This is a genomic window from Pseudomonas jessenii (assembly GCF_002236115.1).
GTDB lineage: Bacteria > Pseudomonadota > Gammaproteobacteria > Pseudomonadales > Pseudomonadaceae > Aquipseudomonas > Aquipseudomonas jessenii.
This window is the reverse complement of the sequence record NZ_NIWT01000003.1, coordinates 57,672-284,981: the sequence shown is the minus strand read 5'-3', so window position 1 is coordinate 284,981 and position 227,310 is coordinate 57,672. Positions and strand designations below refer to the sequence as shown.

Annotated in this window: 212 protein-coding genes and 2 pseudogenes (1 of these 214 cut by a window edge); 149 read left to right on the top strand and 65 right to left on the bottom strand. The window is 59.3% G+C overall.

The features are described from left to right. The 7 genes in view from PSJE_RS10440 to PSJE_RS10410 are tightly spaced (at most 30 nt apart) and all read left to right on the top strand, a layout consistent with a single transcriptional unit that may run on beyond the window. A protein-coding gene (locus PSJE_RS10440; RefSeq protein WP_090457242.1) for a pilus assembly protein TadG-related protein crosses the window boundary here: on the top strand, positions 1 to 543 show its 3' portion. Its footprint begins 783 nt before the window's first position; the window shows 543 of its 1,326 coding nt (coding positions 784-1,326); its start codon lies off the left edge, out of view; the stop codon is at positions 541 to 543. Between the two features lie 8 nt (positions 544 to 551). Continuing rightward, positions 552 to 1,031, top strand: a complete 480-nt coding sequence (locus tag PSJE_RS10435; protein WP_090457241.1) for a TadE/TadG family type IV pilus assembly protein — start codon at positions 552 to 554, stop codon at positions 1,029 to 1,031. Further along, positions 1,031 to 1,525 carry a TadE/TadG family type IV pilus assembly protein gene (locus tag PSJE_RS10430; protein ID WP_090457239.1) on the top strand — a complete coding sequence of 165 codons (495 nt, stop codon included), beginning with the start codon at positions 1,031 to 1,033 and terminating at the stop codon, positions 1,523 to 1,525. The genes PSJE_RS10435 and PSJE_RS10430 overlap by 1 nt, the downstream gene beginning before the upstream one ends. Beyond that, positions 1,519 to 2,739, top strand: coding sequence for an AAA family ATPase (locus tag PSJE_RS10425; protein ID WP_090457238.1), 1,221 nt, complete (start codon positions 1,519 to 1,521; stop codon positions 2,737 to 2,739). Before PSJE_RS10430 ends, PSJE_RS10425 begins: the two co-directional genes overlap by 7 nt. A gap of 3 nt (positions 2,740 to 2,742) precedes the next feature. Then, positions 2,743 to 4,185, top strand: a complete 1,443-nt coding sequence (locus tag PSJE_RS10420; protein WP_090457237.1) for a TadA family conjugal transfer-associated ATPase — start codon at positions 2,743 to 2,745, stop codon at positions 4,183 to 4,185. Then, positions 4,182 to 5,168: a type II secretion system F family protein gene (locus PSJE_RS10415; protein WP_090457235.1), complete on the top strand. Its 987-nt coding sequence runs from the start codon at positions 4,182 to 4,184 to the stop codon at positions 5,166 to 5,168. The genes PSJE_RS10420 and PSJE_RS10415 overlap by 4 nt, the downstream gene beginning before the upstream one ends. A 30-nt stretch (positions 5,169 to 5,198) precedes the next feature. After that, positions 5,199 to 6,161 (top strand): type II secretion system F family protein, encoded by a 963-nt coding sequence (locus tag PSJE_RS10410; RefSeq protein ID WP_090457233.1) that lies wholly within the window; start codon positions 5,199 to 5,201, stop codon positions 6,159 to 6,161. A 214-nt stretch (positions 6,162 to 6,375) separates the two neighbouring features. Here the strand turns inward: PSJE_RS10410 and PSJE_RS10405 are convergent, their stop codons facing one another. The 5 genes from PSJE_RS10405 to PSJE_RS10380 all read right to left on the bottom strand — a co-directional run bounded on the left by PSJE_RS10405 (position 6,376) and on the right by PSJE_RS10380 (position 12,244). After that, complete coding sequence (locus PSJE_RS10405; protein WP_090457231.1) at positions 6,376 to 6,645, bottom strand: DUF3613 domain-containing protein; 270 nt, start codon at positions 6,643 to 6,645, stop codon at positions 6,376 to 6,378. An 18-nt stretch (positions 6,646 to 6,663) separates the two neighbouring features. Beyond that, positions 6,664 to 7,377, bottom strand: coding sequence for a tetratricopeptide repeat protein (locus PSJE_RS10400; RefSeq protein ID WP_090457229.1), 714 nt, complete (start codon positions 7,375 to 7,377; stop codon positions 6,664 to 6,666). Positions 7,378 to 7,496: 119 nt separating this feature from the next. After that, positions 7,497 to 8,720, bottom strand: a complete 1,224-nt coding sequence (locus PSJE_RS10395) for a type II and III secretion system protein family protein (RefSeq protein WP_090457227.1) — start codon at positions 8,718 to 8,720, stop codon at positions 7,497 to 7,499. Positions 8,721 to 9,314: 594 nt separating this feature from the next. After that, a complete protein-coding gene (locus tag PSJE_RS10385; protein ID WP_007972361.1) occupies positions 9,315 to 9,722 on the bottom strand; it encodes a PA2817 family protein in 408 nt (135 codons plus the stop codon). A 74-nt stretch (positions 9,723 to 9,796) separates the two neighbouring features. Further along, positions 9,797 to 12,244 (bottom strand): acyl-CoA dehydrogenase, encoded by a 2,448-nt coding sequence (locus PSJE_RS10380; RefSeq protein WP_090457225.1) that lies wholly within the window; start codon positions 12,242 to 12,244, stop codon positions 9,797 to 9,799. 249 nt (positions 12,245 to 12,493) lie between these two features. On the opposite strand from PSJE_RS10380, the gene PSJE_RS10375 reads away from it, so the two are divergent. From PSJE_RS10375 to PSJE_RS10360, 4 genes are all read left to right on the top strand, one after another. After that, positions 12,494 to 13,153, top strand: coding sequence for a transglutaminase-like domain-containing protein (locus PSJE_RS10375; protein WP_057713694.1), 660 nt, complete (start codon positions 12,494 to 12,496; stop codon positions 13,151 to 13,153). Positions 13,154 to 13,196: 43 nt separating this feature from the next. Continuing rightward, entirely contained in the window at positions 13,197 to 13,820 is a 624-nt protein-coding gene (locus PSJE_RS10370) for a glutathione S-transferase family protein (protein WP_090457223.1), read from the top strand. 132 nt (positions 13,821 to 13,952) lie between these two features. Further along, entirely contained in the window at positions 13,953 to 14,885 is a 933-nt protein-coding gene (locus tag PSJE_RS10365; RefSeq protein ID WP_057713696.1) for an ABC transporter ATP-binding protein, read from the top strand. Further along, positions 14,882 to 15,661 (top strand): ABC transporter permease, encoded by a 780-nt coding sequence (locus PSJE_RS10360; protein ID WP_057713697.1) that lies wholly within the window; start codon positions 14,882 to 14,884, stop codon positions 15,659 to 15,661. Before PSJE_RS10365 ends, PSJE_RS10360 begins: the two co-directional genes overlap by 4 nt. 155 nt (positions 15,662 to 15,816) lie before the next feature. Here PSJE_RS10360 and PSJE_RS10355 read toward each other — a convergent pair whose 3' ends face one another. Continuing rightward, entirely contained in the window at positions 15,817 to 16,332 is a 516-nt protein-coding gene (locus PSJE_RS10355; RefSeq protein ID WP_057713698.1) for a DUF2062 domain-containing protein, read from the bottom strand. A 135-nt stretch (positions 16,333 to 16,467) separates the two neighbouring features. On the opposite strand from PSJE_RS10355, the gene PSJE_RS10350 reads away from it, so the two are divergent. The 12 genes and pseudogenes from PSJE_RS10350 to PSJE_RS10295 all read left to right on the top strand — a co-directional run bounded on the left by PSJE_RS10350 (position 16,468) and on the right by PSJE_RS10295 (position 27,928). After that, a complete protein-coding gene (locus PSJE_RS10350) occupies positions 16,468 to 18,702 on the top strand; it encodes a DNA internalization-related competence protein ComEC/Rec2 (protein WP_090457221.1) in 2,235 nt (744 codons plus the stop codon). A gap of 98 nt (positions 18,703 to 18,800) precedes the next feature. Then, positions 18,801 to 19,436 (top strand): MotA/TolQ/ExbB proton channel family protein, encoded by a 636-nt coding sequence (locus tag PSJE_RS10345; protein ID WP_057713700.1) that lies wholly within the window; start codon positions 18,801 to 18,803, stop codon positions 19,434 to 19,436. Then, positions 19,433 to 19,861: an ExbD/TolR family protein gene (locus tag PSJE_RS10340; protein WP_057713701.1), complete on the top strand. Its 429-nt coding sequence runs from the start codon at positions 19,433 to 19,435 to the stop codon at positions 19,859 to 19,861. The genes PSJE_RS10345 and PSJE_RS10340 overlap by 4 nt, the downstream gene beginning before the upstream one ends. Continuing rightward, on the top strand, positions 19,861 to 20,871 hold the full coding sequence (gene lpxK / locus PSJE_RS10335; protein ID WP_090457219.1) for a tetraacyldisaccharide 4'-kinase: 1,011 nt from the start codon (positions 19,861 to 19,863) through the stop codon (positions 20,869 to 20,871). Before PSJE_RS10340 ends, lpxK begins: the two co-directional genes overlap by 1 nt. A gap of 24 nt (positions 20,872 to 20,895) precedes the next feature. Next, positions 20,896 to 21,081, top strand: coding sequence for a Trm112 family protein (locus PSJE_RS10330; RefSeq protein WP_003179363.1), 186 nt, complete (start codon positions 20,896 to 20,898; stop codon positions 21,079 to 21,081). Then, a complete protein-coding gene (kdsB, locus tag PSJE_RS10325) occupies positions 21,078 to 21,842 on the top strand; it encodes a 3-deoxy-manno-octulosonate cytidylyltransferase (protein WP_090457217.1) in 765 nt (254 codons plus the stop codon). The genes PSJE_RS10330 and kdsB overlap by 4 nt, the downstream gene beginning before the upstream one ends. Continuing rightward, on the top strand, positions 21,842 to 22,306 hold the full coding sequence (locus tag PSJE_RS10320; protein ID WP_090457215.1) for a low molecular weight protein-tyrosine-phosphatase: 465 nt from the start codon (positions 21,842 to 21,844) through the stop codon (positions 22,304 to 22,306). The genes kdsB and PSJE_RS10320 overlap by 1 nt, the downstream gene beginning before the upstream one ends. After that, the gene (gene murB, locus PSJE_RS10315; RefSeq protein WP_090457214.1) at positions 22,303 to 23,322 is read left to right on the top strand and encodes a UDP-N-acetylmuramate dehydrogenase; all 1,020 of its coding nucleotides are present in this window, start codon (positions 22,303 to 22,305) and stop codon (positions 23,320 to 23,322) included. The genes PSJE_RS10320 and murB overlap by 4 nt, the downstream gene beginning before the upstream one ends. 241 nt (positions 23,323 to 23,563) lie before the next feature. Continuing rightward, positions 23,564 to 24,034: a (2Fe-2S)-binding protein gene (locus PSJE_RS10310; RefSeq protein ID WP_015096391.1), complete on the top strand. Its 471-nt coding sequence runs from the start codon at positions 23,564 to 23,566 to the stop codon at positions 24,032 to 24,034. Next, positions 24,031 to 26,352: a xanthine dehydrogenase family protein molybdopterin-binding subunit gene (locus PSJE_RS10305; RefSeq protein WP_090457213.1), complete on the top strand. Its 2,322-nt coding sequence runs from the start codon at positions 24,031 to 24,033 to the stop codon at positions 26,350 to 26,352. The genes PSJE_RS10310 and PSJE_RS10305 overlap by 4 nt, the downstream gene beginning before the upstream one ends. After that, a pseudogene (locus tag PSJE_RS10300) lies at positions 26,352 to 27,335 on the top strand (XdhC family protein). Before PSJE_RS10305 ends, PSJE_RS10300 begins: the two are co-directional and overlap by 1 nt. Then, a complete protein-coding gene (locus PSJE_RS10295; RefSeq protein WP_090457211.1) occupies positions 27,332 to 27,928 on the top strand; it encodes a nucleotidyltransferase family protein in 597 nt (198 codons plus the stop codon). Before PSJE_RS10300 ends, PSJE_RS10295 begins: the two are co-directional and overlap by 4 nt. Before the next feature lie 187 nt (positions 27,929 to 28,115). Here PSJE_RS10295 and rne read toward each other — a convergent pair whose 3' ends face one another. Continuing rightward, entirely contained in the window at positions 28,116 to 31,379 is a 3,264-nt protein-coding gene (gene rne / locus PSJE_RS10290; protein ID WP_090457209.1) for a ribonuclease E, read from the bottom strand. A gap of 702 nt (positions 31,380 to 32,081) precedes the next feature. Between rne and rluC the strand changes: the two genes are divergently transcribed. Genes rluC through PSJE_RS10275 form a run of 3 tightly spaced genes read left to right on the top strand, consistent with a single transcriptional unit; the run spans position 32,082 to position 34,707 of the window. Next, positions 32,082 to 33,044 carry a 23S rRNA pseudouridine(955/2504/2580) synthase RluC gene (gene rluC / locus PSJE_RS10285; RefSeq protein WP_007977058.1) on the top strand — a complete coding sequence of 321 codons (963 nt, stop codon included), beginning with the start codon at positions 32,082 to 32,084 and terminating at the stop codon, positions 33,042 to 33,044. Then, positions 33,031 to 33,693 carry an HAD-IA family hydrolase gene (locus PSJE_RS10280; protein WP_057713711.1) on the top strand — a complete coding sequence of 221 codons (663 nt, stop codon included), beginning with the start codon at positions 33,031 to 33,033 and terminating at the stop codon, positions 33,691 to 33,693. The genes rluC and PSJE_RS10280 overlap by 14 nt, the downstream gene beginning before the upstream one ends. Positions 33,694 to 33,717: 24 nt before the next feature. Beyond that, the gene (locus PSJE_RS10275; RefSeq protein WP_090457207.1) at positions 33,718 to 34,707 is read left to right on the top strand and encodes a S49 family peptidase; all 990 of its coding nucleotides are present in this window, start codon (positions 33,718 to 33,720) and stop codon (positions 34,705 to 34,707) included. A 54-nt stretch (positions 34,708 to 34,761) separates the two neighbouring features. On the opposite strand, the gene PSJE_RS10270 is transcribed toward PSJE_RS10275, so the two are convergent. Beyond that, positions 34,762 to 35,340: a Maf family protein gene (locus PSJE_RS10270; RefSeq protein WP_090457206.1), complete on the bottom strand. Its 579-nt coding sequence runs from the start codon at positions 35,338 to 35,340 to the stop codon at positions 34,762 to 34,764. A 105-nt stretch (positions 35,341 to 35,445) separates the two neighbouring features. On the opposite strand from PSJE_RS10270, the gene PSJE_RS10265 reads away from it, so the two are divergent. The 22 genes from PSJE_RS10265 to araH all read left to right on the top strand — a co-directional run bounded on the left by PSJE_RS10265 (position 35,446) and on the right by araH (position 55,447). Further along, on the top strand, positions 35,446 to 35,973 hold the full coding sequence (locus tag PSJE_RS10265; protein ID WP_007942001.1) for a YceD family protein: 528 nt from the start codon (positions 35,446 to 35,448) through the stop codon (positions 35,971 to 35,973). 13 nt (positions 35,974 to 35,986) lie between these two features. After that, entirely contained in the window at positions 35,987 to 36,169 is a 183-nt protein-coding gene (gene rpmF, locus PSJE_RS10260) for a 50S ribosomal protein L32 (RefSeq protein WP_003179396.1), read from the top strand. Positions 36,170 to 36,173: 4 nt separating this feature from the next. Beyond that, complete coding sequence (gene plsX, locus PSJE_RS10255; RefSeq protein WP_079246722.1) at positions 36,174 to 37,184, top strand: phosphate acyltransferase PlsX; 1,011 nt, start codon at positions 36,174 to 36,176, stop codon at positions 37,182 to 37,184. Positions 37,185 to 37,309: 125 nt separating this feature from the next. Continuing rightward, positions 37,310 to 38,248 (top strand): ACP S-malonyltransferase, encoded by a 939-nt coding sequence (gene fabD, locus PSJE_RS10250; RefSeq protein WP_008050436.1) that lies wholly within the window; start codon positions 37,310 to 37,312, stop codon positions 38,246 to 38,248. Between the two features lie 16 nt (positions 38,249 to 38,264). Then, positions 38,265 to 39,005: a 3-oxoacyl-ACP reductase FabG gene (gene fabG, locus PSJE_RS10245; protein WP_090457205.1), complete on the top strand. Its 741-nt coding sequence runs from the start codon at positions 38,265 to 38,267 to the stop codon at positions 39,003 to 39,005. Between the two features lie 196 nt (positions 39,006 to 39,201). Further along, positions 39,202 to 39,438, top strand: a complete 237-nt coding sequence (gene acpP / locus PSJE_RS10240) for an acyl carrier protein (protein WP_003175607.1) — start codon at positions 39,202 to 39,204, stop codon at positions 39,436 to 39,438. Between the two features lie 109 nt (positions 39,439 to 39,547). Continuing rightward, positions 39,548 to 40,792 (top strand): beta-ketoacyl-ACP synthase II, encoded by a 1,245-nt coding sequence (gene fabF, locus PSJE_RS10235; RefSeq protein WP_057713716.1) that lies wholly within the window; start codon positions 39,548 to 39,550, stop codon positions 40,790 to 40,792. Beyond that, on the top strand, positions 40,792 to 41,607 hold the full coding sequence (gene pabC / locus PSJE_RS10230) for an aminodeoxychorismate lyase (protein WP_090457204.1): 816 nt from the start codon (positions 40,792 to 40,794) through the stop codon (positions 41,605 to 41,607). Before fabF (PSJE_RS10235) ends, pabC begins: the two co-directional genes overlap by 1 nt. 3 nt (positions 41,608 to 41,610) lie before the next feature. Next, complete coding sequence (gene mltG / locus PSJE_RS10225) at positions 41,611 to 42,843, top strand: endolytic transglycosylase MltG (protein WP_090457202.1); 1,233 nt, start codon at positions 41,611 to 41,613, stop codon at positions 42,841 to 42,843. Between the two features lie 19 nt (positions 42,844 to 42,862). Then, complete coding sequence (gene tmk / locus PSJE_RS10220; protein WP_057713719.1) at positions 42,863 to 43,495, top strand: dTMP kinase; 633 nt, start codon at positions 42,863 to 42,865, stop codon at positions 43,493 to 43,495. Continuing rightward, positions 43,488 to 44,474, top strand: coding sequence for a DNA polymerase III subunit delta' (locus tag PSJE_RS10215; RefSeq protein ID WP_090457200.1), 987 nt, complete (start codon positions 43,488 to 43,490; stop codon positions 44,472 to 44,474). The genes tmk and PSJE_RS10215 overlap by 8 nt, the downstream gene beginning before the upstream one ends. Positions 44,475 to 44,546: 72 nt before the next feature. Continuing rightward, complete coding sequence (locus PSJE_RS10210) at positions 44,547 to 45,332, top strand: TatD family hydrolase (protein ID WP_090457198.1); 786 nt, start codon at positions 44,547 to 44,549, stop codon at positions 45,330 to 45,332. 343 nt (positions 45,333 to 45,675) lie between these two features. Beyond that, positions 45,676 to 46,314, top strand: a complete 639-nt coding sequence (locus tag PSJE_RS10205) for a TetR/AcrR family transcriptional regulator (protein ID WP_007977040.1) — start codon at positions 45,676 to 45,678, stop codon at positions 46,312 to 46,314. Between the two features lie 137 nt (positions 46,315 to 46,451). Further along, positions 46,452 to 47,420: a GTP 3',8-cyclase MoaA gene (locus PSJE_RS10200; protein ID WP_090457196.1), complete on the top strand. Its 969-nt coding sequence runs from the start codon at positions 46,452 to 46,454 to the stop codon at positions 47,418 to 47,420. A gap of 168 nt (positions 47,421 to 47,588) precedes the next feature. Next, positions 47,589 to 48,197 (top strand): DUF4823 domain-containing protein, encoded by a 609-nt coding sequence (locus PSJE_RS10195; RefSeq protein WP_057713723.1) that lies wholly within the window; start codon positions 47,589 to 47,591, stop codon positions 48,195 to 48,197. A 16-nt stretch (positions 48,198 to 48,213) separates the two neighbouring features. Beyond that, on the top strand, positions 48,214 to 48,774 hold the full coding sequence (locus PSJE_RS10190; RefSeq protein ID WP_090457194.1) for a DUF1285 domain-containing protein: 561 nt from the start codon (positions 48,214 to 48,216) through the stop codon (positions 48,772 to 48,774). A 124-nt stretch (positions 48,775 to 48,898) separates the two neighbouring features. Then, positions 48,899 to 49,615 carry a FadR/GntR family transcriptional regulator gene (locus PSJE_RS10185; protein WP_090457192.1) on the top strand — a complete coding sequence of 239 codons (717 nt, stop codon included), beginning with the start codon at positions 48,899 to 48,901 and terminating at the stop codon, positions 49,613 to 49,615. 127 nt (positions 49,616 to 49,742) lie between these two features. Continuing rightward, entirely contained in the window at positions 49,743 to 50,618 is an 876-nt protein-coding gene (locus tag PSJE_RS10180) for an SMP-30/gluconolactonase/LRE family protein (RefSeq protein WP_090457190.1), read from the top strand. Positions 50,619 to 50,891: 273 nt separating this feature from the next. After that, positions 50,892 to 51,710, top strand: a complete 819-nt coding sequence (locus PSJE_RS10175; RefSeq protein WP_090457189.1) for an SDR family oxidoreductase — start codon at positions 50,892 to 50,894, stop codon at positions 51,708 to 51,710. A 142-nt stretch (positions 51,711 to 51,852) separates the two neighbouring features. Beyond that, on the top strand, positions 51,853 to 52,857 hold the full coding sequence (locus tag PSJE_RS10170; protein ID WP_090457187.1) for a substrate-binding domain-containing protein: 1,005 nt from the start codon (positions 51,853 to 51,855) through the stop codon (positions 52,855 to 52,857). Between the two features lie 64 nt (positions 52,858 to 52,921). Beyond that, positions 52,922 to 54,466 (top strand): L-arabinose ABC transporter ATP-binding protein AraG, encoded by a 1,545-nt coding sequence (gene araG / locus PSJE_RS10165; RefSeq protein WP_090457185.1) that lies wholly within the window; start codon positions 52,922 to 52,924, stop codon positions 54,464 to 54,466. Between the two features lie 12 nt (positions 54,467 to 54,478). After that, the gene (araH, locus tag PSJE_RS10160; protein ID WP_090457976.1) at positions 54,479 to 55,447 is read left to right on the top strand and encodes an L-arabinose ABC transporter permease AraH; all 969 of its coding nucleotides are present in this window, start codon (positions 54,479 to 54,481) and stop codon (positions 55,445 to 55,447) included. 145 nt (positions 55,448 to 55,592) lie between these two features. Here araH and PSJE_RS10155 read toward each other — a convergent pair whose 3' ends face one another. Both PSJE_RS10155 and PSJE_RS10150 read right to left on the bottom strand, forming a co-directional pair. Beyond that, a complete protein-coding gene (locus PSJE_RS10155) occupies positions 55,593 to 55,916 on the bottom strand; it encodes a hypothetical protein (protein WP_057713730.1) in 324 nt (107 codons plus the stop codon). A gap of 81 nt (positions 55,917 to 55,997) precedes the next feature. Next, a complete protein-coding gene (locus PSJE_RS10150; protein ID WP_090457183.1) occupies positions 55,998 to 57,203 on the bottom strand; it encodes an MFS transporter in 1,206 nt (401 codons plus the stop codon). Positions 57,204 to 57,496: 293 nt separating this feature from the next. On the opposite strand from PSJE_RS10150, the gene PSJE_RS10145 reads away from it, so the two are divergent. The 6 genes from PSJE_RS10145 to PSJE_RS10120 all read left to right on the top strand — a co-directional run bounded on the left by PSJE_RS10145 (position 57,497) and on the right by PSJE_RS10120 (position 63,296). Next, positions 57,497 to 57,979 (top strand): GNAT family N-acetyltransferase, encoded by a 483-nt coding sequence (locus tag PSJE_RS10145; protein WP_057713732.1) that lies wholly within the window; start codon positions 57,497 to 57,499, stop codon positions 57,977 to 57,979. Between the two features lie 145 nt (positions 57,980 to 58,124). Further along, positions 58,125 to 59,117: a 2-dehydro-3-deoxygalactonokinase gene (locus PSJE_RS10140; protein ID WP_090457181.1), complete on the top strand. Its 993-nt coding sequence runs from the start codon at positions 58,125 to 58,127 to the stop codon at positions 59,115 to 59,117. A 19-nt stretch (positions 59,118 to 59,136) separates the two neighbouring features. After that, on the top strand, positions 59,137 to 59,757 hold the full coding sequence (locus PSJE_RS10135) for a 2-dehydro-3-deoxy-6-phosphogalactonate aldolase (RefSeq protein WP_090457179.1): 621 nt from the start codon (positions 59,137 to 59,139) through the stop codon (positions 59,755 to 59,757). Positions 59,758 to 59,805: 48 nt separating this feature from the next. After that, positions 59,806 to 60,954: a galactonate dehydratase gene (dgoD, locus tag PSJE_RS10130; RefSeq protein WP_090457177.1), complete on the top strand. Its 1,149-nt coding sequence runs from the start codon at positions 59,806 to 59,808 to the stop codon at positions 60,952 to 60,954. 167 nt (positions 60,955 to 61,121) lie between these two features. After that, on the top strand, positions 61,122 to 62,432 hold the full coding sequence (locus PSJE_RS10125; RefSeq protein ID WP_057713735.1) for an MFS transporter: 1,311 nt from the start codon (positions 61,122 to 61,124) through the stop codon (positions 62,430 to 62,432). Positions 62,433 to 62,492: 60 nt separating this feature from the next. Further along, the gene (locus tag PSJE_RS10120) at positions 62,493 to 63,296 is read left to right on the top strand and encodes an IclR family transcriptional regulator (protein WP_057713736.1); all 804 of its coding nucleotides are present in this window, start codon (positions 62,493 to 62,495) and stop codon (positions 63,294 to 63,296) included. Here the strand turns inward: PSJE_RS10120 and PSJE_RS10115 are convergent. Beyond that, positions 63,293 to 64,345, bottom strand: coding sequence for an NAD(P)-dependent alcohol dehydrogenase (locus PSJE_RS10115; protein ID WP_057713737.1), 1,053 nt, complete (start codon positions 64,343 to 64,345; stop codon positions 63,293 to 63,295). The genes PSJE_RS10120 and PSJE_RS10115 overlap by 4 nt on opposite strands. A gap of 191 nt (positions 64,346 to 64,536) precedes the next feature. Between PSJE_RS10115 and PSJE_RS10110 the strand changes: the two genes are divergently transcribed. Further along, positions 64,537 to 65,427 carry an AraC family transcriptional regulator gene (locus PSJE_RS10110; RefSeq protein WP_057713738.1) on the top strand — a complete coding sequence of 297 codons (891 nt, stop codon included), beginning with the start codon at positions 64,537 to 64,539 and terminating at the stop codon, positions 65,425 to 65,427. A gap of 97 nt (positions 65,428 to 65,524) precedes the next feature. On the opposite strand, the gene PSJE_RS10105 is transcribed toward PSJE_RS10110, so the two are convergent. After that, positions 65,525 to 67,189, bottom strand: a complete 1,665-nt coding sequence (locus tag PSJE_RS10105) for an electron transfer flavoprotein-ubiquinone oxidoreductase (protein WP_057713739.1) — start codon at positions 67,187 to 67,189, stop codon at positions 65,525 to 65,527. 548 nt (positions 67,190 to 67,737) lie between these two features. Here PSJE_RS10105 and PSJE_RS10100 point away from each other — a divergent pair. The 10 genes from PSJE_RS10100 (at position 67,738) to PSJE_RS10055 (ending at position 77,329) form a co-directional block, all read left to right on the top strand. Beyond that, the gene (locus PSJE_RS10100) at positions 67,738 to 68,487 is read left to right on the top strand and encodes an electron transfer flavoprotein subunit beta/FixA family protein (protein WP_015093946.1); all 750 of its coding nucleotides are present in this window, start codon (positions 67,738 to 67,740) and stop codon (positions 68,485 to 68,487) included. Continuing rightward, the gene (locus PSJE_RS10095; RefSeq protein WP_008004325.1) at positions 68,488 to 69,417 is read left to right on the top strand and encodes an electron transfer flavoprotein subunit alpha/FixB family protein; all 930 of its coding nucleotides are present in this window, start codon (positions 68,488 to 68,490) and stop codon (positions 69,415 to 69,417) included. Between the two features lie 198 nt (positions 69,418 to 69,615). After that, positions 69,616 to 70,455 carry a substrate-binding periplasmic protein gene (locus tag PSJE_RS10090; RefSeq protein ID WP_090457176.1) on the top strand — a complete coding sequence of 280 codons (840 nt, stop codon included), beginning with the start codon at positions 69,616 to 69,618 and terminating at the stop codon, positions 70,453 to 70,455. A gap of 9 nt (positions 70,456 to 70,464) precedes the next feature. After that, positions 70,465 to 70,821: a DUF4398 domain-containing protein gene (locus PSJE_RS10085; protein WP_056727192.1), complete on the top strand. Its 357-nt coding sequence runs from the start codon at positions 70,465 to 70,467 to the stop codon at positions 70,819 to 70,821. After that, positions 70,818 to 71,630 carry an OmpA family protein gene (locus PSJE_RS10080; RefSeq protein WP_057713742.1) on the top strand — a complete coding sequence of 271 codons (813 nt, stop codon included), beginning with the start codon at positions 70,818 to 70,820 and terminating at the stop codon, positions 71,628 to 71,630. The genes PSJE_RS10085 and PSJE_RS10080 overlap by 4 nt, the downstream gene beginning before the upstream one ends. 200 nt (positions 71,631 to 71,830) lie before the next feature. Beyond that, entirely contained in the window at positions 71,831 to 73,270 is a 1,440-nt protein-coding gene (locus PSJE_RS10075) for an aminotransferase-like domain-containing protein (protein WP_007973699.1), read from the top strand. A gap of 80 nt (positions 73,271 to 73,350) precedes the next feature. Next, positions 73,351 to 73,830 carry a translation initiation factor 2 gene (locus PSJE_RS10070; protein WP_090457174.1) on the top strand — a complete coding sequence of 160 codons (480 nt, stop codon included), beginning with the start codon at positions 73,351 to 73,353 and terminating at the stop codon, positions 73,828 to 73,830. A gap of 166 nt (positions 73,831 to 73,996) precedes the next feature. Continuing rightward, positions 73,997 to 74,251: a YkgJ family cysteine cluster protein gene (locus PSJE_RS10065; RefSeq protein ID WP_057713744.1), complete on the top strand. Its 255-nt coding sequence runs from the start codon at positions 73,997 to 73,999 to the stop codon at positions 74,249 to 74,251. Positions 74,252 to 74,292: 41 nt separating this feature from the next. Then, complete coding sequence (locus PSJE_RS10060; protein WP_090457172.1) at positions 74,293 to 74,898, top strand: START domain-containing protein; 606 nt, start codon at positions 74,293 to 74,295, stop codon at positions 74,896 to 74,898. A 337-nt stretch (positions 74,899 to 75,235) separates the two neighbouring features. Then, positions 75,236 to 77,329 (top strand): LTA synthase family protein, encoded by a 2,094-nt coding sequence (locus PSJE_RS10055; RefSeq protein WP_090457170.1) that lies wholly within the window; start codon positions 75,236 to 75,238, stop codon positions 77,327 to 77,329. A gap of 57 nt (positions 77,330 to 77,386) precedes the next feature. Here the strand turns inward: PSJE_RS10055 and PSJE_RS10050 are convergent, their stop codons facing one another. Beyond that, positions 77,387 to 77,545, bottom strand: a complete 159-nt coding sequence (locus PSJE_RS10050) for a DUF3309 family protein (protein WP_172435350.1) — start codon at positions 77,543 to 77,545, stop codon at positions 77,387 to 77,389. 277 nt (positions 77,546 to 77,822) lie between these two features. Between PSJE_RS10050 and PSJE_RS10045 the strand changes: the two genes are divergently transcribed. The 3 genes from PSJE_RS10045 to csrA all read left to right on the top strand — a co-directional run bounded on the left by PSJE_RS10045 (position 77,823) and on the right by csrA (position 79,375). Next, a complete protein-coding gene (locus PSJE_RS10045; RefSeq protein ID WP_057713747.1) occupies positions 77,823 to 78,638 on the top strand; it encodes an SDR family oxidoreductase in 816 nt (271 codons plus the stop codon). Positions 78,639 to 78,702: 64 nt separating this feature from the next. Next, positions 78,703 to 79,035, top strand: coding sequence for a YnfA family protein (locus PSJE_RS10040; protein ID WP_057713748.1), 333 nt, complete (start codon positions 78,703 to 78,705; stop codon positions 79,033 to 79,035). A 154-nt stretch (positions 79,036 to 79,189) separates the two neighbouring features. Further along, the gene (gene csrA, locus PSJE_RS10035; protein WP_057713749.1) at positions 79,190 to 79,375 is read left to right on the top strand and encodes a carbon storage regulator CsrA; all 186 of its coding nucleotides are present in this window, start codon (positions 79,190 to 79,192) and stop codon (positions 79,373 to 79,375) included. A gap of 5 nt (positions 79,376 to 79,380) precedes the next feature. On the opposite strand, the gene PSJE_RS10030 is transcribed toward csrA, so the two are convergent. The 5 genes from PSJE_RS10030 to mnmC all read right to left on the bottom strand — a co-directional run bounded on the left by PSJE_RS10030 (position 79,381) and on the right by mnmC (position 86,830). Next, entirely contained in the window at positions 79,381 to 79,608 is a 228-nt protein-coding gene (locus PSJE_RS10030; protein ID WP_056727184.1) for a YheU family protein, read from the bottom strand. A 200-nt stretch (positions 79,609 to 79,808) separates the two neighbouring features. Next, on the bottom strand, positions 79,809 to 80,999 hold the full coding sequence (locus tag PSJE_RS10025; protein WP_057713750.1) for an osmoprotectant NAGGN system M42 family peptidase: 1,191 nt from the start codon (positions 80,997 to 80,999) through the stop codon (positions 79,809 to 79,811). Between the two features lie 156 nt (positions 81,000 to 81,155). Beyond that, positions 81,156 to 82,904, bottom strand: a complete 1,749-nt coding sequence (gene ngg, locus PSJE_RS10020) for an N-acetylglutaminylglutamine synthetase (RefSeq protein WP_090457168.1) — start codon at positions 82,902 to 82,904, stop codon at positions 81,156 to 81,158. Positions 82,905 to 82,907: 3 nt separating this feature from the next. Further along, on the bottom strand, positions 82,908 to 84,680 hold the full coding sequence (locus tag PSJE_RS10015) for an N-acetylglutaminylglutamine amidotransferase (RefSeq protein WP_090457167.1): 1,773 nt from the start codon (positions 84,678 to 84,680) through the stop codon (positions 82,908 to 82,910). A gap of 170 nt (positions 84,681 to 84,850) precedes the next feature. After that, complete coding sequence (gene mnmC / locus PSJE_RS10010) at positions 84,851 to 86,830, bottom strand: bifunctional tRNA (5-methylaminomethyl-2-thiouridine)(34)-methyltransferase MnmC2/FAD-dependent 5-carboxymethylaminomethyl-2-thiouridine(34) oxidoreductase MnmC1 (protein ID WP_090457165.1); 1,980 nt, start codon at positions 86,828 to 86,830, stop codon at positions 84,851 to 84,853. Positions 86,831 to 87,037: 207 nt separating this feature from the next. Between mnmC and pap the strand changes: the two genes are divergently transcribed. The 3 genes from pap to PSJE_RS09995 all read left to right on the top strand — a co-directional run bounded on the left by pap (position 87,038) and on the right by PSJE_RS09995 (position 91,067). Continuing rightward, positions 87,038 to 88,558: a polyphosphate:AMP phosphotransferase gene (gene pap / locus PSJE_RS10005; protein WP_090457163.1), complete on the top strand. Its 1,521-nt coding sequence runs from the start codon at positions 87,038 to 87,040 to the stop codon at positions 88,556 to 88,558. 102 nt (positions 88,559 to 88,660) lie between these two features. Further along, complete coding sequence (locus tag PSJE_RS10000) at positions 88,661 to 89,845, top strand: thiolase family protein (protein WP_057713755.1); 1,185 nt, start codon at positions 88,661 to 88,663, stop codon at positions 89,843 to 89,845. Positions 89,846 to 90,107: 262 nt separating this feature from the next. Further along, positions 90,108 to 91,067 (top strand): DMT family transporter, encoded by a 960-nt coding sequence (locus tag PSJE_RS09995; protein WP_090457161.1) that lies wholly within the window; start codon positions 90,108 to 90,110, stop codon positions 91,065 to 91,067. A gap of 130 nt (positions 91,068 to 91,197) precedes the next feature. Here the strand turns inward: PSJE_RS09995 and PSJE_RS09990 are convergent, their stop codons facing one another. Further along, complete coding sequence (locus PSJE_RS09990; RefSeq protein ID WP_057713757.1) at positions 91,198 to 92,592, bottom strand: class II fumarate hydratase; 1,395 nt, start codon at positions 92,590 to 92,592, stop codon at positions 91,198 to 91,200. A gap of 191 nt (positions 92,593 to 92,783) precedes the next feature. Here PSJE_RS09990 and PSJE_RS09985 point away from each other — a divergent pair, with 191 nt between their 5' ends. From PSJE_RS09985 to PSJE_RS09955, 7 genes are all read left to right on the top strand, one after another. After that, a complete protein-coding gene (locus tag PSJE_RS09985; protein ID WP_007997268.1) occupies positions 92,784 to 93,308 on the top strand; it encodes a DUF2059 domain-containing protein in 525 nt (174 codons plus the stop codon). 12 nt (positions 93,309 to 93,320) lie between these two features. Next, entirely contained in the window at positions 93,321 to 93,620 is a 300-nt protein-coding gene (locus PSJE_RS09980) for a BolA family protein (protein ID WP_090457159.1), read from the top strand. A 102-nt stretch (positions 93,621 to 93,722) separates the two neighbouring features. Continuing rightward, positions 93,723 to 94,664 carry an oxygen-dependent tRNA uridine(34) hydroxylase TrhO gene (gene trhO, locus PSJE_RS09975; protein WP_090457157.1) on the top strand — a complete coding sequence of 314 codons (942 nt, stop codon included), beginning with the start codon at positions 93,723 to 93,725 and terminating at the stop codon, positions 94,662 to 94,664. A 3-nt stretch (positions 94,665 to 94,667) separates the two neighbouring features. Continuing rightward, positions 94,668 to 95,303: a DsbA family protein gene (locus PSJE_RS09970; protein WP_057713760.1), complete on the top strand. Its 636-nt coding sequence runs from the start codon at positions 94,668 to 94,670 to the stop codon at positions 95,301 to 95,303. Further along, positions 95,296 to 97,113 (top strand): ABC transporter ATP-binding protein, encoded by a 1,818-nt coding sequence (locus PSJE_RS09965; RefSeq protein WP_090457155.1) that lies wholly within the window; start codon positions 95,296 to 95,298, stop codon positions 97,111 to 97,113. The genes PSJE_RS09970 and PSJE_RS09965 overlap by 8 nt, the downstream gene beginning before the upstream one ends. Positions 97,114 to 97,300: 187 nt before the next feature. Further along, positions 97,301 to 99,760, top strand: a complete 2,460-nt coding sequence (locus PSJE_RS09960; protein ID WP_090457153.1) for an EAL domain-containing protein — start codon at positions 97,301 to 97,303, stop codon at positions 99,758 to 99,760. A 76-nt stretch (positions 99,761 to 99,836) separates the two neighbouring features. Further along, positions 99,837 to 100,598 (top strand): iron-containing redox enzyme family protein, encoded by a 762-nt coding sequence (locus tag PSJE_RS09955; protein ID WP_219733187.1) that lies wholly within the window; start codon positions 99,837 to 99,839, stop codon positions 100,596 to 100,598. A gap of 139 nt (positions 100,599 to 100,737) precedes the next feature. Here the strand turns inward: PSJE_RS09955 and PSJE_RS09950 are convergent, their stop codons facing one another. From PSJE_RS09950 to PSJE_RS09930, 5 genes are all read right to left on the bottom strand, one after another. Further along, positions 100,738 to 101,664, bottom strand: a complete 927-nt coding sequence (locus tag PSJE_RS09950; RefSeq protein WP_057713764.1) for a GGDEF domain-containing protein — start codon at positions 101,662 to 101,664, stop codon at positions 100,738 to 100,740. Positions 101,665 to 102,041: 377 nt separating this feature from the next. Next, on the bottom strand, positions 102,042 to 102,782 hold the full coding sequence (locus PSJE_RS09945) for a YciK family oxidoreductase (RefSeq protein WP_007999919.1): 741 nt from the start codon (positions 102,780 to 102,782) through the stop codon (positions 102,042 to 102,044). A gap of 170 nt (positions 102,783 to 102,952) precedes the next feature. Then, positions 102,953 to 103,624, bottom strand: coding sequence for an N-acetylmuramic acid 6-phosphate phosphatase MupP (gene mupP / locus PSJE_RS09940; RefSeq protein WP_057713765.1), 672 nt, complete (start codon positions 103,622 to 103,624; stop codon positions 102,953 to 102,955). A gap of 4 nt (positions 103,625 to 103,628) precedes the next feature. Further along, the gene (gene ubiG, locus PSJE_RS09935; protein ID WP_008148706.1) at positions 103,629 to 104,327 is read right to left on the bottom strand and encodes a bifunctional 2-polyprenyl-6-hydroxyphenol methylase/3-demethylubiquinol 3-O-methyltransferase UbiG; all 699 of its coding nucleotides are present in this window, start codon (positions 104,325 to 104,327) and stop codon (positions 103,629 to 103,631) included. Between the two features lie 58 nt (positions 104,328 to 104,385). Continuing rightward, on the bottom strand, positions 104,386 to 105,720 hold the full coding sequence (locus tag PSJE_RS09930; RefSeq protein WP_090457151.1) for a TRZ/ATZ family hydrolase: 1,335 nt from the start codon (positions 105,718 to 105,720) through the stop codon (positions 104,386 to 104,388). Between the two features lie 108 nt (positions 105,721 to 105,828). On the opposite strand from PSJE_RS09930, the gene mtnA reads away from it, so the two are divergent. The 26 genes and pseudogenes from mtnA (at position 105,829) to PSJE_RS09795 (ending at position 138,005) form a co-directional block, all read left to right on the top strand. Beyond that, the gene (gene mtnA / locus PSJE_RS09925; RefSeq protein ID WP_057713768.1) at positions 105,829 to 106,905 is read left to right on the top strand and encodes an S-methyl-5-thioribose-1-phosphate isomerase; all 1,077 of its coding nucleotides are present in this window, start codon (positions 105,829 to 105,831) and stop codon (positions 106,903 to 106,905) included. Positions 106,906 to 107,330: 425 nt separating this feature from the next. Continuing rightward, the gene (gene gyrA, locus PSJE_RS09920) at positions 107,331 to 109,985 is read left to right on the top strand and encodes a DNA gyrase subunit A (RefSeq protein ID WP_057713769.1); all 2,655 of its coding nucleotides are present in this window, start codon (positions 107,331 to 107,333) and stop codon (positions 109,983 to 109,985) included. 59 nt (positions 109,986 to 110,044) lie between these two features. Then, a pseudogene (locus PSJE_RS31590) lies at positions 110,045 to 110,158 on the top strand (outer membrane lipoprotein carrier protein LolA); the annotation flags it as partial. 28 nt (positions 110,159 to 110,186) lie between these two features. Next, a complete protein-coding gene (gene serC, locus PSJE_RS09910) occupies positions 110,187 to 111,272 on the top strand; it encodes a 3-phosphoserine/phosphohydroxythreonine transaminase (protein WP_057713770.1) in 1,086 nt (361 codons plus the stop codon). Next, positions 111,272 to 112,366, top strand: a complete 1,095-nt coding sequence (pheA, locus tag PSJE_RS09905) for a prephenate dehydratase (RefSeq protein ID WP_007939916.1) — start codon at positions 111,272 to 111,274, stop codon at positions 112,364 to 112,366. The genes serC and pheA overlap by 1 nt, the downstream gene beginning before the upstream one ends. Positions 112,367 to 112,379: 13 nt before the next feature. Further along, positions 112,380 to 113,492: a histidinol-phosphate transaminase gene (gene hisC, locus PSJE_RS09900; protein ID WP_090457149.1), complete on the top strand. Its 1,113-nt coding sequence runs from the start codon at positions 112,380 to 112,382 to the stop codon at positions 113,490 to 113,492. Between the two features lie 28 nt (positions 113,493 to 113,520). Beyond that, entirely contained in the window at positions 113,521 to 115,728 is a 2,208-nt protein-coding gene (locus PSJE_RS09895; RefSeq protein WP_235863965.1) for a bifunctional prephenate dehydrogenase/3-phosphoshikimate 1-carboxyvinyltransferase, read from the top strand. Beyond that, positions 115,725 to 116,414 carry a (d)CMP kinase gene (gene cmk / locus PSJE_RS09890; RefSeq protein WP_007973641.1) on the top strand — a complete coding sequence of 230 codons (690 nt, stop codon included), beginning with the start codon at positions 115,725 to 115,727 and terminating at the stop codon, positions 116,412 to 116,414. The genes PSJE_RS09895 and cmk overlap by 4 nt, the downstream gene beginning before the upstream one ends. A gap of 120 nt (positions 116,415 to 116,534) precedes the next feature. Beyond that, the gene (gene rpsA, locus PSJE_RS09885; protein ID WP_007973639.1) at positions 116,535 to 118,226 is read left to right on the top strand and encodes a 30S ribosomal protein S1; all 1,692 of its coding nucleotides are present in this window, start codon (positions 116,535 to 116,537) and stop codon (positions 118,224 to 118,226) included. A 204-nt stretch (positions 118,227 to 118,430) separates the two neighbouring features. After that, positions 118,431 to 118,715 carry a hypothetical protein gene (locus tag PSJE_RS09880; protein WP_090457145.1) on the top strand — a complete coding sequence of 95 codons (285 nt, stop codon included), beginning with the start codon at positions 118,431 to 118,433 and terminating at the stop codon, positions 118,713 to 118,715. 149 nt (positions 118,716 to 118,864) lie between these two features. Further along, on the top strand, positions 118,865 to 119,179 hold the full coding sequence (gene ihfB, locus PSJE_RS09875; RefSeq protein WP_090457143.1) for an integration host factor subunit beta: 315 nt from the start codon (positions 118,865 to 118,867) through the stop codon (positions 119,177 to 119,179). Positions 119,180 to 119,589: 410 nt separating this feature from the next. After that, positions 119,590 to 120,630: an LPS O-antigen chain length determinant protein WzzB gene (locus tag PSJE_RS09865; RefSeq protein ID WP_090457141.1), complete on the top strand. Its 1,041-nt coding sequence runs from the start codon at positions 119,590 to 119,592 to the stop codon at positions 120,628 to 120,630. A 422-nt stretch (positions 120,631 to 121,052) separates the two neighbouring features. After that, entirely contained in the window at positions 121,053 to 122,330 is a 1,278-nt protein-coding gene (gene tviB, locus PSJE_RS09860; RefSeq protein WP_090457139.1) for a Vi polysaccharide biosynthesis UDP-N-acetylglucosamine C-6 dehydrogenase TviB, read from the top strand. A 60-nt stretch (positions 122,331 to 122,390) separates the two neighbouring features. Further along, positions 122,391 to 123,440, top strand: coding sequence for an NAD-dependent epimerase/dehydratase family protein (locus PSJE_RS09855; RefSeq protein WP_090457973.1), 1,050 nt, complete (start codon positions 122,391 to 122,393; stop codon positions 123,438 to 123,440). A 5-nt stretch (positions 123,441 to 123,445) separates the two neighbouring features. Further along, complete coding sequence (locus PSJE_RS09850) at positions 123,446 to 124,669, top strand: oligosaccharide flippase family protein (protein WP_090457137.1); 1,224 nt, start codon at positions 123,446 to 123,448, stop codon at positions 124,667 to 124,669. Positions 124,670 to 124,811: 142 nt separating this feature from the next. Then, positions 124,812 to 125,996 (top strand): hypothetical protein, encoded by a 1,185-nt coding sequence (locus PSJE_RS09845; protein WP_139212745.1) that lies wholly within the window; start codon positions 124,812 to 124,814, stop codon positions 125,994 to 125,996. A gap of 34 nt (positions 125,997 to 126,030) precedes the next feature. Continuing rightward, on the top strand, positions 126,031 to 127,956 hold the full coding sequence (asnB, locus tag PSJE_RS09840; protein ID WP_090457133.1) for an asparagine synthase (glutamine-hydrolyzing): 1,926 nt from the start codon (positions 126,031 to 126,033) through the stop codon (positions 127,954 to 127,956). A gap of 24 nt (positions 127,957 to 127,980) precedes the next feature. Further along, on the top strand, positions 127,981 to 129,120 hold the full coding sequence (locus PSJE_RS09835; protein WP_090457131.1) for a glycosyltransferase family 4 protein: 1,140 nt from the start codon (positions 127,981 to 127,983) through the stop codon (positions 129,118 to 129,120). Between the two features lie 3 nt (positions 129,121 to 129,123). Next, on the top strand, positions 129,124 to 130,368 hold the full coding sequence (locus tag PSJE_RS09830; RefSeq protein WP_090457129.1) for a glycosyltransferase family 4 protein: 1,245 nt from the start codon (positions 129,124 to 129,126) through the stop codon (positions 130,366 to 130,368). Next, a complete protein-coding gene (locus PSJE_RS09825) occupies positions 130,365 to 131,222 on the top strand; it encodes a dTDP-4-dehydrorhamnose reductase family protein (RefSeq protein ID WP_090457127.1) in 858 nt (285 codons plus the stop codon). The genes PSJE_RS09830 and PSJE_RS09825 overlap by 4 nt, the downstream gene beginning before the upstream one ends. A 33-nt stretch (positions 131,223 to 131,255) precedes the next feature. Beyond that, on the top strand, positions 131,256 to 132,266 hold the full coding sequence (locus PSJE_RS09820) for a polysaccharide biosynthesis protein (RefSeq protein WP_056727149.1): 1,011 nt from the start codon (positions 131,256 to 131,258) through the stop codon (positions 132,264 to 132,266). Further along, positions 132,259 to 133,386, top strand: coding sequence for a non-hydrolyzing UDP-N-acetylglucosamine 2-epimerase (gene wecB / locus PSJE_RS09815; RefSeq protein ID WP_090457125.1), 1,128 nt, complete (start codon positions 132,259 to 132,261; stop codon positions 133,384 to 133,386). The genes PSJE_RS09820 and wecB overlap by 8 nt, the downstream gene beginning before the upstream one ends. A 20-nt stretch (positions 133,387 to 133,406) precedes the next feature. Continuing rightward, entirely contained in the window at positions 133,407 to 134,369 is a 963-nt protein-coding gene (locus tag PSJE_RS09810) for a UDP-glucose 4-epimerase family protein (protein ID WP_090457123.1), read from the top strand. A 64-nt stretch (positions 134,370 to 134,433) separates the two neighbouring features. Beyond that, positions 134,434 to 135,459: an MraY family glycosyltransferase gene (locus PSJE_RS09805; protein WP_090457121.1), complete on the top strand. Its 1,026-nt coding sequence runs from the start codon at positions 134,434 to 134,436 to the stop codon at positions 135,457 to 135,459. A gap of 103 nt (positions 135,460 to 135,562) precedes the next feature. Further along, positions 135,563 to 137,557 (top strand): polysaccharide biosynthesis protein, encoded by a 1,995-nt coding sequence (locus tag PSJE_RS09800; RefSeq protein WP_090457119.1) that lies wholly within the window; start codon positions 135,563 to 135,565, stop codon positions 137,555 to 137,557. Between the two features lie 112 nt (positions 137,558 to 137,669). Then, the gene (locus PSJE_RS09795; protein ID WP_090457117.1) at positions 137,670 to 138,005 is read left to right on the top strand and encodes a ComEA family DNA-binding protein; all 336 of its coding nucleotides are present in this window, start codon (positions 137,670 to 137,672) and stop codon (positions 138,003 to 138,005) included. 83 nt (positions 138,006 to 138,088) lie between these two features. On the opposite strand, the gene PSJE_RS31935 is transcribed toward PSJE_RS09795, so the two are convergent. Beyond that, positions 138,089 to 139,858, bottom strand: a complete 1,770-nt coding sequence (locus tag PSJE_RS31935; protein WP_090457115.1) for a calcium-binding protein — start codon at positions 139,856 to 139,858, stop codon at positions 138,089 to 138,091. A gap of 289 nt (positions 139,859 to 140,147) precedes the next feature. On the opposite strand from PSJE_RS31935, the gene PSJE_RS09785 reads away from it, so the two are divergent. From PSJE_RS09785 to PSJE_RS09775, 3 genes are read left to right on the top strand one after another with little or no spacing between them, the layout of a single operon-like run. Beyond that, positions 140,148 to 141,890: a type I secretion system permease/ATPase gene (locus PSJE_RS09785; protein WP_090457971.1), complete on the top strand. Its 1,743-nt coding sequence runs from the start codon at positions 140,148 to 140,150 to the stop codon at positions 141,888 to 141,890. A 13-nt stretch (positions 141,891 to 141,903) separates the two neighbouring features. Beyond that, positions 141,904 to 143,226: an HlyD family type I secretion periplasmic adaptor subunit gene (locus tag PSJE_RS09780; protein ID WP_090457113.1), complete on the top strand. Its 1,323-nt coding sequence runs from the start codon at positions 141,904 to 141,906 to the stop codon at positions 143,224 to 143,226. 35 nt (positions 143,227 to 143,261) lie between these two features. Beyond that, positions 143,262 to 144,632, top strand: a complete 1,371-nt coding sequence (locus PSJE_RS09775) for a TolC family outer membrane protein (RefSeq protein WP_090457969.1) — start codon at positions 143,262 to 143,264, stop codon at positions 144,630 to 144,632. Positions 144,633 to 144,783: 151 nt separating this feature from the next. On the opposite strand, the gene PSJE_RS09770 is transcribed toward PSJE_RS09775, so the two are convergent. Then, on the bottom strand, positions 144,784 to 146,064 hold the full coding sequence (locus PSJE_RS09770) for a Wzz/FepE/Etk N-terminal domain-containing protein (RefSeq protein ID WP_090457111.1): 1,281 nt from the start codon (positions 146,062 to 146,064) through the stop codon (positions 144,784 to 144,786). A 479-nt stretch (positions 146,065 to 146,543) separates the two neighbouring features. Between PSJE_RS09770 and PSJE_RS09765 the strand changes: the two genes are divergently transcribed. Together PSJE_RS09765 and fabF (PSJE_RS09760) are read left to right on the top strand one after the other, a co-directional pair. Continuing rightward, complete coding sequence (locus PSJE_RS09765; RefSeq protein ID WP_090457109.1) at positions 146,544 to 147,338, top strand: SDR family NAD(P)-dependent oxidoreductase; 795 nt, start codon at positions 146,544 to 146,546, stop codon at positions 147,336 to 147,338. A 31-nt stretch (positions 147,339 to 147,369) separates the two neighbouring features. Then, positions 147,370 to 148,644: a beta-ketoacyl-ACP synthase II gene (gene fabF / locus PSJE_RS09760; protein ID WP_090457107.1), complete on the top strand. Its 1,275-nt coding sequence runs from the start codon at positions 147,370 to 147,372 to the stop codon at positions 148,642 to 148,644. Here the strand turns inward: fabF (PSJE_RS09760) and PSJE_RS09755 are convergent. The 6 genes from PSJE_RS09755 to rfbB form a co-directional block, all read right to left on the bottom strand. Then, positions 148,641 to 149,198, bottom strand: coding sequence for a TetR/AcrR family transcriptional regulator (locus PSJE_RS09755; protein ID WP_057713786.1), 558 nt, complete (start codon positions 149,196 to 149,198; stop codon positions 148,641 to 148,643). The two genes, fabF (PSJE_RS09760) and PSJE_RS09755, sit on opposite strands and share 4 nt — an antisense overlap. Before the next feature lie 166 nt (positions 149,199 to 149,364). Next, positions 149,365 to 149,532: a DUF2897 family protein gene (locus PSJE_RS09750; protein ID WP_079246726.1), complete on the bottom strand. Its 168-nt coding sequence runs from the start codon at positions 149,530 to 149,532 to the stop codon at positions 149,365 to 149,367. A gap of 141 nt (positions 149,533 to 149,673) precedes the next feature. After that, positions 149,674 to 151,038 carry an ethanolamine permease gene (eat, locus tag PSJE_RS09745; protein ID WP_090457105.1) on the bottom strand — a complete coding sequence of 455 codons (1,365 nt, stop codon included), beginning with the start codon at positions 151,036 to 151,038 and terminating at the stop codon, positions 149,674 to 149,676. A 258-nt stretch (positions 151,039 to 151,296) separates the two neighbouring features. Further along, positions 151,297 to 152,166 (bottom strand): dTDP-4-dehydrorhamnose reductase, encoded by an 870-nt coding sequence (gene rfbD / locus PSJE_RS09740; protein ID WP_090457103.1) that lies wholly within the window; start codon positions 152,164 to 152,166, stop codon positions 151,297 to 151,299. A 46-nt stretch (positions 152,167 to 152,212) separates the two neighbouring features. Continuing rightward, entirely contained in the window at positions 152,213 to 153,088 is an 876-nt protein-coding gene (rfbA, locus tag PSJE_RS09735; protein WP_057713789.1) for a glucose-1-phosphate thymidylyltransferase RfbA, read from the bottom strand. Continuing rightward, positions 153,085 to 154,167 carry a dTDP-glucose 4,6-dehydratase gene (gene rfbB / locus PSJE_RS09730; protein ID WP_057716576.1) on the bottom strand — a complete coding sequence of 361 codons (1,083 nt, stop codon included), beginning with the start codon at positions 154,165 to 154,167 and terminating at the stop codon, positions 153,085 to 153,087. The genes rfbA and rfbB overlap by 4 nt, the downstream gene beginning before the upstream one ends. Positions 154,168 to 154,511: 344 nt before the next feature. Between rfbB and kdpF the strand changes: the two genes are divergently transcribed. The 6 genes from kdpF to PSJE_RS09700 all read left to right on the top strand — a co-directional run bounded on the left by kdpF (position 154,512) and on the right by PSJE_RS09700 (position 162,604). Beyond that, complete coding sequence (gene kdpF, locus PSJE_RS09725) at positions 154,512 to 154,601, top strand: K(+)-transporting ATPase subunit F (protein WP_079246727.1); 90 nt, start codon at positions 154,512 to 154,514, stop codon at positions 154,599 to 154,601. Positions 154,602 to 154,609: 8 nt separating this feature from the next. After that, a complete protein-coding gene (gene kdpA, locus PSJE_RS09720) occupies positions 154,610 to 156,319 on the top strand; it encodes a potassium-transporting ATPase subunit KdpA (RefSeq protein WP_090457101.1) in 1,710 nt (569 codons plus the stop codon). A 10-nt stretch (positions 156,320 to 156,329) separates the two neighbouring features. Beyond that, positions 156,330 to 158,387 carry a potassium-transporting ATPase subunit KdpB gene (gene kdpB, locus PSJE_RS09715; protein WP_090457099.1) on the top strand — a complete coding sequence of 686 codons (2,058 nt, stop codon included), beginning with the start codon at positions 156,330 to 156,332 and terminating at the stop codon, positions 158,385 to 158,387. Between the two features lie 143 nt (positions 158,388 to 158,530). Further along, a complete protein-coding gene (gene kdpC / locus PSJE_RS09710) occupies positions 158,531 to 159,076 on the top strand; it encodes a potassium-transporting ATPase subunit KdpC (RefSeq protein WP_090457097.1) in 546 nt (181 codons plus the stop codon). Between the two features lie 129 nt (positions 159,077 to 159,205). Next, the gene (locus PSJE_RS09705; RefSeq protein WP_090457095.1) at positions 159,206 to 161,857 is read left to right on the top strand and encodes a sensor histidine kinase; all 2,652 of its coding nucleotides are present in this window, start codon (positions 159,206 to 159,208) and stop codon (positions 161,855 to 161,857) included. A 48-nt stretch (positions 161,858 to 161,905) separates the two neighbouring features. Continuing rightward, positions 161,906 to 162,604 carry a response regulator gene (locus tag PSJE_RS09700; RefSeq protein WP_090457093.1) on the top strand — a complete coding sequence of 233 codons (699 nt, stop codon included), beginning with the start codon at positions 161,906 to 161,908 and terminating at the stop codon, positions 162,602 to 162,604. 152 nt (positions 162,605 to 162,756) lie between these two features. On the opposite strand, the gene PSJE_RS09695 is transcribed toward PSJE_RS09700, so the two are convergent. Next, positions 162,757 to 163,794 (bottom strand): patatin-like phospholipase family protein, encoded by a 1,038-nt coding sequence (locus PSJE_RS09695; protein ID WP_057713795.1) that lies wholly within the window; start codon positions 163,792 to 163,794, stop codon positions 162,757 to 162,759. 219 nt (positions 163,795 to 164,013) lie between these two features. Between PSJE_RS09695 and PSJE_RS09690 the strand changes: the two genes are divergently transcribed. The 3 genes from PSJE_RS09690 (at position 164,014) to PSJE_RS09680 (ending at position 166,187) form a co-directional block, all read left to right on the top strand. After that, positions 164,014 to 164,292 (top strand): hypothetical protein, encoded by a 279-nt coding sequence (locus PSJE_RS09690; protein WP_034150181.1) that lies wholly within the window; start codon positions 164,014 to 164,016, stop codon positions 164,290 to 164,292. A gap of 107 nt (positions 164,293 to 164,399) precedes the next feature. Further along, positions 164,400 to 165,158, top strand: coding sequence for a CHAD domain-containing protein (locus PSJE_RS09685; RefSeq protein ID WP_090457091.1), 759 nt, complete (start codon positions 164,400 to 164,402; stop codon positions 165,156 to 165,158). Positions 165,159 to 165,389: 231 nt separating this feature from the next. Further along, entirely contained in the window at positions 165,390 to 166,187 is a 798-nt protein-coding gene (locus tag PSJE_RS09680; RefSeq protein ID WP_090457089.1) for an acyl-CoA thioesterase, read from the top strand. On the opposite strand, the gene PSJE_RS09675 is transcribed toward PSJE_RS09680, so the two are convergent. From PSJE_RS09675 to PSJE_RS09665, 3 genes are all read right to left on the bottom strand, one after another. Beyond that, complete coding sequence (locus PSJE_RS09675) at positions 166,188 to 166,553, bottom strand: DUF962 domain-containing protein (protein WP_057713798.1); 366 nt, start codon at positions 166,551 to 166,553, stop codon at positions 166,188 to 166,190. It abuts the gene before it with no gap. Positions 166,554 to 166,774: 221 nt separating this feature from the next. Next, entirely contained in the window at positions 166,775 to 168,256 is a 1,482-nt protein-coding gene (locus PSJE_RS09670) for a methyl-accepting chemotaxis protein (protein WP_090457087.1), read from the bottom strand. Between the two features lie 113 nt (positions 168,257 to 168,369). Next, positions 168,370 to 169,176: a TatD family hydrolase gene (locus tag PSJE_RS09665; RefSeq protein ID WP_057713800.1), complete on the bottom strand. Its 807-nt coding sequence runs from the start codon at positions 169,174 to 169,176 to the stop codon at positions 168,370 to 168,372. Between the two features lie 237 nt (positions 169,177 to 169,413). Between PSJE_RS09665 and PSJE_RS09660 the strand changes: the two genes are divergently transcribed. The 3 genes from PSJE_RS09660 to PSJE_RS09650 all read left to right on the top strand — a co-directional run bounded on the left by PSJE_RS09660 (position 169,414) and on the right by PSJE_RS09650 (position 171,929). Continuing rightward, entirely contained in the window at positions 169,414 to 170,835 is a 1,422-nt protein-coding gene (locus PSJE_RS09660; RefSeq protein WP_057713801.1) for an MltF family protein, read from the top strand. 103 nt (positions 170,836 to 170,938) lie between these two features. Further along, complete coding sequence (locus PSJE_RS09655; protein WP_090457085.1) at positions 170,939 to 171,373, top strand: DoxX family protein; 435 nt, start codon at positions 170,939 to 170,941, stop codon at positions 171,371 to 171,373. A 247-nt stretch (positions 171,374 to 171,620) separates the two neighbouring features. Beyond that, positions 171,621 to 171,929, top strand: coding sequence for a hypothetical protein (locus tag PSJE_RS09650; protein ID WP_057713803.1), 309 nt, complete (start codon positions 171,621 to 171,623; stop codon positions 171,927 to 171,929). A gap of 3 nt (positions 171,930 to 171,932) precedes the next feature. Here the strand turns inward: PSJE_RS09650 and greB are convergent, their stop codons facing one another. The 3 genes from greB to PSJE_RS09635 are packed head-to-tail and all read right to left on the bottom strand — an operon-like array spanning position 171,933 to position 175,652. After that, positions 171,933 to 172,430, bottom strand: a complete 498-nt coding sequence (greB, locus tag PSJE_RS09645; RefSeq protein WP_057713804.1) for a transcription elongation factor GreB — start codon at positions 172,428 to 172,430, stop codon at positions 171,933 to 171,935. A 34-nt stretch (positions 172,431 to 172,464) separates the two neighbouring features. Beyond that, the gene (locus tag PSJE_RS09640; protein ID WP_090457083.1) at positions 172,465 to 174,969 is read right to left on the bottom strand and encodes an ABC transporter permease; all 2,505 of its coding nucleotides are present in this window, start codon (positions 174,967 to 174,969) and stop codon (positions 172,465 to 172,467) included. Beyond that, positions 174,969 to 175,652: an ABC transporter ATP-binding protein gene (locus tag PSJE_RS09635; protein ID WP_046043370.1), complete on the bottom strand. Its 684-nt coding sequence runs from the start codon at positions 175,650 to 175,652 to the stop codon at positions 174,969 to 174,971. The genes PSJE_RS09640 and PSJE_RS09635 overlap by 1 nt, the downstream gene beginning before the upstream one ends. 10 nt (positions 175,653 to 175,662) lie before the next feature. Between PSJE_RS09635 and PSJE_RS09630 the strand changes: the two genes are divergently transcribed. From PSJE_RS09630 to PSJE_RS09615, 3 genes are all read left to right on the top strand, one after another. Next, positions 175,663 to 176,268, top strand: coding sequence for an arylesterase (locus PSJE_RS09630; RefSeq protein ID WP_090457081.1), 606 nt, complete (start codon positions 175,663 to 175,665; stop codon positions 176,266 to 176,268). A gap of 56 nt (positions 176,269 to 176,324) precedes the next feature. After that, on the top strand, positions 176,325 to 176,618 hold the full coding sequence (locus PSJE_RS09625; RefSeq protein ID WP_003226812.1) for a hypothetical protein: 294 nt from the start codon (positions 176,325 to 176,327) through the stop codon (positions 176,616 to 176,618). Between the two features lie 641 nt (positions 176,619 to 177,259). Then, positions 177,260 to 178,234 (top strand): L,D-transpeptidase family protein, encoded by a 975-nt coding sequence (locus PSJE_RS09615; RefSeq protein WP_057713807.1) that lies wholly within the window; start codon positions 177,260 to 177,262, stop codon positions 178,232 to 178,234. Between the two features lie 123 nt (positions 178,235 to 178,357). Here PSJE_RS09615 and oprI read toward each other — a convergent pair whose 3' ends face one another. Further along, complete coding sequence (gene oprI / locus PSJE_RS09610) at positions 178,358 to 178,609, bottom strand: outer membrane lipoprotei OprI (protein ID WP_003199355.1); 252 nt, start codon at positions 178,607 to 178,609, stop codon at positions 178,358 to 178,360. Between the two features lie 640 nt (positions 178,610 to 179,249). Here oprI and PSJE_RS09605 point away from each other — a divergent pair. Further along, on the top strand, positions 179,250 to 179,537 hold the full coding sequence (locus PSJE_RS09605) for a GNAT family N-acetyltransferase (protein ID WP_007973562.1): 288 nt from the start codon (positions 179,250 to 179,252) through the stop codon (positions 179,535 to 179,537). A gap of 86 nt (positions 179,538 to 179,623) precedes the next feature. Here PSJE_RS09605 and PSJE_RS09600 read toward each other — a convergent pair whose 3' ends face one another. Further along, on the bottom strand, positions 179,624 to 180,700 hold the full coding sequence (locus PSJE_RS09600; protein WP_007973561.1) for a 3-deoxy-7-phosphoheptulonate synthase: 1,077 nt from the start codon (positions 180,698 to 180,700) through the stop codon (positions 179,624 to 179,626). A 187-nt stretch (positions 180,701 to 180,887) separates the two neighbouring features. After that, positions 180,888 to 181,331 carry a PilZ domain-containing protein gene (locus PSJE_RS09595; protein ID WP_079246728.1) on the bottom strand — a complete coding sequence of 148 codons (444 nt, stop codon included), beginning with the start codon at positions 181,329 to 181,331 and terminating at the stop codon, positions 180,888 to 180,890. On the opposite strand from PSJE_RS09595, the gene PSJE_RS09590 reads away from it, so the two are divergent. The 5 genes from PSJE_RS09590 to cysB all read left to right on the top strand — a co-directional run bounded on the left by PSJE_RS09590 (position 181,330) and on the right by cysB (position 185,284). Continuing rightward, positions 181,330 to 181,716, top strand: a complete 387-nt coding sequence (locus tag PSJE_RS09590) for a thioredoxin family protein (RefSeq protein WP_057713808.1) — start codon at positions 181,330 to 181,332, stop codon at positions 181,714 to 181,716. The genes PSJE_RS09595 and PSJE_RS09590 overlap by 2 nt on opposite strands. Continuing rightward, positions 181,713 to 182,666, top strand: coding sequence for a putative 2-dehydropantoate 2-reductase (locus PSJE_RS09585; RefSeq protein WP_090457079.1), 954 nt, complete (start codon positions 181,713 to 181,715; stop codon positions 182,664 to 182,666). The genes PSJE_RS09590 and PSJE_RS09585 overlap by 4 nt, the downstream gene beginning before the upstream one ends. Positions 182,667 to 182,691: 25 nt before the next feature. Then, a complete protein-coding gene (locus tag PSJE_RS09580; protein ID WP_046043378.1) occupies positions 182,692 to 183,597 on the top strand; it encodes a 5'-nucleotidase in 906 nt (301 codons plus the stop codon). Positions 183,598 to 183,692: 95 nt separating this feature from the next. Next, positions 183,693 to 184,196, top strand: a complete 504-nt coding sequence (locus PSJE_RS09575; RefSeq protein ID WP_056727114.1) for a universal stress protein — start codon at positions 183,693 to 183,695, stop codon at positions 184,194 to 184,196. 113 nt (positions 184,197 to 184,309) lie between these two features. After that, the gene (cysB, locus tag PSJE_RS09570) at positions 184,310 to 185,284 is read left to right on the top strand and encodes an HTH-type transcriptional regulator CysB (protein ID WP_015094029.1); all 975 of its coding nucleotides are present in this window, start codon (positions 184,310 to 184,312) and stop codon (positions 185,282 to 185,284) included. 16 nt (positions 185,285 to 185,300) lie between these two features. On the opposite strand, the gene PSJE_RS09565 is transcribed toward cysB, so the two are convergent. Further along, positions 185,301 to 185,783, bottom strand: coding sequence for a GreA/GreB family elongation factor (locus tag PSJE_RS09565; RefSeq protein ID WP_090457077.1), 483 nt, complete (start codon positions 185,781 to 185,783; stop codon positions 185,301 to 185,303). 2 nt (positions 185,784 to 185,785) lie between these two features. Next, the gene (locus PSJE_RS09560; protein ID WP_090457075.1) at positions 185,786 to 186,196 is read right to left on the bottom strand and encodes a hypothetical protein; all 411 of its coding nucleotides are present in this window, start codon (positions 186,194 to 186,196) and stop codon (positions 185,786 to 185,788) included. Between the two features lie 124 nt (positions 186,197 to 186,320). On the opposite strand from PSJE_RS09560, the gene earP reads away from it, so the two are divergent. After that, complete coding sequence (gene earP, locus PSJE_RS09555) at positions 186,321 to 187,463, top strand: elongation factor P maturation arginine rhamnosyltransferase EarP (RefSeq protein ID WP_090457073.1); 1,143 nt, start codon at positions 186,321 to 186,323, stop codon at positions 187,461 to 187,463. A gap of 48 nt (positions 187,464 to 187,511) precedes the next feature. Continuing rightward, positions 187,512 to 188,081: an elongation factor P gene (locus PSJE_RS09550; RefSeq protein WP_007943632.1), complete on the top strand. Its 570-nt coding sequence runs from the start codon at positions 187,512 to 187,514 to the stop codon at positions 188,079 to 188,081. A gap of 174 nt (positions 188,082 to 188,255) precedes the next feature. Here PSJE_RS09550 and PSJE_RS09545 read toward each other — a convergent pair whose 3' ends face one another. From PSJE_RS09545 to PSJE_RS09530, 4 genes are all read right to left on the bottom strand, one after another. Further along, positions 188,256 to 189,269 carry an alpha/beta hydrolase gene (locus PSJE_RS09545; RefSeq protein ID WP_090457071.1) on the bottom strand — a complete coding sequence of 338 codons (1,014 nt, stop codon included), beginning with the start codon at positions 189,267 to 189,269 and terminating at the stop codon, positions 188,256 to 188,258. A 34-nt stretch (positions 189,270 to 189,303) separates the two neighbouring features. Further along, positions 189,304 to 189,723 (bottom strand): organic hydroperoxide resistance protein, encoded by a 420-nt coding sequence (locus PSJE_RS09540; protein ID WP_046031808.1) that lies wholly within the window; start codon positions 189,721 to 189,723, stop codon positions 189,304 to 189,306. A 362-nt stretch (positions 189,724 to 190,085) separates the two neighbouring features. Then, positions 190,086 to 190,547: a MarR family winged helix-turn-helix transcriptional regulator gene (locus PSJE_RS09535; RefSeq protein ID WP_090457069.1), complete on the bottom strand. Its 462-nt coding sequence runs from the start codon at positions 190,545 to 190,547 to the stop codon at positions 190,086 to 190,088. A 67-nt stretch (positions 190,548 to 190,614) separates the two neighbouring features. Continuing rightward, positions 190,615 to 191,571, bottom strand: coding sequence for a LysR family transcriptional regulator (locus PSJE_RS09530; RefSeq protein WP_090457967.1), 957 nt, complete (start codon positions 191,569 to 191,571; stop codon positions 190,615 to 190,617). Positions 191,572 to 191,682: 111 nt separating this feature from the next. On the opposite strand from PSJE_RS09530, the gene PSJE_RS09525 reads away from it, so the two are divergent. Then, complete coding sequence (locus PSJE_RS09525) at positions 191,683 to 192,432, top strand: sulfite exporter TauE/SafE family protein (protein ID WP_057713817.1); 750 nt, start codon at positions 191,683 to 191,685, stop codon at positions 192,430 to 192,432. Here the strand turns inward: PSJE_RS09525 and PSJE_RS09520 are convergent. Further along, a complete protein-coding gene (locus tag PSJE_RS09520; protein ID WP_057713818.1) occupies positions 192,422 to 193,276 on the bottom strand; it encodes a LysR substrate-binding domain-containing protein in 855 nt (284 codons plus the stop codon). The genes PSJE_RS09525 and PSJE_RS09520 overlap by 11 nt on opposite strands. Positions 193,277 to 193,371: 95 nt before the next feature. Between PSJE_RS09520 and PSJE_RS09515 the strand changes: the two genes are divergently transcribed. Both PSJE_RS09515 and PSJE_RS09510 read left to right on the top strand, forming a co-directional pair. Next, positions 193,372 to 193,587 (top strand): DUF1127 domain-containing protein, encoded by a 216-nt coding sequence (locus PSJE_RS09515; protein ID WP_008049076.1) that lies wholly within the window; start codon positions 193,372 to 193,374, stop codon positions 193,585 to 193,587. Between the two features lie 64 nt (positions 193,588 to 193,651). Continuing rightward, positions 193,652 to 194,881, top strand: a complete 1,230-nt coding sequence (locus PSJE_RS09510; RefSeq protein WP_090457067.1) for a winged helix-turn-helix domain-containing protein — start codon at positions 193,652 to 193,654, stop codon at positions 194,879 to 194,881. A gap of 97 nt (positions 194,882 to 194,978) precedes the next feature. On the opposite strand, the gene PSJE_RS09505 is transcribed toward PSJE_RS09510, so the two are convergent. Further along, positions 194,979 to 196,325, bottom strand: a complete 1,347-nt coding sequence (locus PSJE_RS09505; protein WP_090457065.1) for a class II 3-deoxy-7-phosphoheptulonate synthase — start codon at positions 196,323 to 196,325, stop codon at positions 194,979 to 194,981. A gap of 150 nt (positions 196,326 to 196,475) precedes the next feature. Between PSJE_RS09505 and PSJE_RS09500 the strand changes: the two genes are divergently transcribed. Then, the gene (locus tag PSJE_RS09500) at positions 196,476 to 197,231 is read left to right on the top strand and encodes a spermidine synthase (protein ID WP_057713821.1); all 756 of its coding nucleotides are present in this window, start codon (positions 196,476 to 196,478) and stop codon (positions 197,229 to 197,231) included. 106 nt (positions 197,232 to 197,337) lie between these two features. Here PSJE_RS09500 and PSJE_RS09495 read toward each other — a convergent pair whose 3' ends face one another. Continuing rightward, positions 197,338 to 198,129 carry a crotonase/enoyl-CoA hydratase family protein gene (locus tag PSJE_RS09495; protein ID WP_090457063.1) on the bottom strand — a complete coding sequence of 264 codons (792 nt, stop codon included), beginning with the start codon at positions 198,127 to 198,129 and terminating at the stop codon, positions 197,338 to 197,340. Positions 198,130 to 198,552: 423 nt separating this feature from the next. On the opposite strand from PSJE_RS09495, the gene PSJE_RS09485 reads away from it, so the two are divergent. Continuing rightward, on the top strand, positions 198,553 to 200,226 hold the full coding sequence (locus tag PSJE_RS09485; RefSeq protein ID WP_007973525.1) for a DEAD/DEAH box helicase: 1,674 nt from the start codon (positions 198,553 to 198,555) through the stop codon (positions 200,224 to 200,226). Between the two features lie 219 nt (positions 200,227 to 200,445). Here PSJE_RS09485 and PSJE_RS09480 read toward each other — a convergent pair whose 3' ends face one another. Next, entirely contained in the window at positions 200,446 to 201,213 is a 768-nt protein-coding gene (locus PSJE_RS09480) for a DODA-type extradiol aromatic ring-opening family dioxygenase (RefSeq protein WP_090457061.1), read from the bottom strand. A 102-nt stretch (positions 201,214 to 201,315) separates the two neighbouring features. Between PSJE_RS09480 and PSJE_RS09475 the strand changes: the two genes are divergently transcribed. Continuing rightward, entirely contained in the window at positions 201,316 to 201,972 is a 657-nt protein-coding gene (locus PSJE_RS09475; RefSeq protein WP_090457059.1) for a thiopurine S-methyltransferase, read from the top strand. Between the two features lie 181 nt (positions 201,973 to 202,153). Here the strand turns inward: PSJE_RS09475 and htpX are convergent, their stop codons facing one another. Then, complete coding sequence (gene htpX / locus PSJE_RS09470; protein ID WP_007973520.1) at positions 202,154 to 203,044, bottom strand: protease HtpX; 891 nt, start codon at positions 203,042 to 203,044, stop codon at positions 202,154 to 202,156. Positions 203,045 to 203,360: 316 nt separating this feature from the next. Continuing rightward, positions 203,361 to 204,572, bottom strand: a complete 1,212-nt coding sequence (locus tag PSJE_RS09465) for a pyridoxal phosphate-dependent aminotransferase (RefSeq protein ID WP_007973513.1) — start codon at positions 204,570 to 204,572, stop codon at positions 203,361 to 203,363. 226 nt (positions 204,573 to 204,798) lie between these two features. Here PSJE_RS09465 and msrB point away from each other — a divergent pair, with 226 nt between their 5' ends. The 3 genes from msrB (at position 204,799) to PSJE_RS09450 (ending at position 206,333) form a co-directional block, all read left to right on the top strand. After that, positions 204,799 to 205,194: a peptide-methionine (R)-S-oxide reductase MsrB gene (gene msrB / locus PSJE_RS09460; RefSeq protein WP_057716578.1), complete on the top strand. Its 396-nt coding sequence runs from the start codon at positions 204,799 to 204,801 to the stop codon at positions 205,192 to 205,194. A gap of 195 nt (positions 205,195 to 205,389) precedes the next feature. Then, positions 205,390 to 205,875, top strand: coding sequence for a glutathione peroxidase (locus tag PSJE_RS09455; RefSeq protein ID WP_056727098.1), 486 nt, complete (start codon positions 205,390 to 205,392; stop codon positions 205,873 to 205,875). Then, positions 205,872 to 206,333, top strand: coding sequence for a MarR family winged helix-turn-helix transcriptional regulator (locus tag PSJE_RS09450; RefSeq protein ID WP_057713825.1), 462 nt, complete (start codon positions 205,872 to 205,874; stop codon positions 206,331 to 206,333). The genes PSJE_RS09455 and PSJE_RS09450 overlap by 4 nt, the downstream gene beginning before the upstream one ends. Here PSJE_RS09450 and PSJE_RS09445 read toward each other — a convergent pair. Next, on the bottom strand, positions 206,317 to 208,680 hold the full coding sequence (locus PSJE_RS09445; protein ID WP_090457057.1) for a hybrid sensor histidine kinase/response regulator: 2,364 nt from the start codon (positions 208,678 to 208,680) through the stop codon (positions 206,317 to 206,319). The two genes, PSJE_RS09450 and PSJE_RS09445, sit on opposite strands and share 17 nt — an antisense overlap. A 123-nt stretch (positions 208,681 to 208,803) precedes the next feature. Between PSJE_RS09445 and PSJE_RS09440 the strand changes: the two genes are divergently transcribed. Both PSJE_RS09440 and PSJE_RS09435 read left to right on the top strand, forming a co-directional pair. Continuing rightward, positions 208,804 to 209,694, top strand: coding sequence for an ATP-binding protein (locus PSJE_RS09440; protein WP_057713827.1), 891 nt, complete (start codon positions 208,804 to 208,806; stop codon positions 209,692 to 209,694). Beyond that, positions 209,691 to 210,173 (top strand): GAF domain-containing protein, encoded by a 483-nt coding sequence (locus PSJE_RS09435; RefSeq protein ID WP_057713828.1) that lies wholly within the window; start codon positions 209,691 to 209,693, stop codon positions 210,171 to 210,173. Before PSJE_RS09440 ends, PSJE_RS09435 begins: the two co-directional genes overlap by 4 nt. Here PSJE_RS09435 and PSJE_RS09430 read toward each other — a convergent pair whose 3' ends face one another. From PSJE_RS09430 to PSJE_RS09395, 8 genes are all read right to left on the bottom strand, one after another. Next, entirely contained in the window at positions 210,174 to 213,119 is a 2,946-nt protein-coding gene (locus PSJE_RS09430; protein ID WP_090457055.1) for an HD domain-containing phosphohydrolase, read from the bottom strand. Positions 213,120 to 213,168: 49 nt separating this feature from the next. Beyond that, positions 213,169 to 216,810 (bottom strand): transporter substrate-binding domain-containing protein, encoded by a 3,642-nt coding sequence (locus PSJE_RS09425; protein ID WP_090457054.1) that lies wholly within the window; start codon positions 216,808 to 216,810, stop codon positions 213,169 to 213,171. A gap of 8 nt (positions 216,811 to 216,818) precedes the next feature. Then, positions 216,819 to 217,445, bottom strand: a complete 627-nt coding sequence (locus PSJE_RS09420) for a response regulator transcription factor (RefSeq protein ID WP_057713831.1) — start codon at positions 217,443 to 217,445, stop codon at positions 216,819 to 216,821. A gap of 245 nt (positions 217,446 to 217,690) precedes the next feature. Next, positions 217,691 to 218,083: a response regulator gene (locus PSJE_RS09415; RefSeq protein WP_090457052.1), complete on the bottom strand. Its 393-nt coding sequence runs from the start codon at positions 218,081 to 218,083 to the stop codon at positions 217,691 to 217,693. A gap of 178 nt (positions 218,084 to 218,261) precedes the next feature. Next, positions 218,262 to 219,590 carry a deoxyguanosinetriphosphate triphosphohydrolase gene (locus PSJE_RS09410; RefSeq protein WP_057713833.1) on the bottom strand — a complete coding sequence of 443 codons (1,329 nt, stop codon included), beginning with the start codon at positions 219,588 to 219,590 and terminating at the stop codon, positions 218,262 to 218,264. A 216-nt stretch (positions 219,591 to 219,806) separates the two neighbouring features. Then, positions 219,807 to 220,151, bottom strand: coding sequence for a hypothetical protein (locus tag PSJE_RS09405; RefSeq protein WP_090457050.1), 345 nt, complete (start codon positions 220,149 to 220,151; stop codon positions 219,807 to 219,809). Beyond that, a complete protein-coding gene (locus PSJE_RS09400) occupies positions 220,148 to 220,537 on the bottom strand; it encodes a phage holin family protein (protein ID WP_057713835.1) in 390 nt (129 codons plus the stop codon). Before PSJE_RS09400 ends, PSJE_RS09405 begins: the two co-directional genes overlap by 4 nt. 1 nt (position 220,538) lies before the next feature. Next, positions 220,539 to 220,853, bottom strand: a complete 315-nt coding sequence (locus tag PSJE_RS09395; RefSeq protein WP_057713836.1) for an ElaB/YgaM/YqjD family protein — start codon at positions 220,851 to 220,853, stop codon at positions 220,539 to 220,541. Between the two features lie 328 nt (positions 220,854 to 221,181). Here PSJE_RS09395 and PSJE_RS09390 point away from each other — a divergent pair, with 328 nt between their 5' ends. The 4 genes from PSJE_RS09390 (at position 221,182) to PSJE_RS09375 (ending at position 224,447) form a co-directional block, all read left to right on the top strand. Next, positions 221,182 to 222,390 (top strand): ammonium transporter, encoded by a 1,209-nt coding sequence (locus tag PSJE_RS09390; protein ID WP_090457048.1) that lies wholly within the window; start codon positions 221,182 to 221,184, stop codon positions 222,388 to 222,390. Positions 222,391 to 222,495: 105 nt separating this feature from the next. Next, complete coding sequence (locus tag PSJE_RS09385) at positions 222,496 to 222,732, top strand: glutaredoxin family protein (RefSeq protein ID WP_057713838.1); 237 nt, start codon at positions 222,496 to 222,498, stop codon at positions 222,730 to 222,732. Positions 222,733 to 222,904: 172 nt separating this feature from the next. Further along, entirely contained in the window at positions 222,905 to 223,222 is a 318-nt protein-coding gene (locus PSJE_RS09380) for a transcriptional regulator (protein ID WP_090457046.1), read from the top strand. Between the two features lie 334 nt (positions 223,223 to 223,556). Beyond that, entirely contained in the window at positions 223,557 to 224,447 is an 891-nt protein-coding gene (locus tag PSJE_RS09375; RefSeq protein ID WP_090457044.1) for a pseudouridine synthase, read from the top strand. Between the two features lie 84 nt (positions 224,448 to 224,531). Here PSJE_RS09375 and PSJE_RS09370 read toward each other — a convergent pair whose 3' ends face one another. Both PSJE_RS09370 and mobA read right to left on the bottom strand, forming a co-directional pair. Next, positions 224,532 to 224,753: a YgdI/YgdR family lipoprotein gene (locus PSJE_RS09370; RefSeq protein ID WP_090457042.1), complete on the bottom strand. Its 222-nt coding sequence runs from the start codon at positions 224,751 to 224,753 to the stop codon at positions 224,532 to 224,534. A gap of 77 nt (positions 224,754 to 224,830) precedes the next feature. Next, positions 224,831 to 225,433: a molybdenum cofactor guanylyltransferase MobA gene (gene mobA, locus PSJE_RS09365; RefSeq protein ID WP_090457040.1), complete on the bottom strand. Its 603-nt coding sequence runs from the start codon at positions 225,431 to 225,433 to the stop codon at positions 224,831 to 224,833. An 81-nt stretch (positions 225,434 to 225,514) separates the two neighbouring features. Here mobA and moaB point away from each other — a divergent pair, with 81 nt between their 5' ends. After that, a complete protein-coding gene (gene moaB / locus PSJE_RS09360; RefSeq protein ID WP_090457038.1) occupies positions 225,515 to 226,054 on the top strand; it encodes a molybdenum cofactor biosynthesis protein B in 540 nt (179 codons plus the stop codon). Continuing rightward, positions 226,038 to 227,264 (top strand): molybdopterin molybdotransferase MoeA, encoded by a 1,227-nt coding sequence (locus PSJE_RS09355; RefSeq protein WP_090457036.1) that lies wholly within the window; start codon positions 226,038 to 226,040, stop codon positions 227,262 to 227,264. Before moaB ends, PSJE_RS09355 begins: the two co-directional genes overlap by 17 nt. Positions 227,265 to 227,310 lie beyond the last annotated feature (46 nt).

Below are 227,310 nucleotides of genomic sequence, written 5' to 3'. Positions count from 1 at the left end.
GTCGGCCCTACCTCTCAAGGCCTGAATACGCGCTTCGGCATCTACAACGGTCCGGTCAGTGCCTCGGACTATCCGCCGGATCTGGTGACCACGTCCAGTAACCCTGCAATCACTGACGACGGCACAGGTCCGAAGTACCAGGGGCAAGCTATCACCTCAAGCAACGGCAATCTCACGGCGGGCGGTAACGCGATACTGGACTACAACGACTGGCGTGCGAGTGTTGCCGCGTGTGTGGCGGGGGGCAGTGGCTGTCAGGGCAATGGGGTGTTCGAGCGTCGGATGCTGAAAATCGTGGTGGGCAACTGCACCGGGAAAAATAGTGGTTCAACCTCGATCCCCGTCCTCGGGTTTGGCTGCTATTTCGTTGTGCAGCCAATGGATGGCGGCGGCGGGGAGGCGGAGATCTTCGGCCAGTTCGTGAAAGAGTGTGAAGGCGACAACGTGGCCGGCCCCTCGCCGTCAACCGATTCCGGCCCGCAGATCATTCAGCTCTACAAAACCTATTTCACCGGCAGCGGCACTCCGAGCACTGACTCATAGGAGGCGTCATGAGACTTCACGGATTTAAGCATCCGCAGCGCCAGCAAGGCCTGGCTATGGTGGAATTCACCCTCGTCCTGCCGGTGCTGCTGCTGCTGTTGCTGGCCTTCGGTGAGTTCGGCCGCATGCTCTATCAGTACAACCTGCTATTGCAGGCCAGCCGCGATGCCGACCGTTTCGTCGCCAGCAACGCCTGGGACTCGACGCTTGGTGCAGTAGCTCTGAGCAGTACGCTACTGACGCAGACAAAAAACGTTGCGGTGTATGGCGTGCCTGCCAACACCGGGACCGCCGTGGTGTCAGGGTTGACGACTGGCAACGTGGTCGTTGCCGCGGTGGGCACCGACCACGTGCGGGTCACCATCAGTTATACGTTCTGCCCGGTAATTGGCGCTGGCAATTGCACCGGATCGATTCCCGGTTTTTTTGGCAGTCAGATTGCACTGGGCATTCCGCTGGTTGCCACTACCGTGATGAGGGCGCTGTGATGAACAGAAAACACATGCGCGGCACCTATACGGTGGAGTTCGCCGTTATTGGTCTGCTGGTGTTCACGCTGTTGTTCGGCGTGGTGGAAATGGGCCGTCTGTACTTCACGGTCAATGCGCTGGATGAAGCCGTGCGTCGTGGTACGCGCCTGGCGGCGGTGTGCAATATCAGCGATCCGGTGATTCTGCGGCGGGCGATCTTCAATGCCGCGACCGATGCAGGTACGAGCCAGCTGATCGGCAATCTGGCCACCACCAACCTGACGCTGACCTATCTGGACGTAAACGGTGCTCTGGTGGCCAACCCCGCTGACCTGGTCAGTGCCAACGGTTTTCGTGCCATCCGCTATGTCCGGTTGAGTCTGCAAAACTTCGTTTTCAATCTGTTTATTCCCGGGTTCGGCGTGCCCATTACCCTGCCTGCATTCAGGGCAACCTTGCCACGCGAAAGCCTTGGGCGTCATTCCGATTCCGGGGAGATCACGCCATGCTGAATACCAAGGACACTCCTCTCTCCAGTTCGACCGGCAAAGCCGGGCTCAGGTTGCTGATCAGCAGTCGTGATGCCTCGTCGTTGCGCGACCTGCAGAGCGTCTGCCAACGCATGCCCAGCCTGGAGGTGAGCACTCGCCTGGTGAGCAATGGGCATGTCGACCCGCTCTACGGCCTGGACCGGATGCCCGATCTGCTGCTGTTGCGCGTCAGCCACCTGTGGCGTGAGGAGCTGGCAGCACTGTTGCAGCGCCCGGCCCATGAGCGTCCGCCGATGTTGGTGTGCGGACTTCTGAGCGAACAGGAAGGCATGCGCCTGGCGATGCAGGCCGGTGCCCGTGACGTGCTGCCGGAGCCCGTTGCCGAAACAGAACTGGTCGCCGCCTTGAATCGGCTGGTCATGGAGGTTCGGACCGGCAGCGGGACAGTAGGGAAATTGCTTGCCGTGATCAGCGCCAAGGGCGGCTCGGGCGGGACCATGCTGGCCTGCAACCTGGCTCAGCAGCTCAGCATGAAGGGTGGCAGTACCCTGTTGCTGGACATGGACCTGCAATTTGGCAGCGTGACGCATTACCTGGATGTGGCGCAGACGCATAGCCATCTGGAGGTGTTGCATCAGATCGACGGCATGGACAGCGTCGCGCTGCGCGGTTTTTGCAGCCACTTCAGCCCGACCTTGCATGTGCTGGGCGGCCGGGCCGGTGAGCTGTGTCTGCCGCAGGATGCCCAACCGGAGCAACTTGACACCTTGTTGCAGTTGACCCGCGCCAGCTATGACTGGGTAGTGATCGATCTGCCGCGGCAAATCGACCACCTCACCGGCTCCGTGCTGGAACAGGTGGATCGGGTGTACGTGGTGGTGCAGCAGAGCGTCAGCCACCTGCGCGATGCCAGCTCCCTGGTGCGGATTCTTCGCGAAGACCTGGGCGTGCGCGGGGATCAATTGCAGATAGTGGTCAACCGCTATGACAAGGCGGCAGCGGTCAGCCTCAAGGATATCGGCGAGGCGCTGCGCTGCACGAACCTGTCGAAACTGCCCAACGACTTCAACCTGGTCAGCCAGAGTCAGAACACTGGCGTGCCGTTGAGTCTGCATGCGCCGAAGGCGGCGATCACCGTTGCCCTGCGCAACGTGGCCGATGACCTGGTCGGCAACCAGATGGCTGGAAAAAAAGGCGTGTTCAAACGCGCCTTCAACCGTTTTTTCGGGGGGTGACCCATGATCAGCGACTTTCGTAACCGCTTGCGCAAACAATCCGGTAAACCCACCCCATCGTCGGCTGGCCAGCCGGGTGACGACCAGCAGGATCCGGCAGAGGAAGTAATGGCGTGGGAGCGTGCAACGCCGGACGTTCTTTACGAAACCAGAAGTCAGGTCACCCCGGTAGAAGCCGAGTGGCGGGAAAAGATCTACCAGCAGTTGCTCAAGGTCATGGACCTGTCCTTGCTGGACTCCCTTGAACAGGCTGAGGCCGCGCGGCAGATTCGCGATATTTGCCAGCGCCTGCTCGATGAGCATTCGGCACCGGTGAGTACTTCCAGCCGCCAATTGATCATCAAGCAGATCACCGACGAGGTGCTCGGCCTTGGCCCGCTGGAACCCTTGCTGGCTGACCACAGCGTGTCCGACATTCTGGTCAACGGTCATGCCTCGGTCTATGTCGAGCGCTTCGGCAAACTGCAACGGACCGATGTACGCTTTCGCGATGATCAGCATTTACTGAACATCATCGACCGTATCGTTTCCAGCCTGGGCCGGCGCATCGACGAGTCCTCACCCTTGGTGGATGCCCGGCTCAAGGACGGTTCGCGGGTCAACGCGATTATCCCGCCGCTGGCCATCGACGGCCCGAGCATGTCGATCCGGCGCTTTGCGGTAGACCTGCTCAATACCGACAGCCTGATCCAGGTAGGGACCTTGACCCCAGCCATTGCCCTGCTGCTCAAGGCGATAGTGCGTGGGCGCTTGAACGTGCTGATTTCCGGTGGTACCGGCAGCGGCAAGACCACCATGCTCAATGTCCTGTCCAGTTTCATTCCGCAAAACGAGCGGATCGTCACCATCGAAGACTCGGCCGAACTGCAACTGCAGCAGCCCCACGTGGTGCGTCTGGAAACCCGGCCTTCGAACATCGAGGGACGTGGCGAGGTGAGCCAGCGGGAGTTGGTGCGCAACAGTCTGCGGATGCGTCCGGACCGTATCGTGATCGGCGAAGTGCGCGGCGTCGAGGCGCTGGACATGCTGACAGCGATGAACACCGGTCACGACGGCTCGTTGACCACAATCCACGCCAACACCGCGCGCGATGCGTTGGGGCGGATCGAGAACATGGTGTCGATGACCGGGGCGACCTTCCCGATCAAGGCCATGCGTCAGCAGATCGCTTCGGCCATCGATGTGGTGATTCAGTTGGAACGCCAGGAGGACGGCAAGCGCCGCCTGGTCAGCGTGCAGGAGATCAACGGCATGGAAGGCGAGATCATCACCATGACCGAAATCTTCTCCTACGCGCGCCATGGTGTGGGCGAAAACGGCGAAGTGCTGGGTGATTATCGGCCCAGCGGCATGATCCCCGCTTTCCGCGATGTGCTGGCCAAGCGCGGCATCGAGTTGCCGCTGACGATGTTCAGGCCTGAGTGGATGGAGGCACGGCAGTCATGAGCAATATTCCTGGTGAATTCATTCTGATGTTCCTCGGCATGGTGTTTATCGCCGTCTTCCTTCTGTCCCAGGGCGTGGCAGTGCCGGTATTCGGCGAGGCCGGGAAGATGCGCAAGCTCATCCGCAGCCGCTTGCATGTACTGGAGAAAGCCAACCATCTACCCAACATGCAAACGGTGCTGAGGCAGAAGTACCTTACGCGCTTGTCGCCACTGGAGGCGATGCTCGAGCAGTTGCCTTTTATGGCGAACCTGACACAGTTGATCGAGCAGTCGGGCCATGAATATCGTGCTTATCGGGTGATAGTGCTCGGGCTTGCCATGGGCGTTGCAGTCGGCGCCGTAGTCCTGATGTTTTCGGCGATCTGGTGGATGGCGCTGGTGGCGGCTTTTTTGGTGGCCTGGCTCCCGGTCCTGAAAATCCTGCGTGATCGCAACAAGCGTTTTGCGCAGTTCGAGGAAGGTTTGCCAGATGCGCTGGATGCCATGTGCCGGGCCCTGCGCGCCGGGCACCCGTTCAACGAAACCCTGCGCCTGGTCGCCGAGGAGCACCAAGGGGCGGTCGCTCATGAGTTTGGCCTGACCTTCGCCGATATCAACTACGGCAACGATGTGCGCCGGGCCATGCTCGGCCTGCTGGAGCGTATGCCGAGCATGACGGTGATGATGCTGGTGACCTCGATCCTCATCCATCGCGAGACCGGCGGCAATCTGACGGAAGTGCTGGAGCGTTTGAGTCGGCTGATCCGTGGACGCTTCCGCTTCCAGCGCAAGATCAAGACCTTGTCGGCGGAAGGGCGTATGTCGGCCTGGGTGCTGGTGGCGATTCCTTTCGTGCTGGCGATCGCGATCATCGTTACAAGCCCCAGCTACCTTCCTGTGCTGATCAATGATCCCACGGGCCATAAGCTGATCATCGGCGCTTTCTGCGCCATGTTGATCGGGATTTTCTGGATAAAAAAAATCATCCGGATTCAGGTTTAAGCGGTATTCGCTACCGGGAGGTACAGGATCATGGACTTTTTACTGGGGTTGTTCAGTCGGCTTACGGGGAACGAAGAGCTGGCGCGCATATTGTTCATTAGCGTGATCGGTTTTAGTACGGTGCTTGCGGTCATCGCAGTGATGTTGCTGGTATTAGGCCTCCAGGACCCGGTGCAGCGTCGCTTGGCGTTGATCAAGCGTGGTCATTTAGGCAATGCGGTCGGGCAGGAGGCTCCGGGTAACCTGCAATTGCTGCTGGAGCGGGTCGGCCAGCGCTTTGCTTCGGCCGAGTCGACCAAGACGTCCGTGACCCGGACCCTGTTGATGCATGCGGGTTACCGTTCCTCTTCTGCGGTGCAGATGTACTGGGCAGTGCGCCTGATGTTACCGCTGTTACTGATCGGCCTTGTGTTGCTGCTGTTGCCGTTTATCCCCAAGGTCTCATTGATGATCGGCCTGTTGTTGGTGCTCATGGCGTCCGGTATCGGCTGGCTGTTGCCCGCACTGTATGTCAGCAAGCGTAAGGAGGCACGTCAAAACCGGCTGCGTGTCGCGTTTCCAGATGCGCTGGATCTGATGGTTGTCTGCGTGGAGTCGGGCCTGGCCCTGCCCACGACCATCGAACGTGTGGCTGAAGAAATGTCGGTCAGCCACGTTGAGCTGGCTGAGGAACTGGCCCAGGTCAATGCGCAAATCCGCGCGGGCATTACCAGTACCGAGGCACTCAAACAACTGGCTGTGCGCACCGGCCTGGATGACGTACAAGGGTTGGTCAGTCTGTTGGCGCAGAGCATCCGTTTTGGTACCAGCGTGGCCGACACCCTGCGTATCTATGCCGATGAGTTCCGTGACCGGCGTACCCAGGCCGCCGAAGAGGCGGGGGCGAAAATCGGTACCAAACTGATATTTCCGCTGATTTTCTGCCTGTGGCCGAGCTTCTTTCTGGTTGCCATCGGCCCAGCCCTGATCGGGGTGTTCAGAGCATTCGGGTGAGGTCAAATGGCTTGAGGCTGTCGAGTGCGACGGCCTTGCCACCCGAGTCCGACCTGCACTTTCTCGTCAAGGATCTACACATCTGCTCCGGGGTAATCCGTCCAGGGATGGATAATGCGTAGATGCCACTGATTTCCTGCACACGACATCAAGCCCGGCTTTGCAGCCAGGCCACTCTGGACTACGCCAGAGGCCGGTCACCCATCGATATGCCTCATTCGCCGATGGTCATTTCTCCCGCTGAATCCTGGTCATAAAATTCCGGAATCGGGTAGTTGAAGCTATTGAGCCAGCGTTGCATGGCCAGGTCACGTTCGGTAGCCGAAGCGGTTTGCAGGTGAGGGGAGGCAACCACACCGCGAATCTGCAGCTGCAACCACTGTTCGGTACCTTGTTGATACGGCGAAGAAGGGCCCGGCTCAATGGCCCAGGCAGTGGTTGACAGGCAAGCCGTGCACACGATCAACAGCCTTTTGGTATTCATCTCGACTCCTCGTACGTTCTACTTGTTCGCACTGGAAGAGGCATCGGCTACCTCAGTCTTGCGATTCCCGTCGGTAGCCACCACTTTTTTGGCGGAGGCCTTGAGTTTTTCCGCGCGGGTTTGAGCCTCTACGACTTGCTTGGGGCTCAAGTCGGCGCGGGTCACGAGTTCGGCGGCCGCCTTCCAGTTATCCTGGTAGATCAGCAGCGTCACCATGTTGAGTGCCGCCAGTGTGTTTGCCTGCTTGAGCTCCATGGCGGTCATGAACTCAAAGCGTGCTTCAGGGATCCGTTGCTGATTGAGGTAGACGACCCCCAGGTCATTTCGCATCCTGTCGTCGGTGGGGGCCATCTTCACCGCACGCTCAAGGTGAGTGGCAGCGCTGGCGTTATCATTTTTGGCGGCGGCCAACTGACCCAGGCCATGTTCCCCTTCAGCCGCCAGACAGGTTCCGAGCAAGCTTTCGTACAACGGCTGCGCATCGCCGCTGCGCCCCATCAAGCGCAGCACCCGCGCTTTGCGCAGGCGAACCTGGATCAGGTTATCGGGCAACCCTTCCAGATTCGCCAGGCTGGCATACAAACGGCCTTCGTCGGCCATGTTGTCGGCCAGGTTAAGGGCCAGTTCTTGCTCCGAACCGGGCTTGGCACAGCTGGCCGGTCGCGAAGACAGGCCATTGCTGGCACAACCTGCGAGCATTAATGTCGCCGTTATTGCAATGACTGCTTTCATCGAATGTCCCCTGGCGACAACAGGTTGAGCGCCTGGCCAATGGCAATACAGCTGGCCCGGCAAGCGTTCAACGTCACCGTTACGAGTGAGGGCGAGGCCAGTCTGGTTCAGGCTCCCGTTCATTTCGAGAGTCCGCTGAGACTGTCGAAGTCGCCATTTTCCAGGAAGAACATGCGGTAGAAGTTCGGGTCGTAATTGCGCAGCTGCTCGCCAGGCAATGACGGTAGTGGTGCATTGGCAGCCAGTGGCTGGACCAGATGCGGGGTGACGATCATCAGCAGTTCGCGCTCTTCACGGTTGATGGTGTTGTCGCGGAAAAACGCGCCCAGAACCGGGATATCGCCCAGCCCCGGAAACTTGTTCACCTGGGAATTGTTGCGGGAGCTGATCAGACCGCTGATGACGAAACTTTCGCCGTCGGCCAGGGAGATGCTGGTATCGGTCCGGCGCACGGTCAGGGCCGGGACGACCGTGCCGGCGATGCTCACGGCGTTGGTGAAGTCCAGTTCACTGACTTCCGGCGCCACCTTCAGCGCGATACGGTTTTTCCCGACGATGGTTGGCGTCAGTGTCAGGCGGATACCGAATTCCTTGTACTCGATGGACACGTTATCGCTGCCTGAACTGGGCACCGGAATCGGTATTTCACCGCCGGCCAGGAAGCTCGCACTCTGCCCGCTGAGCGCTACCAGGCTTGGCCGCGCCAGGGTGTAGGCGAAGCCGCTGCCCTCCAGCGCATTGAGCGCTACCAAGGTACTGCCGGTAGCAAACGTGAGGTTGAAGTTGTCGTTGTTCACCGGTATCGACGGCGTGACAATGCCGCCGATGGTGGGCAAGGTTCTCGGCGAGCCGAACAACCAGTTGCCACGGATGCCGAAAATCGAGGCGGAGGCTTCCTTGAGCTTGGTCCGGCTGACTTCAACGAAGCGGATATCGGTCTGCACCTGGCTCGGTAGCAACGGGTCGTCGGAGGGCACCGACGGCACACTGGTCAGCGCCGATGTGGCTCTACCCTTGACGAACACCATGCTTTGGCGTGGCGTTTTCGAACAGGCGGTCCAGACCATCAGGCTGGTGGTCCCCGGCGCAATGCCCGTGAGTATGAACGCGCTGCTGCCGCTGGGCTGCACGTCGGCAATTTTCGGGTCACCCACCGCCAGTTGCGTTACCGGAACGGGGCTGCGCAGTTCATTTTGCAGCCCCTGACCGACCTCGTACGTTGTCGGCCAATTGTCCAGTTGTGAACAATTGGCCGGCGCGGCCTGAGCCGCATCCACGCTGAGGCCCATCCAGAACAGGCCATGGATAATTCGCTTGAAAGCGGGCTCGGTACGAAAGCTCATTAAGGACATCCTCGCTGGATAGGCCATCTTCAGGCTGACTAAGTTGTCTCGGATCACTCACGGGGACCGGACTACCTCTCCCAATGCGCCAGACCACTTATCCACGGCCTTGGCGTTATTCCTTGCGTGCTACACACGAGCGGGCGCAATTCGCTGATCTGGCTGGATAGCGAGCGACCATTGCTGAAACGGTTTTCAGTGATCCGGTGACCTGGACTGCCCGTCGGAGCGATACTCGCGCCTATGGTTCGACCTGGTCCCCCCGGAAAGTCATCGGCAATGCAGGTACAGAGCCGGAAAACGCCTGCCAGGATCATGGTGAGGTAACTCCTTTTGCCAATCCGCTATCTGATCACTGAAGCTAACGTGAAAACTCGAGCCGTTATGACTTCTTGTAGTTTGAAGGTAGTTCAATCAAACCAAAGTGCCATGAGATAGAGAGAAAACTATTGGTGCAAAGGCTGGAGATAGGCAGGCGGACGTGCGGAAAAGGTCGCAGCACAGTGCGGTTGCCTGAAGTTGACGGGGTGCGCTGAAGGAAAAAAAAGGCCCGCATGCTCAAGCATGCGGGCCTTTGGCATCACTGATTGACGATCAGTGCTTGCTGTCCTGGTTCGACAGCGCCAGCAACTGCTTTTCCTGGTTCCAGTCGAAGGGCTCGTCGTTCTGTTCGGCTTCGAAGCGGCGCTCTTCCAGTGCCTGATACAGGTCGATTTCATCATCGGGCATGTAGTGCAGGCAGTCGCCGGCGAAATACCACAGCAGGTCGCGCGGGACCAGGTGAGCGATTTGCGGATAGCGAGTGATGACCTGGCACAGGATGTCCTGGCCCAGGTACTGGCTTTCGATCGGGTCGACAGGCAGTAACGCAAGCAGTTCGTCGAAGCGCTCAAGGAACAAGGCATGACTTTCGTCGGGAACCTGCTCGGCCTCACCTACGGCGACCAGGATGCTGCGCAGGTGGTCGAGTAAAACGAGATGATCGGCAACGATGTTGGACACGAGATAAGTCCTCAAGAGCAAAACGGGCGCGGGAGTATAAAGCGCCCGCGCCCGTTTTTACATGCTTGACGGGATCAGCGGACTTTTCCCTCCGCCAGTGCCAAGGCCTCTTTGCCAAAGTCATCGACATCGATCACCTTGCGCCGGGCCGCCTCGGCTTCTCGCAGGGTTTGGGCCTCCACCGGCTGCAATACGCCAGCCTCGAGGGCGGCATCGATTACCGACTCGCCGGCCACCGGTTTGACCTGGCCACTCTTGAGTGCCATATGCAGTTTTTTCTGCAGCGGCTGTGCGGCGCTCAACAGATTACAGGCGTGTTGCAATGCACCGACCGGATCGTCGCTCGCTTGCGGGCGGTAGCACCCCAGGAGCACTTCCTCCAGTGCCGGGTCGCCCTTGGCGCGGCCGATCACCCCTGCGACTTCGGCGCCGAGTTTGTCCGATGGCCCTTTGTGCCGGCGCCCGAACGGGAACACGATCACTCGCAACACACAGCCCGCGACTTTGTTCGGGAAGTTGCTCAGCAGTTCATCCATCGCCCGTTCCGCCTGGCCCAGGCTTTCTTCCATGGCCCAGGTCAGCAGTGGTGCCATGTACTGCGGTGAGTCAAGGTCGTTGTAGCGCTTGAGCGCGGCGGACGCCAGGTAAAGGTTGCTCAATACGTCGCCTAGCCGTGCAGACAGGCGTTCGCGGCGTTTCAGTGCGCCGCCCAGCAACATCATGCTGAGGTCGGCGAGCAGGGCGAAAGCAGCGGCCTGACGGTTGAGTGCGCGGAAATAACCTTGGCTGAGTTTGTCGCCCGGGGTGTGTTCCAGATGCCCGAAACCGAGATTGAGCACCAGCGTACTGGCGGCGTTGCCCACGGCAAAACCGATGTGCTTGAGCAGCAGGTCATCGAATTCTCTGAGCGCCTGATCCTTGTCTTCACGGCCGGCGAGGGCCATTTCCTTGAGCACGAAGGGATGGCAGCGAATCGCGCCCTGGCCGAAGATCATCAGGTTGCGCGAGAGAATGTTCGCGCCTTCGACGGTGATGAAAATCGGCGCGCCGTTCCATTTGCGACCGAGGTAGTTGTTCGGCCCCATGATGATCGCCTTGCCGCCGTGCACATCCATGGCGTCGCTAATGCAGTCGCGGGCGCGTTCGGTCAGGTGGTACTTGAGAATTGCCGACAGCACCGACGGTTTCTCGCCCAGATCGACTGCATTGGCGGTCAGCATGCGGGCGGCGTCCATCATCCAGGCGTTGCCGCCAATGCGGGCCATGGCTTCCTGGATGCCTTCGAACGAGGCAATCGGCACATTGAACTGCTCACGAACCTGAGCGTATTGGCCCGTTACCAGACTGGTGAACTTGGCCATGCCGGTGCCCACCGCCGGCAGGGAAATCGAACGCCCGACCGACAGGCAGTTCATCAGCATCATCCAGCCTTTGCCGAGCATCTCCTGGCCGCCGATGAGGAACTCCAGCGGGACGAACACGTCCTTGCCCGAGTTCGGGCCATTCATGAATGCCGCGCCCAACGGCAGATGCCGGCGGCCGATCTCGACACCGGCGATGTCGGTCGGAATCAGTGCCAGGCTGATGCCCAGGTCTTCCTTGTCACCCAGCAGGTGATCCGGATCGTAGGCCTTGAAGGCCAGGCCGAGGAGGGTGGCCACCGGACCGAGGGTGATGTAGCGTTTTTCCCAGTTCAGGCGCAGGCCGAGGACTTCCTGGCCCTCCCATTCACCTTTGCAGATCACTCCTGAGTCCGGCATGCCGCCGGCGTCGGAGCCGGCCAGCGGGCCGGTCAGGGCAAAACACGGGATGTCGTCGCCGCGCGCCAGGCGAGGCAGGTAATGATTGCGTTGTTCGTCGGTGCCGTAATGCAGCAACAGTTCGGCCGGGCCGAGGGAATTGGGGACCATCACGGTTGAGGCAAGGTCGCCGCTGTGGCTCGCCAGTTTCATCGCCACTTGCGAGTGGGCATAGGCGGAGAAGCCCTTGCCGCCAAACTCCTTGGGGATGATCAGGGCGAAAAAGCCGTTGTCCTTGATGAATGTCCAGGCTTGCGGCGGCAGGTCCATGGTTTGACCGAGCTGCCATTCACTGACCATGGCGCAGAGTGTTTCGGTCGGCCCGTCGATGAAGGCCTGTTCCTCTTCATTCAATTGCGCCTTGGGATAGGACAGCAGCTTGCTCCAGTCCGGACGGCCACTGAACAGTTCGCCGTCCCACCAGACCGTGCCAGCGTCGATGGCATCGCGTTCGGTTTGCGACATCGGCGGCAGGGTTTTCTGGAACCAGTTGAACATCGGCGCGCTGAACAGTTTGCGGCGCAGGTCGGGCAGCAGCAAAGGCGCGGCGACGGCGGCGATCAACACCCAGAAAACCAGCAGCAGCCAGCCCGGTGCGCGGCTGAAAGCGCCCATGGCCACAACATAGATGGCCACGATGACCAAGGCGGGCAGCGGGGCGATGCGGCGGTGGGCCAAATAAGCAATCCCGACCAGCAAAACCAGTATCCACAACAACAGCATATTCATTCCTCCGTGAAACCAGGGCGAACCAGCCCACAGAGCTTAGACGGCATCCGCGAAACAGGCTGGTTGGAGCGATGTGATTCGAATCGTGGGAAACCCCGGATGATTTTCGTGCGACAAATGGGCCGCACACGTGGGAAATACGTTCATTGAGCGAGCGGCAAAGCGGCCATGTTTGGCCGAAACGTCGTTATCTCTGTGCTGAAGCTCTCGCTAGACTCGGAGCTTCCCCAGGAGATTATTTTCATGCGCGAGTATCTGAGTCCCGGCCGCTTCATCGATAGTGACCATCCGTCCGTGGTGGAGTTCGCCGAAAAGCACCGTGGCGCCAGTCGCGATCCGCTGGAGCAGGCGATCAGTCTCTATTACGCCGTGCGCGAAGCGGTGCGCTACAACCCGTACACGTTCAGTCGCGACCCGCAGACCCTGCGCGGCAGTTATGCGCTGGCGGCCGGGGAGAGTTATTGCGTGCCCAAGGCCACGTTGCTGGCAGGTGCAGCGCGGCATTGCGGGATTCCCGCGCGGATCGGCCTGGCGGATGTGCGCAATCATTTGTCGACGCCACGGCTGCTCGAATTGCTCAAGAGCGACATGTTCGCCATGCACGGCTACACCGAGTTTTACTTGCAGGATCGCTGGGTCAAGGCGACACCCGCGTTCAACCGCAAACTCTGCGACCTGTTCAATGTGGCGCCGCTGGAATTCGACGGGATCAACGACAGCGTTTTTCATCCCTTCAACCGCGATGGCGCGAAGCTGATGGAGTACCTGGTCGATCACGGCCAGTTCGCCGACGTACCTGAAGCGTTCTTTTTCGAACACCTGGAAAAGTGCTATCCGCACCTGTTCGGTGAGCAACAGCAACCACTATTGGGCGACATGCAGAGCGATTTGAGTCGCGCCTGATCCGGCGTATGCTGCCTGCCCACTTACCGAAAAAGAGGCGGTCATGCTGAAGATCTGGGGTCGGAAAAACTCGTCGAATGTCAGAAAACCATTGTGGGCCGCCGAAGAACTGGGACTGGCCTACGAGGCGATCGATGCCGGTGGCGCCTTTGGTGTCGTCGATACACCCGAATACCGCGCCATGAATCCCAATGGTCGCGTGCCTGTCATTGAAGACGACGGTTTTGTGTTGTGGGAGTCCAACGCCATCGTGCGTTACCTGATGGCCTTGCATGCCGACGGCACGGCCTGGTACCCGAATAGTCCCAAGGCCCGGGCCACTGCCGACAAGTGGATGGACTGGACCACCTCAAGCTTTGCCGGCCCGTTCCGTACCGTGTTCTGGGGTGTGCTGCGTACCCCGGCAGACCAGCAGGACTGGCCCGCCATCAAGGCGGCGATCAAGGAGTGCGACACGCTGCTGGCAATGGCCGATCAGGCGTTGGCGAACAAGCCCTACCTGTCCGGAGACGAGATCGGCATGGGCGATATTCCCCTGGGCAGTTTCATTTATGCCTGGTTCGAGATGCCGATCGAACGTGCGCCACAACCGCATCTGCAGGCCTGGTATGGCCGGTTGAAACAGCGTCCGGCGTATCAAAAGGCGGTCATGACCGCGTTGACTTAATACTCACTATCGACACGCTTGACTGTACTTGTGTGGCGGCGACAAGCACCATTGTGCCACTCCGCTGCGGTTGTTTTGTTCGCCGCCGCCCATACTTATCCTTTTCTTCCCATCTTGGTGCGTAAATCAGATATGAGTTCCGCTCTGTCCATCCGGCAGCTAACCAAAACCTACGGCAACGGTTTCCAGGCCCTGAGTGGTATCGATCTGGATGTCGCCGAAGGTGACTTTTTCGCCTTGCTCGGCCCGAACGGCGCCGGCAAGTCCACGACCATCGGTATTCTCTCGACCCTGGTGAACAAGACCAGCGGCACGGTGAACATCTTCGGTCACGACCTGGACAGGAATCCTGCGCAGCTCAAGCGCTCCATCGGCGTGGTGCCTCAGGAATTCAACTTCAACCAGTTCGAAAAGACCTTCGACATCGTCGTGACCCAGGCCGGCTACTACGGCATCCCGGCGAAAATCGCCAAGGAACGCGCCGAACAGTACCTGACCCAGCTCGGCCTGTGGGACAAGAAGGACGTGCCATCGCGCTCGCTGTCCGGCGGTATGAAGCGTCGCCTGATGATCGCCCGCGCGCTGGTTCATGAACCGCGTCTGCTGATCCTCGACGAGCCGACCGCCGGGGTGGACATCGAACTGCGTCGCTCGATGTGGAGCTTCCTCACCGAGCTGAACCAGAAAGGCATCACCATCATCCTCACGACCCACTATCTGGAAGAGGCTGAGCAGCTGTGCCGCAACATCGGCATCATCGACCACGGCACCATCGTCGAGAACACCAGCATGCGGCAGTTGCTCAGCCAGTTGCATGTCGAAACCTTCCTGCTGGACCTCAAGGGCGACCTGCCAGCGGCGCCGCAGTTGCTCGGCTATCCGTCCCGGCTGATCGACAGCCACACCCTGGAAGTCCAGGTGGAGAAGTCCATGGGCATCACCGCGCTGTTCACCCAGTTGGCGCAGCAGAACATCGAAGTGCTGAGCCTGCGTAACAAAACCAATCGCCTCGAGGAGTTGTTCGTGTCCCTGGTGGAGAAAAATCTGTCGAAGGTGGCGGTATGAGTTCCGAGCTGCGCCCCAACCTCGTTGCCCTCAACACCATCGTTTACCGTGAAGTCCGGCGTTTCACCCGGATCTGGCCCCAGACCCTGCTGCCGCCGGCCATCACCATGGTCCTGTACTTCGTGATCTTCGGTAATCTGATCGGTCGGCAGATCGGCGACATGGGTGGCTTCACTTACATGGAGTACATCGTGCCGGGGCTGATCATGATGTCGGTGATCACCAACTCCTACGGCAACGTGGTATCGAGTTTCTTCGGCAGCAAGTTCCAGCGGTCCATTGAAGAATTGATGGTCTCGCCGCTGTCGCCGCACACCATTCTGATTGGCTATACCCTGGGCGGCGTGCTGCGTGGCCTGATGGTGGGGATCATCGTGACCCTGCTGTCGCTGTTCTTCACCCACTTGCAGGTGCATCACCTGGGCGTGACCATTCTGGTGGTGGTGCTGACCGCGACCATCTTCTCGTTGCTGGGCTTCATCAACGCCGTGTTTGCGCGCAACTTCGATGACATTTCGATCATCCCGACTTTCGTGCTGACGCCACTGACCTACCTGGGCGGGGTCTTCTACTCAATCACCTTGCTGCCACCGTTCTGGCAGACCGTGTCCTTGGCCAACCCGGTGCTGCACATGGTCAACGCGTTCCGCTACGGCATCCTTGGCGTATCGGATATCCGCATCAGCGTGGCCATCGCCTTCATGCTGGTTGCGACCGCGGTGCTGTATTTCGGTAGTGCAAGGTTGCTGGTCAGCGGGCGCGGGATGCGGACTTAAGGAATACCGCGTCGCCTGCATCGCGAGCAAGCTCGCTCCCACAGGGGATCTTGTTCGCCGCGTAGATTGAATGTGGGAGCGAGCTTGCTCGCGATGGCGTCAGCCCGGACACCGCAAAAAAAAACGGCCTCCCAAGTGGAGGCCGTTTTGCATTCTCACATCCGGCTCTTCTTGCGCCGCTTCCACTGCCTGGCCACCCACCAGCGCCAATACATCATCACCAGGAAGTAGGCCAGTGCGCCGAGTACCAGCCCCGTTACCACCGAGCCCAACAGAAACGGTTGCCACAAGGTCGAGATTTCACCCGTGATCCATTCCCAGTTCAGTGAGTCCGGCAACTGCCGGGCGGGAACGTCCATCAGCCAGGCGCCGGTCTGGTAGGTGCAGAAGAACACGGCAGGCATGGTGATCGGATTGGTCAGCCAGACCAGGCTCACGGCAATCGGCATGTTGCCGCGCACGATGATGGCGAGGATTGCCGCCAGCAGCATCTGTAGCGGGATCGGCAGGAACGCGGCGAACAGCCCCACCGCCATGGCGCGGGCAACGGAGTGGCGGTTGAGGTGCCACAGGTTCGGGTCATGCAACAGCGTGCCGAGAAAGCGTAAGGACTTGTGTTCCCTGATGCTCATCGGGTCTGGCATGTAGCGTTTGAATAAGCGCCGGGGCATAAGGCTTCTCGGTCGGTCAGGGCGGCAAGTATGTCTGGATTCCATGAACTACCTATTCAGATTTTGTGACAATTATTGACGGCGCCCATGCGACGAGCGGGCTAAGCCTTGAAGGGGACTTTCAAGGACGGGCTTATGCGCACAGGGATGATGGCGCTGGCGTTGGGTCTTTTGACCTTGCGTTTTTTACCGGCATTACCGCCGGTCTGGTTATGGCTGGCGATGCCGGTGGCGGGCTTGATGTTGCTGCCGTTCAGGACTTATCCGGTGGCGTTTTACTTGTTCGGCCTGAGTTGGGCCTGCGCGAATGCGCAGTGGGCGCTGGATGACCGGTTACCGCCGGCGCTGGACGGAGAAACCCGTTGGGTCGAAGGGCGGGTCACTGGCTTGCCCCGGCATGACGACGGTGTCGTGCGTTTCGAGTTGACCGACATCCAGTCCCGACGTACCCGGCTGCCGCAGCAAATGCGTCTGGCCTGGTATGGCGGGCCGCCGGTGAACAGTGGCGAGCGCTGGCGCCTGGCAGTCAAGTTGAAGCGTCCGGTCGGGCTGCTCAATCCGCAGGCCTTCGACTACCAGGCCTGGTTGTTGGCACAACGCATCGGGGCGACCGGGACGATCAAGCAGGGCGAACGCCTTGCGCCAGCCCAATGGGCCTGGCGCGATGCAATCCGTCAGCGTTTGCTGGCGGTGGATGCCCAAGGGCGAAACGGCGCGTTGACGGCGTTGGTGCTCGGGGACGGCGCCGGGTTGAGTCGCGAAGACTGGCAGGTATTGCAGGACACCGGCACGGTTCATCTGTTGGTGATTTCCGGGCAGCACATCGGATTGCTGGCGGGCGTCGTGTATCTGCTGATCGCCGGCCTGGCCCGCTTTGGGTTATGGCCGAACCGTCTGCCATGGTTGCCCTGGGCGTGTGGCCTGGCATTCGCCGCTGCGCTCGGTTACGGGATGCTGGCCGGTTTCGAGGTGCCGGTGCGACGGGCCTGCTTGATGATTGGTCTGGTGTTGTTGTGGCGTCTGCGGTTCCGTCATCTCGGTGCGTGGTGGCCACTGTTGTTGGCACTCAACGGCATTTTGCTGCTGGCGCCGCTGGCGAGTCTCCAGCCTGGTTTCTGGCTGTCTTTCGCGGCCGTGGCAGTCTTGATATTGACCTTCGGCGGACGTTTGGGGCCGTGGCGTTGGTGGCAGACCTGGACCCGTGCCCAGTGGCTGATTGCAATCGGGCTGTGTCCGTTGTTATTGGCACTGGGGTTGCCCATCAGTCTGAGCGGGCCGCTGGCCAATTTGTTTGCGGTGCCCTGGATCAGTCTGGCGGTACTGCCACCTGCGTTGCTCGGGACGCTGTTGCTGCCGGTGCCTTATGTGGGTGAGAAATTGCTGTGGCTGGCTGGCGGTCTGATCGACGGTTGGTTCAGCGGCTTGGGGGGCGTCTCCGGTCAGGTTCCTGCGTGGGTGCCCGCGGCGATCCCGCTATGGGCCTGGGCAATCGGTGCTATTGGCGCCTTTTTGCTCTTGCTGCCGCGAGGCTTGCCGATGCGCCCGTTAGGGTGGCCCATGCTGTTGATGCTGGTTTTTTCGCCCAGGCCGATGTTGCAGGAGGGCATGGCGGAAGTCTGGCAACTGGATGTCGGTCAAGGCCTGGCGATCCTGGTGCGCACCCGGCATCACACGTTGCTGTATGACGCCGGACCGCGTTTCGGAGAACTCGACCAGGGGGAACGGGTGGTGCTGCCGGCATTGCGCAAACTGGGGGTGAAGGGCATAGACCTGATGCTGATCAGCCACGCCCACGCCGATCATGCCGGCGGTGCCCCGGCGATTGCCAGGGGGTTGCCGGTGAAACAGGTGGTCAGTGGTGAACCGTCAGACTTGCCTGCGCAACTGCAGGCCGGGAGATGTGAGAGCGGTCGGCGATGGACCTGGGATGAAGTCGATTTCCAGCTTTGGCACTGGCCATTGGCCGGCGATAGCAACCAGAACTCTTGTGTCTTGTTGATCGAGGCCAATGGCGAACGGCTGCTGTTGAGTGGCGACATCGATGCCGCCGCCGAGAGAGCCCTGCTGGACAGTCCGTTGGCCCGGCCCACCGATTGGCTGCAGGCGCCACACCACGGCAGTCGCAGTTCGTCGTCCAATGCCCTGCTGGATGTCCTGCAACCCAAAGGTGCGCTGATCTCCCGCGGGCAGGGCAATTCGTTTGGCCATCCGCATCCCACGGTCATCGCCCGTTATCAAAAACGTGGAATGGCGATCTACGACAGCGTCGAACAGGGTGCCATTCGTCTGCAACTGGGGCGCTTCGAGCCGCCGTGGTCAATGCGCCAGGAACGGCGTTTCTGGCGCGATCCGCCGCCCTTGAACCCATAACCGAGCGTTATCAAAGCCCGACCGGATGCGACATCACGGTCTTCGGTGCGTCCACCCCCTATGTTAGAGTGGCGCACTTTTTCGAGGGGGCTGTCACTGTGTGGGAATTGGTCAAATCCGGCGGCTGGATGATGCTGCCGATCATTTTGAGCTCCATCGCGGCCATGGCGATCGTTGCCGAGCGTCTGTGGACCCTGCGGGCCAGCCGCGTGACCCCGGAGCACTTGCTCGGGCAGGTATGGGTCTGGATCAAGGACAAACAGCTCAATAAGGAAAAGCTCAAGGAACTGCGCGCCAATTCGCCTTTGGGCGAGATCCTGGCGGCCGGCCTGGCCAACTCCAAGCATGGTCGCGAGATCATGAAGGAGTGCATCGAAGAGGCCGCTCAACGGGTCATCCATGAGCTCGAACGCTACGTCAACGCCCTGGGCACCATTGCTGCCATGGCCCCGTTGCTGGGCTTGCTCGGTACCGTACTGGGCATGATCGATATTTTCAGCGCATTCACAGGCTCAGGCATGACCACCAACGCCTCGGTATTGGCCGGTGGTATTTCCAAGGCCCTGATCACCACGGCTGCCGGTTTGATGGTTGGTATCCCGGCGGTATTCTTCCATCGATTCCTGCAACGCCGGATCGATGAACTGGTGGTAGGGATGGAGCAGGAAGCGATCAAACTGGTCGAGGTAGTGCAGGGCGACCGCGATGTGGACCTGGCCGGGAGCAAAGCGTGAAATTCCGCCGCAAACCACGGGAAACGGTGGACATCAACCTCGCGTCGCTGATCGACGTGGTGTTCATCCTGCTGCTGTTTTTTGTCGTGACCACCACCTTCACCCGTGAAACCCAGCTGCGCGTCGATCTGCCGGAAGCGGTCAGCGGCGCGCCGGCCGACGATCAGAACAAGCCTCTGGACATTGCCATCAGTGCCGACGGCGTGTTCTCGGTGAACAACCAGATCCTGCCGAAAAGCGACCTGGCTTCGCTGATGGACGCGCTGCAAAAGGAAGCCAATGGCGACACCAACCGGCCACTGTCGATCAGCGCTGATGGCAAGACACAGCATCAGTCCGTCATCACCGCCATGGATGCGGCCGGCAAGCTCGGTTTCAGCCATTTGCGCATGACCACTGTCGAAGCGGCGCCCCCCGCGTCCTGATGGCCATGTCCGATCGATTGCTCGCCGCGTGGTACGCAGGTCATCCGGCCCTGAAACTGTTGCAGCCGCTGGAATGGCTGTACCGGCGCGTGGTCATGAACAAGCGCAAGCGCTTTCTGGCCGGAGAGGGCGAGATCTATCAGCCACCGGTGCCGCTGATCGTGGTCGGCAACATCACCGTGGGTGGCACCGGCAAGACACCGCTGATTCTGTGGATGATCGAGCACTGCCAGCGCAGCGGCCTGCGGGTCGGCGTGGTCAGCCGCGGCTACGGCGCCAAACCGCCGCAACTGCCATGGCGAGTCGGGGCCGAGCAAAGCGCCGACGTCGCCGGTGACGAGCCGTTGCTGATCGTCCAGCGCACGGGCGTCCCGCTGATGATCGACCCCAATCGCAGCAACGCCGTGAAAACCTTGTTGGCCAGTGAGCCGCTGGACCTGATCCTGTCCGACGATGGCATGCAGCACTACCGCATGGCCCGTGACCTGGAACTGGTGCTGATCGATGCCGCCCGTGGCCTGGGCAATCGCCGTTGCCTGCCTGCCGGGCCGTTGCGTGAGCCGGTCGAGCGCCTGCAAAGCGTCGACGCGGTCCTCTACAACGGTGCCGTGGCCGACCGCGATGATGGATTTGCCTTCCAGTTGCAACCCACCGCGCTGGTCAACCTGCGCAGCGGCGAACGGCGTCCCCTCGACCACTTTGGCGCAGGCCAGGCCGTGCACGCGGTGGCCGGCATCGGCAATCCACAACGTTTCTTCAAGACCCTCGAAACGCTACACTGGCAACCGGTTCCACATGCGTTTGCCGACCACGCCGAATACAGCGTGGAGGCGTTGAATTTCACGCCGTCATTGCCCTTGGTGATGACGGAAAAGGACGCGGTGAAATGCCGTGCCTTTGCCGCCGCCGACTGGTGGTACCTGGCGGTCGATGCTGTGCCGTCGCCGGCCTTCGTGGCCTGGTTCGACACGCAGTTGATGCGCCTGCTGCCGGCTCGTTTGTTGCCTTAACTCCGTTTTTTCCAGGGAATGCTCATGGACACCAAATTGCTCGATATCCTCGCTTGCCCGGTCTGCAAAGGCCCGCTCAAGCTCAGCGCCGACAAGACCGAGCTGATCAGCAAGGGCGCAGGCCTGGCCTACCCGATTCGCGACGGCATCCCGGTGATGCTCGAATCCGAAGCGCGCACCCTGACCACCGACGAGCGCCTGGATAAATGACCACAGCCTTTACCGTCGTCATTCCATCGCGTTACGCCTCCACACGCCTGCCCGGCAAGCCGTTGCTGCTGATCGCCGGCAAGCCGATGATCCAGCACGTCTGGGAACAGGCGAGCAAAAGCAGCGCCGAGCGGGTAGTGGTGGCCACCGACGACGCGCGCATCGTCGAGGCCTGCAATGGCTTTGGTGCCGAAGTGGTGTTGACCCGTGAAGATCACAACTCCGGCACCGATCGCCTGGCTGAAGTTGCGATGAAGCTGGGCCTGGCGCCCGACGCTATCGTGGTCAACGTCCAGGGCGACGAACCGCTGATTCCGCCGAACGTGATCGATCAGGTGGCCGCCAACCTGGCAGCCCACGCTGAAGCGCGCATGGCCACGCTTGCCGAGCCGATCGAAGACGTGGACACCCTGTTCAATCCCAACGTGGTCAAGGTCGTCAGCGACCTCAATGGCCTGGCGCTGACGTTCAGCCGTTCTACCTTGCCCTGGGCTCGGGATGCCTTCGCCGTGAACCGTGAGCAGTTGCCCGAAGGTGTGCCGTACCGCCGCCATATCGGTATTTATGCCTATCGCGCCGGATTCCTGCAGGATTTCGTCAGCTGGGGTCCATGCTGGCTGGAAAACACCGAGTGTCTGGAACAACTGCGTGCGTTGTGGCACGGCGTACGAATTCACGTCGCCGATGCACTGATCGCGCCGCCGCCCGGTGTCGACACCGTTGAAGACCTTGAGCGCGTTCGTCGCCTGCTGGAGGCGTGATGCGGGTTCTGTTTGTCTGCCTGGGCAACATCTGTCGCTCGCCCACGGCCGAAGGCGTGCTGCGGCATAAGTTGCGTGAAGCGGGGCTGGCCGACCAGGTCGAAGTCGCTTCCGCCGGCACCGGTGACTGGCATGTCGGCAAGGCGCCGGACAAGCGCAGTCAGGCCGCGGCGAAGCTGCGCGGTTATGACTTGTCCGCCCAGCGCGCCCGGCAAGTCAGTCGTGCCGATTTCGCCACCTACGACCTGATCCTGGCGATGGACAACAGCAACCTGCGCAACCTCAAGGCCTTGCAGCCGGCCAAGGGCAAGGCCGAATTGGACCTGTTCCTGCGTCGCTACCAGTCGCCAGTCGATGAAGTGCCGGACCCGTACTACGACGGCGAACAAGGCTTCGAGCAGGTGCTGGACCTGATCGAGCACGCCAGTGATTTACTGGTGATCGAATTGAAGGGACGGTTATGAGTTTGCAGGTTCAATCACAGGTTTCGCTCAAGCCGTTCAACAGCTTTGGCGTGGATGTCCAGGCCCGGCTGTTTGCCCAGGCCCATAGCGACGCCGATGTGCGCGAAGCTCTGGCCTATGGGCTGGAGCACAAGGTCCCGGTGCTGGTGATCGGCGGCGGCAGCAACCTGTTGCTGACGGCGGATATCGAATCACTGGTTCTGCGCATGGCCACGCGCGGGATTCGCGTGCTGAGCGATGAGGGCGGCAAAGTGGTGATCGAGGCCGAGGCAGGCGAGCCCTGGCATCCATTTGTGCAACACACACTGTCCCTGGGGCTGTCCGGCCTGGAAAATCTCAGCCTGATTCCCGGCACTGTCGGTGCGGCACCGATGCAGAACATCGGCGCTTATGGCGTCGAGATCAAGGACGTGTTCGCCGGCCTGACCGCCCTCGATCGCCAGACCGGCGAACTGCGCGACTTTACCCTGCAAGAGTGCAACTTCGCCTACCGCGACAGCCTGTTCAAGCAGGAGCCGGGGCGTTGGTTGATCCTGCGTGTGCGTTTCGCCCTCGACCGCGCCGCGCATCTGCACCTGGAGTACGGCCCGGTGCGCCAGCGCCTGACCGAACAAGGCATCGAGCATCCGACCGCCAGCGATGTCAGCCAGGCCATTTGCAGCATCCGCAACGAAAAACTCCCGGACCCGGCCGTACTCGGCAATGCCGGCAGCTTTTTCAAGAACCCTTTGGTGTCGTCGGCGCTGGCTGCACGGCTCAAGGGCGAATACCCGGACCTGGTGGCCTATGCGCAACCCGACGGGCAGATGAAACTGGCCGCCGGTTGGCTGATCGAGCGGGCAGGGTGGAAAGGTTTCCGTGAAGCTGATGCTGGCGTGCATAAATTGCAGGCGCTGGTGCTGGTCAACTATGGAGGCGCGACGGGCCTGCAACTGCTGAACCTGGCGCAGCGCATCCAGAAAGACATTCTCGAGCGTTTCCATGTCGATCTGGAAATGGAGCCGAACCGGTATTGAGCTAAGCTTTCAAGACGGATCAAAAAGCCCTGCACAATGTTTATTGTGCAGGGCTTTTTTGTTAATGCTCGGTTAACTTAGTCAGCTAACGATGCACACTCTTGCTCCACCAAAGGCCCGGTGCAGACCGTTTGAGTCAGCATAAGAGAGCCCATTAGCCTGAGTCGATCTGCGTGCGACCCACCGAGATCCAGCGGCAGATTGCTCGACCCCATAACTCAAGACCTATGCGGGCGTGCCCATGATTACCCTGAAACTCAATGGTCAAGACCATCAACTCGACGTCACCGAGGACATGCCGCTGCTCTGGGCGATCCGCGACGTGGCCGGTTACAACGGCACCAAATTCGGCTGCGGCATGGGCCTGTGCGGCGCCTGTACCATTCATATCGAAGGGGCTCCGGCACGCAGTTGCATTACGCCCATCGGTTCAGTCGTCGGGCAGAATGTCAGCACCATCGACAACCTGCACGCCGACCCGATCGGCAAAGTCGTGCAGCAAGCCTGGCTCGACACGGCAGTGGCTCAATGCGGCTTCTGCCAGGGCGGGCAAATCATGTCGGCGACGGCACTGCTCAAGACCCATCCGAACCCGAGCGACGAGCAGATCGAAGAAGCCATGGTCGGCAACATCTGCCGCTGCGGCACCTATAACCGTATCAAGACCGCGATCCGTCAGGCTTCCACTCACCTGAAGGAGGCCAAGGCATGAGCCGGTTACCGAATGATTTCACCCTGAGCAACCTCAGTCGCCGTGGTTTTCTCAAGGGCGTGGGGGCGACCGGTGCGCTGGTGGTCGCCGCGAGTTGGGGCTGGCAAGACGCGTTTGCCGAAGAGAAAGAGAAGAAGTTCGGCGCCGACGGCATGCCCCACGGCTGGGTCGACGATCCGAAAGTCTATGTGAGCATCGCCGCCGATGGCACGGTGACCGTTATCTGCAACCGCTCGGAGATGGGCCAGGGCGTGCGCACCAGCTTGACCATGGTGGTGGTCGATGAACTGGAAGCCGACTGGGCGATGGTCAAGGTACAGCAGGCCCCCGGCGATGAAGCGCGCTTCGGCAACCAGGACACCGACGGCTCGCGCAGCATGCGTCACTGGTACGAGCCGATGCGTCGTTGCGGCGCCGCCGCACGGGCCATGCTGGAACAAGCCGCGGCTGACCAGTGGAAAGTGTCAGTCGGCGAGTGCCAGGCGCAACTTCATAAAGTCATTCATAAACCGTCGGGCCGCGAACTGGGCTATGGCTCGCTGGCCGCCGCCGCTGGCGCTTTGGCCGTGCCTGCGCGAGAAAGCCTGAGACTCAAGCAACCTTCGGAATTTCGATATATCGGTAAGGAAGGCACCAAGGCCATCGACGGTGAGGACATCGTCAATGGTCGTGCGGTGTACGGCGCCGACGTGCATTTCGACGGCATGCTGTACGCGACCATCGCGCGGCCCACGGTGTATGGCGGCAAGGTCAAAAGCTTCGATGGCAGCGCGGCGATGAAAGTCCCAGGCGTGGTCAAAGTGGTACAGATCGAAAGCCGCCCGTTGCCTTCGGAGTTCCAACCCCTGGGCGGCATCGCCGTGGTGGCGAGCAATACCTGGGCGGCGATCAAGGGCCGCGAGGCACTGAAAATCGAATGGGACGACGGCCCCAACGCCAGCTACGACTCGATTGCCTATCGCAAAGAACTCGAAGCCGCCTCGCTCAAGCCCGGCAAGGTGGTGCGCAATACCGGCAACCTCGATGAGGCCATGGCCAGCGCCGATAGCACGCTGGAAGCCTCCTACTACTTGCCGCATTTGTCACAGTCGCCGATGGAACCGATGGTCGCCATTGCGCGGTTCAAGGACGGTGCGTGCCAAGCCTGGGGGCCAAGCCAGGCGCCGCAGGTCACCCGGGAACGGATCGGTGAGCGCCTGGGCCTGCCGTTCGACAAGGTCACGTTCAACGTGACCCTGCTCGGGGGCGGGTTCGGACGCAAGTCCAAGCCTGACTTCATCATCGAGGCCGCCATCCTCGCCAAGGAATTCCCCGGCAAAGCGGTGCGGGTGCAATGGACCCGCGAAGACGACATCCACTGTTCCTATTTTCACACCGTGTCGGCCGAATACCTCAAGGCCAGCCTGAACAAGGATGGCCTGCCATCCGGCTGGTTGCACCGTACGGTGGCGCCGAGCATCACCGCGTTGTTTGCGCCGGGCATGAACCATGAGGCGGCGTTCGAACTGGGCATGGGGTTCACCAACATGGCGTATGCGATCCCCAACATTCGCCTGGAAAACCCCGAGGCAACGGTGCGTACCCGGGTAGGTTGGTATCGCTCGGTGTCGAACATTCCCCATGGTTTCGCGATCCAGAGTTTTATCGATGAACTGGCGCACAAGGCCGGGCAGGATCCGCTGAAGTACCAGATCAGATTGCTCGGCCCGGACCGTCAGATCGATCCGCGTACCTTGAGTGAAGAGTGGAACTACGGCGAATCCCCCGAGCGTTATCCGATCGACACCGCGCGCCTGCGCACGGTACTGGAGACCGCCGCCAAAGCCGCCGGTTGGGGGCGTGAGTTGCCCAAGGGACGCGGCCTGGGCCTGGCAGTGCATTACAGCTTCGTGACCTATGTGGCGGCGGTGATCGAGGTGGAGGTCAAGGACGACGGTACGCTGGTGGTGCACAAGGCTGACATCGCCGTCGATTGCGGGCCGCAGATCAACCCCGAGCGGATTCGCGCGCAATTCGAAGGCGCCTGCGTCATGGGTCTGGGTAATGCGGTGCTGGGGGAAATCAGCTTCAAGGACGGCAAGGTTCAGCAGGATAACTTCCATATGTACGAAGTGGCGCGCATGTCCCTGGCACCGAAAGAAGTGGCGGTGCATCTGGTGACGCCGCCGGGCAATGTCCCGTTGGGTGGTGTGGGTGAACCGGGCGTGCCACCGATTGCGCCGGCACTGTGCAACGCGATCTTCGCCGCCACCGGCAAACGCATCCGCAATCTGCCTGTTCGTTATCAGTTGTCGGGTTGGCAGAAGGCCGGCGCCTGATGGACAGCGCCGATCTGAACGTCCTGCGCAGCGTGTTGCAATGGCATCGCGCCGGTCAGCGGGTGGTGTTGTACAGCGTGGTCGAAACCTGGGGCACTGCGCCCCGGGCACCCGGCGCCATGCTGGCCCTGCGCGAAGACGGCATGGTGATTGGTTCGGTCTCGGGCGGGTGTGTCGAAGATGACTTGATTGCCCGGCTGCACGACGGACGCCTGGAACTTGACGGGCCGCCGGTGCAATTGATCACCTACGGCGTGACTCGCGAGGAAGCCGCACGATTCGGCTTGCCCTGCGGTGGCACCTTGCGCTTGACCGAGGAGCGTATCGACGATGGGGATTGGGTCGAGCAATTGCTCGCCCGTTGCGAGGCCCATGAAATCGTTGCGCGTGAACTGAACCTGACCACCGGCGAAGTACTTTTGCAGCCGGCCAGTAAAGATGACGTGTTGACGTTCGACGGGCAGACCCTGCGGGTGATCCATGGCCCGCGCTGGCGCTTGCTGCTGATCGGCGCGGGGCAGCTGTCGCGCTATGTGGCGGAAATGGCCCGGCTGCTGGATTTCGAGGTGCTGATTTGCGACCCGCGTAGCGAGTTCGTCTACGGCTGGGAGGAGTAGCACGGACGATTCGTTTCGGGCATGCCGGATGAGGCGGTATTGAATATCCAGACCGATGAACGCACGGCTATCGTGGCCTTGACCCATGATCCGCGTCTGGATGACATGGCGCTGCTCACGGCCCTGGATTCCAGGGCTTTTTACGTCGGAGCGCTGGGGTCGCGGGTCAACAGCCAGAAGCGCCGGGAAAACCTGGCTCAACTGGGGGTGTCGCAATCGGCGATTGACCGCTTGCATGGTCCGATCGGTTTGCACATCGGCAGTCATAATCCAGCGGAAATTGCCTTGTCGCTCATGGCGGAAATCGTGGCGGTCAAAAACGGCATCGAACTGAAGCAGAAGAAAGTCCTGCGGGAGAGCGTATGAGCAAATCCATCGGCGTTATCGTGTTGGCGGCGGGGCAGGGCAGCCGGTTTCGTCAGGTGGCGGGTGCCGAAAAGGATAAATTGGTGGCCGATTGCATCGGGCGTGACGGCGTGGTGCGGTCCGTCATCGAGCACACATTGGTCAACCTGCCGGCGACGCTGGACAAGCGCGTACTGGTGACCACTGCTGACCGCCCGCAAGTGATTCGCATGGCTCAGGCCTATGGCTGCGAGATTGTGCTGATCGAATCGACGGGAATGGGCGACAGCATTGCCGCGGGAGTCGCTGCCTGCAAGCAACTCGATGGCTGGCTGATGGTGCTGGGGGATATGCCGTTCATCCTGCCATCGAGTATCGAGCAAGTGGTGGCGGGGATTGGCGATGACAGTATCAGCGTGCCAGTGCAGGACGGCGGGTACGGGCATCCGGTCGGGTTCGGACGGGACTTCGCGGCGGGGTTGATGGCGTTATCGGGGGATCGCGGCGCCAAGCCGCTGTTCGCCCAAGGGCGAGTGGTTGAAGTGAGCGTGGATGATTCTGGTGTGGTGTGGGATGTGGATGTGCCTGAAGCACTAACCTTCAGGCCAGCATAGATCCTTGTGGGAGCGAGCTTGCTCGCGATAGCGGTGGATCAGCTAGCACCAATGTTGAATGTCATTCCGCCATCGCGAGCAATCGAGCGTCGACCGGCTGCTCCCACAGGGGAATGGTGTGATTTCACAGATGTAAAAAAAGCCCCGCCTGGGATCACCAGGCGGGGCTTTTTAGTGGCCGATGGAATCAGACGAGAGGTTTAGGCTCGTGCTCTTTTTCCTGGGCCTGCTCGTGTTGCTCTACCGCTTCCTGAACGGAGCGCGGTGCTTCGTGGATCACCGACTCAACCGGCTCGGCAGCCACTTCGGCAGCCGGGGCAGGAGCTGCCTCAACCACTTCAGCAGCAACCGGTGCAGGCTCGGCGGCGACAACCGCTTCAGCTGGAGCCGCAGCGGCAGCCAGTTCAGCTTCCTTCTGCAGACGCTCGGCTTCACGCTTGCGACGACGCACTTCACGCGGGTCGTTAGGCGCACGGCCACTTGGCGTCAGGGCGCTGGCAGGAGCGGCTTCGACCACTGGTGCAGGTGCCTGGGCAACGACCGGTGCTTCAACGGCCGGCGCTTCAACCACCGGCGCCGGGGCCGGTTCTGCTGCGGCAACCACCGGCTCGGAAACCATGGCTTCTGCCACTTGGGTTTCAGCGGCTGGTGCAGCGGTTTCAGCGACGGCTGGCTCGGCAACCCAGTTGAATGCGGTTTGCTCTTCGCGAACTTCACGCACGGTGTCAGTCACGGTTTCAACAACCGCTTCCGCAGCCTGGGCAGGTGCTTCTACCACTGGCGCTGGCTCGGCAGCCGCTTCAACAGCAGGCTGAGCTTCTGGCGTTGGAGCCACTTCGATTTCCGGCGAGGCGGTGACTTCGACCGGTGTGGTCGCTTCAACGACTGGCGCTTCAACCGGAGCTGCTTCCAGGGTCGCGGCAGTGGCGCGTTCGGCTTGCACATTGGCTTCAGCTTCTGCTGGAGCGCTGATCACGCTGCTGGCAACAGCTGCGGTGACAGCCAGGTCGGCGGCCAGATCGGCAGTGCTTGGCGCTTCAGCGTTTTCGCCGGACTCGGACTCTTCCGAACCTTCGATCACGTTACCGTTGGCGTCACGCTGACGCTCGCGACGGTTGCTGCGACGACGCTGACCACGGGAGCGGCGGCGTGGACGGTCGCCTTCGGCGCTTTCCTGACCGTCTTCCGACAGTTGCTCTTCGTTGGTGGTCAGTTCTTCTTCAGTTGCGGCTGCGGCAGCTTGTTCGGCACGTGGCTGACGTTCTTCACGCGGTGGGCGTGGCGCGCGTTCTTCACGTGGCTGACGAGCTGGGCGTTCTTCAGCGGTAGCAGCCGTAGCGGTAGCAGCGGCGGCCGGAGCAGCCGGAGTGGCATCCAGAGGCTCGCGCAGTTCACGAACGCGTTCTTCACGCTCGCCACGTGGCTTGCGATCTTCACGCGGAGCGCGCGGTGCACGTTCTTCACGAGGCGCGCGTGGTGCGCGTTCTTCGCGGGCTACCGCTGGCGTTTCTTCGCGGGTTTCGCGAGGTTCACGCACTTCCCGTGGCTGACGCTCTTCACGCGGCTCACGTGGTGCGCGTTCTTCACGCGGTGCACGCTCTTCGCGAGGCTTGCGCTCTTCATCGCGGCGACCGTTACGGTTGCGGCTCTGCTGGCGACCGTTGCGACGCTCTTCGTTGCGGGCCGGACGCTCGGCGGCAGGTTTTTCAACCACAACCGGTGCGGCAGGCTCTTCCTTGGTGGCGAACAGGCTCACCAGCGACTTCACCAGGCCTTTGAACAGGCTTGGCTCCGGTACGGCGGCCGGGGCAGGGGCTGGAGCGGCCACTTCGGTCGGCACCGGAGCGTTGGCACGGGCCGGGGCCGTTTTGACCGCAGCTTCCTGGCGAACCAGGGTGCGGGTCGCAGCGGCTGGCTGGACTTCTTCGACTTCGGCAGCGGCAGCGGCGATTTCGTAGCTGGACTGGTTGGTCGCGGCTTCCGGGCTGTCGTCACGCAGGCGCTGTACTTCGAAGTGCGGCGTTTCGAGGTGATCGTTCGGCAGGATGACGATGCGGGCACGGGTGCGCAGTTCGATCTTGGTGATCGAGTTGCGTTTTTCGTTGAGCAGGAACGCCGCCACCGGGATCGGCACTTGTGCACGAACTTCGGCGGTACGGTCTTTCAGGGCTTCTTCTTCGATCAGGCGCAGGATCGCCAGGGACAGCGATTCAACGTCACGGATGATGCCGGTGCCGTTGCAACGCGGGCAGACGATGCCGCTGCTTTCACCCAGGGATGGACGCAGGCGCTGACGGGACATTTCCAGCAGGCCGAAGCGCGAAATGCGACCGACTTGCACGCGAGCGCGGTCGGCTTCCAGGCATTCGCGGACTTTTTCTTCCACGGCGCGCTGGTTCTTGGCAGGGGTCATGTCGATGAAGTCGATGACGATCAGGCCGCCGATGTCGCGCAGGCGCAACTGACGGGCGATTTCCTCGGCCGCTTCAAGGTTGGTTTGCAGCGCGGTTTCTTCGATGTCGCTGCCTTTGGTGGCGCGCGCCGAGTTGATGTCGATGGACACCAGGGCTTCGGTCGGATCGATCACGATGGAACCGCCGGAAGGCAGTTCGACAACGCGCTGGAAAGCGGTTTCGATCTGGCTTTCGATCTGGAAACGGTTGAACAGCGGAACGCTGTCTTCGTACAGCTTGATCTTGCTGGCGTACTGCGGCATTACCTGGCGGATGAAGGTCAGGGCTTCGTCCTGGGCTTCAACGCTGTCGATCAGCACTTCGCCGATGTCCTGGCGCAGGTAGTCGCGGATCGCGCGGATGATCACGTTGCTTTCCTGGTAGATCAGGAATGGCGCGGCGCGGTCCAGCGAAGCTTCCTTGATGGCGGTCCACAGTTGCAGCAGGTAGTCGAGGTCCCACTGCATTTCTTCGCTGCTGCGGCCAAGGCCTGCAGTGCGCACGATCAGGCCCATGTCGGCCGGGGCAACCAGACCGTTCAGGGCTTCACGCAGTTCGTTGCGCTCTTCGCCTTCGATGCGACGGGAGATACCGCCGGCACGCGGGTTGTTCGGCATCAGCACCAGGTAACGACCGGCCAGGCTGATGAAGGTGGTCAGGGCGGCGCCCTTGTTGCCACGTTCTTCTTTTTCGACCTGAACGATGACTTCCTGGCCTTCGCTCAGGACGTCCTTGATGTTGACGCGACCTTCCGGGGCTTTCTTGAAGTATTCGCGGGAGATTTCTTTGAGGGGTAGGAAGCCGTGGCGCTCAGAGCCGAAATCGACAAAGGCAGCCTCGAGGCTTGGTTCGATGCGAGTAATCCGGCCTTTATAGATGTTGGCCTTCTTCTGCTCGCGTGCACCGGATTCGATGTCCAGGTCGTAGAGGCGCTGGCCATCTACCAGTGCAACACGCAACTCTTCGGGTTGAGTTGCGTTAATCAGCATTCTTTTCATGTAGTACCGTCGGTTTCCGGGCTGCCGGAAACGGCGTTCGGCACACACGACTTCTCACGGTCGGTGTCAGGTGCGTCGGGAGTGGTTGGCCATTTCCCGTGTCCAGCGAAGTCCGGCCAATGTGGGCCTTCATCGCGACGTACGCGTCCTGCTTGCTGTGGCTACTTAAGCACTCAGTCAGGAGGAGGAATCAACCAGCGGCTGTGGACGAGATGAAGCGTCTTGAGAAAGCCTGTTGCTACACAGTCCGGCGGTTGTGCATCTCCACCCTACACGTATCCCTGATAATTCGGGTGCTGCCGCGCGCAGAATCCGCAGCGGGTTGGCATTTACCGTGAGCTCCGAAAGGGGAGGTCACGCATCATGGCTAATTTAGGCGTTGTTTCCGATGCCTTCGCTCGGGGTCATTCGCAGCTGACTGCACTTTGTGAACTGGCCGTGAATATGGCTCGCAAAACGAGTGGAAAACTCTGCTTTGTGGCGTGATTCAGGCCTCATGTCACCTGCGCTCGTTACACCTGCAAACTCCACCGTTACGTAGCGAAAGCCCCGTAGGACGGCCTCGCGTCCTGGTGAATTGCGTTGGTCAGGGCCGGTTTTTGACCGTTGGTCCGCTGTCCAGGCCGCTTTTGGCGACGTTCGCGACTATAGCAGCAATGATTAAGTGCTTCAATTCCATAAAAAATTGTTATCATCCGCGCCATGACGACGACTACCCCCCCGACTCCAGGCGTACAACTGCTTGAGGTCTCGCCGGAATATGCCGGCCAACGCATTGATAATTTCCTTCTCGCCCGACTCAAAGGCGTGCCCAAGACCTTGATTTATCGCATTTTGCGCAAGGGCGAAGTGCGCGTGAACAAAGGTCGGATCAAGCCCGAGTACAAGCTGCAGGCGGGCGATATCGTGCGCGTGCCGCCGGTTCGCGTGCCTGAGCGCGACGAACCGGTGCCGCTGGCACAAGGCCTGTTGCAGCGGCTCGAGGCCTCGATTGTCTTCGAAGACAAGGCGCTGATCGTGATCAACAAGCCCGCGGGCATTGCTGTTCATGGTGGCAGCGGCCTGACTTTCGGGGTGATCGAAGCCTTTCGTCAGTTGCGCCCCGATTGCAAAGAGCTCGAACTGGTTCACCGTCTCGACCGTGATACGTCCGGCCTGTTGATGATCGCCAAGAAGCGCAGCATGTTGCGCCACTTGCACACCGCATTGCGCGGTGATGGCGTCGACAAGCGCTACATGGCGCTGGTCCGCGGTAACTGGGCGAGCTCGATCAAGCAAGTCCGTGCGTCGCTGGGCAAGAGCAATCTGCGCTCCGGCGAGCGGATGGTCGAGGTCGACGAGGAGGAGGGGAAGGAGTCCGTGACCGTGTTCAAGGTCCTGCGCCGCTTTGGCGACTTTGCCACCCTGATCGAAGCCAAGCCGATTACCGGCCGGACTCACCAGATCCGCGTCCATACCTTGCACGCCGGGCATTGCATCGCTGGCGACACCAAGTATGGCGACGAAGGTTTCAGCAAGGAAATCCGCGATCTGGGCGGCAAGCGCCTGTTCCTGCACGCCTACATGCTGACGGTGCCGCTCCCCGATGGTGGTGAGCTGAAGCTGCAAGCGCCGGTCGACGAGATGTGGGCCAAAACCGTGGAGCGATTGAGTGCGCCCATCTGACTACAAGCTGTTGATCTTTGATTGGGACGGCACTCTGGCCGATTCCATTGGTCGGATTGTCGAGGCGATGCACGTTGCCTCGCAGCGTTCCGGTTTTGAGCTGCGCGATGATCTGGCCGTCAAGGGCATCATCGGCCTGGGCTTGCCGGAAGCGATCCGCACCCTGTACCCCGAAATCGGCGACGCCGAGCTGATCGCGTTCCGCGAGCACTATGCTGAGCATTACATCGCGTCGGAGGCTGAGCCTTCGCCGCTGTTCGAGGGTGTGGTCGAGTCGCTCGAGGCATTTCGTGCCGAGGGCTATCATCTGGCTGTGGCGACCGGCAAGGCCCGTCGCGGGCTGGATCGGGTGTTGAAGTCCCATGGCTGGGAGAATTACTTCGATATCACTCGCGCCGCCGACGAAACCGCCAGCAAGCCCCATCCGCTGATGCTCGAACAGATTCTCGCCCATTGCGAGGTTCGCCCGGAACAGGCGTTGATGGTGGGTGATTCGTCCTTTGATTTGCAGATGGCGCGCAACGCCGGTATGGGTTCGGTGGCCGTCAGTTATGGCGCTCAATCGATCGATGCGTTGAGGTTGTATGAGCCGCGACTGGCCATCGACCGTTTTTCAGAATTGCATGCCTGGCTGAATCAGCGGGCTTAACCGGTTGTTTTTGGGGTGGATGGCATGACCGACGAATGGAAGGCGCCCGCCAAGGCGAGCGCAGAGAGCGGTGACGACAAAAGCTGGAAACTGCTGGAAAAGACCCTGCTCGCCGGCATACAGGAGCAGCGCCGGTCCCGTCGCTGGGGGATACTCTTCAAGTTTCTGATTTTTGTGTATCTGTTCGGCGCCATTGCCCTGTTTTCGCCTCTGATGGATATGGAAAAGGCCGGCACCCTTAGTGCCAATTACACGGCGTTGATCGATGTGAGAGGCATGATTGCCGACAAGGAGTCGGCCAGTGCAGACAATATCGTTGGCAGCTTGCGTGCTGCTTTCGAGGACAAGAAGGTCAAGGGCGTCATCCTGCGCATCAACAGCCCGGGCGGCAGTCCGGTGCAGTCGGGTTATGTCTATGACGAGATCAAGCGTCTGCGCGGTCTGCACCCGGACATCAAGCTCTATGCGGTCATTTCCGATCTGGGGGCTTCCGGCGCTTACTACATCGCCAGTGCGGCGGATCAGATCTACGCCGACAAGGCGAGCCTGGTCGGCTCCATCGGTGTGACGGCAGCCGGTTATGGCTTTGTTGGCACCATGGAGAAGCTGGGTGTCGAACGTCGTACCTACACGTCTGGCGAGCACAAGTCGTTCCTCGATCCGTTCCAGCCACAGAAGCCGGAAGAAACCGCCTTCTGGCAGGGCGTGCTCGATACGACCCACAAGCAGTTCATCAATAGCGTCAAGCAGGGTCGTGGCGACCGCTTGAAAGACAAGGAGCATCCGGAGTTGTTCTCTGGCCTGGTCTGGTCCGGCGAGCAGGCACTGCCATTGGGGTTGATCGATGGGCTGGGTAATGCCAGTTCGGTTGCGCGGGATGTGATCGGTGAGAAAGAGCTGGTGGACTTCACCGTTCAGGAATCGCCATTCGATCGCTTTTCGAAAAAGCTCGGCGCCAGCGTTGCTGAGCATTTGGCGATGTGGATGGGTTTTAACGGTCCGTCGCTGCGCTGATTCTGATATGACATGAAAAACCGGCCTGCGTGGCCGGTTTTTTGGTATCGGGATTCAGGGAACCTGTACGCCTTCAGCCAGCAGCATGTCGATCAGGCGAATCAGCGGCAGGCCGATCAGGCTGGTGGCGTCAGGTCCTTCAGTGCTGCGAAACAGGCTGACCCCCAGGCCTTCGGCCTTGAAGCTGCCTGCGCAGTCGTAGGGTTGTTCGGCGCGCAGGTAGCGTTCGATGCGAGGTGCGTCGAGTGTGCGCATGTGTACGGTGAGCGGCACGCAATCGACCTGGCAGTGCCCTGTCTGGCTGTTGAGCAGGGCCAGGCCGGTGAGGAACGTCACGCTGGCACCGCTGGCGGCCAGCAGTTGTTCCCGGGCTTTTTCGAATGTGTGGGGTTTGCCGATAATCCGCTCTCCCAGCACGGCGACCTGGTCGGAGCCGATTATCAGATGAGCGGTATGGCTGTCGGCCAGGGCGCGCGCTTTCTCTTCGGCGAGGCGCTTGACCAGCTCGATGGCGGACTCGCCCGGGCGATGGCTTTCGTCGATATCCGGCGAGCTGCAAGTGAAAGGCAGCTGCAGGCGGGTCAGCAATTCCCGGCGATAGGCCGAGCTGGAAGCGAGTAATAAAGGCAGCATGCACAACTCCATAAGGCGTGTGCGAATTCTAGCGAGGCTTCCAAGTGACGGACAGGGCTGAATTTCCTTTGACATGGGCGGGTGCATCCCTATAATGCTGCGCCTATGTTGAATGACCCGATTCCACCTCACGTTGACCCGCGCAAATTGGCTGATCGTGGCACCACCCTTCAAGGTGAAATGCTGCTGGCCGATTTGGAGAGACTCTGCGACCCGCTTTCCGACAATGTCGGTACGGTGCAGGCTAAATTCGTTTTTGAACGAGATGAACGTAAATCTGTGGTCATCCACAGCTTTATCGACACTGAAGTCAAAATGGTTTGCCAGCGTTGTCTTGAGCTGGTCACCCTGCCGATCCATAGCGAATGCAGTTACGCTGTGGTGAAGGAGGGTGCGAATACCCAGTCGTTGCCGAAAGGTTATGACGTGCTGGAACTGGGCGAAGATCCTTTGGATCTGCAGTCACTGATCGAGGAGGAGCTTCTGCTCGCCTTGCCCATTGTGCCTGCTCATCATCCGGAAGAATGCCAGCAGCCGGCGGGAGCAGATGAGCCCGAACCGAGCGAGGACGAGGTAACGCGGTCCAACCCGTTCAGTGTATTGGCGCAGTTAAAGCGTGACCCAAACGTTTAGGAGTTAATCAATTATGGCTGTTCAGCAGAACAAAAAATCCCGCTCTGCCCGTGACATGCGCCGTTCGCACGACGCTCTCGAGGCTAGCACCCTGTCTGTAGAAAAAACCACCGGTGAAGTTCACCTGCGTCACCACGTATCGCCAGAAGGCGTATACCGTGGCCGTAAAGTGATCGACAAGGGCGCTGACGAGTAATCACTTGTCCGCTCAAGTCATCGCGATTGACGCAATGGGCGGGGACTTCGGTCCCCGCAGCATTGTCCAGGCCAGCCTTGCTTGTCTGTCTGCCACACCCTCGCTGCACCTGACCCTCGTCGGTCAACCCTCCCTTCTTGAAGAACTGATCGCTGGCCATCCGGCTGTGGATCGCGCGCGCCTGTCGATAATGCCAGCGTCCGAAGTCATCACCATGGACGAAAAGCCTGCCCAGGCCTTGCGCGGCAAACCCGACTCGTCGATGCGCGTGGCGCTTGAGTTGTTGCGTGACGGCAAGGTCCAGGCTTGTGTCAGTGCCGGTAATACCGGTGCGCTGATGGCGTTGTCGCGGTTCGTGCTCAAGACCTTGCCCGGCATTGATCGTCCGGCCATGGTGGCGGCGATTCCGACACAAAAGGGTTATTGCCAGTTGCTCGACTTGGGCGCCAACGTCGATTGCAGTGCCGAGCATCTGTTGCAGTTTGCGGTCATGGGCTCGGTTGCGGCCGAGACCCTGGGCATAGCGCGTCCTCGGGTGGCGTTACTGAACATCGGCACCGAAGACATCAAGGGCAATCAACAGGTCAAGCTGGCGGCGACTTTGTTGCAAGGCGCCCGTGGCATCAATTACATCGGCTTTATCGAGGGCGACGGTTTGTACCGTGGCGAAGCGGATGTGGTGGTGTGTGACGGTTTTGTCGGCAACATCCTGCTCAAATCCAGCGAAGGTCTGGCGACCATGATTGCCGGGCGCATCGAAGCGTTGTTCAGGAAGAGCGTAGCCTCTCGCGTGGTCGGTGCGCTTGCACTACCGCTGATGAAGCGCCTGCAGGCCGATCTGGCACCTGCCCGGCACAACGGTGCGAGCTTTCTCGGCTTGCAGGGCATTGTGGTGAAAAGCCACGGTTCTGCCGGGGTTCAGGGGTTTCAGAGTGCCATTCAGCGCGCCTTGATCGAGATTCAGGAGAATCTTCCCGAGCGCCTGCACGGTCGTCTGGAGGATTTGTTGCTTTAGGCGTTTTCGTCGGACAATGCTTAAATGTGACCGCTTGGTTCGATGGGCCATCCAACTGTCAGTTTCTTGCGTCCCCAAAGCGGGGCGCCAACTCTCCGACGACAAGATCATTAGGGGCTTGTTACATGTCTGCTTCCCTCGCATTCGTCTTTCCAGGACAGGGTTCGCAGTCCCTCGGCATGCTGGCCGAGCTGGGCGCGCAACATCCGGTTGTCCTTGAAACATTCAAAGAAGCTTCCGATGCACTGGGTTACGACCTGTGGGCACTGACCCAGCAAGGGCCGGAAGAGCAACTCAATCAAACCGATAAAACCCAGCCAGCCATTCTGACCGCCTCTATCGCCCTGTGGCGTTTGTGGCTGGCCGAAGGTGGTGCGCGCCCGGCTTACGTTGCCGGGCACAGCCTGGGTGAATACAGCGCGCTGGTCGCGGCAGGCAGTCTGAGCCTGGGCGATGCGGTGAAGCTCGTCGAGCGTCGTGGCCAGCTGATGCAGGAAGCCGTTCCGGCCGGGCAGGGCGGCATGGCCGCCATCCTGGGTCTGGACGATGCTGACGTACTGGCAGCCTGTGCCGAAGCGGCGCAAGGCGAAGTGGTCAGCGCGGTCAATTTCAACTCGCCGGGCCAGGTGGTCATCGCCGGTGCCAAGGCTGCCGTCGAGCGCGCCATCGAAGGCTGCAAGGCACGTGGTGCCAAGCGCGCCATGCCGTTGCCGGTCAGCGTGCCGTCGCACTGCGAGCTGATGCGCCCGGCTGCCGAGCGTTTTGCAGAATCGATCGCGGCGATCGACTGGCAGGCACCGCAGATTCCAGTGGTGCAGAACGTCAGTGCCCAGGTGCCGGCCGATCTGGAAACCCTCAAGCGCGATCTGCTCGAGCAACTGTACAAGCCAGTACGCTGGGTTGAATCGGTCCAGGCACTGGCCGCCAAGGGCGCGACCAACCTGGTCGAGTGTGGCCCGGGTAAAGTGCTGGCCGGTCTGAACAAGCGTTGCGCCGAAGGCGTGTCGACATCCAACCTCAATACCCCAGACGCTTTCGCTGCCGCCCGTGCAGCGTTGGCCTGAATCAGGAGAAGCTTGCATGAGTCTGCAAGGTAAAGTTGCACTGGTCACCGGTGCAAGCCGTGGCATCGGCCAGGCTATCGCCCTGGAACTGGGTCGTCAGGGCGCCATCGTTGTTGGTACCGCGACCTCCGCGTCGGGTGCTGAGCGCATTGCCGCGACCCTGAAGGAAAACGGTATTCAGGGCACTGGCCTGGAACTCAATGTCACCAGCGACGAGTCCGTGGCAAGTGTTCTGGCGAGCATTCAGGAGCAGTTCGGTGCGCCGGCGATTCTGGTCAATAATGCCGGTATCACCCGCGATAACCTGATGATGCGCATGAAAGACGACGAGTGGCACGACGTTGTCGATACCAATCTGAACAGTCTGTTCCGCCTGTCCAAGGGCGTTTTGCGCGGCATGACCAAAGCTCGTTGGGGCCGAATTATCAGTATTGGCTCGGTTGTGGGTGCCATGGGCAACGCAGGCCAAGTAAACTACGCTGCCGCCAAGGCCGGTCTGGAAGGTTTCAGCCGTGCTCTGGCGCGCGAAGTCGGTTCGCGTTCGATTACGGTAAACTCGGTGGCTCCTGGGTTCATCGATACCGATATGACCCGTGAACTGCCCGAGGCACAGCGTGAAGCCTTGCAGTCGCAGATTCCGCTGGGTCGTCTGGGGCAGGCTCAAGAGATCGCGTCCGTGGTCGCTTTTCTTGCGTCGGACGGTGCGGCTTACGTTACCGGAGCTACAATCCCGGTGAACGGCGGGATGTACATGTAATTCAAATGTGACGGATTGCTTCAAAAAAATGTCATACGAGCTGTCTAAAATCCGTTATAAAGCTGCAATCTATTTATAGGCAGAGGGTCACCGGGTTCGAGGAGTGAAGCTTTCAGTTGAAAAGCTGAAAAGCCTTTCTATACACTTACCCACTGGCCAGCTGCCTGAATTTGTCCATTAGGAGTGAAAACAAGGTATGAGCACCATCGAAGAGCGCGTCAAGAAAATCGTTGCTGAGCAACTGGGCGTTAAAGAAGAAGAAGTGGTCAACACTGCTTCCTTCGTTGAAGACCTGGGTGCCGACTCCCTTGACACCGTTGAGCTGGTGATGGCTCTGGAAGAGGAATTCGAGACCGAAATCCCTGACGAAGAAGCCGAGAAGATCACTACTGTACAAGCTGCAATCGACTACGTTACTAGCCACCAGGCGTAATAGTTTGTAATCGTTGCTCGCTGTCATGGAAAAACCGCACTGCCATCATGGCGTGCGGTTTTTTCTTTAGGCCTGATGCAAAGTCGTCATTTGAAAAAAGGAGAGTGCTGTGTCGCGTAGACGCGTCGTAGTCACCGGTATGGGTATGTTGTCGCCACTGGGCACGGATGTGCCGAGCAGCTGGCAGGGCATTCTGGCTGGCCGCAGTGGCATTGGTCTGATCGAACACACCGACCTTTCTGCCTATTCCACCCGTTTTGGCGGCTCGGTAAAGGACTTCAATGTCGAGGAATACCTGTCGGTCAAGGAAGCCCGCAAGCTCGACCTGTTCATTCAATACGGTCTGGCCGCAGGTTTTCAGGCGGTACGCAATGCCGGTCTGGAAGTCACTGACGCCAACCGTGAGCGTATCGGCGTGGCCATGGGCTCGGGTATTGGCGGTCTGACCAATATCGAAGAAACCGCCCGCACGCTGCACGAGACCGGCCCACGACGGATCTCTCCGTTCTTCGTGCCAGGCTCGATCATCAATATGATTTCCGGTTTCCTGTCCATCCACCTCGGTGCACAGGGACCCAACTACGCCATCGCCACGGCCTGTACCACCGGTACACACTGCATTGGCATGGCGGCCCGCAACATCATGTACGACGAAGCTGACGTGATGATTGCCGGCGGCGCCGAGATGGCGGCCTGCGGTCTGGGCATGGGCGGCTTCGGCGCTTCCCGCGCGCTGTCGACCCGCAACGACGAGCCGACCCGCGCCAGCCGTCCATGGGACAAGGGCCGCGATGGCTTCGTATTGTCCAATGGTGCCGGTGCGCTGGTACTGGAAGAACTCGAGCACGCCAAGGCGCGTGGCGCGACCATCTACGCCGAGCTGATCGGCTTCGGCACCAGTGGCGATGCCTACCACATGACCTCGCCGCCAGCCGATGGTGCGGGTGCTGCGCGCTGCATCACCAATGCGCTGCGCGATGCCAAAATCAATGGCGATCAAGTGCAGTACATCAACGCCCACGGCACCTCGACTCCTGCAGGCGACCTGGCCGAAGTCAATGCGATCAAGTCGGTATTCGGCGAGCACGCCTACAAGCTGGCCGTCAGTTCCACCAAGTCCATGACCGGTCACCTGCTGGGTGCGGCGGGCGCGGTCGAGGCGATCTTCAGCGTGCTGGCAATCAACAGCCAGGTAGCGCCGCCGACCATCAACCTCGATGAGCCGGACGAAGGCTGCGATCTCGATTTTGTGCCGCACACGGCGCGCAACATGGATATCGATGTGGTCGTTTCCAACTCCTTCGGTTTTGGCGGCACCAACGGTTCGCTGGTGTTCCGTCGGTTCGCAGGCTGATGGACAGCTGGGTCGACGGTCAGCCGGCTGACGCTTTGTCGCTGAAGGATCGCGGCCTGGCTTATGGCGATGGTCTGTTCGAGACCATCGCCGTGCGCAGCGGCCAGCCCGTGTTGCTGGACCGGCATCTGTCGCGCCTGGCGGACGGCTGTTCGCGTCTGGCGATAGCAGCCGAGCAGGAGCTGATCCGCAGCGAACTGCTGGCCTACGCCGCGGCACTGGGTGACGGGGTGCTCAAGCTCATTCTCACCCGTGGCGACAGTCTGCGCGGTTATGCCCCCGATCCTTCGGCCCAGGCCCGACGCATTGTGCAAGGCAGTCCGCCTGCGGCTTACCCTGCCGCGCACGGTGAGCAGGGTGTTCGCCTGTTTCCCTGCGTCACGCGATTGTCCAGGCAACCATTACTGGCTGGCCTCAAGCACCTCAATCGTCTTGAGCAAGTCCTCGCCCGTGCCGAATGGCAGGACACCGAGCATGCCGAAGGCTTGATGCTCGATCAGGCCGGGCGCGTAATTGAGGGTGTGTTCAGCAACTTGTTCCTGGTGCGTGATGGCGTGCTCATCACCGCTGACCTCAAGCGCTGCGGCGTGGCAGGCGTGATGCGCGCAGAAATATTGTTTCAGGCCAAGTCGCTGGGAATCCCCACGCAAATCACCGATATCCCCCTCGAACAGCTGCAATGGGCTGACGAAGTCTTTGTCTGCAACAGCGTGTATGGTGTCTGGCCGGTGCGCGCCTATGCTGCTCTTCACTGGCCGGTTGGGCCGCTCACCCGTAAACTCCAAACCATTGCCCGTGTGCTACTGGATGCTTGATACGTGAGACGTAAACTCTTGCTGCTGCTGGAAACCGGAGTGGTTCTGGCGGGGCTGCTGATGGGTGCTTCAGCCTGGAAGATTCATTCGGCGCTGGTACAGCCGCTGAACATTACCCAGGAACAATTGCTGGATGTGCCCAAGGGCACCACGCCGACCCGCACCCTCTACCGACTCGAAGCCAACGGCGTCATCAAGGACGCATTCTGGCTGCGGGTGTATTGGCGCTTCAACCTCGCCAGACAACCCCTGCACAGCGGTGAATACCGCATTCAGCCCGGCATGACCGTCGAAGGCCTGATCGACCTGTGGAAACGCGGGGAAATGGTTCAGTACAGCCTGACCCTGGTCGAAGGCTGGAGTTTCCGTCAGGTCCGCGCAGCGCTGGCCAGGGAAGAGAAGCTCGAACATAGCCTCGACGGTTTGAGCGATAGCCAGGTCATGGACAAGCTCGGCCACACCGGGATTTTTCCGGAAGGGCGCTTCTTCCCTGACACTTATCGCTACGTGCGGGGCATGTCCGATGTCGAGGTGCTGAAAACCGCTTACGACCGCCTCGATGAAGTGCTCGCCAAGGAGTGGGAGAAGCGCGCTGCAGATACACCGTACACCGAACCCTACCAGGCGCTGATCATGGCTTCGCTGGTGGAAAAGGAAACCGGCGTACCGCAGGAGCGCGGGCAGATTGCCGGCGTGTTTGTGCGGCGCATGGCGATGGGCATGCTGCTGCAGACCGACCCGACGGTGATCTACGGCCTCGGCGACCGCTACAGCGGCAAGCTGACCCGGGCTCACCTAAGGGAATCGACGCCGTATAACACTTACATGAATGCGGGATTGCCGCCGACGCCGATTTCGATGGTCGGTCGCGAAGCCATCCATGCGGCACTCAATCCGGTGGACGGCAACAGCCTTTACTTCGTGGCGCGTGGCGATGGCACCCATGTGTTCTCCGATGACCTGGATGCCCACAACAATGCCGTGAAGGAGTTCCAGATCAAGCGCCGCGCCGATTACCGCTCCAGCCCGGCTCCCGCTACTGCGCCCGAGATGCCGCCAATCCAGGCTGAGCAAAACGGTATGCAGGAGGCCAAGTCTTCGCAGGAGCAGGCGCCGATCCCGGCCGCTTCACCGAACACGGCTCCCGAGGGGCTGCCGCAAGTACCGACGCAAGATCCTGCGCCAGCCCCTGAAACGCCCGAACCCGATGCAAGCGCACCGAAAAGCCCGCAATGACTCTGATTAAGGACTGCCTGTGACTGGCTTGTTTATTACTCTGGAAGGCCCGGAAGGCGCCGGCAAGAGCACCAATCGCGAATACCTGGCCGAGCGCCTGCGCGCCGCCGGCATCGAGGTGGTGCTGACCCGCGAGCCGGGTGGCACGCCGTTGGCCGAGCGCATTCGTGAAGTGCTGCTGGCCCCGGTCGATGAAGTCATGAACCCGGATACCGAGTTGCTGTTGGTGTTCGCGGCGCGTGCCCAGCATCTGGCCGAGGTGATTCGCCCGGCGCTGGCCCGCGGTGCCGTGGTCTTGTGTGATCGTTTTACCGACTCGACATACGCCTATCAAGGCGGCGGTCGCGGCTTGTCGCTGGAGCGCATCGCGACCCTGGAAACCTTCGTCCAGGGCGATCTGCGCCCGGACCTCACTCTGATTTTCGATCTGCCTGTCGAGGTCGGCCTGGCCCGCGCCAGCGCTCGTGGTCGTCTGGATCGCTTCGAGCTCGAAGGCCGGACCTTTTTCGACGCGGTACGCAGTGCCTTCCTCAAGCGGGCCAAGGCGGATCCGGCGCGTTATGTGCTGGTCGATGCTGCCCAGCCGTTGGCACAGGTTCAGCAATCGCTGGATGCCTTGCTGCCGCGCCTGCTGGAGTTGAGCCGTGGCTGAGGCCTATCCGTGGCAGGAAAACCTCTGGCAGCAACTGGCCGGTCGCACCCAGCATGCGCACGCCTACCTGCTGCATGGCCCTGCCGGAATCGGCAAGCGGGCACTGGCCGAGCGCTTGATGGCCAGCTTGCTGTGCCAGCGCCCGAACGCGCTGCAAGCCTGCGGCGAATGCAAATCCTGCCTGCTGCTCAAGGCTGGCAGCCATCCGGATAACTACATCCTGGAGCCGGAAGAAGCCGACAAGGCGATCAAGGTCGACCAGGTTCGCGACCTGGTCGGTTTCGTGGTGCAGACCGCGCAGTTGGGCGGGCGCAAAGTGGTGCTGATCGAGCCGGCCGAGTCGATGAACATCAACGCCGCCAACGCCTTGCTCAAAAGCCTTGAAGAACCGTCCGGCGATACCGTTCTGTTGCTGGTCAGCCATCAGCCGAGCCGCTTGTTGCCAACCATCAAGAGTCGGTGCGTTCAGCAGGCCTGTCCGCTGCCGGGCGAGGCCATGAGCTTGAAGTGGCTGGCTCAGGCATTGCCGGAGTGTTCCGAAGAAGAGCGCGTCGAACTGCTGACGCTGGCTGCCGGTTCGCCACTGGCGGCGGTCAATCTTCAGGCCCAGGGCGTGCGTGAACAGCGCACTCAAGTGGTCGAAGGGGTGAAAAAACTCCTCAAGCAACAGCAGTCGCCGACGCAACTGGCCGAAGAATGGAAAAACATTCCGATGTTGCGCCTGTTCGACTGGTTCTGCGATTGGTCGAGCCTGATCCTGCGCTATCAGTTGACCCAGGACGAAGCCGGCCTCGGCCTGGCCGACATGCGCAAAGTCGTGCAATACCTGGCGCAGAAAAGCGCCCAGGGCAAGGTCCTCGATATTCAGGACTGGATCCTCGCCCAGCGACAGAAAGTCTTGAGCAAGGCCAACCTCAATCCGGCCTTGCTGCTGGAGGCATTGCTGGTGCAATGGGCGTCGTTGCCTGCCCAAAGATGACTGCCTGCGCCTAGACTCTGAATATCAGTACACCCGACCGTCCCATCCATTCGATGTAAGTTGCAGCCCCTTATGCTCGTAGATTCCCATTGTCACCTTGATCGCCTCGACCTGGCCGCCCACGACGGCTCCCTGGATGCTGCCCTGGAGGCTGCCCGGCAACGCGGGGTAGGGCACTTTCTGTGTATTGGAGTCAGCGCGGACAACGCGGCCGACGTCAAGGCACTGGCCGAACGCTATGACGATGTCGACTGCTCGGTGGGCGTGCACCCTCTGGATGTGCAGCCGGGCGCCGCGCCAGCGCTGGACTGGCTGTTGCAGGAACTCAATCACCCGCGTGTGGTCGCCATCGGCGAAACCGGCCTCGATTACCATTACGAGCCGGAAGCGGCGCAGTTGCAGCAGGAATCCTTTCGCCTGCACCTGCAGGCGGCGCAGCAGACCGGCAAGCCGGTGATCATCCACACCCGTGGCGCCTGCACCGATACCCTGGACTTGCTGCGTGAGGCGGCGCTGCCCCAGGCGGGCGTATTGCATTGCTTTACCGAAGACTGGGAAATGGCGAAGGCCGCGCTGGACATGGGCTATTACATTTCCCTGTCCGGGATTGTCACTTTTCGCAATGCCGATGCGTTGCGCGATGTGGCCAGCAAGGTGCCGGCCGACCGATTGCTGGTGGAAACCGACTCGCCATATCTGGCGCCGATTCCCTATCGCGGCAAGCCAAACCTGCCGCAGTACGTGCGTGAAGTAGCGGAATTTCTGGCAATGTTGCGTGGTGAATCCTACGAGCGGTTTGCCGAGCAGACCACGGCCAATTTCAAGCGGCTGTTCCCGCTGGCACACGTAAAAGGTTAAATCGCAGGCAAAAAAAAACCCGGGTTCTGGGGGGTGAATCCGGGTTAAGACCATTAGGAGTAAAACAATGGCACGCGGTCCGTTGGTACCAATATCAGCGTGACACTTGGGGGAGATGCCCCGCCGACATTTCAAGTATTGATCAGGATTGCGCCTAGTCCAGTTTGGGGGCGCGGGTTTTTAAACAAATTTGGAATACGTGCGCTTCGGAAGAGTTCTCATCAAGCTGTAAACGTGCGCAGAATGACCAGAAAGCACAGATATGGTCGGATGATCCGTGCATTTTTGTGCAAGTTAGGCATAATACGCGGCTTCGAATTTTGACCCCGACAGACCTTTTCTTATGCATAAAGAACCTCGTAAGGTCCGTGAGTTTCGTCGCCGCGAGCAGGAAATTCTCGATACCGCGCTCAAGCTGTTCCTCGAACAAGGTGAAGACAGTGTCACCGTCGAGATGATTGCTGATGCCGTCGGTATCGGCAAAGGCACGATCTACAAGCACTTCAAATCCAAGGCGGAAATCTATCTGCGCCTGATGCTCGACTACGAGCGCGATTTGAACGCATTGCTGCATTCGGCCGATGTCGACAAGGACAAGGAAGCCCTGTCCCGTGCGTACTTCGAATTCCGTATGCGCGATCCTCAACGCTATCGCCTGTTCGACCGCCTCGAAGAGAAAGTGGTCAAGGGCAACCAGGTGCCGGAGATGATCGAGGAGCTGCACAAGATCCGTGCCTCGAACTTCGAACGCCTGACCTTGCTGATCAAGGGCCGGATCAGCGAAGGCAAGCTGGAAGACGTGCCACCTTACTTCCACTACTGCGCGTCCTGGGCGCTGGTGCACGGTGCCGTCGCGCTGTATCACTCGCCGTTCTGGAGCAATGTGCTGGAAGATCAGGAAGGTTTCTTCCAGTTCCTGATGGACATCGGCGTGCGCATGGGCAACAAGCGCAAGCGTGACACCGACACTTCCGGCAGCTGAGCCATTCAGTTGCCTTATTGCGCCATGATTTCGCTACATGGCGCAGTAGCGCAGGAATATACTCAGGTAGAGGACTTGCTAAAACTTGATTTCTGAGTCAAGTTTTAGCGGCCCGATATTCTTCCGCCGGAGTGACCATGATCGTTGATCGTCAAGGCAGGCGTTTTCGCAACTTGCGAATCAGTCTGACCTCAGCCTGCAATTATGCCTGTACCTACTGCGTGCCCAACGGCAAGCGGCTGGTGGCTGCGCAGGATGAATTGTCGGCCGAAGCCATGGCGCGCGGCGTGGCTTATCTGATTGAAGCGGCGGGCATCGAGCGTCTGCGCATTACCGGCGGCGAGCCGCTGGTCAGCCCGAAACTCGAGGCGTTCATGACGGCGGTCGGGCAGATGGGCCTGGAAGACATCAGCCTGACCACCAATGGCCAGTTGCTGGCGAAGAAACTGCCGCTGCTGGTGAACGCCGGTATCCGGCGCCTCAACGTCTCCCTCGATACTCTCGACGCCAGTGCGTTCCGCAGTATTGCCCGGGGCGGCGACCTGGCCACCGTGCTCGACGGCATGAGTGAGGCCAGTGCGGCCGGCATGAAGATCAAGGTCAACATGGTGCCGCTGCGCGGACAGAACCTCGATCAAGTGATGCCGCTGCTCGACTACTGCCTGGAGCGCGGTTATGAACTGCGCTTCATCGAACTGATGCGCATGGGCCACCTGGCCAACGATTCCAATGCCTTTCTGCAGCAGTTCGTCAGTCTCCAGCAATTGCTGAGCCTGATCGGCGAACGCTACGAATACCTGCAAGCCGATGCCCCGGTCGATGCGACGGCTGTTCGATATGAAATTCCCGGCCAGGGTTATTTCGGCGTGATCGCCAACGAGAGCGTGCCTTTCTGCCGTACCTGTTCGCGACTTCGTTTGTCTTCCACCGGGTGGCTGCATGGCTGCCTGTCGTCGAGCAATCGCCATTACATCGGTGACCTGCTGGACAAGCCACGCCATCAGGCCCTGCCGGCCCTGCAGCGGCTGCTGGTGAAAGCCTTGGGTGACAAGCAGGAAGTGGCGTTCTCTGGCGGCGCGACTGTCATGAAGATTATCGGCGGCTGATCTTCCGCAATCGCGAGCAAGCTCGCTCCCACAGGTGATATGCAATTCCCTGTGGGAGCGAGCTTGCTCGCGATTCGGACTGTCAGATGCCACTGCTCATGAGCTGGCGCAAAAGCTGCATCCTACGGCCATTCGCCGGTTTTCCGACACCGGCCTCTGGAGGATAGGATGCGTAGCCTGGTTTTGCTGCTGGCCGTTTTGGCACTTGGTGGCTGCATGAACGTCAGCGATATGGCCGAAGGGACTCGTTACCATATGAGCGATGCGGGGCTGCTCGATCACAGTGACAGCCGTCGCGTAAACAACCTGCGCATTCAGCCGGACTCGTTCGTCTACATCGCCCAGGGCGCTTTCATGCCGCCGGGCAGCGCCGTTTATCCGCGGCCCAACGTGATTGCCGAAGTCGCGTTCGACGGCTTCGTCGAATATTTCCCGATGGTCCGCCGTGCCCGTACGCCGGAAGGCCTCGACCAGGCCATGGGCGAAGCCCGTGCGGCCGGTGCGCACTATCTGCTCTACACCCGGTTTGCCAAGTCTGACGACCGTATCGGCAACTCGGACGAGTGGCTGGACCAGGAAGCCCTGGATCGTCTCGGCATCGACAGCGGTATGATTCAGATCATGTTGATCGAGACCAGCACCCAGTATTTGATTGATACTGCAACCATCAAGAGTCGTGGCGGTTTACTGACGTTCCACGATAAAAAACCCGAAGACCTGATGGGCCCGCCGCTGGAGCAATACGCGCGCAGCCTGCTGGGGCTCAGCGACCAGTAATTTCAAGGAGAACGCCATGAGTGGCCCGCAAAAAGCCAACGACTTGCTGGGGCAAATCCCCAAGACCAAAGGCTTGCCGCCGGTGCACCTGTGGAATCCCGATTTCTGCGGCGACATCGACATGCGCATCGCCCGGGACGGCACCTGGTATTACCTGGGCACGCCGATTGGGCGCAAGCCGATGGTCAAACTGTTCTCCACCATCATTCGCCGCGACGGCGATGATTATTTCCTGATCACACCGGTGGAAAAGGTCGGGATCAAGGTCGACGATGCGCCGTTCGTGGCGATTGCGGTGGACGTGGAAGGCGAGGGCGAGGCGCAGGTGTTGCGCTTTACCACCAACGTCGATGAAACCACCGAGGCCGGCGCCGAGCACCTCCTGCGTGTGGTCATCGACCCGGTAACGCAAGAGCCTGCCCCTTACGTGCATGTGCGCAGCAATCTTGAAGCGTTGATCCATCGCAACGTGTTCTATCAATTGGTGGAGCTGGCGGTGAGTCGCGAGATCGACGGCCAGCGCTGGCTCGGTGTATGGAGTGGCGGCGAGTTCTTCCCCATCGGTCTCGAACCCTGACCCATACCCCTGTGGGAGCAAGCTCGCTCCCACAGGGGGTTTGCGAACACTCAAAAAATCAAATTGACATCCAATCATATGATGATTAGCGTGGGCCTCTATCGCGAACGGCATTGAGGTGTCCATGTCCAGCAGCTTTCATGCATCGACGGTTGACTGGCTGGGTTGCTGGCTCGCCACGGGGCAGGTCAAGCCAGGTGAGTCACTCAAGGTCGAAGCCGACCTCGGCGAACAACTCGGCGTGAGCCGCACGGTCATCCGTGAAGCCATCAAGACCCTGGTTGCCAAAGGCATGCTCGAGGTCGGGCCGAAAGTCGGCACGCGGGTATTGCCAGTGCGGCGCTGTAACCTCTTCGATCCACAAGTCGTTGGCTGGTTGTCGCGCAGCGGCTTACCGGAAAACTTCGTCGACGATCTGCTCGACCTGCGCCGCACCATCGAACCGATGGCCGTGCGCTGGGCCTGCGAGCGCGCAACCGGCGAACAGGTGAACGAGATCCTGTTGGCCTGCAACGCGCTGGAACGGGCGGTGGACAGCGGCATCGATTACAACCGCGCCGATCAGTTCTTCCACGAGTGCATCCTCGCCGCCAGCCACAATCAATTCATTGAACAAATGGTTCCCGCCCTCGGCGCGTTGCTGGCGGTGGCCTTTGAAGTGTCCGCCGCCGACCCGGATGAACTGCGTCGCACCTTGCCGATTCACCGGGACCTGGCCGAGGCTATCGCGGCCCGGGATACCGCCCGGGGTGTCTGGGCCTGCATGACCCTGATCGATAACGCGGACCTTGCGATCAAGCGTTACTACCCGCAAGTCATGGCCGATAAAAAAGCCAGCTGACAGCTCGAACCACTGTAGGAGCGAGCTTGTTCGCGATGGTATATCAGCTACCACCAAGTCGACTGGCACACCTTCGCGAGCAAGCTGGCTCCTACACAATAAAAACAAGAACAACGCAGGAGGTTTCATGGCGTGGACTGCGGTGACCGAGCATCGGGCACGACTGGGCGAAAGCCCGTTCTGGGATGCGCCCACCCAAGCCCTGTACTGGGTGGATATCGCCGGTAAGCAGGCGTTGCGGTTGATCGGCGCCAACGTGCAGATCTGGCAGATGCCGGAGCACGTGTCGGCGTTCATTCCCTGCGAAAGCGGCGATGCCCTGGTGGCATTGAGCAGCGGCGTGTATCGGCTCGATCTCGATTCACCGGGCCTGGCGCCGCGCCTGACACTGTTTTGCGTTGCGGATCCGCAACCGGGCAACCGCCCCAATGAAGCCCGTTGCGACGCCCAAGGCCGGCTCTGGCTCGGCACCATGCAAAACAACATCGGCGCAAACGGCGAAGACCTGCCCATCGTCCACCGTTCCGGTGGACTGTTCCGCATCGATCGCGCCGGTCGGGTTGCGCCGTTGCTGCGAAATCTGGGCATTCCCAACACGCTGCTGTGGAGCGATGACGCCACCAGCGTGTATTTCGGCGACAGCCTCGACGGCACCTTGTATCGACATTTCATCCGTACCGACGGAGCCCTCGATGCGCCGCAGGTCTGGTTTGGTCCGCACGAGCGTGGCGTCCCGGACGGTTCAGCGATGGATGCCGAAGGTTTTATCTGGAATGCCCGTTGGGACGGCAAGTGCCTGCTCAGGTTGAGTCCGGACGGCAAAGTCGATCGGATCATTGAACTGCCGGTCAGTCGTCCCACCAGTTGCGTGTTCGGCGGTTCAGACCTCAAAACCCTGTACATCACCAGCGCGGCCAGTCCGCTGGGCCATCCGTTGGATGGGGCTGTGTTGTCGATCGCAGTGGATGTGGCTGGAAAACATTGCACGCGCTTTGCTGGATAAATCCCGGAATATGGGATGTAAATATATATATTGAGATTTGTCGCAGGCCGGGTTTATAGTCGGCCTCACCAGTTACATGCACTCACACTTAAAAAAACAAAACAGGTGAAGTGATGCAGCGAAGTTCCCCCGTGCTCCCTTGCGGAGCCTGTGCCTCAGAACGTTTCCAGGCTGAAACGTTTTCGCACTCACCTGTTTCCTACCCAGCGCCCTTTGACCGGACATCGACAGATGCCCGGTTTTCGTCGTGTTTTCGAACAGGAGTCTTGATCCATGGCTGAACCACTGTCATTGCCACCGGTGCCCGAACCGCCCAGGGGCGAACGCCTGAAAAACAAGGTCGTATTGCTGACCGGTGCCGCCCAGGGTATTGGCGAAGCGATTGTGGCGACCTTCGCGTCCCAGCAGGCCAGGCTGATCATCAGCGACATTCAGGCCGAGAAAGTCGAGAAGGTCGCGGCGCATTGGCGAGACCAGGGCGCCGATGTGGTGGCGATCAAGGCCGACGTGTCGCGTCAGCAGGACCTGCACGCCATGGCCCGGCTGGCGATCGACCTGCACGGCCGGATCGATGTGCTGGTCAACTGCGCCGGGGTCAACGTATTCCGCGATCCGCTGGAAATGACCGAGGAAGACTGGCGTCGCTGCTTTGCCATCGACCTCGATGGTGCCTGGTACGGTTGCAAGGCGGTGCTGCCGCAGATGATCGAGCAGGGCGTCGGCAGCATCATCAATATCGCGTCCACCCATTCCACCCACATCATTCCTGGCTGCTTCCCGTACCCGGTGGCCAAGCATGGCCTGCTCGGCCTGACCCGCGCGCTGGGCATCGAATATGCGCCCAAGGGTGTGCGCGTCAACGCGATTGCGCCGGGCTACATCGAAACCCAGTTGAACGTCGATTACTGGAACGGTTTTGCCGACCCCCACGCCGAACGCCAGCGCGCGTTTGACCTGCACCCGCCGCGTCGCATCGGGCAGCCGATCGAAGTGGCAATGACCGCTGTGTTCCTGGCCAGTGATGAAGCGCCGTTCATCAATGCTTCGTGCATCACCATCGATGGTGGTCGCTCGGTGATGTACCACGACTGAGTGATCGGGCTTTCCGGCGCCTTGCTACGCCTGAAATCCAATCATCATACGATATGACTATTGGCAGTATGTTTTTACCGCCCGTTGGTTAACAAAGAACGCTTTCAACGAGTGCTCAAGAAAAATAACAAGGAGTCAGCTTATGAATCGTCGTCATGCTATCCGTTCCCTGTGCTGTGCCGCGTTGGCGGTCTCGGCGTTCAGCCTGAGCAACACGCTGCTGGCAGTCGAGGAAGTGAAGATCGGTTTCCTGGTCAAGCAGGCCGAAGAACCCTGGTTCCAGACCGAGTGGGCCTTTGCCGAAAAGGCCGCGAAAGAGAAGGGCTTCACCCTGATCAAGATCGCCGTGCCCGACGGTGAGAAAACCCTTTCTGCCATCGACAGCCTCGCGGCCAACGGCGCCAAGGGGTTCGTGATCTGCCCGCCGGACGTGTCCCTCGGCCCGGCGATCATGGCCAAGGCCAAACTCAACGGGTTGAAAGTGATCGCCGTCGATGACCGTTTCGTCGATGCCAGCGGCAAGTTCATGGAAGACGTGCCGTACCTCGGTATGGCCGCTTTCGAAGTCGGCCAGAAACAAGGCAATGCCATGGCGACCGAAGCGAAGAAACGCGGTTGGGACTGGAAAGACACCTATGCGGTGATCAACACCTACAACGAACTCGACACCGGCAAGAAGCGCACCGACGGTTCGGTGAAAGCGCTGCAGGATGCCGGCATGCCGAAAGACCACATCCTGTTCGCGGCCCTCAAGACCCTCGACGTGCCGGGCAGCATGGACGCCACCAACTCGGCCCTGGTGAAACTGCCGGGGGCGGCGAAAAACCTGATCATCGGCGGCATGAACGACAACACCGTCCTCGGCGGTGTGCGCGCCACCGAGAGCGCCGGTTTCGCCGCGGCCAACGTGATCGGCATCGGCATCAACGGTACCGACGCCATCGGCGAGCTGAAGAAACCCGACAGCGGCTTCTACGGCTCGATGCTGCCGAGCCCGCACATCGAGGGCTACAACACCGCCAGCATGATGTACGAGTGGGTCACCACCGGCAAAGAACCGGCGAAGTACACCGCCATGGATGACGTGACGCTGATCACCCGCGACAACTTCAAGCAGGAACTGGAAAAGATCGGCCTGTGGAACTGACGGCCGTTTGACTTCAGCGGCGGCCTCGGCGGCGGGGTCGCCTGATCGGTGTGAAGAGGTGGTTATGCACGCGCAAACAATCCAACACGAACACAGCCTTACCGGCAGCTTGCGCTTCAACGGGATCGGCAAGACCTTTCCCGGGGTGAAGGCGCTGGACAACATCAGCTTCGTCGCCCATCCGGGACAGGTTCACGCCTTGATGGGCGAGAACGGTGCCGGCAAGTCGACACTGCTGAAAATTCTCGGCGGGGCCTACACGCCTTGCAGCGGTGCCTTGCAGATCGGCGAGCGGACGATGGACTTCAAGTCCACCGCCGACAGCATCGGCAGTGGCGTCGCGGTGATCCACCAGGAGCTGCATCTGGTGCCGGAAATGACCGTGGCCGAGAACCTGTTTCTCGGGCATCTGCCAGCCAGCTTCGGCCTGATCAATCGCAGCACCCTGCGCCAGCAGGCACTGGCCTGCCTCAAAGGCCTGGCCGATGAAATCGACCCGCAGGAGAAAGTCGGGCGCCTGTCCCTCGGCCAGCGGCAACTGGTGGAAATCGCCAAGGCTTTGTCCCGTGGCGCCCACGTGATTGCCTTCGACGAACCCACCAGCAGCCTTTCGGCAAGGGAGATCGACCGCTTGATGGCGATCATCGGCCGGCTGCGGGACGAAGGCAAAGTGGTGCTCTATGTCTCCCATCGCATGGAAGAGGTGTTTCGCATCTGCAACGCGGTGACGGTGTTCAAGGACGGGCGCTACGTGCGCACGTTCGATGACATGAGCCAACTGACCCACGATCAACTGGTCACCTGCATGGTCGGGCGCGACATCCAGGACATCTACGATTACCGCCCGCGCCAGCGCGGCGCGGTGGCACTCAAGGTCGACGGACTGCTCGGGCCGGGGTTGCGCGAGCCAGTGAGTTTCGAGGTGCACAAAGGCGAAATCCTCGGGCTGTTCGGGCTGGTCGGGGCCGGTCGCACCGAGCTGTTGCGCCTGCTCAGCGGCCTGGCGCGCCACAGCGCCGGACAGCTGAAACTTCGAGGCCATGAACTGAAGCTGCGTTCACCCCGGGACGCGATTGCCGCCGGGATCCTGTTGTGCCCCGAGGACCGCAAGAAGGAAGGCATCCTGCCGCTGGCCAGCGTCGCCGAGAACATCAACATCAGTGCGCGCGGCGCCCATTCCACCTTCGGTTGCCTGTTGCGTGGCCTGTGGGAAAAGGACAACGCCGAGCAGCAGATCAAGGCGCTGAAAGTGAAGACGCCCAACGCGGCGCAAAAAATCATGTACCTGTCCGGTGGCAATCAGCAGAAGGCCATTCTCGGCCGCTGGCTGTCGATGCCGATGAAAGTGCTGCTGCTCGACGAACCCACACGCGGCATCGACATCGGTGCCAAGGCCGAGATCTACCAGATCATCCATAACCTGGCAGCCAAGGGGATCGCGGTGATTGTGGTGTCCAGCGACTTGATGGAAGTCATGGGCATTTCCGACCGCATCCTGGTGCTGTGCGAAGGCGCCCTGGGTGGCGAACTGAGCCGCGAACAGGCTAACGAATCCAACCTGCTGCAACTGGCTTTGCCGCGCCAACGCGCCGACGGCGTGGCGAACTGAGAGGTGACTATGATGACAACCCAAAACAACACCCTGCCGACCACGCGCAAACCGCTGGACCTGCGGCGCTTCCTTGATGACTGGGTGATGCTGCTGGCGGCGGTCGGCATCTTTGTCGCCTGTACCTTGCTGATCGACAACTTCCTTTCACCGCTGAACATGCGTGGCCTGGGCCTGGCGATTTCCACCACCGGCATTGCTGCCTGCACCATGTTGTATTGCCTGGCGTCCGGGCATTTCGACTTGTCGGTGGGCTCGGTGATTGCTTGTGCCGGGGTGGTCGCGGCGGTGGTGATGCGCGACACCGACAGCGTGTTTCTCGGTGTCTGTGCCGCGCTGGTGATGGGCCTGATCGTCGGGTTGATCAACGGGATAGTGATCGCCAAGCTGCGGGTCAATGCGCTGATCACCACGCTGGCGACCATGCAGATCGTGCGCGGCCTGGCCTACATCTTCGCCAACGGCAAAGCGGTGGGGGTGTCCCAGGAATCGTTTTTTGTGTTCGGTAACGGCCAGATGTTTGGCGTGCCGGTACCGATCCTGATCACCATCGTCTGCTTCCTGTTCTTCGGCTGGCTGCTGAACTACACCACCTACGGGCGCAACACCATGGCCATCGGCGGCAACCAGGAAGCGGCGCTGCTGGCCGGTGTGAATGTCGACCGGACCAAGATCATCATCTTCGCCGTGCACGGTGTGATCGGCGCGTTGGCCGGGGTGATCCTGGCCTCGCGCATGACCTCCGGCCAGCCAATGATCGGCCAGGGTTTCGAATTGACGGTGATCTCGGCCTGCGTGCTGGGCGGGGTGTCGTTGAGTGGCGGGATCGGCATGATCCGGCACGTGATCGCCGGGGTGTTGATTCTGGCGATCATCGAAAATGCGATGAACCTGAAGAACATCGATACGTTTTATCAGTATGTAATCCGGGGTTCGATTTTGCTTCTGGCCGTCGTGATTGACCGCCTGAAACAGCGCTGACACTCATTACACCTGTGGGAGCGAGCTTGCTCGCGATGAGGCCAACAGCTTCAGCACAAAAAGTTGGCCTTAACCCGCCTTGTGCTTTTGCTCGGCGGTGTATTTGGTTTTGCTTCCACGAGGCATGGGATTTCTCCTGGCTTCATTACTCTCTCAAATGGCTTTCCTCGTCCTCGGTGGTGCTTGAACCGAGGCCACCACTGCCGGGTGTTTTTTTGTCCGGCAGGTTCGTCCCGCCCTGACGTCCCGCGTCGTTGCCTTGAATCCGCGGGTCGGTGCCGGTGGCGGGCGGCAGGTTTTGGTCGATCGTCGTGCCATCGGTGTTCATGCCGGGGGCACTCTGGATGGCGGGAGCCCTGGGTTTTTCCACCGGATTGGTCGGGCCGGTGCTCGAGCCGATGGTTCCGGCGAAGGAGGCGGCGGATAAAAGGGCAGTGAGAACGAGGGCGGTCAACCTGGACAGGGTCATGGTGGTGTCTCCAGCGAGTAGAGTCCTTACCTGATTAGTCCGCCCTCGATCCGGATGGGTGCATTGTCAGCGACGAACGGCTCAGGCCTCCTGCAGTGCCCTGACCGCTGTGGCTCTACGCCAGATCAAGCGGCCCACGGTGATCAGCCAGTTGAGCGAGGCAACCGCCAACACCGTGAGCAACAGCGTGGGCATGCCTTGCTCGACGATGATTTTCCCTGCCAGCAATGGAAATCCGAACACGCCGATGAAGTACGACAGGCTGAACAGCAGCAAGGATTGTGCGGTGGTGCCGTTCGGCGCTTCATTGGCGGCCAGGCCGTTGATCACCGAGTAGGTCAGGCCGTAACCGATCCCGAGCATCACCGCCGCGAGCACGTAGCTGACGCTGCTGTCGACGACAACACCGAACATCACGATCGATGCCAGCATCAGCCCCGAAAGCAGGCACGATGCACGCAATGGATCGCGCTTGACCACGAAACCGGCAACCAGCATGCGGCCGCTGATCGCCGCGCTCATGAAGCCGAGGAAGAACAGCGAATAGTCGAGCGAGCGCGCTGCGGCATAACTGGTTTGAAAGCTCGACAGACCACCGAACACGCAGCCGCCGAGACCAACCATGATGATCGGGAAAACGGCCCTGGACGACAGCACCTGACCCGCTGCACGCCAGGAAATTCGCGATACGCTGCCAGATTGCGCGGGCGCCGGTTTCAGTTGTCGATCCAGGCGCCAGAACAGCAATACGCCGATCAGGCTGGCCAGCGCCGCCAGGTAAAACGCCGCGGTCACCGGATAGCCAAGCGCACTCGCCGCGCGGCCGAGCAAAGGGCCGCTGCCGATCCCGGTCATCATGCTGCCGGACAACAGGGCGAAGTATCTGGCGCGCTGCGCGGGTGTCACCAGGCTTGCCACGATGATCGGCCCCAGGGTGTAGAACACGCCCCAGCCCAAGCCCAGCAGCAGGCCGAAAAACAACAGCAGATGACCGAAGCCCGGGGTCAGGGCGAAGCCCAGGCTGGCCGCTACCAGCAATACACCGAACAGCGCCACCGAGCGGGCGGCACCGAGCAGGTCGGACAAATGACCGGAAACAATCACCGCTGCAAAGGTGCTGAGCATTGCCGCCGAAATCACACTTCCGGCGTCGTGTTCGTTACCGCCGCGAGAACCAATCAGCAACGACAGCAGAAACGTCGAGCCGTAGGACAATGACAACAGGTAACTGGCAAGACAAAAAAGGCCGAACAGCTTGCTTGAAACTGGGGGTGTTGCGGTAGACATGACGCGGTTCCTTGACCGGATAAATGAGCAGCGCGTCTATCTAACCACGCAGACCCCGAATATTAGGTCCGAGGTTATCGATTCCAGGGTTAGTGCCGGCCGGAGTAAACCCCCTTTGTAGGAGCGAGCTTGCTCGCGATGAACCCGAGAACACCGCGTGTATCCAGAAAGCACGCGTTATCGTTAACGACCATCGCGAGCGAGCTCGCTCCTACAGGTGTTGGGACAGTTCCCTCGCCACAAATACCGCGCCGTCTTAGTATGGCGTTTTCCACTTTTGACAAGGCACGTCCATGACGATCGAAATCCGCCCGGCGACCCCCAGTGACGCACCGCAAATCCTCGCGTTCATCACTGAACTGGCCGACTACGAACGTGCCCGCCATGAAGTCATCGCCAGCGTTGCCGATATCGAGCGCAGCCTGTTCAGCGAAGGCGCCACAGCCCATGGCCTGATCTGCCTGCGCGAGGGTGCACCCATCGGTTTCGCGGTGTTCTTCTTCAGCTATTCCACCTGGCTTGGCAGCAACTGCCTGTACCTCGAAGACCTCTACATCACCCCGGAACAACGCGGCGGTGGCGCGGGCAAGACCCTGTTGCGGCATCTGGCGAAAATCGCCTGCGCCAACGACTGCGGCCGTTTCGAGTGGAGCGTGCTGGAATGGAATACGCCGGCCATCGATTTCTACAAATCCCTGGGCGCGCAGCCGCAGGAGGAGTGGGTGCGCTATCGGATGGATGGGGCGGTGTTGCGGGATTTTGCAGCGGGTAACTGATCGCTTCCAAAAGATCGCAGCCTTCGGGCTGCGATTTTTTTGCCTTGTCTCATAATATGGGATTGATATTTATATATTGAGATTTGTCCCTTCGCAGGTTTATAGTCCCGCTCACTCACTGCCAAAAACCAAAACAGGTGAAGCGATGCAGGCGCAATTGATCGCGCTCGACTGGGGGACAACCTCATTACGTGCTTACAAACTGGCCGAAGGCGGGCAAGTGCTCGAACAGCGTTCGCTGTCGTCGGGGATCATGCAGCTGCCGAAAGCGCCGCGAATCATTGGCGGCCGGGAATGCGCCGATGGTTTCGAACTGGCCTTCGATGAGGCTTGTGGCGACTGGCTCGACGCCCAGCCGGATTTGCCGGTGATTGCCTGCGGCATGGTCGGCAGCGCCCAGGGTTGGAGCGAAGCGGCCTACCGGGACACGCCGGCGAACGTCGCCACGCTCGGTACTTCCTTGCAAACCGTGCGCAGCCGGCGCGGCGTCGATGTGCACATCGTGCCCGGCGTCATCGAGCGTTCGCCTTTGCCGAACGTGATGCGCGGCGAAGAAACCCAGGTACTCGGCGTGCTGCAAAACCTGACGAGCGAGGCGGGCGCTGATCTGCTGATCGGCCTGCCGGGCAGCCATTCGAAATGGGTGGAAGTGGCCGGCGGCTGCATCGTGCACTTCGACACTTTCATGACCGGCGAAGTCTTCGCCGTGCTCAGTCAACACAGCATTCTCGGACGCACCCAACAATGTGGCGCGTCTTTCGATGGCGATGCGTTTGATCGCGGCGTGAAGGTCGCGTTGTCGGCGCACGGTGAAATCGGCCTGCTGTCGACGATGTTCAGCGCCCGCAGTCTCGGGCTGACCGGCGAGTTGAGCGCAATCGCCCAGGCGGACTATCTGTCCGGCCTGCTGATCGGCCACGAGTTGACGGCCGTGGCCAATGTCCAGCGGCGCCGACGCAACAGTGTGCATCTGCCTTCGATCATCCTCATCGGCAACACCCAACTCTGTGCCCGCTACAGCCGTGCGCTCGACGCCTGCGGTTTTGCCCGGGTGACCCTGGCCGAACAGGCCACCGAACGCGGGTTGTGGCAACTGGCGTTGGCTGCCGGCCTGGTCACGTGCACCGCATCCCGTTAAACCTGACTGGAGTCCTGACATGCTCAAACAAGCCCTGGCGCAAAACGGCCTGATCGCGATCCTGCGTGGCCTGCGCCCGCAGGAAGCGGCGGCCATCGGCGAAGTCCTGTACGCCGCCGGATTTCGCGTCATCGAAGTGCCGCTCAATTCCCCTGAACCGTACGAAAGTATCCGCATCCTGCGCAGTACCTTGCCCGCCGATTGCCTGATCGGTGCCGGTACGGTGTTGACGCCGGAGCAGGTCGAGCAAGTGAAAGCCGCGGGCGGCCAGGTGATCGTCATGCCCCATAGCGATCCGAAGGTCTTGCGCGCGGCGAAAGCGGCAGGGTTGTACCTGTCGCCGGGTGTCGCCACGCCGACCGAAGCCTTCACGGCACTGGCTGAAGGCGCGGATGTGCTGAAGCTGTTTCCGGCCGAGCAGATGGGGCCGGCAGTCGTCAAAGCCTGGCTCGCCGTATTGCCTGCCGGAACCCTGCTGGCGCCGGTTGGCGGGATCACGCCAGACAACATGCAGTCGTTCATCGACGCCGGCGTCAAAGGTTTCGGCCTCGGTTCCGGCCTGTTCAAACCGGGCATGACGCCTACGCAAGTGTCGGCCAATGCCGAGGCCTACGTCGCTGCCTGGAAAGCCCTTCGCTGAGACTTCATTGAGCGCCGAGCGCGCTGCATCTAATAAGAGAGCCAAAAGATGAAAATCACCAAACTGACCACCTTCATCGTTCCGCCGCGCTGGTGCTTCCTCAAGGTCGAAACCGACGAGGGCGTCACCGGTTGGGGTGAGCCCGTGGTCGAAGGTCGCGCCCACACCGTTGCCGCTGCCGTTGAAGAATTGTCCGACTACCTGATCGGTAAAGACCCGCGCAACATCGAAGACATCTGGACCGTGCTCTATCGCGGCGGCTTCTACCGTGGCGGCGCGATCCACATGAGCGCTCTGGCCGGTATCGATCAGGCCTTGTGGGACATCAAGGGCAAGGCGCTGGGCGTGTCGGTCAGCGATCTGCTGGGTGGCCAGGTGCGGGACAAGATTCGTGTGTACTCGTGGATCGGCGGTGACCGTCCAGCGGACACCGCGCGTGCGGCGAAAGAAGCGGTCGAGCGTGGTTTTACCGCGGTGAAAATGAACGGCACCGAAGAGCTGCAATTCCTCGATACCTTCGACAAGGTCGACCAGGCCCTGGCCAACGTCGCTGCCGTGCGCGATGCCGTCGGCCCGAACGTCGGCATAGGCGTCGACTTCCATGGCCGGGTGCACAAGCCCATGGCCAAGGTGCTTATGAAGGAGCTTGATCCGTACAAGCTGATGTTCATCGAAGAGCCGGTGCTGAGCGAAAACTACGAAGCGCTCAAAGAGTTGGCGCCGCTGACCAGTACGCCGATTGCCCTGGGCGAACGGCTGTTCTCGCGCTGGGATTTCAAGCGCGTGCTCAGCGAAGGTTATGTCGACATCATCCAGCCGGATGCCTCCCACGCCGGTGGCATCACCGAGACCCGCAAGATCGCCAACATGGCCGAAGCCTACGACGTGGCGCTGGCGCTGCATTGCCCGTTGGGCCCGATTGCTCTGGCGGCGTGCCTGCAACTGGACGCGGCTTGCTACAACGCGTTCATCCAGGAACAGAGCCTGGGCATCCATTACAACGAGAGCAACGACCTGCTCGACTACGTCAAAGACCCAAGGGTGTTCGACTACGACAAAGGCTTCGTGAAGATCCCGAACGGCCCGGGCCTGGGCATCGAGATCAACGAGGAATACGTGATCGAACGCGCCACCATCGGCCACCGCTGGCGCAACCCGATCTGGCGCCATGCCGATGGCAGTTTTGCCGAGTGGTGATCACTCCCTGATCCACCACTTATCCCCTGTAGGAGCGAGCTTGCTCGCGATGGTGTGTCATTCAGCCTGATGTCGACTGACACACCATCGCGAGCAGGCTCGCTCCTACAAGGGGTCTGCGCGAAGTTTCAAATCGACCTCAATAACCATAAGAAGAGGCACCCCCCATGCAACCGCAAACCCTCACCGGGCAGGCGTCGTTGGTGACGCCCAGCCGCAAGCGTTTTTTCATCATGGTGCTGTTGTTCATCACCGTGGTGATCAACTACCTGGACCGCAGCAACCTGTCCATCGCTGCCCCGGCATTGACCAGTGACTTGGGCATCGACCCGATCCACGTCGGCCTGATCTTCTCTGCGTTCGGCTGGACCTACGCGGCCATGCAAATCCCCGGCGGCTGGCTGGTGGATCGCGTGCCACCGCGCATCCTTTACAGTGTTGCCTTGCTGCTGTGGTCGGTGGCCACGGTGATGCTCGGCTTCGCCGGCAGCTTCATCGCGCTGTTCGTGTTGCGCATGGCAGTCGGCGCCCTGGAAGCGCCGGCGTACCCGATCAACAGCCGTGTGGTCACCACCTGGTTCCCCGAGCGCGAGCGTGCCACGGCCATCGGTTTCTATACCTCCGGGCAATTCGTCGGTCTGGCCTTCCTGACGCCGGTGCTGGCCTGGCTGCAGCACGAATTCGGCTGGCACATGGTGTTCGTCACTACTGGCGCGGTGGGCATTGTGTGGGCGGTGATCTGGTACGCGGTGTATCGCGAGCCACGGGATTTCAAAGGTGCCAATGACGCGGAAATCGATTTGATCCGCGAGGGCGGCGGGCTGGTGGACATCCAGGCCGAACAGGCCAGGGTCAAAGCCAAATTCAGCTGGACCGACCTGGGGATTGTCCTGACCAAGCGCAAGCTCTGGGGCATTTACCTCGGGCAGTTCTGCCTCAACTCGACACTGTGGTTCTTCCTCACCTGGTTCCCGACCTACCTGGTGAAGTATCGCGGCATGGACTTCATCAAGTCCGGCCTGTTGGCATCGCTGCCGTTTCTCGCCGCGTTTATCGGTGTGCTGTGTTCCGGTTTCTTCTCGGACTTTTTGATCCGTCGCGGTTACACGGTAGGTTTCGCCCGCAAGTTGCCGATCATCAGTGGCCTGCTGATTTCCACCTCGATCATCGGCGCCAACTTTGTCGAGTCGACGCCGTTGGTGATTGCCTTCCTCGCGCTGGCATTCTTCGGCAATGGCCTGGCTTCGATTACCTGGTCGCTGGTATCGACTTTGGCTCCGGCGCGCTTGCTCGGGCTGACCGGCGGTGTGTTCAACTTCATCGGCAACCTGTCGGCGATTGCCACGCCTATCGTGATCGGCTTCCTCGCGACGGGTGATTCTTTTGCCCCGGCGATCACCTATATCTCGGTGCTTGCACTGATTGGCGCACTGTCCTACATCTTGCTGGTGGGCAAGGTCGAGCGTATCAAGTTGTAGTCGTGGCACGCGGGCGACCATAATGCCGCCCGTTCACTCGCTCAACGGTAAAGGCTGGATATGCAGGAAGACGCCCCAAAAATCGCCAAGGACGCCGCGCCGACCGGCACCCAGACCCTGCTTCGCGGGTTGGGTGTGGTCCAGGCCGTGGCCAGCGGCGCCCGGGATCTCAAGGAAATCGCCCGGCTGATCGGCACCACGCGCAGCACCACCCATCGCCTGGCCAGTTGCCTGGTGGACGAGCGTTATCTGCGGGTGGTGCCGCAAGTCGGTTATTTGCTGGGGCCGAAACTGATCGAACTGGGCTTTCAGGCCCGTGAAGAGCTGCCGTTGGTGACCCTGGCCGGGCCGTACCTGGATGAGTTGTCGGCGTTGACCGGCGACACCATTCACCTGGCGATCCGTGAAGGCGACGAAGTGCTGTACCTGCACAAGAATCCGGGGCGCAATGGCCCGGAAATGCGTTCGCGGGTCGGCCATCGCATGCCGTTGGCGCGCACCGGGATCGGCAAGGCGCTGATGCTCGATGATTCACCGCAAGAGTGGCAGCGCCTTTACGAAGTCAGCCTGCCGGTGGGTGGGAAAAACCAGTTCTGGCCGCAGCACCCGGAGCAAACCTGGGAGCAGTTTCAGCAGCGCATGGTCGAGTATGTGGCCGGCGGTTATGCGTTCGACCTGGAAGACAACGAACCGTCGATCCGCTGTGTGGCCGCTCCGATCCGTGATGCCAGCAAGCGCATCGTCGCCGGCATCAGCATTGCCAGTACCGTGCCTTACATGCCGCTGGAAAAAATGGCCGAGCTGATTCCCCTGATCAAAGGGGTCACGGCCCGGCTGTCGGCGGAGCTTGGCTTGAAGGTTTAGATTTTCAAGGTCGCCATGTCGATGACGAAGCGGTACTTCACGTCACCGGCGATCATGCGGGCGTAAGCCTCGTTGATCTGGCGGATGTCGAGCATCTCGATGTCGCAGGTGATGTTGTGCTCGGCGCAGAAATCCAGCACTTCCTGGGTTTCTGCGATGCCGCCGATCAGCGAGCCGGCGAGCACGCGACGCCCCAACACCAGTTTGGCGGCATGTACCGGTGGCTCCACCGGTTCGATCAACCCCACCAGGATATGTACGCCGTCGAATCGCAGCGTATCGAGGTAAGGGTTGAGGTCGTGCTGCACCGGAATGGTGTCGAGCAGGAAATCGAAGTGCCCGGCCGCAGCCTGCATCTGGGCATCATCGGTGGACACGATCACATGGTCCGCACCCTGGCGACGAGCCTCTTCGGCCTTGCTCGCCGAACGGGTGAACAAGGTCACCTCGGCGCCCATGGCCTTGGCGAACTTGATGCCCATGTGGCCCAGGCCGCCCATGCCGAGAATCCCGACCTTGTCACCGGCCTTCACGCCGTAGTGCTTGAGCGGTGAGTAGGTGGTGATGCCGGCGCACAGGATCGGCGCGGCGCTGGCCAGGGGCAGTTTTTCCGGGATACGCACCACAAAGTGCTCGCTGACCACGATGCTGTCGGAGTAGCCGCCCATGGTGTTGCTGCCATCCACGCGGTCCGGGGTGGCGTAGGTCATGGTCGGACCTTCGAGGCAGTATTGCTCGAGGTTGGCCTGGCAGGCTTCGCAGCTGCGGCAGGAATCGACCATGCAGCCGACACCAACCAGATCGCCGACTTTATGCTGGGTGACACTCGCACCCACGGCGGTCACCTTGCCTACGATTTCGTGGCCAGGCATCAGCGGGTAAACGGCAATGCCCCACTCGTTGCGGGCCTGATGGATGTCGGAATGGCAGACGCCGCAGTAGAGAATCTCGATGGCAACGTCGTCAGGCCTTGGGCTGCGACGTTCGAATTTCACGGGGGCGAGGGGAGTGGTGGCCGACTGGGCGGCGTATCCGATGGCGGTGTACATGGTGAACCTCGCAAAAGCGCTGACGGGTGAGGTGGCGCATTTTGGGCGTCGTCCCCTGTACCGGCCATGGCGATTCCTCCGGGTGTCATGCCTATTCCTCCGGCATCCGCCTCTGTTCGAACCCATTGGCAATCAGACCTGCGATGATGCTTTCGTCCCTTATTCCGTGACCTTTTTTGTGAAGAGCCCCGATGCTGTTGACCCGTTACCTTGATGCCAATGCCACCCTGGTTTCGCTGATCGAGCCGCTGTCCACTCGCGACGGTTTCGTCCCGACTGCGTTGCCGGGCGTACAGGTTCTGCGGGCCAGTTGCGACGTGGCCCGTGGGCCGCAGATCTATGAGCCGAGCCTGGTGATCATCGCCCAGGGCAGCAAACTGGCGTACCTGGGGCCGCGCACCCTGGAATATGGTGCTGGGCATTACCTGATTCAGGCGCTGCCGGTGCCGTTCGAGTGTGAAACCTTTGCCGCGCCCAGCGGGCCGATGCTGGGTGTTTCCGTCGCGATCGACCGGGTGATGCTGGGCGAGTTGGTGTTGGCGATGGGCCTGGCGCCGGGGCGGCATATTCCGGCGCAAACACCGGAGTCCATGACCTCGGCAGTACTCGATGACGCCATGCGCGGTTGTGTCGAGCGGCTGCTGCGTTGCCTGCACGATCCGCTGGAATGCCAGATCATGGGGCAAGCGCGTTTGCGTGAGTTGCTGTTCGTCGCCTTGCGCGGTCCGCAAGCCGATGTATTGCGGGCACTGGTTGAGCAGCAGGGGCAGTTCGCCCGGATCGCGGCATCCCTCAGTCATCTGCATGCGCATTACACCGAACCGTTGAACGTCGAGACCCTGGCCAGTTGCGCCAACATGAGTGCGTCGACCTTTCACGAGCATTTCAAGCGCAGCACCTTGTTGTCACCGGTGCAGTACCTGAAGCGATTGCGTCTGCTGCGGGCGCAGCAGTTGTTGGTGGGGGAGGGGCTGGGTGTGGCGCAGGTGGCGCATCGGGTGGGGTATCAGAGCACGTCGCAGTTCAGTCGCGAGTACAAGCGGTACTTCGAGCGTAATCCCGGGGATGAACGCGCTGCCTGAGTTGGTAATAGATCCCCTGTGGGAGCGGTGTTATGTCCTGAATCGCACGCAACAAAAAGGCCCCCGTTTCGGGAGCCTTGATGTTCAGCGGTTCGGCTTACATGTTCGGGTAAGTCGGGCCACCAGCCCCTTCCGGCGCCACCCAGGTGATGTTCTGTGCAGGGTCCTTGATGTCGCAGGTCTTGCAGTGAACGCAGTTCTGGGCGTTGATCTGGAAGCGCTTCTCGCCGTCTTCCTTGGTGATCACTTCATACACGCCGGCCGGGCAGTAACGCTGTGCCGGCTCATCGTACAGCGGCAGGTTCTTGCTGATCGGGATGCTCGCGTCGGCCAGCTTCAGGTGGCACGGCTGTTCTTCTTCGTGGTTGGTACCGGAGATGAACACCGAGCTGAGTTTGTCGAAGCTGAGCTTGCCGTCCGGTTTCGGGTAGTCGATCTTCTTGCAGTCGGCCGCGAGCTTGAGGCAAGCGTAATCCGGCTTGGTGTCGTGCAGGGTGAACGGCAGTTTGCCGCCGAAGATGTTCTGGTCGAGCCAGTTGAAACCGCCGCCGACGATGGCGCCGAACTTGTGGATCGCCGGGCCGAAGTTGCGGCTGGCGAACAGTTCTTCGTAGAGCCAGCTCTTCTTGAACGCGTCCACATAAGTGGTCAGCTCTTCGGTGCCGTCCTTCTCGGCGAACAGCGCCTCGGCCACGGATTCAGCGGCGAGCATGCCGGACTTCATCGCGGTGTGGCTGCCTTTGATCTTGGCGAAGTTCAGGGTACCGAGGTCGCAACCGATCAGCGCGCCGCCCTTGAACACCATTTTCGGCAGCGAGTTCAGGCCGCCCTTGCAGATGGCACGTGCGCCGTAGCTGATGCGCTTGCCGCCTTCCAGGTACTGAGCAAGCACCGGGTGATGCTTGAGACGCTGGAACTCGTCGAACGGCGACAGGTAGGTGTTGCTGTAGGACAGGTCGACGATCAGGCCAACCACGACCTGGTTGTTTTCCAGGTGATAGAGGAACGAGCCACCGGTGTTCTCGGTGCCCATGATGTCCATCGGCCAACCGGCGGTGTGCACTACCAGGCCTGGCTGATGCTTGGCCGGGTCGACTTCCCAGATTTCCTTCAGGCCGATGCCGTAGTGCTGGGCATCAGCGTCAGTGTCCAGGTTGAAGCGCTTGATCAGTTGCTTGCCGATGTGGCCACGGCAACCTTCGGCGAACAGCGTGTACTTGCCACGCAGTTCCATGCCAGGAGTGTACAAGCCTTCCTTCGGGTTGCCTTCGCGGTCAACGCCCAGGTCGCCGGTGATGATCCCGCGAACCACGCCGTTTTCGTCGATCAGCGCTTCCTGAGCGGCGAAGCCGGGGTAGATTTCCACGCCCAGGTTCTCGGCCTGCTGGGCCAGCCAGCGGCACAGGTTGCCCAGGGAGATGATGTAGTTGCCTTCGTTGTGCATGGTCTTGGGCACAAAGAAGTCTGGAATTTTCTGCGCGCTTTCAGCGTTCTTGAGCACGAAGATGTCGTCGCGGGTGACGGGCGTGTTCAGCGGCGCGCCGAGTTCTTTCCAGTTCGGGAACAGTTCGTTCAGGGCCCGTGGTTCGAACACGGCGCCGGACAGAATGTGAGCACCGACTTCGGAGCCTTTTTCGACCACGCAGACGCTGATTTCCTTACCGGCTTCAGCGGCCTTCTGCTTCAAGCGGCAGGCGGCGGAAAGACCAGCGGGGCCGGCACCGACGATGACCACGTCGAATTCCATGTATTCGCGTTCCACAGGTTATCTCCTACTCAAGGCTCAACAGTTTTTTTTCTAATTTGGAAGTCGGGTGTCGCATCCATGAATTCCGGCGCAACGCCGGAAGAGGACAATCGATTGACCACCTTTCTCTTTTGGTGGCGCATTATATCTACACCACTCTCAGCGTCCAATACAAACGTTTGTTTGAATTGGCTCAAAGCCAGAGAAATCAAAGTCACGCGCCTTATGAACGGCCATTTTGGCGTATTGACCGGAATAGGCGTTCCGGTCAAGATACGGGCGGTTTTGCGCTCGCCGTAGGCTGGCTGTTGGTTTCAAGAGCACCTCTAAAGACAGGGCGATGGCAGTAGAGAGTGATGCGCTGCGCGGGTTTGATGTGCAGTTTACACGCCGCGATGTTGAATGACTCGTCAGTCACCACTGACCAACGGTCATCCAGATCATGAGCGATGGTCACTTGACCGCTTTGCCGGCGTTTTTGGAGGTGCCCTTGCGCCCGATGAGCATCAACCGCCAGGTTCGCCTAGGCGACTTTCTTTTCACCGGAGAGTAACGAGGAATCCATGAAGGTTCTTGTAGCTGTCAAACGCGTTGTGGATTACAACGTCAAGGTTCGCGTCAAGGCGGACAATTCCGGCGTCGATCTTGCCAACGTCAAGATGTCGATGAACCCGTTCTGCGAAATCGCCGTGGAAGAAGCCGTACGCCTGAAAGAGAAGGGTGTTGCGACTGAAATCGTCGTCGTCTCCGTAGGCCCGTCCACCGCTCAAGAGCAACTGCGCACCGCGCTGGCTCTGGGTGCCGACCGCGCCATCCTCGTCGAGTCCGCCGAAGACCTGACTTCCCTGGCTGTTGCCAAACTGTTGAAAGCTGTTGTCGACAAGGAACAGCCTCAGCTGGTGATCCTTGGCAAACAGGCCATCGACAGCGACAACAACCAGACTGGCCAGATGCTCGCTGCATTGAGCGGCTACGGTCAGGGCACGTTCGCTTCGAAAGTCGAAATCAGCGGCGACAGCGTAGCTGTGACCCGTGAAATCGACGGCGGCGCGCAAACAGTTTCCCTGAAACTGCCGGCGATCGTCACCACCGACCTGCGTTTGAACGAGCCGCGCTATGCGTCTCTGCCAAACATCATGAAAGCCAAGAAGAAGCCTCTCGAAGTGCTGACTCCGGATGCTTTGGGCGTTTCCACCGCCTCCACCAACAAGACTTTGAAAGTCGAAGCGCCGGCTGCACGCAGCGCGGGTATCAAGGTCAAGTCGGTGGCTGAACTGGTCGAGAAACTGAAAAACGAAGCGAAGGTAATCTAAATGACTATCTTGGTTATTGCTGAACACGACAACAAAGTGCTGGCTCCGGCCACGCTGAACACCGTTGCTGCTGCCGCCAAAATCGGTGGTGACATCCACGTTCTGGTCGCTGGCCAGGGCGCTGGCGCCGTGGCTGAAGCCGCTGCGAAAGTCGCTGGCGTGGCTAAAGTGCTGGTAGCCGATAACGCTGCCTACGCTCACCAGCTGCCGGAAAACGTCGCTCCTCTGGTTGCAGAGCTGGGCAAGGGCTACAGCCACATCCTGGCTGCCGCCACTTCCAACGGCAAAAACATCCTGCCGCGCGTTGCCGCTGCCCTGGACGTTGACCAGATCTCCGAGATCATCTCGGTAGAAAGCGCCGACACCTTCAAGCGTCCGATCTATGCCGGTAACGCCATCGCTACCGTTCAGTCGAACGCTGCGGTCAAGGTGATCACCGTGCGTGCCACCGGGTTCGACCCGGTTGCAGCTGAAGGTGGCTCTGCTGCCGTTGAAGCTGTTGGCGCTGCCCACGACGCTGGCATCTCCAGCTTCGTTGGCGAAGAACTGGCCAAGTCCGATCGTCCGGAACTGACCGCTGCCAAGATCGTCGTTTCCGGCGGTCGCGGCATGCAGAATGGCGATAACTTCAAACACCTGTACGCCCTGGCCGACAAGCTGGGCGCTGCCGTCGGTGCATCGCGCGCCGCGGTCGACGCAGGTTTTGTTCCGAACGACATGCAGGTCGGTCAGACCGGCAAGATCGTTGCTCCACAGCTGTACATCGCCGTCGGTATCTCCGGCGCGATCCAGCACCTGGCCGGCATGAAAGACTCCAAAGTGATCGTAGCGATCAACAAGGACGAAGAAGCGCCGATCTTCCAGGTGGCCGATTACGGCCTGGTGGCGGACCTGTTCGAAGCCATCCCTGAGCTGGAGAAGCTGGTCTAATCCGGCTGCTTCACTTATAAAGAGCCCGGCCTTTTGGTCGGGCTTTTTTTTGCTCTTCATTCTGTAGGAGCGAGCCTGCTCGCGATGGACGTTAACGATGACGCGTTGATCCTGGATAAACGCGGTGCCTTTGAATCCATCGCGAGCAAGCTCGCTCCTACAGGGGGGCATCACCGAGTTTGAGTGGAGTGTGAAGCGATGGATCTGCGCTGTGTGTGGAGCTTGCTGGGATTGACGCTATTGCCGGCGCTGTCTGTCGCTGCAGGCAAATGCGAGCGCCTTGTGGTAACCGGCAGCCCGGACGCACCGCCGTACCTGTGGCAAGACCCGCACAATCCCAAATACCTGATCGGTGCCAGCGCCGATTTGCTGCAGCAAGTGGCGGGGGAGTTGGGGCTCAAGGTCGAACTGCTTTATGCCGGCAAGCGCGCCCAGGCCCTGGACGAAGTGCGCAGCGGGCGCATGGACATGCTGGCGGACGCGACGTTGACCGTCAGCGAGCTGGAGACCCTGGACTACATCCATCCAGCCTTGCTGGAAAACGACTACCTGGTCTGGACTCGCAAGGACTCGACACTGGTCTACAACGAAGCACAGGACCTGCACGGCCATCCCGGTGCCGTGTCGGAAAAGGCCCGAATGACCCCGCAATTCAGCACCTTTGCCGGACAGCAACTGACCCTCACGCGCACGTCCAACCTGACCCAGGCCTTTCAAAAACTGCTGTTGGGCGAGGTCGAGTTTGTACTGGCAGGGCGTTACTCGGGCATGGCGACCGCGCAGACACTGGGCATGGCCGCTGACCTGGTCGCGCGCTCGCAACCGGTCGACAAACCTGGCCTGTACCTGGCGATTTCCCATGACTCGGCGTGCAACGATCCGTGGTTGCGCGGACAGTTGGCCAAAAAGATGACAGAATTGCCCGCGTCCGGACTGACGGAGGCCGTGCTGATGCGCAATATCGAGCGATGGAAAGCACAACGCTCACAACCACAGCCAAGCCCCCCGCAACAACCCGTCAGTACCCCAAAACAGTAAGGATTTTCAGTGAGTATTCGACCTCTTTTCGCTGCCGTGGCCTTTGCCGCCCTGGCGGGTTGTGCAACCGATCCTGCGCCGAATGAACAGATTCGCCTGACCGAACAGGCACTCGAACAGGCCAAGGCCGTAGGCGCCACCGCCGACGATGTGCCGGAAATGAAACTGGCCGAAGACAAGTTCAACCGCGCCAAGGGCAACATGACCGATCAATCCTTCAAAAACGCACGCATGCGGGCCGAACAGGCCGAACTCGATGCGCGCCTGGCTGAAGCCAAGGTGTTGACGGCCAAGAGCGAGGAACAGTTGAACGTGCTCAACACCCGCATCGCCCGCCTGCGCAAGCAACTGGGAGATGCCCAATGAGCCTCAAGAGCAAAGCCCTCGGCGGTTTGATCCTGGCAGGCTGCGCGAGCCTCTTTGGCTGCGCCAGCCAGCACAGCGAGTCCGCGTTGCAGCAGGCCGGTGCCGACTTTCAGAAGGTCAAGGAAGACTCCAATGTGCTGCGAATCGCCCCCAAGGACGTGATTCGCGCCGGTGAGTCCCTGGCCCGTGCCGATCGCCTGTCCAGCTATTGGGGCAGCGGTTCGGACGTGGTGCATTACGCCTACCTGAGCCAGCGCTACAGCGCCATTGCCCGGGAGCATACCAATCAGGTGCTCAACGAAGAGCAAGCGGCGAAACTCGAACTGGAGCGGCAGCGTCTGCAACTGGCATTGCGTGAATCCAAACTGTTCAGCGTGCAGCAGCAAGGCAAATGGCTCGAGGAGCAGATCCTGGCATTGACGACCAGCCAGACCGACCGCGGTCTGGTGATGACCTTGGGCGACATGCTGTTCGACACCGGCGAAGCGGAATTGAAACCGTCGGCCAACCGTGTGGTGCTGAAGATCGTGCAGTTCCTGCAACTCAACCCCAAGCGAGTGGTGCGGATCGAAGGTTATACGGACAGTACCGGGGGCAAGCAGGAAAACCTCAAGCTGTCCCGCGACCGCGCGCAATCGGTGGCTGACGTGCTGATGGACCTGGGTATCGACGACAAGCGCATCCAGGTCGAGGGTTATGGCGACGAGTATCCGGTGGACGCGAACGCGTCGGAACGGGGCCGGGCGCAGAATCGTCGGGTGGAAATTGTGTTTTCCGATGAAAAGGGCCAGCTCGGCGCTGCCCGCTAAGGGTTGCGTCGCTGGAAAGCCCGGCCTGCCATGCAGTGCCGGGTTTTTTTTGCCTGCCGATTACCGCACAAAACAGTACAGATTTTGCTGACACTGCACTGTACGGTCGACTTTTGTGGCAACTGTCCCCGTACACTTCTAAACTGTTCCGGTATTGTTTCACACAAGAATAAAATGCCCGTGAAATCGAGTGCTGCGTCATGACCAATCTTTTGCTCTATCAACGTATTGCTCAACAACTGGCCGAAGACATCCGCCGTGGGGTCTATCAGCCGGGGGAGCGCGTGCCTTCGGTGCGCAAGATGAGCTCGCAGCTCAATGTCAGCCATGCGACGGTGTTGCAGGCGTATGCCAATCTCGAGGATCAGGGGCTGATCCGCGCCCGGCCGCAGTCGGGTTACTACGTGCACCAGACGCCGGCACTCACCGCGCCGACGCCGGACATCGCCCGGGTCGAGCGCCCCGGGCTGGTCACCCGCAGCAGCATCATTCAGCAAGTCCTGGTCGAGTCCCGTCGTGAAGGTGTCTTCCCGCTGGGCGCTGCGGTGCCGAGTGTCGACTATTTGCCGGTGCGGGCACTGCATCAGCAATTGGCCAAAGTCACCCGTTTCCATAGCCCGCGGGCCTTCAGCTACATGTTCAGCCCTGGTTTCGAGCCGTTGCGCCGACAGGTGGCGATCCGCATGCGCGATGCCGGCGTGGTGGTCGATCCGTCGGAGGTGGTGATCACCCACGGTTGCGTCGATGCGCTGCAGATGTCCTTGCGTGTGCTGACCCGTCCGGGCGATCTGATCGCGGCCGAGTCGCCGACCTATTACGGGTTGCTGCAACTGGCCGACCTGTTGGGGCTCAAGGTCATCGAGATCCCCAGTGATCCAGCCACGGGCATGAGCCTGGAAGCCCTGCAACTGGCGGCCAACCAATGGTCGATCAAGGCGTTGGTGCTGACCACCCGCCTGAGCAATCCGTTGGGCGGCACCATGCCGGAGGAGCGGCAGAAACAATTGCTGCGCCTGGCGTCGGACTTCGATATCCAGATTGTCGAAGACGATATCTACGGTGAGCTGATGTTCGAGCAGGGGCGCACCAAGTCTCTCAAGGCCTACGATCGGCTGGACCGGGTGATCTATTGCTCGAGCTTCTCCAAGACCCTGTCGCCTGGCGTGCGGATCGGCTGGATGATTGCCGGCAAGTATCAGCAGGAAATCCAGCGCTTGCAGACCTTCAGTACACATTCCGCGTGCAGCGTGACCCAGATGGGCATTGCCGCGTACCTGGAAAATGGCGGGTACGACCGGCATTTGCGCTTCATCCGTCAGGAGTACCGGAAAAACCTCAGCGCCTTCCAATTGGCCGTGCAACAGTATTTCCCTGAAGGCACGCAGATGACCCGACCTACCGGCGGCTTCATTCTGTGGGTCAGTCTGCCGGGGCGGGTCAACACGCAAGAGTTGCACGTGCGGGCATTGCAGCAGGGCATCAGTATCGCGCCGGGACTGATCTTCAGTAATACCGAGCAATTCAATCACTGCATCCGGCTCAACTGCGGCACCCCGTGGAACCGCGAGGCCGAGCGTGCATTGATGACCCTGGGCATGCTGGCCACCCAACTCTGCCAGGAGATGGCTGGCGGTTTGTAACAGGCTGCGACTGCGCTTGTCTTGTGGGCTGCAACAGGCGAGCATATGCATCTCTGCCGTTTGCACCCACCGTTGGATACATGAAACCGACTTTTCCTGCCGCCTGGCTTTGGCTCTGCCTGATTGCGAGTATTCAGCCGGCATCCGTCGTGGCTGCCACCGAGCAGGATCAGACTACCGGCAGTTTCCACGTCGCACCGATAGAAACCGCACCTGTCAAAAAAGCCTCGGTGGCCGGTAAGCAGGCGACGCCCGTGAAAAAGCGTCCGCCCATTGCCTCCAAATCGAAACCGGCCAGCGAGGTGGCAAAGACTGAGCTTCCATCTACCAAACTGGATCTGAGCTTGCCCAAGGATATGGTTCAAGAGCTCAAGCCGGTCGGAACGGTGCCGTTGGTCAGGCGCGAACCGTTGTTACCCCAGATGTTCGGTGACAAAAGCGGCAACAGCGAGTTCCAGCTCAACGGCCGCCTGCTCAGCAACGAAATGCAGCTGCAACTGCGAAATGAAGAACGCTACGAGGTCGAAGGCGCGGCACTGGATTTCGAGTTCAAGCAGTAACCCCGTCAGGATCCGCGAGCCGCAGGCCAGACGCTTTGTCGGAGACTGGCCGGTCATGCTCGTTTGCGTTGAAAAACCCGCCCGCAGGTAATTTAAAACAACTGTTTTAACGGGTACTCTGTGCCCCGTCCATTAACACATTGCTCGTCGCGAGGAGCTTGTCGTCATGAAATGCCGTGAGGGCTGTGGCGCTTGTTGCATTGCCCCTTCCATCAGTTCGCCGATTCCCGGTATGCCCAATGGCAAGGCCGCGGGGCAGCGTTGCCTGCAACTTTCCTCCGATAACCTGTGCAGTATTTTCGGCCAGCCGGAACGGCCGGCGGTGTGTTCTGCCTTCGAGGCCGACCCCGAGGTGTGCGGAAACAGCAGCGAAGAAGCCATCCGGTTGATTGGCTGGTGGGAGCAAATGACGGCGGCGTGATGTGTTCTACGAACGGAACTTCAACAATAAGGAATAAGACTATGGGTTCGCTGCATCGTATGGCTGTGCTGTGTGGTTTGACGGTTGTGCTGGTTACCTCGACGGCCCAGGCCGAAGACTGGAAGGTCAAGAAAGACGAAGACGGCATCAAGATCTCCCTGAGTGAAGTGGCCGGCTCCGACTACAAGGCCTACCAGGGCGTCACGCTGATGAAGACCACCATGGCCAAGCTGCGTGCGTTGCAGGACGACGTGTCCGGAGCCTGCGCCTGGATTCACGAATGCAAAACCCAGAAGCTGCTCAAGCACGAAGGTGAGCAGAGCTGGACCTACACTCAGTTCAACACCCCGTGGCCGGTTACTCCCCGTGATTCGGTGTTGCACATCACCACCATCGAAGGGGCCGATGGCAGCCTGACCCGCAAGCTCGAAGGCGTGCCGAAATACATTCCTGAAGAAAAAGGCTTCGTCCGGGTCACCAAGGTCGACGGTTTCTGGAAGTTCGTACCCAAGGGCGACCAGATCGAAGTGACCTATCAGGTGCACACCGAGCCGGGCGGCAGCGTGCCGTCGATGGTGGCCAACAAGTTCGTGGTGGATGCCCCGTTCAATACCTTGAAAGCCCTCAAGGAACGCGCCGAGAAGTAATTGTGTCACTCTTTTGAGGTGACTTCGTGACGCCCCGACTCGATCGGGGCGTTTGCTTTTTTGAACGATGCTCAGGTTTTAATTTGTTTCCGGATATGCGTTGCACGAAATTTTCACCCACTCTCCAAGACAATTCGCCGGCTCTCCCGTAACGCGCAGCGTATGGCTGAATGCAGGATGAAAGACTCGGGATGAGGGTAGTTATCAATGGCAATGCTGCCGTTGATCGTGCAACATTTGCGCACCGCGCAAACCCCCAGGCCTGGTACGGGCCGAAAAGAGGGCAAGGCGCAGCTGTATTTTTGAAACTTCAACTTCCAATGGGTCCTAAAACGACATGGCAATCCCGGACGCCCTGAGTCAGCAGCGAGCTTCTAGTCGCCTGCTGCAACCGACCGTCAAATCGCATCTGGCCTACACGCTGTTGTGTGCCCTGGTCATGATGGTCATGTTCAGTCTGCTGCGCGTCGCGCTGCTGGCTTACAACAGCTCGATGATCCTCGACACACCGGCCTCGACCTTCCTCGAGGCATTCGCCAACGGTCTGCGTTTCGACCTGCGCCTGGTGGTCTATCTCAGTATTCCGTTGCTGCTGGCCTTGTTCAGCGCCCGGGCCATGGCGGCACGCGGGCTGTTCCGACTCTGGCTGACAGTGGTCTCCAGCATCGCGCTGTTCCTGGGCCTGATGGAGATGGACTTCTATCGTGAATTCCACCAGCGCCTCAACGGCCTGGTCTTCCAGTACGTCAAGGAAGACCCGAAAACCGTGGCCAGCATGCTCTGGTATGGTTTTCCGGTGGTCCGCTATCTGCTGGCGTGGGCTCTGGGTACCGTGATCCTGAGCATGGCATTCAAGGGCGCCGACCGTGCGACCCGCCCTCGTGGCCCGTTCAGTGGCGGCAGCATCGGCACACGCAAGGTCGCGCCGTGGTATGCACGCATTGGCGTGTTCGTGGTTTGCCTGCTGATCTGCGTCGTCGCGGCCCGTGGCACCTTGCGCCAAGGCCCGCCGATGCGCTGGGGTGATGTCTACACCACAGATTCCAACTTCGCCAACCAGTTGGGTCTCAACGGTACGCTTTCTCTGGTCGCCGCCGCCAAGAGCCGGATGTCCGAGGATCGCGACAATATCTGGAAAGCCACGCTGCCACAGCCACAAGCCCAGCAAGTGGTGCGTGACATGCTGGTGATGGCGGATGACAAACTGGTGGATGGCGAAACCGCGGCGGTACGTCGCGATTACACCCCGCCAGCCGACAAGACCTTGCCGATCAAGAACGTCGTCGTGATCCTGATGGAAAGCATGGCCGGTCACTCGGTGGGTGCGCTGGGGGGGCCAGGCAACATTACGCCGTACCTCGACCAACTGTCGAAGGAAGGCTTGCTGTTCGACCGCTTCTTCTCCAACGGTACCCATACCCACCAGGGCATGTTCGCCACCATGGCCTGTTTCCCGAACCTGCCGGGCTTCGAATACCTGATGCAGACCCCGGAAGGCAGCCACAAGCTGTCCGGTCTGCCGCAGTTGCTCAGCGCCCGTGACTTCGACGACGTGTATGTCTACAACGGCGATTTCGCCTGGGACAACCAGTCGGGTTTCTTCAGCAACCAAGGCATGACCAACTTCATCGGCCGTAACGATTTCGTGAATCCGGTGTTCTCTGATCCGACCTGGGGCGTGTCCGACCAGGACATGTTCGACCGTGGCCTGGTCGAGCTCAAGGCGCGGGAAAACGGCAAGCCGTTCTATGCCTTGCTGCAAACCCTGTCCAACCACACGCCTTACGCCTTGCCGACGCCATTGCCGGTCGAGCGCGTGACCGATCGTGGCAACCTGAACGAACACCTGACCGCCATGCGTTACTCGGACTGGGCACTGGGCCAGTTCTTTGAAAAGGCCCGCAAGGAGCCGTACTTCAAGGAAACCCTGTTTGTCGTCGTCGGTGACCACGGTTTTGGTAACGAACGGCAGATCACCGAAATGGACCTGGGCCGCTTCAACGTGCCGATGCTGATGATCGCGCCGGGCATCCAGGAAAAGTTCGGCCAGCGTGACCACACCGTGGGCACTCAGATCGACATCGTGCCGACCATCATGGGCCGCATCGGTGGCGAAGTACGTCATCAGTGCTGGGGACGCGACCTGCTCAACCTGCCGGAAGGCGACGCCGGTATTGGTGTGATCAAGCCGTCGGGCAGTGAGCAGACCACGGCCGTCCTCACCGCGGACCAGATTCTGGTCCTGCCGAAGGACAAGGACATGGCGCCGAAGTTGTATCAGTATGAATTGGGTGCCAACCCTCGCGCCGAAGTCATTGCTGATGCGCCGCGTACCGCCGAGTTGAAACTCAAGCTCGAAGCGTTCCTGCAAACAGCGACCAAGAGTCTGCTGGACAACACCGCCGGTGTTGTTGATGGCAAGCCGGACTAAGTTGTGACGCAAAAAAAGAGGCCCTTCAAGGGCCTCTTTTTTTTGCCTGGCGGATACTTATATTCGGCCAAGCAAGAGCAGGATCAACAGCACCACCAATACGACGCCGATGATACCGGACGGGCCGTAACCCCAACTTCTGGAGTGCGGGAAGACCGGTAAACCACCGATCAGTAACAGGATCAGAATGATGATCAGTATTGTGCCCATGTCTATTTCCTTGTCGAAAATGCAGTGGATTGACCATGCCAATCAAGGTCAGCGGGAATGAAGTAAATTCGAGCTGCTTAAAAATTCGGACTATTGCGCTTGCAGGAAAATTCCAAGTTTTTTTGAAGTATTTCGCACGGGTTCTTATTTTTTGTAGTTGCCTTGATTGCGTCAGACGCTCCCGCAGTTTGCTCGGGCCATTCAGCAATCTGATGGAGCGTGGGTCGGGCAATTTCCTTCGCTACACTCGGTGCATCTTCCAAGAACAACAAGGCTGTCTGCTATGCAAAATCGCATGATGATCACTGGTGCAGGCTCTGGCCTGGGTCGCGAAATCGCGCTGCGCTGGGCGCGTGAAGGCTGGCAACTGGCTTTGTCGGACGTCAGCGAGCCCGGCCTGCAGGAAACCCTCAAGCTGGTCCGCGAAGCGGGCGGTGACGGTTTCATCCAGCGCTGCGACGTGCGCGATTACAGCCAGTTGACAGCGTTCGCCCAGGCCTGCGAGGTCAAACTCGGCGGCATCGATGTCATCGTCAATAACGCGGGTGTAGCGTCTGGCGGGTTCTTCAGTGAGTTGTCCCTGGAGGACTGGGACTGGCAGATCGCGATCAACCTGATGGGCGTGGTCAAGGGCTGCAAGGCTTTCCTGCCACTGCTGGAAAAAAGCAAAGGCAAGATCATCAACATCGCGTCCATGGCCGCGCTGATGCAAGGCCCGGCGATGAGCAACTACAACGTGGCCAAGGCGGGCGTGGTGGCGTTGTCCGAAAGCCTGCTGATCGAGCTGGCGCATCAGGAAGTCGGCGTGCATGTGGTGTGTCCGTCGTTCTTCCAGACCAACCTGCTGGACTCCTTCCGTGGTCCGACCCCGGCCATGAAAGCCCAGGTCGGCAAGTTGCTGGAAAGCTCGCCCATCAGCGCCGCCGACATCGCCGACTACATCTATCAGCAGGTCGCCGCCGGCGAGTTCATGATTCTGCCCCACGAACAGGGCCGCATGGCCTGGGCGATCAAGCAGAAGAACCCGCAATTGCTCTACAACGAAATGACCGCCATGGCCGACAAAATGCGCGCCAAGGCCAGGCAATCCGCAAGCTGATCTTGCCCGCAGGCAACGCTGTGGTTAGGGTGGCCGCCATCGGCCATCCTCGCGAGACGCTTGCATGCTTAATTACCTGTGGTTTTTCGTCGCCGCGCTGTTCGAAATTGCCGGTTGCTTTGCTTTCTGGATGTGGCTGCGCCAGGGGAAAAGCATGTGGTGGGTGGTGCCGGCGCTCCTGAGCCTGACCCTGTTCGCCCTGCTGCTGACCCGGATCGAAGCCACCTACGCCGGCCGCGCCTACGCCGCTTACGGCGGCATCTACATCATTGCCTCAATCGGCTGGCTGGCCGTGGTCGAGCGGATTCGTCCGCTGGGTTCGGACTGGCTCGGCGTGGCGCTGTGTGTGATCGGCGCGAGCATCATTCTGTTCGGGCCGCGATTCTCCGCGTCCTGACAGATCGGTCCTACAATCAACCGGTCTGTCAGACCTTTCCGTAAGTGGTGTGCGTCAAGGGCTGTCAGTCCGGTCTGGTTTGCTGTCGGAGCATTGTAGGCGTACCGCGGGCCGGGCATCTTCAAGGGCCAGAAACCCCTGAAGGACACTCCTCATGCTCGTACTCACTCGCGTTGTGGGCGAAACCATTTCCATCGGTGAAAACATTTCCGTGCGCGTTCTCGCGATCAACGGAAGCAACATCCGCTTTGGCGTTGAAGCGCCTCAGGACGTCAATGTGCACCGCTGTGAAATCTACGAACGCATCCAGAACAAACTGGCGAAAACCAAGGGACGCTGAAGACCTCAGTCAAACAGGTGCTTGGGCACATCGTGCTTGAGCATCAGTTGGCACTGCTCGCTTTCCGGGTCGAAGACAATCAGTGCCTGACCCTTGGTCAAGGCCTGGCGCACGCGCAGTACGCGGGTTTCCAGGGGGGTGTCGTCACCATTGTCCGTGCCGTCGCGGGTCACGAAATCCTCGATCAGGCGGGTGAGGGTGTCGACTTGAAGTTGGTCGTGGGGGATCAGCATAGGCACCTCGGTTGGATCAATGGCGCGATGCTACGGCGAATGACCGGTATCGGCTAGCCTGGGGTTTGATGTCGTTTGCTCTGACGCCATCGCGAGCAAGCTCGTTCCCACAGGCGACCGGGTTCTTTCATGGGAATGCGGTCGAGTGTGGGAACGAGCTTGCTCGCGATAGCGGTATACCTGGCGATGAAGATCCTGGATCAGCTCTCCGACCGCTGCCCCACCAGGCTGTCCACCGACGGCACCCGTGTATCGCTTTCCATCTGTGTGTCATGTTCAAGCTGATGGCTGAAGCGGTCCAGTGAGCCCTTGGCCGGTTGTGCATCGCTGGCAAACACGGGCGGGCTGAGGATGTACGCACCGAGCAGGCGGCTCAGGGCGGCGAGGCTGTCGATGTGGGTGCGCTCGTAACCGTGGGTGGCATCGCAGCCGAAGGCGAGCAGGGCGGTGCGAATGTCGTGGCCGGCGGTCACCGCTGAATGGGCGTCGCTGAAGTAGTAGCGGAACAGGTCCCGGCGTGCCGGCAAGTCGTTGTCGCTGGCCAGGCGCAGGAGGTGGCGCGACAGGTGATAGTCATACGGCCCGCCGGAATCCTGCATCGCGATGCTCACTGCGTGCTCGCTGGAATGTTGGCCAGGCGCGACCGGTGCGATGTCGATGCCGACGAACTCACTGACGTCCCAGGGCAACGCCGCCGCCGCGCCGCTGCCGGTTTCTTCGGTGATGGTGAACAGCGGATGGCAGTCGATCATCAGCTCTTCACCACTGTCGACAATGGCCTTGAGCGCCGCCAGCAGTGCGGCCACCCCGGCCTTGTCGTCGAGGTGACGGGCGCTGATGTGGCCGCTTTCGGTGAACTCCGGCAGCGGGTCGAAGGCGACGAAATCGCCGACGCTGATGCCCAGCGACTCGCAGTCGGCACGGGTGGCGCAGTAGGCGTCCAGACGCAATTCGATGTGATCCCAACTGATCGGCATCTCATCCACGGCGGTATTGAATGCGTGCCCGGAAGCCATCAGCGGCAAGACGCTGCCGCGGATCACGCCATTGTCGGTAAACAGGCTGACCCGGCTGCCCTCGGCAAAGCGGCTGGACCAGCAGCCGACGGGCGCGAGGGTCAGACGGCCGTTGTCCTTTACTGCACGCACCGCCGCGCCGATGGTGTCCAGATGGGCGGAAACGGCGCGGTCGGGGCTGTTCTTCTTGCCCTTGAGCGTGGCGCGGATGGTGCCGCGACGGGTCAGCTCGAAGGGAATGCCCAGTTCTTCAAGACGTTCGGCGACGTAGCGCACGATGGTGTCGGTGAACCCGGTGGGGCTGGGAATGGCGAGCATTTCCAGCAGCACTTTTTGCAGATAGCCGAGGTCCGGTTCGGGGATTTTGCTGGTCATGGAAACTCCTGATGAGTTGAGCGCATCGATGGTTTCGATGAGGGGTTTGTTTTGCCTGTCAGGCCGCCATCGCGAGCAAGCTCGCTCCCACAGGGAAATGCGATCAAAGGTGGGAGCGAGCTTGCTCGCGATGGCATCAGCCCAGCCAACACATGGCTAAGAGACCACCGGCTGACTGTACGGAAACAACAGATCCACAAACCGCTCCGCCGTCGGCTGCGGTTCGTGGTTGGCCAGCCCGGCCCGTTCGTTGGCTTCGATAAACACATAGTCCGGCTGGTCAGCGGCGGAAACCATCAAGTCAAGGCCGACCATGGGAATGTCCAGCGCCCGAGCCGCGCGGACGGCGGCGTCCACCAGCGTCGGGTGCAGGGTCGCCGTGACATCCTCAAGCACGCCGCCGGTGTGAAGATTCGCCGTGCGCCGTACGAACAGGTGCTCACCGACCGGCAGAATGCTGTTGTAGTCGTATCCGGCGACACGCAAGGTGCGCAGGGTTTCCTGGTCCTGCGGGATCTTGCTTTCGCCGCCCGTGGCCGCCTGTCGCCGTCGGCTCTGGGCTTCGATCAATGCACCGATGGAGTGTTGGCCGTCGCCGACCACTTCGGCTGGCCGGCGAATGGCGGCGGCGACCACTTCAAAACCGATCACCACAATGCGCAGGTCCAGGCCCTCGTGGAAACTTTCCAGCAGCACGCGGCTGTCGAAGTGGCGAGCGGCTTCTATGGCTTGCTGCACTTCCTCTATGGTGCGCAAATCCACCGCCACCCCTTGGCCCTGTTCACCATCCAGTGGCTTGACCACCACGCGCTGGTGTTCATCGAGGAAGGCCAGATTGTCATCGGCGTTACCCGCCAGTTGCTGCGCTGGCAGATTCAACCCTGCTGCCTTGAGCACTTTGTGGGTCAGGCTTTTGTCCTGGCACAGGGTCATGCTGACGGCGCTGGTCAGGTCGCTCAGGGATTCACGGCAGCGTACCCGGCGCCCGCCATGGCTGAGGGTGAACATCCCGGCGTCGGCGTCATCGACGTGCACATCGATGCCACGACGGTGTGCTTCTTCGACAATGATCCGCGCGTAGGGGTTGAACGCGGCTTCCGGGCCGGGCCCGAGAAACAGCGGCTGATTGATGCCGTTCTTGCGCTTGATGGCGAAGGTCGTCAGGTTGCGAAAACCGAGCTTGGCGTAAAGGTTTTTCGCCTGGCGGTTGTCGTGCAGCACCGACAGGTCGAGGCAGGCGAGCCCGCGACTCATGAAGTGTTCGATCAAATGCCGCACCAACACTTCACCGACACCCGGCCGCGCACAATGCGGGTCGACCGCCAGGCACCACAGGCTGCTGCCGTTTTCCGGGTCGTTGAAGGCCTTGTGGTGGTTGAGGCCCATGACGCTGCCGATGACCGCGCCGCTGTCCTCGTCTTCGGCCAGCCAGTACACCGGGCCGCCCAGATGGCGCGGCGTCAGCAGGGTGGCATCGATCGGCAACATGCCGCGGGCCTGATACAGCTGATTGATCGCCTGCCAGTCGGCATCGCTTTGCGCGCGTCGAATGCGGAAACCGCGAAACACCCGGGTCGCCTGACGGTAGTCGCTGAACCACAGGCGCAAGGTATCGGACGGGTCGAGGAACAGCTGCGTCGGCTCCAGCCCTAGCACTTGCTGGGGCGCGGCAACGTACAGGGCAATGTCCCGTTCGCCGGGCTGCTCGTTGAGCAACTCCCCGGCCAGGCTCGCGGCATCGGCAAAGGTGTGGCCGATCAGCAAGCGCCCCCAGCCGCAATGCACGGCAATCGGCGCCCCGCCGAGTTCACTGCCATCCTCGGCCAGACGTGCCTGCAAGCGTTCGTAGGAGGGCGACTGGCCGCGCAACAGGCGTTGGCTGAAAGCCGTGGCGTGAGGTTTCATCGGTCAGATTCCTTGTTCGCTGAGCCACAGGTTGAGGGCCGCCAGTTGCCACAGCTTCGAGCCGCGCAACGGTGTCAATTGCCCCTGTGGATCAGTCAGCAGACGGTCGAGCATCGCGGGGTTGAACAGGCCGCGATCCTGGCTGGGATCGAGCAGCAGCTCGCGCACCCATTCCAGCGTATCGCCCTGCAAATGCTTGAGGCCCGGCACCGGGAAGTAACCTTTCTTGCGGTCGATCACTTCACTGGGAATCACTTGTCGCGCGGCTTCTTTCAAGACTTGCTTGCCGCCGTCCGGCAGTTTGAAACGCCCCGGAATCCGTGCCGACAGCTCCACCAGGCGGTAATCGAGAAACGGCGTGCGCGCTTCCAGGCCCCAGGCCATGGTCATGTTGTCGACCCGTTTGACCGGGTCGTCCACCAACATCACCGCGCTGTCCAGACGCAAGGCCTTGTCCACCGCCGCATCGGCACCGGGCTGGGCGAAATGGGCTTTGACGAAGTCACCGGCAGCGTCATTCGCGGTCAGCCATTTCGGTTGCACGGTGGCGGCGTAGTCGTCGTAACTGCGGTCGAAAAACGCTTCGCGGTACGCGGCATACGGATCACTCGCGCCGTCCACTTGCGGATACCAGTGGTAACCGGCGAACAGTTCATCGGCGCCCTGGCCGCTCTGGACGACTTTGCAGTGTTTGGCCACCTCCCGTGACAACAGGTAGAAGGCGATGCAGTCATGGCTGACCATCGGCTCGCTCATGGCCCGGAACGCGGCGGGCAGTTGTTCGATGATTTCCTTTTCGTCGATGCGCAGTTGATGGTGCTGCGTGCCGTAGTGTCGGGCGATCAGGTCCGAATACTGGAACTCGTCTCCACGCTCGCCGCCGGCATCCTGGAAGCCGATGGAGAAGGTCGACAGATTGTCCACGCCGACTTCCCGCAACAGCCCCACCAGCAGGCTTGAATCGACACCGCCGGACAGAAGCACGCCGACATCCACCGCCGCACGCTGACGAATCGCTACCGCTTCGCGGGTGCTGTCGAGCACACGGTCGCGCCAGTCCTCGAGGGTCAGATTCGTCTCATCGGCGTGAGGGCCGTAGGGCAGGGTCCACCAGGTTTTCTGCTCGGTGCGGCCATCGGCTTCGATGCGCATCCAGGTGGCCGGCGGCAGTTTTTCAATGCCCGCCAGCAAAGTGCGCGGTGCCGGGACCACGGAGTGGAAATTCAGATAGTGATTGAGCGCCACGGGATCGAGGATCGGGTTGATGTCGCCGCCCTTGAGCAATGCCGGCAGCGCCGAGGCGAAGCGCAGGCGCTGGCCGGTGCGCGACAGGTACAGCGGTTTCACGCCGAGACGGTCGCGGGCGATGAACAGGCGTTGGGCATCGCGCTCCCAAACGGCAAAGGCAAACATGCCGTTGAGTTTTGGCAGCAAGGCTTCGCCCCAGGCGTGATAACCCTTGAGCAACACTTCGGTGTCGCCACCGGAATAGAAGGCGTAACCCAGGCTTTCAAGTTCTGCGCGCAGTTCCGGAAAGTTGTAGATCGCCCCGTTGAAGGCCAGGGACAAGCCCAGTTGCGGGTCGATCATCGGCTGCGCCGAGCCGTCCGACAGGTCCATGATCTTCAGGCGCCGATGGCCCAGGGCAACCGGCCCCTGGCTATGAAATCCCCAGGCGTCGGGGCCGCGGGGGGCCAGGTGATGGGTGATTCGTTCAATGGCTGCAAGGTCTGCAGGTTGATGATCAAAACGTAACTCGCCAGCTAATCCGCACATAAATTCCTTACCGGTTTTTCCGTTGGGGAGGGTCGATCGATACCGCGCCGAAACGGCGGGTACTCAGAAAGTGACCCTCCTCGGTAAGGGGAGTTTTAGATCGATGAGTTATATGCGCGACTGACCACGGCCGAATCGCCCCGTGAGGGCGACTTCGGCTGCTGTATCGACTACTTGCCCCGGATCAGGCGTCGCAGGGCAAATCGGTTGGGGTGACAGGCTTCGGCCACGCTTCTGGGCAACGGCAGGGGTTCGTTGTCCAGCCAGGCTGCCAGCAGTTCTGCGGACAGCGGCGCGGTGATCAGGCCGCGCGAGCCGTGACCGCTGTTGACGTACAAACCGTCAAGCCATGGGCATTCGACGTCCGGCACCTGCCGGGCATCCTTGCCCAGCGCCGCATACGCCTGAGTGAACGCCTGGGTGTCGGCCAAGGGGCCGACGATTGGCAAGTAGTCGGGGCTGGTGCAGCGAAAAGCGGCGCGCCCCTGGAGACTTTCAGGCGCAAGTTTATCGGCCTGTAAACGCTCGACCAGATCATGGGAAATCTCTTCGAGCATGGCCAGGTTGCCCAGGTGTTCTGCCGTGGTCGGTGTCAGGTCATCGCTCTTGAAATCGAAACTGGCCCCCAGGGTGTGTTCGCCCAAACGGGCGGGGGCGACATAGCCTTCGGCACACACCACGGTGCTCAGGGCCTGGCTTTGCGGAGTTTGCGCCAAGCGGGTGATTTGCCCGCGAATGCGCTTGAGCGGCAGCTCGGCGCTCTCGGGGAAGCGCTGGATTTCAGCCGCACCGGCGAGCACCACCACGGGGGCGCTGGCAAGCAATCGCTCGCCGTCCCAGGCTTGCCAACGGCCTTCAACCTTGCGCAGTTCCAGCGCATCGTGATGGGTGAGCAATTGAATCTGTGGATGCGCAGCCTGCCACTGGCACAGCGCCGGTGGGTGGACCCAGCCGCCTTCGGGATAGAACAGGCCGCCGTGTGCCAGTCCGATACCGGCCATGGCCTGTGCTTCGGGTTGATCCAGCAGGTGCAGCAAGTCCACGGGAAACGCCGCGGCCAATTGCGCCTGGCGTTCGGCTTCCTTGGCATTGAAGGCCAGTTGCAATACGCCGCAATCGTCCCAGTCGCGGCCCCGTTGCAAGTGTTCGAGCAGACGTCGGGTGTAGCCGAATCCGCTGACGATCATTTGCGACAGCGCCGTGCCATGGGCGGATAACTTCAGGTAGAGCACACCCTGCGGGTTGCCCGAGGCTTCCCGGGCGATGGCGTCGTGGCGCTCCAGCAATGTCACTTGCCAGCCCCGCGCGGCGAGGCTGGCGGCGCTGGCACAACCGGCCAGGCCGGCACCGATCACCAGTGCCTGGCGCTCGCCGGTCAGCGGGGCCGGGCGGGCGAACCAGGGTTTATCCAGGGCCGGGGCCGGCGTTTCCAGGGGCCAGCCGAGGAACTCACCGCGCAGGATCTCCCATTTGTGGCCGATGCCGGGGGTGCGTTTCATCTTGAAGCCGGCGGCGTTGAGCAGGCGCCGCACCCAGCCGGTGCTGGTGAAGGTGCTGATGGATGCACCGGGAGCGGCCAGGCGAGCCAGCTCGGCAAACAGTTCGGCGGTCCACATGTCGGGGTTTTTCGCCGGGGCGAAACCGTCGAGGAACCAGGCGTCGATTCGGGCATCGAGTTGCGGCAGTTGCTCCAGTGCATCGCCGATCAGCAGCGTCAGGGTGACGCGGCCGTGGTCCAGCGTCAGGCGCTGAAAACCCTGATGGATGGCCACGTATTGCTCAAGCAGTTGATCGGCAAATACCTTGAGTTCCGGCCACAGCGCCAGGGCCCGTTGCAAGTCGTCCGGGCTCAGCGGGTATTTCTCTACGCTGACAAAATGCAGCCGCGCTCCGGCCGCTGCGTGTTGCTCGAACACCTGCCAGGCGCACAAAAAATTCAGCCCGGTGCCGAACCCCGTCTCACCGATGACCAGCCGCCCACCCTCGGGCAAGGCGGCAAAGCGTTCGGCCAGTCGATTCTGCTCGATGAATACATAGCGGGTTTCATCCAGCCCTGACTTGTCGGAGAAGTACACATCGTCGAACACTCGCGAATACGGGCGACCTTGGTCGTCCCAGTCGAGCTGGGCGTGGGGCAATACAGGTTTCATGGCAGGCTCGGCAGCGGCAAGGCGGCCATTCTAGCCGATTGAAGGTGTGGTGCTTGATCCGTGGCAAGGTATGAACGGGCTGAAACCGGGAAAATCATCAACCTGCACAAAGCCCCCTCGCCACAGGAATCCGCAACCATCCGGAAAATCTCCACTGACCTTCAGGTCCATCCGCTAGTCTTGCTCACATCTGGAAGGGAGCCGCCCATGTTTGAATCCGCCGAAATCGATCACGCCATCGACAAAGAAACCTACGACGCCGAAATCCCGGCCCTGCGCGAAGCGTTGCTCGAAGCGCAATTCGAATTGCAGCAGCAACGCCGCTTCCCGGTGATCATTTTGATCAATGGCATCGAAGGTGCCGGCAAGGGTGAGACGATCAAGGTGCTCAACGAGTGGATGGACCCGCGCCTGATCGAGGTCCGCACGTTCGATCAGCAAACCGACGAAGAACTGGCGCGGCCACCGGCCTGGCGGTACTGGCGGATGCTCCCGGCCAAGGGGCGCATGGGGATTTTCTTCGGCAACTGGTACAGCCAGATGCTGCAGGGGCGGGTCCATGGCGAGTTCAAGGATCCGCGCCTGGATCAGGCGATCAATGCCGCCGAGCGCCTGGAAAAGATGCTCTGCGATGAAGGTGCGCTGATCTTCAAGTTCTGGTTCCACCTCTCCAAGAAGCAAATGAAGGCTCGCCTCAAGGCACTGGCCGACGACCCGCTGCACAGCTGGCGCATCAGCCCGCTGGACTGGCAGCAGTCGCAAACCTACGACAGGTTCGTGAAGTATGGTGAACGGGCGCTACGCCGCACCAGCCGCGTTTATGCACCCTGGCATGTGATCGCCGGGGCGGATGCCCATTATCGCAGCCTGGCCGTGGGGCGGATTCTGCTGGCGGGCCTGCAGGGCGCATTGAAGCGACCGAAGATCCATCCGGAAACGGTTAGCGCCGCGCCAGTGTTCCCCAGTGTCGATCAAGTGAACCTGATCGACAGCCTGGACCTGACCCTGCAGTTGGACAAAGAAGATTACGAAGAACAACTGATCACCGAGCAGGCGCGGTTCTCCGGGTTGATGCGTGACAAACGCATGCGCCGCCACGCGCTGGTGGCGGTGTTCGAAGGCAACGACGCGGCCGGCAAGGGCGGGGCGATCCGCCGGGTAGCGGCAGCGCTTGATCCGCGCCAGTACAGCATCGTGCCGATTGCCGCGCCCACCGAGGAAGAACGGGCGCAACCGTATCTGTGGCGCTTCTGGCGGCACCTGCCGGCCCGGGGCAAGTTCACCGTGTTCGACCGCTCCTGGTATGGCCGGGTGTTGGTGGAGCGCATCGAAGGTTTTTGCAGCCCGGCAGACTGGCTGCGTGCCTACGGTGAAATCAACGATTTCGAAGAACAGCTCACCGACGCCGGTGTGATCGTGGTCAAGTTCTGGCTGTCCATCGACAAACAGACACAACTGGAGCGCTTCGAAGAGCGCGAAAAGATCCCCTTCAAACGCTTCAAGATCACCGAGGACGACTGGCGCAACCGTGATAAATGGGACGACTATCGCGCGGCGGTCGGCGACATGGTCGATCGGACCAGCACCGAGATTGCGCCATGGACCCTGGTGGAAGCCAACGACAAACGCTGGGCGCGGGTAAAAGTCTTGCGCACCATCAACCGGGCACTGGAGGAGGCTTTCGAAAAATCCGCCAAGCATGAGCGCAAGCGTAAGGACAAGGATTGAGGCCATGGTTACGCATACGCGGGATGAATGATCGTCGCGGCGGGTGAAGAGCTGGACTTATGCTCGGTCCACTCTCAACCGATAACAACAATGAGGTATGTCATGCGTGAAGTGGTGATCGTCGACAGCGTGCGGACCGGCCTGGCCAAATCCTTTCGCGGTAAATTCAACATGACCCGCCCGGACGACATGGCGGCACACTGTGTCGATGCACTGTTGGCGCGCACTGGTATCGACCCGGCGAGCGTCGAGGACTGCATCGTTGGTGCCGGCTCCAACGAAGGCGCCCAGGGTTTCAATATCGGTCGCAATGTCGCGGTGCTCTCGCGCCTGGGCATCGGCACGGCCGGCATGACCCTCAACCGGTTCTGTTCCTCGGGCCTGCAGGCGATCGCCATTGCCGCCAACCAGATCGCTTCGGGTTGCAGCGACATCATCGTCGCCGGCGGCGTCGAGTCCATCAGCCTGACCATGAAGAGCGTCAACACCGACAACCTGATCAATCCGCTGCTCAAGGAACAGGTGCCGGGCATCTACTTCCCGATGGGCCAGACTGCTGAAATCGTCGCGCGTCGTTACAACGTCAGCCGCCAAGAGCAGGACCTGTATGCGTTGCAAAGCCAGCAGCGCACCGCAGAGGCTCAGGCCGCCGGGCTGTTCACTGATGAAATCGTGCCGATGTCGGTGAAGTATCGCGTCGAAGACAAGGCCACAGGTCAAGCACAGATCCTCGACGGCATCGTCGACCGCGATGACTGCAACCGCCCGGACACCACCCTGGAAAGTCTGACCGGGTTGAAGCCGGTGTTCGCCGAAGATGGCTCGGTCACGGCGGGTAACTCTTCGCAGCTGTCTGACGGCGCGTCCATGACTCTGGTGATGAGCCTGGAGAAAGCGCTGGAACTGGGGCTCAAGCCGAAAGCGTTCTTCCGCGGCTTTACCGTGGCCGGTTGCGCGCCGGACGAGATGGGCATCGGCCCGGTATTTTCGGTACCGAAACTGCTCAAGGCCAAAGGCTTGCGGATTGCCGACATCGACCTGTGGGAACTCAACGAAGCGTTCGCCTCGCAGTGCCTGTACAGCCGCAATCGCCTGGAAATCGACAACGCCCGGTACAACGTCAACGGCGGCTCGATTTCCATCGGTCACCCGTTTGGCATGACCGGCTCGCGCCAGGTCGGGCATCTGGTTCGTGAATTGCAGAGACGCAATCTGCGGTACGGCATCGTCACCATGTGCGTGGGTGGCGGGATGGGGGCAACCGGGCTGTTTGAAGCGGTGCGGTAAGCCTCGATATTTCTCGTTGTCAGTTCGATAGTCATCGCGAGCAAGCTCGCTCCCACAGTGTTCAGCGGCGATCACAAATGTTGTGTACGTCGCAAAACCTGTGGGAGCGAGCTTGCTCGCGATGGGTGCGCCACGGTCAAAAAAATCACCTGAAGATTACGACCCGCACAGTTTCATTCGCGGCCAGACCGAAACTGTGCCTGTGTACGCCACCGCTGCGGGCCTAGAATGTCGACTCCTGTCAGTTGGCGTTGGGGTTCACATGCACATTTCATCGGGTCGCTGGGGTTATGGTCTGTTCCTGGCCTTGTTGACCGCGTTGTTGTGGGGAATCCTGCCGATCAAGCTCAAACAAGTGTTGCTGGTAATGGACCCGGTGACGGTGACCTGGTTTCGCCTGATGGTATCCGGCGGCTGCCTGTTCATTTACCTGGCGGCCACCAGGCGTCTGCCCAGCCGCAAGGTGCTCGGTCCTCGTGGTGGCTGGTTGGTGCTGATGGCGGTGCTCGGCCTGGTCGGTAACTATGTGTTGTATCTGATGGGCCTGAACCTGCTCAGCCCCGGTACGGCGCAACTGGTAGTGCAGATGGGACCGATCATGCTGCTGATCGCCAGTCTGTTTGTGTTCAAGGAGCGTTTCAGCCTGGGGCAGGGGATTGGCCTGCTGGTACTGCTGATCGGCTTTGCGCTGTTTTTCAACCAGCGCTTGAGTGAGTTGCTCACGTCTCTGACCGACTACACCGCCGGTGTGCTGCTTGTGTTGCTGGCGTCCACGGTCTGGACCTTCTATGCCCTGGGGCAGAAGCAATTGCTGACGGTGTGGAATTCGCTGCAGGTGATGATGGTGATCTACCTGTTCTGCGCGGCGCTGTTGACGCCGTGGGTGCATCCGCTCGAAGCGTTGCAATTAAGCCCCTTGCAGGGTTGGTTGCTGCTGGCGTGCTGCCTCAACACGCTGATTGCCTATGGCGCGTTTGCCGAGGCCCTGGCCCATTGGGAAGCCTCCCGGGTCAGCGCGACGCTGGCCATCACGCCGTTGGTGACCTTTGCCGCGGTTGCCATGGCTGCGTGGCTGTGGCCCGACTATGTGCATGCCGAGACGATCAATGGCCTGGGATATGGCGGTGCGGTGCTGGTGGTGCTGGGGTCGGCGCTGGTGGCGTTGGGGCCCTCGTTGATTGCCGGGCTGAAGGCGCGGAAGGTGCGGATGGCAGCCGGTTAGACCGCGTTATCGTTCATCGCGGGCAAGCCACGCTCCCACAGGGTTTGCGTCGTCCACAATATCAATGAACGACGCAAAACCTGTGGGAGCGCGGCTTGCCCGCGATGACGGACGATCAGGCGCTACCGATTCAGCCCTTGGCCCCAGCCTCCAGCATGTTCTCCGGCCTCACCCACGCATCGAACTCTTCGTCTGTCAGATACCCGAGCTGCAACGCCGCCTCGCGCAAGGTCAGGCCTTCGCTGTAGGCTTTCTTGGCGATCTCCGCCGATTTGTCATAGCCGATGTGCGGGTTGAGTGCCGTCACCAGCATCAAGCCACGCTCCAGGTGCTCAGCCATTTTTTCCGCATCCGGCTCCAGACCGGCCACGCAGTGCTGCTGGAAGTTGCTGCAGCCATCCGCCAGTAAACGGATCGATTGCAGCAGGTTGTGGATGATCACCGGTTTGAACACGTTGAGCTGCAAGTGGCCCTGACTGGCGGCAAAGCCAATGGCGACATCGTTGCCCAATACCTGGCAGGCCAGCATCGACAGCGCTTCGCATTGGGTCGGGTTGACCTTGCCCGGCATGATCGAACTGCCCGGTTCATTGGCCGGCAGCCTGACTTCGGCGAAGCCGGCGCGCGGGCCGGAACCCAGCAGGCGCAGATCGTTGGCGATTTTCATCAGCGTCACGGCGAGGGTTTTCAGCGCGCCGGACAGCGTGGTCAGCGGCTCATGACCGGCCAGCGCGGCAAACTTGTTCGGCGCGGTGATAAACGGCAAACCGGAGAGGGCGGCCAATTCTGCGGCGATGGCCTCACCAAAGCCGTGGGGTGAATTGAGCCCGGTGCCGACGGCCGTTCCACCCTGGGCCAGTTCGCAGACCGAGGGCAGTGCGCTGCGGATCGCCCGCTCGGCGTAATCGAGTTGCGCGATGAAGGCTGAGATCTCCTGGCCGAAGCTGATGGGTGTCGCATCCATCATGTGGGTGCGGCCGGTCTTGACCAGTTTCATGTGGCGTGCGGCCAGTTCGGCCAGCCCGCCAGACAGTTCGCTGATCGCCGGCAGCAAGTGCTGTTGCACCGCCTGGACAGCCGCGATATGCATGGCGGTGGGGAAGCAGTCGTTGGAGCTCTGGGAGCGATTGACGTGATCGTTGGGGTGCACCGGGGACTTGCCGCCACGGGGGTTGCCGGCCAGCTCGTTGGCGCGACCGGCGATCACTTCATTGACGTTCATGTTGCTCTGGGTACCGCTGCCGGTTTGCCAGACCACCAGCGGAAACTGGTCGTCGTGGTCGCCGGCGAGCACCTCGTCGGCCGCCTGCTCGATCAGGCGGGCGATATCGGCGGGCACGTCGCCATTGCGATCATTGACCCGTGCCGCGGCTTTCTTGATCAGCGCCAGGGCATGCAACACGGCCAGCGGCATGCGTTCGTTGCCGATGGCGAAGTTGATCAGCGAGCGTTGCGTCTGAGCGCCCCAATAGGCTTCATCCGGGACTTCAACCTGGCCGAGGCTGTCGGTTTCGATACGGCTCATCTTGCTCACTCCTGTAGGTCCGATTGCGCAGTTTAGGCCGTGATCGACGGCCGTGGTTCCATCAGTCTGAAATTGACCATTCAACCCCTCTAAATCAGGTGCGACAAGGCTTGGGGTTGAGCGACACACTTTTTTAGGCGCAGAATGGACGCCCTTGGGGTCTTACCTCGCCAGCTAGAAAAGGAAACTCGATGACTCGTCTTCGTGCCATCTGTACCGCCGTTGCTTTGGTCTGCGCCAGCGGCCAGGTTCTTGCCGACACCGCCAGCCATAACGCCAGTGCCGAGGCTTTCCTGACCATGGCGCACGCTGACAAACTGGGCACCCCGGTGTACATGCAAGTACAGCAGATGTTTGCCCAGCGTTTCGAACAGACCAAAGCCCCTGAGTCGAAAAAGGCCGTGTTGGAAACCTACCAGGCCAAGGCCAACGCCGCTCTGGACCAGGCCATTGGCTGGAACAAGCTGAAACCGGACATGGTCAAGCTCTACACCACCAACTTCACCGAATCCGAGCTCAAGGACCTGGTTGCGTTCTACCAGTCGCCACTGGGCAAGAAAGTCCTGGAAAAAATGCCTCAGCTGACCCAGCAATCGGCCCAGATGACCCAGGCCAAGCTGGAAAGCGCGGTGCCTGTGGTCAACAAGCTGCTGGCTGACATGACCGCCGAGCTGACGCCGAAAGACGCAGCCGCCCCAGCCAAGAAAAAGCCTTAAGCGGAGTTCGGTATGACCATGCAACAACGCATCGAATCGACGCTGGGCCTGCTTCAGCCCGAGCATCTGCAAGTGCTGGATGAAAGCCACATGCACAGCCGTGGGCTGCAAACCCATTTCAAGGCTGTGGTGGTCAGTACGCAGTTCGAAGGCCTGAACCGGGTCAAGCGCCACCAGAAGGTCTACGGCACGCTCGGCGAGCTGATGGGAGAGTTCCATGCGTTGGCGCTGCATACCTACACGCCAGAAGAATGGGCACAGATTGACGCAGCTCCGGCCTCGCCGACCTGTGCCGGCGGCAGCAAGCACTAAACTCCGGTTTTTTGTTAGAATGCCCAACGCGCCGCTAACCCGGCGCGTTTTTTTTCGCATCCGGTTCACCCCTTACGAGGGTAGCCACCTGGAGATTTACCCATGACACAACAGATTGTCGTGGCGGCACTGTATAAGTTCGTCACCCTGGAAGATTACGTCGCCCTGCGCGAGCCCCTGCTGCAAGCGATGGTCGACAACGGCATCAAAGGCACCCTGCTGATTGCCGAAGAAGGCATCAACGGCACCGTGTCCGGCAGCCGCGAAGGCATCGACGGGCTGATGGCCTGGCTCAAGAACGACCCGCGCATGGACGACATCGACCACAAAGAGTCGTACTGCGACGAGCAGCCGTTCTACCGCACCAAGGTCAAACTCAAGAAAGAAATCGTCACCCTCGGCGTGGAAGGCGTGGACCCGAACAAAAAGGTCGGCACCTACGTCGATCCACAGGACTGGAACGCGCTGATCAGCGACCCGGAAGTGTTGTTGATCGACACCCGTAACGACTACGAAGTCTCGATCGGTACCTTCGAAGGCGCCATCGACCCGAAAACCACCAGTTTTCGCGAATTTCCCGATTACATCAAAGCCAACTTCGACCCGGCCGTGCACAAGAAGGTCGCGATGTTCTGCACTGGCGGCATCCGCTGCGAGAAGGCCTCGAGCTACATGCTCAGCGAGGGCTACGGTGAGGTTTTTCACCTCAAGGGTGGCATCCTGAAGTACCTCGAAGAGGTGCCGCAGGAAGAAACCAAGTGGCAGGGCGATTGCTTCGTGTTCGACAACCGCGTGACCGTTCGTCACGACCTGAGCGAGGGCGACTACGATCAATGTCATGCCTGCCGCACGCCGGTGAGTGTGGAAGACCGCGCGTCCGAGCATTACGTGGCCGGCATCAGTTGCCCGCATTGCTGGGATAAGCTGAGCGAGAAGACCCGTCGCAGTGCGATCGACCGGCAGAAGCAGATCGAACTGGCCAAGGCTCGTAACCAGCCTCACCCGATCGGCTTCAACTACAAGCAAGCATCTTCCGAGGCCTGAACCATGTCTGCGCGCCTGCTCTATGTGATGGACCCGATGTGTTCCTGGTGCTGGGGGTTTGCCCCCGTGGCCAAGTCACTGGTCGAGCAGGCGCAAGCCGCGGGTGTGGATGTGCACTTGATCGTGGGTGGTTTGCGCACCGGTAGCGGTGCGGCGCTGGAGCCGACCACCCGACGCTACATTCTTGAACACTGGCAGGCGGTCACCGAGGCCACCGGCCAGCCCTTCAAGTTTGAGGGCGCGTTACCCGATGGCTTTGTCTACGACACCGAGCCTGCCTGCCGGGCACTAGTGACGGCGCGCGGACTGGCGCCGGATTGTGCCTGGAAGCTGCTCGGGCTGATTCAGCATGCGTTTTATGTCGAAGGTCGGGACGTCACCCGCGCCAGCGTGCTGGTGGAACTGGCCGAGCAGGCCGGCGTGCCGCGCATCGAGTTCGCCGCCGCTTTCGACCGTGCTGACATGCACACTGCGACTGAAGCCGATTTCACCTGGGTCCAGGACCTGGGCATTGCCGGTTTCCCCACCCTGCTGGCCGAGCGTAACGGCCAACTGGCGTTGTTGACCAATGGCTATCAGCCGTTGAGCGAGTTGTCCCCGCTGCTCGGCCGCTGGCTGGAGCGTGCTGCCTGTGCATGACCTGCCTGATGATGTCGTACCCGCTAAACGTGTCGACCGTCTGAGCTGGGCGGAAATCCGCCGCCTGGCCCTGCATCACAAGAAATCCCTGTGGATCGCCAACGGCGTAGCCGTGCTGGCGACCTTGTGCAGCGTGCCGATTCCCTTGCTCCTGCCGTTGCTGGTGGACGAGGTGTTGCTGGGGCACGGTGATGCCGCGCTGAAGATCATGAACCACGCGCTGCCTGAAGGCTGGCAGAAGGCCGCGGGCTACATTGGCCTGATGCTGCTGGTGACCTTGACCCTGCGGTGTACGGCGTTGCTGTTCAACGTGGTGCAGGCGAAATTGTTCGCCGGGTTGGCCAAGGACATCGTCTACCGCATTCGCATACGCCTGATCGAGCGTCTCAAGGGTATCTCCCTGGGCGAATACGAAAGCCTGGGCAGCGGAACGGTGACTACGCACCTGGTCACCGACCTGGACACGCTGGACAAATTCGTCGGCGAAACCCTCAGCCGTTTCCTCGTGGCCATGCTGACCCTGGTCGGCACGGCGGGCATTCTGATGTGGATGCACTGGCAGCTGGCTTTGCTGATTCTGCTGTTCAACCCGCTGGTGATCTATGCCACGGTGCAGTTGGGTAAGCGGGTCAAACATCTGAAGAAACTCGAGAACGACAGCACTTCACGCTTTACCCAGGCGCTGACCGAAACGCTGGATGCCATCCAGGAAGTTCGCGCCGGCAACCGCCAGGGGTTTTTCCTCGGTCGCTTGGGCCAGCGCGCCCGGGACGTGCGTGACTATGCGGTGAATTCGCAATGGAAAACCGATGCATCGAACCGGGCCAGCGGTTTGCTGTTCCAGTTCGGTATCGATATTTTCCGGGCCGCGGCGATGCTCACCGTGCTGTTTTCCGACCTTTCAATCGGCCAGATGCTCGCGGTGTTCAGCTACCTGTGGTTCATGATCGGCCCGGTTGAACAGTTGCTGAACCTGCAATATGCCTACTACGCTGCCGGCGGTGCGCTGTCGCGGATCAACGAGTTGCTGTCCCGAGCCGATGAGCCCCAATACCCGGGCGGCATAGACCCTTTCGTCGGTCGCGAGACGGTCGGGCTGGAAGTACAAGGGCTGAGCTTCGGTTACGGTGATGAACTGGTCCTGAACCAGATGAACCTGTCCATTGCCCCAGGGGAAAAGGTCGCGATCGTCGGCGCCAGTGGTGGCGGCAAGAGCACGCTGGTGCAACTGCTGCTGGGCTTGTACACGCCGTTGGCCGGAACCATTCGCTTCGGCGGTTCGACCCAGCAGGAGATCGGCCTGGAAACCGTGCGGGAAAATGTTGCCGTGGTCCTGCAACATCCGGCGCTGTTCAACGATACCATCCGGGCCAACCTGACCATGGGCCGCGAGCGCAGTGACGAGGCCTGCTGGCAGGCGCTGGAAATCGCCCAATTGCACGGTACGGTCCGGGATTTGCCCAAGGGCCTGGACAGCATCGTCGGGCGCTCCGGGGTGCGGTTGTCCGGCGGGCAACGTCAACGCCTGGCCATCGCCCGGATGGTACTGGCCGAGCCCAAGGTGGTGATTCTCGACGAAGCCACCTCTGCGCTGGATGCCGCCACCGAATACAACCTGCACCAGGCCTTGGCGCGGTTTCTGAGCAACCGCACCACGTTGATCATTGCCCACCGCCTTTCGGCGGTAAAACAGGCCGACCGTGTGCTGGTGTTCGACGGCGGGCAAATTGCCGAGGATGGCGATCATCAGCAACTGATTGCCGACGGTGGCCTGTACGCCAAGCTGTATGGGCATTTGCAGCGGTTGTAGTGAAATGATATCAAGGTTGCAGGGCGCCACTTCAATACTATAAAAAACATCATCGCGGCCGAATTCAGTGGCCGCGATATTCCCTCCGGGCATAGCTTGTCGCTTGCCGGGATCGGAATCGCAACCTAGTCTAGCTATAGCGATTTCGTCCGGAAGACGAGCAAGCGGTGCTAATGCAAGGGACCTCATGAATCAAACGCGGACTCTCGGAACGCCACGGCTGTTGGGCATCGTCTGGCCATTTATCGCCGTTGTAGTGTTTCAAGCCTTGTTGGGCGGCGTTAGCCTTTACGTACTGTCGGCGGTTCGCGGCTATGTTGCTGGGGAAAGCCTCTGGTCCAAGGGCCAGAAGGACGCAATCTATTACCTCAACCTCTATGCCGACAGCGGCGACGAAGCGATTTTTCGTAAATACCAGCACGCCATTTCCGTGCCTCAGGGCGGGCATGAGTTGCGCGTGGCGCTGGATCATCAACCGCCGAATATAGAGGCGGCACGTGTGGCGATTCTCAAGGGTGGCAACCACCCGGAAGACGTTTCCAGCCTGATCTGGCTGTACCTCAACTTTCGTCATTTCAGTTATCTCGAAAAAGCCATCAACCTTTGGACCGTGGGGGATGCCTATCTGGTCCAGCTCGATGACGTTGCGCGGGACATGCATCAGCACATCACTGCCGGCCCGGCCTCCGGCGCGGACGTACAGCGCTGGAAGGAGCAGATTTTCGCCATCAACGACGGTGTGACGCCGGCGGCAAAGGCGTTCAGCGATGCCTTGGGTGAAGGTTCGCGGGTCATTCTTCGTTTGCTGCTGCTGACTAACCTCGCCACTGCTCTTGGATTGATTGCGCTGGCGCTGATGCGCACCCATAAACTGCTCAAGCAGCGCCATGCGTTCGCCGATGCGCTGCAACTGGAAAAAGAACGGGCGCAGATCACCCTGCAATCAATTGGTGATGGGGTGATCACCACGGATGTTTCCGGTGCAATCGCCTACATGAATCCGGCGGCCGAGGCGATGACCCACTGGAAGGCCGAGCAGGCGACGGGATTGCCGCTGGCGGCGCTGTTCAACCTGTTGGACGAAAATGCCCAGACCGATGGTTTCACCCTGATCGAGCATATTCTGAGCGGCCAGCTCAGTGGCGGCAGTGAACACTCCAAGTTGATTCAACGCCTGGACGGCAGCACGGTGTCGGTCACGCTGGTGGGCGCGCCCATCCGCAATGCCGGAAAAGTCAGCGGGACGGTGCTGGTGCTGCATGACATGACCCAGGAGCGGCAGTACATCGCCAATCTGTCGTGGCAGGCGACCCACGATGCCTTGACCGGCCTTGCCAACCGTCGCGAGTTCGAATATCGCCTGGAACAGGCGCTGCACAACCTGACCCGCCATTCGGGTCGCCATGCCCTGATGTTCCTCGATCTGGACCAGTTCAAGCTGGTCAACGACACCTGCGGCCACGCGGCGGGGGACGAACTGCTGCGGCACATCTGCGCGCTGTTGCAATCGGGGCTGCGCGAAGGCGACACCCTGGCGCGCCTTGGCGGCGACGAGTTCGGCATCCTGCTGGAAAACTGCGCACCGGAAGCGGCGGAGAAAATTGCCGAAAGCCTGCGCCAGACGGTGCAGAATCTGCATTTTGTCTGGAAAGGCCGGCCTTTCGTGACCACTGTCAGTATCGGGCTGGTCCATGTCGCGCAGAACCCGACTACGCTCGAAGCCTCGCTGCGTGCTGCCGACATGGCGTGCTATATGGCCAAGGAAAAGGGTCGGAACCGGGTCCAGGTCTATCATCCGGATGACTCGGAATTGTCCCTGCGCTTCGGTGAGATGGCCTGGGTGCAGCGTTTGCACATGGCGCTGGAGGAAGACCGCTTCTGCCTGTATGCCCAGGAAATCGCCCCCTTGGGTCATGTCGATCAGGACGGCGGGCACATTGAAATCCTGCTGCGATTACATGATGAAGCCGGGCGGATGATCTTGCCCGACAGCTTCATTCCGGCAGCTGAACGCTATGGCCTGATGAGCTCGCTTGATCGTTGGGTGGTGCAGAACGTGTTCAAGATCATCGCCCAATGCCGGGCCGAGCAAGGCCACGGACCGCTGGCCATGTGTGCGATCAATCTGTCAGGCACGACGATTGGGGATGAGGCGTTTCTGGACTTCTTGCGCGAACAGTTTGTGACGTATTCGATTCCGCCTGAAATGATTTGTTTTGAAATTACTGAAACCAGTGCCATTTCAAATCTTGGCAGCGCCATTCGATTCATTAATGAACTCAAAGGCTTAGGCTGCCATTTTTCGCTGGATGACTTTTGCGCCGGAATGTCCTCATTCGCGTACCTGAAACATTTGCCTGTAGACTTCCTGAAGATCGACGGGAGTTTCGTAAAGGATATGCTGGACGACCCGATTAACCGCGCCATGGTCGAAGTGATCAATCACATTGGCCATGTGATGGGTAAGCGCACGATTGCCGAGTTTGTCGAAACGCCCCAGATCGAGCAGGCATTGCTGGAGATCGGGGTGGATTACGCTCAAGGGTATGTGATTGAACGCCCGCAGTTGTTTACCAGTGATAGTCTGTTAAGTCGTCCCGCCAGGCCGCAACCGCTGTTGTTCAAGGCGCCTGGCACGTTCCGTTGAGACTCCTGCCGGTCTTACAATCACAATCAAAAGGAGCTCGACAGTGATCGATACATTCAACCGAACCGGACCGCTCATGGAAGCTGCAAGTTACCCTGCCTGGGCCCAGCGCCTGATCCAGGATTGCAGCGAGAGCAAGCGCCGGGTTGTCGAACACGAACTGTACCAACGCATGCGAGACAACAAACTCAGTGCGAAGACCATGCGCCAGTACCTGATCGGTGGCTGGCCGGTGGTCGAACAGTTCGCGTTGTATATGGCACAAAACCTGACCAAGACCCGCTTTGCCCGTCATCCCGGCGAAGACATGGCCCGTCGCTGGCTGATGCGTAACATCCGCGTCGAACTGAACCACGCCGATTACTGGGTGAACTGGAGTCGCGCGCACGGTGTCAGCCTGGAAGAGCTGCAGGCTCAGCAGGTTCCCCCCGAGCTTCACGCCCTGAGCCATTGGTGCTGGCACACCAGTTCAGCCGACTCGCTGATCGTTGCGATTGCCGCCACCAACTACGCCATCGAAGGAGCGACCGGGGAATGGTCGGCGGTAGTGTGTTCCAACGGTATCTACGCCGCCTCGTTCCCCGAGGAAGATCGCAAGCGGGCGATGAAGTGGCTGAAGATGCATGCCCAGTACGACGATGCCCATCCATGGGAAGCCCTTGAGATCATCTGCACATTGGCGGGCACCAACCCCGGCAAATCCCTGCAGGTGGAGTTGCGTCAGGCCGTTTGCAAGAGCTACGACTATATGTACCTGTTTCTCGAACGTTGCATGCAAATGGAGCACGCAGAGTGGGTACCGGTCGTGCGTGAGCGGATGGCATTGGCCGAAGGCTGATTCAATCGCTGCTTGAAAAACAACTGTGGGAGCGAGCCTGTTCGCGAATACGGACTGTCAGTCAACATCATCGTTGAAAGTCAGATCCCATTCGCGAGTAAGCCCGCTCCCACTTTGGTTTGTGTCGTGGCTGAAAAAATCAGCCCGCCATCTCCAGCCGGTTACGACCTTCGCGCTTGGCCACATACAACGCGCTGTCTGCCCGTCGCAACAGGCTTTCGGCAGACTCGCCGGGCAACAGGGTCGAACAGCCGAGGCTGACCGTCAGCAGGATCCTGTGACCATCGGCCAAGTACTCTTCAGACTGGGCTGCAAACCGCAGCCGCTCACCGACCATGGCCGCGGCCTCGCGACAGGTATTCGACAGCAGGATCAGGAACTCCTCGCCGCCATAGCGGAACACCATGTCCACGTTGCGCAGCTGGTTTTTGATCGTGGCGGCGACCGCCTTGAGCACGTCATCGCCTGTGCTGTGGCCATGGGTATCATTGACTAGCTTGAAATGATCGATGTCCAGCATCAGTACTGACAACGGTTGCAGATGGCGCCGGGACAGCTCGATTTCCCTTTGCAGCGTCTGGTCCATGGCGATGCGGTTACCGGCACCCGTCAGCGGATCGCGCAGTGCGCTTTGGGTGGCGGTACGGTACAGCAGCGCATTGCGCATCGGGAAAAGCAGTGCGGCCAGCAGTGATTCGAGATTGCCCTGATCCTGTTCGCTGAAACGCTGATTGCGACGGAAGATCAGCTCACCCAGGTGTTCGCCTTCGTGGCTGAGGCTGTAACTGATGGAGTGGTGGCCGCGTTGGCCGAACTCCAGGCGCAGGTCACTGCTCTTGTGCTGGTAGCACAAGGCGTCCAACGGTACCAACCGCTGAATCTCGCGATAGAACGTCCCAAGAATGCGTTGCGGCTCCAGACTGGTTTGCAACTGCAGGCTCAGTTGCTGGCGCAATTGCGCAAGACTGACAGGTCTTTCCAGGAGAGGCGGCTGCTGACCAAAGCCCAGGCGCTGCAATTTGGCGCTATCGAAGTCAATTGCGTTGGTCTGGGAAGGTGGTTTCATAAGGCATGCGCCCCTAAGCAGTAAGGCTGTCTTACAAGCAGGGTGAGAGCGGCTTAGGGCTGCGCGTCGTACTGGTCCGTCAGTCCCGTAGGACATTTCGTACAAGTTTAATCCGCTTTGTAGAAGATGAGTAATCTCTGCGCTCAAGCTTCACCCCCGTCTGCTTTCACTTTACGTGTCTGAGCAAACTTAGAGCGAAAGTCGTGCCATTCGGTTCATCCGAATAAAAGTCGTATTAAATCAATGGGTTGTTGTTTGTCTGCTACCTGTGTAGCGCAGCGTGTGACGTTTGTTTGACAGGTGCCTGGCTCGAACCCGAGAGCCTTCAAGTGCCGCGACAGGAAGCTGGCGCGGCACTAAAAAGCGACGTACGGTCGTTACTGGGCGTTGAACGCCTGGCCATTGATACCGGTGCTGTCCGGGCCCATCAGGTAAAGGTAGACCGGCATGATCTCCTCGGGCGTCGGGTTGTTCAGTGGGTTTTCACCCGGGTAAGCCTGGGCGCGCATGCTGGTGCGGGTGGCGCCCGGGTTGATGCTGTTGGAGCGCACCGGGGCCACGGTATCGACTTCGTCAGCCAGGGTTTGCATCAAGCCTTCAGTGGCGAATTTGGAGACGCCGTAAGCGCCCCAATATGCACGCCCCTTGCGGCCGACGCTGCTGGAAGTGAACACCACCGAGGCATCCTGCGACAACTTGAGCAGCGGCAGCAGGGTGCTGGTGAGCATGAACATGGCATTGACGTTGACTTGCATGACCCGCATGAAGTTTTCGCCGGAAAGCTGCTCGATCGGCGTGCGCGGGCCGATGATCGAGGCATTGTGCAGGAGACCGTCGAGATGCCCGAATTCGCTTTCGATCATCGCTGCCAGCTCATCGTATTGATGGGGCAGGGCGGTTTCGAGGTTGAAGGGGATGACTGCCGGTTGTGGATGGCCGGCGGCTTCGATTTCGTCGTAGACCTGGGTCAGGTTGGCTTCGGTCTTGCCCAGCAGCAGCACGGTTGCGCCGTGTGCCGCGTAGGTTTTTGCCGCTGCGGCACCGATACCGCGTCCTGCGCCGGTGACCAGAATGACCCGGTCCTTGAGCAGTTCGGGGCGGGCGGAATAATCAAACATAAAAAACCTCTACAAAATTCTTCAGGTCAAGCGCTATCCCTGTAGGAGCGAGCTAGCTCCGGGCGGCGTTCCGACGATGGGCGTAAACGATGACGCGACAAGTCTGGCACCCCGTGGCGCTCTCAGGTTCTTCGCGAGCAGGCTCGCTCCTACAGAGGTCAACGACAGTCTCAGCAGCTACAGAGGGCGCTATCCAAAACCTTGCGCAGCTCCAACGGATGATCAACCACCACATCCGCCCCCCAATGCCGCGGGTTGTCATCCGGGTGGATGTAGCCGAAGGTCACCGCAGCAGTCTTGGTGCCGGCATCGCGGCCTGATTCGATGTCGCGCAGGTCATCGCCGACGAACAGCACGCTGGCCGGGTCCAGGTCGAGCATCTTGCAGGCGAGGATCAGCGGCTCGGGATCCGGTTTGCTGTTTTTCACATGATCCGGGCAGATCAGCAGTGCCGAACGCTCGGCCAGTCCCAGCTGTTGCATGATCGGCTCGGCGAAGCGCAACGGCTTGTTGGTGACCACGCCCCAGATCAGGTTGGCCTTCTCGATGTCCGCCAGCAGTTCGCCCATGCCGTCGAACAGCTTGCTATGGACGGCACAACCGACGAGGTAGCGCTCCAGGAACTCCAGGCGCAACTCCTCGAATCCCGGCGATTCCGGGTCCATGGAGAAGGTCACTGCGACCATCGCCTTGGCGCCGCCGGAAATCTCGTCGCGAATGTGCTTGTCGTTCATCGGTGGCAAGCCACGGTCGGCACGCATCGCCTGGCAGATCGCAATGAAGTCCGGCGCGGTGTCGAGCAGGGTGCCGTCCATGTCGAAAAGAACTGCTCTGATTGGCATCGGCTTATTCCTCGCGCAGGGTCTGGATCATGTAGTTGACGTCCACGTCGGAGGCCAGTTTGTAGTGCTTGGTCAGCGGGTTGTAGGTCAGGCCGATGATGTCCTTGACGGTCAGGCCGGCCATGCGGCTCCAGGCGCCAAGTTCGGAAGGGCGGATGAATTTCTTGAAGTCGTGGGTGCCGCGCGGCAACAGCTTCATGATGTATTCGGCACCGACGATGGCGAACAGGTACGCCTTCGGATTGCGGTTGATGGTCGAGAAGAACACCTGGCCGCCGGGCTTGACCATGCGGAAGCAGGCACGGATGACCGACGACGGGTCTGGCACGTGCTCAAGCATTTCCAGGCAGGTGACCACGTCGAACTGCTCGGGCATTTCCTCGGCCAGGGCTTCGGCGGTGATCTGCCGGTATTCCACGCTCACGCCCGACTCCAGCTGATGAAGCTGGGCAACCGCCAGCGGCGCTTCGCCCATGTCGATACCCATCACGGTCGCGCCGCGCTGAGCCATGGCCTCGCTGAGGATGCCGCCGCCGCAACCGATGTCGAGGACCTTCTTGCCCGCCAGGTTGACCCGCTCGTCAATCCAGTTCACCCGCAGCGGGTTGATGTCGTGCAGCGGTTTGAATTCGCTTTCGCGGTCCCACCAGCGATGGGCCAGGGCCTCGAATTTGGCGATTTCGGCGTAGTCGACGTTGCTCATGGTTTAAGTCCTCTAAAACTTGAAAAATCCTGTTGCCCCGGATTGTGCTCCAGGGTGCTTACGATTCGGTGCGGCCACTGATGCGCCGGCCCCAGGCCTTCGCGACAGTACTTAGCTGTTGTTCATCCAGGCGCGTCAGGCGACGGTCGTCGAGCAACTGCTTGCCGGCAACCCAAAGGTGTTTCACGCAGTCCCGGCCGGTGGCGTATATAAGCTGCGAAACCGGGTCGTAGACCGGCTGCTGGGCCAGCCCCGAGAGATCGAAAGCCACCATGTCCGCGGCCTTGCCGATTTCCAGCGAGCCGACTTCGGCCTCGATACCCAGTGCCCGGGCACCGTTGAGGGTGGCCATGCGCAAGGCTCGATGGGCATCCAGCGCGGTGGCCGAGCCGGCGACAGCCTTGGCCAGCAGGGCCGCGGTGCGGGTTTCGCCGAGCAGGTCCAGGTCGTTGTTGCTGGCCGCGCCATCGGTGCCGACCGCGACATTGACCCCGGCCTGCCACAAGCGCTCTACCGGGCAGAACCCGCTGGCCAGCTTCAGGTTCGATTCCGGGCAATGAATCACATTGCTGTTGCTTTCTACCAGCAGCGTCATGTCTTCTTCGCTGATCTGGGTCATGTGAACCGCCTGGAAGCGTGGCCCCAGCAAGCCCAGGCGCGCCAGTCGGGCCAGCGGTCGTTCACCGCGCTGCTCGACCGATTGCTGCACTTCAAATGCCGTTTCATGCACGTGCATGTGGATCGAGGCGTCCAGTTCTTCGGCGATCACCCGGATTTTTTCCAGGTTTTCATCGCCCACGGTGTAGGGTGCATGGGGGCCGAAGGTGATTTTGATGCGCTCGTGGTGCTTGAGATCGCCAAACAACTCGACGCCCTGACGAATGGCTTCGTCCGCTGTAGCGGCGCCCGGAATGGGGAAGTCGAGGATCGGAATCGCGATCTGCGCGCGAATGCCGCTATTGTGCACGCGCTCGCTGGCAACCTTCGGGAAGAAGTACATGTCAGAGAAACAGGTGATGCCACCTTTGATTTGCTCGGCGATGGCCAGATCCGTGCCGTCGCGCACGAAGTCCTCGTCGACCCACTTGGCTTCGGCGGGCCAGATGTGGTTTTCCAGCCAGGTCATCAATGGCAGGTCATCGGCCAGGCCACGGAACAGCGTCATCGCCGCGTGCCCGTGGGCATTGATCAGGCCGGGGCTGAGCAACATGTCGGGCAACTCGCGGGTTTCGGTTGCGTTAAGCTTCAGTGCGGCGGAGCGTGGGCCGATAAACACGATGCGCCCATCCCGGATGCCCACGCCATGTTCCTTGAGGACAACACCAGCGGGTTCGACGGGTACCAGCCAGGTCGGCAGTAATAACAGGTCGAGCGCAGCGGCAGTGTTCGGCATCGAGGGTCGGTTCCAGTGCTTTTGTAAAGGATGGCGAAGTATACCCGAGCGTCTTCGCGGGGGGATCGCTATAATCGGCGGCTTTTGTTCATGAGTGCGGGGTGAGGGATGCGCGATCGACTGTTGGCTGCGGAAAAGGTAAAGGCCATCGATTGGCGTGATGGCGCTCTCCATCTGCTGGATCAGCGCATTTTGCCGTTCGAGGAAACCTGGATCGCCTACACCAGTGCAGCCGGTGTGGCCGAGGCCATTCGCTCGATGGTGGTGCGCGGTGCGCCGGCGATTGGTATCAGTGCCGCTTATGGCATCGTGCTCGCGGCCCGTGCCCGGATTGCCGAAGGTGGCGACTGGTACGCGGCGCTGGAAGAGGATTTCGCGCTGCTGGCCGATTCCCGTCCCACTGCGGTCAACCTGTTCTGGGCGCTGGGCCGCATGCACGACCGGCTTGATCGCCTGAAAGACAATGCCGATCCGCTGGAGGTGCTGGAAGCAGAGGCCATCGCCATTCACGAAAGTGATCGCGAAGCCAACCTGACCATGGCGCAACTGGGTGTGGACCTGATCCGCAAGCATCAGGGCAACGCCCAGGCGATCCTGACCCACTGCAACACCGGCGCACTGGCCACGGGCGGCTTTGGCACGGCGCTGGGGGTGATTCGTGGGGCTTTCATCGAGGGCATGGTCGAGCGGGTGTATGTCGACGAAACCCGCCCATGGCTGCAGGGCTCGCGGCTGACCGCGTGGGAACTGGCCAATGAAGGCATTCCCGTGACCCTCAATGTCGATTCCGCCGCCGCGCATATCATGAAGACCAAAGGCCCTACCTGGGTCATCGTCGGTGCTGACCGGATCACCGCCAATGGCGACGTGGCCAACAAGATCGGCACCTATCAACTGGCCGTCAACGCCATGCACCACGGCGTGCGCTTCATGGTGGTGGCGCCGAGTTCGACCATCGACATGCACCTGGCCAGCGGCGATGACATTCCGATTGAGGAGCGTGATGGCCGCGAGTTGCTGGAGGTCGGTGGCAAGCGGGTGGGTGCGGATGTCGAAGCGTTCAATCCGGTGTTCGATGTGACTCCGGCGGACCTGATCGATGCGATCGTCACCGAAAAAGGCATCGTCGAGCGCCCGGATACGGCGAAGATGGCGCAGTTGATGTGCCGTAAGCGCCTGCATTAATAGCTTCTGGCGTCTGAAAGATAGCCATCGCGAGCAAGCTCGCTCCCACAGTGTTTTCGGCGTACACAAAACCTGTGGGAGCGAGCTTGCTCGCGATGGGGTCGTCAAACCCAATGAACCAACCCGAATCAGCCACAAATTCTCCATTCAACACGGCTCTAAGCCCCTCTCGTCCCCTTCAAGCCTGTCACCGGTCAACTAACTACTCTCCATGCGCATCTGGGGGATAGGTGCGTGGCGGCTCTTGTGATAACATCCGGCGGTTTCCAGGGTTGCCCGAAGTGGCGACCCGTACTGCGCAGATCCATGGCATAACTCGTTGATTTGTCGTAAGTCGGTGCATGGCACTCAGCCTGTATCGGCGAGCTTCGTTGGTCCCATATGGATGTGACGAAGTTTCACCAGAAAAAGGAATCAGGCTTCTCATGGGCGAACTGGCCAAAGAAATCCTCCCGGTCAATATCGAAGACGAGCTGAAGCAGTCCTACCTCGACTACGCGATGAGCGTAATTGTCGGGCGGGCACTGCCGGATGCGCGCGATGGCTTGAAGCCCGTGCACCGGCGCGTGCTGTTCGCGATGAGCGAGCTGGGCAACGACTTCAACAAGCCGTACAAGAAATCTGCCCGTGTTGTCGGTGACGTGATCGGTAAGTATCACCCGCACGGTGATACCGCGGTGTACGACACCATCGTTCGGATGGCGCAGCCATTCTCCCTGCGCTACCTGCTGGTAGACGGCCAGGGCAACTTCGGCTCGGTGGACGGCGACAACGCCGCGGCCATGCGATACACCGAAGTGCGCATGACCAAGCTGGCGCACGAGCTGCTGGCTGACCTGCATAAAGAAACCGTGGACTGGGTGCCGAACTACGACGGCACCGAAATGATCCCGGCGGTCATGCCGACCCGTATTCCCAACCTGCTGGTCAACGGCTCCAGCGGTATCGCCGTGGGCATGGCGACCAACATTCCGCCGCACAACCTCGGTGAAGTCATCGACGGTTGCCTGGCGCTCATCGACAATCCAGAGCTGACTGTCGACGAGCTGATGCAATACATCCCCGGTCCGGACTTCCCGACCGCCGCGATCATCAACGGTCGTGCCGGCATCATCGAAGCCTACCGCACCGGTCGCGGGCGCATTTACATGCGCGCCCGCTCGATGATCGAAGACATCGACAAGGTCGGTGGCCGCCAGCAGATCGTCATCACCGAACTCCCTTACCAGCTGAACAAGGCGCGTCTGATCGAGAAGATCGCCGAGCTGGTAAAAGAGAAGAAGCTCGAAGGCATCACCGAGCTGCGCGACGAGTCCGACAAGGACGGTATGCGCGTCGTGATCGAACTGCGTCGCGGCGAAGTGCCTGAGGTCATCCTCAACAACCTCTACGCCCAGACCCAGCTGCAAGCGGTGTTCGGTATCAACATCGTCGCGCTGATCGACGGCCGTCCGCGGATCCTGAACCTCAAGGATCTGCTGGAAGCCTTCGTCCGCCACCGTCGCGAAGTGGTGACCCGTCGTACCGTGTTCGAACTGCGCAAGGCGCGCGAGCGTGGTCACATCCTTGAAGGTCAAGCGGTTGCCCTGTCGAACATCGACCCGGTCATCGCCCTGATCAAGGCATCGCCAACGCCGTCGGAAGCCAAGGAAGCGCTGGTCAGCACCCCTTGGGAGTCTTCGGCCGTGGTGGCAATGGTCGAACGTGCCGGTGCCGATTCGTGCCGTCCGGAAAACCTCGATCCGCAATACGGTCTGCGCGACGGCAAGTACTTCCTGTCGCCAGAGCAGGCGCAAGCCATTCTGGAACTGCGTCTGCACCGCCTGACCGGTCTGGAACACGAAAAACTGCTGGCCGAGTATCAAGAGATCCTCAACCAGATCGGCGAGCTGATCCGCATCCTCAACAGCGCCACGCGCCTGATGGAAGTGATCCGCGAAGAGCTGGAAGTGATCCGCGCCGAGTACGGCGACGTGCGTCGCACCGAGATCCTCGATGCCCGTCTCGACCTGACCCTGGGTGACATGATCCCGGAAGAAGAGCGCGTCGTGACCATTTCCCACGGTGGCTACGCCAAGACCCAGCCGCTGGCTGCGTACCAGGCCCAGCGTCGTGGCGGTAAAGGCAAGTCGGCGACCGGCGTCAAGGATGAGGACTACATCGCTCACCTGCTGGTTGCCAACAGCCACACCACGCTGCTGCTGTTCTCCAGCAAGGGCAAGGTGTACTGGCTGAAAACCTACGAAATCCCTGAAGCGTCCCGCGCTGCCCGTGGTCGTCCGCTAGTCAACCTGCTGCCGCTGGATGACGGTGAGTACATCACCACCATGCTGCCGGTCGAGGAATACACTGAAGGTCACTACATCTTCATGGCCACCGCCAACGGCACCGTGAAGAAGACCCCGCTGGAATCCTTCAGCCGTCAACGCAGCGTCGGCCTGATCGCACTGGAACTGGACGAAGGCGACGTGCTGATTTCCGCGGCCATCACCGATGGCGAGCGTGAAGTCATGCTGTTCTCGGACGGTGGCAAGGTCACCCGCTTCAAGGAATCCGACGTTCGCGCCATGGGCCGTACCGCCCGCGGTGTGCGCGGCATGCGTCTACCGGAAGGTCAGAAGCTGATTTCCATGCTGATTCCGGAAGAAGGCAGCCAGATCCTCACCGCTTCGGCGCGTGGCTACGGCAAGCGCACGGCGATCACCGAGTTCCCTGAATACAAACGTGGCGGTCAGGGCGTTATCGCCATGGTCAGCAACGAACGTAACGGCCGTCTGGTCGGTGCGGTCCAGGTACTCGACGGCGAGGAAATCATGCTGATTTCCGACCAGGGCACCCTGGTGCGTACCCGTGTCGACGAAGTGTCCAGCCTGGGTCGTAACACCCAGGGCGTGACCCTGATCAAACTGGCCAACGACGAAACACTGGTCGGGCTGGAGCGGGTTCAAGAGCCGTCGGAAGTCGAGGGTGAAGAGCTGGAAGGTGAAGAGGGTGAAGGGTTTGTCGGTGAAGTCGTGATCGACGACGTTGCCGAAGACCAGCAACTCGACGCCGCCGCTGACGAAGAACCACAGGAATAAGTGGGCAAGCAGGGGGCGGATGAAAATTCGCCCCCTTGTTGTTTGTCCCTTTTGAAATAATGAAATCCCCTGTAGGAGCGAGCTTGCTCGCGATGGTCGTCAACGATAACGCAGGGCGTCTGGTGCACCCTTGCGCTCTCAGGTTTTTCGCGAGCAAGCTCGCTCCTACAGTGATACCACCAAATCAGAGCGAGATTGGATGTGAGCAAGAGAGCCTATAACTTCTGTGCCGGTCCTGCGGCGCTTCCCGAAGCTGTCCTGCAGCGCGCCCAGGGTGAACTCCTCGACTGGCACGGCAAGGGTCTGTCGGTCATGGAAATGAGCCATCGCAGTGATGAGTTCGTGTCCATCGCCACCAAGGCCGAGCAGGATCTGCGTGATCTGCTGAATATCCCCTCGAACTATAAAGTGCTGTTTCTGCAAGGCGGCGCCAGCCAGCAATTTGCTCAGATTCCTCTGAACCTGTTGCCGGAAAACGGCTCGGCCGACTATATCGACACCGGTATCTGGTCGCAGAAGGCCATCGAAGAAGCTTCGCGCTTCGGCCACGTCAACGTTGCCGCCACCGCCAAGCCTTACGATTATTTCGCCATTCCCGGCCAGAACGAGTGGAAGCTGTCGAAAGACGCGGCCTACGTTCACTACGCGCCGAACGAAACCATCGGCGGGCTGGAGTTTCAGTGGATCCCGGAAACCGGCGATGTTCCGCTGGTGGCCGACATGTCCTCGGACATCCTGTCGCGCCCGGTGGATGTGTCGCGTTTCGGCATGATCTACGCCGGTGCCCAGAAAAACATCGGCCCGAGCGGTATCGTCGTCAACATCGTACGCGAAGACCTGCTGGGCAAGGCCCGTTCCCTGTGCCCGACCATGCTCGACTACAAGGTCGCGGCTGATAACGGCTCGATGTACAACACCCCGCCGACGCTGGCCTGGTACCTGTCCGGCCTGGTGTTCGAGTGGCTCAAGGAACAGGGCGGCGTCGAGGCCATCGGCAAGCTCAACGAAGTCAAGCAGCGCACGCTGTACAGCTTCATCGATGCCAGCGGCCTGTATAGCAACCCGATCAACAAGTCGGACCGCTCGTGGATGAACGTGCCGTTCCGTCTGGCTGATGATCGCCTGGACAAGCCGTTCCTGGCCGGTGCCGACGAGCGTGGCCTGTTGAACCTCAAGGGCCACCGTTCCGTGGGTGGCATGCGCGCCTCCATCTATAACGCCGTCGACATCAACGCCGTCAATGCGCTGATTTCGTACATGGCAGAGTTCGAGAAGGAACACGGCTAATGTCTGAGCAAGAACTCAAGGCACTGCGCCTGCGCATTGATGCCCTGGACGAAAAGGTCCTGGAGCTGATCAGTGAGCGTGCGCGCTGCGCCCAGGAAGTCGCGCGAGTAAAGATGGCCTCGCTGGCCGAAGGCGAAGTGCCGGTGTTCTATCGTCCCGAGCGCGAAGCTCAGGTGCTCAAGCGTGTCATGGAGCGCAACCAGGGGCCGCTGGGCAACGAAGAGATGGCGCGGTTGTTCCGTGAAATCATGTCTTCGTGCCTGGCGCTCGAACAGCCGCTGAAAGTGGCTTATCTCGGCCCTGAAGGCACCTTCACTCAGGCGGCGGCCATGAAGCACTTCGGCCACGCCGTGATCAGCAAGCCGATGGCGGCGATCGACGAAGTGTTCCGTGAAGTGGCGGCGGGGGCGGTGAATTTTGGTGTGGTGCCGGTGGAGAACTCCACCGAAGGCGCGGTCAACCACACCCTCGACAGCTTCCTCGAACATGACATGGTGATCTGCGGTGAAGTCGAGCTGCGTATCCACCATCACCTGTTGGTCGGTGAAAACACCAAGACCGACAGCATCAGTCGCATCTACTCCCACGCCCAGTCACTGGCCCAGTGCCGCAAGTGGCTGGACGCCCATTACCCGAATGTCGAGCGCGTGGCGGTGTCCAGCAACGCCGAAGCGGCCAAGCGGGTCAAGGGTGAGTGGAACTCGGCGGCGATTGCCGGCGATATGGCGGCCGGCCTGTACGGCTTGACCCGTTTGGCCGAAAAAATCGAGGACCGTCCGGATAACTCCACGCGCTTCCTCATGATCGGCAACCAGGAAGTGCCACCGACCGGCGACGACAAGACATCGATCATCGTTTCGATGAGCAACAAGCCGGGTGCGCTTCACGAGTTGCTGGTGCCGTTCCACGACAATGGCATCGACCTGACGCGAATCGAGACTCGTCCGTCGCGCAGCGGTAAATGGACCTATGTGTTCTTCATCGACTTCGTCGGCCACCACCGCGACCCCTTGGTCAAAGGTGTGCTGGAAAAGATCAGTCAGGAAGCAGTGGCACTCAAGGTGCTGGGTTCCTACCCGAAAGCAGTTCTCTAAGGGGCGGTAGCAAATGAGTGGCAATTTCCTCGCTCTGGCACAGCCGGGCGTGCAACAACTTTCGCCTTACGTTCCGGGCAAACCCGTGGACGAACTGGCGCGTGAGCTGGACCTCGATCCAGCCAGTATCGTCAAGCTGGCGAGCAACGAAAACCCGCTGGGCGCTGGCCCCAAGGCGCTGGCGGCGATCCGCGATGCGCTGGCCGAGCTGACCCGTTATCCGGACGGCAACGGTTTTGCCCTCAAGAGCCTGCTGGCCGAGCAGTGCCGCGTCGAACTCGACCAGGTCACGTTGGGTAACGGTTCCAACGACATCCTGGAACTGGTTGCGCGTGCTTATCTGGCGCCGGGCCTGAACGCCGTGTTCAGCGAGCATGCGTTCGCTGTCTACCCGATTGCCACCCAGGCGGTCGGCGCACAGGCCAAAGTGGTTCCGGCCAAGGATTGGGGGCATGACCTGCCTGCCATGCTGGCGGCGATCGATGCCAACACCCGCGTGGTGTTCATCGCCAACCCGAACAACCCGACCGGGACCTGGTTCGACGCCGAGGCGCTGGACGAATTCCTGCAGGATGTGCCGGAGCATGTGCTGGTCGTACTGGACGAGGCTTACATCGAATACGCCGAAGGCAGCGATCTGCCGGATGGCCTGGACTTCCTGGCGGCTTATCCGAACCTGCTGGTTTCCCGCACCTTCTCCAAGGCCTATGGCCTGGCGGCGCTGCGCGTGGGTTATGGCTTGTCCACGGCGGTGGTCGCAGACGTGCTGAACCGTGTACGCCAGCCGTTCAACGTCAACAGCCTGGCCCTGGCCGCGGCCTGTGCAGCGTTGAAGGACGAAGAGTATCTGGCGCAAAGCCGTCAGTTGAACGAGTCCGGCATGCAGCAGCTGGAGGCCGGTTTCCGTGAGCTGGGGCTGAGCTGGATACCATCCAAAGGCAATTTCATTTGCGTCGATCTCGGTCAGGTTGCGGCCCCGGTGTTCCAGGGCTTGCTTCGTGAAGGCGTGATCGTGCGTCCGGTGGCCAACTACGGCATGCCAAACCACCTGCGCATCACCATTGGCCTGCCGGCAGAGAACAGCCGCTTCCTTGAGGCGCTGACCAAGGTTCTGGCTCGTGGTTGATGTCACTGCGCTGCAATCTGCTGAGCCTATGATCGGTCGCCTGGTGGTGGTCGGTCTCGGGTTGATCGGCGGTTCGTTTGCCAAGGGCTTGCGTGAAAGCGGTCTGTGCCGCGAAGTGGTCGGAGTCGATCTCGATCCGCAATCGCGCAAGCTCGCGGTCGAGTTGGGTGTGGTGGATCGCTGCGAGGAAGACCTGGGCGTTGCTTGTCAGGGCGCCGACGTCATCCAGCTGGCGGTGCCGATCCTGGCCATGGAGAAAGTGCTTGCGCGTCTGGCGGGCATGGATCTGGGGCAGGCGATCCTGACCGATGTCGGCAGTGCCAAGGGCAATGTGGTGCGCGCGGCCACCGAAGCATTTGGCAAGATGCCGTCATGCTTTGTGCCGGGGCACCCGATTGCCGGTTCAGAGCAGAGTGGGGTGGAAGCCTCCAACGCTGAACTGTTCCGTCGCCACAAGGTGATCCTGACGCCGCTGGAGCAAACCGATCCGGCAGCCCTGGCGGTAGTCGACCGTTTGTGGCGCGAGTTGGGCGCCGATGTCGAGCACATGCAGGTCGAGCGTCACGACGAAGTACTGGCCGCGACCAGCCATCTGCCGCACTTGTTGGCGTTCGGCCTGGTCGATTCGTTGGCCAAGCGCAATGAAAATCTTGAGATCTTCCGTTACGCTGCGGGCGGTTTCCGCGATTTCACAAGAATCGCCGGAAGCGACCCGGTCATGTGGCACGACATCTTCCTCGCCAACCGCGAAGCTGTCCTGCGCACACTCGATACATTTCGCAGCGATCTCGACGCCTTGCGCGACGCGGTCGATGCAGGGGATGGGCACCAATTGTTGGGCGTTTTCACTCGCGCCCGGGTTGCCCGCGAGCATTTCAGTAAAATCCTGGCCCGCAGGGCCTATGTGGACGCTATGAATTCCAACGATCTGATTTTCCTGGCTCAACCTGGTGGCCGCCTGTCCGGTCGGATTCGCGTACCGGGTGACAAATCGATTTCCCACCGTTCGATCATGCTTGGCTCCCTGGCCGAAGGCGTCACCGAAGTCGAAGGTTTCCTCGAGGGCGAAGATGCCCTGGCGACCTTGCAGGCGTTCCGTGACATGGGCGTGGTCATCGAAGGTCCGCACCACGGTCGCGTGACCATTCACGGCGTTGGCCTGCATGGCCTGAAGCCGGCACCGGGCCCGATCTATCTGGGCAACTCCGGTACTTCGATGCGTCTGCTGTCCGGCCTGTTGGCCGCGCAGAACTTCGACAGCACCCTGACCGGCGACGCTTCGCTGTCCAAGCGCCCGATGAATCGTGTGGCCAATCCGCTGCGTGAAATGGGCGCGGTGATCGAAACCGCCGCCGAAGGTCGTCCACCGATGACCATTCGTGGTGGCAACAAGCTCAAGGGCCTGACCTATACCATGCCGATGGCCAGTGCCCAGGTTAAGTCCTGCCTGCTGCTGGCCGGTCTGTATGCCGAAGGCAAGACCACGGTGACCGAGCCTGCTCCGACCCGCGACCATACCGAGCGCATGCTGCGTGGCTTCGGCTACCCGGTAACGGTCAACGGTGCGACCGCATCGGTCGAGTCCGGCAGCAAACTGACCGCGACCCACATCGAAGTCCCGGGTGACATTTCGTCCTCGGCGTTCTTCCTCGTGGCGGCATCGATCGCCGAGGGTTCCGAGCTGGTGCTTGAACACGTCGGCATCAACCCGACCCGTACCGGCGTGATCGACATCCTGCGCCTGATGGGCGCCGACATCACCCTGGAAAACCAGCGTGAAGTGGGTGGCGAGCCGGTGGCGGACTTGCGCGTACGTGCAGCTAAACTCAAAGGTATCGAGATTCCCGAGGCGCTGGTTCCGCTGGCGATCGACGAGTTCCCGGTGCTGTTCGTCGCCGCCGCCTGTGCCGAAGGGCGCACAGTGTTGCGTGGCGCCGAAGAGCTGCGGGTCAAGGAGTCGGATCGCATCCAGGTCATGGCGGATGGTTTGCTGGCGCTGGGCGTCAAGTGCGAACCAACCCCGGATGGCATCATCATCGACGGCGGCCAGATCGGCGGCGGTGAAGTGCACGGTCATGGTGATCACCGTATTGCCATGGCGTTCAGCGTTGCTTCGCTGCGCGCCAGTGCGCCAATCCGCATTCATGATTGCGCCAACGTCGCGACGTCGTTCCCGAATTTCCTGGCGCTGTGCGCACAGGTCGGTATTCGCGTGGCGCAAGAGGCACAGTCGTGAACAACATTGCACCGGTCATCACCATCGATGGGCCAAGCGGTTCGGGCAAGGGTACGGTAGCCGGGATTCTGGCCAAGCGCCTGGGCTGGAACCTGCTGGATTCCGGTGCGTTGTACCGATTGCTGGCCTTCGCCGCGCATAACCATGGTGTCGACCTGACCAATGAAGAGCTGCTGAAGAAACTCGCCGCTCATCTGGATGTGCAGTTCATCGCGGCGACGGACGGTCAGTTGCAACGCATCATTCTGGAAGGTGATGAAGTCAGCGATGTCATTCGCACCGAAAGCGTCGGTTCCGGTGCTTCCCAGGTAGCTGCGTTGCCGGCTGTGCGCGAGGCGCTGCTGCAGCGCCAGCGGGCTTTTCAGGAAGCGCCGGGCCTTGTGGCGGATGGTCGCGACATGGGCACAGTGGTTTTTCCGGACGCACCGCTGAAAATTTTTCTGACCGCCAGCGCCGAGGAACGGGCGCGCCGTCGATATTTGCAGTTGAAGGGCAAGGTCGAGGGTGTTAGTCTGTCGAGTCTGCTAGATGAGATACGTGCGCGCGATGAGCGTGACACCCAGCGAGCGGTAGCCCCGCTTAAACCGGCGGCTGACGCCATACAGCTGGATTCCACGGAATTATCCATCGACCAGGTGCTGGAACGCATCATGAGCGAGATCGCCATTCGCGATATCGCCGGGTGACCAAGAAGGCCGCAGGGGACCAGTCATAGTCCTGCGGTGGCTTCTTTTAAATGAAACTAACCCACACCGTCTGGGGTGTGGAGATGGGCGTATTCTTCGCCCTCATCAACAGGAATTAAAATGAGCGAAAGCTTTGCGGAACTCTTTGAAGAAAGCCTAAAAACCCTGAACCTTCAGGCAGGCTCCATCATCACCGGTGTTATCGTTGATATCGATTACCAAGCTCGCTGGGTAACCGTTCACGCTGGCCTGAAGTCTGAAGCACTCATCCCGCTTGAGCAGTTCTACAACGACGCTGGCGAACTGAACATCAACGTCGGTGACGAAGTTCACGTTGCTCTGGACTCGGTTGAAGACGGCTTTGGTGAAACCAAGCTGTCCCGTGAAAAAGCCAAGCGCGCTGAATGCTGGATTGTTCTGGAAGCAGCCTTCGCAGCCGAAGAAGTGGTCAAGGGCGTTATCAACGGTAAGGTTAAAGGCGGCTTCACTGTCGACGTTAACGGCATCCGTGCGTTCCTGCCAGGTTCTCTGGTTGACGTCCGTCCAGTGCGCGACACCACGCACCTGGAAGGCAAAGAGCTGGAATTCAAGGTCATCAAGCTGGACCAGAAGCGCAACAACGTTGTCGTTTCCCGTCGCAGCGTCCTGGAAGCCGAGAACTCCGCCGAGCGCGAAGCTCTGCTGGAATCCCTGCAGGAAGGCCAACAAGTCAAAGGTATCGTCAAGAACCTCACCGATTACGGCGCATTCGTCGATCTGGGTGGCGTCGATGGCCTGCTGCACATTACCGACATGGCTTGGAAGCGTATCAAGCATCCTTCCGAAATCGTCAACGTTGGCGACGAGATCGATGTCAAGGTTCTGAAATACGATCGCGAGCGCAATCGTGTTTCCCTGGGCCTGAAGCAACTGGGCGAAGATCCATGGGTTGCTATCAAAGCCCGTTACCCAGAAAGCACTCGCGTTACCGCGCGTGTAACCAACCTGACCGACTACGGCTGCTTCGCTGAGCTGGAAGAAGGCGTTGAAGGTCTGGTACACGTTTCCGAAATGGACTGGACCAACAAGAACATCCACCCTTCGAAAGTCGTACAAGTCGGCGACGAAGTGGAAGTCATGGTTCTGGACATCGACGAAGAGCGTCGTCGTATCTCCCTGGGCATCAAGCAGTGCAAATCCAACCCATGGGAAGATTTCTCTGGCCAGTTCAACAAGGGCGATAAAATCTCCGGCACCATCAAGTCGATCACCGATTTCGGTATCTTCATTGGTCTGGACGGCGGCATCGACGGTCTGGTTCACCTGTCCGACATCTCCTGGAACGAAGTGGGCGAAGAAGCCGTTCGCCGCTTCAAGAAGGGCGACGAGCTGGACACCGTTATCCTGTCGGTTGACCCAGAGCGCGAGCGCATCTCCCTGGGTATCAAGCAACTGGAAAGCGATCCGTTCTCCGAGTACGTTCAAGAGAACGACAAAGGCGCCATCGTTAAAGGCATCGTGAAGGAAGTTGACGCTAAAGGCGCCATCATCACTCTGGCCGACGATATCGAAGCGACTCTGAAAGCCTCCGAAATCAGCCGTGACCGCGTTGAAGACGCGCGCAACGTTCTGAAAGAAGGCGAAGAAGTAGAAGCCAAGATCATCAGCGTTGACCGCAAGAGCCGTGTAATTCAGCTCTCGATCAAGTCGAAAGACGTTGAAGACGAGAAAGAAGCAATCCAGAGCCTGCGCGACAAGCCAGTAGCTACTGATGCTCCTGTGGCCACCACTCTGGGTGACCTGCTGCGTGCACAAATGGAAAAACAGAACTAAGTTCTGACTTTCTGTAAAAAAGGGCGACTTCGGTCGCCCTTTTTTGTGCCTGGCGTTTGGTGAATTGCGTTCGGATGCCTGGGGCGTGAACCAAAAACGCCGAAAGAAGGTCTGAATGTTTAGTCGGATCAAGCGCTTATTTGCAGCTAGTCTTTAGCCTGAGACTAATGATCGCCTGACAGGCTTTCTGGCAAAAGGACGTGAATGAACAAGCTCATTGTCGCAGTGGCAGTGCTGGCATTGGCGGGTTGTACCACCAGTGCCAAAACTCACGTAGTGCGTGGGGTTAGCGGTATTGAGGTCGATTGTTCGGGGCTCGGTTCGAAATGGGACAAGTGTTACAAGCGTGCGGCCAAGGAATGCAAGGGCGCGGGCTACCAGGTCGTGGCAAGGTCTGATGATCTCAAGGAAGTCGAGGAGGAGGATGGGCTTTTTGGGTTCAACCCGGCAGGTTTCCTGACGCGCACTATGCTGGTGATTTGCCGATGACAGGGTGATCGCCCAGAGTCTTCCCGTTCCGGGGATCAAGCATTTTGGGGGGCTGGGATAGATGGTAAAACTCAGGCTGTTCAAAATCGTGCAGGCGTGCTAAAACCTTTGAAGCGCTGATCTAGCTGCTTGAAAAAGAAGGGAAAAATATGACGAAGTCGGAGTTGATCGAACGAATTGTCACCCATCAAGGGCTGCTCTCATCCAAGGATGTGGAGCTGGCCATCAAGACCATGCTTGAGCAAATGTCCCAATGTCTGGCTACCGGGGATCGTATCGAGATCCGGGGGTTTGGCAGCTTCTCTCTGCACTACCGCGCGCCACGGGTAGGGCGCAATCCGAAAACTGGCCAGTCTGTCAGTCTCGATGGCAAGTTCGTTCCGCATTTCAAACCAGGTAAAGAGTTACGTGATCGTGTAAATGAAGATGAGGAGGAATTAGGTGACGATGAGTTGGCGAGATAAGAGTCGCATCAAGCGATTCATGATTACCGGGCTTGTCTTATTAACATCAGTTGTATGCCTGCTCTTCGTGCTGGAAAACCAGCAGCTTGTCGTTGTTTCCTTTCTCGGTTTTTCTTCGCCTCAGCTACAGATCTCGATGTTCGGAGTTGCTTCGTTCCTGATGGGGATGATCTTTGGTGGAGGGGTTGTGGTGGCTCATTTTCTTGGGGTTAGGAGGCGTGGGCGATAGGCTGGTATTGATTTGTTTGATGTTTTTTTTTGCGCTCGTCCGAGTATGTAATACAGTGTATTGCGAGAGTAGATAAGGGGGAAGTTTCCCCTTTGTTTGCTTGGTTTGCGTTGATGGTTCTCAAGTGGTTTAGTCTGTGCAATTAAAGTGACCGCTTAAGTAAAAAAAAGGCTAACAAAATATGCGTGTCGATTCAAAAAAAGATAGTGATTTAGAATATTTTGAGTTTCAGAATTTTGTTCGTGCGATTTTTCGGCAAAAACTTGTTGTCATCGTTTTTACTTTATTAGGTGCTGCTCTCGCGGCGAGCTATGCTTTCCTTGTCTCTCCCGTTTATGAGGCGAAGGCTTTTGTGATACCGCCGTCTCAGAATGATATATCCAACTTTAATTATGGTCGGATGAAAGAGTCAGAGTTGGTTCCTTACACTGTTAAGGATGTCTATGAAATCTACACACGATATTTGCAAGCGGAGTCGCTCCGTCTAGATTTTTTTAGCAAGACTTATTTGCCGAGTTTGTCTTCGGATGAGCGGAAAAAGTCCCGGGATGTCCTGTACTCGACGTTCTCTCGTGTGTTGCGTGTGGTTCCGCCACTTAGGGAGACCTCTGACAGGTATTCGGTTGTCGTGCAGGCTACCGATCCCCAGAAGGCCAAAGAGTGGGTTGCTGCATATGTTGCTCAGGCGGGTGAATTGGCCAAAAGCGAAATGATCAAGAACGTTTCAATTGAGTCTGAGGTTCGGGCTCGTAATCTGGAGCAGCAGATAAGTTCCGCCAGGGAAAAAAGCAGCAAGGCCAAAGAAGATTCGATCGCCAGGTTGAGTGAGGCGCTGAGGATTGCCGAGTCAATCGGTCTGGAGAAGCCGCCTTCGATCACGGTGAGTCAATCGGTTATAGCGGGTGGGGAGGCAGGGCAGCTTACGTACATGCGTGGCTCGAAAGCACTAAAAGCGGAAATTGAAAGTTTACAGGCTCGCAAGTCCGATGACCCCTTTACGGAGCATTTGCGTGATCTTCAGGATCAATACTATTTCTTTAAGGGGTTGAAAACAGATCCAGTGTCGGTTTCTGTTTATCGGCAAGATGGGGCAGTGGAGTTGCCAGACAATCCAGTGAAACCTAACAAGACGCTGGTCCTTATATTGGGTGTTGTTGCAGGTTTGATCGCCGGCGTTGCTTTCGTATTGCTTCGTGGGTTCTTTGCAGTAAAACCGGAATAGCTGTATTTCAATTCTTTGACTGCTGTGCATAAGTGGTACATCGCCCAAGGAGGGGTGGTTCTACCTTTGGGTTAAACGTGAGTTGTCTGTCCGGTTGGTCAGGACCTCCTTTTTGTCGGATTTCGCACGTTTTTTCTGATGCGGGGTTGAGTATATGCCCAGCATCGTGATAAGCAGGTCGCGCTCGAAAATTGGCTGTTGTGTTGCGACGGCTTGCCTTGCAGCGGTGGTTCTCAAAGCATGCTCAAGCGGAAGGGGGAGCGTCCGGGTTCCTCCTTGGCTTTCTGAAAATTGTTATGGCTCCGTTAGGCGCTTTCGGTATAATTTCTGACTTAGGCAGCCGTGATTTTTGTTTCTAAGGCGCAAGGTTTGGCGCGCTTTTTTACGATCGACTTAATATTGATGAATGGCAAGGGAAAACAATGCTTAAACTCGAAGATGTAAAGTTGGCCATAGTGGGTCTCGGTTATGTGGGCTTGCCGCTGGCGGTTGAGTTTGGCAAAAAAATGCAAGTGGTCGGATTTGATATCAGCCAGCGCCGAATCGAAGCACTAAAGGCCGGTCATGACGCTACTCTTGAAGTGTCCGATTGTGAATTACGCTCCGCATCGGGTTTAAGTTTTAGCTCTGTGCTGGAAGAATTGTCTGCGTGCAATATATTTATTGTTACCGTTCCAACCCCGATTGATGAGCATAAGAGGCCGGATCTGACTCCTTTGATTAAGGCAAGTGAGTCGATTGGTCGTGTTTTGAAAAAGGGCGATATCGTTATTTACGAGTCAACGGTCTATCCTGGTGCTACTGAGGAAGATTGTGTTCCAGTGCTGGAGAAAGTATCCGGGCTGAAGTTCAATGTTGATTTTTATGCAGGTTATAGCCCAGAGCGGATAAATCCTGGTGATAAAGAGCATCGTGTTACTACCATTAAAAAAGTAACCGCCGGTTCCACTCCAGAGGTTGCTGATCTGGTCGATGCTTTGTATAACACAATCATTATCGCCGGAACTCATAAAGCCAAGAGTATCAAGGTTGCCGAAGCGGCAAAGGTTATTGAGAACACGCAGCGCGACTTGAACATTGCCCTGATCAATGAGTTGGCACTTATTTTTAATAAGATGGGTATCGATACTCAGGCGGTTCTGGAAGCAGCGGGGACGAAATGGAACTTCTTGCCATTCCGCCCAGGACTGGTGGGTGGTCACTGCATCGGTGTAGATCCCTATTACCTGACTCACAAAGCACAGTCCATTGGTTATCATCCCGAGATCATTTTAGCGGGTCGTCGTTTGAATGACAGCATGGGAGCCTATGTAGTCTCTCAACTTGTCAAGGCGATGCTGAAACGTAAAATTCATGTTGACGGTGCTCGCGTCCTGATCATGGGGTTGACGTTCAAAGAAAACTGCCCGGATCTGCGTAACACTAAAATCATCGATATTGTGAATGAACTCGCTGAGTTCAATATTGTTGTTGATGTTTATGACCCATGGGTTGATGCGGCGGAAGCAATGCACGAGTATTCAATCACTCCTATCGGCCAGCCACAGGTTAATTCTTACGACGGTATCATTCTGGCTGTCGCACATAATGAATTCTCTGCGATGGGGGCTGAGCAGATTCGGAGCCTGGGTAAGGCAGAGCACGTTCTCTATGACCTTAAGTACCTGCTGGATGCCTCTCAATCAGATCTGCGTCTCTGAATCTCAGGGTCAGTAATGACCCTGATTCGTTACCGCCGGAAAAACCAAGTCGAGAACTACATGATCCGTTTCGAAGAAGTTAAAGCTGAAATTCAACAATCCCCAAAGGTTTGGCTGGTGACGGGGGTGGCCGGATTTATTGGCTCCAATTTATTGGAGACATTGCTGCAATTAGATCAGCGGGTTGTAGGTCTCGATAACTTTGCAACAGGGCACCAGCGTAATCTCGATGAAGTGCAATCGGTAGTGAGTCCTGAGCAATGGGCGCGGTTTGCACTGGTAAAAGGTGATATCAGAAACATTGAAGATTGCAGAAGTGCGATGACCTTTCCAGCGGCCACTGATATTCCAGTGGACTTCGTTTTGCATCAGGCTGCATTAGGCTCTGTCCCTCGCTCCATCAATGACCCTATTACAACGAACAGCACCAATATCGACGGTTTTTTGAACATGTTGGTTGCGGCAAAGGATGCGAAAGTAAAAAGTTTTACTTATGCCGCGTCCAGTTCTACCTATGGGGACCATCCCGGGCTTCCTAAGGTTGAAGGTGTGATTGGTAAACCGCTTTCCCCTTATGCGGTCACGAAGTATGTAAACGAATTGTATGCTGAGGTTTTTTCCAGTACATACGGTTTCAATACCATTGGGCTTCGCTATTTTAACGTCTTTGGCAAGCGTCAGGATCCAAATGGCGCTTATGCTGCCGTGATTCCTAAGTGGACAGCGGCCATGATCAATAACGAAGAAGTTTTCGTGAATGGTGATGGTGAAACCAGTCGGGACTTTTGTTTTGTAGAAAACGCAGTCCAGGCCAATATACTGGCTGCCTGTGCCAGCCCGGAAGCCAAGAATAATGTTTACAACGTCGCCGTCGGTGACAGGACAACATTGAATCAGGTTTTTGCCTGTATCAAGGATGCTTTGGCTCGCGTTGATGTCACGTCTACCTCGGATTTGGTCTATCGGGATTTTCGTGCGGGCGACGTAAGGCACTCTCAGGCAAATATTGATAAGGCAAAGAATCTGTTGGGCTACAAGCCGCTTTTCAATGTTGGTGAAGGTATGTTGAAAGCTGCAGATTGGTATGTCTCGTTCTTTGCAAGAAGTTAAAATCAGTGATTAAAGAGATCTGCGCAATCACTGTTCTTGCAAACAAGCTTTGTATGTTTGTTTTGTTGTTTAGTTTGGCGCGAATTTTAGGTGTTGAGCTGTACGGCGTATTCTCTTACCACTATGCGATCGTAACAGGCATCGCGACGGTGGTAGGAGAGTGCTTGAGTGTGGCGTTGAGCCGCTATGCGGTCTTTAATACCGAAAAAGTGAATTATAGGACTTCCTTGGGACTCATGTCATGGGGCGGCATCGTTGTAGGTGCTCTCTGTGTTATCGTGTTTTTGGTTTTTCCGGCGCCTGCTTCCTCGTACGAAATGAATCCTGGTTACTTGCTGATCGGAGCATTCTTTCTAGGTTTCGCTTGTGTTTGCAATTTGACTATAACCGGTCTTATGTTCTCCCTTAATACTTCAGGGAAATGGGCTGCTGCACTGGCGGTTCATGGTCTGCTTGGGTTACTGCTGGTAGTTTCCATTGCGAAGATTGGAGGAGAAATAGAGGGTGTCATTCTAACCCTGGCGATTTGTACGCTAATCGCTCCCGCATTTGGTTTTTTTACCATACGGAAAAATAAGTTCAGTCATGAGGAGCAGAAGAGACAAGAGACTTCCTCTTTTCGACAAATGATGGCATTGCTTTCACTTTCAGGGGCTCCGACTGTCGCCGGTAGTATGCTTCTCGGGGCTCCTGTCCATATTGTTTGCCTGATGATATTTGCCAACTCAAGCTTGAATGTGTCTGAGGTTGGCTACTTTAATCTGTTTTTTCTATTTTATATTTTGGTGACTGTGCTGCCAAGCTCGCTTACATCCTATGCCATTGTAAAGCTGGCAGGGCGCGGGAATAGTGCCAGCAAATTGTACTTGATGCTCGGGTTGTCAATTTCAGTTTGTTTGCCTGTGTTTCTGGTTTTGACACAGAGTTACTGGTTATGTTTGCTCGGTAGTAGCTTTTGCAGCAAAAATGATCTTCTGACTTACGCAGTGTTGGCAGGTGGTATAGGGCTTACGACTACAATCGTTACTCAAATATTGCATAGCAAAAATATGACCAGGGTTGTTTTTCTTGGCAGTTGCTTTTATGCGTTTGTTTATCTGTCGCTAACGGTAGTCGCTGGTTTCAAAGGTGATATGTTGGCAGTCGATCTTTTCAGGTCCTTTGTGTTGGCGCTAGCAACTCAACTTACTGTACTGGCGGTCCTGGGTGGCCGTAAGTTGGTGCTATGATAAGCATTTTGGGTGTGAGTTGTGTTTGTACAGCGCCCATGGCTGAAAGTGATGTTGGGGCCAGTATTGAGTCTGGTTTACGGTTCAGTTGCTTTGTTTTTGTTGGTCAGGGTTAATGGTTATATTATTGGTTTCGACGTGCTTGCTTATTTTGCTCACGCAATGCGTTCTGTGTCTGATATCCAAAAAATACCTGGTTGCGTTGTATGCCGTCTGTTATTCGGTGCCTTTCCTTGGTCTTGTGAGTTGTCTGTGGGGTAACACCGTTACGCTTTGGCCAATTGGGGACTATGATTTTTATCTGGATGATTTGTTGGTATTCCGACTTTCGCTCGTCTGGTTCCTTGGTGTCGCTGGCGGACTCATTGCCTATCTACTGTCATTTTTGGTGCCGCCCAGAAATTTGCACTTGCACCGAGAAACATTTTTTTCCCCGCTGGACTTCAAATTAGCCGGCGGGATTTTCCTTGCGCTGTCCGCCTTTTTCATTAGCTTCAGGCTTGTAAAGCCGGACGCGATGCTTGAAATGTTCGCGGGTGTCGAGTCAGTGGTGGTTTTTTCCATCATCGCGATCGTTGCTTTGGCATTGTCCTACCCATCCAGATTGATGTTTATGGTGTCTGTCGCCCTGGTGATTTCTTATTGTGTTGCCAACGCTATGACAGGGGATCGGGACTTTGTTGTACTGGTTGTTGCTGCCATTCTTGGGTTGATGTTTCGCTATAATCAATTTATCAAGTTTAAAGCTCTGTTGTTTGTTGCTGCGTTCATGGTCCTTCTGCTCGTCAGTGGTGTTGTTGTTTCAATGGGCCGAATGGACGTGGACTTAACGGCGGACAACATTACGCAGTATTTTTTGTTTAACTCCTGGAATGCGATAATTTTACCGCTTGTTCAGCAGTTAACCAATTTCTGGGATGGGGAGCACCTACGCTACGGTCAGACCTATCTCGACATGTTTCTTTCGCTGGCACCATCGCCTTTCTATTCAGCTTTCGGTATGGAAAAGCCCATTGTGGTGGATAATCCGGCCCTCTGGTATTACATTACCGGGCTCGGTGGAATTCACGTTGCTGGTGTGGCTTTTGAGAATTTCGGATTGTTTGGTGTTTTCATGAATGGATTCATCAGTGTCTGTTTCTTGCGGTTGATCGACTCGTGCTGCCGCGAGGATGATTTTTTGCGAATTTTCTTATATATGCTTTGTGCCGCAACGGTCATGCACTGGGTTTGGTATGGCGAAATATACTTGCTGAACTCATTGGTTTTTTATGTGATGGCATTAGGATTATTCCTCACTATGAAGCTCGTTCGGGTTTTGAAGTGAGCTTAAATACTTTTACTGGATTGAGAGAATAGGTATGTGCGGAATTGCGGGAGTTGTCGGGTGGAAGTTGAATCAGCAAAACGCCGTTGCCGTTGGCAAAATGGTGGATGCGCTGATGCATCGCGGTCCCGACGATGGAGCAGTTTGGTCAGATGCCGATAGTGGGGTCTCGCTGGGACACCGACGGCTTTCGATCCTGGAGTTGTCGGTACATGGAAGTCAGCCGATGATTTCCGATGACGAGCGCTTTGTTATTGTTTTTAATGGTGAAATATATAACTTCAATGAGCTGCGCGAAAAGCTGATTGAGTCAGGTTTGGCACGTGTTTGGCGTGGGCACTCTGATACAGAAGTGTTGTTGGCCGCAATCGGCGCGTGGGGGGTACAGAAAACCCTTGAAAACCTGGTAGGCATGTTTGCCTTTGCTGTCTGGGATAAAGTTTCCAAAACGATTACCCTGGCGCGAGACAGAATGGGGGAGAAACCACTCTATTACGGTATTGTGGGCGACCGTTTTGTCTTCTCCTCTGAATTGAAGGCAATCAAGGCGGCATTTGGCAGTGATTTGAGAATTGATCGTCATGCACTGGCGAAGTTTGTAAGGTATGGCTATGTTCCGGCTCCGGAATCTATCTACGAAGGCATAAAAAAGTTGCAGCCGGCGCATTATTTTAGTGTTGGTTCGTTTTCCAGTGCGCCAGAGCCCGTTTCCTACTGGACGCTACCGGCGGCTGGCGAATTAAGAGACGAACTGTCGCAGGCCAGCGATAAGGAAGTTGTAGACGTTGTCGGTGAAAGATTGTCTGCTGCTGTAAAGTCGCAGATGATCGCCGATGTTCCACTTGGGGCTTTTTTGTCGGGCGGCGTCGATTCAAGCTTGATAGTTTCGTTGATGCAGTCGCAAAGCTCTACCAGCATCAACACTTACACGATCGGCTTTAACGAACCTGAATTTGATGAGGCTCCTTACGCTAAAGCTATTGCTAAGCACTTGGGGACTAACCACACCGAATTTTATCTGGGCGCTGACGATGCTGTTTCTATAATTCCGCACTTACCGGAAATATACGACGAGCCTTTTGCTGACTCCTCTCAAATCCCGACAATCCTGGTCTCCAGGATGACAAAGCAGCATGTATCCGTAGCCTTGTCCGGTGACGGTGGAGATGAGCTTTTTGCCGGATATCCTCGCTATCAGATTACCGCGGGACTATGGGCGCGCATAGAAAAGCTGCCGTTGCCTGCACGCCAGATCATGGCCTATTCACTTCGCTCGCTTTCGTCCAAAGGTTGGGACAACGTCTGTTCGATTTTGCCTGGCAGTCTTCGAGCCAAGGTTAATGGTCGGCGTATCTACAGAATGTCCGAGTTGTTGGGCTCTGAAAATCTGGCGCAGATGTATACCGGATTGATGTCTCAGTGGCAGTCGACCGACAATGTGGTCCTGGGTATCGATGCTCAACATCAAGGCGTTGCTTCCTGGGAGTCGGCAGTTGATTACGTCGAGGAAATGCGTCGCTGGGACGTCTCTCAGTATTTGCCTGATGATTTGCTGGTTAAAGTGGACCGCGGCGCGATGAGCGCAAGCCTGGAAACCCGCGCTCCATTGCTTGATCATCGAGTTGCAGAACTCGCGTTTTCCCTTTCGTCAGACCAACTGATAAAAAATGGCGTGGGAAAATGGCCGCTTCGCGAGCTTCTTAAGCGATACGTACCGACTTCATTCTTCGATAGGCCTAAGGCGGGCTTCTCTATTCCACTGGCGCAATGGTTGCGTGGGCCGCTGAAAGAATGGGCGGAGGAGTTGTTAACGGAGGAGCGACTGAAGAGAGAGGGCTACTTCGATTGTCAGAAAATTCGCTCGGCATGGCTCCAGCATCAGAGTGGAACATACGATCGGAGTCTTCATTTGTGGAATATTCTAATGTTCCAATCCTGGCTCGATAAAAATAACCACTAATTTAGATTGGGCAAAAGGTTTTCCATGAAGATAGTTTTCAATGCGCTCTCTGCCCGTCTTGGTGGTGGTCAGACATATCTGATTAATCTTTTTCAGTTCGTACCTGACAATGCGGATCTTGAAATTCTGGTTTTCGCTCCGGCGTCACTCAAGCTGCCGGATCACCCGAGGATCAGGCGGGTCGAACCAGCCTGGCCCACTGAAAATCCGATTGTGAGAGCAGTATGGGAGCGGTGGGTGTTGCCCGGTATTTTGAAGGCCGAGAAGGCTGACGTCCTGTTTTGTCCCGGTGGCGTAGTGGGCACCTCTGCACCTGCAGGTTGCAAAGTTGCGACGATGTTTCGGAACATGATTCCATTTGACTTGCGAGTACGCAAAAGCATTCCGCTCGGGTTGCAGCGTCTGAGAAACTGGTTACTGAATCGTATTATGCTCAAGAGCATGCGCGATGCTGATTTGACGATATTTATTTCCAATTACGCACGTAGTGTCATTGAATCACTAACCAAGATTAAGAATGCTGTTACGATTCCTCACGGAATTGGCTCTGTATTTCGGACTCACGGTGATGCTGTCGTTCCTCGGCCGGAGTTTTTGCCCGCGGGTGAATATGTTTTATACGTGTCGAGATTTGATGTATACAAACATCATTATGAAGTGGTCAGTGCTTATGCAAATTTGCCAACTGAACTTCGTGAGAAATTCCCCCTGGTTCTTGTCGGCGAAGTAAACCTGCCGGAAGCCGAGCGGGTAAAGTCTCTGATTGCAACGCTAGGCCTCGAAGCGCAAGTGCTGTTGCTGGGGGCTATTCCCTATCAGAGTCTTCCTCCTCTTTATCATCACGCTTATCTGAATCTCTTTGCTTCATCGTGCGAGAACTGCCCTAATATTCTGCTCGAAGCGCTTGCTTCTGGCCGGCCGATGATATGCTCGAACGTAATGCCGATGCCGGAATTCGGAGCAGATGCAGCTCTGTATTTTTCTCCGTTTGACCCAAAAGATATAGGCCGCGTTCTGTCCGAGGCCTTAACGAGTCCGGATCTTTTGAAGAAACTGTCCGTTGCGGCCGTGACGCAGAGCGATAAGTTTGACTGGGAAAATACCTCAAGAAAAACATGGTCAGAGTTGTTGGCGCTGGCCGTGTGCCCGAAAAAAGGTGTTTGATAAATGAAGGTTCTTGTGGTGTCGCAATATTTTTGGCCGGAGTCTTTTATCGTCAATGATTTGGTCAAAACTTTATCTGCTCAAGGCCACGACGTAAAAGTCCTTACCGGAAAGCCCAACTACCCGGATGGCGTCGTCTTTAGCGGCTATAGTGCTTCCGGGGCCCAGGAAGAAAAATTCGAGTCCTCGGTCAGTGTTTTCCGTGCACCTCTTAGACCTCGTGGTACTTCGGGTGCGAAAAACCTCGTGTTGAACTATTTGTCATTCATCCTGAATGGCTTGAAGTACTACCCGCGTGCAGTGAAAGGGGAGGCTTATGATGCGATTTTTGTATTTGCGCCATCTCCGATTACATCGGTAATCCCGGCGATTTACTTGAAGTGGAAACTCAAGAGTCATCTGGTCGTATGGGTTCAGGATCTCTGGCCGGAGAGCTTGAGTGCGACCGGGTTCATCAAGAACAAAGCAATATTGCGCGTTGTGGGCTGGCTGGTGAAAGGTATTTACGCCTTCGTCGATACGCTTCTTGTTCAGTCGAGGGCATTTCGAGAGCCGGTCGCCCGTTACGCCAATCCTGGCAAGGTCGTGTATTACCCAAACTCGTATCAGGATGTACCTGCGAGTGTCGAAGAGACCCGGATTCCCGCACCCTTGCTCGCGGAGCTCGACAACCATTTCTGTCTGGTTTTTGCCGGAAACCTGGGGACCGCGCAGTCGGTCGAAACCCTCGTTGAGGTAGCTGACAAACTTCGCCATTTGTCGGAACTCAGGATTGTATTGGTCGGCAGTGGCAGTATGTCGAACTGGATCGAAACCCAGAAGAAATCCCGAGGTCTGGACAACCTTGTTCTCGCCGGACGCTTTGCGGCCACTGAAATGCCACATTTTTTCAGTCGCGCCGAGGGATTATTGGTGACGTTGAAGCAGGATGAGGCGTTCTCCTATACCATCCCTAGTAAAGTTCAGGCTTACCTGGCTGCGGGGAGGCCGATTATCGCCGCGCTGGACGGGGAGGGCGCGCGCGTCATTCAAGAGGCGGGAGCCGGTCTGACCACTGCAGCGCAAGACGCCGAAGGTATGGCCAACTGCATTGAGCAACTTTTTCGCATGACTTCGGATGAGCGGGAATCGTTGGGGCAGGCAGGTCGGGCTTACTACCTCGAGCATTTCGAAATGGAGCGGCAAAGTCAGCGTCTGGTCGAAATCCTCAGTAGCAGGATCAATGAATTAAAAGGTAGCTCAAAATGAAAGTTCTCGTGTTAGGGGTCACCGGAATGCTGGGTAGCACAGTGTTCAGGCAATTCCATGGAAACCCGCACTACGAGGTGTGGGGCACTTTGCGCAATCCGGGTGGCGCAAGATACTTTTCTGAGGACATGCACAGTTCGTTGATCAGCAATGTCGACGTGCTTGACCAGGACTCGCTGGTTTCGGTGCTGGCACGGGTCAAGCCGGATGTCGTCATCAACTGCGTCGGGCTCATCAAACAATTGGCCGATGCCAAAGATCCGCTTTCCGCACTCCCTATCAATGCCATGTTGCCCCATCGTATTGCCAAGTTGTGCGCGTTGTCCGGTTCTCGCCTGATTCATATCAGCACCGATTGCGTATTTTCCGGCCGTAAAGGCATGTACGCCGAGGAGGATATCTCCGATGCAGAGGATCTCTACGGTAAGTCCAAGTACATCGGTGAGCTTCACACGGACCTGAATGCCGTCACCCTGCGGACCTCGATCATTGGTCACGAACTGGGGAGCCAGTATTCACTGGTGGACTGGTTCCTGTCCCAGAGCGGGCCGGTCAAGGGTTATGAGAAGGCCATTTTCTCGGGACTTCCTACCGTAGAGCTCGCGCGTGTCATTCGCGACTACGTGATCCCGAATCCGCAACTCCATGGCCTTTATCATGTGTCGGTGGCGCCGATCGACAAGCTGTCGCTTCTTAAACTGGTAGCGGAAGTTTATGAAAAGCAAATCGATATCATCGCCGATAGTCAAGTTTCTATAGATCGTTCACTGGACTCCACGAAGTTCCAGGCTGCGACCGGTTACGTTCCACCTTCATGGTTGGAATTGGTTAAATCGATGCGCGCGTTGCGTTGATCATTAAATTCAATCAGGTTTGGGAAGATCGTTATGTTCGATAATAAAGTTTTGATGATCACGGGCGGTACGGGCTCGTTTGGCCATACGGTGTTGAAGCGTTTTCTGGATACCGACGTAAAAGAGATTCGCGTATTCAGCCGTGACGAGAAAAAGCAGGAAGATATGCGCATTGCTTTGTCGAATGACAAAGTGAAGTTCTACATCGGTGACGTACGTGATCGCGATAGCCTTGATCAGGCGATGGTGGGGGTGGATTACATTTTCCACGCCGCCGCCCTGAAGCAGGTGCCTTCCTGCGAGTTCTACCCGATGGAAGCCGTGCGTACCAACGTCATGGGTACCGAAAACGTTCTGAATGCGGCCATCGCTTCGGGTGTGCAGCGCGTTGTTGTGCTCAGCACCGACAAGGCTGTTTATCCGATCAATGCGATGGGTATTTCCAAAGCCATGGCTGAAAAGCTGATGGTTGCCAAATCGCGGATGATTCCGGCGACAGGTCCGGTGATCTGCGCAACCCGCTACGGTAACGTCATGGCATCCCGTGGTTCGGTGATCCCGTTGTTCATCAATCAACTGCAGAGCGGTGAGCCGCTGACCGTCACTGACCCGAACATGACACGCTTCCTGATGTCGCTCGAGGATTCTGTTGACCTGGTTCTGCACGCGTTCGAGCACGCCGAGCAAGGCGATATTTTCGTCCAGAAAGCACCTGCCTCGACAGTGGCGGACCTGGCGCAAGCGCTCAAGGAATTGTTCGCTCGTGACAATGCCGTCAAGGTCATCGGTACCCGCCACGGTGAAAAACTTTACGAGTCGCTGATCTCCCGTGAAGAAATGGCCAAGGCCGAAGACATGGGGCGCTACTACCGTATTCCTTCGGACAATCGCGACCTTAACTACAAGAAGTTTTTTGTTGAGGGCGAACAGGAGATTTCCGATCTCGACGACTACACCTCCCACAACACCGAGCGTCTTGATGTAGAAGGCGTGAAGAAAGTTCTGTTGAATCTGGAATACATTCAGGAGCAACTTGATGCTTAAGGTCATGACGCTGGTTGGTACGCGACCAGAACTTATCAAGATGAGCCGCGTTATTGCCGAGCTTGATAAGCAGGTTAATCATGTACTGGTTCACTCGGGTCAAAACTACGACTTCGAATTGAATCAGGTTTTTTTCGATGACCTTGAAATTCGCAAGCCTGATTACTTCCTGGGTGCTGCAGGCGATACCGCAGCCAAGACCATCGCCGAAGTGATTTCCAAGGCGGATGAAGTATTTGAGGCCGAAAAGCCTGATGCGCTTCTGCTCTACGGCGATACCAACACCTGCCTGGCCGTCATTGCCGCCAAGCGCCGCAAGATTCCGGTGTTCCACATGGAAGCCGGCAACCGCTGCTTTGATCAGCGCGTCCCTGAAGAACTGAATCGCAAGGTGCTCGATCACCTTAGCGATATCAACATGGTCCTGACCGAGCATGCCCGGCGCTACCTGATTGCTGAAGGGATTCGTCCTGAAACCATCATCAAGACCGGGTCGCACATGGAGGAGGTGCTCGACTATTACATGCCGAAAATCCTCACCTCCGACGTGCTCGCACGAGAAGGCCTGGAGCAGGACAAGTTCTTCATCATCAGCGCTCACCGTGAAGAAAACGTCGATACGCCGGACAACCTTCGTGATCTGCTCAAAACGCTGCGAGCCCTGGCCGACAAGTACCAGTATCCAATTATCGTTTCCACGCATCCTCGTACCCGCAAGCGCCTGGAAGCGATCGGTGAATCGCTGGACCACCCACTGATTCGCTTCTCGAAGCCATTCGGTCTGCTCGACTACATCAAGTTGCAGATGTCGGCGTTCTGCGTGCTGTCCGACAGTGGAACCATCACTGAGGAAGCCTCTCTTCTGAATTTGCCTGCCATTACTATTCGTAATGCGCACGAGCGCCCAGAAGGGATGGACGAAGGCACTCTCATCATGAGTGGCCTGAAAGTGGAGGGCGTTCTGGATGCCGTACGTGTTGTAACCAGCCAGCATGATCGTACCCAGCGCGTTATCCCGGTCGTGAGGGATTACCAGGCAGGTCCTGTGTCGAAGCAGGTAGTTCGGGTCGTATTGAGTTACACCGACTACATCAATCGTACTGTCTGGTCGAAATCCTGAGCGCCGTCGAGGTTTGAAAAATGCGTGTTTTATTGACAGGTGCAACGGGCTTCGTTGGTCGTGCGGTATTGGGCCGCTTGGCGGCCTCTGACGATCTGGAGCCAGTGGCAGCCATTCGTGGGCACGCCTTGCCTGACTGTCCTTCGCGCGTTACTACCGTCCGAACTGCCGGGCTTAGTGCTGATACCGACTGGTCGCAGGCGCTGGATCATGTAGAGGTTGTCATTCATGGCGCGGCTCGCGTTCACGTCATGAATGATACCGAATCCGATCCGCTGGAGGCGTTTCGCAAGGTGAATGTCGAAGGCACGCTTAGCCTCGCACGGCAAGCAGCCGCGTTGGGTGTTCGTCGCTTTGTGTTCATCAGTTCGATCAAGGTCAATGGCGAAGGTACGCCGATCAATCAGCCGTACTTCGCTGACGCGACCCCCGCGCCTGGCGATCCGTATGGCATTTCGAAAATGGAGGCCGAGCAGGGGCTGCGCGAGATTGCGACCGCCAGCGGGATGGAAGTGGTGATCATCCGTCCGGTGCTCGTTTACGGTCCGGGTGTGAGAGCCAACTTTCTGAACATGATGCGTTGGCTGGACAAGGGCATTCCCTTGCCATTCGGGGCTATCCATAATCGGCGCAGCCTGGTCGCGCTCGAAAACCTTTCTGATTTGATCGTCACCTGCATCCGTCATCCGGCTGCCGCCAATCAGACCTTCCTCGTCAGTGATGGGGAGGATTTGTCCACGACACAATTGTTGACGCGGATGGCGCAGGCGTTGGGTAAACCTGCACGCTTGCTACCTGTGCCAAGCGTGTTGCTTGAGCGCGGTGCACAGCTACTGGGCAAGCAGGCTTTGTCCCAACGACTGTGCGGCTCATTGCAGGTCGATATAAGCAAAACTCGGGAATTGCTGGGCTGGACTCCTCCGGTCAGCGTCGATGAGGCGCTTGTGTCGGCTGCCAACTACTACAAGGAAAGGCAGCGCTAAGCTGGCTTATGACAGTGCCGGTTCAATTGCAGAATTGATTTTGGCTGTTTCAGGAAGTTGACCTTTGAACACAATATGGCTGTTGGCGTTGGTGGTGGGTGTTTCATTCTTGGGCACAGGTGCATTGCGCAAATACGCATTGGCACGCAGCTTGATAGATATTCCTAATGCGCGTAGTTCACATTCGGTTCCGACCCCTCGGGGTGGTGGTGTGGCTATTGTCGTGAGCTTTCTGATTGCGTTGCCTGTCCTGGCCTGGACAGATGCCGTGGCCTGGCCGATGGCGCTGGCTCTGCTGGGGGCAGGCGGCTGGATCGCAATCGTTGGTTTTTTGGATGACCATGGGCATATTGCCGCGCGTTGGCGCCTGCTTGCGCATTTCGGTGGTGCCATCTGGGCATTGTTCTGGATTGGGGGGATGGCGCCGATCAATCTGTTCGGCCATGAGTTCAGTCTCGGCTGGTTCGGTTATGTCATCGCAGCGTTCTATCTGGTCTGGATGCTCAATCTTTACAACTTCATGGATGGTATTGATGGTCTGGCCAGCGTCGAGGCGATTTGCGCCTGTGTCGGTGCTTGCCTGGTTTACTGGATCGCGGGCCACAGCAGCCTCGCCATTGCTCCGCTTGTACTGGCGATGGCCGTCTTGGGTTTCCTTGTCTGGAATTTTCCGCCGGCGAAAATCTTCATGGGCGATGCCGGCAGTGGTTTTCTGGGCATCATATTGGCGGTGATGTCGCTCTATGCGGCATGGACGAACCCACTGTTCCTCTGGGCCTGGCTCATTTTGTTGGGCGTCTTTATCGTTGATGCCACCTTTACCCTCATTCGTCGGCTGTTGCGCGGGGACAAGGTTTATGAGGCCCATCGCAGCCATGGATACCAGTATGCTTCACGAAAATATGGCAGTCACCGGGCGGTTACGCTGGCAATCGCTGCGATCAATTTGTTGTGGTTAGTACCAATGGCTATATTGGTCGTCATGCAGTATCTCGATGGCATGGCGGGATTGGTCCTGGCCTACGTGCCTCTGGTGTTGCTGGCTTTCAAGTTTCACGCAGGCGAGTTGGAAATCGCTGGCAAGGTGTGATGGACGCATTGGTTTTTGAGTATTGCTTTATCGGCACGTGAGTTACCGAAAGCTGTAGTTGCTGTATCAATGCTAGGAGCTTCGAGAGGTGTTTAGAGGGGTTATGGATAAGATTCGGGCAAGGTTGTTAAGTCTGCCAAGACGACATAAGCGTATTCTGCAGGTTCTGACCGATATTTCGTTGGTCTGGTGTGCCCTGTGGATGGCGTTTGTCGTGCGCCTTGGGGTGGATGAGTTAGTCAACCCGTTCACTCAGCACGTCTGGCTTTTTGTCAGTGCACCTGTCATTGCCATTCCTCTTTTCGTCCGCTTTGGCATGTACCGTGCCGTCATGCGTTACTTTGGAAATGACGCGCTCATTGCCATTATCAAGGCAGTGACACTATCGTCCTTGATACTTGGCGTTGTGGTGTACTGGTACAGCAATCATCAAAACGTCGTTCCTCGTTCGATCATTTTCAACTATTGGTGGTTGAGCCTGATCATGATCGGCGGACTGCGCCTGGCCATGCGTCAGTATTTCATGGGCGACTGGTTCAGTGCAGCTCAGCACGTCCCGTTCACCAGCCGGGATGACGGACTGCCGAAAGTGGCCATCTACGGCGCGGGGGCGGCGGGTAATCAACTCGTTACTGCATTGCGGATGGGGCGCGTCATGCGGCCTGTTGCTTTTATCGATGACGATAGCGGAATCGCCGACAGGGTGATCTCCGGGTTACAGGTGTACGCGCCCAAGCACATCCAGCAGATGATCGACAACACTGGCGCTCAGGAAATTCTCCTCGCCATTCCTTCGTCCAACCGTGGACGCCGTCGCGAGATTCTCGGGTTTCTCGAAGGCTTTCCGTTACACGTTCGCAGCGTCCCGGGTTTCATGGACCTGGCCAGCGGCCGGGTCAAGGTCGATGATATCCAGGAAGTAGACATTGCAGACCTGCTTGGGCGTGACGCAGTCCCGGCCCAGGCTGATTTGCTCGAACATTGCATCACAGGGCAGTCCGTGTTGGTCACGGGCGCCGGGGGCTCCATTGGCTCCGAGCTTTGCCGGCAAATTCTGACGCTGCGCCCGACAACGCTTCTATTGTTCGAACACAGTGAGTTCAATCTTTATTCCATCTTGTCCGAACTGGAGCAGCGGATCGCTCGAGAGTCGCTGTCCATCCGTCTTTTGCCGATTCTCGGGTCGGTTCGTAACCCGGACAAGTTATTGGATGTCATGAAAACCTGGCGAGTAGACACGGTGTATCACGCCGCGGCCTACAAGCATGTCCCCATGGTCGAACACAACATTGCCGAAGGCGTGCTCAATAATGTGATAGGCACCCTCAATACGGCCCAGGCCGCGCTCCAGGCAGGGGTGGCCAACTTTGTCCTGATTTCCACCGACAAGGCTGTGCGACCAACCAATGTCATGGGTAGCACCAAGCGCCTTGCCGAGTTGACGTTGCAAGCGCTGAGCCGTGAATTGGCCCCGGTGTTGTTCGGTGATACGAGCAATGTTTCCCGTGTGAACAAAACGCGCTTCACGATGGTACGGTTTGGTAACGTCCTGGGATCATCGGGTTCGGTCATTCCGTTGTTTCACAAACAGATCAAGTCGGGCGGTCCGCTGACGGTCACGCATCCGAAGATCACTCGATACTTCATGACCATCCCTGAAGCGGCACAGCTGGTGATCCAGGCGGGCTCCATGGGACAGGGCGGTGATGTCTTTGTCCTGGACATGGGCGAGCCGGTGAGGATCGTCGAACTGGCCGAGAAGATGATCCATTTGTCCGGCCTGAGCGTGCGCTCGGAGAAAAACCTGCATGGCGACATCGCTATCGAGTTCACCGGGCTGCGTCCGGGCGAGAAGCTTTATGAAGAGCTGCTGATTGGTGACAACGTGGCGGCCACACAGCACCCGATGATCATGACGGCCAACGAGGATCACCTGTCCTGGGATTTGCTCAAGGGCAAGTTGAGCGAGTTGCTGGCTGCGGTGGACCAGGACGACTATACGCGCGTCCGCCAGCTGTTGCGTGACACTGTCAGCGGCTACACCCCGGATGGTGAGATCGTTGACTGGATCTACCAGCAGCGCCGCCTGGAACCCTGATTGTTTCATATCCGGTAACGTACACATTTTTGACAGTTCAATAGCATCGCCTAAGTTTGGAGAGCGGCTTCGGAAAAGCCGCTTTCTCAATCGATGGCATGGAGCTTCTCTAATGCGTACAAGCAGTTTCTACTCTCTGGTTTTCGCCCTGCTCGCCAGCGCCTCTCTTACGGCAATCGCCGCACCTGCCAAGGCACCTGAGGTGACGAATGCGCCTCTGGCGCAGGATGTGGTCGCCAAGGCACAATCCGGCAAAGTCGATCTCAATAGTGCTGATGCACCTACACTGCAACGTGAGCTGGCTGGGGTGGGCGAGGCCAAAGCGCAAGCGATTGTTGCTTATCGTGAAAGTAATGGTGCGTTTGCGTCAGTTGACGAATTGCTGGAGGTGAAGGGTATCGGCAAGGCGATTCTGGACAAAAACCGCGACAGGATCGAAGTGAACTGAGGTGTGATTCAACGACAAAGGCCGATCATTGATCGGCCTTTTTCTTTAGCGAAACTAATGCCCGATGGGCTGATCACCCGAACTCAGGCAAACAACATGTCGGTATTGCTCAGCAAGGTCGTCTGGCCAAGTAGCGTGATATTGCCACCGTGAGCGCTATCGCCGGCGGTGTCGAAAGTCACAACCAGCCCGTTGTCTTGCAGCGTTTGCGTCACAGCCTTGGTAGAAGCCGTCCAGCCGTAGATATACAGGGTGTCTTCACCTTGTTTGAAGTCCTGGATGGTGTCTGAGCCAGATCCTGCGTTGAACACGAAAACGTCTCGCCCATTTCCGCCAGTCAACAGGTCATTGCCGGTGCCTCCGACGATGAAGTCGCTGCCGTTTCCTCCAGCCAACACATCGTTGCCATCCTGACCGTACAGCGAGCAGTTTGCATCCGAGTGAGACTGGATGATGTCATTGCCGCTGTTTAATCCACTGGTACTGCCAGCCAGTTCTGCGCCAAGCGTACCGGTGTAGAGGATTTTGTCTGCCGCATTGCCACCGTAGATTTTATCGGCGTACCCGGAGCCAGGGTTGCCAGCGACGACGGTGGTATTGAAGTCTTTGAGTGGGGCGGCGTTGAAAACAAATGTAGCGTCTTTGGCGGTGAGCAGTGTCGTACGGCCTTCAAGCAACATCCCGCCATCAAAACGCGAGTCGCCATCTGTGTCATAACGAAGATAGACGCCGTCCGCGGTCACTTTCTGGTCGACCCTGAAGTTGAACTCTTTTTCCGAAATTTGCGTACGACCTGAACCACCGGTACCGCTAACGCCGAGGAAAACCAGTTGGTCGGCACCTACGCCGAAACTGTCGATGGTGTCGTTGAAGCCGTCGCCCTTCGAAAACGCGTACTGGTCTGCACCGTAACCGCCAGACATGTAGTCATCACCAGTGCCGCCGACCAGAAGATCTGCCAATTGCCCGCCAATCAGGACGTCATTGCCCTCATTACCGTAAAGTTGGCCGCCGGAAAAACGTAGCGCGAGTGTGTCATCGCCCGCTCCACCGATGAGCGTGGCGAACACCGGGCTGAGTGAGCTGCCATCATATGAAATGAAGTCAGCGCTCGAAGTGCCAGTGATCGTGGCTCTCCCGTTGTTGGTGACGGCGTTGCTATCGGTAAAATGCGTGGAGGTCAGCTTGTTGACACCGCTGTCTACCGTATAGTCAAAAACTCCGCTCAGAGAATTGGCAATGCTGGCCAGTAAGGTATCGCTCAGGCTGTCATTACTGGTATAGAGTTTATGCTCCGTAGTAATAATTTGCGCTGCATAGAGATTAGCCAGGCGCAAGGCTTCTGCGCCTGTCTCTGACCATCCGGATTCAGTTGCATTATTAGGGATGAAATATTCAACGTCGTCTGCGTTCATCATGTCTTTGACACCAACACGCTCGCCCGTTCGAACGTCGGTGTAATAGACGTTATAGTCCGCGTCCTGAATTTCCCATTTGTCGGTAGTTGTATTAAAAATTTCAAGGTACGTATGTCCCTGAAAGAATCCCTGGGAGTCTGAATACGTCCAAATGGTGCGTTTTTGCAGGCCTAGCTCCGCGCAGAGGCCGCTGAATACGTTAACCATATTGCCGCACAGAAGTTCTGCGCGTTCGGCAGTCGGGTCGCCTGTGACGGTCTTGTAAATTTGCTCGGCGGTATAGAAAGGGTCATTGCCGTGGGCAGCCCACCAGGCTCCATCCGAGTGAGTTGTATTGGTGGCCAATAATTCGCGGGCGACGTCTTGCAGCAACGCACCGGTTGCAGCCGCTTCTTCCCGGACGATATCGGCGATTAAAGAAAAATAATTGATCAAAAGTGACTCCATATTGATTGGGTGGCCGCTCCCGATACCCGAATCGTTCTGCAAACGGCGTTGCTGGCCAAAGTTTCACATATGTTACAGTTCTTTGGGCGGTATGTTAAAGAACCATTATCAGCCATAGCGTAATTATAAGTCTTCAGAGAGTAAGGGCGAGCGCTGCTCGTCGATTGCATTGCACTGCCGGAATACTGGCGATTTCATTCTGCAGGTGTTGCTCAGGTGGTACACTCGCGCGCCCCGCAATCCCCGATCAACACACCAGGTTGTCAGTTCCGAGATGATACGCAGTACACCCGAAAACAGCCTGCAAGTAGCCCTGAGGGCCTGCAGGAGCAGCTTCATATCGGTGGGTTTTTTCAGTCTGTTCATCAATGCACTGATGTTGGTCCCGACCTTCTACATGCTTCAGGTCTACGGGCGGGTCGTCACGGGCGGCAGCCTGACGACGCTGGCCATGTTGACCATTATCCTGACCTTCCTGCTCGTGACGATGGGCCTGCTGGAGTGGGTACGCTCGCGGATCATGGTTCGTGTCAGCACCAGGCTCGACGTGCTGCTTGGCCGTGATGTCTACAGGGCCAGTTTCAAACGGGCCTTGGACAGCGGTGGCATGGATGCGTCGGCCCAGTCGCTCAGCGACCTGACCGGGCTGCGCCAGTTCATGTCAGGGAACGGTATGTTCGCGTTTTTTGATGCTCCGTGGTTGCCGATCTATATCGCAGTGCTGTTCCTGTTTCACCCCTGGTATGGCTGGACGGCAATCGGTTGTGCGGTGGTTTTGCTGGCGCTGGCCAGTATCAATGAGCAATCCACGGGCAAAGTTCTGGCGGAGGCCAACAAGCAGAGCATTGGTGCGACACTGCACACCACCAAGAACTTGCGCAACGCCGAAGTGATCGAGTCCATGGGCATGCTTGACTCCCTCATGTCACGCTGGAGTCTGCGTCAAAAGAACGTGCTGTTGTTGCAGTCCCGAGCCAGCGATCGCAGCGGGATCATCACATCGATATCAAAGACTTTCCGTCTGCTCGTTCAATCACTGATTCTTGGCCTTGGCGCTTATCTGGCGGTCAGTCATGAGATCAGCCCCGGGCTGGTGATCGCAGGTTCCGTGCTGTTGGGGCGAGCGCTGGCGCCGCTGGACTTGATGATCGGCAGTTGGAAAGGATTCATTGCTGCCCGCTCACAATACGCACGCCTGAACAGCGTTCTCGACCAGCAAAGTGCCGAGCCGGAGCGGATGCAATTGCCCGCTCCAATCGGACATGTGACGGTAGAGAACCTCACGCTGGGAGCTCCGGGATCAAGGACCCCGATCATCAAAGGTATCGGTTTCAACGCGCCGGCAGGCGCCATGATCGGTGTTGTCGGACCAAGCGCCTCGGGCAAGTCGACGCTTGGCAAGGCCTTGATGGGCGTGTGGAAACCACAGCTTGGGGTCGTTCGTCTGGATGCCGCCGATATTGCCAATTGGGACAGAAGCCAATTGGGGCCGCACCTCGGGTATTTGCCGCAAGACATTGAATTGTTCGAAGGCACTATCAGCGACAACATCGCGCGTTTTGGTGTCGTTGATCCGGATAAAGTGGTGCTGGCGGCCAGGACCGCCAGTGTCCACGAAATGATTCTGATGCTGCCCAATGGCTACGATACGGTCATTGGCGAGGGGGGCATCAATCTGTCGGGTGGGCAACGTCAGCGTATCGGGCTGGCCCGGGCACTCTATGGCAGCCCGCGGCTTATCGTTCTGGATGAGCCGAATGCTCACCTGGACGAGATCGGTGAACGTGCGCTGGCGTTGGCGCTGCAACAGTTGAAACTCACGGGGGCGACGGTCTTCGTCATCGCCCACCGGACCTCGATCCTGGCCCAGCTCGACCGCTTGCTGGTGATGAACGCCGGCACCATCAGCCTGTATGGCCCGCGGGATCAGGTCCTCGCGCAACTCAATACGCCTCAATTGGCCGCCCAGCAAAAGCCGGCTGCCCGGGCCGGCACAGACGTCGCGTCGACCGACGTTTGACAGGAAACTCTCGATGAACCGTACGCTCGCTACTCCTGCCGATACTTTCGCAGATCTGCCCACGTCCGACATATCTATACGCCGAACAGGATTTTTCATTGTACTGGTGACGTTCGGCCTGTTCGGCGGGTGGGCGACGTTTGCCCCACTCGACGGTGCGGCCTACGCGCCGGGCGTCGTTACCGTGCAAACGTATCGCAAGACGGTGCAGCATCTGGAGGGCGGCATCGTCAAGGACCTGCTTGCCCATGACGGCGATGTCGTAAAGAAGGGCGACCCGATCATCGTGCTCGATGACGCTCAACTGCGCTCCGAATACGAGATGACCCGTAGCCAGTTGATTGCTGCCAGGACGGCGGAGGCGCGCTTGCTCGCCGAGCGGGATAACCTTCCGACAATTGCCTTCCCGAGCGATGTCAATTCCGACAGTCAGCGCAGTGATGAGGCGCGTTTCGGCGAGACGCAGGTGTTCAACGCGCGGCGTAGCTCGCGACTTGGGCAAATCTCGGTCCTGCAAGAGCGTATTGGTCAGTTGAATCAGCAAATCAAGGGAACCGACACCATGATCGGTACCAAGACCAGCTTGCAGGAATCCTACAGCGGCGAAATTGCCGAGTTGAAAGAGTTGCTGGCCCAGGGTTTTGTCGACAAACAGCGGATGCTGGAACAGGCGCGCAAGCTGGACTTGCTCAAGTCTGAAGTGGCGGATCACCGCTCGACAAACATCAAGACCAGGTTGCAGATCAACGAAACCCAGTTGCAGATCCTGCAGATCGACAAGGACTTCAACGCCGACGTTACCAAGCAGTTGGCAGAGACCCAGACCAAGGCCTACGACCTGCAGGAAAAAGCCTCGGCGCTGGAAGATCGCCTGAGCAGGGTGATTATTCGCGCTCCGGAAGACGGGATGGTGATTGGCATGACGGTTCACACCATCGGTGGCGTTGTGCGACCCGCTACGCCCTTGCTGGATATCGTTCCATCCGTTTCCGACCTGGTGGTCGAGGCGCAGGTCTCGCCCAATGACATCGACCGAATCGCTATCGGCAAGTTGGCGGACATTCGCTTCAGCGCCTTTAACACGGCCACGACACCTGTCATCGAAGGTCGAGTGACGAGTGTATCCGGCGATCGTTTGATCAACGAGAAAACCAGTGCACCGTACTACCTGGCGCGCATCAGTGTGACGGGGGAGGGCGCGCGGAAGCTGGGAGATCGCAAGCTGTTGGCGGGCATGCCGGCAGACGTATTGATCAACACCGGAGAGCGCACCATGCTGCAATACTTGATGCAGCCGGCACGTGACGTTATCGCCCAGTCAATGATCGAGGAGTGATCGTGCGTCTGTTTCCCTGCCTGGTTTTGGGTTCGATGGCATTGCCTGTCCATGCTGCTGAAGTGCCCACCGCCCGACCCTATATCACTACGCCGCAAACAGCTTCGGTCAGTAAACAGAGCTACTCGGTCGACTTGATGCAGTTGTACCGCGAATCGCGCCTGGAGGACCCTCGGGTGATCTCCTCTTACTCCAAGGCTCAATCCGGGGTCGAGCAGCAAAACCAGGCGTTTGGCAGTCTGTTGCCTTCGGTGACGGCCAACGCGGGTTTCAACCGGATCAAACAGTCCAACCTTCAAATCGACGAGGCCTACGACAGTCGCAATTATTCGGTGGGGTTGACCCAGCCGTTGTATAACAAGGCTGCCTGGGAAAACTACCAGCGCTATAAAAGCCTGGCCAAGCAGGCTGACTCCGAATCAAAAGAGGCTCAGGCCGAGGCCACGGTGGATCTTGCGCAGCGATATTTCGCTGCGCTGGCTGCCGATGATGAACTTGAATTGGTGCGGGCCGAACGCAGGGCTACCCAGAAGAACCTCGACAGGGTCAGTGCGCTTTACAGCAAACAATTGGCGATGGTTACCGATTTGCTGGATCTCCAGGCCCGAGTCGATTCGCTGGCTGCCCAGGAAGTCGAAGCGCGTAACCAGTCCAGCCTGAGCCGTGTTGCGTTGTCGGAAATTATCGGACGACCGGTCAAAGAGAAGCTGAGTCGTGTGCGTAATGACGTCGAATTGAAGGTGTCCGCCGAAAGCCTGGAGAGTTGGGTCAATTTGGCGATCGCCGACAACCCGGCGATCAAGGCCAGTGAAAATGCACAGGAAGCAGCAGAGGCTGCCCTGCGCGAAGGTAAGGGCGGGCACTATCCCACGGTCAATCTGAACCTGAGTGCGCAGCAGAGCAACGAAGGCTACAACAATTCGTTGGCGCCACAGACCGACAGCTATGTCGCGGGTGTGGGAGTACAGATACCGATCTATAGCGGTGGCACGACGTCCGCGCGGGTAAGGCAGCTGTATCAGGATCAGCTCACCGCAGAACAGCAATTGATAGCGACGCGTCGGCAAGTGGTCAAGGAAACGACAAACGCGTATTTGACTGCAGACTCAAGCGTGGAAAAGATCCACGCCAGCCGCAATGCATTGGCCTCGGCCGAGCAATCGCGCATTGCGGCTGAAAAAGCATTTACCTATGGCGTGGTTAATGCCGTGGATGTCTTGACCGCTGTGCAGAACGAATTCAAAGCACGTCGCGATCTGCTCAAGACTCAATACGACTTTATAACCAACCTTTTTATCCTGAATCGCTGGGCCGGAAAGTTGTCGGAAGAAAGTGTCGAAAACGTCAATCTCTGGTTGAGTGGAAATGATCAAGCGATCACTTCACCAGAGACGCTGCGGGAGTAAGTTGTCGTCCGTCAAGCGCTCTTTGCGTAGCGGGACTGACAAGCTGTATTGTCAAAAAAGCGCTGTTGGTATTTTTGGGGGGATACAGGATGGTACTAAAGCCATTGGTCAAGTCGGGCTGCGCTTGAAGAGCAAGCGCAGCCCTCGACAATTAACGACGTGATGAATGCAGAGACAGTACGGCGCGACGAATGATGGCGACACCCAGGCCGAGCATGAATCCAAAGATCAGGCCAAATCCAACGATCAGGGCTTTCTTCGGTTTTATAGGCGCTTGAGGTTCCGTCGCATCTTTATCAACATTGACCAGTTTTAACTGATCGAAGTTTACATTCAGTTGCTTCAGATGAGTCAACTCACCGCTGATGTCCGCGAAGTCCTTGAGAAACAGTTCAGGATGATTCCGCTCCTTGAGAAGTGCTGCTTCGCGGTTGGTGGCCAGCAGGCTGAGCTCTTTTTGAATCTCATCAATACGTGGCTCGGTGAAGTCATCGGAATGACGAGCTACCAAGGTGGCACGCTCTGCTTCCAGTGCCGCTTGTCCCAGGAAATACAAAGGTATTTTCTGGTTGTTGACTTCCGTGCGGATCATGTTGCCCTGATGTGCTTGCTCTCCATCTCCCAGCGCCGAAGGTGTGGTGGGTTTTACAATTCCGAGTTTCTTGGCGATGACGATGGCTTCATCAAGTTCTTTGATGCGGTTTTGTCTGCGGCTTTGCAGTTGTTGACGCAGTGCTTTGAGTTCGTCTTGAAGTACTTGCTTTTTTAGCTGATCTTTTTCCAGCAAGTGAGCAATTTTGGAGTCTTTCTCTGCCTCATAAGCGGACTTTTTTGACTCCAGCTTCTTTTCAGCCTGGTCGATGCGGTTGGCAATCAATATTTTTAAGTTTAAAGCAACTTTTTCCTTTTCGCCTTTGACAACGAAGTCGGTAAAGTCTCTCAAGATGCCTACGCCATCTACACCCTGAGGATATCTGAGGCTAAGGCCAACGGCTTCGGAAAGGCTGGAGCTCTTTTTAGGGTCAATTTTCTCAAGCGAAAATGCTCTTTCGTTGAACGTCTCAAATGCGCTCTCAATGGATTGCCCAGGTGCCTGCAATGGCGCAAGGTACTGCGGATTGGCCTGGAAGAACTTCAGGCGGACATCATAAGACTGCATTGATGAGCCGATGATATTCAGTGCGTCTTTTGGCAAGAGCTTGTAAAGCCCGGACTCATTCAACTCATCCAGGTCTGCCAGAGGGACAGGCCGGACAGTGGTTTCAACTTCATATTCCGGAGTTGCCAACAGGGCATAAGCAATAGCGGCGGTAACAGTTAGTGCAGTAAACAATAAAATAATTGCTCTTTGATCCCAAAGGCTACCGATAAGCTCCTTTACTTCAACGACTTCCTGTCGGGGGGTATCAATAGTGTTTACTGGAATGTTCATTACGCGCTCTAAAAAATTGGACAGACTCTCCAAACTATGTCTGGAAATTGCCGTCATCTAGGTTAGAAAACTTTACATTTTGTTAAATTTTTTGGATTTTCCAGCATTTGTTAACAAACAGCAAGGGCGGGGAACTGTCACGGATGCGAGCGCAGTCGCGGCTCAGACATCGCCTTGAAGGCCCTATCGTCAGGCCCCCGTCTCTCTGTGACCGTTGAAAGCGCTTTGTTGATTCGCCCCACCGTTTATCGGTCGGCTCGCAATACCGTTCGCTCCATTCCACAGGCTCGTCGCGGTTTCATGTTCATTCTGGGGCTACTCTCCATTCTGGCCTGGGTTACTGACGAGAACCTTCCGTTACTCGGCTAATTAAAAATTACGGGTATCATATTTTAATAGGATTATGGTTATAATAAAATCCGCTTGCGCCGAAGTGCTTTCGCGTCAGGCGTCCTTCAGCATTCTCCAGGAGCACCGTCATGAATTCAGTTCAGTCCCAAGGCACGGCCCTCGTCACCGGCGCTTCTTCAGGTATCGGGGCGGTTTACGCTGAGCGGTTGGCAGCCCGTGGTTTTGATTTGTTGCTGGTGGCTCGCGACGAGCCGCGGCTGGAGGCGGCAGCGAGTAAGCTGCGCTCCGAGCATGGGATCAAGGTCGAAGTGCTGAAGGCGGATCTCACCCAGAAGGAAGACGTGCTGCAACTCGAACAGCGGTTACGCAGCGATTCGAGTATCAGCCTGTTGCTCAATAACGCCGGTGTGGCGGCGGACGGGCTGTTGGCCAATGCCGATACCAATCAACTGGAGCGAATGATTCAGTTGAATATCACTGCTGTCACGCGATTGGCCTCGGCGGCTGCGGCCAGCTTTACCAAGGCCGGGCGCGGCACGATCATCAATATCGCATCGGTGGTGGCATTGTTTCCCGAGCGTTTCAACGCGACATACAGCGCCAGCAAGGCCTACGTATTGAGCTTGACTCAATCGTTGAACGCAGAGCTGGATGGCACCGGAGTGAAGATCCAGGCGGTGCTGCCGGGTGTGACACGAACCGAGATCTGGGAGCGCTCCGGTATCGATGCTTCACAAATTCCAGCGGAAATGGTGATGGAGGCGGGTGAGATGGTCGATGCCGCATTGTCGGGCCTGGATCAGGGTGAATTGATCACCATTCCTTCGTTGCCCGATGCGGCGGATTGGGATGCGTTCGTGGCGGCGCGTCATGTAATGGCGCCTAACCTTTCCAGAAGCAAGGCCGCTGCCCGTTATCGGTAAGCGCCATCAATCGGCTTGAGGTGTATTTGGTATGAGTGATCGTCGAGTAGTTGTAACGGGCATGGGCCTGGTGTCACCGCTGGGGAGCGGTGTCGAAGCGGTCTGGGCGCGGCTGTTGGCCGGGCGTTCCGGGCTGCGCAATTTACCGCAAGAGGTGGTTGCCGATCTGCCGGCCAAGGTTGGCGGTGCAGTGCCTGCTCTGGCTGACGATCCGGAGGCGGGGTTTGATCCGGACCGGGCAACCTCACCCAAGGAGCAGAAGAAGATGGACCGCTTCATCCTGTTCGCCATGGAAGCGGCGCGTCAGGCACTGGAGCAAGCCGGCTGGCAAGCGCTGGATGCCAATGCCCAGGAGCGCACGGCCACCATCATCGGTTCAGGTGTAGGTGGTTTCGGCGCGATTGCCGAGGCGGTTCGCACCACCGATAGCCGTGGTCCGAGACGTTTGTCTCCATTCACTATCCCTTCATTTCTGGTCAACCTCGCGGCAGGTCATGTATCGATCCAGCATGGTTTCAAGGGGCCATTAGGCGCGCCGGTCACGGCATGCGCCGCCGGGGTTCAGGCGATCGGTGACGCGGCGCGGCTGATCCGTACGGGGGAGGCGGATATCGCGGTGTGCGGCGGTGCGGAAGCGGCGATCGATCGGGTCAGCCTTGCCGGGTTTGCGGCTGCTCGCGCCTTGTCCAGCGCTTACAACGAAACGCCTGAGCGCGCTTCGCGACCGTTCGACAGTGGTCGAGATGGATTTGTCATGGGAGAAGGGGCCGGGCTGCTGGTCATCGAGTCTCTGGACCATGCACTGGCCCGGGGTGCACACCCGCTGGCGGAGCTGGTCGGCTACGGCACCAGCGCCGATGCCTTTCACCTGACCGCCGGCCCCGAGGACGGCAGCGGTGCGCGGCGAGCGATGTCGTTGGCGTTGGCACAAGCAGGTGTTTCACCGGCTCAGGTTCAGCATCTGAATGCGCATGCAACCTCGACTCCGGTGGGGGATCTGGGAGAGCTGGCGGCGATCAAGGCATTGTTCGGCGCGCAAAACGGCATCGCCGTGACGTCGACCAAGTCGGCGACCGGGCATTTGCTCGGTGCAGCGGGTGGACTCGAAGCGATCTTTACGCTGCTGGCGATCCGCGACCAGATCGTGCCGGCGACCCTCAACTTCGAAAACCCGGACCCTGCCGCTGAAGGCGTGGACATCGTTCATGGCAATGCTCGGCCGATGGCCATCGAATACGCATTGTCCAACGGCTTCGGATTTGGCGGGGTCAATGCCAGTGTGCTGTTCAAGCGTTGGCAGGGTTAATCCTGCGAGTGTTTGAGGTGTTCGCGTGCGACGTCGAGAATCCGTTGGGCAAATTCGGCGTCGGCAACGCTACGCGATAACAGCAAGGCGCCGACCAGCGTAGACATGATCACAATGCTGCGCTCGGCGCTCCGCTCTCCGTCAAGGGTGTGCTGGATCTGATCGAGTCGCGCCTGGAGCACGACATCGCTGGTTGGACTCGGTTGACCACGCAGTCCCAGTTCCGAAGAAATGGTCAACAGCGGGCAGCCTTCCTGAGGTGAGGTTTGATGCCATTCGGACAGATAAGCGTCGATGAAGGATTCGAGTGGATGCTCTTCGGCGAAGATTTGCGCGCACAACTCGTCGACTTGTGCGCCAGCCTCTTGCAAGGCTTTCTCTACCAGTTCGTCTTTGGACTTGAAGTGCGAGTAAAAGCCACCGTGGGTCAAGCCCAGTGCTTTCATCAGGGGTTGCAGCCCGGTCGCGCCGATACCATCGCGTCGAAATCGCGCTGAAGCTTCTTTGATTATGCGTTGGTGGGTCTGGGCTTTATGGTCCTGCGAGTAACGCATCTGATATCTCCGCATCAATGCGGACATATTAACCAATGAAAATTGCATGGTGACTGTACTTCTACTTCTAAAAAACATGCAGATGCTTCGATATGGGTCAAAAGCGGCATGATTTCAGGTGCTTTCACACAAAAACAAACCCCGCCGTTTCAGGCGGGGTTTTCAGTCAGCGGTCCTGCGCTTCCTTGGCGTCCATTTCCGCATTGCGTTCGGCGACGCGCTTACGTTGCTCTTCGGTCAATTCGACCTTGTTGGCGGTGTCGCGCAGCATCATCAGACCACCAACGATCGAGCCGATGGCAACGACCAGAATCAACCAGGCATACCAGGGCATAGGACTCTCCTTGAAAGCAGGCGGGTTGGCGAGGGTTCGCCAACCGATCGTGCATACCACTTTGAGTGATGGGGTTTTGTCGCAGTTCCATCGCTATTACCCCCATTCTATGCCTGTTGTTCAAGGTTCACTCGAACGCTTTCAATGTCCGGTCAACATCGCATCCGCCGGTGCGTCGGCGCGCAATTGCGCGGTGAGCATGAAGTGCAGGAAACCGGCCGCCATGAAGCCCAGGAAGATCAGGCCGATCACCGTGTTGAACCAGGCCATCGCCACCAGGCACACCACCGCCAGCATCAGTGCAATGAACGGCACCAGCGGGTAGCACGGGGCGCGGAAGGTGCGCTCCAGGTTCGGCTCGGTTTTACGCAGTTTGAACAGGCTGAGCATGCTCATGATGTACATCACGATGGCGCCGAACACGGCCATGGTGATCATCGCGGCGGTCAGTGTCATGCCGCCGAGGTTGATCAGGCCGTCGCTGTAGATGGCTGCAATGCCGATCACACCGCCGGCGACGATTGCCCGGTGCGGGGTTTGAAAGCGCGACAATCTGGCCAGGGACGCCGGCAGGTAACCGGCCCGGGCGAGTGCGAAGAACTGCCGCGAGTAGCCGAGGATGATCCCGTGGAAACTCGCCACCAGGCCGAACAGGCCGATCCACACCAGCATGTGCAGCCAGCCCGAGCTTTCGCCGACCACGGTTTTCATTGCCTGCGGCAGCGGGTCGTTGATGTTCGACAGGGTGCGCCAGTCACCGACACCACCGGCGAAGAACATCACACCCATCGCCAGCAGCACAAGGGTCAGAATACCGCTGATGTAAGCCTTGGGAATCGTGCGTTTCGGGTCCTTGGCTTCTTCGGCGGCCATGGCTGCGCCTTCGATGGCGAGGAAGAACCAGATGGCAAAGGGGATGGCCGCGAACATCCCGGCAATCGCCGGGGCGCCGAACACGTCGGAGCCGGCCCAGCCATTAAGCGCGAAGTTGCTGAAGCTGAATGCCGGGGCGACCACGCCCATGAACACCAGCAATTCAGCGACCGCCAACACGCAGACCACCAGTTCGAAGGTCGCCGCCAGTTTCACGCCGAGGATGTTGAGGCCCATGAATACGAGGTAGGCACCGACTGCCGCGTGTTTCGGGTCCAGGGCAGGAAACTGGACATTTAGGTAGGCGCCGATGGCCAGGGCAATCGCCGGTGGGGCGAAGACGAATTCGATCAGTGTCGCCAGCCCGGCGATCAAACCGCCTTTCTCGCCAAAGGCGCGACGACTGTAGGCAAAGGGACCGCCAGCGTGAGGAATGGCGGTGGTCAGTTCGGTGAAGCTGAAAATGAAGCAGGTGTACATGGTGGCGACCATGAACGAAGTCACCAGAAAGCCCAAGGTTCCGGCCACGCCCCAGCCATAGCTCCAGCCGAAATACTCTCCGGAAATCACCAGCCCGACCGCAATGCCCCACAGGTGCAAGGTGCCCAGCGTGGGTTTGAGTTGTGTGTTCATGGGTTTGCTCCCTGAGTGGTTTGGAAAGCTCAGGGGAGGCCAGTGCAGTGGGCGTGCCATTTCGCGATTGCACGTCGTAATGGGCTGAAAGCTGTCGTATCGGGGATGTTCGCCACTGGATGCGCGAATATTGTGCGTCAGTCAGGGGCGCGCCGGTTTCAAATGCGGCTTTCGCGAGCAAGCCCGCATACCCGCTCCCCACACCGCTGCAACGCGCAGGTTTGGTATTTCAATGCCGGCGCGGGCAGCGGTTGATATTCAGGCTTGCAGATTGAGGCACTCGCGCAACGCCGTTTGCCAGTCTGGTTGGCTGACCCCCCAGTCGCGTTGCAAGCGACTGCAATCCAGGCGCGAGTTGAGCGGTCGGGCTGCGGGTGTCGGGTAGTCGCTGGACGGGATCGGTAACAGGTCGGCGCAGGGCTTGCCCTGTTGTCGCAGCGCTTCACCGATCGCCTGGGCGAAGCCGAACCAGGAGGTCTCACCTTGAGCGCTCAGGTGATAAGTACCCCAGTTGGTAACCTGACTCGTCTGCCAGCGTTCAATCAGGGCAAGGGTGCTATTGGCGATTGTACCGGCCCATGTAGGAGCGCCGATTTGATCGGCGACTACACGTAACTCAGGTTTCTCTTGCAGCAGACGTTGCATCGTCAGCAGAAAGTTGCGGCCATGAGTCGAGTAGACCCAGCTGGTACGCAGAATCAGATGTTTACCTTGCACGTCCCTGATGGCCTGTTCACCGGCCAGCTTGCTCTTGCCGTACACCCCGAGCGGATTGGGCGTGTCGTCCTCGTTGTAAGGTCCGGCTTTCATCCCGTCGAATACATAGTCCGTGGAGTAATGTATCAACGGGATGTCGAGAGCCCGCGCTTCTTCGGCAAGGATGCCGGGAGCTACGGCGTTAATGGCAAAGGCTGATTGCGGTTCACTTTCTGCCAGATCAACCGCTGTATGGGCCGCCGCGTTGATGATCAGATCGGGTCGAATGTTTTGCACTTGATGGCGAATCTGATCGGGCTGCGCGAGATCGAGCTGATCGCGACCCAATACGACCAGTTCGCCGACAGCCCCCAGCCGCTGTTGCAATTCATGTGAAACCTGACCGTGTCGGCCATTGATGAGTATTTTCACGGGAACAGTCCAGTCTCGTTACCGGGCGAATCGGGCTCGCACAGGTTCATTGCTCTTCCCCTGCCAGCTTGGCCAGGTACTGGCCATACCCGGTTTTGCCAAAGTACCGGGCGCGCTCCATCAACTGTTCGCGGTTGATCCAGGCGTTTTCATAGGCGATCTCTTCGAGACAGGCGACTTTGAGACCCTGGCGGTGTTCGATGGTCTGCACGTACTGAGAGGCTTCGAGCAAGCTATCGTGGGTGCCGGTGTCGAGCCAGGCGAATCCTCGACCAAAACGCTCGACCTGAAGATCGCCACGTTGCAGATAGGCATTGTTGACGTCTGTGATTTCCAGCTCGCCGCGTGGCGAAGGTTTCACCGCCTTGGCGATCTCGATCACATCGTTGTCGTAGAAGTACAGGCCGGTAACGGCATAACTGGATTTCGGCGCTTTCGGTTTTTCTTCGATCGAAAGGGCACGGCCATCGCTGTCGAAATCAATCACACCGAAGCGCTCGGGGTCCTTGACCCAGTAGCCGAACACGGTGGCGCCGGAGGTGCGTTTTGCCGCGTTCTGCAATTGTTCGCCAAAGTGTTGACCATGGAAGATGTTGTCGCCCAGGATCAGGCACACAGGGTCATCGCCAATGAACTCTTCGCCAATCAGAAAGGCCTGGGCCAGACCGTCCGGTGATGGCTGCTCGGCAAAGCTGAAATTCACCCCGAACTGGCTGCCGTCACCCAGCAGATTGCGATATTGGGGCAGATCCTGCGGGGTGGAGATCAGCAGAATATCCTTGATGCCGGCCAGCATCAGCACCGAGATCGGATAGTAGATCATTGGCTTGTCGTAGACCGGCAACAGCTGTTTCGACACTCCAAGCGTAATCGGGTGCAGGCGCGTGCCCGAGCCACCCGCCAAAACGATGCCTTTCATCATGCGAGCAGCTCCTTGGGATTGATGGCGCCAAGGCGTTCGCCCTGATAGCTGCCGTCTTGAACGCGGCGGCACCATTCCAGATTGTCCAGGTACCATTGAACGGTTTTGCGCAGGCCGGTTTCGAAGGTCTCTTCGGGCACCCAGCCCAGTTCGCGTTCAATCTTGCTGGCGTCGATTGCGTAACGCAGGTCATGCCCAGGGCGATCCTGGACGAACGTGATCAGGTCGGCGTAATGCGCAACGCCCTCGGGCTTGTGCGGTGCCAATTCTTCGAGCAGGGCGCAGATGCCACGCACCACGTCGATGTTCTTTTGTTCGTTATGCCCGCCGATGTTGTAAGTCTCGCCGACGGTGCCGGTGGTCACCACTTTGAGCAGCGCACGGGCGTGATCCTCGACGAACAGCCAGTCGCGAACCTGCAGGCCATTGCCATACACCGGCAGCGGCTTGCCGGCCAACGCATTGAGGATGACCAGCGGAATCAATTTCTCGGGGAAGTGGAACGGCCCGTAATTGTTCGAGCAATTGGTCAGCAGCACCGGCAAGCCATAGGTCCGTTGCCAGGCGCGGACCAGGTGGTCGGACGCTGCCTTGCTGGCGGAGTAGGGCGAGCTCGGCGCGTAGGGCGTCGTTTCCGTGAACAGATCATCGACACCGTGCAGGTCGCCGTAAACCTCGTCAGTGGAAATGTGATGAAAGCGGAAGGCGCTTTTCTCAGGTTCCGGGAGGGCTTGCCAATAGGCTCGGGCGGCTTCTAGCAGGCTGTAGGTGCCGACAATGTTGGTCTGGATGAATTCCGATGGCCCGTCGATGGAACGATCGACGTGGGATTCCGCTGCCAGGTGCATGATCGCGTGAGGCTGAAAGCGCGCGAGCACTGCACTGACGGTCGCCTGATCGACAATATCGGCCTGAACGAACTCGTAGCGAGTGTCGTTGGCAATGCTGGTCAGCGACTCGAGATTGCCGGCATACGTCAGTTTGTCCAGGTTGAGCACTTCATGCTCAGTGTGTTGAATCAGCTCGCGGACAAGGGCCGAGCCTATGAAACCGGCTCCGCCGGTAATTAGGATACGCACGTTGGGCCAGCCTTTTTCAGTAATGCGAATAGAGGTAGCTTGCAGGCGCAAGCGGGGAGGTGCAAGAGATCCTGACCCCAATCGGTTGCGTCGCGTCATTTGGGCCGGATTATCCATGACTTGCAACCAGCACTCACTACTCTCGCGCACAATTTAACGCTCTACGTACGACACTCCCGGTTTTTTCCGTGCTGGAACGCCTTCCCGCACCCTGTAACCCCCGCGTAAACCCACTCTTTACGCTTTCTTTATGCCCTGCGGGCACCCTCGATCTCGTTCCTTTACAGCCTCCTTTCCGACAATGACTCCACACGCGGCAATACGCCGTAACACGGAGAACTTCCATGAGCGTTCTGGACGGGGTGTCGCTGCTGCTGGCAGTGGGGCTGTTCATTTATCTGTTTGTTGCGCTGCTGCGCGCGGACCGGAACTAGGAGCGGCTATGCACAGTTATGACTATTGGCTGATCCTCGGTTTTTTTGCCCTGGTTTTGGTCCCGGCGCCGTTTCTCGGGCGCTTCTACTACAAGGTGATGGAAGGGCAGCGCACCTGGCTGACGCCGATTCTCGGTCCGGTCGAACGTGGTTGTTATCGTCTGGCCGGCGTCGATCCGCAAGCCGAACAGAGCTGGCAGAAATACGCCCTGGCCTTGATTGCCTTCAACCTCGCGGGTTTCCTGCTGCTGTTCACGATCCTGTTGTTCCAGGACCACCTGCCGCTCAACCCGCAGAACCTGCCGGGTCAGGAGTGGACGCTGGCGTTCAACACCGCCGTCAGCTTCATGACCAACACCAACTGGCAGGCCTACAGCGGCGAAGCGTCCCTGAGCTACTTGAGCCAGATGGCTGGCCTCACCGTGCAGAACTTCGTCAGCGCCGCCACCGGTCTGGCGGTACTGGTCGCGTTGTGTCGCGGCATCGGCCGCAAATCCACCCGGACTCTGGGCAACTTCTGGGTCGACATGACCCGTGCCACCCTCTACGGCTTGCTGCCGCTGTGCCTGCTGCTGGCGCTGTACCTGGTCTGGCAGGGCGTGCCGCAAACTTTCTCGCAGTACGTGAATACAGTGACTATGCAGGGTGTTGACCAAGTGATTCCGCTGGGACCGGCTGCCAGTCAGATTGCCATCAAGCAATTGGGCACCAATGGTGGTGGCTTCTTCGGCGTGAACTCGGCGCATCCGTTCGAGAACCCGACGGCGTGGAGCAACCTGTTCGAAGTGGCCTCGATCATCCTGATCCCGGTGGCACTGGTGTTCACCTTCGGTCACTACGTAAAGGACCTGCGTCAGAGTCGCGCGATCATCGCCTGCATGCTGGCGCTGTTCCTGATCGGCGGCGCGACCTCGCTGTGGGCTGAATACCAACCTAACCCTGCCTTGAACAACGTCGCTGTCGAGCAGACCGCGCCGCTGGAAGGCAAGGAAGCGCGTTTCGGCACCACCGCCACCGTGCTCTGGTCGGTGACCACCACGTCCGCGTCGAACGGTTCGGTAAACGGCATGCACGACAGCCTCAACCCACTGAGCGGCATGGTGGCCCTGGTCAACATGATGGTCGGCGAAGTGATCTTCGGCGGCGTTGGCGCAGGGCTCTACGGCATGTTGCTCAACGTGCTGATCGCGGTGTTCCTCGCCGGCCTGATGATCGGTCGTACTCCGGAATACCTCGGCAAGAAACTGCAAGCCAGGGAAGTGCAATTGCTGGTGGTGACCCTGATGGTCATGCCGATTGGCGTACTGGTGCTCGGCGCGATCGCCGCCAGCCTGCCAGGCCCAGTGGCTGCGGTGAGCAACCCTGGGCCTCACGGATTCAGTCAGATGCTCTACGCCTACACCTCGGCCAGTGCCAACAACGGTTCCGCTTTCGCTGGCTTTGGCGCCAATACCCCCTTCCACAACCTGATGCTGGGCCTGGGCATGTTGATCGGTCGCTTCGGCTACATCCTCCCGGTCCTGGCCCTGGCCGGCAGCCTGGCGCTGAAGAAAACCGCTCCGATCGGGCAGAACAGCTTCCCGACCCACGGCCCGCTATTCGTGACCCTGCTGACCGTGACCATTTTGCTGGTGGGTGGATTGACCTTCCTGCCGACTTTGGCACTGGGTCCAATCGCTGAACATCTGGGTATGGCTGCTTTTGGGTTAAAGAGCTAAGGAGCTGATGATGAATATGCCCGTAACCAAAACCGTCGCCGTCAAGGCGCTGGAGCAACCGAAAACCGCGATCTCGGCCCTGTGGCGCCCGGCGCTGCTGCAAGCTTTCGTCAAACTCGACCCACGGCAGTTGCAGCGTGCGCCGGTGATGCTGGTGGTCGAACTGACGGCGATCCTGACCACCGTGCTGTGCTTCATTCCCGACACCGCAGTGCCGACTTTCGTCGCCGCGCAAATCGCTGTGTGGCTGTGGTTCACCGTCCTGTTCGCCAACTTCGCCGAGGCCCTGGCCGAAGGTCGCGGCAAGGCCCGCGCCGACAGCCTCAAGGCCGGCAGTGAAGGCTTGAGCGCCCGGCGCAAGACCGGCAACGGCAGCTTTCAGGTGGTGCCCGCCGCCAACCTGCGCAAGGGCGATGTGGTGCGCGTCGAAGCCGGGGAGATGATCCCCGGTGACGGCGAGGTGATCGAAGGCATCGCGGCAGTCAACGAAGCGGCGATTACCGGTGAATCGGCCCCCGTGATTCGCGAGTCCGGTGGCGACCGTTCGGCCGTCACCGGCAACACGCGGCTGGTGTCCGACTGGCTGCTGGTGAAGATTACCGCCAACCCCGGTGAGTCGACCCTGGACCGCATGATCGCCCTGGTCGAAGGCGCCAAGCGCCAGAAAACCCCGAACGAAGTGGCGCTCGATATTCTGCTGATCGGCCTGACCCTGATCTTCCTGCTGGTTGTGGTGACCCTGCAACCGTTCGCCCACTTCGCCAACGGCAGCCTGCCGCTGGTGTTCCTGGTGGCGCTGTTGGTCACGTTGATTCCGACCACCATCGGCGGCTTGCTGTCGGCCATCGGTATCGCCGGTATGGATCGCCTGGTGCGCCTGAACGTGATCGCCAAGTCCGGTCGTGCGGTGGAAGCGGCGGGGGACGTGCACGTCCTGCTGCTGGACAAGACCGGCACCATCACCTTCGGTAACCGTCGTTGCTCGGCGGTGTATGCCGCGCCTGGCGTGACAGCCGGGGAGTTGGCCGAAGGCGCGTTGCTGGCCTCGCTGGCCGACGACACTGCGGAAGGCAAGTCGATCGTCGAGTACCTGCGCGGCACCCATCCGCAACCGGAACCGTCCGCTGAGGTGCTGACAGCCGTGCCATTCAGTGCCGAAACCCGCTTGTCCGGTGTCGACTATCAGGGGCGCGTGTACCGCAAGGGCGCGGTGGATTCGTTGCTGGCGTTCGTTGGTCTCAAGCGTGCTGACCTGGCACCGGCCCTGTCCCGTGAAATCGACAAGATCGCCCAAAGCGGCGGCACCCCCTTGCTGGTGTGTGCCGACGGCAAGTTGCTCGGGGCGATCCACCTCAAGGACGTGGTCAAGCCCGGTATCCGCGAGCGTTTCGCCGAGTTGCGCAAACTGGGGATCCGCACCGTCATGGTCACCGGCGACAACCCATTGACCGCCGCTGCCATCGCCGCTGAGGCGGGTGTGGACGATGTGTTGGCCGAAGCCACGCCGGAGAAAAAACTGGCGCGCATTCGTCACGAGCAAAACGACGGTCGTCTGGTCGCCATGTGCGGCGACGGCGCCAACGACGCTCCGGCCCTGGCCCAGGCGGACGTCGGCATGGCGATGAACGACGGCACGCAGGCGGCCCGTGAAGCGGCCAACATGGTCGACCTCGACAGCGACCCGACCAAGCTGCTGGACGTGGTGCAGATCGGCAAGGAGTTGCTGGTCACCCGCGGTGCGCTGACGACCTTTTCCATCGCCAACGATGTGGCCAAGTATTTCGCAATCCTGCCGGCGCTGTTCGCCGCGATCTACCCGCAACTGGGCGTGCTCAATGTGATGCACCTGAGCAGCCCGCAGAGCGCGATTCTCTCGGCGATCGTGTTTAACGCCCTGATCATTGTGGTGCTGATTCCGCTGGCGCTGCGCGGTGTGCGGGTTCACGCGGCGAGTGCGGCAGCGTTGTTGCGGCGCAATCTGCTGATCTACGGCCTGGGTGGGATTCTGGTGCCGTTCGTGGGGATCAAGGCGATCGACATGCTGTTGACGGCGTTGCATCTGGTTTGACTGAACCCCCCCCTGTAGGAGCGAGCTCGCTCGCGATGGTGGTTAACGATAACGCGCCCTTTCTGACAAAGCGTGGCGCCTTCAGATCCATCGCGAGCAAGCTCGCTCCTACAGGTTTTTCCTGTGAATTCGAGGATTTTCAAATGTCCACATTGATACGCCCGGCCCTGAGCCTGCTGGTCCTGATGACGCTGATCACCGGCGTCGCTTATCCACTGGTGGTCACCGGCGTGGCCCAGGTCGCGTTCCCGGATCAGGCCAACGGCAGCCTAGTGCGGGATGCCGAGGGCAAGGTCCGCGGGTCCTCTCTGATCGCTCAGGATTTCGTTGGCGACGCCTGGTTCCACCCGCGTCCTTCGGCCGGTGCCTTTGCCACCGTGTCGAGCAGTGCCAGCAACCTGTCGCCGAGCAACCCGGCGCTGGCGATACGGGTGACCGACGATGCCAGCAAACTGCTGGTGCCAAGCCAGGGACCGGTGCCATTGGCGCTGGTCACTACGTCCGGCAGCGGTCTCGATCCGCACTTGCCACCGGCGGCGATTGCCTATCAACTGGCGCGTGTCGCGACGGCGCGCAATCTGCCGGTAGCGACCCTGCAACAACTGCTGGACGCCCACACCGAGCAGCCATTGGTAGGCCCGCCGGTGGTGAATGTGCTTGAGTTGAATCGGGCGCTGGAAAAACTGTAAATCAGCGGCGCTGCCAATCGCGGGCAAGCCCGCTCTCACATTGGAGTGCGTACACCTGTGGGAGCGGGCTTGCTCGCGAAGACTGCAGAACAGTCACTACATCAATCCAGGTAAAAAGAGACCCCAAGCATGAGCAACTCCGGCCGCGCCGACGCGCTGTTAGCAGACCTGCCCCGCGATGGCCGTGGCCGGCTCAAAGTGTTTCTCGGTGCCGCGCCGGGTGTCGGCAAGACCTACGCCATGCTGCAAGCGGCCCATACCCAGTTACGCCAAGGGGTGAAAGTCATTGCCGGCGTCGTCGAAACCCACGGCCGGGCCGAAACCGAAGCACTGCTCGGCGGCTTGTCGCAGCAGCCGTTGGTACGCTCCGAGTACCGTGGCGTGTTGCTCGAAGAAATGGACCTCGACGGTCTGCTCCTCGCCAAACCCAAGCTGGTGCTGGTCGACGAACTGGCGCACACCAACGCACCCGGCAGTCGTCACGAAAAACGCTGGCAGGACATTCAGGAACTGCTCGCCGCCGGCATCGATGTGTACACCACGGTCAACGTCCAGCATCTGGAAAGCCTCAACGATCAGGTGCGCGGCATCACCGGCGTGCAGGTCCGCGAAACCCTGCCGGACTGGGTATTGCAGGAAGCCTACGAACTGCTGCTGATCGACTTGCCACCACGGGAACTGCTGGAGCGATTGCGCGATGGCAAGGTCTATGTGCCGGAGCAGGCGCGGGCGGCCATCGATGCGTTCTTTTCCCAGACCAACCTGACGGCCCTGCGCGAACTGGCGATGCAAACCGCGGCGGCTCAAGTCGATAACGATCTGGCCCAAGGGTATCGTCAGTTGGGGCAAGCGGCGCCGGCCGTGCGCGGGCGTTTGCTGGTAGGGGTCGACGGCGATGCCCAGGCCGAGCGCCTGGTGCGTCATGCCAGTCGCGTGGCCCAGCGGCGGCACTTGCCCTGGAGCCTGGTGCACGTGGACAACGGCAGCGTTCGTGATGAGCAGTCCCGCCTGCGCCTGCAAAGCGCCCAGCAACTGGCCGAGCGCCTGGGCGGCGAAGTGGTGTTGCTGCGCGCCGGTGAAGTGGCGAAAACCTTGATCCAGCATGCCGCCGAACGCCGCGCCAGCCTGGTGCTGGTGGGCCAGTCCCGGCCGCGTTTGCGCCGACGTCTGTTCGGTGGCGGGCTGGCGGCGCGTCTGCTGCGTAATGCGCGCGGGCTGGAAATCAACGTTCTCGACAGCGATCACCAACCGCATCAACCCCATCAGCGGTCGATGCATTCACTGGTCTGGTTCGACTACGCATTGGCCGTGGTGGCGACGATTTTGGCCAGCGCTCTGGCCTGGGCGGTGGCGAGCGTACTGCCACTGCCGAACATCTCCCTGGTGTTCCTTGCGGCGGTATTGCTGGTGGCGGTGCGCAGCAGTCTCGGGCCGGCACTGGCCTGTGCGGTGCTGTCGTTTCTGACCTATGACTTCCTGTTCATTCCGCCGAACTTCTCTTTCAGCATCCAGCGCGAAGAAGACGTGCTGACCTTACTGTTTTTCCTGCTGATGGCGGCCCTCACCGGCAACCTCGCGGCGCGCCAGCGCAGGCAATTGCAGGCACTGCGCGATACCCAGGAAGAGACCACCGAACTGCTCGACCTGTCACGCAAACTGACCGCCGCCACCGACCGCCAGGCCGTGGTCAGCGCGGCTGCCCAGCACCTCAACGGTTGGAGCGACGTGCAACTGTGCCTGCTCAATCGCGACGGGCAAAACGGCTGGAAAGTCGAAACCGGTGGCCCGCTGGAGTTCACCGAAGCTGAGCGCGCCGCCGCCGATTGGGCCTGGCAGCACGATCAACCCGCGGGTGCGGGCACCGGCACCTTGCCGTTCGGCCGCTGGTGGTGGTGGCCGTTATCGGTGGAAGACGGCCCGCTGGCGTTGCTCGGCGTGTGCGCCAGGGAAGGCCAGGCCCTGAGCGGCCAACGCCGACGCTTGTTGACCGCGCTGACCCAACCGCTGGCCCAGGCGCTGGCCCGGGCGCAACTGGCCGATGATCTGGAAGCGGCTCGGCTGCACGGCGAAACCGAGCAACTGCGCAGCGCCTTGCTGGCATCGGTGTCCCACGATTTACGCACACCGTTGACATCCATGCGCGGCAGTATCGATAGCCTGCTGGCCCTGGGTGAAGCGATCCCGCTGGAGGATCGACGTGAACTGCTCGAAGGCACCCGCGATGAAGCCGAGCGCCTCGACCGCTACATTCAAAATCTGCTCGACATGACCCGGCTCGGCCACGGTGCCCTGAAGCTGGCGCGGGACTGGGTATCGCCGGCAGACATCGTCGGCAGTGCGCTCAACCGTCTGCGGACAGTCCTTGCGCCGTTGCAGGTCAGCACCGACGTGCCGGCGGAGTTACCGTTGCTGTTCGTGCATGCCGCACTGATCGAACAGGCACTGATCAACGTGATGGAAAACGCCGCGCGGTTTTCGCCACCCCACGGGCGTTTGCAATTGTGCGCAGGGGCTGATGACAGTGAGCTGTTTTTCTCGGTCAGCGACGAGGGCCCGGGGATTCCGGAGGAGGATCGGGCGAAGATTTTCGACATGTTCTATACCGCGGCGCGGGGTGATCGCGGCGGGCAGGGTACCGGGCTGGGGCTGGCGATTTGTCAGGGCATGGTCGGTGCCCATGGCGGGCATATCAGCGTCGCCGACGGCATCGAGGGGCGCGGCACCTGCATCACGTTGCACCTGCCGCTACAGGCTCAGCCGGGATACGAAAGTGAAGCCTGATCGCGCTTGCGCTACTCTCTTGCCACTTCTTTGTGTTGATGTGAATTCATGAGCCAGACCGCGACCATTTTGGTCATTGACGACGAACCGCAGATCCGCAAATTCCTGCGCATCAGCCTCGCTTCCCAGGGCTACAAAGTGCTGGAGGCGGGCACCGGAAGTGAAGGATTGGCGCAAGCTGCGTTGAACAAACCGGACTTGCTGGTACTCGATCTCGGCTTGCCGGACATGGACGGCCAACAGGTATTGCGCGATTTTCGCGAATGGTCGACGGTGCCGGTACTGGTGCTCTCCGTGCGCGCCGGTGAAGGGCAGAAAGTCGAGGCCCTGGATGGCGGCGCCAATGACTATGTGACCAAGCCATTCGGCATTCAGGAGTTCCTGGCGCGGATCCGTGCGTTATTGCGCCAGGCGCCCGCAGGCGAGGTGCAACAAGCGGAGCTGAACTTCGGTCCGTTGACGGTCGACCTGGCGTATCGCCGGGTGCTGCTCGACGATGTTGAAGTCGCGCTGACTCGCAAGGAGTACGCCGTGCTGGCGCAACTGGCGAGGCATCCCGGGCGGGTGATCACCCAGCAGCAATTGCTCAAGGACATCTGGGGGCCGACCCATACCGAAGACACTCACTACCTGCGCATCGTGGTCGGGCATTTGCGCCAGAAACTGGCGGATGACCCGACCCGGCCACGGTTCATCGTGACCGAGGCTGGGGTGGGGTATCGGTTGTTGAGTGAAGGCAGCCTTTAGATCTTCGTTGCCTGATCTGACGTCATCGCGAGCAAGCTCGCTCCCACATGGGATCCTGGTCAGACACACATTTTGTGAACACCAAAGATTCACTGTGGGAGCGAGCTTGCTCGCGATGAGGCCCTTGCATTCAATCGAGAATTTTCAGACGTTCAGTTCTGCTCATTCTCATACCGGTCCAGCGTATCCCGCGCAATCTCCCGTCCCAGCGCGATCAACTCCGGCGCCTTGTAGAACTCGAAAAACCGACACACGCGCTTGGGCACGTTGATCAGGATGTCCGGCGGATACCCGGCAATCTTGTACTGCGCCAGTGACGTCTGCATCACCTCGAAACTCTGGTTGATCAAATCCAGCAAGGACGCCGGCCCGACGTTGTCGATGATGAACGAACCGGTGGCGGAGCGGGGGGCACCACTGGTTTCCGGAGCGGCCGCGGGTTGCTGCGCCTGGGGCTCGGCGGATTCGATCCACGGGTTGAGCTCCGCACCTTCGGCCTTCAAGGCTTCCTGTTCCAGAATCAACAATTGCTCGGCTTGTTTGCGCCGGAACGGCAACTTCGAGCCGACGGAGTTGATCAGGCTGTCGAAGCGGGTCTTGAAGGCGGCGGGACGCTGGATGACCGGCAATTGATAGTGGCGCTGGTTGGTGGCGTTGAGGTTGACCGCGATGATCAAGTCGCAATGGCTCGACACCACCGGCACGATCGGCAGCGGGTTGAGAATGCCGCCATCGACCAGCATGCGGTTGCCTTGCATCACCGGGGTAAACAGGCTGGGAATCGCTGCCGAGGCGCGCATGGCCTGATGCAGGCAACCTTCCTGGAACCAGATTTCCTGCTGGTTGGTCAGGTCGGTGGCAACCGCAGTGTAGGGGATACGCAAATCTTCGATGTTGATCTCGCCGACGATCTTGCGGATCTGTCCGAAGACTTTCTCGCCACGGATCGCCCCCAGACGAAAACTGACGTCCACCAGACGCAACACGTCGAGATAATCCAGGCTCTCGATCCAGTCACGGTAGTCATTGAGTTTGCCGGCGGCGTAGATCCCTCCCACCACCGCGCCCATGGAGCATCCGGCGATACAAGCAATGTCATAGCCGCGCCGTTCGATCTCTTCAATGACCCCGATATGTGCATAACCCCGGGCTCCACCCGAGCCCAATACCAGTGCGACACGCTTTTTCATGGATCGCCCTCGTTTGAATGATTCAACAATGCACCCATCGAGGGCCATGCTTCAATCGCCATGGTCGTTCGAGGGGACAAGAGCGTCGTATTTTCGACACTCCATGGCGGCACATGGTTATTCTTGTCGGCGCTATAGTTGCACGGCGACCAACGGCACTTTTCAGGTGCCACAACGTCTTACCTGCATGACTGTTGACCTATTTTTGAGGAGTGAGTGATGAAAGCCTGGATCTGCGTGCCATTGATTGCCCTGGCGCTGGCCGGTTGTGCCGGCAAAACCGCTTATCGCGACAGCTGCGGTAGTAACCTGGATGCGGCATGGCATGAACTGGACCTGGCCAAAGCCGAAGGTTTCGCCGGGACCGTCAGCTACTCCAAGGCCCTGTCGCTGTTGACCGCGGCCAAGACCCAGCAGCAATTCGAGGGGTTCGAAGGCTGCACCAAAAAAGCCGAGAAGGCTCGTTTCTATATTCGTGAATCGCGCGCAGGGCGTTAAAAGCAAAAAGCGGTGACAAGCTCTAAACTGCAAGAGCCTTCGAGCTTGCAGTCTGGAGCTTTCAGCCTGGAGCTTGCAACCTGGCGCTGTTTACGGAGTAAACCCCCATGATCGATCGGTTGGTGGCTCAGGTTCTGGGCCTGGAAGTTCGTCTGCTGGCCTGTCAGGCCCGCTTGAAAGAGCGTACAGACTCTGAAGCGTTACATGATCTGCGTACAACCATGCGACGGTTACGCAGTCTGTTGCGACCCTTGCGCGGGTTGCCCGGCGTCGAACAACTGGAAGCGGCGGCCTCCCGGGTGGGCGATCTGACCACACCATTGCGTGATCGCGAAGTGCTGGCGGCGTACCTGCTCCAGCACCATCAACCCCAAGCCGCACAGTGGCGCATGGCGCAAATGGCCGAGGCTTACCCGGCCGTGGCGACCAGTCCCGAACTCGCGCAAATGTTGATCGTCCTCGATGCGTTTCCGCGTTTTCTGCGTGCCGCTCAGCGCCAGGGATTGCTCAAGGGCCTGCGCAAGCGCATCGAAAAACGCCTGGGCAAGCAATGGAAAAAACTCGACGAGGCACTGCACGATCCGACCCACGACCGTCATCGGCTGCGCCTGCTGATCAAGCGCGTGCGCTATGGCATCGACGCTTACCCCGAACTGGACCGTTTGCCGAAAGCGGCCATGCCCCGGCTGAAATCGGCCCAGGGTGCGCTGGGCGACTGGCACGATTGCGTGCAATGGCTGGCGATGGCTGAACGGGAAGCGGATTTGCAACCCTGTGTTGCCGTGTGGGAAGCCACCATGGCCGAGGCCGAAACCCGAGCGGACCGCGTTCTGGAAAAATTCAGCAAGGCCTGTTTCAAATCCTGAGACCACTCGAGATCCTTTGTGGGAGCGAGCTTGCTCGCGATGAGGTCATGACATTCAACATTGATGTTGGCTGTCCGGGTGCTATCGCGAGCAGGCTCGTTCCTGCAGGTTATATGTCCGGCACGAGCCTTGTGCGACTTATCTGTCAGTCAATTTGGCCGGAATAGGCGATGTATCCACGTCGCCAGATGGTTAAGATCCCTTCATCTTTTTCCATTCCCAGAGGTTTTCATGCGTTTTTCCGAACTGCTCAACGCTGTCCGCAGCCAGCCGATGGAGCTGTCTATCCCGGCATCCTGGGCCCAGGGGCGAGCCAGTTTCGGTGGCCTGGTGGCCGCTTTGCAGTACGAAGCCATGCGCGCCCGGGTTCCGGCGGATCGACCGGTGCGTTCGTTGGCAATCACCTTTGTCGGCCCGGTTGAGCCCGAGGTGCCGGTCAGTTTTGACGTCGAGGTGCTGCGCGAAGGCAAGGCCGTCAGCCAAGTGCTGGGCCGGGTGATGCAGAAGGGCCAGGTGGTGACGTTGATCCAGGGCAGCTTCGGCGCCTCGCGACCTTCGGAAGTGGCGGTGGCCGCTGAACCGGCACCTGAAATGAAGCACTGGGACGAATGCCAGGAATTGCCTTTCGTCGAAGGCGTCATCCCGGAGTTCATGCGGCATCTGGCGATGCGCTGGAGTGTCGGCGGGCTGCCGTTCAGCGGTAGCACATCCCGGCAAATGGGTGGCTGGGTACGTTTGCGCGGCGACGTAAAGGAAGAGGCTATCGGCGAGGCGCATATCCTGGCGCTGGTGGACGCCTGGCCGCCGGCCTTGATGCCGTTTTTGAAGAAGCCGGCGATGGGCAGCACGCTGACCTGGACCATCGAATTCGTGCAGCCGCTGCTGGAACTGAACACCCTGGACTGGTGCAAATACCTCGTCGAAACCGAATACGCCGCCGACGGCTACGGGCATGCCGCCGCAAAAATGTGGAGCGCGGATGGCCGGTTGATCGCCATGAGCCGGCAGACCGTGACTGTGTTCGCCTGATCAGTGACGGCGGTGGCGCTCACGCCAGGCGCGCCACCAGCCGCCGCTGAGGAAGAACCGTGGAAACGTCAGGAACTGCTCGACCAACAGGCGTGATACCGCATCCTTGCGATCACTGAAGGGTTCGGAGGCTTGGGTCTCCAGGTTGTGGCCGTGGCGTTGCAAGGCCAGCGCCGCAATGACACCGATTACGCCGATGGCGATATTTGCCAGGCTCAGGCTGAACACCCCGGTCACAATCAGCAGAAATGCCACGATGAACAGCGGCACCGCGATCAGGTGCAGCACCAGATTGGTCGGGTGCTGATGATTGTTCGGGTAGGCTCGCCATTGCCAGGCGGGTAGGTTGGGGTGACGTTTGCCCATGATGCCGATCCTCGATCCATGTTGAACACATGTGATTAAGAATAGGCCCGGTCTATGCTGGCGGCGAATCAAGGCTGGCTATTGGCTTGATAGGTGCCATGACTGGAATAGATGGTGCCAGTTCTGAAGCCTTCGCGAGCAATCCCGTTCCTACATTTTGACCGTATTCCAATGAAAGAACGCGGTCACCTGTGGGAGCGGGCTTGCCCGCGAAGAGGCTCTCAAAGTTTCAGTTGACCTATCACCTTGCTCAACTCACCGGCCAACGCCGCCAGCTCATTGCTGGTGGTCGCCGACGTCACCGTCTGATGCACCGTGTTCTCGGTCACGTCACGGATGCTCACCACCGCCCGGTTCATCTCCTCCGCCACCTGGCTCTGCTGCTCGGCCGCCACCGCGATCTGCGTGTTGCTTTCACGCATCTGCGCCACCGCTCCGGTGATCTCGGCCAATGCCGCGCCGGCCTCTTGCGCCTGTTGTACGCAGTCGTCGGCCTTGAACGAGCTCTCTTGCATGAAATCCACGGCGTCCCGTGTGCCGGCCTGCAACGCCGAGACCATGAGGGTGATCTCATCCGTGGAGGCCTGCACGCGTTTGGCGAGGTTGCGTACTTCATCGGCGACTACCGCGAAACCGCGACCCATTTCGCCGGCCCGGGCCGCTTCGATGGCGGCGTTGAGCGCCAACAGGTTGGTCTGCTCGGCGATGCTGTGAATCACGTTGACCACGCCGTTGATTTTCTGGCTGTCCTCGGCCAGGCGTTGAATCATCTCGGCAGTCTGCTGGACGCCGGTGGACAGTCCGGCAATCGACCGCTGCACCCGTGTCACAACCGCCTGCCCGCTGCCGGCCAGGGTATCGGCCGATTGTGAAAGGTCACGGGTGGCACCCGCGTGTTGAGCGATGTGATAGACCGTGGCGGTCATTTCATTGATCGCTGTGGCGGCCTGATCGGTTTCGCTTTGCTGGCCCAGCATGCCGTGGCGCACTTCATTCATGCTGGCCGCCAGCCGTGCGGCGCCGACATCCAGTTGCCGGGCGGTGCTGGCGACGGTGTTGACCACCCGTTGATAACCGGCCTGCATGGCGTTGAAGGCGTTGGCCATTTGCCCGACTTCGTCGCTGCAGGCCAATGGCACGCGGGCCGACAGGTCGCCGGTTTTCTCCACGTGCAACATGACATCTTTCAAGGTGTTGAGCTGGCTGAGCAGGAAGCGGATCAATAACTGCGATGCACCGAGCATTGCCAGCATCAGGATGAACACCGCCACCGCGTAGTTGGCAAAACGCTCGTTGAACACCTGGCTCAGGCTCGGACCATGGGCAATCACGGCGACCCGCTGGCCGTCGGCACGGGTAAACACTTCGGCACCCATCAGCGGATTGTCACCGAACAACGGCATCACGTTGATCTCGACCCAGCCATTGGCGTCGGCCAGTTGTTGCACGGGTTGCTCATTGAGCGTGGGTGCCTGTCCTCGGCTGAACGCAAGGAAGTTGTCGGCGTGGGGCAACGTTTGCCCGGCGGGCCAGGCTTCGAGCAATCGCGCCTGAGCCTGGGCCGAAGCCTGGGCGGCGCGACTGCGGGCCTGCTGTTCGAGTTGCACCGCGTACAGCACCAGCAACAGAGTGGTGACGAAAGCGACGGCGTTGACCGCCCAGAATTTGTATTTCAGCGAGATATTGCTAAGCCAGGCACCCATGGAGGTCTTCTCTGATAGCGGAAACAGTTTTGGCAAGACGCCATCATTGTGCCGCTATACAGGTGACTGACTCTTGATGCAGATCAACTTCAAACCTGTGGGATTTATGGCAATCAGGAGATCAATGGCAGACCATAAAACGCCCGCGCGCACGCGGTGGTATGCGCTGCCAGATCTTCCTGGCTTTCCCCGCGATGCAGTGCCACTTCGCGTAGTACTTCGGTCAGGTACGCCGGCTCGTTTCGCCCGTTTTTCGGCTTGGGGCGCAGGCTGCGCGGCAGCAGATACGGTGCGTCGCTTTCGAGCATCAGGCGTCCGCGCTTGATCTCCTTGACCAGTGGGTGCAAATGCGTGCCCCGGCGTTCGTCGCAGATCCAGCCGGTAATGCCGATGTGCAAGTCCAGGTCGAGATAGCTGAACAGTGCCTTCTGCTCTCCAGTGAAGCAGTGCACTACGGCGGCCGGCAGTCGGTCGCGGAAGTCGCGCAGGATTTCCAGCAGGCGCTGGCTGGCGTCGCGTTCGTGCAGAAAAACCGGCAGCTGCAATTCGACGGCCATGGCCAGGTGTTCTTCGAGGACCTTCTCCTGTTGCGGGCGCGGCGAGAAATCACGGTTGAAATCCAGCCCGCATTCGCCCACGGCCACCACATTCGGCTCCAAGAGCAAGCTGCGCAAACGTCGGGCGCTGTCGGCGTTCCAGTCGCTGGCGCAGTGAGGGTGAATACCGGCGGTGGCGAACAGGCGCTGGGCGCTTTCGTCCAGTTGCTGGCACAGCTCAAGGGCCTGTTCACTGCCCTCGACACTGGTGCCGGTCAGCACCAGTTGGCACACGCCGGCCGCGTAGGCGCGGTCAAGTACGGCTTGGTGTTTGTCGGCAAAACTGGCGTTGGTCAGGTTGACGCCGATATCGATGAGTTGCATGGTGCTACCTCGGCCCAAAGGCCGGAAAGCATATCAGAGCCGTGGATTTATAAGAAAAACCAAGAACTACAACGGGTTAACGCTGTCTCTTGAGCCGCGGACCAGACCTGGTTGGTAGTTTTGCCATCATTGTGCCAGTCTTTCGCACGTTGCCAGCGCCTTGGGCGCTCTGTTTTTGTCGCCGCGCTTGATGGTTTTCGTCATTGAAGCGGGCCTCATATTCTTTCCGGAGAGTGGATGATTCGTCCCTCGGTTTTGCTACTGCTGTGTTGTTCGCTGCTACTGCCGATGACGGCGGTCGCGCGTCTGCCCGGGCCGTTGCAAGCGGTACCGGCGAGCAAGGTGCGCGACCTTGCGGAAATACGCAGCAGTCGTGTGCTGCGGGTGTTGGTCAACCAGAGCCGCAACAGTTCCGGTGAAGTCCAGGGGCAGGCGATCGGGGTCGAGTACCATCGCCTGAGAGCGTTCGAGCAATACCTCAACGGCCACGCCCGTGACGGTCAGGAAATCACCCTCAAGATCATTCCCAAGGCCAAGGATCAACTGCTTGGCGCATTGCAGCGGGGGGAGGGCGATCTGGTGGCGCCAGGCGAGTTGCTCGAGCTGCAACCCGGCTTCGCCGTCAGCACCAGTGAGCCGATTGCCAGCAACATCCCGTTGGTCCTGGTGGGCATCAAGGGCGAACGCCGCTACACCAGGCTTGAACAGCTTTCCGGCAAGACCCTGGCATTACCCGCAGGCAGTGCCGCCGGGGATGCCGTCAGCCAGATCAATCAAAAGCTCGCCTTGCACAAACTGCCACCGGTCACGATCGAATGGGTCGATCCGAGCCTTGCCGTCGAGGATGTACTGGAGATGGTGCAGGGCGGGATCTTCCACCTGACCATCGTCGAGCAACCGATCGCCGAACGCTGGGGCAAGATCCTGCCCAGGCTGCGTTTCGACAAACAGGTACTCGTCAGTGATCCGGGAGAGGAATTCTGGTTCGTGCGCCGTGATGCCTCGATGCTGCGGGCCAGCATTGATCGCTTCCTCACCGTCTACAAAAAACCATCGGATCAGGACGCCGCGTTCCTGCGGATCTATCGTCGTCTCTATCAAGTGCACTATCCACTGGCCAAGGCGGACCGACAGCGTCTGGAAAAACTTCGCCCGGTGCTGCAGAAACATGCCGACGCCCAGGGCATGGACTGGCTGAACCTGGCGGCGCTGGCCTTCAAGGAGTCATCCCTGCAACCCGCCGCCCGCAGTGGCGGTGGCCCCACCGGTCTGATGCAGATCACGCCTTCTGCGGCGCAGCGGGTGGGGGTCAACAATATTCAGGACCTTGATGGCAATGTGCAGGCCGGGGCCAAGTACCTGGCGATGATCCGGCGCAAATTCTTTGCCAGTCCGAAACTCAACGAGCGCGAACGCATGGCCTTCGTGCTGGCGGCCTACAACATCGGGCCGGAGCGGGTGCAAGGCATGCGCGCCGAAGCCCGTCGGCGAGGCTTGAATCCCAACCAGTGGTTCTTCCAGGTCGAACGCATTGCCATGGAGCAAGTGGGTATGGGGCCTGTCAGTTATGTTAATAGCGTGAACAAGTATTACTTGGCGTTCGACCGGGAGCGGGAGTCGTTGGAGCCCCAGGGGCAAAAGGTTGTCTCACGCAAATGATCAATTAATCTGATTGTTATGACGGGTTTTTTGCGCTTTTAGTATGTGAATTACTGATTAATATAGCGGCCAACCAACACACACTGACAAGGAATGAAACAGCATGAGCACACTGATCAATAAGGTACTGTCTACACGCGCTGGCTACGGTCTGACCGTTCTGCGCATCGTGGTCGGTATTGTTTTCGCCGCTCACGGTTCGCAGAAGCTCTTCGGAGCATTCGGTGGCTATGGTCTGGCTGGAACCGCGCAGTACATGGAAAGCCTCGGACTGACGCCGGGTTACCTGATGGCGGCACTGGCGGGCGGCACCGAATTCTTCGCCGGCCTGGCCCTGATCATCGGCTTGCTGGTTCGCCCGGCCGCACTGGGCCTGATCTTCCTGTCGCTGGTTGCGATTTTCTCGGTGCACATCAGCAACGGTCTGTTCATGGCCAACAACGGTTATGAGTTCGCCCTGGCGTTGCTCGGTGGCAGTCTCGCGGTATTGATCGAAGGTGCGGGCAAGCTCTCGGCGGACCGTGCCATCGCCGGTTGACCGCTCTGGTTCAACGAAAAGGCCCGCATTGTGCGGGCCTTTTTTGTTGAGCGTCATTCTTGACACTGTCCAGTCAGCTTCTCTAGGATGTTGCTCATGCGCCGATTTAAACAGCTACTTGCGGGGCGCCAGGTGACTCATCCAGTTGCCGATAGAAGCCGGAACAGGCTTCGAAATACCGCTAAAGCGCTGGTTCGGTGTTGCCTCTCACCTGCCATGCAGACTTTTGAGGCAGAGACACGACACAATGAATGCACTAAACCCCGTTGTACGTCCCGCGCCGATCACGGCACATCTCACCCAGCGCAATCCAAAAATCCTGCTTGGCGGCAAACATCAGCCGACGCTCTTGCGTTATCTCGATGGCTGGCCACGTCGTACCGGCGGTCCCGCTGCCTTCCTGATCCAGTTTGTCGAAGACGGTGAGTCGCTCGCTCGTTTCGCCAACGACAGTTTCGATCTGGCAGTGATTCAGTCCCCCAGCCTCGAAGATGCGCCTGAAGTGATCCGGCAACTGACCCGCGTTGCCCGGCAGGGACTGATTACCCGGCTTTAACGCTCACGGGTACTCGATTGCCACGATGTACACGCACTGCTCACCCGTCGGTGTCTGGACCCGGACTTCGGCATCCAGTGCCTTGCCGATCAATGCGCGGGCCAGGGGCGAGTCGATGCTGATCAGGCCCTGTTTGAGGTCCAGTTCATCCGGCCCGACAATGCGGTAGCGCGACTCTTTGCCATCCTCGTCCTCGATCGTGACCCAGGCGCCGAAATAGACCTTGTTCGGATCGCTGGGTTTTTCGCTGACCACCTTGAGCGCTTCCAGGCGTTTGGTGAGAAAACGCACGCGGCTGTCGATCTCTCGCAGCATCTTTTTGCCATAGGTGTATTCGGCGTTCTCCGAGCGATCACCCTGGGCCGCGGCTTCGCTGACAGCCTGGGTAACTTGGGGCCGACGTACATGCCACAACTCATGGAACTCGGCGCGCATCCGCGCTTCACCCTCGGGGGTGATCAGCGCGGTGCCAGCGGTGCGGGGAGGGCGGTAACGGCTCATGACAGCTTCTTGTGGTGAGGATGGCAGGAGTCTATCAACCCTCGCGCAGAACTGTCAGCGGGCTGGCGTTCAATGCCCGACGGGTGCCGAACACCCCTGCACCACCAATGAGCACGGCGCCCACCAGTGGGAGCAACAACAGCCATGGATGTGGATGCCACGGCAGGTCAAAGGCGTAGCGATAGAGCACCCAACTCACCACTTCCGAACCCAGTGCCGCCAGCAAGCCACTGACTGCGCCCAGCAAACCGAACTCGATACGCCGGGCCTTGACCAGCAATTGCCGCTCCGCCCCCAGCGCACGCAACAGCGCGCCCTGGCGAATGCGTTCATCCAGCGTCGCTTGCAGGCCGGAGAACAGCACCGCCATCCCCGCCGCCAACACGAACAACAACACGTACTCCACCGCCAGGGTCACCTGGGCGAGGATGCTGCGCAGTTGCTCCAGCAAGGCTTCGACCTGCAGGATGGTCACCGCCGGGAAGGCGCGGGACAGGTCGACAATCTGTTGGTCGTGACCCGCTGCCAGATAGAAACTGGTCAGGTAGGTCGCTGGCAGATCCTTGAGGGTGCCGGGCTGGAAGATCATGAAGAAGTTCGGCTGGAAGTTGTCCCAGTTGATCTCCCGCAGGCTGGTGACCTTCGCCTCGCGATTGACTCCGCCAACGCTGAATACCAGGTGGTCGCCGAGCTTTATTTTCAAACTCTCGGCGACCTTGCCTTCTACCGACACGCCGGGTACATCGTCCGGCATCTGTTGGTTCCACCAATTGCCGGCCGTGAGTTTGTTGCCCGACGGCAGGTCCGCGGCCCAGGTCAGGCTCAGGTCGCGCTGGATCGCCCGGTCCCCGGCCGATTCCTTGGTGACGATTTGCTGCACAGGCTCGCCGTTGATGCTGATCAAGCGTCCAGGCACCACCGGGTACAGCGGTGCCGATTGCGCCGATACGGTGATCAGGTGATCGGTGAAGGCCTGTTTGTCCGCTGGCAGGATGTTCAGCGCGAAGTAGTTTGGAGCGTTTTTCGGCAGCTGGTTCTGCCAGGTGTCCAGCAACTCGCCGCGCAGCAGCGCAATCAGCGCCATTGACAGCAGAATCAGGCCGAACGCCAGGGACTGGCCCGCGGCAGCGAGCGGATGACGCAGCAGTTGGCCCAGTCCCAGGCGCCAGGGCAAGGACGCACGAGCAAGCATGCGTCGCAGGCTCTTCAACAGCAGCAACAACAAGCCGCCCAGCACCAACGCTGCAATCACGCCGCCGCCGAGCAGGGCAAAGGTCAGCACCAGGTCCAGGCTCAGGCGCCACATGATCAGGGCGAGGGCGCCCAGCGCTGCGCCGTAGACCATCCAGGTGCTGGAGGGGATCGGCAACATGTCCCGGCGCAGCACGCGCAATGGCGGAACCCGGCCCAGAGCCGCCAGTGGCGGCAAGGCGAATCCGGCCAACGCCACCAGTCCGGTGCCGATCCCGGCAATGGCCGGAAACAGCCCGCCCGGAGGCACGTCGGTCGGCAACAAGTCATGCAGCAGGGCAAACAACCCCAGCTGTGCGAGCCAGCCGAGGAGGGCGCCGCTGATGCTGGCCAGCAGCCCGAGGACAGTCAGTTGCAGGCTGAACAGCACCATGGTTTCCCGGCGCGACAGCCCGAGGCAGCGCAGCAAGGCACTGGCATCGAACCGTCGGGTGGCGAAGCGGGTTGCCGACAGCGCCACCGCCACGCCGGACAGCAACACCGCCACCAGGCTGGCCATGTTCAGGTAGCGTTCGGCTTTGCCCAGGGCGCCACCGATCTGTCGATTACCGTCGCGGGCGTCCTGCAAGCGCTGGTTGGCGGCAAGCCCCGGTTTGATCAGTTGCCGATACGTCTCGAGTGCCTGAGCGCTGCCTCGCCATAATTCGCGATAGCTGACCCTGCTGCCGGGCTGCACCACGCCGGTGGCTGCAAGGTCGTCGAGGTTGATCAGCACCCGCGGTGTCAGGCTGTAGAAATTGCCGGCGCGATCGGGTTCGTAAGTCAGCACCCGCGCCAGTTTCAGGGTTTTCATGCCGACATCGATGCTGTCGCCGATCTTCAGGTCCAGGGCGGTCAGCAGGCGTGCCTCGACCCAGGCTTCACCGGGTTGCGGTCCGCCACCGACTATTTGCGTGGCAAAGGGGGCGGGCGCGCTTTTCAATTCGCCGCGTAGCGGATAGGTGTCATCGGCCGCCTTGATGCTGGACAGCTGAATGCTGTTGTCGGTGGCGATGACGCTGGAGAATTCCACCACTTGAGCGTGTTCCAGACCCAGTTCGGTGCCGCTTCTTATCTGTTCGGGGCGCGCAGGCGAACTGCCTTCGAGCAGCAGGTCGGCACCGAGAAATTCGGTAGCGCGCAGCATCATGGCGCCGTTCAGGCGCGCGCCAAAGTAACCGATGGCGGTGCTGGCGGCCACGGCCACCAGCAAGGCGAAAAACAACACGCGCAATTCACCGGCGCGGGCATCGCGCAGCAATTGGCGGATGGCGAGACTGAACAGGCGCAACAGCGGCAGACGTGCCATCAAGGCTCCAGAGGGGCGACCAGCAGGCCGGCTTCAAGACGGATCAGGCGCCGGCAGCGATGGGCCAGGCGTTCATCGTGAGTCACCAGCACCAGGGTCGTGCCGCGCTCCTGGTTGAGCTCGAACAGCAAGTCGCTGATGCGCTCGCCGGTGTGGCTGTCGAGGTTGCCGGTCGGTTCGTCGGCGAACAGCACATCGGGCTCGGCGGCGAATGCGCGGGCAATCGCCACGCGTTGTTGCTCGCCTCCGGAGAGCTGGCGCGGCGAGTGAGTCAGGCGTTGGCCCAGTCCCACCCGTTGCAGCAATTGGGTGGCGCGTTCGCGGGCGTCTTTGCGGCCATCGAGCTCCAGTGGCAACATGACGTTTTCCAGGGCATTGAGACTGTCGAGCAGCTGAAACGATTGAAAGACAAAACCCACGTGCTCGGCGCGGATGCGCGCACGCTGGTCTTCATCGAGGTTGCTCAGGCCTTGCCCGGCGAGTGTGACTTCGCCGCTGCTCGGCAGGTCGAGGCCGGCAAGCAGGCCCAGCAGGGTGGACTTGCCGGAGCCGGAAGCGCCGACGATGGCCAGGCTGTCGCCCTTGTTCAGTTCCAGGCTGAGTTGGTGCAGGATGGTCAGTTCACCTTCCGCGCTGGGAACCACTTTGCTAAGGTCCTTCGCGATGAGAATGCTTGCGCCCATGGAGAGTCCGATGCGTGTCTGGTTTTTGAGTGCTGGCCTGGCCTTGATGTGCATGGCCCAAAACGCAGCGGCGGGTACAGTCCTGATCGTTGGCGATAGTATCAGCGCCGGTTTCGGGCTGGATACCCGGCTGGGGTGGGTGTCGCTGCTTGAGCAACGGCTCAGGCACGAAGGTTTCGACGACAAAGTGATCAATGCGTCCATCAGTGGCGACACCAGTGCCGGAGGCCAGGCGCGCCTGCCCGCGCTGCTTGCAGAGCATAAACCGGAACTGGTGATCCTCGAGCTGGGCGGCAATGATGGTCTGCGCGGGATGCTGCCAACTCAATTGCAACAAAATCTTGCTTCGATGATCGACAGCTCCCGGGCCAGCGGTGCCAAGGTGTTGCTGCTCGGCATGCAATTGCCACCCAATTATGGTGCGCGTTACACCAAGGCGTTCGCCGAGGTCTACAGCAACCTGGCCGATGAGAAAAAGATCCCGCTGGTGCCGTTTTTCCTCGATGGCGTAGGCGGCCATCCGGACTTGATGCAGGCTGACGGCATACACCCGGCGGCCGGGGCCCAGGACAAGTTGCTGGAAAATGTCTGGCCTACTCTAAAACCGCTGTTATGACACTTTTCTAGAAGCAGGCTTTCGGCTAAGGTGGCGCCCCCGATTTGGAGCCCCCGATGCCGCGTCCCGCCTGGTCACTATTTGCCTATCAACTGATCGAGCCTGACGAACAGCTGGATCTGTTCGCCTGCCAGGAAGTGCGGGTGCATCTGGTGACCCGTCAGCTGGAGTTGGGCGGTTCGGCGGACCGGACACTGTGCGGCAGTCTGTTGCCGGCGCAACCGCGCTGGTCGAGTGTTGATCGCCGGGTGTTTCAGGACCAGCGGCTGTGTTCGTTGTGCCGGGCCATTCTTGAGTCGCAGAAGCGGGGGACGTCGCCGATCTGGCCTGAATTGCGGTTTGAGCTTTGATCTGTCAGGAGTCGGGGCGGCCTTCGAGCCGACCTGTCTTTTGTTGACCGTGTACATATCCGTTGCTGCGGTAACGGCGGCTTATGGTTTCGCCCTTACGGCGAGTCCCTTTGGCAAACGCCCCAAAGGAACCATAGGTCTCGCCCCTTACGTACGGCCCCTCGCTAAAGCTCGGGGTTCCTTCGCTCCGGTATTCATCAGGGCGCATCGCCTCCGGTCTGCTTCGCGACGACCTCCTCTCGATGTGTTCGACTTCGTCGAACGGCGCTGCGCGCCTGCCCCCTGATGAACACCTCCACTCAGCCTGCCGAGGGGGCGGGTGGATCAAGATCAAAAGCTGCAGGCGAGCTAACGCTCGGCCTGATGAGTGGTAAAGAGCACGGGTGTACGCCGACCTGCCGTTGCTCTGCTCTTCTGTAGGAGCGAGCTTGCTCGCGATGGACGTCAACGATAACGCGTGCTGCCTGAATGCCCGCGTTGTCCTGGCGTTTTTCGCGAGCAAGCTCGCTCCTACACGGGATCGAAGATAATCGCAAAATCGGCCCGCACTGCCTGTAATCGGGCGATCTCCCCGAAATAACGGACTGCAGTGTACAATCGCGTTCTTATACTCTCAGTTGATCATGCATAGGATTTTCCGGATGTTGTCGCGCTTTCCTGCCGTCACCCGCTGCCTGACTCTTGCCGCCCTCTTAGTGGCCGGTCCAGTCGCAGCATTGGAGCTTCCCCTGCCACCGCCCGGTGAGGACATCATCGGCCAGGTGCAGGTGATCAAGGCCAAGTACGAAGATACCTTCGCCGACCTTGGTACCGCCTACGATCTGGGCTACACGGAAATGGTCGCGGCCAACCCGGGTGTCGATGCCTGGTTGCCTGGCGCCGGTACGGAAATCATTCTGCCGACTCGCTTCATCCTGCCACCAGGTCCGCGTGAAGGCATCGTGATCAACCTGGCCGAGTACCGCCTCTATTACTACCCGAAAGGCAAGAACGTGGTGTACACGTTCCCGCTGGGTATCGGTCGTGAAGGCTGGGGCTCGCCGATTGCCCACACCAGCATCACCGCCAAGACACCGAACCCTACCTGGACGCCTCCGGCTTCGATCAAGGCCGAGCACGCAGCAGACGGTGATCCGCTGCCCAACGTCGTGCCGGCCGGCCCTGACAACCCGCTGGGGCCGTTCAAGTTCACCCTGGGCACACCGGGCTACCTGATCCACGGTTCGAACAAGAAGTTCGGTATCGGCATGCGCACCAGCCACGGTTGCTTCCGCATGTTCAACAACAACGTGCTGGAAATGGCGGGCATGGTACCGGTCGGAACGTCCGTGCGGATCATCAACGACCCGTACAAGTTTGGTCTGAGTGGCGGCAAGGTCTATCTGGAGGCGCATACGCCGCTGGACGACAAGGGCAACCCGTCGGTGGTCGACAAGCACACCGCAGTCATCAATGCGATGCTCAAGCGTGAAGACATCACCAACAACCTGCGTATGAACTGGGATGTGGTGCGTGATGTGGTCGCCGCTGAAGACGGCCTGCCGGTTGAGATCGCTGTGCCGGGCAACGGCGTTGCACCGATGGTATCGAGCATGCCGATCGACCCGCTGCAGTAACGCTGGCAAAGAGCCCGTCGGCGCGGACAGCGTCGACGGGTTTTTTATTGCCTGGAGAAACGCCAGGCAATAAAAAAGCCGACCCAAAAAATGGGTCGGCTTGATAACAATCCCGAAGGATTATTACTTGCGGCTAGCTTTGTCCAGCATGCGCAGAGCACGCTCGTTAGCTTCGTCAGCAGTCTGTTGTGCTTTTTGAGCAGCAGCCAGAGCTTCATCAGCTTTACGGTAAGCTTCGTCTGCACGAGCCTGGGAGCGAGCAGCTGCGTCTTCAGTAGCGGTCAGACGTGCTTCGGTTTCTTTCGATGCGCTGCTGCAACCGGTAGCCAGAACTGCGGCCAGAGCCAGAGCAGAGAATTTCAGAACGTTGTTCATCGTGTTCCCCTTCAAGGACTTTCTATTAAGTAGCTATCTCCTCCGATTGAGGAAAGAGCCGGCGTACATACTACCCATTACTTGTAGTAAGTAAAACTGACGTGACGCAAGAAGCAAAAAAAATTGTAGGCGTTGATTCTTTTTCGAGCAACTTTTAACTGAACTGTTTAAAAAATATCCAGCTGCAAGGCCCGTGGCTGAGCGAACTGGAGAGAAAAAGTTCCTTCGGCACACCGCTCTTTTTCCCGCCTGGCTAAAGTCCGCCTACATGGATTCGTCTACACTTTTGTTCGGCTTTTGCGTAGCGCCTCCCAATATCTTTCTCGATGTTCAGGTGACTTTAACAGCGGGCGCTCGTCTTAAGTCTCAACATCCGGCAATGTTCAGGCTATCGACCCGGAGTGATCTTCGGTCGAGCGCAATCCTGCGTGATCCGGAGCAGCACCCGCCAACCCGCACGATGACGAGCGCACCTTGAGCATTTCTGCCAATGGTGCCTACTATTTGTACGTGCTCGGTAGCGCGAGATCGGTGCAGCTCTTCTCGGTGCCCACTCAGGCACGGGGTGGCGTAGATGTTCCTTCGCCGGAAAAACATCGGTAAGGTAGGGGTCGGAATTCCAGACCCGCGAGGAGTAGTGATGAGCGAGGCGTTGTCCATCCACCATGACCAGGCTGGTCATCAGTTCGAGACCAATGTGGACGGTCATCGTGCCTATCTGACCTATATGGATCTGGGGAAACAGACCCTGGATATCTATCGCACCTTCGTGCCCAACGCATTGCGTGGTCGCGGTATTGCGGCAGCCTTGACCGAGAAGGCGCTGGAGTACGCTGACGAAATGGGCTACACCGTCATTCCATCGTGCTCCTACGTCGAGCGCTACATGGAGCGTCACCAGCGGCATGCGGCCAAGCTGAGTCAGTGACCTTCAACAAAACGAACACATAAAAAAACGCCGGGTCCAGCCCGGCGTTTTTTTTGTGTGTGCTTTTTGCGCCGCCAAACAGGCGATCAGCTGCGATCGCGTTTAGGCAGCACATCCTTGAGCTTGGCATGCATGCTGCGCAAGGTGTTTTCGGTCGCGGTCCAGTCGATGCAGGCGTCGGTGATCGACACGCCGTATTGCAGGTCGGCGAGGTCTTTCGGGATCGCCTGGGCGCCCCAGTTCAAGTGGCTTTCAACCATCAGGCCGATGATCGACTTGTTGCCTTCGAGGATCTGGTTGGCGACGTTCTCCATCACCAGCGGTTGCAGGGCCGGATCCTTGTTGGAGTTGGCGTGGCTGCAATCGACCATGATGTTCGGCTTGATCTTCGCCTTGTTCAGCGCCTGCTCGCAGAGCGCAACGCTGACCGAATCGTAGTTCGGTTTGCCGTTGCCGCCGCGCAGCACCACGTGACCGTAGGCATTGCCCTTGGTGGTCACGATCGACACGCCACCTTCCTGGTTGATACCCAGGAAGCGGTGCGGGCTGGAAACCGATTGCAGGGCGTTGATCGCCACGGTCAGGCCGCCATCTGTGCCGTTCTTGAAGCCGACGGCCGAGGACAGACCGGAGGCCATTTCACGGTGAGTCTGGGATTCGGTGGTGCGCGCGCCGATGGCCGACCAGCTGATCAGGTCCTGCAAGTATTGCGGGGAGATCGGGTCGAGGGCTTCGGTGGCGGTCGGCAGGCCTTTTTCGGCCAGGTCCAGCAGCAACTGGCGACCGATGTGCAAGCCGTCCTGGATCTTGAACGAGTCGTCCAGGTACGGGTCGTTGATCAAGCCTTTCCAGCCGACGGTGGTACGTGGCTTCTCGAAATACACGCGCATGACCAGATACAGGGTATCGGACACTTCGGCGGCGAGAACTTTCAGGCGCTCGGCATATTCGTGGGCGGCCTTGATGTCGTGGATCGAGCAAGGCCCGATGACGACGAACAGGCGATGGTCGGTGCCATCCAGAATGTTGCGAATGACTTCGCGGCCCTTGGTGACGGTGCGCAGTGCGGCGTCGCTCAGGGGAATATCGCGCTTGAGCTGATCGGGAGTGATCAGTGTCTCGTTGGAGGCGACGTTTAGGTCGTTGATCGGTAAATCAGCCATCGTTTACTCGTCAGGTCACGGGTGCCGGCCGCCAGCGAACCCGCGCGGCGGAGCACAGCAAATTAAGCGCGTCGGGGAGCTGAACCTTAGCGCGTTACACCGTGGCTCGACAATGGGCAGACGCCGGTTTGGTGGGGTTTCGCAGTCAGTTTCCCTGCCGCGAGGGGCAAACCGATCAAGAATGCCTCTATTCCAGCACCGGTTGCGCAAAAGCCTTGCGCACCGAATCGTGAGAGAACTCGTCGGCATGCTCCTGGACCCATTCGAGGGCCAGGGCCTGGATGTCCTGCAAGTCTTCGTGGGCCTCATGCAGGCGGCAGTAGCGTTCGATCTGGCACACCTGTTCGCCCATCCGGGCGCTGAACAGCGTTTGTTCATCGACGAAAGCGATGCCTACCAGATAACCGCGCTTGCGTCGCAGGCACCAGGCGACATAGCCCAGGTAGCGCATGTCCGGGTTCACGGTCGGCATGCGTACCTCCAGCGCCGTGCCGTGACGCCACGCACGGTGATAATTGCAAGCCATGCCCCCGAGACTGATAGTGTGCAGCTGTCGTCGCGAAAGACACTCAGGTTTCAGCAACGTTAATTCGACGGGCACATCGTCAGGGTGAGGAATGAATCGTCCCATGAACACAGACTCCATGTGTCGGCCATCTGACATTGTTCCTCCCAGTATAGTGGTCGAATTGGAACTGACCGATTTTGACGCCGACCAACGGCTGCTGGCGATGAGCGGTGTATCGCTGGTCATTTTCACCAGTGTCGGCTGCGCCAGTTGCCGTTTTGCCCGCGAGCAATTGCCGACACTCGACCTGGCAGTCGATCGACTGTGCTGGATCGATGCCGGCAACAACGGCGGGGTGGTCGAGCGTTATCAGGTTTTTCACTTGCCGGCGCTGTTTGTCGTTCGCGACGGTGAATTCTTTGGAGCACTGAAATCGCGCCTGACCGGCACCGAGCTTAATCGGGCCGTGCACCAGGCGCTGAGTCGAACAGCAGAGGAGTTGCCATGATGGGGACAGTTGCCAAGCCGACGATCGGCATTATCGGGACCGGCGCAATCGGCGGTTTCTACGGGGTGATGCTGGCACGTGCCGGTTTTGATGTGCATTTTCTGCTGCGCAGCGAGTTCTCCGCGGTGGCCGAGCATGGCTTGCGAGTCGATAGCGCGCCCCACGGTGTACTGACGTTGAACCCGGTGCAGGCCTATTCGGACGCGCAAGACATGCCACCTTGCGATTGGCTGCTGGTGGGCGCGAAAACCACCAGCAACGCCGACCTGGCACCTGCCATCCTGCAGGCGGCGGCACCGAGCGCCAAGGTACTGCTGTTGCAAAACGGCCTGGACGTCGAAGACAGCCTGCGCGCGTTGCTCCCCGATTCGCTGCATGTGCTTGGAGGGCTCTGCTACATCTGCGTCCATCGCGAGGCGCCGGGTGTCATTACCCATCAGGCGCTGGGCGCGGTCCATGTGGGTTATCACAGCGGTCCCGCCGATGGGCCGGCACGCAGCGCAATTGTCGAGGAGGGCGTCGGGCTGTTTCGCAGCGCCGGCCTCGATTCCCAGGCCATGGCGAATCTGCATCAGGCGCGTTGGCAAAAACTGGTCTGGAATATCCCTTACAACGGTCTCTCGGTTTTGCTGGGGGCGAGCACCACACCGTTGATGGCCGATGCCGACAGCCGCGAGCTGGTCAAGGCGCTGATGGCTGAAGTGGTGCAAGGCGCTGTTGCCTGCGGGCACGACGTACCGGCAGGCTATGCCGAGCATTTGTTCATGGTGACCGAAAAGATGCCCGACTACTGGCCGAGCATGTACCACGATTATTTGCACAAGCGACCGCTGGAACTGGCCGCGATCTACGCCCGGCCTTTGGCGGCGGCGAAGGCAGCCGGGTGTGAGATGCCACGCATCGAGGCCTTGTATCGCAGTTTGAGTTTCATTGATCGACGCAATACCTGAGTCGACCGACCTGAGGGGGAAGGGCATGCCAAAGGCAATTGACGACAAGCTGGTGCTGGCGATTTCTTCGCGGGCGCTGTTCGACCTGAGCGAAAGCCACAAGGTCTACCTGTCGAGTGGTGTCGAGGCCTACCGGCAATATCAGATCGAACACGAAGACGAAATCCTCGAGCCCGGCGATGCCTTCCCGTTGGTGCAGAAACTCCTGAACCTCAACAACAGCCTCGGCCGCGCCCGGGTCGAGGTGATTCTGGTGTCGCGCAACAGCGCCGACACCGGGCTGCGGGTATTCAACTCGATTGACCACTACGGACTGGCCATTTCCCGTGCGGCCTTTGTCGGCGGGCGCAGTCCGTATCCCTACCTCAAGGCCTTTGGCTGCGACCTGTTTCTCTCGACCCACGCTGAAGACGTGCGCAATGCACTGGACGCCGGGTTCGCGGCAGCGACCATTCTGTCGGGCGGTGCCAGCCGTGCGGCCAGCGACGAGTTACGCATTGCCTTCGATGGAGACGCGGTACTGTTTTCCGATGAGTCGGAACGCATTTATCAGGCCGGTGGTCTGGAGGCGTTCCAGGCCAGCGAGCGTGAGGCCGCCCGCGAACCGTTGCGCGGTGGGCCGTTCAAAGGGTTTCTCGCGGCCCTCAACCTGTTGCAGCGTGAGTTCCCGGAGGACACCTGTCCGATCCGTACCGCGCTGGTCACGGCGCGATCGGCGCCGGCCCATGAGCGGGTCATTCGCACGTTGCGTGAATGGGACATCCGTCTCGACGAGTCGCTGTTCCTCGGCGGCCTGACCAAGTCGGCCTTTCTCGAAGCCTTCGCGGCCGACGTGTTTTTCGACGATCAGGCCGGTCACTGCGAGTTGGCCAGAGAAGTCGTCGCCACCGGTCATGTGCCCCATGGCATAAGCAACGAGCAAAAGGTTTAAGCCCACCGTTCAATGCGTTGCGCGGGACGTCGTAGTCGCCAAGGCACTGCTAAGCTGAATCAAATCTCCGCCATGTTGGCAGTCGAGGAGGTCATATGATTCGTTCGATGCTGTATGCCACTGACCTTGGTCTGTACGCGCCCGTGGTGATGCAGCATGCCCTGGAACTGGCCAGGACCTTCAATGCCAGTTTGTATGTCGTGCATGCGGTTGAACCCATGGGGTTGTTTGCCGAATCGGTGCTGCAAAGTTATCTCGATGAACAGGCGCTGAACGAGTTTCACAGCCAGGGCCTCAATACGGTGATTGCCAGTATCGAGCAGCGGGTGCTCGACAGTTTTCGTGAGGAGTTGGGGGATGAAGGGGAGCACGACCTGGAGCGGATTCAGGCAGTACGGGTGCTGCAGGGCGATCCGTCGCAGGTGATTCTGGACCAGGCGCAGAAACTCTCCGTGGATTTGTTGATCGTAGGTAGTCACAGCCATGGTGCTGGTGCGGAAACGCCTCTGGGGCGAACCGCCGCCCGAGTGTTGCAACTGTCCAAGGTGCCGGTCTATCTGGTGCCGCTGGTGCAACGTCGTCGTCAAGGGGATCGCTAGAACACGAATAATGGCAATTTGATAAAAAAGTTCTAGATTTATTCTTCGAGCCATTAATATAGTTATATACCGTCGCTGATGCCCGTGGCGTCTACCTGCTTTGAGGGATTCATATGAAGCTTCAACAATTGCGCTACATCTGGGAAGTGGCGCACCACGACCTCAACGTTTCCGCTACAGCCCAAAGCCTTTACACCTCTCAACCGGGCATCAGCAAGCAGATCCGTCTGCTGGAAGACGAACTGGGCGTCGAGGTTTTTGCCCGTAGCGGCAAGCACCTGACCCGTGTCACCCCGGCCGGCGAGCGCATCATCACCACCGCTGGCGAGATTCTGCGCAAGGTTGAAAGCATCAAGCAGATCGCCCAGGAGTTCTCCAACGAGAAGAAAGGCACCCTGTCGATTGCCACCACTCATACCCAGGCGCGTTATGCGTTGCCGCCGGTAATCAGCAATTTCATCAAGCAATACCCGGACGTGGCCCTGCACATGCATCAGGGATCGCCGATGCAAATCGCCGAAATGGCCGCTGACGGCACCGTGGATTTCGCCATTGCCACCGAAGCGCTCGAGCTGTTCGGTGATCTGGTGATGATGCCGTGCTACCGCTGGAACCGTTGCGTGGTCGTGCCTCAGGGCCACCCGCTGACCAAACTGTCGAAACTGACCCTCGAAGCACTGGCCGAATACCCGATCGTGACGTATGTGTTCGGTTTTACCGGCCGTTCGAAACTCGACGAAGCCTTCAGCCATCGCGGCCTGACGCCGAAAGTGGTGTTCACCGCCGCCGACGCCGACGTGATCAAGACCTATGTTCGCCTGGGTCTGGGCGTAGGCATCGTGGCCAAAATGGCTGTCGACACCAAGCTCGATAGCGACCTGGTGGTACTCGATGCCAGCGAACTGTTCGAGTCCAGCGTAACCAAGATCGGCTTCCGTCGCGGCACCTTCCTGCGGGGTTTCATGTGCGACTTCATCGAGAAGTTCGCGCCGCACCTGACCCGCGAAGTCATGGCCAAGGCCATTCAGTGCCACAACAAGCAGGAACTGGAAGAGCTGTTCGAAGGTGTCGAACTACCCGTTCACTGATAGCGTTTCCTGCCGGTCAAACCACCTCGGTGACAGCGAACTGTTGCCGAGCGCCCGCCACCATGATCTCCACCTCATCGCCCTCGAACTTGCCCAGCAGGCTTTTGCCCAGCGGTGAGCGCGGGGTGATGACGGTGATCAGTTGCCCCACCAGGTCGACCTTCAGCCCGGCGGCATCGGGGGCCAGAAACAGCCATTGTTCGCGACCCTTTTCGTCCTCCAGCCCCAGCAGCGCGCCCACTTCGATGCCCCGCTGATCGTCATACGGACGCAGGGCGAGGTTCTGGCAGAGGCTCAGTGACTGGCGAATTTCCTCGACCCGCCTGGCTTGCCCGGCCGCGAGATAGGACGCTTCCAGCCCCAGGGTGTCGTACTTGTTCTCGGCGATGTTTTCTTCGTGGGTCGCCGTTTCGTAGGCGGTTTGCGCGGCCCGTTCGGCGATGTCGAGATCGATCCGCAGCCTGTCGATAATCAGTTGGTGGACGGTTTGCTTATTCATGATCAATCGCAGAATTGCAGGACGTTGGCGCGGCTTTTTGCGCTGGGTGCAGTCTGGTCCTGTTGCAGCCAGAACTGACAGTTCGGGTTGGCCAGGTTGCGACTGCTGCTGCGTGCCTGATCAAGACGTTGCTGCTGTTCGTTCTTGCGCAGGTTTTCTTCATATTGCTCGAACAGCGGGCTCTGTGGCGGAATGTTCGGCAGCGGTTGAGCCGCTGCGGGTGGTTGGGCCAGCTGCTCAACCGCCGCCGCGACCGGGGCGAGTTGCTCGCTGAAAAGCAGGCGCGACGCGAGCCAGCAGGTCAACACAATGGCAATGAACCCGAGCCACATGCCGAGGGCGATACTGCCGGTCAGTTGCAGGGCGCTGAGGCTGATCGGGAAAGATCGGCGCGGAGTGGGGCGGTGGGGCATGGTTGCCTCCTGGCGAAAGGTCACTGGCGAGTGGCGATTGTCGCATGAAGAATAATCGCCGTCGGCTCTTCTGCACGGGGTAATTTATGCGGACAATCGGCGCCTTTGCCAACGGGAGCCTGGAATGCCTGAAATGAAAACCCGCTGGGATATTTTTTGCACCGTGGTCGACAACTTCGGCGACATCGGCGTGACCTGGCGACTGGCCCGGCAACTGGTGGCCGAACATGGGCTGGCGGTGCGTCTATGGGTCGATGACCTGCGAGCGTTCGAGCGCCTGTGCCCGGAAATCGACATCCATGCTCCCAGGCAGTTGCAGCAAGACGTCGAAGTGCGCCAATGGCCAGCCGAGTGGCAACCGACCGAAGCCGCCGATGTGGTGATTGCTGCATTTGCCTGCCAATTGCCGAGCGCCTATATGGAGGCCATGGCCGAACGGGAGAAGACGCCGCTGTGGATGAACCTGGATTACCTGAGCGCCGAGGACTGGGTCATTGGCTGCCATGGTTTGCCCTCGGTGAAGTACAAAAACGTGCAGAAGTTCTTCTTCTTCCCAGGATTCAAGAAGGGCACCGGCGGACTGCTGCGTGAGCGAGGGTTGCTGGAGCTGCGTCGGCAATTTCAGCAAAACCCGCAGGCTCAAAGAAAATTCCTGCAAGGTTTGGGTGTTGATCCTGCGCCCGGCGCGCAGCTGATCTCATTGTTTGCCTACGAAAACACCGGTCTGGCCAGTTGGCTCGATGCAATGGCCGGCGATTCTACTGCCGCTCATCTGCTGGTGCCGGAAGGGCGGATTCTCGGCGACGTCGAGCGTTGGCTCGGTGTACAGGGTTTGGCGGCCGGTGCCGTGCATGTGCGTGATGCCTTGACCGTGCAAGTGCTGCCATTCGTCCGCCAGGACCAGTACGACCGGTTGCTGTGGTGCTGCGATTTCAATGCCGTGCGCGGCGAAGATTCCTTTGTGCGCGCCCAATGGGCTGGCCGGCCATTTCTCTGGCAAATCTACCGGCAAGAAGAAGACATCCACCTGGACAAGCTCGAAGCCTTCCTCGAACTCTATGTGAAGGGGTTATCTGCGCCTGCGCGGGAGGCGATCAGCGGTCTCTGGCGGGCGTGGAACGCCGGTGAAAAAATGGCCGACCACTGGCAATTCACTCGTAAACACTGGCCAGAGCTGGAAAAACACGCTGAGGCGTGGTGTCTGGAGCAGGCCTTGCAGGCCGATCTTGCCACGGCGCTGGTACAGTTTTATGGAAATTGGATATGATACGCGGCCTAGATTTTTGTAAATCCCATCCAAATTCGGATATTCGCAATGAAAACTGGTAAAGAACTGAAACCCGGGACCGTGATTCGTCTCGAAAACGATCCTTGGCTGGTTCAGAAAGCTGAATTCACCAAGTCCGGTCGTAACAGCGCGATCATGAAGACCAAGCTGAAAAACCTGCTGACCGGTTACAAGACCGAGATCGTTTACAGCGCCGACGACAAACTGGACGACGTAATCCTCGACCGCAAAGAAGCGACCCTGTCCTTCATCAGCGGCGACACCTACACGTTCATGGACACCACCGACTACACCATGTACGAGCTGAACGCTGAAGACATCGAAGCCGTTCTGCCTTTCGTTGAAGAAGGCATGACCGATGTTTGCGAAGCGATCTTCTTCGAAGAGCGTCTGGTTTCCGTAGAGCTGCCGACCACTATCGTGCGTCAGGTTGACTACACCGAAGGTTCCGCTCGCGGCGACACTTCCGGCAAGGTGATGAAGCCTGCCAAACTGAAGAACGGTACCGAGCTGTCGGTTGCTGACTTCATCGAAATCGGCGACATGATCGAGATCGATACCCGCGAAGGCGGTTCCTACAAAGGCCGTGCCAAATAAGCACAGCTTCAGGAATGAAAAAGCCCGACCATTGAGTCGGGCTTTTTTTTGCCTTCGATTTCGGGTTCAACCAGAAACCCTGTGGGAGCGAGCTTGCTCGCGATGGCGTCCGACCATTCAACAAAGATGTTGCCTGACAGTCCGCTATCGCGAGCAAGCTCGCTCCCACAGTTTTTATTTCAGGTGTTCCTTGAGCTCTTGCGAAGCCTGCAACATCGCCGAACGCACCGCTGGCACCTGGCTCACTACGTTGAGCAAACCGTAGTCGTGGATCAGGCCGTTGTAGCGAACCGAGGTCACTGGCACACCGGCCTCGTCCAGCTTGCGGGCGTAGGCTTCGCCTTCGTCGCGCAATACGTCGGCCCCGGCGGTCTGCACCAGCGCTGGAGGCAATCCTTTCAACTGGGCGGTGGTTGCGCGCAGTGGCGAGGCGTAGATCTCGTTCCGTTGCTTGGCGTCGGTGGTGTAGTTGTCCCAGAACCACTTCATCATGTTTTTGGTGAGGAAGTGCCCTTCGGCAAACTGGTTGTAGGACGCGGTTTCGAAGTTGGCATCAGTCACCGGCCACAACAGCACCTGGAACCTGATCGCCGGTGTGCCCTTGTCCTTGGCCATCAGCGCAACCACAGCCGCCATGTTGCCGCCGACACTGTTGCCGGCTACCGCCAGGCGCTGGCCATCGACGTTGATCTCTTTGCCGTGCTCGGCCACCCATCGGGTTGCGGCGTAAGCCTGGTTGATCGCCACCGGGTAATGCGCTTCCGGCGACGGCGTGTAGTTCACGAATACGGCCGCGGCACCCGAACCCGTCACCAGGTCACGCACCAGCCGTTCGTGGGTCGGGAAGTCCCCCAGCACCCAGCCACCGCCGTGGAAGAACATGAACACCGGCAGCTCGCCCCTGACCCCGGCCGGCCGGACGATGGTCAGGCTGATCGGTTGGCCGTCGACTTGAATGGTCTTCTGGCTGACATCGGCTTTTGGCAGCGTCAGCTTCACCCCGGCCTGCGCGCCCACCAGCACGGCGCGGGCGTCGGCGGGCGTCATTTGCTCCATCGGCTTGCCGGTTCCGGCGTTCAGAACGTCGAGGAACGCCTGGGTGTTGTGTTCAACCCCGGTACCTGCGAACGCGTTGCTGATGGACAAGGCGAGAAGGGTACCGGTCAAGACTTTGCTGAAAGTGTTCATGTTCGTTTCCTGTTCGGGCCTGGGTAGTCAGCGCTTAGACGGTTACGTGCAGACGCACATCGACGTTGCCACGGGTGGCGTTGGAGTACGGGCAGACCTGGTGGGCCGCATCGACCAGTGCTTGAGCATCGGCTTGTTCAAGACCCGGCAGGCTGATGTGCAGGTCGATGTCCAGGCCGAAGCCGCCAGGGATCTGGCCGATGCCGACATGAGCGGTGATCGAAGCGTCGTTAGGAATGCTGCGCTTGGTCTGGCTGGCCACGAATTTCAGGGCACCGATGAAGCAGGCGGAGTAGCCGGCAGCGAACAGTTGCTCTGGGTTGGTGGCTGCGCCGCCGGCACCGCCGAGTTCTTTGGGCGTGGCGAGCTTGACGTCGAGGATGTTGTCGCTGGAAACCGCACGACCGTCACGGCCACCGGTGGAGGTTGCGATTGCGGTGTAGAGAGTTTGCATGGTGAAAGCCTCGTTCAGGGTTTTGTTTGTTTTGCGCTAAATGTTTGCGCGCTAAATAAGTGCGAAATAAATGTATCGCGCTAATGTTTAGTGCGCAAGATAAATTTTCAAGGAAATTTGAAAAAAGACGCAAGGCTGTGAGGTGGTTTAGGTTGAAAGTATTGAGTTAGAGCTATCGAGGGGGATTTTCAGCGGGTTTTTTTCTGGGGAGGGTGGCGAACCCGATTTTCTGGTGGGCCGCAGAGCCGCTGTGGGAGCGAGCTTGCTCGCGATTGCAGTCTCACATTCAGCAATGATGCTGACTGATACACCGCCATCGCGAGCAAGCTCGCTCCCACAAGGGATTTGTGGTGGTTTGGAGACTAGAGGCTGTCTTGCAGGTGGCGACGCAACTCCTGCAGTTCCGCCTGCAGGTTTTTCAGGCGCTCCAGGGTCATCCCGCTGGCGCCGAGGATGCATTGGGGAATGTCCCGGGCCTTGTCGCGCAACGCCCGGCCCTGTTCGGTGAGTTCGACGATCACCACCCGCTCATCTTCGCGGCTGCGGGTTCGGCTGAGCAGGCCTTCGGCTTCCAGGCGCTTGAGCAGCGGCGTCAACGAGCCAGGATCGGTCAGCAACCGCGTGCTGATTTCACCTACGGTCAAACCGTCTCTTTCCCACAACACCATCATCGCCAGGTATTGCGGGTAGGTCAGGCCCAGCGCTTGCAGCAAGGGTTTGTAGACCTTGGTCATCATCAGCGAAGTGGAATGCAGGGCGAAGCAGGCCTGATTGTCCAGCAGCAGGTTGTCGCAGTTGTCCGGGGTGTTGCGCTCGGTGGTCATGTCGAAGCCTTGATCTGTGATCTGAAGAATCTAGCGGGCGAATCTTTAATGCGCCAGATAATTTTGATCAGTGCCGTTGCAAATGGGTTTGCAGCACCAGGTCCCAGGGCGGAATCGGGCTGAAGCGGGTTTTCAGGTACTCCAGCAACAAGCGACTGCGGGAGTTTGGCTGCTGTTCCAGGCGCAAGGCGTAGATGCCGGCGCTTTCCGGTTTCGGCAGACCGCTGTCGCAGAACAGCGGCAGCAACTCACCCCGCAACAGGTATTCGCTGGCCAGCCAGGTCGGCAGGTGCGCGATACCCAGTCCGGCCAATGCGCCGCACACCAGCGCCTCGGCATTGTTGGCGCTCATGCGGATCCGCGCCGGGCGGTGCAACTGCATTTGCCCGTCGCGCTCGAAACGCCAGGCGAAGGGCGGAGCCAGGCCATCCCAGTCGAGTCCGTCGTGTTCAATCAGCTGTGTCGGCTCGGTCGGCACGCCGCGACGCCGCAAATAATCAGGGCTGGCGCAGGCGATACGCACCATGCTCGCCAGTGGCGTGGCCACCAGCCGGGTATCGGCCAATTGCCCGGCGCGTAGCACCAGATCGACCTTGCCGAGGTTCAGGCCCTGCATGTCGACGAAGCTGTCGATCAAGTGCAGCTGCACATCGAGCCCGGGGTAGAGCATCAGGAAATCGGCAATCACCGGTGCCAGGTGCCGGCGACCAAAGGCTGCCGGCGCATCGATACGAATCAGGCCTTCCGGCGCGCTGCTCAGGGACACCGCCTCGGCCCGGGCCAGGCGCAATTCGGCGACGATCCGCCGTGCGCGCTCGGCAAAGGCCAATCCCGCCGGCGTGGCGCGTACCGCATGCGTGCTGCGCAGGAACAGCTGACTGCCGACCGCGCTTTCCAGGCTGTCGATACGCCGTGCCACGGCCGAAGGGGTTAGCGGATGACGGCGCGAGGCGGCGGAAAAACTGCCGGTTTCCAGCACGTCGAGGAACAAGGCCAGTTGGTCGGTCAGTTGATTGGGGTTCATGGCAGGTTTGTGCTTGTGCGAATTTGGCACAGCCATTGTGCGTTGCTATGCGTTTCCGTGCCAGAAGCAACTGCGTAGGATCAAAGGCCTGACGGCAACGGGGAAAATGCTGTGATTGAGTTCTTGATGTATCTGGTGTTCGGCGCTGCGTTGGGCACGCTCGGCGGTTTGTTTGGCATCGGCGGCGGCCTGATCGCCATTCCGCTGCTGGGCGTGCTGTTCGGGCTCGATCAGCAGATTGCCCAAGGCACCGCGCTGGTGATGGTGGTGCCGAACGTGATGCTGGCGCTGTGGCGCTATCATCAGCGCATCCGGATCGAACTGCGTCACGCGTTACCGCTGGCCATCATGGGGTTTTGCTTCGCCTGGCTCGGGTCGATCTGGGCGGTGGGCATTGATGCGCAAACCATGCGCATAGGCTTTGTCGCCTTTCTGATCGCACTGTCGGCGTACAACCTCGTTCGCATGTTCGCCGCCAGTGCTCCGCCGGCTTCGCAGATGAACTACTCATGGCCCTGGCTGGGCCTGCTTGGCGCTGCATCCGGTACGATGGGCGGGCTGTTCGGCGTGGGTGGCGCGGTGGTGGCGACACCGGTGCTGACCAGTCTGTTCGGCACGAGCCAAGTGGTTGCGCAGGGGCTGTCGTTGGCGCTGGCCTTGCCGAGTACGGGGGTGACGCTGGTGACTTACGCCGCGCACCATCAGGTCAGCTGGGTGATCGGCTTGCCCTTGGCGGTCGGTGGGCTGATGAGCATCAGTTGGGGCGTGAAGGTTGCCCACGCATTGCCGGAGCGGCTGCTGCGCGGGCTGTTTTGCGGGTTCCTGGTGTTCTGTGCGGTGATGCTCGCCTTCAAAGTTTGAAGCCTTCGATGATGTGCTCGGCCAGGCACTCGGTGATGGGTGACGGGTTATGCAGGTTGCGCACGAGCATGATGCTGGCCTCGGGCAGCAGCGGCAGGTCCTGGGCCTCACCGAGGATGCGCATGTCCGCGGTGATCAGGCTTTCAAGTTGCGCCGTGACGGCCAGGCCGGCGCTGACCACGGCCATGATCGCCGACAGGCTGTCGCTGTTGTACGCCACCCGGTAATCGCGCCCCCGGGCATCCAGGGCATTGCAGGCCCACTGGCGGCAGAAGCAATCACTGTTGAACATCGCCAGTGGCAGCGGCGTCTGCTCGTGGGCGCTGTAGCATTGTGCCTCGGCCCAGACAAAGCGTTCCTTGCGCAACAACTGGCCGATTTCGCTGCCCGGTTCGCGGGTCACGATTGACAGGTCGAGGTCCTGGCGCATCAACAGTTGTTTGGATGATTCGCAGTGCACTTCTATCTGAATCAGCGGGTAAGACTGGGCAAACCGGCGCAGAATCCCCGGGAGGAACCGCATCACATAATCGTCCGGCGTGCCGATACGCACCGTGCCGACCATGTCGGGCTCACGCAAGGTATTGAAGACCTCGCTGTGCAGCTTGAGGATGCGTCGCGCATAGCCGAGCAGCACCTGGCCTTCAGCCGTCAGTCGCACCTGCCGCCCGTCGCGCTGGAACAACTGACGCTGCAGCACATCTTCTTCCAGTCGTTTCATCTGCATGCTGACGGCGGACTGGGTGCGGTTGACCAATTCCCCGGCGCGGGTAAAGCCGCCCTGGTCGGCGATGGCGACGAAGGTGCGCAACACTTCGGTATCGATACTCGGGTAGGCCGACATTCATCAATCTCCGAGATATGTGACATCAGAAACATTCGTTGGATTGATCTTAGACCCGGCGCGAGACTGGAGCCATCCAAACGGAGGGCAACAAGATGAAAGGTCAACATGAGTTCCAAGGATCAGAAAAACACTCGATTCACGTGATATCCGATCTGCTGCACAAGGTCGGCCGCTGGTACGAATTGCATCGCGAGCGCGAATTGCTGGCGAGCTTGAGCGACGAAGCACTCAAGGACATCGGCATGAGCCGTGCGGATGTGGAGAACGAGTCGATCAAGCCGTTCTGGAATGACCCGATGCATAAATGATGAATGCCACGCTACACAAACCCCTTACCGGTGAGGTAGGTTGCGAGCAGACAAGGAGGCACCCATGCCCGCAACGTTGTCCTTTACCCTCAAACAGGCTCGGCGTCTGGCGCTGGCCGCCCAAGGGTTCAACGGGCGGTCGCCGCCAGCGGCGATCAAGGCTGTTGCGCTCAATCGTCTGATCGAACGGCTGGGCATTTTGCAGATCGATTCGGTCAATGCATTGGTGCGTTCGCACTACCTTCCGCTATTTTCCCGCCTCGGTAACTACTCCTCCGATTTGCTCGACCAGGCTGCCTGGAGTCAGGGCCGGCGCCGTACGTTGTTCGAGTATTGGGGCCATGAAGCCTCGTTGTTGCCACTTTCCATGTTCCCGCTGATGCGTTGGCGCATGCAGCGTGCGAGCCGTGGCGAAGACATTTATCAGCAATTGGCGCGCTTTGGCCGTGAGCAGCAAGACACCATTCGCCGGGTGCTGGCTTCGGTCGAGGAGCAGGGCGCGTTGGGTGCCGGAAGTCTGTCGACCCGTCAGGAGCGGGCCGGTCCCTGGTGGGACTGGAGCGCGGAAAAGCATGCGCTGGAATGGTTGTTCGCTGCCGGTGAAGTGACTGTTGCCGGACGACGCGGATTCGAAAGGCTCTACGATCTGCCGGAGCGGGTGATTCCCTCGGCGGTGCTTGCGCACCCCGTCCTGAGTGAAGACGAGGCCCAGCGCGGACTGTTGCGGCATGCGGCAACGGCCTTGGGGGTCGGTACGGAGAAGGATTTGCGTGACTATTTCCGCTTGAACCCTGCGGACAGTCGTCCACGTTTGTCCGAGTTGGTCGAGGCCGGGGAATTGCTGACCTGCGAAGTGCAGGGCTGGCGACTACCGGCCTATTGTCTGCCCGAGCCAAAAATACCGCGTAAAGTCGTGGCCAGTGCCTTGCTTTCGCCGTTCGATTCGCTGATCTGGGAACGCAGCCGGACCGAGCGGCTGTTCGATTTCCGCTATCGGTTGGAGATCTACACGCCGCAGGACAAGCGCGTTTACGGCTATTACGTCCTGCCGTTTTTGCACAACGAACGGATTGCCGCACGGGTCGATCTGCGCGCCGAGCGGGCGACCGGCCGATTGGCAGTACATGCGGTGCATGAAGAGGAATCCGGGCTGGACGACGAGGGGATGTTGGCGTTGGCGGTCAATCTGCGGCAGATGGCGGATTGGCTGGGGCTGGCACAGGTTCAGCTGAATTGCCCGCGGGCGAGTGCGGCGAGGTTGCGGGTGGCACTGGCACAGATTGAGGGTGGCTGAGCTGGCCTCTTCGCGAGCAAGCTCGCTCCCACAGGGGAGCGCGGTCCAATGTGGGAGCGAGCTTGCTCGCGATGGCGGTCTATCAGAGAAGCAAAATCTAGCGCCGAACCTGCTTCAAGGTTTCAGCAATCAAAAACGCCAGCTCCAGCGACTGATCGGCATTCATCCGCGGGTCGCAGTGGGTGTGGTAGCGATCCGACAAGCCATCTTCGGTGATCGGGCGCGCACCACCGATGCACTCGGTCACGTTCTGCCCGGTCATTTCAATGTGGATACCCCCGGCATAACTGCCTTCGGCTTCGTGTACCTGGAAGAACTGCTTCACCTCGCCAAGGATCTGTGCAAAGTCGCGGGTCTTGTAGCCGCTGCTGGCCTTGATGGTGTTGCCGTGCATCGGGTCCGAACTCCACAGCACCTGCTTGCCTTCGCGCTGGACGGCGCGGATCAGCTGAGGCAAGTGATCGCCGACCTTGTTCGCGCCCATCCGCGCGATCAGGTTCAGGCGACCCGGATCGTTCAGCGGGTTGAGCACGTCGATCAAGCGAATCAGGTCGTCCGGGTTCATGCTCGGGCCGACCTTGACCCCGATCGGGTTGTTCACCCCGCGCAGGAATTCGACGTGGGCGCCGTCCAGCTGACGGGTGCGATCGCCGATCCACAGCATGTGGGCCGAGCAGTCGTAGTAGTCGTTGGTCAGGCTGTCGCGACGCACGAAGGCTTCTTCGTAGTTCAGCAGCAGCGCTTCGTGGGCGGTGAAGAAACTGGTTTCGCGTAACTGCGGCGAGCTGTCCATGCCGCAGGCGCGCATGAATGCCAGGGTTTCATCGATACGGTCGGCCAGGTGGCTGTACTTTTCCGCCAGCGCCGAGTTGGCAATGAAGTCCAGGTTCCACTTGTGCACCTGGTGCAGATCGGCAAAACCGCCCTGGGCAAATGCACGCAACAGGTTCAGGGTGGCGGTGGACTGGTGATAGGACTGCAGCAGGCGTTCCGGGTCCGGCACGCGGCTTTTTTCGTCGAAACCGATGCCGTTGACTATGTCGCCACGGTAGGCGGGCAAGGTCACGCCATCGATGGTTTCGTCATTGGCCGAACGGGGCTTGGCGAACTGCCCGGCCATGCGCCCGACCTTGACCACCGGGCAGCCGGCGGCAAAGGTCATCACGATCGCCATCTGCAACAACACCTTGAAGGTGTCGCGGATTTTCGCCGCGGAGAATTCGGCGAAGCTTTCGGCGCAGTCGCCACCCTGCAACAGAAACGCGCGGCCCTGGGTCACCTCGGCAAACTGACGGCGCAACTCCCGGGCTTCACCGGCAAACACTAGCGGCGGATAGCTGGCCAGGGTCTGCTCGACCTGCTGCAGATGCGCGGCGTCGGGGTATTGGGGTTGTTGCTGGATCGGCAAGGCGCGCCAGCTGTCGGGGCTCCAGGGTTGGCTCATCACGGTCTCTAGTGTTTTCGCTCGGACCTCCATGTTATCAGCAAATTAGTGCGTGACCTGTTCCTGTCGCTTCGCCGACAATCTCGCCTTTGCCGCTCTCTACACGCGGTGTTATTGCGTTGCCGGCCCCGGTGACGATCAGGAGATGAAATGACTGAGGAGCGCGTCGAGCATCTGCTCGCCGAGGTACAGGACGAGTTCGGCGTGATTCGTGTGCTGGAAGTGGCCGATTACCGTTTTCTCGAGTTCGGTGATGCCATCGAGCAAAGCTGCGTGTTCACGGCCGATCCGAGCTGGCTCGAGTACGACTACACCCGGGCGATGCTGATTGGTGCGCTGTGCCACCAGCAACCGGAAAGTGCGCTGTTTCTCGGCCTCGGCGCCGGGACGCTGACCCAGGCCTGCCTCAAGTTCCTGCCGCTGGAAGATGTCGAAGCCATCGAACTACGCCCGGACGTACCGCGCCTGGCTATTGAATATCTGGGGCTGGATGACGATCCGCGCCTGTACATCCGCGTTGGCGATGCGCTGGAACTGCTGGACACCGCTGAGTCGGCCGACCTGATTTTCGTCGACCTTTATACCGATGTCGGTCCGGGTGTCGGTCATCTGGCATGGAGCTTTCTGGAAAACTGCCAGAAGCGATTGAATCCGGGTGGCTGGCTGGTCATCAATCAGTGGGCGACCGACGATGGCAAACCCCTGGGCGCCGCCTTGTTGCGCGGTTTGTATCACCGACATTACTGGGAGCTGCCGGTGAAGGAGGGCAACGTGATTCTGATCGTGCCGTCGGAGCTGGACCAGGAACTGGACATGGACGGCCTGATCGCCCGCGCCGAAGCGCTGGCGCCGCGGTTGGGGTACTCGCTGGATTCGTTGATCAAGTGCATTCGTCCGGCTACCTGAGTTGTCAGTGATGGCCCTATCGCGAGCAGGCTCGCTCCCACATTTGACCGCGATCCCCTGTGGGAGCGAGCTTGCTCGCGATAGCTTTCTTACTGGCAATACAAGGCTAAACCCCTTTGAACACGCCCGGCCGCCGCTCCACCATCGACCGCACACCTTCCTTGACGTCCTCGGTAGCCATCAACTTCTTGACTAGCTGCGGCAACGCCTGTGCCGCCGCGGTTTCCCCTTCATACCGGGCCTGTCGCGCAGACATCAGCGTCGCCTGCACCCCAAGCGGTGCCTGACGGGCGATCCGTTCGGCCAGTTCAATCGCCCGGGGCAGCAAGTCCTCACTGGCCATGACCTCCTGCACCAGACCCAGGTGCAAGGCATCACGGGCGTCGAATTCATCACCGGTCAACAACCAGCGCATGGCATTGCCCCAGCCGGCCACTTGATGCAGGCGCAGGGTCGCACCGCCGAACGGGAAGATTCCGCGTTGCACTTCCATCTGCGCGAACCGGGTGTTGCTGGCGCACAGGTTGATGTCGGCGGCCAGCATCAACTCGATGCCGATGGTCAGGCAATAGCCCTGGGCGGCGACGATTACCGGTTTGCTGACCCTGGGACCTGCGAACACCGCCCACGGATCACAGCCGCCGGGTGGAACCTGCCAGCCATCTGTCAGTGTGACGCTGGCATTGACCAGGTCGAGCCCGGCGGTGAAGTGTTCGCCATGAGCGAACACCACCGCCACCCGCGCCTCGCTGTCGGCTTCGAACTCGCCATAGGCCAGGCTCAACGCGTTGAGCAGGTCGAGATCGAAGGCATTGCGCTTGGCCACCCGATCCAGACCTATCAGGAACACATGACCATGCCGTTCGCGGCTGACTCGACTGGAGCTGGGCTGATTCATGGAGCGTTCCTCGGGGGTGGGAAAGGCGTGCCAGACCGGCGGTCTGCACGGTAAAGGGTGAACCGTTTTAGCGCCATCACCCGCAAGGCCGGGCCTTTGAAAAATAGACGGCTGACCGATTATTCGCAAAGCCTGTTACACAACGGTGTATCCGGTGGATTTCCGATAAAAAAAGCTCCCTTTTTGGGCGAATTCCGGTATAGTGCGCGCCGGCCTTTAACCGGGCCGCGTTTAGGTAGCGCAATTCCCCGAAGCCAGCTTCGGCTGCACGTCCGCCCAGCGGACTCTTCCTTGACGATTCTTTTCATTCATTCGTTTTCGCAAATCCCCGCCGACAAAGCTGCCAGGGCGACTCTTGAGTCTCAACACGGCATGTGCAGCTTTGGAGCATGGGTCTTTGCGGATGCACTTAGAGGCAGACCCATGACCCAGGAAATCGGCGGCTTCGCCGCTCTTGAACTTCATCCAAATATTGTCGCTGCAGTAGTCGCTACCGGCTATGAAGAGCCTTCGGCCATTCAGCAGCAGTCGATCCCGATCATTCTCGCCGGTCACGATATGATTGGTCAGGCGCAAACCGGTACCGGTAAAACCGCTGCCTTTGCCCTGCCAATTCTGCACCGCATTGATCCGTCCAAGCGCGAGCCGCAAGCTCTGATCCTGGCCCCAACTCGTGAGTTGGCGCTACAAGTTGCAACCGCTTTCGAAACCTACGCCAAGCAAATGCCGGGCGTGACTGTTGTGGCTGTCTACGGCGGCGCGCCGATGGGCCCACAACTGAAAGCAATCCGTAATGGCGCACAAATCGTTGTCGCCACTCCGGGCCGTCTGTGCGACCACCTGCGTCGCGACGAAAAAGTACTGGCGACCGTGAACCACCTGGTTCTCGACGAAGCCGACGAAATGCTCAAGCTGGGCTTCATGGACGACCTGGAAGTCATCTTCAAGGCCATGCCGGAAACCCGTCAGACCGTACTGTTCTCGGCCACCTTGCCTCAATCGATCCGTGCCATCGCCGAACGCCACCTGCGCGATCCGAAGCACGTCAAGATTCAGAGCAAGACCCAGACCGTTACCGCGATCGAGCAGGCTCACCTGCTGGTTCACGCTGACCAGAAGACTTCGGCCGTTCTCAGCTTGCTGGAAGTGGAAGATTTCGACGCCCTGATCATGTTCGTGCGCACCAAGCAAGCGACCCTGGACCTGGCCAGTGCCCTGGAAGCCAAAGGCTACAAAGCCGCTGCGCTGAACGGTGACATCGCCCAGAACCAGCGTGAGCGCGTGATCGACTCCCTCAAGGATGGCCGTCTGGACATCGTTGTGGCGACCGACGTTGCCGCTCGTGGCCTGGACGTTCCGCGCATCACTCACGTGTTCAACGTTGACATGCCGTACGATCCAGAGTCCTACGTTCACCGTATCGGCCGTACCGGCCGTGCCGGTCGCGAAGGTCGTGCACTGCTGCTGGTGACTCCACGTGAGCGCCGCATGCTGCAAGTGATCGAGCGTGTAACCGGTCAAAAGGTTGCTGAAGTTCGCCTGCCGGACGCTCAAGCCGTTCTGGATGCGCGCATCAAGAAGCTGACCAACAGCCTGTCGCCGCTGGTGGCTGAAGCCGAATCGACCCACGGTGATCTGCTCGATCGCCTGACCGCCGACATCGGTTGCAGCCCGCGCGCCCTGGCCGCAGCCCTGCTGCGCAAGGCTACCAACGGTCAAGCGCTGAACCTGGCCGCTATCGAGAAAGAGCGTCCACTGGTGCCGAACAATGCACCGCGTGGCGATCGTCCAGAGCGTTCCGGTGATCGTCCTGAGCGTGGTGACCGCGAGCGTCGCGCTCCGATGCCACTGGGCGAAGGCCGTGCACGTTGCCGCACCGCGCTGGGCGCGCGTGACGGTATCGCCGCCAAGAACCTGCTGGGCGCCATCCTCAACGAAGGTGGCCTGGCGCGTGAAGCGATCGGTCGCATCCAGGTGCGTGACAGCTTCAGCCTCGTCGAGCTGCCGGAAGATGGTCTGGAGAAGTTGCTGACCAAGCTGAAGGACACTCGCGTTGCCGGTAAGCAGTTGAAGCTGCGTCGCTACCGCGAAGATTGATCCGCTCTCGGGCTGATTGATCGAACATAAAAAATCCCCGACTGGTTCGGGGATTTTTTTTGCCTGCAGTTCAAGCCCGGCTGAAGAGTGGCGGTGCCCCCTTCGCGAGCAAGCCCGCTCCCACAGACGACCGCGTTACTTCAGAAAGAATGCGATCAAATGTGGGGGCGGGCTTGCTCCGGGCGGCGTTCCGACGAAGGCCGCGACGCGGTCTGTCTGTCAGCCGAAGCGGTAAATATCCATGCCCAGCGCACCCATGGTGAACCCTTGGTGAGCGACGCTGAACTGCCCGCCAGCGGCGCGGGCAAAGTACAGCGGCAACAAGTGCTCATCACTCGGATGATTGCGTACAGCGTTTGGTGCCTGCACACGATAGTCATGCAGCGCGGCTTCGTCGTTCGCTGCGAGTTTGTCGATCATCCAGTCGCGAAACGCCAGGGCCCAAGGCTCAACGCTCTCGGGGCCGGCATGCCAGTCCAGTTCCCGCAGGTTGTGAGTGATGCTGCCGGAGCCGATCAGCAGGACGCCATGCTCGCGCAGGCTGGCCAGCGCGTGGCCAACACGGGTCTGCAGGGCGGGACCGCCACGGGTGGGCAATGAGACCTGGACAATCGGGATGTCTGCCTGCGGATACATCAGCGATAAAGGCACCCAGACGCCATGGTCGAAAGGCCGATTGCTGTCGATACGTGCAGCAAAGCCAGCGGTTTTCAATAGTTCGGCAACCTCGGCGGCGAGTCGTGGGTCGCCGGGAGCCGGGTACTGGAGTTCGAACAGGGCTTTGGGAAAACCGCCGAAATCATGCCAGGTTTCCGGTTGTGGATTGCCGCTGACCAGCAGCTCATTGCTTTCCCAGTGCGCGGAAACAATCACGATGGCCTTGGGCTTCGGTATCTCGACGGCCAGGCGGGCAAGTGCCGGCCCGCTGGCGCCGGGTTCCAGAGCGAGCATGGGGGAGCCGTGGGATATGTACAGGCTGGGGAACATGAATGAGCTCCTGAGAGTTAAGATGCAACATCTTCAGTCAGATCATTAATCTAAATCTAATATAAGTTTTAGAGTGTTTTGATCGAATTTTCGGGGTTATTTATGCAGCCGGAGTTTTGGCACAAGAAATGGGCGGCGAACCAGATCGGCTTTCATCTGCCGCAGGTGAACCCTCATCTGAAGCGGTTCTGGCCGGCGTTAAGCCTTGAAGAAGGCACACGCGTGTTGGTGCCGTTATGTGGAAAAAGCCTGGATTTGCTATGGCTCGCCCATCAAGGCCATGAGGTCTTGGGGGTCGAACTGTCGGAAAAAGCCATCGAGGAGTTTTTCAGCGAACATGGCTTTGATCCGGCCATCAGTGAGCAGGGGCCGTTCAAGGTTTATCGGGCAGGTTCCATTGAGCTGTGGTGCGGCGATTTCTTCGAGCTGACGGCAGGCGATGTGGCCGACTGCTCCGCGCTTTATGATCGCGCGGCGTTGATCGCGCTGCCGGCGGAAATGCGAGAGCGCTACGCCGCCCATTTGAAGCGGATATTGCCGAAGGAGTCCCATGGCCTGCTGATTACCCTGGACTATGACCAGGCGCAAATGCCCGGCCCGCCGTTTGCTGTGCTCGATGATGAGGTGCGGCGGTTGTTCGGGGACTCATGGGCGCTGAAGATCCTGGAAGATCAGGATGTGTTGAGCGAGAGCGGGAAATTCCTGGAGGCGGGTGTCACGCGGCTTGAGGAGCGGGTTTATCGGGTTTCCAGTCGGTAATAGTGGCTGGCTGTACTGGCCTCATCGCGAGCAAGCTCGCTCCCACAGGGAATTTGTGTGCGACTCAGAACCTGTGTGGGAGCGAGCCTGCTCGCGATGAGGCCAGAATGAGCACCGCGGCAATCTGCAGACAAAAAAAGGCCCGCATCGCTGCGGGCCTTTTGCTTTGCTGTGGAGTGTATCAGCCCCGACGACGAGCCAGAGCGTCGATGCGCTCTTCCAGCGGCGGGTGGCTCATGAACATGCGAGCGAAGCCTTGCTTGATACCACCGTTGATGCCAAAGGCGTTCAGGGTGTCGGGCATGTGCACCGGCAGCCCTTGTTCCGCCCGCAGGCGTTGCAGGGCGCCAATCATCGCGGCGGTGCCGGCCAGGTTTGCACCGGCTTCGTCGGCACGGAATTCACGCTTGCGCGAGAACCACATGACGATGGCGCTGGCCAGGATGCCCAGAACCAGTTCGGCGAAGATGGTCGCCACGTAGTAGGCAATACCCTGGCCTTCTTCGTTCTTGAAGATCACCTTGTCGACGAAATTGCCGATGATCCGTGCGAAGAACATCACGAAGGTGTTCACCACGCCCTGGATCAACGCCAGGGTGACCATGTCGCCATTGGCCACGTGACCGATTTCGTGGGCCAGGACGGCTTTCACTTCATCCGGCGAGAAGCGCTCGAGCAATCCCTGGCTGACCGCGACCAATGCGTCGTTCTTGTTCCAGCCGGTGGCGAAGGCGTTCGCCTCGTAGGCCGGGAAGATACCGACTTCGGGCATCTTGATCCCGGCTTCGCGAGACAGTTGCTCGACGGTTTGCAGCAGCCATTGCTCGTGACGGGTGCGTGGCTGGGTGATGATCTGGGTGCTGGTGCTCATCTTCGCCATCCACTTGGAGATGAACAGCGAGAACAGCGAACCTGCGAAACCAAAGACCGCACAGAAGATCAGCAGCTGATTGAGGTTAAGGTCAACCCCATTGGCCGCCATGAACCCGTTGAAGCCGAAAAGGCTCAGGGTGATGCTGGCAATCAGCACGACCGCCAGGTTAGTGGCCAAGAACAGCAGGATGCGCATCATGGTTGTAGAAATCTCCTCATGCTAAAGATGTGGCGTACTGCGGGGTATATAAGGTGCTGCACCGGGGTATTCAACCGGGTGACTATTTCAAACTGTGTCCTACGGCAACAGTCTAGCTGCTTGCAGGGTATTTCCGACAAGTATGCGGGAAGTGTTTGTCAGTCAATTCATGTCGAAGGCCCCGCCTTTGTTAGGCGCGAGCAGGCAAGGCGCGATCCGGCAGCGGTCAAGGCGACTGTCAGTGGCGCAATGCAAACAAATGTTGCCGGATGAATCACTGTGCGACGTTCGGGAACGTCGCACGGTGACAGATCGCTTACTGGCGGTAGGACTTGAGGAAGCCGCCAATGCGTCCGATGGCCATCTCCAGGTCATCGACACGGGGCAGGGTCACGACGCGGAAGTGGTCTGGCCATGGCCAGTTGAAAGCGGTGCCTTGAACCACCAGCAGCTTCTCGGAGAGCAGCAGGTCGAGGACGAACTTTTCGTCGTTATGGATCGGGCAGACCTTGGGGTCGATCCGCGGGAATGCATACAGCGCCCCCATCGGCTTGACGCAGCTCACGCCCGGAATGTCGTTGAGCAACTCCCAGGTGCGGTTGCGTTGCTCCAGCAGGCGGCCCTGGGGCAGCACCAGGTCATTGATGCTCTGATAGCCACCCAGGGCGGTCTGGATCGCATGCTGGCTCGGCACGTTGGCACACAGGCGCATGTTGGCCAGCATGTCGATGCCTTCGATGTAGCTCTGGGCGTGGTGTTTCGGGCCGGAGATGGCGATCCAGCCGGAACGGAAACCGGCCACGCGATAGGACTTGGACAGGCCGTTGAAGGTCAGGCAGAGCAGGTCCGGCGCCAGGGAGGCGGTGCAGATGTGCACGGCGTCATCGTAGAGGATCTTGTCGTAGATCTCGTCGGAGAACACCACCAGATTGTGCTGGCGAGCCAGTTCCAGCATGCCCAGCAGGACTTCTTTGGAGTACACAGCGCCGGTCGGGTTGTTCGGGTTGATGATCACCAGGGCTTTCGTGTTCGGGGTGATCTTGGCCTTGATGTCGGCCAGGTCTGGCCACCAGTTGGCTTGCTCGTCGCACAGGTAATGCACCGGGTTACCGCCCGATAGGCTCACCGCTGCGGTCCACAACGGATAGTCCGGCGCTGGCACCAGCACTTCGTCGCCGTTGTTGAGCAGGGCCTGCATCGACATCACGATCAGTTCGGAAACGCCGTTGCCCAGGTAGATGTCTTCAATGCCGACGCCTTCCACCTGCTTTTGCTGGTAGTACTGCATGACGGCCTTGCGCGCACTGAACAGGCCCTTGGAATCGCTGTAGCCCTGGGCGGTCGGCAGGTTGCGGATTACGTCCTGGAGGATTTCATCCGGTGCTTCGAAACCAAAGGGCGCCGGGTTGCCGATGTTCAGCTTGAGGATGCGATGGCCTTCCTCTTCCAGGCGCTTGGCGTGCTTGAGCACCGGGCCGCGAATGTCGTAGCAGACGTTGGCGAGCTTGTTCGATTTGCTGACCTGCATGGCGATGTGTTCCCGAAAATGAACGATCCAGACGGCGTTTGGGCAACCGTGCTGGGAATCCTGCGTATTCACACAGGCCTGACGCCTTGAGATGCAGCACCCATATTTCCGTTTGAATGCGCGTGGTCTGGCTGCCAGACTGGCGTTTGACGAGGCGCAATCATACGTGCCGCCCGATCCGTGGAAAAGGTACAGATCGGGCTTTTTCAGCCGCTGAGGTGTGATGATGGAAAAGTTGGAAAAAACCCTGGAAGAATGGAAGGCGATGCTCGACCCGGAGCAGTACAACGTGTGCCGCCTCAAAGGCACCGAACGACCGTTTTCCGGCAAGTACAACGCCACCAAGACCGACGGTATCTACCACTGCATCTGCTGTAACGAGCCGCTGTTCGACTCCAAAACCAAGTTCGACTCGGGTTGCGGCTGGCCGAGCTTCTACGCGCCGATCGGCGACAGCGCCATGACCGAAATCCGTGATGTCAGCCACGGCATGATCCGCACCGAAGTGGTCTGCGCCAAATGCGACGCGCACCTGGGGCACGTTTTTCCCGACGGCCCGCCGCCAACGGGCCTGCGTTACTGCATCAATTCAGTGTGCCTGGACCTCGTGCCGCGCGTGTAATGCGAGCCCTGTAGGAGCGAGCCTGCTTGCGATGGTCGTCAACGATAACGCGGGAAGCCTGGTGCCCCGAGTTGTTCTCTGGTCCATCGCGAGCAAGCTCGCTCCTACAGTGGATTGGCGTTCGATAATTTAAATTGCACGCAATTCAATTGCTCGCTATTTTGTTATCTCTTCCATTCAATCGGAACCTCAAACATGAGCGACAACCTGCTGAGCATTCCTTGCACCACGATCAAGGGTGAGCAAAAGACTCTGGCGGATTTCGCCGGCAAAGCCGTGTTGGTGGTCAACACGGCCAGCAAGTGCGGTTTCACTCCGCAGTACAAAGGCCTGGAAGAGCTGTGGCAGACCTACAAGGACCAAGGCCTGGTGGTGCTCGGCTTTCCCTGCAACCAGTTCGGCAAGCAAGAGCCGGGCAATGAAGGGGCGATCTCCGAGTTCTGCGAGCTGAACTTCGGTGTCAGCTTCCCGCTGTTCAAAAAGATCGACGTCAATGGTGCCGATGCCCATCCGCTGTTCGTGCAATTGAAAAAGCGCGCACCGGGGGTGCTGGGTTCCCAGGGCATCAAGTGGAACTTCACCAAGTTCCTGATCGGCAAGGACGGGCAACTGGTCAAGCGCTTCGCTCCGGCGACCAAGCCGCAGGACCTGACCCGCGAGATCGAAGCCCTGCTCAAATGAACACCTTGTCAGTCGATTCCCTGAAGCTCGACAGCCAGTTGTGCTTCAAGCTGTACGCGGCATCCCGGGCGGTGATTCGCGGCTACAAGCCAATGCTCGATCAGTTGGGCCTGACTTACCCTCAGTACCTGGCGATGCTGGTTTTATGGGAGTGGCAGGAAGCGACCCCGGAGCAACCGACCGTCAAGGCATTGGGCGAGCGTTTGGCTCTGGATTCCGGCACGCTGACACCCTTGCTCAAGCGCCTGGAACAACTGCAACTGGTGCAGCGTCAGCGTTCGGCGCGCGATGAACGTGAAGTGCACCTGAGCCTGTCGCCAGCCGGCACGGCCTTGCGCGAACAGGTTGGGCCACTCAAGGCGCGCCTGTTGTGCGACAGCGGGGTCGATCTGAATCGACTCAACGAATTGCGCGATGGCCTCGATCACCTGTTGGGGCAGATCAAGGCGCTGTCATAGCGGGGATCCACAGGTCCAGCAGGGCGGCCAGTTCTTCGCGCCGGAAGGGTTTGGCCAGGTAGTCGCTCATGCCCGCGGCACGACAGCGTTCACGCTCCTCCGACATGGCGTTGGCCGTCAGGGCAACGATGGGCAGTTGGGGCCAGCGTCCGCTGCGGCGGATTTGCCGGCTGGCTTCATAGCCGTCCATTACCGGCATGTTGCAGTCCATCAGCACCAGGTCGAAATCCCGTTGCTCGAGTTGATCCAGTGCCTCGCCACCATGAGCGGCGGTGGTGACCTCGCAGCCGAGTTTGCCGAGCATGCCCTTGGCCACCAACTGGTTGACCGGGTTGTCTTCCACTAACAGCACGCGCCCGCGGCGTTGCGGGCATTGTGTGTCGAGTCGAGCCTCGTTGACCGGATGGGTTTGCGGTTGCAGGATCCTGCGCAACGTTTGAAGTAGCATACTGCGGGCCAAAGGGCGGGCCTGCTGTTGCAAGGGGGCGAGTGCGTTGACCTCTTCGCTGGGCATGAAGTTGCCATACGCGGTGATCAGCAGGATTGGCGCGCTGAGGGTGGGGCGCAAACTGAACAGGCATTCGGGGCAGTCGGTGATGAGCACGTCGGCCGCCAGGCCAAGCAATGGGTCATCCATGGAACGCCGTTCATAGTCCAGCCCCCAGACAGGCAACAGGCTGTTCAACAGTTCCCCCAGTCCGCTGCTGGCGGCCGTGATGGCAATGACTTTGCCCCTGAGTGAAACAGCTGGCATTGCACGGGTATGGCTGGGCAATGGCAACTCCGCGCAGAACTGGCTGCCAAAACCCGCCTCGGAGCTGATGGTCAGGCGCCCCTGCATGGCTTCGCAAAGGTTATAGGTCAGGGCCAGGCCCAGCCCGGTGCCGCCAAATTGACGGGTAATACCGGCACCGGCCTGGGTGAAAGGCTGGAGGATCTTGACCTGGGCCTCCTGAGGGATGCCGATGCCGGTGTCGCAGACTTCGATCCTGACGCCATCCCCGAACGTCGACAGGCGCACGTCGACCCGCCCGAAACGGGTGAACTTGAGGGCGTTGGACAGCAGGTTACTGACGATCTGCCGCACCCGGGTCGGATCGCCGAGCACCAGTGCCGGGAAATGCGGATCGATCAGGCAGGTCAGTTCGACGCTGGGGGCGGCGTTCTGCGACAACAGGTTGGCGGTGTCTTCGATCAGCGAGCCCAGGTCGAAGGGGATGTGTTCGAGTTCGAGTTGGCCGGCATCGAACTTCGACAAATCGAGAATATCGTTGAGCAATTCCACCAGCACTTTACCCGAGTCATGGGCGATCGACAGTTGCTGCTGTTGTTCGGCATTGAGCGGTCCGTCGAGGGATAGCGCGATCATCCCGAGCAAGCCATTGAGGGGCGTGCGGATTTCATGGCTCATGTTGGCCAGGAACACCGAGCGGGCTTCGGCCATGTCCAGTGCTGTGCTGCGGGCGGCTTCCAGTTCCTCGTTGGATTGGCTCAGCCGGTCGTTGATCGCCTTGAGTTCGGCAGTGCGGGCCGAGACGATGTTTTCCAGTTGGCCAAGATATTCGGTCAGGCGGTTTTCCGCATTGCGCCGCTGCTGGATTTCGGTGGCGATGTTCCTGAATTGCTGGTTGGCAGCCTTGACCAGCACGCCGATCTCATCGTTGGCGTGCCCGGCGGGACACTCCAGCGAGGTCGCCTCGGTGCTGCTCGGGTCGCGACCGCTGAGTTCACGGATGACCCGCACCAGGGGTTTGGTCAGCATCACATAGAACAGCGCCAGCAGGATGCCGGACAGCAGCAGGCTGCGGGCGAAGCCATTGAGCAGGGTCACTTCGGCCCGGCGCAGGAACCGGTTGCCGAAGGAGTAAGTATCGACTTTCAGCCGTAGCGTACCCAGGGATTCGTTGGGTAAATTATCCAGGTAAAGCCGGTCTTCGAACTGTCGGCTGGCGCCGAACAGGAAGTCACTGAGCATCCGGTAACCGTTTTCCACACCGGGTCGCTTGACGTTGGCCAGCACGGTGCCGTTGTTGTCGATCAGCTTTGCGCTAATGATCGCTGGCGAGCGCAGCAGGCCCAGGGTCAGTTCCTTGGCGAGTTCGGCGTCGATGTTGTAGGCGATTCGTGAGGCCGGGTTGTGGCTGATTTCCAGCAATGAAAGGATTTCACGATTGATGGAGGCGTCTTCACTGGCATAATCGATGCCTATTTGCAGCAGGCTGAGCAGCGTGCCCAGAATGAAACCGACCAGCACGGTAAGCCGGGCTTGCTTGAATGACAGCCGGTTGGTGAATTTGATGTCCATGGGGGGGTGAACCACTTCCGTTTCCTTTCGCTGCTCAAGCATAGTCGATCATGCCTGCCTGCTGATGTTCTCGCGAGGGCTGTACCGCGGGGGTAGCCGCTTGTGTGACGCTGTGTTTCGTCGCTGTATCACCATCATTACTGTGAACGTGCCCGAGGAGAAGTCGTGGATTCCCGATTGAATGCTTTTCTTGAACGCGCCGATGCCGTTCTGGCCCGTATCGAGCCGTTGCTGCCGGCGCCACGGCCAGCCATCGACTGGACGCAATGCCTGGCCGCGCGCTGGCAGCGTGAGTCGCGCGGCGGTTATCTGATGCCGCTGGAGGTCAGCCTCGACATGCGTTTGTCGGACCTGATCGGCGTCGACCGGCAAGTCGAGCAGCTTGGGCGCAATACCCGGCAATTCCTTGACGGCATGCCAGCCAACCATGCCTTGCTCTGGGGCTCGCGCGGCACCGGCAAGTCGTCGCTGGTGCGCGCCTTGTTGGCCGAACACGCTCACGCCGGTTTGCGCTTGATCGAGATTGAACGTGATCACCTGGCAGACCTGCCGCGGGTGGTCGAACAGATCGGCAAACTGCCCCAGCGTTTCGTGCTGTTTTGCGATGATCTCTCGTTCGAGTCGGGCGAGGGGGATTACCGAGTGCTCAAGAGCGTCCTTGATGGCTCCCTGGAACAGGCGCCGGACAACGTTTTGTTGTACGCCACGTCCAACCGTCGCCACCTGGTGCCGGAAAAGGAAAGTGACAACGAAAACTGGAAACGGGTCGACGGCGAACTGCATCCGAGCGAGGCAGTGGAAGACAAGATCGCACTGTCGGACCGCTTCGGCCTGTGGTTGTCGTTCTATCCGTTTACCCAGGAACACTTCCTCGACGTCGTCGAGCACTGGATCGGCCAGTTGGCCGGCAAGGCCGGACTGGCGTGGCAGCGCACCGAAGAGCTGGACATTCTGGCGGTACGCTGGGCCACCGGCCGAGGCAACCGCAATGGGCGTTGCGCCTATCAATTTGCCCGTTACTGGGTCGGGCTGAAACTGTTGGAGCACAAGGCATGATCGATTTACAAAAGAGCGGCCAGGGCCTCGAAGGCTACGGCATGCTACACGCGCAGCTGGAATCATTGCTGGCGGACGAGCGGGATTTCATCGCCAATGCCGCACAGTTCTCGGCGTTTCTGTTCAATCAACTCGATGATTTGAACTGGGCCGGTTTCTACCTCAACCGTAATGAAGAACTGGTGCTGGGCCCGTTTCAGGGGCAGATCGCTTGCGTGCGGATTCCGTTCGGTCGTGGCGTTTGCGGGGCGGCGGCAGCCACCCTGCAGACTCAACGAGTCGAAGATGTGCACGCGTTTCCCGGTCATATTGCCTGCGACAGCGCCTCGAACAGCGAACTGGTGGTGCCGTTGGTCAAGGACGGCCGATTGATCGGTGTGCTCGACCTCGACAGTCCAAAACTCGCGCGTTTCACCGCGCAGGACCAGGCTGGAATCGAACAGCTGGCGGCGATTTTCCTGCGCCTGACCGACTGCTGATCAAGACGCCAGGCCGGCCTTGGTCAGCAGGCCCGGCGCGTCCACCGCATCGATCTGCTCGGGGTCGAGGAAGCGCCTGGCGTACTGCAAATAGATCTGTGCCTTGATGAACAGCCCGAACAGCTCCGGGTCGATGTGGGCATCACGGCACATGAACGCCATGATGCCCAGCGCCTCGCTCAAGGTCTTGGCTTTTTTGTAGGGGCGGTCGGCGGCCGTCAACGCTTCGAAAATATCGGCAATCGCCATCATCCGCGCCGGCAGGCTCATTTCTTTTCGCTTCAAGCGTTTCGGATACCCGGTGCCGTCCATTTTTTCGTGGTGCCCGCCGGCTATTTCCGCGACGCTGCGCAAGTGCTCGGGGAACGGCAGATGGTTGAGCATCAGAATCGTCTGAACGATGTGGTTATTGATGACATAACGCTCCTCGCTCGTCAGGGTGCCCCGGACAATGCTCAGGTTGTACAACTCGCCCCGGTTGTATTTGTGGGGCGGAACGTCGAGCTTGAAGCCCAGGGGATTGTCTTGCGGTATCACTTCGTTTTCGCTGCGTTCGAACAGGTGCTCGGGTTTGTCCGCCAGTAACGGTTCGCTGACGGGCAGGTTGGGGGCGGGCGTTCGGGCCTGACGCCGGTTTTCTTCCCAGGACACGCCCAGCCGGTCATCCAGGGTCCGGGTCCAGGTTCGTTCAGCCAGGCGGCGCAGGCGTTGCAGGTCAGCGTCGGCCATGGCTTCGCCGCCGAGATTGCAGCGGGCAACGAAGGCGAAATCGTCATCGAGCCCGGCCAGGCTGGCATTGCGCAGTTCCGCCAACGGTTGCTCGTCACCGCCCAGGGCAATGCCCCGCCAGTAGCTGATCCAGGCATCGCACTTGAGTACCTCGAAGCGGGTACGGATTTCGTGGATACGATCGGTCAGGGTTTCCAGCTTCGTGGCTTTGTCGACGACATATTCCGGGGTGGTGACCTTGCCGCAATCGTGCAGCCAGGCGGCGATGTGCAGTGCCTCCCATTCATCTTCGGTCGGCTGATAGGCGCTGAAGGCGGGCTCCTGGCTCGCTGCCGCCGCTTGGGCGAGCATCAGGGTCAGTTCCGGCACGCGCTGGCAATGGCCGCCGGTGTAGGGGCTTTTGGCGTCGATGGCGCCGGCCAGCAGTTGAATGAAGGCGTCCAGCAGCTGTTTTTGCCGGGCTTGCAGGCGCTGGCTTTCGATGCACACGGCAGCCGCGCCGGACACCGCCTGGAGAAACGCAATGCGGTCCGGCCGCAGCTTGTCCAGATCGCTCTGCTCGCCGCTGTCGGCCAAGAGCAACACCAGCAGACCCACGGTTTCGTTGTGGCGATTGTGCAGGCGGATCCCGATCAGATGGACCCGAGGACTTTCCAGCGCGAGCAGGATTTTCTGCAGATCACCCGCCTGCTCGAACCCCAGGTTGCTGACGACATTGTCGACGTTGGCCAACTGGTGCAGCCATGGGGGGCTTTGCGGGTTCTCGAGCGAGTGTCCGCGGATGTCGAAGTCTTGCAGGTTTTCGGCGGTGTTATTGATGACCAGCCCGTGGGGTTTCATGTGCTGGCCATCACCTTCGCGCAGATAGATCAGGCCGGCCTGGGCCTGGCCGATTTTCACGGTTTCAAACAACACCCGTTCCAGCAGCGGGGCGAAACGGGTTTCGGCGCTGAGGCTGTCAGTGATCTGGAAGAAGCTCGCCAGGGTGTCTTTCATTCGTGCCATCGACACACTCAACTGGTCGACTTCGAGCACCGGCGAGCGACGGGAAAGCGGAAAATTGAAATCGAAACTGCGAATCGCATCGGCCTCCTGCACCAGGGCGCGCAAGGGTTTGACCAGGATTCTTGATGTCAGCCAACCCAACGGCACGCATAACAGCAAGGTTGCCAGGGTAATCAGCGCACCCTGCCAGCGCATCCGGTAAGCGTCGACGAGCAACTCGTCTTCCGGTACCAGCAGCGCCATTTGCAGGCCTTGGGGGCCGCCTTCCTGCATGCTGCTGCGGGCCACGATCCACTGCCGGCCGTTGGCGTTCAGGCGACTGCCCTGAGGGGGACTGTTGAGCAACGCGTCCAGGCCGGGGCTCAGGTCCGCCGCCTTGACCAGCCGGGACGTCTGATCATCGATGATCAGCTTGCGGCTGTCGGGGTAGGCAATGGCATTGCCTTCGGCATCGAACAGCACGATTTCGGTACTGGGGGTCACGACGTGCTTGGCCAGGGTCGCGCTGAGTTCGGCCAGAGTCAGGTCGGCGGCCAGGATTGCCTTGTCGCCGCTGCGTCGTGCCAGCGTCGTGCCGATGTTGTGGGTGGAAAAGAAGATATAGGGTTCGGTCGTGATCTGGTCGTTGTCGCCGCGGGCGCTGGTGAACCAGGTGCGGTTGCGTGGGTCGTACGTGTCGTTCAAGTTGTCCTGACGGCTGACAAGTGCCAGGTTCCGGTCGAAAAACAACGACTGGGAGTGGGGCTGGCCGCTGCTGTCGTGCTCGATGCTCCAGACTTGGAAAACCGCCGTGTCCGGAGCCTTGACCAGGGCTTTGACCTCCGGGGTGCGCAGCGGGCGGACCATGAAGAAGTCACCATTGTCGTAGCCCAGGTACAGTGAAGCCAGGTTGGGGTTGTCCTCGAGTGACTGGCTGAACGGTTCGAGCAGTGCCAGGCGCTGTTCCAGATCAGGGGACTGGCCCGCCGGATTGAGTGCCAGCAGGCTCAACAGATGACGAATGGGGTCATAGGTCGCGTGCAGGTCCAGGCGGACATCCTGCTCAATGCGGTTGAAGAGTTTTTCGCTGCTGGACAAGATGATCTGTGTGGTTTGCCGGTAGTTGAAAAGCCCCAGCACCGCCCCGGTCAGCAACAGCAAAAAGGTGAACATCACGCTGATATGGACATGCAGCGGAAACCGGCGTGGATCCGTGCGCAGTGGGTCAGGCATTGCGGGTTTCTCCATGATGGTCAACACACCGCTGAGGGACCAAGCATAGTTAAGGCTCTGGCAGTTTGCCTTCGTCGTAATGCTCGATCTGACGTAGCAACGCGTCCTCCAGTTCGAGCATGGTGCGCTCCATGGATTTGCAGCATCCGGCCACTTTTTCGCGATCGGAATCCTCATGACAGGCGGCTTCGAGTGCCTCGCAGCGGTCGATCAGTCGGGAGGCTTGTACTATCCGGGCTGCGCCTTTGATTTTGTGGGCAATGTCCTGCAGCGCTTGCGTATCCCCAGAGCTGGATAGCGACAGCAGCGTTGGCAGATCCTGGCGGTTGCTGTTCACCAACTCGTTCAGCAATCGTCGGTTCAATTTCGGGTTGCCCCCGGTCAGCAGTTTCAACCCGTGAAGGCTGAACGCCGGGGCTACATGGGTTGGTTCAATGCCTTGCACCCATTGACTCAAGGCTCCGAGGCTGAGGGGTTTGAACAGGCAGTCGTCCATTCCGGCCTGTTTGCAGCGTTGTATTTCTTCCGGTTGGGCGTTGGCGGTAAAGCCGAGAACGGTGCAGGGAGGACGCTGGAGTTGTCGCTCATGCTGGCGAATGGCACGGGCAAGCTCATAACCGTTCATGACCGGCATGTTGCAATCGGCGATCACCAGATCAAAAGGCTGGTCCTTCCATGCCTCCAATCCCTCCTGTCCATCGGCCGCGACGGTAAATCGATGTCCAAGAAACTCTAGTTGCTGGCATGTGAGCAATCGATTGGCCGAGTGATCGTCGACTACCAGAACATTCAATGGGGTTGTGGCGACGACGACTTGGGTTTCGACCGCACGGGCCGACTGTTGCAGCGGCAACGTTTCCAGCTGCAGCAACACCTCCACTTGGGTACCGATGCCCGGCTCGCTGCGCAATTGCAGGCTGCCGCCCATCATCTCGCAGAGATTGCGGCTGATCACCAGCCCCAGCCCTGCGCCTCCCCTGGCCGATTGCATGGCGTGGTCGGCCTGAGCGAAGGGTTCGAACAGGCGTTGTTGATCCTGTTCGCTGATCCCGATACCACTGTCGTGAACCTGCACCCGCATCTGCACATGCTCAGGTTGCGTTGCCGGGTGCAGGTCGACAATGACCCGGACCTGGCCTTGCTCGGTAAACTTGATGGCATTGCTGATCAGGTTGGACAGCACCTGTTTGAAGCGCAATGGGTCCAGCAACACATCGAAGGTCGGGTTCGCCGATGAAAACTCCAGCAGCAGCTCGAGTTCCTTCTGTCGGGCCAGACCTTCGAAAATCCGCACGACCGAGGTCACAAGTTCACCAAGGTCAACCCGCTCCGGAGTCAGGCTCAAGCGTCCTGATTCGATTCTGGCGATGTCGAGAATGTCGCCGATCAATTCCAGCAACCCTTTCGCCGAGTTGTACGCGACATCGATGGCCGAACGCTCCGGGTGCTGATGATCAAGACGCTTGAGTGTCAGTTCAAGCATGCCGATGATTGCATTCATCGGCGTGCGGATCTCATGGCTCATCGTGGCCAGAAACGTGCTTTTGGCCCGGTTGGCGTTATCGGCGCGTTCTTTCGCGCAACGCAGATCGTCGAGCAGTTGCCGCCGTTCGCTGATGTCGATCCAGCCACCGATAATGCCTTGCACTTTTGCGCTGGAATCCCGATAGGGAAGAATCCAGTGATAGATCGTCAGCCGCCGGCCACCAATGTGCAGCTCGCGATCGACGATCAACGGTCTGCCCTCGGCCACCACGCGCTGGTAGTCGGCCTGGTACTCCCGGGCTTCGAACACATTGCTCATCGATCCCTGCATGACGCTTTTGCCAATGACATCTTCACGCCGGGCGCAGAACGCTTGCAGGTAACTGTCGTTGCAACTTTGCAGCAGCCCCTGGCGATCACGTACGTAGATCGGATGGGGCGTGCCATTGACCAGCGATCGCATGAACTCGAACTGGTCGTTCAGTGCACGCTCGGCGGCCTTGCGCTGCTTGATCTGGCGTCGCATGTAGTCGTTCCACGCAATGGAAATCAGCAATAGCACGCCGGCACCGATGACGATTTGGTAGAACAGTCTTTGATAGTTGCGCCAGGTGCTTTGCGAGGACGCCGAATAGCCGCGCCAGCGACTGTTGATGATGCCCAGTTCTTCCGGCGAGATGCTCAGCAATGCCTTGTCGAGAATGGCGTTCAGCTCTTTGGCGCCCCGAGCGGTGGCAAGGGAAAACGCTGCCTGCTCGGTGCCGATGGTGGTGCTGATTTGCAATGTGTGCTCGAACAGCCGCGAGGAAATAAAGTAATTGGCAATGACCAGTGAGTTCACCGCGCCCTCTGCCTGGCCTTCGGCGAGCAACTCCACGGCGCTGAAGGTGTCCGGGGTTTCGATCAAATTGATTCGGGGAAACTCTCTGCGCAGGTAATCGATGATTGGATTGCCGCGGGCAATGGCCAGGCGCTTGTCCTGTAGCTGCGCGAGGTTGGTCGAGCTGTCGGCGGCCTTGCGGGTCAGCAGGACGTAGGAATTTTCCAGAAAGGGGCGGGTAAAGTTCAGCTGGGTTTGACGTTCGGCACTGGGGAGCAACGCGGCGATCACATCTACCTTGTTGTCCTTGATCTGTTTGATCATCTCGTCATCGCTTCGACTGCTCCGGATATCGAAGCGCAAGCCGGTACGCAGCCTGATAAGCTCAAGCAAATCTGCGGTGACCCCGCGAAAATTGCCATTGCTATCGAAAAATGTCAGTGGCGCAAAGGCTTCGTTGACGACGACGCGCACAATCGGGTGGTGGCTCAGCCAGCGTTCTTCGCGGTCAGTGAGTTGCAGCTTTTGATCGGTCAGCAGAATGTCACTACCGGCGCTCCAGCGTTTGGCGATGTTTTCTCGTTCACTGGAGGGGATGGCCGTGATCATCGCGTTGATGATGCCGAGCAGTTCAGGGTTGTTCCGGTTGACGGCGAAGCTGAAACCAAAGGCTTCATGTTTGCCGAAGTTGGCCATGCGGATGTTGTTCAGATACCCCTTGTTGATCATGTAGTGAGTTGAAATGGTGTCACCGAGAAACACGTCCGCCTGATCGAAAGCAACGGCATTGATCGCATTCTGGTAGGACGGATAAGACGTGATGATCGCCTTCGGATACAACGCCTTGACTTCCGCCAGCGGCAAGTAGTGATACACCATGCTCAGGCGCAATCCGGCCAGGCCATCGGTGAGGGATCGTGTTTCCCCTTCGCGGGTGACCAATACGGGTTGGTCGACGGCATAGGGTATGGACAGTGCAATGTCGGCGTTGCCAGCTTCGAATCCATTGGCGGTGCCGAGCAGATCGACTTCGCCATTTTCCAGCGCAGTGATCGCGGCCCCTCGGGAATCGAAACGCTGAACCGTGACGGGCAGACCGGTTACTTTTTCCAGGAGACCGGCGTAATCGGCGGTAAAACCTTCATAGTCCTGACCACTGGTGGTCAGGTCGAATGGGGGATAGTCCGGGGCCGACGTACCGAGCGTCAGTTGGTTTTTTTGTTTGATCCATTGTCGCTGGGATTCATCCAGCCGAACCTCCAGCGCTCCGACCTTCGAGCGGCTGAGCAGCGTGTAGTTTTCATTGCCCGGTGCTCCGAACAACGAGGTGCTCACGCATAGACCTGCGGTCAATTGAATCAGATAGACCTTCAAACGTCTGGGCATCCAGGTTCTCACACGAGTGCGTTACGTTTTGCCATCTCGATCAGTTCAACCAGGGATTTGGCTTTGAGTTTCTGCATGAGGCGCTTTTTGTAGGTGCTCACGGTCTTGTTACTCAGAAACATGCCCTTGGCGATTTCCTTGTTTGTGCGGCCTTGGGCAAAAAGTTGCAAGACCATCAGTTCCCGGTCGTTTACGGATTTGAACAGTTCCAGTTCCATGCAGCGTGTTTCATCTCCGCGGATGGGGTTCAAAGCCTCGCTCGGAAAATAGTTGTAACCTGCAAATACCGCTTTTATGGCGCTGACCAGTTCACTGATGTCCTCTTGTTTGCAGACATAGCCCGATGCACCCGATTGCATGCAACGAATACCGAAAAGTGTCGGGCATTGTGCTGTCAGTACCAGGGTTTTAAGGGGGGTGCTCATTGCATTGAATCGGGATAGCACTTCCAGGCCATCCAGTTTTGGAATGCTGATGTCGAGAATGACCAGGTCCGGCATGCATTCGCGAACCATCTGCATGGCATCGACCCCATTGTCAGTTTCGCCGACGACTTTGTAACCTTCATGTTCCAGTAACATTCGAACGGCAAGGCGGATAACCGGGTGATCGTCGACAATAAAAACGGAGTTCATAATCAAGTCCCATGCGAGCTCAAATAAAGCGCGCACCATAGCTCAGATACTTGAAGGGACGCATGAACTGACCAGTCTGTAGCAGCAATATAGGAAAAATCCTACAGATGAAAAAGAATGGGACTACGTATTAACTAGGTTTCTTATTAGGAAGGCTGAAAGAAGTCCAACATGCGGGTGTGCTTTAAATGGAAGTTGTTTGTAAGCTTTTCAATGTATGTTTGTCAGTTTTTATATGTTTTTTTCTATAGTAGTGCTGATGTCAACAAGTCTCTAAATTCAGATTGTTTCAGTGGTTTTATCAAAAAACCCAATAATGGCAGCCTCTGTTCAGAGGCCGTTTTTTCAAGCTCATCCAGTTCAGATGTCGTCAGGCTACTGAGAATGATCGCCTGCCTGATCAACCCTCGCTGGCTGGCGAACCGGACCAGATCGAGTCCCGTCAGGTCGGGCAGGCATTGATCGCATAAAAGGATGTCGAACGGTTGGTCGGCCCCGAGCAGTTGCAGCAGGGCGCCTTTGGCGCTGTCGGTTGTCGTCAGCCGGGTGAAGCCATAACTTTCCAGCAGGCATTGAGTGGCTATCAGTTGGAAGGGATGGTCTTCCACCACGAGGATGCGTAGATCGTCTTCGGCCATGGCGCGCACTTCATCTGTCGAACGGAAGGGAGGGCGATTGTTTCGCGAGAGTACCGGGCAAGCGATCAGTTTGCTCGACATGTGCTGTAGGGCAATTCGACGAAACTTGAGTGCAGTTGGATGCTGAAGGGGGTATCAGCCATAACGAATGCCGTAATGGCTGATCAATCGATACACCTCAGTGGCTGGCGCGGCCGGTCATTTCCAAGGCCATGTCACTGGCATAGCTGTCGGTCATGCCGGCGATGAAATCAATCATGCGCAAAAACGAAGTGTGCAACGGGCCGTGAGGATCGGGTGCATTGTTGCCCAGCAGGTCAAGGATGCGGCGGCTCTTGAACGACGGTGTACGCCCATTGTGCTGTTCCAGCGCGGCACCGCAAAAGGCGTTGAGCAGGATTTCCAGCGTGGTGTAGGCGCCGATCTCATGCAGGGTCTTGCGTTTGTCCTGGAAGATTTTCTTGCGGGCCATGTCCTTGGCATTGAGCACGCAACGCTTGGCGGGACCGTGCATGTGTTCCACCAGATCGCCGGGCAGTGTACCGGCCAGCAGCGCATCCTGTTGCTCGACGAAGGCGCGGGCCGCGGCATTGGTCAAGTGCTCGATGGCTTTACCGCGCAGGATAGCCAGTTTGCGTCGGCGCGAATCGTCGGGACCGAGCTGGCGATAGGTCTCCGGTAAGTCATCGCCCACCAGGCCCAACAGCAGGGATTCGACTTCGGCGTATTCCAGCAACTCCATTTCCAGGCCGTCTTCCAGGTCGATCAGCGCATAGCAGATGTCGTCGGCGGCCTCCATCAGGTACACCAGCGGGTGCCGCGCCCAGCGTTGCTCCTCCAGTTGTGGCAGGCCGAGTTTTTGGGCGATCTGTTCCAGCAGTGGCAGCTCGCTCTGATAACAGCCGAACTTGTGTTTCTTGTAGCCCAGCGAGTCGGCGTGCCTGGCCGTCCATGGATACTTCAGGTACGTGCCCAGCGTTGCATAGGTCAGGCGGGTGCCGCCGTCGAACTGGTGATACTCAAGTTGGGTGAGTACCCGAAAGCCTTGGGCATTGCCTTCGAAATTCAGGAAGTCATTGCGCTCGGCTTCACTCATTGCATCCAGCCAGCCACGGCCGGCGGCTTGCTGGAACCAATGGCGGATCGCGTCTTCGCCGGAATGGCCGAACGGCGGGTTGCCGATGTCGTGTGCCAGGCAGGCCGATTGCACCACCATCCCCAGGTCGCTGGGTTCGCACCATTCGGGCAGGGTCCTGCGGATGGTTTCGCCGACGCGCATGCCCAGTGAGCGACCCACACAACTGACTTCCAGCGAGTGGGTCAGGCGCGTATGAATGTGGTCGTTGCTGGACACCGGATGGACCTGGGTCTTGCGCCCGAGACGGCGGAAAGCTCCCGAGAAAATGATGCGGTCGTGGTCTTTGTGAAAAGGGCTGCGGCCGAGTTCTTCCGGGCTGTGCAAAGGTTTTCCGAGGCGTTCGCGGGTAAGCAGGGTATGCCAATCCAAGGCGGGTCACTCCGTCAGGTGTCTGATGGCCTAGCTTCCCGTTTCGCGCCATGACCTGCAAGCGGAACTACAACCCGGCGGCGTTGATATCGAGGCCTCCTTGCAAGATCATTTTCTGGAGGGTGCCTGTTGACCGGGTAGGCGCACAGGATTGCACCCCTCGATAGAGGAGCGCATCCCGTCGACTTTGCAAGCATGCAGCCAGAAAGAAACTGATCAGTCTTTGCGCGAAGAGCCCTGCATGATCAGTTTGATCAGCGGTCCCAGTGTGGTGCCGAGGCGGATCAGCCGGGTCAGACTGCTGAGGCCACCCCCGTTTTTCGCACCCTTGCCGGTCAGAAAGCCCAGCAAGGTGACGGCGGCCACGCCCCAGAGTGGAGCGTGCTTGATGCAGAAGCCGTCCTGCAGGTTTTGCGTCATCCCGCGCACCCGTTGCAAGGGCTGCAGCAGTTGCGAGGATTCGTGGCGGATTTCCTGGCGGTGCATTTCCATGCGCAGGCGGATCAGGGCCTTGCGCATTTCCGTGCGTGAGCTGTTTTGTGGCAATTCAGGCAGGTTCATGGCAGCAGGCGCTCCCGATCGTTGGCCAGCTCTTCCAGGGTGCCATGGAAGGGCGAGGACTCATCGAAAATCGCCGCTCTCAAGCGCATTCCACAGAATATGGCGGCGAGGGAGTAGAACACACAGAGCCCGATGATGGCGGTCAGGCGATACGTGTCCCAGAACACGATAAGCACCAGCGTCGACAGCCCCACCAACAGCAGCAACGCAAACACCAGCGCCAGGCCCGCAAACAGCAAGAGGCTGACGGTGCGGGCTTTTTGTTCCTGCAGTTCGATGCCGAACAGCTCGACATGGCTGTGCAGCAACCCAAGGAAGGCAGCACCCAGGCGCCGCGATGAGGAGCTTGTTCCCGTCACGGACGGGCCGGATTCGCCGATCGACATATCAGCGCCGGCTGGCCAGCAGGCCGATCAGGAAACCCACGCCGGCCGCGATCCCGACGGATTGCCAAGGGTTGGCCTGGACATAGTCTTCCGTGGCGGTGACAGCAGCCTTGCCGCGTTCGCGCAGGGAGTCTTCGGTCAGCTTCAGGGTTTCACGGGCACGCAAGAGACTTTCGTGGATCTGCTCGCGCAACTCGTCGGCCTGATCGCCGGCCAGGGTCGCGGTGTGCTCCAGCAAGCGTTCGGTGTCACTGACCAGTGTCTGAAAGTCGTTCATCAGGATTTCTTGAGCAGTCTTTGCCTGGGGGCGGGCCATGGTGGATCTCCTTAAGTGGCTTTCTGATGCGTTCGAGTATGAGCCTTCGGCGAAGGTTCAGTACAAATGACTGGTACAACTTTTGCTGAGTCGTGGTGCGCCGGTCCGCACCATTGCGCTATTGCCGGGCATGATTTCAGTAAAACCGTAGGACCAACAATCAAAAACTCGCGTAAACGTCCGGGGCGCGTTTTTCCTGGACGGCGTCCGTGCGCCAAAGTGGTTCAACGAGATCAGTGCGCTGATGTCTTGAGGCTGCAACTTGGTGCATGGCCAGTCATCGCGAACTGCTTTGGTGCTTTTTTCTGCCATAAGGTCTGCCCATCCCATGGAAAACCTGCAAAGCGCTGTGGACACCTTGGTCCATAGCTCCAACACGCTGTTCATTCTGATCGGTGCGGTCATGGTTCTGGCCATGCACGCCGGTTTCGCCTTTCTCGAAGTCGGAACCGTGCGACAGAAAAACCAGGTCAATGCGTTGTCGAAAATCCTCAGCGACTTCGCCGTTTCGACACTGGCCTACTTCTTTATAGGCTATTGGATTTCCTATGGCGTGACGTTCATGCAACCAGCGGCGGTGCTCAATGCCGACCATGGTTATGGCCTGGTGAAGTTTTTCTTCCTGCTGACCTTTGCCGCGGCGATCCCGGCGATCATTTCCGGAGGCATCGCCGAGCGCGCCCGGTTTGTTCCCCAGTTGTGTGCAACCGTGTTGATCGTCGCGTTCATCTATCCGTTCTTCGAAGGCATTGTCTGGAACGGCAACCTGGGTCTGCAAGCCTGGTTGCTGGAGCGCTTTGGTGCCGGTTTCCATGACTTCGCAGGATCGGTGGTGGTGCATGCCATGGGCGGTTGGCTGGCACTGGCGGCGGTGTTGTTGCTCGGACCGCGTAATGGCCGCTATCGCGACGGTCGGCTGGTCGCGTTCGCGCCATCGAGCATCCCGTTTCTGGCACTGGGCTCGTGGATCCTGATTGTTGGCTGGTTCGGCTTCAACGTCATGAGCGCGCAAACCCTGCAAGGTGTCAGCGGACTGGTGGCGGTGAATTCGTTGATGGCCATGGTTGGCGGTACGGTGGCGGCGCTGATTGTCGGGCGCAATGACCCTGGCTTTCTGCACAACGGCCCGTTGGCGGGGCTCGTGGCAATCTGTGCCGGTTCCGACCTGATGCATCCTGTGGGGGCGCTGGTCACCGGTGCCGTTGCGGGGGCGCTGTTTGTCTGGTGCTTTACCGCGGCCCAAGGCAAATGGCACATCGACGATGTGTTGGGTGTGTGGCCGTTGCATGGTTTGTGCGGCGTGTGGGGCGGCATTGCCTGCGGCATCTTCGGCCAGACCGCTTTGGGCGGGTTGGGCGGGGTCAGCCTGATCAGCCAGTTGATCGGCACTGCGCTGGGCATCACAGTGGCACTGGCCGGCGGGTTTGCAGTGTATGGCGTGATCAAGGCGCTGCATGGATTGCGCCTGAGTCAGGAAGAGGAGTATTACGGCGCGGACCTGTCGATCCACAAGATCGGCGCCGTGAGCCAGGACTGACTCAGGTCTTTTCATGGTCGGCGGCATCATGGCAGGGGCCGCAATGGCTCGACGGTTTTTCGGGGCAGGCCTAGAATGATCACTTCATTTTCTGGTTGAGCGCTCATGCTTCCCGAATGTCAGCTGTTCGGCACCCTTGGATGCCATCTTTGTGAAGTAGCCGAAGCCATGTTGATGGAATTCGTCGAGCGCGGCCTGCTGGTGGAGCTGGTGGATATCGCTGACGATGAAACATGGTTCGCAGCCTACAGCCTGCGAATTCCGGTGTTGCGGCGAGTCGATACCGGTGCTGAACTGGGCTGGCCTTTCAGTGCCGATCAGGTGGTGGCGTTCCTGGGTTGAGCGGTTTTTGCGTTGGTGGCGTGTCCCGCCTGTCGAACTTTACGATTGATCCCCTTGGCTTATTCGGTGTTGATCGGATACTGTATGTGTATACAGTTATTCGAAGTGCCTGTCTTGCCGTTCCTGATTTTCGGGAGTGAGCAGGCAAGCCCGGGCGTGAGAGGGATGAATCGTGGTCAATGTCGAACAGTTGAAGAATAGCGTGAACCGGATGTCCGCGGACGTCGTGCGCGAGGCTGTCCTTGAGTTGCGCCTGGATGGTCTGGTGACCGAGGGGAAAACGCCCTTCAACAAAACGCATTTCAATACCTGTTTCGCAGAAATCGAAGCCTTGTTTCAACGCGCGGGTTATCACCGGCAACTCGATGTCGTGGGTTATCAGGGATTGTTGTACGCCCTGTATGATCCCGCCCGCTGGGAGGCGGTCGATGTACTGCGCTGGCTCAAGGAGTACACCGAAGCGGCGGCGCGCGCGCGGATCCCGGCTTGAGGAATCTTAGGGGGCGTTCTCAATTAGTTTTCACGCCGCGCCGGGCCTGCTGTTGTGCAGGGCAAGGCGCGAGAAGCGTGGTTTGGTCATTCCAAATAAGCTTCGAGCAACGCAGCCCTGCACAACAGCAGGCCCGGCCCTTCGGGTTGTGCCTTAAAACGGGCCAGGCTGCGTTGCAGGCCTTGGAAAGGGAACAACCATTTCCAGCGGCCTGCGCCTTGCCTGGCCCGCTTTAAGGCGACAACGCGACGGGAAAACTAATTGAGAACGCCCCCTAGGTTCATTCCCCTTGCTGTTGGATAATGCCGCTCTGCACTGAGGTTAGAGCTTTCGTATGTCCACTTCTTCTTTTTCCGCGGCACACAGTCAGGCCAGTACGCTCTACTTGCCACCTGGCCCGTGGCAGACCGTTGTCGATTGCCTGTGTGAGCATTTCAGCGCCATCGGTCGTGAACAATGGCTGGACAGAATTGCCCGTGGCCGGGTCCTCGATGGGCAGGGCATGCCGATTGCCCTCGACCTGGCCTACAGGGAAGGTTTGCGGATTCATTATTTTCGCGAAGTGCCGGATGAAAAACCGATCCCGGTGATCGAGTCGATTCTGTACGCGGATGAGCATCTGGTGGTCGCCGACAAGCCGCATTTCCTGCCGGTGACCCCGGCTGGCGAATACGTCGAACAAACGCTGCTCCGGCGCTTGATCCGTCGCCTGGACAATCCGCACCTGGTGCCATTGCATCGCATCGACCGGCACACCGCGGGGCTGGTGCTGTTTTCCGCCAATCCGCAGACCCGTTCGGCTTATCAGGCGTTGTTTCCAACCCGGCAGATCGAAAAGCGCTACGAGGCCATCGCGAAGGCGCTGCCCAGTCTGGCTTTTCCGTTGGTGCATAAAAGCCGACTGGTCGATGGCGAACCGTTCTTCCGCATGCAGGAAGGCCCGGGGGCCAGCAATACCGAGACGGCGGTCGAAGTCAGGGAGAAACTGGGGGAGCTCTGGCGTTATGGTCTTTACCCGGTGACGGGCAAGAAACATCAGCTACGGGTACATATGGCGGCGTTGGGAGCCGCTATCTGCAACGACCCGTTTTACCCCGAAGTGCTCAAGGATGCGCAGGATGACTACGCCAATCCTTTGAAGTTGCTGGCTCAGGGGCTGAAGTTTATCGATCCGGTCACGGGCCAGGCGCGTGAGTTCGAGAGTGAAATCACCCTGCAATGGTGATCGGGACACGATCCTGAAGCGCTGTTCTCCAGGCATGAAAAAGCCCGCATCAAGCGGGCTTTTCTGTATCCGGCGGCGTCGGGATTACAGCTCCTTGACGGTCCGAATCTGATCTTTGTTGATGCGGGTCTGCTTGCCGTCGAGCTGTTCGAATTCGTAGAAACCGGAATCCTTGTCGAATTGCGGCGTGTCGACGGCCTGGATTTCGCGACCGTCATTCAAGGTGATCACTGTAGGCGATGCACAACCGGCGAGGGTGGCAAGGCCCAGTGCGAGCATGAAAGTGGCGAGGGTCCGTTGAGTCATGAGTTGTGTCTCCGAATAAGAATTCTGTGGTTGCTGAACTTGAGACGTGCAGCGTCCGCGCAAGTTCCTGATCGATATCAGTCTGACACAGTGTCATGACCGCTTAAAAGTTCCGGCGTGTTGAGATTTGCCAGCCGAGGGTCGTTGTCGGGGCATTGCAGCGCGGTCGCACCGAGATTGCGCATCAACCGGCCAGGGCTGCGCTCACCCTCGTTCCAGGCATTTTCGAATGCTGCCCTGTGTAGCACGGGAATCACACACAACAACGGCTCCCAGTGGTGATCATGCCGCACCATCAGCGGCTTGTCCGGATGCAGGTTGGCGGCCTCGCGCATATTGTCGATCAGCGCCGCATCAATGCCCGGAACGTCACAGGGCATGACCAGCAGATGGGTATGGCGAGCAGCTTTCAGGCCTGCGCGAATACCGGCCAGCGGCCCGGGGAAGTCACCTTCATCATCGTGGACCAACTGGTCGGCGTAGGGGGCGTACTTCTCAGGGTTACGATTGCAGGAGATGATCAGGTCATCGGTCAGCGGGCGGGTCTTGCGATGCAGATGCACAATCAGCGGTTCGCCGTGCCAGTCCAGCAAGCCTTTATCCCGCCCACCCATACGTTGGCCGCGGCCGCCCGCCAGGAGCAGAATGGAGCAGGGTGGCAATTGTGAATTCGTGGTCATGGCAAGCCTCCATGGGGGCGGCGAAAAAACAGAGCGCTGTGATATAACACCGGGCTGTTTCTCCTACAACTGGACGAGCCTATGAAAGCCAAGGCTGATGTACCTTTCGCACCGCTGAATATTGCAGTGCTGACTGTCAGCGATACCCGCACACTGGAAACCGACACCTCAGGTCAGGTCTTTGTCGACGGCTTGACCGCTGCCGGTCATTACCTGGCGGCCCGGGTGTTGCTCAAAGATGACCTGTACAAAATTCGCGCGCAAGTCGCCAACTGGATTGCCGACGATGTCGTGCAGGTGGTGCTGATCACCGGCGGCACCGGTTTTACCGGACGTGACAGCACGCCGGAAGCCGTTGCGTGCCTGCTGGACAAACAGGTCGATGGATTTGGTGAGCTGTTCCGCCAGATTTCGGTTGCCGATATCGGTACCTCGACCGTTCAGTCCCGGGCGTTGGCCGGTCTGGCCAACGGCACGCTGGTTTGCTGCTTGCCGGGCTCGACCAATGCTGTGCGCACCGCTTGGGACGGCATTTTGGCCGAGCAGCTGGATGCGCGGCATCGGCCGTGCAATTTCGTGCCTCATTTGAAACAGGCCGCGCCTTGTGAATCCCGTGGGTAAGCCTGGCAAGTCTGGCAGCCTGATGCCTGTCGAGCAGGCGTTGGCGCGCTTGCTGGAAATGGCCGAGGCCTCAAGGATTGTCGAGCGTGAACGCTTGCCGTTGGCGCAGGTACAGGGGCGTGTACTGGCGCAAGATCTGGTATCGACGCTTGATTTGCCGCCCTGGCCCAACAGTGCCATGGATGGTTATGCCTTGCGCATGGTCGACTGGACGGGAGAGCCGTTACCGGTTAGTCAGAAGGTGTTTGCCGGCCAGGCCCCCGATCCGTTGCAGCCAGGAACCTGTGCGCGCATTTTCACCGGGGCGCCTGTTCCCGCCGGTGCCGATTGCGTCGAGATGCAGGAGAACGCCGAGGTTCAGGCCGATGAGCGAGTACGTTTCACTCAAGCCTTGACCCAAGGCCAGAACATCCGTCCGCAAGGCCAGGAAACCACTGTCGGCGAGCTGATTCTGCCAGCAGGTACGCAGATGGGGCCGATCGAGCAAGGATTGGCTGCCTCCCTGGGATGCGCTGAGCTGGAGGTGGTTCGAAAGGTGCGCGTGGCGGTGCTGTCTACCGGCGACGAGTTGATTGAGCCGGGGCAGACCCTGGGGCCAGGACAGATCTACAACAGCAACCGGGTGTTGTTGTGTAGCTGGTTGCAGCGTTTGGGGTGTGAGGTCGTCGACGCGGGAATTCTGCCGGACAATCTGGAAACCACTCGCACCCGATTAGGTGAGTTGAAAGATGTCGACCTGATCCTCTCGACCGGTGGCGTATCGGTGGGGGAAGCCGATTTTCTGGGCATCGCTTTGCGCGAGGAGGGCGAACTGACGCTTTGGAAACTCGCCATCAAGCCCGGTAAACCGCTGACGTTCGGGCATTTTCGCGGTGTGCCGGTGATTGGCTTGCCGGGCAATCCCGCATCGACCCTCGTGACCTTTGCCTTGTTGACCAGGCCCTATCTCTTGCGCCGTCAGGGGGTAATGGACGTTGAGCCGCTGAAGGTGCAGGTGCCGGCAGGGTTTGACTGGCTCCAGCCAGGCAATCGGCGTGAGTATTTGCGCGGACGGCTGGAAAGCGGCAGGGCGACGATCTACAAAAACCAGAGTTCCGGTGTTCTGCGCAGCGCTGCCTGGGCTGATGGACTGGTAGAGGTCCTGGAAGGTCGCACGCTGGTTCAGGGCGATAGCGTTTTCTTCATTCCGCTGAGTGAAGTCCTGAGCTGATAGCTTCAGCGGCGTTGTCACACAAGACCCGGTTGATTGAGTCGGG

Excerpts from the sequence above, each read along its gene's own strand:
- pap (WP_090457163.1), top strand. The coding sequence starts at position 87,038 with ATGTTTGAATCCGCCGAAATCGATCACGCCATCGACAAAGAAACCTAC.
- fabF (WP_090457107.1), top strand. The coding sequence starts at position 147,370 with ATGAGTGATCGTCGAGTAGTTGTAACGGGCATGGGCCTGGTGTCACCG.
- PSJE_RS09700 (WP_090457093.1), top strand. The coding sequence starts at position 161,906 with ATGAGCCAGACCGCGACCATTTTGGTCATTGACGACGAACCGCAGATC.
- PSJE_RS09990 (WP_057713757.1), bottom strand. The coding sequence starts at position 92,592 with ATGAGCCGTATCGAAACCGACAGCCTCGGCCAGGTTGAAGTCCCGGAT.
- PSJE_RS10205 (WP_007977040.1), top strand. The coding sequence starts at position 45,676 with ATGCATAAAGAACCTCGTAAGGTCCGTGAGTTTCGTCGCCGCGAGCAG.
- PSJE_RS09670 (WP_090457087.1), bottom strand. The coding sequence starts at position 168,256 with ATGGGTGCCTGGCTTAGCAATATCTCGCTGAAATACAAATTCTGGGCG.
- PSJE_RS10350 (WP_090457221.1), top strand. The coding sequence starts at position 16,468 with ATGCGCACAGGGATGATGGCGCTGGCGTTGGGTCTTTTGACCTTGCGT.
- PSJE_RS10120 (WP_057713736.1), top strand. The coding sequence starts at position 62,493 with ATGCAGGAAGACGCCCCAAAAATCGCCAAGGACGCCGCGCCGACCGGC.
- PSJE_RS10155 (WP_057713730.1), bottom strand. The coding sequence starts at position 55,916 with ATGACCCTGTCCAGGTTGACCGCCCTCGTTCTCACTGCCCTTTTATCC.
- PSJE_RS09465 (WP_007973513.1), bottom strand. The coding sequence starts at position 204,572 with ATGCAGGTCAGCAAATCGAACAAGCTCGCCAACGTCTGCTACGACATT.
- PSJE_RS10055 (WP_090457170.1), top strand. The coding sequence starts at position 75,236 with ATGGCAATCCCGGACGCCCTGAGTCAGCAGCGAGCTTCTAGTCGCCTG.
- PSJE_RS10380 (WP_090457225.1), bottom strand. The coding sequence starts at position 12,244 with ATGCTGTTGTTGTGGATACTGGTTTTGCTGGTCGGGATTGCTTATTTG.
- PSJE_RS09505 (WP_090457065.1), bottom strand. The coding sequence starts at position 196,325 with ATGAGCCAACCCTGGAGCCCCGACAGCTGGCGCGCCTTGCCGATCCAG.
- PSJE_RS09755 (WP_057713786.1), bottom strand. The coding sequence starts at position 149,198 with ATGCGTTACTCGCAGGACCATAAAGCCCAGACCCACCAACGCATAATC.
- earP (WP_090457073.1), top strand. The coding sequence starts at position 186,321 with ATGCCTGAAATGAAAACCCGCTGGGATATTTTTTGCACCGTGGTCGAC.
- PSJE_RS09930 (WP_090457151.1), bottom strand. The coding sequence starts at position 105,720 with ATGCCGAACACTGCCGCTGCGCTCGACCTGTTATTACTGCCGACCTGG.
- gyrA (WP_057713769.1), top strand. The coding sequence starts at position 107,331 with ATGGGCGAACTGGCCAAAGAAATCCTCCCGGTCAATATCGAAGACGAG.
- PSJE_RS09515 (WP_008049076.1), top strand. The coding sequence starts at position 193,372 with ATGAAAGGTCAACATGAGTTCCAAGGATCAGAAAAACACTCGATTCAC.
- ihfB (WP_090457143.1), top strand. The coding sequence starts at position 118,865 with ATGACGAAGTCGGAGTTGATCGAACGAATTGTCACCCATCAAGGGCTG.
- PSJE_RS09630 (WP_090457081.1), top strand. The coding sequence starts at position 175,663 with ATGCGTGTCTGGTTTTTGAGTGCTGGCCTGGCCTTGATGTGCATGGCC.
- PSJE_RS09775 (WP_090457969.1), top strand. The coding sequence starts at position 143,262 with ATGGCATTGCCTGTCCATGCTGCTGAAGTGCCCACCGCCCGACCCTAT.
- PSJE_RS09825 (WP_090457127.1), top strand. The coding sequence starts at position 130,365 with ATGAAAGTTCTCGTGTTAGGGGTCACCGGAATGCTGGGTAGCACAGTG.
- PSJE_RS10080 (WP_057713742.1), top strand. The coding sequence starts at position 70,818 with ATGAGCCTCAAGAGCAAAGCCCTCGGCGGTTTGATCCTGGCAGGCTGC.
- araH (WP_090457976.1), top strand. The coding sequence starts at position 54,479 with ATGACAACCCAAAACAACACCCTGCCGACCACGCGCAAACCGCTGGAC.
- PSJE_RS09765 (WP_090457109.1), top strand. The coding sequence starts at position 146,544 with ATGAATTCAGTTCAGTCCCAAGGCACGGCCCTCGTCACCGGCGCTTCT.
- PSJE_RS09560 (WP_090457075.1), bottom strand. The coding sequence starts at position 186,196 with ATGCCCCACCGCCCCACTCCGCGCCGATCTTTCCCGATCAGCCTCAGC.
- PSJE_RS09590 (WP_057713808.1), top strand. The coding sequence starts at position 181,330 with ATGAACACAGACTCCATGTGTCGGCCATCTGACATTGTTCCTCCCAGT.
- rpsA (WP_007973639.1), top strand. The coding sequence starts at position 116,535 with ATGAGCGAAAGCTTTGCGGAACTCTTTGAAGAAAGCCTAAAAACCCTG.
- PSJE_RS09830 (WP_090457129.1), top strand. The coding sequence starts at position 129,124 with ATGAAGGTTCTTGTGGTGTCGCAATATTTTTGGCCGGAGTCTTTTATC.
- PSJE_RS09420 (WP_057713831.1), bottom strand. The coding sequence starts at position 217,445 with ATGAACTCCGTTTTTATTGTCGACGATCACCCGGTTATCCGCCTTGCC.
- kdpB (WP_090457099.1), top strand. The coding sequence starts at position 156,330 with ATGAATATGCCCGTAACCAAAACCGTCGCCGTCAAGGCGCTGGAGCAA.
- PSJE_RS10365 (WP_057713696.1), top strand. The coding sequence starts at position 13,953 with ATGAGTTCCGCTCTGTCCATCCGGCAGCTAACCAAAACCTACGGCAAC.
- PSJE_RS10000 (WP_057713755.1), top strand. The coding sequence starts at position 88,661 with ATGCGTGAAGTGGTGATCGTCGACAGCGTGCGGACCGGCCTGGCCAAA.
- PSJE_RS09535 (WP_090457069.1), bottom strand. The coding sequence starts at position 190,547 with ATGACCACCGAGCGCAACACCCCGGACAACTGCGACAACCTGCTGCTG.
- htpX (WP_007973520.1), bottom strand. The coding sequence starts at position 203,044 with ATGATGCGCATCCTGCTGTTCTTGGCCACTAACCTGGCGGTCGTGCTG.
- PSJE_RS10110 (WP_057713738.1), top strand. The coding sequence starts at position 64,537 with ATGCTGTTGACCCGTTACCTTGATGCCAATGCCACCCTGGTTTCGCTG.
- PSJE_RS10435 (WP_090457241.1), top strand. The coding sequence starts at position 552 with ATGAGACTTCACGGATTTAAGCATCCGCAGCGCCAGCAAGGCCTGGCT.
- PSJE_RS09695 (WP_057713795.1), bottom strand. The coding sequence starts at position 163,794 with ATGAAAAAGCGTGTCGCACTGGTATTGGGCTCGGGTGGAGCCCGGGGT.
- PSJE_RS09485 (WP_007973525.1), top strand. The coding sequence starts at position 198,553 with ATGACCCAGGAAATCGGCGGCTTCGCCGCTCTTGAACTTCATCCAAAT.
- PSJE_RS09435 (WP_057713828.1), top strand. The coding sequence starts at position 209,691 with ATGATCGATTTACAAAAGAGCGGCCAGGGCCTCGAAGGCTACGGCATG.
- msrB (WP_057716578.1), top strand. The coding sequence starts at position 204,799 with ATGGAAAAGTTGGAAAAAACCCTGGAAGAATGGAAGGCGATGCTCGAC.
- PSJE_RS10040 (WP_057713748.1), top strand. The coding sequence starts at position 78,703 with ATGCTTAATTACCTGTGGTTTTTCGTCGCCGCGCTGTTCGAAATTGCC.
- PSJE_RS10025 (WP_057713750.1), bottom strand. The coding sequence starts at position 80,999 with ATGACCAGCAAAATCCCCGAACCGGACCTCGGCTATCTGCAAAAAGTG.
- PSJE_RS10415 (WP_090457235.1), top strand. The coding sequence starts at position 4,182 with ATGAGCAATATTCCTGGTGAATTCATTCTGATGTTCCTCGGCATGGTG.
- PSJE_RS09445 (WP_090457057.1), bottom strand. The coding sequence starts at position 208,680 with ATGCTTGAGCAGCGAAAGGAAACGGAAGTGGTTCACCCCCCCATGGAC.
- PSJE_RS09950 (WP_057713764.1), bottom strand. The coding sequence starts at position 101,664 with ATGAAACCACCTTCCCAGACCAACGCAATTGACTTCGATAGCGCCAAA.
- PSJE_RS10115 (WP_057713737.1), bottom strand. The coding sequence starts at position 64,345 with ATGTACACCGCCATCGGATACGCCGCCCAGTCGGCCACCACTCCCCTC.
- moaB (WP_090457038.1), top strand. The coding sequence starts at position 225,515 with ATGAAAGCCAAGGCTGATGTACCTTTCGCACCGCTGAATATTGCAGTG.
- PSJE_RS10090 (WP_090457176.1), top strand. The coding sequence starts at position 69,616 with ATGGATCTGCGCTGTGTGTGGAGCTTGCTGGGATTGACGCTATTGCCG.
- PSJE_RS09405 (WP_090457050.1), bottom strand. The coding sequence starts at position 220,151 with ATGAACCTGCCTGAATTGCCACAAAACAGCTCACGCACGGAAATGCGC.
- PSJE_RS09370 (WP_090457042.1), bottom strand. The coding sequence starts at position 224,753 with ATGACTCAACGGACCCTCGCCACTTTCATGCTCGCACTGGGCCTTGCC.
- PSJE_RS09955 (WP_219733187.1), top strand. The coding sequence starts at position 99,837 with ATGGAAGCTGCAAGTTACCCTGCCTGGGCCCAGCGCCTGATCCAGGAT.
- PSJE_RS10200 (WP_090457196.1), top strand. The coding sequence starts at position 46,452 with ATGATCGTTGATCGTCAAGGCAGGCGTTTTCGCAACTTGCGAATCAGT.
- rluC (WP_007977058.1), top strand. The coding sequence starts at position 32,082 with ATGACGACGACTACCCCCCCGACTCCAGGCGTACAACTGCTTGAGGTC.
- greB (WP_057713804.1), bottom strand. The coding sequence starts at position 172,430 with ATGAGCCGTTACCGCCCTCCCCGCACCGCTGGCACCGCGCTGATCACC.
- PSJE_RS09600 (WP_007973561.1), bottom strand. The coding sequence starts at position 180,700 with ATGGCTGATTTACCGATCAACGACCTAAACGTCGCCTCCAACGAGACA.
- PSJE_RS09390 (WP_090457048.1), top strand. The coding sequence starts at position 221,182 with ATGGAAAACCTGCAAAGCGCTGTGGACACCTTGGTCCATAGCTCCAAC.
- pheA (WP_007939916.1), top strand. The coding sequence starts at position 111,272 with ATGTCTGAGCAAGAACTCAAGGCACTGCGCCTGCGCATTGATGCCCTG.
- mobA (WP_090457040.1), bottom strand. The coding sequence starts at position 225,433 with ATGACCACGAATTCACAATTGCCACCCTGCTCCATTCTGCTCCTGGCG.
- PSJE_RS09795 (WP_090457117.1), top strand. The coding sequence starts at position 137,670 with ATGCGTACAAGCAGTTTCTACTCTCTGGTTTTCGCCCTGCTCGCCAGC.
- PSJE_RS09810 (WP_090457123.1), top strand. The coding sequence starts at position 133,407 with ATGCGTGTTTTATTGACAGGTGCAACGGGCTTCGTTGGTCGTGCGGTA.
- rpmF (WP_003179396.1), top strand. The coding sequence starts at position 35,987 with ATGGCTGTTCAGCAGAACAAAAAATCCCGCTCTGCCCGTGACATGCGC.
- PSJE_RS10045 (WP_057713747.1), top strand. The coding sequence starts at position 77,823 with ATGCAAAATCGCATGATGATCACTGGTGCAGGCTCTGGCCTGGGTCGC.
- PSJE_RS10420 (WP_090457237.1), top strand. The coding sequence starts at position 2,743 with ATGATCAGCGACTTTCGTAACCGCTTGCGCAAACAATCCGGTAAACCC.
- PSJE_RS10180 (WP_090457190.1), top strand. The coding sequence starts at position 49,743 with ATGGCGTGGACTGCGGTGACCGAGCATCGGGCACGACTGGGCGAAAGC.
- PSJE_RS09680 (WP_090457089.1), top strand. The coding sequence starts at position 165,390 with ATGCGTTTTTCCGAACTGCTCAACGCTGTCCGCAGCCAGCCGATGGAG.
- wecB (WP_090457125.1), top strand. The coding sequence starts at position 132,259 with ATGCTTAAGGTCATGACGCTGGTTGGTACGCGACCAGAACTTATCAAG.
- PSJE_RS10095 (WP_008004325.1), top strand. The coding sequence starts at position 68,488 with ATGACTATCTTGGTTATTGCTGAACACGACAACAAAGTGCTGGCTCCG.
- PSJE_RS09970 (WP_057713760.1), top strand. The coding sequence starts at position 94,668 with ATGTCTGCGCGCCTGCTCTATGTGATGGACCCGATGTGTTCCTGGTGC.
- PSJE_RS10140 (WP_090457181.1), top strand. The coding sequence starts at position 58,125 with ATGCAGGCGCAATTGATCGCGCTCGACTGGGGGACAACCTCATTACGT.
- PSJE_RS09800 (WP_090457119.1), top strand. The coding sequence starts at position 135,563 with ATGGATAAGATTCGGGCAAGGTTGTTAAGTCTGCCAAGACGACATAAG.
- PSJE_RS10195 (WP_057713723.1), top strand. The coding sequence starts at position 47,589 with ATGCGTAGCCTGGTTTTGCTGCTGGCCGTTTTGGCACTTGGTGGCTGC.
- PSJE_RS10275 (WP_090457207.1), top strand. The coding sequence starts at position 33,718 with ATGACCGACGAATGGAAGGCGCCCGCCAAGGCGAGCGCAGAGAGCGGT.
- dgoD (WP_090457177.1), top strand. The coding sequence starts at position 59,806 with ATGAAAATCACCAAACTGACCACCTTCATCGTTCCGCCGCGCTGGTGC.
- murB (WP_090457214.1), top strand. The coding sequence starts at position 22,303 with ATGAGTTTGCAGGTTCAATCACAGGTTTCGCTCAAGCCGTTCAACAGC.
- PSJE_RS10395 (WP_090457227.1), bottom strand. The coding sequence starts at position 8,720 with ATGAGCTTTCGTACCGAGCCCGCTTTCAAGCGAATTATCCATGGCCTG.
- PSJE_RS10075 (WP_007973699.1), top strand. The coding sequence starts at position 71,831 with ATGACCAATCTTTTGCTCTATCAACGTATTGCTCAACAACTGGCCGAA.
- PSJE_RS09450 (WP_057713825.1), top strand. The coding sequence starts at position 205,872 with ATGAACACCTTGTCAGTCGATTCCCTGAAGCTCGACAGCCAGTTGTGC.
- PSJE_RS09880 (WP_090457145.1), top strand. The coding sequence starts at position 118,431 with ATGAACAAGCTCATTGTCGCAGTGGCAGTGCTGGCATTGGCGGGTTGT.
- PSJE_RS10100 (WP_015093946.1), top strand. The coding sequence starts at position 67,738 with ATGAAGGTTCTTGTAGCTGTCAAACGCGTTGTGGATTACAACGTCAAG.
- trhO (WP_090457157.1), top strand. The coding sequence starts at position 93,723 with ATGACACAACAGATTGTCGTGGCGGCACTGTATAAGTTCGTCACCCTG.
- mtnA (WP_057713768.1), top strand. The coding sequence starts at position 105,829 with ATGCGCGATCGACTGTTGGCTGCGGAAAAGGTAAAGGCCATCGATTGG.
- PSJE_RS09425 (WP_090457054.1), bottom strand. The coding sequence starts at position 216,810 with ATGCCCAGACGTTTGAAGGTCTATCTGATTCAATTGACCGCAGGTCTA.
- PSJE_RS09595 (WP_079246728.1), bottom strand. The coding sequence starts at position 181,331 with ATGGGACGATTCATTCCTCACCCTGACGATGTGCCCGTCGAATTAACG.
- PSJE_RS09945 (WP_007999919.1), bottom strand. The coding sequence starts at position 102,782 with ATGTTTGATTATTCCGCCCGCCCCGAACTGCTCAAGGACCGGGTCATT.
- PSJE_RS09675 (WP_057713798.1), bottom strand. The coding sequence starts at position 166,553 with ATGGGCAAACGTCACCCCAACCTACCCGCCTGGCAATGGCGAGCCTAC.
- kdsB (WP_090457217.1), top strand. The coding sequence starts at position 21,078 with ATGACCACAGCCTTTACCGTCGTCATTCCATCGCGTTACGCCTCCACA.
- PSJE_RS09385 (WP_057713838.1), top strand. The coding sequence starts at position 222,496 with ATGCTTCCCGAATGTCAGCTGTTCGGCACCCTTGGATGCCATCTTTGT.
- PSJE_RS09655 (WP_090457085.1), top strand. The coding sequence starts at position 170,939 with ATGAGCACACTGATCAATAAGGTACTGTCTACACGCGCTGGCTACGGT.
- PSJE_RS09635 (WP_046043370.1), bottom strand. The coding sequence starts at position 175,652 with ATGGGCGCAAGCATTCTCATCGCGAAGGACCTTAGCAAAGTGGTTCCC.
- PSJE_RS09395 (WP_057713836.1), bottom strand. The coding sequence starts at position 220,853 with ATGGCCCGCCCCCAGGCAAAGACTGCTCAAGAAATCCTGATGAACGAC.
- PSJE_RS09400 (WP_057713835.1), bottom strand. The coding sequence starts at position 220,537 with ATGTCGATCGGCGAATCCGGCCCGTCCGTGACGGGAACAAGCTCCTCA.
- PSJE_RS09530 (WP_090457967.1), bottom strand. The coding sequence starts at position 191,571 with ATGAACCCCAATCAACTGACCGACCAACTGGCCTTGTTCCTCGACGTG.
- PSJE_RS09865 (WP_090457141.1), top strand. The coding sequence starts at position 119,590 with ATGCGTGTCGATTCAAAAAAAGATAGTGATTTAGAATATTTTGAGTTT.
- PSJE_RS09705 (WP_090457095.1), top strand. The coding sequence starts at position 159,206 with ATGAGCAACTCCGGCCGCGCCGACGCGCTGTTAGCAGACCTGCCCCGC.
- lpxK (WP_090457219.1), top strand. The coding sequence starts at position 19,861 with ATGGCCATGTCCGATCGATTGCTCGCCGCGTGGTACGCAGGTCATCCG.
- PSJE_RS10060 (WP_090457172.1), top strand. The coding sequence starts at position 74,293 with ATGGGTTCGCTGCATCGTATGGCTGTGCTGTGTGGTTTGACGGTTGTG.
- PSJE_RS09660 (WP_057713801.1), top strand. The coding sequence starts at position 169,414 with ATGATTCGTCCCTCGGTTTTGCTACTGCTGTGTTGTTCGCTGCTACTG.
- PSJE_RS09980 (WP_090457159.1), top strand. The coding sequence starts at position 93,321 with ATGACCATGCAACAACGCATCGAATCGACGCTGGGCCTGCTTCAGCCC.
- asnB (WP_090457133.1), top strand. The coding sequence starts at position 126,031 with ATGTGCGGAATTGCGGGAGTTGTCGGGTGGAAGTTGAATCAGCAAAAC.
- PSJE_RS10320 (WP_090457215.1), top strand. The coding sequence starts at position 21,842 with ATGCGGGTTCTGTTTGTCTGCCTGGGCAACATCTGTCGCTCGCCCACG.
- PSJE_RS10210 (WP_090457198.1), top strand. The coding sequence starts at position 44,547 with ATGCTCGTAGATTCCCATTGTCACCTTGATCGCCTCGACCTGGCCGCC.
- PSJE_RS09835 (WP_090457131.1), top strand. The coding sequence starts at position 127,981 with ATGAAGATAGTTTTCAATGCGCTCTCTGCCCGTCTTGGTGGTGGTCAG.
- PSJE_RS10030 (WP_056727184.1), bottom strand. The coding sequence starts at position 79,608 with ATGCTGATCCCCCACGACCAACTTCAAGTCGACACCCTCACCCGCCTG.
- PSJE_RS09550 (WP_007943632.1), top strand. The coding sequence starts at position 187,512 with ATGAAAACTGGTAAAGAACTGAAACCCGGGACCGTGATTCGTCTCGAA.
- PSJE_RS09540 (WP_046031808.1), bottom strand. The coding sequence starts at position 189,723 with ATGCAAACTCTCTACACCGCAATCGCAACCTCCACCGGTGGCCGTGAC.
- PSJE_RS10175 (WP_090457189.1), top strand. The coding sequence starts at position 50,892 with ATGGCTGAACCACTGTCATTGCCACCGGTGCCCGAACCGCCCAGGGGC.
- PSJE_RS09475 (WP_090457059.1), top strand. The coding sequence starts at position 201,316 with ATGCAGCCGGAGTTTTGGCACAAGAAATGGGCGGCGAACCAGATCGGC.
- PSJE_RS10330 (WP_003179363.1), top strand. The coding sequence starts at position 20,896 with ATGGACACCAAATTGCTCGATATCCTCGCTTGCCCGGTCTGCAAAGGC.
- PSJE_RS10170 (WP_090457187.1), top strand. The coding sequence starts at position 51,853 with ATGAATCGTCGTCATGCTATCCGTTCCCTGTGCTGTGCCGCGTTGGCG.
- PSJE_RS09770 (WP_090457111.1), bottom strand. The coding sequence starts at position 146,064 with ATGAACATTCCAGTAAACACTATTGATACCCCCCGACAGGAAGTCGTT.
- PSJE_RS09605 (WP_007973562.1), top strand. The coding sequence starts at position 179,250 with ATGAGCGAGGCGTTGTCCATCCACCATGACCAGGCTGGTCATCAGTTC.
- PSJE_RS09650 (WP_057713803.1), top strand. The coding sequence starts at position 171,621 with ATGAATGCACTAAACCCCGTTGTACGTCCCGCGCCGATCACGGCACAT.
- PSJE_RS10370 (WP_090457223.1), top strand. The coding sequence starts at position 13,197 with ATGCTGAAGATCTGGGGTCGGAAAAACTCGTCGAATGTCAGAAAACCA.
- PSJE_RS09960 (WP_090457153.1), top strand. The coding sequence starts at position 97,301 with ATGAATCAAACGCGGACTCTCGGAACGCCACGGCTGTTGGGCATCGTC.
- PSJE_RS09375 (WP_090457044.1), top strand. The coding sequence starts at position 223,557 with ATGTCCACTTCTTCTTTTTCCGCGGCACACAGTCAGGCCAGTACGCTC.
- fabG (WP_090457205.1), top strand. The coding sequence starts at position 38,265 with ATGAGTCTGCAAGGTAAAGTTGCACTGGTCACCGGTGCAAGCCGTGGC.
- kdpF (WP_079246727.1), top strand. The coding sequence starts at position 154,512 with ATGAGCGTTCTGGACGGGGTGTCGCTGCTGCTGGCAGTGGGGCTGTTC.
- PSJE_RS10360 (WP_057713697.1), top strand. The coding sequence starts at position 14,882 with ATGAGTTCCGAGCTGCGCCCCAACCTCGTTGCCCTCAACACCATCGTT.
- PSJE_RS10310 (WP_015096391.1), top strand. The coding sequence starts at position 23,564 with ATGATTACCCTGAAACTCAATGGTCAAGACCATCAACTCGACGTCACC.
- PSJE_RS09565 (WP_090457077.1), bottom strand. The coding sequence starts at position 185,783 with ATGAATAAGCAAACCGTCCACCAACTGATTATCGACAGGCTGCGGATC.
- PSJE_RS09985 (WP_007997268.1), top strand. The coding sequence starts at position 92,784 with ATGACTCGTCTTCGTGCCATCTGTACCGCCGTTGCTTTGGTCTGCGCC.
- PSJE_RS10150 (WP_090457183.1), bottom strand. The coding sequence starts at position 57,203 with ATGTCTACCGCAACACCCCCAGTTTCAAGCAAGCTGTTCGGCCTTTTT.
- kdpA (WP_090457101.1), top strand. The coding sequence starts at position 154,610 with ATGCACAGTTATGACTATTGGCTGATCCTCGGTTTTTTTGCCCTGGTT.
- PSJE_RS10270 (WP_090457206.1), bottom strand. The coding sequence starts at position 35,340 with ATGCTGCCTTTATTACTCGCTTCCAGCTCGGCCTATCGCCGGGAATTG.
- PSJE_RS10125 (WP_057713735.1), top strand. The coding sequence starts at position 61,122 with ATGCAACCGCAAACCCTCACCGGGCAGGCGTCGTTGGTGACGCCCAGC.
- pabC (WP_090457204.1), top strand. The coding sequence starts at position 40,792 with ATGGACAGCTGGGTCGACGGTCAGCCGGCTGACGCTTTGTCGCTGAAG.
- fabD (WP_008050436.1), top strand. The coding sequence starts at position 37,310 with ATGTCTGCTTCCCTCGCATTCGTCTTTCCAGGACAGGGTTCGCAGTCC.
- PSJE_RS10065 (WP_057713744.1), top strand. The coding sequence starts at position 73,997 with ATGAAATGCCGTGAGGGCTGTGGCGCTTGTTGCATTGCCCCTTCCATC.
- PSJE_RS09820 (WP_056727149.1), top strand. The coding sequence starts at position 131,256 with ATGTTCGATAATAAAGTTTTGATGATCACGGGCGGTACGGGCTCGTTT.
- PSJE_RS09690 (WP_034150181.1), top strand. The coding sequence starts at position 164,014 with ATGAAAGCCTGGATCTGCGTGCCATTGATTGCCCTGGCGCTGGCCGGT.
- PSJE_RS09625 (WP_003226812.1), top strand. The coding sequence starts at position 176,325 with ATGCCGCGTCCCGCCTGGTCACTATTTGCCTATCAACTGATCGAGCCT.
- PSJE_RS10190 (WP_090457194.1), top strand. The coding sequence starts at position 48,214 with ATGAGTGGCCCGCAAAAAGCCAACGACTTGCTGGGGCAAATCCCCAAG.
- PSJE_RS09685 (WP_090457091.1), top strand. The coding sequence starts at position 164,400 with ATGATCGATCGGTTGGTGGCTCAGGTTCTGGGCCTGGAAGTTCGTCTG.
- hisC (WP_090457149.1), top strand. The coding sequence starts at position 112,380 with ATGAGTGGCAATTTCCTCGCTCTGGCACAGCCGGGCGTGCAACAACTT.
- PSJE_RS10265 (WP_007942001.1), top strand. The coding sequence starts at position 35,446 with ATGTTGAATGACCCGATTCCACCTCACGTTGACCCGCGCAAATTGGCT.
- PSJE_RS10070 (WP_090457174.1), top strand. The coding sequence starts at position 73,351 with ATGAAACCGACTTTTCCTGCCGCCTGGCTTTGGCTCTGCCTGATTGCG.
- csrA (WP_057713749.1), top strand. The coding sequence starts at position 79,190 with ATGCTCGTACTCACTCGCGTTGTGGGCGAAACCATTTCCATCGGTGAA.
- PSJE_RS09495 (WP_090457063.1), bottom strand. The coding sequence starts at position 198,129 with ATGAATCAGCCCAGCTCCAGTCGAGTCAGCCGCGAACGGCATGGTCAT.
- PSJE_RS10355 (WP_057713698.1), bottom strand. The coding sequence starts at position 16,332 with ATGCCCCGGCGCTTATTCAAACGCTACATGCCAGACCCGATGAGCATC.
- PSJE_RS10015 (WP_090457167.1), bottom strand. The coding sequence starts at position 84,680 with ATGTGCGGATTAGCTGGCGAGTTACGTTTTGATCATCAACCTGCAGAC.
- PSJE_RS09895 (WP_235863965.1), top strand. The coding sequence starts at position 113,521 with ATGATCGGTCGCCTGGTGGTGGTCGGTCTCGGGTTGATCGGCGGTTCG.
- PSJE_RS09580 (WP_046043378.1), top strand. The coding sequence starts at position 182,692 with ATGCCAAAGGCAATTGACGACAAGCTGGTGCTGGCGATTTCTTCGCGG.
- tviB (WP_090457139.1), top strand. The coding sequence starts at position 121,053 with ATGCTTAAACTCGAAGATGTAAAGTTGGCCATAGTGGGTCTCGGTTAT.
- ubiG (WP_008148706.1), bottom strand. The coding sequence starts at position 104,327 with ATGAGCAACGTCGACTACGCCGAAATCGCCAAATTCGAGGCCCTGGCC.
- PSJE_RS10400 (WP_090457229.1), bottom strand. The coding sequence starts at position 7,377 with ATGAAAGCAGTCATTGCAATAACGGCGACATTAATGCTCGCAGGTTGT.
- PSJE_RS09855 (WP_090457973.1), top strand. The coding sequence starts at position 122,391 with ATGATCCGTTTCGAAGAAGTTAAAGCTGAAATTCAACAATCCCCAAAG.
- araG (WP_090457185.1), top strand. The coding sequence starts at position 52,922 with ATGCACGCGCAAACAATCCAACACGAACACAGCCTTACCGGCAGCTTG.
- PSJE_RS09415 (WP_090457052.1), bottom strand. The coding sequence starts at position 218,083 with ATGGCCGAAGACGATCTACGCATCCTCGTGGTGGAAGACCATCCCTTC.
- PSJE_RS10405 (WP_090457231.1), bottom strand. The coding sequence starts at position 6,645 with ATGAATACCAAAAGGCTGTTGATCGTGTGCACGGCTTGCCTGTCAACC.
- PSJE_RS09585 (WP_090457079.1), top strand. The coding sequence starts at position 181,713 with ATGATGGGGACAGTTGCCAAGCCGACGATCGGCATTATCGGGACCGGC.
- kdpC (WP_090457097.1), top strand. The coding sequence starts at position 158,531 with ATGTCCACATTGATACGCCCGGCCCTGAGCCTGCTGGTCCTGATGACG.
- PSJE_RS10145 (WP_057713732.1), top strand. The coding sequence starts at position 57,497 with ATGACGATCGAAATCCGCCCGGCGACCCCCAGTGACGCACCGCAAATC.
- PSJE_RS09665 (WP_057713800.1), bottom strand. The coding sequence starts at position 169,176 with ATGCAACTCATCGATATCGGCGTCAACCTGACCAACGCCAGTTTTGCC.
- PSJE_RS09430 (WP_090457055.1), bottom strand. The coding sequence starts at position 213,119 with ATGCCTGACCCACTGCGCACGGATCCACGCCGGTTTCCGCTGCATGTC.
- PSJE_RS09510 (WP_090457067.1), top strand. The coding sequence starts at position 193,652 with ATGCCCGCAACGTTGTCCTTTACCCTCAAACAGGCTCGGCGTCTGGCG.
- PSJE_RS10425 (WP_090457238.1), top strand. The coding sequence starts at position 1,519 with ATGCTGAATACCAAGGACACTCCTCTCTCCAGTTCGACCGGCAAAGCC.
- PSJE_RS09575 (WP_056727114.1), top strand. The coding sequence starts at position 183,693 with ATGATTCGTTCGATGCTGTATGCCACTGACCTTGGTCTGTACGCGCCC.
- PSJE_RS10135 (WP_090457179.1), top strand. The coding sequence starts at position 59,137 with ATGCTCAAACAAGCCCTGGCGCAAAACGGCCTGATCGCGATCCTGCGT.
- PSJE_RS09500 (WP_057713821.1), top strand. The coding sequence starts at position 196,476 with ATGACTGAGGAGCGCGTCGAGCATCTGCTCGCCGAGGTACAGGACGAG.
- PSJE_RS09750 (WP_079246726.1), bottom strand. The coding sequence starts at position 149,532 with ATGCCCTGGTATGCCTGGTTGATTCTGGTCGTTGCCATCGGCTCGATC.
- PSJE_RS09455 (WP_056727098.1), top strand. The coding sequence starts at position 205,390 with ATGAGCGACAACCTGCTGAGCATTCCTTGCACCACGATCAAGGGTGAG.
- mnmC (WP_090457165.1), bottom strand. The coding sequence starts at position 86,830 with ATGAAACCTGTATTGCCCCACGCCCAGCTCGACTGGGACGACCAAGGT.
- PSJE_RS09520 (WP_057713818.1), bottom strand. The coding sequence starts at position 193,276 with ATGTCGGCCTACCCGAGTATCGATACCGAAGTGTTGCGCACCTTCGTC.
- PSJE_RS10305 (WP_090457213.1), top strand. The coding sequence starts at position 24,031 with ATGAGCCGGTTACCGAATGATTTCACCCTGAGCAACCTCAGTCGCCGT.
- cysB (WP_015094029.1), top strand. The coding sequence starts at position 184,310 with ATGAAGCTTCAACAATTGCGCTACATCTGGGAAGTGGCGCACCACGAC.
- PSJE_RS09780 (WP_090457113.1), top strand. The coding sequence starts at position 141,904 with ATGAACCGTACGCTCGCTACTCCTGCCGATACTTTCGCAGATCTGCCC.
- rne (WP_090457209.1), bottom strand. The coding sequence starts at position 31,379 with ATGAAAAGAATGCTGATTAACGCAACTCAACCCGAAGAGTTGCGTGTT.
- PSJE_RS09615 (WP_057713807.1), top strand. The coding sequence starts at position 177,260 with ATGTTGTCGCGCTTTCCTGCCGTCACCCGCTGCCTGACTCTTGCCGCC.
- PSJE_RS09995 (WP_090457161.1), top strand. The coding sequence starts at position 90,108 with ATGCACATTTCATCGGGTCGCTGGGGTTATGGTCTGTTCCTGGCCTTG.
- ngg (WP_090457168.1), bottom strand. The coding sequence starts at position 82,904 with ATGAAACCTCACGCCACGGCTTTCAGCCAACGCCTGTTGCGCGGCCAG.
- mupP (WP_057713765.1), bottom strand. The coding sequence starts at position 103,624 with ATGCCAATCAGAGCAGTTCTTTTCGACATGGACGGCACCCTGCTCGAC.
- PSJE_RS10295 (WP_090457211.1), top strand. The coding sequence starts at position 27,332 with ATGAGCAAATCCATCGGCGTTATCGTGTTGGCGGCGGGGCAGGGCAGC.
- eat (WP_090457105.1), bottom strand. The coding sequence starts at position 151,038 with ATGAACACACAACTCAAACCCACGCTGGGCACCTTGCACCTGTGGGGC.
- PSJE_RS10410 (WP_090457233.1), top strand. The coding sequence starts at position 5,199 with ATGGACTTTTTACTGGGGTTGTTCAGTCGGCTTACGGGGAACGAAGAG.
- oprI (WP_003199355.1), bottom strand. The coding sequence starts at position 178,609 with ATGAACAACGTTCTGAAATTCTCTGCTCTGGCTCTGGCCGCAGTTCTG.
- PSJE_RS10185 (WP_090457192.1), top strand. The coding sequence starts at position 48,899 with ATGTCCAGCAGCTTTCATGCATCGACGGTTGACTGGCTGGGTTGCTGG.
- PSJE_RS10430 (WP_090457239.1), top strand. The coding sequence starts at position 1,031 with ATGAACAGAAAACACATGCGCGGCACCTATACGGTGGAGTTCGCCGTT.
- PSJE_RS10375 (WP_057713694.1), top strand. The coding sequence starts at position 12,494 with ATGCGCGAGTATCTGAGTCCCGGCCGCTTCATCGATAGTGACCATCCG.
- PSJE_RS09640 (WP_090457083.1), bottom strand. The coding sequence starts at position 174,969 with ATGGCACGTCTGCCGCTGTTGCGCCTGTTCAGTCTCGCCATCCGCCAA.
- PSJE_RS09545 (WP_090457071.1), bottom strand. The coding sequence starts at position 189,269 with ATGAACACTTTCAGCAAAGTCTTGACCGGTACCCTTCTCGCCTTGTCC.
- acpP (WP_003175607.1), top strand. The coding sequence starts at position 39,202 with ATGAGCACCATCGAAGAGCGCGTCAAGAAAATCGTTGCTGAGCAACTG.
- rfbA (WP_057713789.1), bottom strand. The coding sequence starts at position 153,088 with ATGATGAAAGGCATCGTTTTGGCGGGTGGCTCGGGCACGCGCCTGCAC.
- PSJE_RS09480 (WP_090457061.1), bottom strand. The coding sequence starts at position 201,213 with ATGTTCCCCAGCCTGTACATATCCCACGGCTCCCCCATGCTCGCTCTG.